Consider the following 230,686-nt stretch of genomic DNA (forward strand, 5'->3'; position numbering starts at 1 on the left):
AATCATACAGAAGTCAACAGAACATCCCGGATGAACTCTTAAAAGATGCATTAACAACATTCAATATGTCTAAAGAGGACTTCATGGCACTTATTAAAGAAGTATGTTTTTGTCATACAGCAAAGCAGATAACTGGGTTTGATGCTCAAAACTGGACATTTGTACACGAACAAGAACAATTCGAAAGATTCGTAGGATACTGAAAAAAAATGGATAAATTATTCTGTCCTATCTGCGGATCTAAACTTAAAACAGATAAAAATGGTTTGAAATGTTGTAACGACAAATGTTCAAAGATTTTCAAAAAAAACAGGACGCTTTGAAATTCATCAAAACGGGGCGGAATGATGGACAATCTCGCGGAGATATCTGACTGAAGGTTTTTAAAATTTTGGATATAAAAATAGAATTTATACATGAAGGTGTGAATAAACTTGACAAACAATAAAAAACTCATTAAAATAGTTAAAAATGGTCCATTTTTAGTTTCTGGTAATATTCCACTCGTAAAACTTGCAATCAAAACTGATAAAAAAGGTTATCCCTGTGAATGGGTTGAAAAAGAGAAATATCCATTACAAGAAGAATATGCACTTTGTAGATGTGGGCACTCAAAAAATAAACCTTATTGTGATGGAACCCATGAAAAAATCCGCTTTGAAGGTACTGAAACTGCAGGTCAAGAACTTTATGTAAATAATGCTAAGGAAATGGAAGGTCCAGATCTATTATTAACAGACAATTATGGATTATGTAACCATGCTGGTTTCTGCGACCGTGCAGGTGGAATTGGATATTTAGTCAGACACTCCGACGATCATAAATCTAAAAAAACAGCAATTAAGATAGCTGGAAACTGTAACTCCGGAAGATTTGTAGTTTGGGACAAGGAAACTGGAAATCCAATTGAACCTGACTTTGAACCATCCATCGCAATCACTGAAGAACCTGAAAAAGGTGTAAGCGGCCCACTATGGGTCCGTGGAGGAATATCTATAGAATCAGCAGATGAAACTGTATATGAAGTTCGTAACAGAGCTACCCTTTGCCGCTGCGGAGAATCATCCAATAAACCTTTCTGTGATGGAACTCACATAATGACGGATTTTGATGACAGGCAATAAACCATCAAAAGATAATCTCTGAAGGAAGTTATCCATAATTTTATTTTTTGTACAAATTATAATAATAATAAGTTTAAATTATTCTATCATAAAATATGATACTCATTTTCAGTGCTTATTATAAAAAGTAAAGGTTAATAAAGATTTATTGGTTTAATTAAGTAAAAATACCAAAATAATCTTTATATATTTTAGATCATTTATGTGAGCTGAAATATCGTGTTAATTAAACAAAAAGGAAAGAAATAAATATTTTATTGATCACAATTTTATATAATTTTCGCTTAATATGGCAAAATTTTAAATTATTAATATGATTTGTGTGGATGGATGAGATCTAAATATTAATGTTCTCCTTAAAAATCCGTAAACCAACTGTGAGTAAAGTATTTACTCTACTTCTTAAGGAGGTACCCAAATTCAATTTAACCTTGAAATCTTAACATTACTGACCATATTCATTGTAGTTATAGCTGCTAGTCTAATAAAACAGTTATATAAACATAACCCTCATTATAGTAAGCGTTATGGGGATGAAATTGTTCTTTTTCACAGTGAAGAAAGGTATAAACGAAAAATATGGAGATTTAGTGTAATTGAAGATCTTAAAAACCGAAAGGGCAAAGGAAAAATCACTGAAAAATTAGAACTCAAAATTGTTGTCGGAGAATTTGACGAAGGTACACAAGAGGTCATTAAACACGCAGTTAACCACAATTTTGAATCAATAACAGTTATAAGTGGCCCTAAAATATGGTGTGAGGATAAAAGTGAAATATACACAGTTCTTGCCAATCACAAGTTCATAAAATATTTAATTCTTCCTCAAAGACCTACAAAACATTACATGATCTTCAGTAAAAAGCATTTATTCATTGAAAAAGTCCATAGACACACCGAAAAACGTGGCGCAACTGGAATTAAAAATGCCAACCCCGAACTAATACAATTCTATGAACAAGCATTTAAAAAAATGTTAAAGCATGCCAAACCCCTCACCAAAGAGGATATACTAAAACAGCAATGCTACATAGGTTGAAAAAATTAAAATTATAAGAGGTGTCTAAAAAAATGGATATTAACACTTTAATACCTCCGTTCATGGTTATTAGTGTGGCAGGATCTTCCTTATCCATAGCAGCATATTCTGCATTTATGGAAAAAGACAAAGACAAAAGATTATTACTGATCATTGCCCTTGTTTTCGCTTTCGCAGTTGTAGTATCCATATTCTTATCCTTCATCACACTAGAAGATATGACATTTAACCAATACATCTTAACTTTAATGTTCTATGCATTGATTCTTTTAGCAATATCATTAGTTATAGGATTCATATTTCATCGTTTAATAATTGATCAACAAATTTGGAATGCAGAATTAGAATCAGCAATAAACACCATAGAATCCAGTAAGGACGGATTAAATGGTCCAATTACATTTGAACCTGAAACCAATGAAAACTTTAAAAGAAAGTAAAATGATGTTAGAATATTTTATGGTGAATATGGGAAACTTTAAAGAATTATATTCTGGAAGATGAAGGCTATCTTAATAAAGAGTAGTAGTTCAGAAACCGGTTATTGGGATGTTGTTAAAAATTAATTTATAAATTCCTAACAAGAACTATAAATGGACGATAATACATCATTTTTTAAGATAAAATGAAGTATATGCACGTTTTAAATAAAATCTAACTTAAACCCAGATTATTTATATAAAAAAAATTCAATTAGTAAGTGTTTTCAATTTTTCAGCATTTTTAGAGTACCAAATAACATGCTTTATATTGGTGAATGATTAATTGATTATTAGTGATATTTGATGGGGAAAGCATTATTGATTAAAAAAGTGAAAATAGTTCCAGGTTTAGAAGGTAAAACCGAGTTTGAACGAGATAAAAATCAAGTACAATTGATAATACTTGATGATGGAAATGTGATTAAAATAAAATTTGAAAATAATGAAAATCATATAAAATCTATAGAAATACCTACAGACGGGTTAATTAAAACAGAATTTGAAAAAAGTTCGAAATGGGATGTTAAGTTTGTTTCAATTCATGGTACTGGAGAAATATATTATGAAAAATTAAAAGCATCGGAAATTCGGAAATATCCCTAAGATGTAATATAAAAGTCTATTCCTCCTCTTCACATTCATCATTTTAACTTTTCATGCATCCCTTAATATGTCTCAGTCTCTTTGATCTTTATTGTTTCTTTTGATTTTTCGCCTTAATCTGGGTAATAATGAGCCAACTGCACCGCCTATTGCACCCATGATTATTAGAATTATTAATTCTTGAGGTGTGTTTAATGGGATATAAGTTGATAATTGTGCAGAAAACGTAGCAAATTGACCTTTGAATAAGATTAGTAACCACAATATTAATGCACCTACAACACCCATAAGCGCTCCATTAATCACCCCATCAGCAAGCCCATATGAAATGTAACCAACGATCATACCTGCAAGTAGAAAACCAACAACCGCTGATCCAACACCTAATTTAGTTAAAACTACCGTAAATGCAATTGCCAAAATAAACCCTTTAAGCACAGTGCCAATATTTTCCATAAAAAACCATCTCCATTAAAAAAATAGTTTAATTTAATATCCATTTTATGTATTCTTTTTTTATTTTAGGACTCCAATTTCCCTATCTCCAGAAGCAATGAAAATGGCTTATCTTTAGTTTTGGTGACTAATGAGCGATATTTGTTGGGATGTAAAGCGTGGAGTTTTCACATATTTTGGGGTCCTATTCAGTATTCGATGTATAGGTGAGCCAGAATTCTTTTATGGATTCAACTACGTTTTTGTATTCTTCCAAGTTATTGGGTTTAGTTAAAAATAGATCCGGGTGATATTTCTCTAAATGTTTCAATTTTTCAAAATCATCAGTTAAAATAATCACCGGTACATTTTTTATTATACTCTTCTTTTTCATAATATCTTCTAGAATTTCCAATCGACCTTCACTGCGTAAGGTCGGAAAATCAAATATTATTATATTAGCTATAGGAAAATCAGCAAACACGCCTTCTTGGAATATCATATTAAATGCTTCTTCCACACTTCCTGTAAAGCGGATGCTAGTAGTAAGGTTTGTTCTTCTAAATGTTGTAATTAATTCATGCATAAACTTTGGATCATTTCCAATTAATAGAATTTCAACTGTTTCATTTATCTTTTTTATAAACTCATTCAAAACCCTTTCAAAATCGTGTTTCACAGAAGTTTTCAATGCGTATACCAATTTTTCAGTATCATCTTCATTTAATACATTACGCAATATTCTTTCAACAACATTCCATTCATCGCTCCCACTCATAAATTAACATCCCCCATACTATATCTCTTCAACATCCTAAAAGAATTATTCCCCCTAGAATGGGTTATAAAAAAAATAGAGATAATTTAAAAGTTATTTTTTACTAACTGAAAAGGGACGTATAAGTCATGCTATATTATTTAGGAATATTCGTGTTCAGCGGCTATTTTCTCATTCAAAGAGTATAAAACAATCATTCCTTCATCTGTACCTATTTCTGTGAGTAACATTTACGTATTGGATTCAAACTATTTTTAGTCATTTGTACATTTTACAAACTGTTGGAGGCTCTCTGAAGCTTAAAATCATCTTCACGATGCAGAGCAGGGTTAAAATTCCAAGTATCATATATCCTGAAAATAGGGAACCTAAAAATCCTGTAAGTACCACCAGACCTATTATAACATAGTAAGGTGCTCTGAATATCTGCAGCTCCCATTTTTTACAGGTTTCCAGGCTGTAGGAGGATATGAAGATTGCAGTGAGTGATAGAAGTGCAAGGCCCAGGGACGCTGTAAAAAGCCAGACCTCCCCTGCAGGCATAATATTTCCCCAGCCAGTGTACATCACATGTTTGATTCCAACTGCAGCTGAAACGATTCCAATAAGCAGTGGAAAGTGGGAGTAAAGCCAGAGCTGATACTTACCCACTTGAGTTCCTGCTTCCTGAACATGGGCTTCAGCACCACCTGACTCCTCAAAGTAACCCCACCATATACTGAAGGCTATAAGAAGACCCATAAAACCTGCAAATCCTGTTATAAAGTTTGCTCCAGTGGTTGTGATTGCGAAAACAACACTTACAATGGTTTCACCTATGAGTATGATGGTGAAAAGTCCCAATCTTTCAGGTATATGTGTTGGATGAAGTGGAAGTTCTGCCTGAAGCTTTCCTGCTGTTAATGGGGTTAAAAAATCCACAAGAAGACCGAATCCCCAGAGTGCAAAACGTAGTGGTGTGGGTACGAAGGCTGAAATCAGCCATATCATGGCTGCAGCTCCAAAACCTACAACGTAATGTTTCACAAGACTCCTTGCTTCTGGTACGTGTCTGCCAACTCTTATGTACTCTGCAACCAGTATGAACCTTAAAAATGCGTATGAAATTGCAAATCCTGGCCCTGAAGAGCCCAGGGCATTTTTAACATCCACTGTCAGGGCTGCAACAACGAGTATCTGAAGCATGGTCAGAAACCTGTTGAACATGTCATCTGTACCGAAACGGCTGAGATAAAATGTTTGACCGGCCCAGCTCCACCATATTGCAAAAAATATGGGTATGGACTCTAAAAAGACAGTTAGAGTGTAGTTACCATTGAGGTTCAAGGCAAGCTGGGAAATTGCAGCAACAAATATCAGATCAAATAGGAGTTCCAGCCAATCTGAATGTTTTTCAGAGTTTTTATCGTAGGAAAACTGAAGATCGGGTTTCAATATCAAATTCTTTCTAAACTTCATTTTATTACCTGCAAATAATAATATGAACTAGATTTTATTCCGTCAGATTTCTACACCAAGATTTTCAAGGTTTTTACAATAAAGATTCTCCTGAAACTCATGAAGAGGTTATTGGGGATAAAGGAGATTAAAAAAGTTTTTAAGGCGGATAATAACCGTTAACTTTCTTTTTATGTTTAAGCCATGCTTCAAGCATTTTTTCTTCTATTTTATACCCCTCTGAATCGTTGAAGATTATAATTCCCTTGTTTTTGAGGATATCCAGATATTTTGCCAGAGTATTCCGGGATATATTCACTGTTTTTAGAAGTTTGCTCCATTTTTGAGGGCCGTTATCAACTATTGAAATCACTATTTCCCTTTCAGTTGGGGATAGGGTTCCCCAGATCTGTATCCACATGACTGTGATCTGATCCATTTTTTCAGAAAATGTTTCTTTGACCTTTTCATTGTTGTAAATTTCACCAGAGGACATGGTATTACAGAAGCTGTTTATATACGCGGGGATACCTCTTGTACATTCATAAAATCTGTTGAATCCATCTTCTGTAAATTTAATTTCTTTTACCTTCTCTTTAAGATACCCTTTTACTTCTCCTTTGGAGAATGGGTCAATATTTACCTGAATCATCCTTCCACCGAATGCACCGTTTTGTCCGTTTATCATCTGGATGATTTCACTTGTTTTTGAGACAGAACCTGTGAAGATGTAACTCACGTTGTCCTGATTTTGAGTGTAACTTCGAATCAACCAGAAGAAGGATGTGGGATTTTCCAGTTCACCGATCAATTGAAATTCATCTATTACAATTACAAAGCCCTGAATGTTGTCTGATGATTCAACTACTTTTTGAGGGAATTCCATTACAAATTTGCTTAATTTTTCATAGTCATCATGACCCTCTGGAACTGCAATTCCAAGGATATTTCCTGCCTCTTTAAAATCATATTGTTTCAAGGTTATTTTACTTAAAAAAGTGTTTACAGTGTTATGAATGTTCTTTAATGTTCCGGAACTATCCTTTAATGCCTGGTTCATTGAGTCCAGTAAATAGTGCATTATCAGTTCTTCTTTAAGATTTCCCTTCTGATTTCCGTAGGCCCTTGATATATCAATGTATGCCACCAGGATGTTGTCTGGTAGTTCGTTTAGTAACTTTTTCAGAAGAAAAGTTTTTCCCACACCTCTGTACCCTGTAATGAGTATCTGTTCGGCTACATCTTCATTTAGGGCATTTAAATGGTTTTTTAACTTTTTAAGTTCCTTTTCCCGGTTGTAGAAATATTTTTCAAAGTCTGAAGGAACTCCTAAGGGTAGTATTGGAATGTTCATCACCACAATTTTAAGTGTAATTAATCCTACAGTTACAATTTTTAAGTATATTTAATTATACTAGTTCAACTTATTAAAAGTTCTAATTTGAGTATATCTAATTGTACTAGTTCAACTTATTAAACAGTATATCTAATTATACTGATCCTACTAACTATACTCTAAAATGTTAGTATATTTAATTATACCAGTCTATTTATTTAAAATGTGATACTTGGTACAATTAGTTGTATCGCTCTACAAACACAAAAACAAGAACAATTAAACCCCCAAACTACAATCAATTATCAGAGAATGGGTAAATCATAAATACAAACTGATAAAACATAAAATAGCAAAAAGAGGAGTATAAAGACTTAATGCGATTATACTTCCTCAGCTGAATAAACACCAATATCCATTTCTTTAGCTACAATATCTTCGATAGCTGCGCCAAATGCTTTGAAATGTTCTGTTTGCATATGTGCCTCTAAAACTTCAGGATTTTCCCACTGTTCGAGCATCAACAAAAGGTCATAGTCTTCAGTGCTTGCATACAGATTGTAGCTGATATTACCCGCATCTAAACGACTGGAATCAATCAGATCTTGCGATTTTGAAATAATATTATCCCTCTCACCAGATTTAGCAGTTATTTTAGCCGTTACCATTATCATGTTCCTTTCCTCCTTTGACAATCCCTGAAATTTTCATCCATCAATAAAGGATTTTCTCAACTGGTTAAAACATCCTTAAACTAATTCCATATAATGGAATCATCATATATAAACATAGCGAATGTTCTGTTTGTAATCTAGTAAAGTGACCTAGACAAAGTGATTGGGACTAAATGTTTTAGATTCTCACAATATGGATAAAAAAAGCATTAAAACCATGTAATATGAATAAAAGGAGTATTAATGTGTAATATGAATAAAAAAAGAATAAATAAGTATTAAACTCTTTCAAAGAACATGAAAGAAGTTGTAGTTAGTCTATGCTTTTATAGAACTCCATATCTGCTCCATATTTGCTTCCATTCGTTTTTCTAGTGATATTGCAGGCATTCCTATCCACATCAGGACTGTTCCAACCATAACAGTTTCAATAGTTAGTGAAATTTCAGTGGAGTCAATATCCTCTCTTATTACGCCCTGAGATATGCCATCGTTGATGACGTCTTTGATGAATTCAAACAGGTTGTAATAAAATTCTGTGTAGTGTTCACTTATGATATCGTATTTTTGAACACCTTCAAATAGCAGTAGATGTAGAGTCCTGTAATCTATTTTTTCAGCGCCTTCACATAGCTGTGTAGTTTCGTTAATAACTGAATCGTCGCCTACAAGTAACAGTATCACAGTTTTTAATATTTGTTTTGGTGTGCCCTTGCACTCTTTCATCTGCTCTATGGTCGAGCTAAAATAGTTAAATATGTATTTGTTAATCACTTCGACGAGTAGAGTATCTTTACTATTGAAGTGATAGTAAAATCCGCCAGTAGTAATGTCTGATTCTCTTATAATCTCATTCAAAGAAACATCAGCAAATCCTTTTTTTAGAAATAGCTTAAAAGCCGTTTCCATGATCCTAACTTTTGTTTCCATGTCTATCCTTCTTTTTAATTGGTTTGGTAAAATTCAAGTATTATAAGATCTGTATATGGTATTATAAACTCCAAGATACATTAAAAGGTAGTTTCTGGAAACCAGTTAATATATTTTCCCCTTTAGTAGTTGAATGGGGAGATGTTTTATCAGATTATACGCAATAACAAAACATATACAACAGTTATACTTTGGTTTAGCACATTAAGATCTTTTTATAAGGTTGGAATGATTTTAGCAGCATTGTATTTCTTAACAAGAAACTTATCGTTGGGTAAATATTATAAATCCTATTTTTTTTGGATAAATCGGTGCAAAACGTTATTTTCAGGCCACTTAAAAAGAGAACAGTCTCTATAAATATAATTGATTAATCGTTACAGACCAACTATTCGGTATGTTTATATAGGATAAATGTATAATCCCTATCCATGGATTAAACGAGGTGAAAAAAATGAAAGGATATGCAATGTTAAAGATTGGTGAAACAGGATGGATAGAAAAAGATAGACCAAAATGCGGCCCAAGGGATGCTATAGTTAGACCAACAGCACTGGCTCCATGTACCTCTGATGTCCACACCGTTTGGGAAGGAGCATTAGGTGACCGACATAACATGATCCTAGGACATGAAGCTGTAGGTATAATAGATGAAGTAGGAAGCGAAGTTCAAGACTTCAAACCTGGTGACGAGGTACTTGTACCTGCTATAACTCCCGACTGGGATACTGAAGCATGTCAACGTGGTTTTCCATCACAAACCGGAGGTGCCTGTGGAGGATGGAAATACTCCAACTTCAAAGATGGTGTATTCGGTGAATTTTTCCATGTCAACATGGCAGATAACAACCTAGCAATTTTACCAGAAGGTATGTCCCGAGAAGCAGGGGTTATGATCGTTGACATGTTGAGTACGGGATTCATGGGTGCTGAAAACGCTGCAATAGAACTCGGAGCCACTGTTGCTGTCCTTGGTATCGGAGCAGTAGGACTCAGTGCTATAGCTGGTGCAAGACTAGAAGGTGCAGGAAGAATATTCGCAGTTGGAACCCGACCAATATCAGTTGAAGTAGCTAAAAAATATGGGGCAACTGATATAGTCAGTTACAAAAATGGAGATACTGCAGAACAGATTCTTGAAGCAACCGGTGGGGCAGGTGTTGATGCTGTAATAGTAGCTGGTGGTGGCCCTGAAATATTGTTAGATGCATTCAAAATGGCCAAAGCAGGATCCAAAATTGCCAACATAAACTACTTCGGGAAAGGACAGGGAGATAAAGACACCGTACCAATACCCCGTATAGATTGGGGATTCGGTATGGCTGACAAAGACCTGATCACTGGACTATGTCCTGGTGGAAAGACCAGAATGGAAAGACTGGCAGACCTTGTGACTTACGGACGTGTGGACCCAACACTTATGGTCACTCACACCTTCAAAGGCTTCGATAAAATAGAAGAGGCACTTTTCCTCATGAAAGAGAAACCAAGGGACTTAATCAAACCAGTTGTCCTTCTAGAGTAAATTTCAATCATTTTTTTTCTTTTTAAACAATAAAATGGAGTGTTGATAGAATGAAAATAGCAATTATTGGTGGAACAGGTGGCCAGGGTTTAGGAATTGCCATACGTTTTGTACAAGCTGGAGAAGATGTTATAATTGGTTCAAGGACAGTTGAAAAAGCTCAGGCGGCTGTGGATAAAGTTAAAGGACTTTTAGCTAAAGATGAAATTCCAAATCTTAAAGCCGCTGAGAACTCTGATGCCGCAACAGAAGCTGAACTACTGGTTTTAACGGTACCTTTAGCCGCTCAAAAGTCAACTTTACTCTCTATTAAAGAAGGAGCAGCTGGTAAAACATTGTTGGATGCTACAGGACCTTTAGAATCAGCTATAGGTGGCTCCCCTATAACTTACCTGGCTCTCTGGGACGGTGCAGCAGCAGAAAGATCAGCTAGACTCTTAAAAGACACCAACGTAATCTGTGCATTTAACAACATCAGCTCATCAGCTTTAATGAACTTCACAGAACCAATTGACTGTGATTGCCTCATCTCTGGTGATGATGCAGATTCTAAGGTTGTGGCCACAGAAGTAATCGAGAAAATACCTGGTGTCAAAGTTGTTGACTGCGGACCATTGGAAAGAGCTAAAATCATAGAAAAAATCACCCCTCTTTTGATTGGATTAAACATAAGAAACAAAACCCAATTTGGAGGAATAAGAATCACAGGTTTAGATAAATAATCCAATTACTCATAAAAATCCAATCACTTACTAAAATAAGCAGGGGTTTCATAAATGAAATTGGAAAACAAGGTTGCAATTGTTACTGATGGAAGTTCTGGGATAGGAAATGAAATTGCTAAACTTCTTGCAAAAGAAGGAGCATCTGTTGTTGTGGTTGCAAGGAGAAAAGAAACATTGGAAAATCTTGTCAATCAAATAAAAGCTGATGGTGGAAAAGCCATAGCTGTTGACGGAATTGCTAACAATGAAAACGATATCCAAAATGCCATCAACACTGCTTTAAATGAGTTTGGGAAGTTGGACATAATAATGAACACTGTGGGAATAGCAGAAGTAATATCTCCCGTTGCTGATATGGGAGAGGGCATTTGGGAAGTAAATCTTAACGTTGATTTGACAGGAGCCATTTAAAGGGGGTTATCCAGCAAATTAGTAAATATAGAAGTTCATTATTAATCGAACGGGGCATCTAAAATTATCTTCGCTCAATATCACCTTCAGGATGCCCTGATTTTTTTTTAAAGTGTCAAGAATTAGTATCCAGAGTAAGATTATGGTCAAAGAATTTATGAATTAAAGTAAGGAACTCAAATGATATTTAAAGAACTCAAATGCCAGATAGAGTTCAATTTTATGGTTTATTAGAACTCGAATCACATCAAAATTATTTTACAATCCTTAAAAGTGATCTCTCATGTTGAATGATCTGCAAGAAATTGAACGACTTAAAAAGGAAGAAAACGCGATAATATTAGCTCACAATTATCAAACAAGTGATATACAAGAAATTGCAGATTTTGTAGGAGATTCACTTGAACTATGTATAAAAGCATTAGAAATAGAAGAATCAGACGTTGTAGTTTTCTGTGGTGTTGATTTCATGGCAGAAACTGCCGCCATACTTAATCCATGTAAAAAAATATTGATTCCGGATATGGGGTCAAAATGCCCTATGGCGCAGATGTTACACGCAGAGGAGATTAGAAAAGCTAAAAATAGGCATCCTGATGCGGCAGTGGTGCTTTATGTTAACAGTCTGGCTGAAGCTAAAGCAGAGGCAGATATTCTATGCACTTCTGCCAACGCAGTTCAGGTGGTGGAAAGTCTTCCCCATGACAAAGTACTTTTCGGACCAGACAGAAACTTGGCCTGGTACGTCTCCCAAAGGGTGAACAAAACGATTATCCCCATACCTGAAGATGGGCACTGTTACGTTCATAAAATGTTTCATTTAGGAGATTTACATTTTCTGAGGGAAGAATATCCTGATGCAGAGATACTGGTCCATCCTGAATGCGATCGGGAGGTACAAGAAGCTGCAGACCATGTTTTAAGTACTGGGGGCATGATCCACCATGTGGCACAATCAATCCAAAAAACCTTCATTGTAGGTACTGAACTGGACATGATCACACGGTTGCGGCGGGAAAATCCAGATAAAACATTTATCCCTGCTTTAAACGAGGCAATCTGTGAGAACATGAAACTGCACACAGTTGAAAAGGTTAAAAATTGTCTTTTAAATGAAGAAGTCGTGGTTCAGGTTGATGAAAATATAGCAAACAGGGCAAAACTGGCAATTAAAAGGATGGTTGAGGTTTCTAAAAATTAATAAATGAATAGGTGTGTGGAGAAATGAATAAAACCGTTATGCATGAACTTTTAGAAATAAACAGAATTGAAAGTACCTTTCCTTTATGTAGCTCTGAAAATTTAGCCGATGATCATGAACAGAGTGTTAAGGTAGTCGGGATCCTGGGTTGCGGTGCCATAGCTAATATAATTACTAATTTTGCAGCTGAAGGAAAGCTTGGCGTTGATGTAAATTTTTTTTATGATAAAGATATTGAAAGGGCTGAAAACCTGGCATCACAGGTTGATGGGACTGTTTTGTTGAGTATAGAAGACATGCTGGACAAGGTAGACCTTGTAATTGAAGCAGCATCACCCCAGGCTGTCAGGGAAGTTGTTCCAACCATCATTGGTGCTGGTGTGGATATGATTGTCATGAGCGTTGGAGCCCTTTTAGACAATGAACTAAGGGAACGCCTTGATAAACTTGCAAAAGAGAACAATGCAAAGATATACGCACCTTCAGGAGCAATTGTAGGTATTGACGGTATCAAAGCAGCATCCATCGGTAAAATACAAAGCGCAAGTCTTGTAACAAGAAAACCTCCAAGATCCCTTGGAATTTCAACGGATGAGGAAAAGATCCTCTACGAGGGAAAGGCAGGAGATGCAGTTTTAAAGTTCCCAATGAACATAAACGTTGCAGCAACCTTAAGTTTGGCCTGTGGAATGGAAGTTGATGTTAAAATAATAGCAGACCCTGCAGTTGACCGAAACATGCACGAAGTCCATGTAATAGGAGAATTCGGAGAATTTAAAACCATCACAGAAAACATGCCATGTGCCACAAATCCAAAAACAAGCACTTTAGCTGCTTATGCTGCGATTAGACTTCTTAAAAGTTTAAACGAAAATTTGAAGATCGGGACATGAATTACTAATATTTTTTTCATTTATAAATCAAGATATCTGAAAAAAAATAATTGAAATGAAAAAAAGGGTTGTAAAAAAAACACTCCTATATTCAACCCTCAACTACCTTTTTCACTTCATCCAGGAATTTTGTCTGACCTATCCTTTTCATTGTACCGGCAAGTCTCTCCCTCTGAGGTTTATCAGCGTATCTGTTGTAAACTGTCAGGACACCGTCTATGAAATTTGTTATCTCATCAACACTTTTCAGTTTCATGCTAGCACCTTCAACAATTTCCCTTCCACCTTTGCCTCCAATGTAAACCATGAAACCTTCTTCTTTAACTTCTCTTGCCTCGTGTGGGCAGGCTTTCTGACACTTTCCACAGCCTATGCAGATGTTGTAGTTTGTATAGGATGTTTCTCCCCTGATGTTGATTGCCTCAACTTTACAGACTTCTGAGCACCGTCCGCAGCCGTTACATTTGTCTTCATTGGTTTTTGGGAATTTTATTCCAACGATTCCTGTGTCGTGAATCTGCGGCCTCATACACTTGTTGGGACATCCGCTGATGGCAATTTTGAATTTATAAGGTGTTGGCTTCTCCTTAAATTTGTCTTCGATGATGTTGCATATTTCTGTTGTGTCTATAAGTCCGCTTCCGCAGTTTTCCTTTCCAGGACATGCGAGTATGGCCCTGACAAGGGGACCTTCAGAACCTGTTGTGAGACCTTTTTCATTCAGCTCAAGTGCAACCTCCTCAACGTCAAAACCGCTGATGTCGTGAATTTCGTAGGCGCCCCTGTTTGTGAGTTTTATCCTTGCATTGTACCGTTCTGCTATGTCCAGAACTTCTTTTACCTCATCAACATCGTACCAACCTGCTGGTTTTGCCCTGATTCTTATGAAGTATGTACCGTCAGATCTTTTTGAAACACCTGCGTAGTCTGAAGCCCAGTAAAATGATACAAACTCATCATTTTCTTTTCTTCTTTTAAGTTCCCTCACGAACCTTTTTAGTTTGAAGCTTTGAAGTTTCTCCACGGCTCCAACATCCACACCTTCTTTAAGTTCCAGAGCGTTTTTAATTTCTTCCCCTTTCTCTGTTCTTATTATGATGGTTGAGTAACCGTTTGGACTTCCGGTGGAGCCGATTGAGACGTCTGCCAGTTCTGCATCGAAGTCCCTGCACATGTTACAGCCGGAGCAGAGTTCTATTTTTTTAAGATCTATCTTCTTCTCCTCTCCATTTACATAGACGAGGAGTTTTCCCATTTTAACGTCGAATTTCTCGGCATCTTTGATGTTTATGCTGTTATCTTTGAGGATCTCCTTTATGTTGCCGTAGTCGAATTTTTCTGTGCAGAACAGTCCTATCAAGTATTCGATTTTTGGGAGTTTTGCTGGTTTCCCACTTTTTCCAAGTTCTTCCTCGTGTTTAGCAAGGTATGGGAAGTACTGGAGTTTTCTAAGCCCGTTTATCTGACAGGGCAGGGCAACCACTGCAACCTTTTGAAGCCCCATTTCTCCGGCTGTTTTCAGGGCCTCAAGTGTTGATATGCTGTACTTTGACTTGGAGGTTTGAAGCAGGTCCTCTGCATCTTGAACTATCAATGAGACTGGTTTCCAGTGTTCGTCTCCAACCACTATGGCTCCGTCGATCTTGTTGATGTCGAGGAGGTGTTTCAGGAAGGCTGTTACTGCTCCACCATCCTGTCCTTTTAGATCTCCTTTTCCATAGTAATAGTCTTCTTTGAAGTTTTCCCTTATTTTTATCTGGTATTTTCCGGATGAAACCCTTGGACAGACTTCAAAACACATTCCATGCCCGTTTCTCAGGCATTCTTCTGTCAGCTCTGGTTTTCCCTCGAACGATAAGATGTTGTTGGGGCAGATAACTGTGCAGGTCCCGCATTTGGCGCATATATCACTGTCAACAATGCTATTCAGTTTCCAGGACTTTTTTTTCGGGTACATTTTGGCCATTTTTTCTGCAGGTCCCATCCGAGAAATTGCCTCGCGGATGATGTTCTCATCAACTTCAACATTTTTTTCAGCAGCAATAGCATCTGCACTATCTAAAATATGTGTTTTAAGTTCTTCAGCAACTTCTTTGTATTGATCTGGGCTCATGCCCTTTGTTACTTGGCTTATATAATTGTTGACGTACATTCAGTTATCCCCCTTATTGATATTATTTTCAAATTGTTCTAAAGCTGTGTTGATGGATTTAAGGGAATCCAACCAGCTTGTTCTAACCTGTTTACCGTATTCAGTTATCATGTAATATTTCCTGGGCCTTGAATCGTTGGTGTCCCAGCGGCTTGAAAGTAAATTATCATTTTCAAGACGTCTCAAAAGAGGGTATAATGTGCCTTCCTCCACTTTCAGTCCGGCACTCTTGAGGCTTTTGGTGATGTCATATCCGTACCTTTCATTTTCCAGCAGGCACATCACAGCAACCTGTATCACACCCCGTTTCATTTCAGTCTCGAATCGTTCAAAGATGTTAACCATTGTTGACCTCCATTACAATGTGACCTAAATAATTATGTCATACACTATACTGTACCGTACATAGTATATAAAAATGTGGAAATTGATGAAAGAAGTTTTTAAAATGTGGAGAAAAATAAATGAAGTTTTTTTGAACACATTTTTATGAATCAATACCCAAAATATAAGTAATGATAAAAAACTCATAATCTCCATTAAAGGGGCCGTTACCATGAAATCAAAGTATCTAAAAGGGGATATCAAACGGGTTGATAAAAAATTGGAAGAATTGAACCGTAAATATGAAATTATGAAATTTGAGGAGGTCATGGAAAAACTTGAGGATAGACAATGTGAGCTGGCCAAAAAGGAAAGCATTGAAAGCCTGGACTTTAAAGGTAAAGTTCTAAAGAAGGCCTATGAAGATGTGATCAAACTTGAAAGGGCTAAAAAGAAGTGAAATAAAATTAATTCAAGAAGATCATTTTTTTAGAAGCAGTACATGATTTTATCAATCATGATTTCGTGTCAATATCCAGATTATGGAACATAATGAACTAAAAACTAGATGGACTAAAAATATTATTTGAGCTTAGGGAATAAAAATGAGCTTGGAAAATGAAATGACTTCAAAATTAGATATATCTGCAATAAGTCCATTTAATTTTGATTTAAGTGTCAGGATATTCTCAGATGGAGATCCTGAGATACGTAAATATGAAAACGGAATGTTCTGGCAGGTTCTGAGAACGGATCAAGGTCTGGTACTCGTCACGGTTGAATCAGAAGATGCTGAAAATCTGACTGTGAAAATGGAATCAACAGAAGAGCTATCTCCTAAAAATTTAAAATCAATTTCAAACATGGTAAATAAGATCTTCAACCTGGATATGGACCTCAATCCATTTTACAGGGAAATTGAATCTGATGATGTCATGAACAGGATCACAGACAGACTTCACGGTCTTAAAAATCCCACCACACCCACTTTATTTGAAGCCCTGGTGGACTCTGTAGCTGAACAGCAGCTATCTCTGAAGGCAGCCCACAGCATTGAAAATCGTGTTATAAAAAGTTTTGGGCCGTCAATTAACATTAAGGGAAAAACATGTTATGCGTACCCAACACCCGAAGATTTTGCTTTTCTGGAGCTCCAGAAACTCCGAGACTGTGGTTTGAGTTTTCGAAAGTCAGAGTATATCCGTGACCTCTCGCTTGGCATATTAAACCATGAAATAGACCTGGACCAGATAGGGAAACTGAACAGCACTCAAGATATGATAGATGAACTGTGTAAAATAAGAGGTGTGGGTGTCTGGACAGGGGAGCTGGCGGTACTGAGAGGTTTGGGCAGGTTAGATGCCCTGCCTGCTGATGATATCGGCCTGCGCCGGGCAATATCTCATTTCTACCGTGACGATGTAAGGATATCTGCAGATGAAGCCTGTGAAATCGCCCATAATTGGGGAAAATGGAAAGGTTTGGCCGGATACTATTTGATTGTGGCAGAGATTATGGGTTTAAAGGTATGATAAGTCATGTACTCCAGATTCAAATTTAATAACCCCTTCTAATAATCTATTCACATTTATTCTATTTTTCCCTGCATCTTTCCTTGAATTTACTTTCCGCATCTTTTCCTAATTTATCTTCCCCTTAACATCTTTTTTTGGAGTTTTTCCATTTTTTTAGATTCTTTGAGCTGTTTTTCAATATTACCATCTTCTATGAAAACTGGCCCCTGGTAGCCACATTTTTCACATTTCCAGATAGATGTCTGAGGAACGTGGAGTTTCATTCTTTTTGAACCGCATTTAGGGCAGGATACTTTTGCCATTTTAATTGTCCTCCTAAACTGAATAAGACTAACTGTTTCATTTCAAAAATTTCCATAAGTATTAAAGATTCTCGTTGATTTAGGATAAGTTGATGATTGTATTTAAAAATAAAGGATAAATTGGTATACGCTTCAGAAATCTAAGTGCTATAAAAAAAATATGGGATAAAATGGGTGAATAAATTACCATGGGTTGAATAAATTATCCTAATGAATAAATTATCTTAAGATCATGGCAAAACCTAAAATGAGATTCAAAAACACCAATAAAGGCGCATAAATCTTCTCAAGAGTCTGATCTTCGATTTTATTAACCAGTTTAGGACCTAAAAAGGCACCGATAGCTCCCCCACCTCCCAGAAGGATGATAAGCACGGGATCAAACTGTCCTAACATGAAGTAGCCTGCCACCCCTGATACTGAGTTGAAGATGAGTACAAAGATGGATGTGCCCACAACAACTGCGGCGGGTAATCCCAGGATGTATAAACCTGCAGTAACTGGGGGTGTTCCGCTTATCCCGAATACTCCTGCCAGAATACCTGATACAACACCAAAAAGTGAGCCTGCAAATTTCTTTGGCCCTGTAAATGTTGAGGATTTCCTTTTCATGTTACCTGGATTTTTTTGCCTTTTAAGTGCACTGGATACCATGGGGATGATCATTATAAGCAAGAAAACACCTAAGATCTTTCTTAAGAGGATCGAAGGGAGTAAATTGGAGATATAAGCTCCTATCAATGCTCCAGCTATTCCTCCTATTCCAAAGATCATGCCGATATGGAAGTTCACATTACCAATGCGGTTGTGGCTGATTGTGCCCATGACTGTGGTGGGCAGTACACATGCAAGCGAAGTTGCCACTGCAAGTTGGGTTGGAACATTGAATAAGAGGGTTAAAACTGGAACGTAAAAAACACCACCCCCTCCGCCAATTACGGTTACAAATAGGCCTATTAAAAATCCAAAGAAAGGAAGCAGGATCAAGTTAGGATCGATCATCTGTTAAACACGTCCAGTAAAAAAGAAGTCCTGAGGCATGTTAAAGCAATTCTGCAGTTTTATAGATTTTATCGTTGAATAGACCTCCATGATAACGTCAATGTAGTATTTTTAATTAAGTAAACATGGTATTAGATGTTTTAAAATTTATCGGTAATCCAATATAATGCTTGTGGAAAATTTGTAACATTAAATTTGCATATAGTTGGGAGGCATGAATCTTTAAAATTAAGTACATCCAAGTTTAAAAGAGTAATCATTCTTCATTTTGCTAATTCAGATTCATTTACCATGGACAAATTATATAAATTTATATAGAAAATAAACCAAAGACTAAGTATCGGCGATTTTCAAGCGGAGAATGTTTAGGATCGCGGATCAATAACACTGAAAAAAGTTATATTAACCTTATTCAGGTTAAAAAAAGCAATTTTAAGTACTGTTACTATTCTAGTGCAGGTTATCTTTAAAATTAGTAAATTTAGGAGAATAAAAAAATGGCAAAAGTGAAAGGAACTAATAAAAGAACAAGACCTAAATCAAATTCTATAAAACCAGGAAGTAAAAGAGGAAGAGGAGTTAAGAAACGAGGTTAATAATATTAACCCGTTACATAAGGGGCATCTCAGTAAAATTGGGATTGTAACTCCCCTCATTTATGATTTATTAAACTTATTTTTGTATTAAATTCATTATATTACTTGGAACCGGAAATTTACTCGTATTAACCTCTCTGCTTTTGTAATTTTACCTAAAATAGATTAAGTACTGTTTAATTGATTATTTATTCAAAACAGTTCTCAACCTTTTTTTTACCTTTGAAGTTCTTACATTTAGGTCAGGCATAAATATTCATTAAATATAATTTATTACTACAGTCCTTTGATTCTATAAACAGATGTATTTGGTAGTTTATGCCAGTATCATTGCTAGGCCCATGGTAAAACTTATAGTCACAAGCAAAGGCGCATAGATTTTCTCAATGGTCATTGGATCAATTTTTTTAAGCAGTTTAGGTCCTATAAATGCACCTACAGCTGCCCCGCCACCAAGAAGAATTATCAGAGTCAGATCTAACCTTCCTAATAGGAAATAACCCCCTATACCTGCAATTGAGTTAAAGATAAGTACAAATACAGTTGTACCCACAACCATTATGGCGGGCAGGCCTAAACTATAAAGTCCTGCAGTAACAGGTGGTGTTCCACTTATTCCAAAAACTCCGGCCATTAATCCGGATGCGACTCCAAAAAAAGAGGCTATAACTCTTTTAGGTCCTGTAAGCGTTGTAAATTCTTTTTTACTTTCATCTCCTTTTTTACATTTGTCTGTATTTTCACGTCTTTTCAATGCACTTCGTATCATTGGAATCAGTAATATCAATGTAAAAATACCTAAAATCCTTCTTAAAAGGATCGGAGGAATCATATTGGCAATATAGGCTCCTATTACTGTGCCTATTATTCCTCCGATTCCTAAAATCAAGCCCGTGTGGATATCCACATTACCCTCACGATGGTGACTGAGAGCCCCTACAGCTGTGGTGGGTAAGACTGATGCTAAAGATGTAGCTACAGCCACTTGTGTGGGTACACCAAAAAGCAGTGTCAAAACAGGTACATACAGTCCACCTCCACCTCCACCTAACATAGACACTAAGAGGCCTATAAGAAATCCGAATAAGGGAAGTAGAATTAGATTAATATCCATTCAATTACCCTTTAGCTCTTTAATTTTTTGATGGGGGTTGTCGTTGAACAGGCCTCCATGGTAACTTATCACATTCTCAATATCATATTCTTCCAATTTACTGAGGGATTTAAGGGCAATTTCAGTTGATTTTTCATCCATGATCTGCTCATTGGGACCTACAAGTTCTCCGTTAAAGATGTTCAGTTCATCTCCTGCAATAAGGGTTTTACTCATTTCATGGTAGAGGCATATATGTCCAGGTGTATGTCCTGGTGTGTGTATCACCTTAATACCTCCACAGAAACTTAACTGTTCATTGTCTCTCAAGGTTCTCTTAACCTCTACATGGGGAATGTTATTTATCTCCATGGCCATTTTCCGCTCTTTATCCGGTAACGAATTGATACGGTCCATAAACTTTGAATTTAAACGTACAAGTTTCTTCTCACCTTGAATGTATGGTTTGTCCGCTTCATGTGCTAATACTTCAACTTCAGGCAGTTCATCTAAGATATCCTTAAGCCCTCCAATATGGTCAATATCCTGATGGGTTATTATGATCTTGCTGAGCCTTCCAAAGGGCACACCTGCATTTTCCATTGCATTTTTAATTCCATCTAAGGTACCGGGTGCTCCACTGTCAACCAGGATAACTGTTTCAGCATCCCATATGAGAGTTGGATAAATTGTGCTTTTCCTTCCCGTAATATTCATTGGTAATTTTAGCATTGCTATTCCATCTGCTATTTTCAACTTCACCACTCCTTTCAAGTTAAGAAAAAATAGTATTTAAAAATAATTTCGGTATTAATCTTGTTTATCCAAGTCTTCCAATATTTTAAGAGCATAATCTCTCATAACATCCTCTTTCAAGATTGTGAGTATTTGCCTTTTATCTCTTCCAAACACTACTAAGCTATCTCCAGGTTTTATATCAAATTTATCCCGAGCTTCTTTGGGAATAACAATCTGTCCCCGTTCGCCTACTTTAACAGTGCCAAAAAGATAGTTATCCTTCATAATTCCCATGAATATCATCCTCCATCATCTTGAGTAAATCCTACTAATCATACAATACATATTTAAACATATTTATCATATAATTCCAATTCAAACATGTATATCATACAATTCATATTTAAACTTTACCAAGCTAAAGTTCTACAAACTTTATATTTACTGGTTAAATGAGCAACCTATTAATGTTGAAGCCAATCTCACTAAAAAAAGGATTGAAACTGCTGCTTTGTGTTTACCTTTTTTCTATTCTTAAACATATTGCAAAGGGCATCAGTAAAAAGAAATATGATAAAAGATCAAACTGAAAGTTTCAAAAAAGCATCCATAAATGTAAAAAAAATTCCCCCAAAAAATCCAAAATATAATTTACTTCGTAATAGTATCGTTTAACGAAGTAAATTTGTTAGAAAATATCTCAAATTTCATCTAAAAAAACAATGAAAAAGGCATGTATTTCAACCACTAGATATGTATATAACTCGTCATTTTGGCCCATTTTCAAGATATTTGAAATGAGATGTTGATCTTATTTGCAAATGCTGATTCAATAATAAAATTATTGCACTTCATATATCACACATTAAAGTTACAGATATTATCTGTTCATTTTAATTATTAATCAGCTCCACCGGATATAATATATTTATAAAGGTGGTGTGATGATAAGACAAAATGGAGCATTGATTCTGTATATTTCCGTGCAGCATCTACATTATTTATGTCATAATCCTTTGTTGACATGGCCGCATCAAATTTTTTTCGCATTTCTTTTTCAACCACACTTTTTATAAACTCTATGGTTTCTGTGGGATCTCCCTTTTCTATATCCCTTTCTGCTCTTGGAACAACAGGACCCCAGTCCAATCCGGCTGGTTTAAGACCGGTGTAAGGAGCACCTTCTCCTTCCCGATGCAGACGTACAGCTGTTTCAAAAAACCATAGATCAACAATTTCTTCGGCATCTTTTCCTAATTTTCTTGCCTTAAGGGTTTTATTAAATGCTCGGGTTAGCTCTTCCTCTGATTTTTTAGGTACAAATGGAAGAACATAATTAACATTTTCCATTTTTAAAGCCATTTTACAAGCCGTAACTACCGGGCCATCCATAGTATCGCAATGAGGTGCCATATGTATCACTCCTACCTTTTTGAATAAAAAAATTCCCCAAATTTTTGTGACTATACTTATTTATTTTGTCTGGAATTTGAATAAATTTTTGGAGTATTAATTTTAATATTCATTGGCTACATAAATAATAAAGATAATATGATAAAAATCAAAAGAGCTTACCAACCCTCCGAAGAAAGTGATGGCTTTAGAATACTGATAGATAGACTATGGCCTCGTGGAATATCAAAGGTGAAAGCAAAATTGGATTTATGGATGAAAGACATCGCCCCTTCTAATAATTTACGTAAATGGTTCGATCATGACCCTGTAAGATGGGATGAATTTCAAAGTAAATACAATGAAGAGTTGAAGGATAAAAAGGAATTTTTAAAACAGATAAAGGAATTAGAGAAAAGTAACTTAACTGTCACCTTAGTTTATGGGGCTAAAGATGAGGAACATAACAATGCTGTAGTTTTAAGGGATGTATTAAAGAACTTCTAATGAAACTGGTTGTCCAATTCATCTGAAGAAATTTGTGACATTGGATGAATCTACGTTTGACACATAGCGAGAACTGTTACGTAGCTTATGTGGATCCTGAAAACAAAGGTGGTGTTGGAATCTCATTATCCCATATGGCGGATGGTTGAGATGTACAGGAAGAAAAAGTTTTAAGGAAATCTACATAATTTGTACTCTAAAATCATTAGAAATATTTGATTAGTATGAGTAAAGATGCTCCAGATGTAAAACCTATTGGTATATGGTCTGCCGTTGCCATTGGAGTGGGTGGTATGATCGGGGCGGGCATTTTTTCTATTTTGGGTATTGCAACCACTATAACTGGTAATTTAATTTATATATCTTTTTTAATTGGAGGCGCGATTGCAATCCTCAGCACCTATTCCTACGCCAAGTTAGGAACCAGATATCCATCTGCAGGAGGACCTGTAGAATTTTTATTGAGGGGATTTGGTGATGGTATTCTGAGTGGAGGATTTACTTTTCTTTTATGGATCGGATACATTTTCGCCCTTAGTGTTTATGCAGAGGCTTTTGGAAGCTATGCTGCCACTTTCCTGCCTAAATATCAATCATTCTCCGTTACTATTTTGGCAGCGTTAATTATCCTGATCTTCATGTCAATCAATTTTTTGGGGCCCAAAGTAGTTGGAAGATCAGAAATATTAATTGTGGGAATAAAGGTAGGTATATTGATAACGTTTGCAGTAGTGGGGCTGTTCTTTATAAAACCTTCCCTATTAATAATTTCACACCTTCCGAAAGTTACTGACTTATTGACAGCATCTGCATTATTGTTTTTAGGATATCAAGGTTTTGGTTTAATCACAAATACAGCTGAGGATATAAAAAACCCTGAGAAAAATATATCCCTGGCGCTGTACATTGCAGTTGTACTAGTGATCTTGATCTACGTATTGGTTTCTGTGGTGGTGGTAGGAAATCTAACAATCCCTGAGATTTCTATAGCGGCTGATTATGCCTTAGCAGCCGCAGCAGAACCATTTGTAGGAACATTAGGGTTTACTATAATGGCCATAGCAGCCATAATGTCAACTTCATCTGCAATTAATGCCACATTATACGGTGGGGCTAATATAAGTTATTTAATGGCAAAAAAAGGGGAACTGCCCAAATTTTTTAATAGAACAACCTGGCGAGATGGTTAAAGAAGGTTTAGTTATCACCAGCGCCATGGTCATCATTTTCACCACATTCCTCAACTTGAGCAGTGTGGCTTTGATGGGCAGTGCGTTGTTCCTGATAATCTATACTGGAGTGAACTTCGCCCATCTTAAAGTACATAAAGAAACCAATGCAAACAAATATATCATCTGGCTTGCCATACTTGGCTGTCTATTTGCATTAACAGTGTTAGTTTATTACCAGATTTACAATTCACCTTTAACTATTGAATTGTTGGTGACAGTGGTAACTGCAGTGTTTTTAATTGAATTTATCTATCGCAAATACACCAAGCGGGCGTTAAAAAAGAGAAAGATAAGTTGAAATGCCTAATAAAAACAGGATTATCCTCCTCAATTTGTAAAGAAGGATTTATAAAGATATAATTATAAAACCTCTTAGCTACATTTTTAAGAGTTTTGGGCGTTATTGAAACTTTTTTTGTACTTTATTTAGGAGTTAACATATTGAAATTATCTCTTCTTGTACTCCAATCTTTTATTTATCTTAATCTCTTTGTAGTGGGCCATTTAATAGTATTTATGTCAAGAACCAAAGGCCATTTCTGGGAAATTAACCAACACCACAGCTTTTCATTTGCCATCACATTTTCAAGAAATCAAAAAATGTGAAAAAGTACCTTTTTATGTCTCATACATATACATGGAATAGTTTATTTAGTGCATGTTTGAACTATTTGGAATTTGGGCTCTGATCAGGTAAATTTATTTATGGGATTATCTGGCTTTTCCATCTCTGCAGTAATATTTGGTGGGGTTGTTCTCTTTTAGATCATTTTCCTTCCAGACATCACAGTCTTTGCACACACATTCTTCTTCAAAACTGAAATTACTACAAGTTGCCTTGCATGTGGCACAGTAAAGCCATGGGAACTCTTCAGGTTCTAACAGGGAAACTGTGTCTACACCCTTTGCTTCCATTTTCTGTATTTTTCCCGTTCTTTCCTTAAAACAAGCATTATATGATTGAACAGGACATTTACCACAGGTGCATTTTAACATATTTTCAAGGGTATAGTCAACTTTTCCCATATTAACATCCCTGGGATGTATTGCACTTCTGTCGATCTTCTAAAGTTTTTTTTGTCTTATTTCCCAAAAACTCATTCTTGTATAACACAATGCCCTTATTACTGAAGTCCGATCATTGCACCGTACTTTGAGTACACTTCTTCGAGAAGCTCAGCAGATTTTGGATTGTCCCAGTCATGCATCCATTCTGAAACCAGTGACTCAAGGGTAATTGGAACAACTCCAGCCTGCAGCATTCTTTTGACACCGTATTTATGTGCATCTGGAGTGGAATCACCAGCAGCGTCAATTAATCCGTAAACTTCGTATCCCTCTTTCAAGCCGTGGAGTGCTGTGTAGGTAAAGCACATACTGGTCCACAATCCTGAAACAACTATCTTTTTTCTTCCTGTTTTTTTAACTGCGTTCCAGGTTTTCTCATCTTCAAATGCATCGAAACTCGGTACTTCCCGTGCGAATACTTCCTGATCTTGGAATAGTGTAGTAATTTCTGGAAAAACGTCCCCGTTATATTGAGGATTGATGAAGGATAGAACAACAGGGACTTTCAGGATCCTTGCAGCTTTAGCTGCGCAGATAACAGCGCTCTTAATCATGGTTTTATCCCTCGATGCAATACTTTTAATCATTGTGGGTTGATAGTCCACTAAAACCAGAACGCTATTTTTATCTGTCAATAAATCCAACTTCCCATCTTAAATTTGCCATTTTATATCCTCTCTTTTTATTAGGATGAATAGATTTCTTTCCCTATTTCTTTTTATTTGAAAATCTGTCTCAAGAAAATACGACACGCATATCCCCATTTTTTTTTATTGAATACGTCCTTAGGTAATATTTTATAGAACATGAATTATAAATTTTATGATTCCTAACAGCAAAATACGCGTATTTTGCGGGTTTTCAGTTAAAATAGAATCTAAATTCGTTTAATGGCAGAAATCAAGCTGAAAAATAGCCTTATTAAAAAGTATAAGGTTATGTTATCTGAAAAATAAATAAAAATAGTTAGTAAGTTGATAGGTTAACTTGATCAATTATAAAGAACTGAGAGTTGAATTGGGTTAACTTGAAGCTGTGAAATTAAATTATAGAAGGAACCTTCTGAAAACGTTTTTAATAACAGAAACATCTCCTCTTTTTATTTTTCTTTAAATGCTTTGCAATGGGAAATTTTTGTGTATTGTGTTTCATAAACATTTGATGTTTATTGTAATTCTTGATCGGTATGTACCATCAATATATAATCTAAAATCTGTTATGAAATCTTTTTATACTGTAGAATATATGAAATGCAAATTCATAATTTATTTGTGTTTAATTTTGGACTCTTATACTCTCATTTTCTGCTCTGGAAATCAATGTTAATGTGTATTTTCCAAAAAAGAAAAATTAAAAAAATATATGGATCTCAGTTGCGTGGTTACATTAAACCATTTATTTAGCTGGTTTTTGGTGGGCTTAAAAATTTATCAGTTTTTTTTATATTTTGAATGGTTTGATCGAAAGTAGGGTCATGGAAATTATAAAGTAAGGATCGTCGGAATCATACTGGCTGCAAATAATACAAGTGGCCACAATATGAACTCTGCATCTGCAAGGGTTTGAGATATTAAACTCATCTCATCTGCATTGGCGTTTGAGGCTTTTTTCATATAATGGAAGCTGTATGCTAAAAATACCAGCATAACCAAGGTGAAAGCAGGAATCAGATGGAGGTAAACGCCTGCAAATAATGGTAAAAATGCTATTATGTTCATTCCACGCAGTAAGTTCAAAGTATTTTCTTTTCCAATAAGTACAGGCACTGTTTTCAACCCTTCTTTTTTATCTCCTTCTATATCTTTGATATCAAAGAATATGATGTTCGGCAGACATTTCAGGAATATAAAAAGAAATATCAACATAAATGCAAGGTTCAAGTTCATAGAATAATACAGTGGAATGAAAAATGTTCCTGCAATTGCCCATGTTAATGCGGTATAAATATTTTTAAAACCCGGAACCTTCTTTGTAATACCCTTTAACCCGAAAGTGTAAAGCATACCCACCAAAACTGTTACCAGAATGAAAAGTATCAGTTCGTAGTTTGAGAAAAGAATCAAAAGTGATACAAGGAGTACCGCGTATGATGCCATGATAAAAGGATATATCTTCGCCTTTTTATTAAAATAAGCGGCTCTTTCAGAATTTGTGGCCATGTCTTTATCCATATCTCTATAATAATCATAGCTGTAAACCATTAATGGAATCAGGTACGCTATGACCAGTATGGGTAAGCCAACTTTGATGTTTGCAAGTACGGATACAGAAAAAACAAATGCCGGGCTGCAAAGCGCAGCTAAATATCCGCCATAAACTATTTCGTCCTGCAACTGGGATAAATGTCTGGAGAAATCATTCTGTACATTAATATGCTCATTCATATAAATCACCATGTCCTATTTATGCTGAATAAGATATTATATATTAATGTGGTTTGTATTTTTTTTAAGAGTTTAAATCTATTTTAAAAGTTAAATTCCCCCCTTTAAATTTCAAATTTTATTTATCTAAATCTATTTTAAATGATTTTTAGGTTATTAAAAGAAAATTTAATGTTTTTTTGGAATTAATTTGGTGAAAACTACTAAATATGAAGATGTGGCTCTGATCGAACTTATTTCATTTAATTTCTAGGTTTTGATTATTTAAGTCCGATGAATGTCTATAATTTTAATATTATCATCCTGGCCAATATGATCTTTTCTTTGAGATACGGATTTATTTTTTAAATTTGCAACGAAAAAATTCATCTTCAGTGTTGATTTGATAACATAACTCCCCTTATATTTATTAAGAGAAGAATATATAAATTTATTTAAATATTACATTTTTCCACTTTTTTTAAACATTTTTAAGGATATTTAGATATTAAACGGTTTAATAGAAATGTTTAAACCTATTTTGATGATAAAAATTTCCCAAATTTGACTAAAAACTTTTTTTAAATGGTTTTAATGGGATTAGACATATTTAGATAAATATATGATAAAGAACCATCATAATATAATAAATGGTGATATGATGTCGGAGATATACGAAAAAATGGTAAAAGAGGCCATTGCGGCCCAAAAAGCAGATTTAGAGACCATTAGAAAAAAAAGAGGGGGACAATTCAAAGTAACGGATACCAAGGCGTACCTTGATGTTGTAAATAAAATGACGGTTGCGGATGGTCAAAGCAAGTCTGTAATAGATCTTCACGTTGATTCAGTAAATGCACATTATAACACACTCACCGGACTCACAGATACGGTCAGACCCGAAGACGACCCATTTGTGGAACACTACCAAACTCCTGCAGTACTTGAAATACTCTACAAGGAAGATGAAGCTTTTAAAATGAGTGTAGATAAATTTATAGATGCCATAGGCAAATCTGAAGCATTGATAGGTCGTGAGGTTGTAAGGAGGTACGGGGGTTTTTACGGCCCAACGTGTGTGGTTGATTTTGCCTTAATACCTGGAAGTACAAGCAACGTTGTAAACCAGATACTCCAGAATGTGGACATTCCATTAGAACACAAACAGGCAATACTTTCGGCAAAATCATGGGGTATGAACACATCCTATGGAATAGGGGAGGTTTTTTCAGATGAAATAGAAAAGGGTGCAACACTTGCTGATGCCCTTAAAAATGAAATTAAAATGATAAAACATGTATATGAAAATCCAATCGATGCTCAAACGGAACTAATGGCTGCTGCAGGTCATGAATCATTTGATGTCAATAAATACATGCTTCAATACAAAAAAAAGATGGAAAAAACTGTTAAAGCAGCTATGGACGATGGAGTCCACTATGGAAACATTGTAACGGTTCCAGCATACTGTGTTGGTGATATATCACACCATATGGCCCAGTCAACCTACAACATGTGTAAAGATGATGTGATACTGGCTGTGATCGACGCCACAACCAATGTTATGGAGTCAACACTTACCAAAGCAATTCCAAAATTCAAAAACGAATACGAACCATTAGCCCTTGCAACAGGTTCATCGGCATGCTCAGTTGAATACATACTTGAATTGGATGGCTTCAACGCACCCATGATAGTTGACTTACTGACCAAAAGGTTCCATAACTACGTACAGCAGTACCCAACACGTGGGGCAGCAGCAGAACTTCACAACTGTGATTTCATGGACATGATCTACAGGGGCTGGAAGCACATGGACAAGGAAAGAAGAATGAAAAACGGTTCAAAAGGACCATTAGAACCTGATGTTGAGGGATTCAAAGTAAACCTTGATCCTATTCATAAAAATGAGGTTTTAATGAATCCTCAGCGCTACGCATACCCTGCCTGTGCAATTTCCGTGAGGTTCTCAGCACTTATGAGACTGGCTGATTACCCATGTTTACTCACAAGCGAACCTGTAACAGCAACCATGATGACCAACATAATTTCAATGCACAAGGAAAGTCCTGCATCCCCTGCAAGAGTCTGTAAAGGATGTGCTTCAGCATCGCTTGTGGACTTTAGACATGATTACTGCCAGTGGAGAGAAGCAGTATAAATAAGCAGAATGTGGTGCGTAAAAATAAATCAAAACATAAATAACTTGTAAAAAGGTGTATTAAGATGAAATGTTACGTCTGCGCAAAGGAAGGTAAAGATACAGATGCCGTTGCCGTTTGCATAGTGTGCGGTATGGGTCTCTGCATGGATCATGTAATAAGAGAGGATATTGATGTTTGGGAAGGAGGATACCCATTCCCCGCTGAGAAGATGAGAAAAGTTCTTCCAAGGATTTTATGCCCGGAATGTTCAGCTGCAATGCGTGGTGATTAAATGGCCGAACTTTCCGGCTTTAAAAATCTTTCCAAGAGGTGCCTTGCAGAATTTATTGGCACATTTTTCCTGGTTTTTATAGGGGCTGGAGCTGCGGCCATAACCCTTATGATAACCAAAGGTACCTTACCTCCAAACAGTTTCAATATTGGCATAGGTGCCCTTGGAGGTCTTGGGGACTGGTTTGCAATAGGTATGGCATTTGGTCTTGCAATCTCGGCTGTGATATATGCATTGGGTAACATATCCGGTGCCCATATAAACCCTGCAGTCACAATAGGTCTCTGGGCTGTTAAAAAGTTCCCTGGAAGAGATGTTGTTCCTTACATAATATCCCAGCTTGCAGGAGCATCTGTTGCCAGTTTATTATTCGCTGCTGTGGTTGGTATGGGTGCTGTAACCATTGGTGGACTTGGTGCAACTGCTCCATTCCCTGGAATTGGATATATTCAAGCTATAGTTGCCGAAGCCATTGGAACATTCCTATTGATGCTTGCCATAATGGGTGTTGCAGTTGACAAAAGGGCAACTCCAGGTTTTGCGGGCCTAATTATAGGTCTTACAGTTGCAGGGATAATTACGACTTTGGGTAATATAACTGGAGCTTCAATAAACCCTGCAAGGACATTTGGACCTTATCTGGGCGATATTTTATTGGGTGGAAGCAATCTCTGGGTCTATTTCCCTATATATGTAATTGGACCAATTGTGGGGGCTGTTCTAGCAGCATTTGCCTATAAATTCATGGCCGGTAATGAGTTGTAGTTTACTTGAGTGTAGTTACGGAATTTTCAGTAATTTTAAGAAATAAATGAATATTTTTTATTTTCTTAATCAGTTTTTTAATCCTTTTTTTTTGCTTTGGTGGTATTTTCGCTAGACAATTAGTAAGTTAAAAATGCATTAAAATTAAATTAAACTAAGAATTGCTTAAAACTATTGAAACTGTTTTATAATAAACTAAAATAAAAAAAGGGTTAAAAAATTTTACTGAGGTTTAAAACTATTAATTACCACATCATAGTACTTTTGCTGACTCTGTGCATCCTTGTTAACTGTTGCAAGCATTATAAGGTAGATGAAGTTGTCTTTTTCAAAGTCTACAAATTTGATTTGAGCTGTTGTATTGTTGGTTTGTGTATTATATGTACTTTCATTGGCGGTTATACCATTCACAGTTCTTGTTGTGCTTGTTCCATTAGTCTGGTTTAAGTTTTTTAATAAACTACTTTTAATGCTGTCCATGGTCATATTACCGGTTTTTGCTACTCTAACAACTATGGCAGCATCACCACTTGTGCCATTGTTGCCAGTGAATTCTGGATCCGAGATGGTTATAATGGTTTTGTTTGCATTAACTGAACTGGTAAGATTCCATGTATCTGGATATTCAAAGGATACTCCTCCAGCTGCATATGTTTTTGTTGGTATCTGGGATGTTTGGTTGGTGTTTTGGTAGGCACATCCTGACACAAAAACTACTAGAGCCACAAGGGCTATTGCAAATATGTAATATTTTCTCACATTATTACTCTCCAGTATTAATATGTTTAATTATATGTTTACTTCAATGATAAATATCTTATCTTATAATTAGAAAAGTAAAAGGATTTTAGAGATATACAAGAAAATTTAAAATAAAAACTTATATATAGATTCAAGAAACCATACTATCAAAAAAGATCAAAGTTTACAAGAAATTTTAGTAAAATAAGATTATACAAAGTCTAAACAAGTTTGGACAAAGAATTTAAACAATAAGATGAAGGATATAAATTTAGATATAAATTATTCAATCAAACTTATTCGATAACATGTAGGAGAAACCATGTCATTTTACGATGATGAAGATGCAGGAAAATTAAAGGAAAAACTCTTGAAAAAACATGAAGGAGTCTCTGTTGAAGATTTTTTCAAAGGTGAAGAGTTTGAAACTAAATATGGACCTTGCTATAAAATCACAGACCATACAAAATTAAAGTTAAACACGATAAATAAAACTAAAGCTAAAAAAGAATTATTAACTGATTTAAAATTGTTAAAGGGTATTGGAGAATCAAAAGAGAAAAATTTAAGGAAAAATGGGTATGATACAATCCAGGACCTTACAGAACATCCCAGATTCTGTGATGAGGCTTCCCAATTTTTAGAAATCATTGATGGATGTGATTCTTCAAAGATATCAGAATGGATATGTCGCTGGTATCCCAAATCCCATCCTCTCATGCTCTGTTCATCTGGTTTTCGTGAAATTGAAAACTTCCTTTTTATGGATATAGAAACCCTGGGACTTAAAGACGTGCCTCTGATATTAATAGGTGTTGCAGAAATCACTGGTGAAGATGTAGAGGTAAACCAGTATCTTTTAAGGGATTTACACGAAGAAAATGCGGTTCTTGAAGCGTTTCTGGCACATCTAAACGATGAAAGTGTTTATGTAACATTCAACGGTCAGACTTTTGATGTTCCCTACATCAAAGACAGGTTAATATATTACGGTATTAAGCAAAACATCCGAAAACCCCATTTAGATCTTATGCATTTTTCAAGGCGTGCATGGGGTGATGAACTGCCTAATTGCAGGCTTCAAACACTTGAAAAACATCTTTTTGGAATGGAACGTGAAGGAGATGTGCCAAGTAGCCAGGTACCTGATTTCTATAAAACCTACATGAAAACTGGTAATATAGGGCCTTTGGTCCCAATAATAGAGCACAACAGGGAAGATGTTGTAACGCTAGCTAAACTTCTATCCCGACTTAATGATGAGGTTGAGAGTTAACAAGTTGACAAAGCATTTTTTTAGCGTCAATCTTCCTTTAACCTCATTTCCCTTTAGTAATCATTCACTTAGAAATCATTCACTTAGAAATCATTTCCCTTTAACATCAATTCCTGAAAGTTAACTTAAAAGTTTTTCAAGCTTTTTAAGAGGCAAAGTGTTGATTATATCCTTTGATTCTGCCCAGCCACGCCTTGCAGTTGATGTTCCAAGTTTCATGTAACTGAGCTGGTCCAGGTTATGGGCATCTGTATTTATTACAAGTTTACAACCCTCTTCAATGGCTCTTTTGATGTTTATGTCTTTCAGATCCAGCCTGTTGGGTTGGGAGTTCACCTCAAGAAATGTTCCAGTCTCCTTTGACACCTCAAATATTTTTTCAAGGTCAAGTTCGTAAGCCATTCTATAATGAATTTTCCGGCCGGTGGGGTGTGCTATTATGTTCACATGTTCATTTTCCATGGCACTTACTATTCTACCTGTTAATTTTTCTCTGCTCTGCCTGAAGCCAGAGTGAAGAGCCGCAACAACGATGTCCATGTTTTCCAAAAGTTCGTTACTCACATCCAACCTACCTTCTGAATCTATGTTCACCTCAACACCCTTGAGAACTATTATTTCATCCAGATTCTGGTTTAATTTATCTATCTCTTTAATCTGTCTTTTTATACCATTTTCATCCATTCCACCGGCTATTTTAAGGCTGCCCGTATGATCAGTTACCGCAATGTACTCATAGCCAAGTTTTCCCGTTTTCTGGGCCATATCCTGAATTGAGGCATCTCCATCACTCCACTTGGTATGTATCTGCAGGTCTCCCATTATCTCGTTGTATTCAACAAGTTTTGGAAGCTTACCCTTAAGTGCTGCTTCTATTTCGCCTCTGTTCTCCCTTAATTCTGGTTCAATATACTGCATTCCCAGCTTTCGGAAAACTTCCTCTTCTGTTTTACCTGCAATCTGCTTTTCATCCATGTAAACTCCGTATTCGTTGAGTTTGAGGCCATTACGAATTGCGATCTTTCTCATATCAATGTTGGTTTCCTTGGAACCTGTAAAGTAGAGGAGTGCAGAACCGAATGAATCTTCATTGAACACCCTGATGTCGACTTGAACTCCATTTTTAAGTCGTATTGTGGATTTTAAGAGTCCCTTAACAATGATTTTCCCGACCTCATCCATACTGGTGAAATAATCCATGACTTGCTTTGGTTTGTCAGTTACAACGAGTATGTCTATATCTCCGACAGTTTCCTGCATCCTTCTTATTGATCCTGCAATTTCAACATCAGAAACATCAGATTTTTCAAGTTCTTTTTTAATACCTTCTGCCAGGGGAAGGATCTGGCCTAGGAGCGTCCTACCTGTGGTTTTCCTTGCAAATTTCAAGTTTTCAATTATCTGGTGTTCCTTTTTATCCCCCATACCCTTTAATCTTCTGATTCTATGTCTTTTTGCTGCCTTTTCAAGGTCTTCCAGGTTTTTTATTCCAAGCTCATCGTAAAGTAGTTTGATGCTTTTTGGCCCCAAACCTTCAATGGCAACCAGGGCTTCAAAGTCAACAGGAAACTCTTTTTTAAGATTTTCGTAGTATTCAAGTGATCCTGTATCGATTATCTCTTCAATCTTCTTTGATAAGTTCTTTCCAATTCCAGGGAGTTCCTCAAGCTTTCCTTCATTTCGAACGTCTTGTATATCCCGTGATAAAAATTCCACAGTATGAGCTGCTCTTCTATAAGCCTTTGTTCTGAAGTCCACACCGTCCATCTCCAATAAATCAGCTATTCTGTTGAGAATGGTTGCAACTTTTCTGTTTTTCATCCCTCGTTCACATCTCTTTTAGTTTCACAATTTAAACATTATGCAGTAGTTTGAGTTCGATCAAGAAACTGGCCAACGAACAATCTTTAATTTAATGCTTAATTCCCATTTAAACTCCCATTTTTGTTTATCTTTTTTATTATCTGTTGTTTATCATTCTAAAATCATTCTAAAATATCCTATTTTATTTCAAATATTAATTATATTAATAAAAATAAAATATCAATCAAGATTAAATTTTCATTAAGTAAAAAGTAACTGAAAAAAAAAGAAATTCATACTTCTAAAATTCATAATCTTTTCAAATAAAATGGATATAAAAGAGATTTTGATGAAATGATAAGTATTCCATTTAACATGGTTATCCAATTGGTTCTATTTTGATTTAAAATAGTTGAAGTAGCTACGATGTGATACCGTGAAACGGAAAATATTCTGGAAGAAACCCCTTAACCAGCTGATTGAGGTTAGCTCTGGCGATCAGGGACTTAAAAAAGTATTAGGTCCTGGAGGTCTGCTTTTAATGGGTATTGGGGCCATAATTGGCGCAGGAATATTTGTAGTTACAGGAATTGCTTCTGCAGACTATTCGGGCCCTGCAATCGTCATATCATTTGTCATTTCGGGCTTGGCTTGCTTGTTCACGGCTCTCTGCTATTCTGAATTTGCTTCCATGATTCCCGTTGCAGGAAGTCCGTATACCTATAGCTATGTAACACTTGGAGAAATTTGGGCATGGATAATAGGTTGGGACCTTATTCTAGAATATCTGGTTATAGTTGCAGCTGTAGCGGTCGGCTGGTCTGGTTATGTTGTTAACGTATTTGCATCTTTCGGTCTGACCCTACCTGCAGCTCTCATCAATCCCCCTGGCGTTGAAGGGGGAATTATAAACCTTCCAGCAGTCATTGTCATAGTTTTCATTACTGGGCTTATTGTCCGCGGTGCGAAGGAGAGTTCCAACTTCAACGCAGTTATAGTACTAATTAAACTGGCTGTTATTCTACTTTTTGTCATAATAGGCTTAAATTATATAAATCCTGCAAATTACCATCCTTTTATGCCCTACGGTTGGAGCGGTGTATTTAAAGGTGCTGCCATCATATTCTTTGCTTACATAGGTTTTGATGCCATAACAACCGCTGCAGAAGAAGTTAAAACTCCTCAGAGAACTATTCCCATTGCAGTTCTAGGTTCCCTTCTTATCAGTTCCATACTCTACATTGCAGTAGCAGCTGTCCTGAATGGTATGGTTCCATACACAGAATTTAAATCAACAGCTGCTCCTGTGGCTTTTGCCATCCAGAAGGTTGGAATTCGTTGGGCGGATATAATCGTATCCATAGGGGCATTATGCGGAATAACTTCAGTTCTACTTGTAAACTTCTTCGGACAGACAAGAGTATTCTTTGCAATGTCCCGAGATGGTCTATTTCCTGAAACATTTTCCAGGCTTCATAAAAACTATAAAACACCAATCAATGGCATAATACTTGTAGGGGCAATTGTATCTATGATTGCAGCTTTTATTCCCTTAACAAGTATAGTGGAGCTTGTTAACATCGGAACACTTGCAGCTTTCATCATTGTATCTGCAGCTGTGATTGTTTTAAGAAGGCAGCAACCGGAAATAAAACGGCCGTTTAAGTGTCCACTGGTGCCATTGGTCCCTGCAGTTGCAATAATCTTCTGCCTCTTCCTGATAACCCAGCTTCCAACAGTGACGCATTTAAGGTTTGTTGTCTGGCTTATAATTGGATTATTTGTTTATTATTTTTACGGGAGACGTAAAAGTTCTCTTACTGGAGAACACACATCTTAACCTTTTTAGATGTTGATAAACCTTAAAAAAGGATTTATTTTAATATCCTGATTTATGCCATTTTTCTAAGTTGCTGTTCTAAAAGTGTTTTTTTTATTTTACAAAAATAGGTATTTGTAATAAATCATATATATTTAGTAAATAGAATTTGATAGAAAAGATATAACATTCTGTTAAGGGGGATAATTCTATTAAGATGAATAACTGCCCTTAAAATATCCCATTTGGAGGGATTAAATGGATGATATGAATTTAAAAAAGGCAAGCTTTGCTGCAGGATGTTTTTGGGGTGTTGAAGCAGCTTTCAGGCAGTTGAAAGGCGTTGTAGACACACGGGTCGGTTATATGGGTGGAAATTTTGAAAATCCTAAATATGGTGATGTTTGTTCCGGAAGGACAGGGCATGCTGAGTCAGTTGAAGTTACCTATGATCCTTCGATCATATTATATGATGAGCTCCTGGATGTCTTCTGGGAGCTTCATGACCCCACAACACCCAACAGACAGGGGCCTGATATTGGGGAACAATACCGTTCTGTGATCTTTTACCACAATGAAGAACAGAAAAAACTTGCAGATGCTTCAAAGAAGAAACTGCAGGGTTCAGGAAGATATAAGGATGATATAGTAACTGAAATTGTTCCAGCTTCAAAGTTCTGGACTGCAGAAAAGTACCACCAGCGATACCTTGAAAAGAGGGGAAGAAGGTTTTGCGGGCTTTAAAGCGTTAGATCCAATTAGATTAATCAATAAAGCTTTAATCAAATAATCAAGTTCTAATTAATTGATGAGATTTTAAATTAAGTGCATGGTCATTGATATAAAAACCATTTAAGAATATTAAGAATTGGATAAAAAAAATCTGAAGTGTTCAAATTGTTGGAAACAGAGCAAATAAGAAAATTTTTCAAAAAGGACAGGTTTGCTAAATCCCTGGGTATAAAGCTTCTGGAAATTTCAGAAGGTGGGGCTAAAACCAAAATGGAAATAAACGATGAACATTTAAACGGCATCGGCACGGTTCATGGAGGTGCACTATTCACGTTGGCAGATTTCACCTTTGCAGTAGCAGCAAACTCACATGGACGTGTAACTGTGGCCATAAATGTTAACATATCGTATATGAAAGCCGTAAGCCGGGGTACATTGACTGCAGAGGCTCGAGAAATATCTTTAAACCCTAAACTTGCAACTTATACCATAGATATCACAGATGAAGATGGAGAACTAATTGCCATATTTCAGGGGTTGGCTTACAGGAAAAGGGAGAAGATAAAGGTATCTGTGACTGATTAAGGTGGATCAGACTGATAAATGGATCATATAATTTTAATATAAAATTATCTTCATTTAAAAATCAAATGGGGGTTTAATTTTTGGAGAAAGAAGAAATAATTCGCCTTTTGAATATAGACTTCGTAAGGGAACTTGAAGCCTCAATGATATACGTCCAAAACTCATTTCTCATGGAGAAATGTGACCCGAGCAGGGTTACAGAAGCCATAGCTGTGGATGAGATGAGACACATGTGGTGGCTTGCAGATCTCATAACTGCAAGGGGTGGAAAACCCACCATGGAACATAAAGAGCTTAATTTTGGGGCTGATAATCTTAAAAGTCAGTTGGAACGTCAGATAGAACAAGAAACTGAGGGAATAGATGTTTACACTCAGCAAATTGAAATAATTGATGATGAAGAGGTTGTAGGGGTCTTAAAACACATACTGGATGAAGAGAAGAGACACAGGAAAGAGTTTAAGATGAGGCTTGAAGAGTTGATTTAAAATTTAATTTATGGGTTTGCTTTGAACTTATGACATGAATAATGAGATAACTTATTTTTAATTTTCAATGGTTTTAAACATATTTTTAATTTTTTGCACGGTTTAATCTTCTTTTTATGGATATTTAAATGGTTTAAAGAAGTTTTATTAATCTTTTAAAATTAAATATTATGAAAAAGAGATAAATAATTAGTGTAAATTTCATTCATATAACTGGGGGTTATAACTATGGATGAATTCGAAACAAGGCTTGGTGAATTAATAAGAATGTCCGAAAAGGATCGCGATGATGCCATAATGGAATTTAAAACACAGTGTAACTGTCCAAATTGTCCATCGTACAATGAATGTGCTAAAAATGCTATGGAAGGTTTATTCTGTGTTCTTGGAAAAAGTGCAGGATGTATAAGTGATTTAAAGGGATGTGAATGCCCCAACTGTCACATTGCAAAGTTGCTTGATGTGGGTGAAATATTCAATGGTTACTGTGTAAATGGAAGTGAAATGGTTCAGCGTGAAAAACTACACGAAATTGACATTATAACCGGCGGTGAATAAACCATTCATAAATAGACTTATAAGATAAATAGACTTATGGACAAACTTATTTAAAAATAAGGTAACACTATCAAAAAATAGATTCAGATAAAAATAGAGTGGGAATAAAATAGAATTTACATTCTTAGAATTATTATTATTTTTTTTGGTTTCTACCAGCATTGAAGTTTATCAGCAAAATTATCTTCGTTGAAGTATTCATGAAAACGCATAGATCATGTTTAAACATATTTAAATGAAAATAGAAAACTATTATAAATTGTAAATAGTATTTAAAGCCTTAAAAGTTGAAGGCTCATTTAAGTAGATTAAATTGTCCAATGGAGATAATAATATGGAAATGGAAGATGAAAAACTGGAAGAACTTCAAGAACAGCTCATATTAATTTATAAGTTTATATCTCAACATAATAGGCTGAAAAGGTTCTATTATGAAGGGGTAGAATTTAATGAACCTATAAAAGGTGACGATGCCACAATCCGTAAGCTTTTAGAACTTGGAGATGCTGAAGATGTGCTTCAAAGTTGTATCCTTGAATTGGAGGAACAAAAAACAGGTAAAAATACTGGAGATGAGGATGTTGATAGTAAGGTTAAATTTAATGAGATCATGGATTCCTATGATCTAAACGCATTATTCAAAAAATATGGTATGAAAAACCTTAACGATGTTGGAATGCTAGATATGAAGCGAATTTTAAGTTTTTTATAATTTAATTGTTTATTTTTGGTATTTTGGGTTGTTTTTGATTTAATTTTTAATTTTTCATCACATGTTAAATCGCTAAGATCGATATAAAAAATCAATATAAAAAGTGTTCTAAAATCTTTAATATAAATTTTAAAACTTCAACAATGGTTAAAACAACCATAACTATCATTATAACTATCAAAGCGAACTTCAGTGAAAAAACCACATATTCCTGGCTGAAATTAAACGGGAACACCACATAAAAGGTGTAAGTCACAAAAAAACCTAAAAAATGCATAATAGCCTGCATTACATTGCGGAACCATGATTGGCTGTAGATAAGAAATAATATGTTCCCGGTTATTGTAACGATGACTGAAAGATTAAAAATCAATAAAACATCCCTGAACGTCCCTGTTATGAATGAAATGTTCCATGGGGGAATGCTGTTGAAAATGTAAAGCAGAATAAGGTTAACTATAACTGCAATGATATAACTGGATTTTTTAGGTTCCTCTCTTTCTTTAATTAAAAATTTAAGACTTTTGTGTGCGTTTAAATGATCTTGGTTTTCATCCACTTTATCTCCCATCCTAGCTCTTCCATTTTCTGAGATTTCTATCTAATTTCAGCCTATTCACTTATTCCTTTTCTTTATCTGCTCTTTACTTATTCAATTTCCTTTACCTATTCCTATTACCCTTTCAGGAGTTATTATCATATTTATTTTTTGATCATGGACTTCTCTGGGAACTTTATCCACAATCTGGGTTTCATGAACTGTCGTTGCAATGACCGTATCTTCATCAATGGATTTTTCCTTGAAAAGATGAGATATTTCAGTATCCCCGTAACCTTTACCCTTTCCAAGTCGGCCTCCAGACATATCAACCGCAACAGATCCTTCAACAACTAGATCCACCTTTGGAAATGTTTCGATTGTTTCACCAAACCTAAAGGCTCCTTCCTTTGTTGAGGCTATCTTCTCATTTCCACGGGCATCTGAAGCCCGGATTAAGATGTAACCTCTTTCAAGGTTGGGTGAAGCCATGATCAAGGTTTTATAATCAAGTAATGTGTATTCACGCACCTTCTTTTGGGCTGAATCTGGACTTGAAAATATAACACTCGATTTTTTCCATTCTGCGGTGCTTCTCAACACCCCTGCGGCTAGATCCGATCCATAAAAATCCGGTATCCTACCATGCCAGTTTTTAGGATATTTTGAGATTTTCTTTCTTTCTAACGTGTCCCATATAAGATTTCTCATTTCCTCTTTGTTTTTTAAATTCATACAGCCTCACTTAAACTTTATTCTGTTTTCAATACACTTATTTTTATTTGAAAATTATTGGTGATTTTTTTTATATGGATATGATTTCTAGAAAAAAATAATTTTATAATATTTCTACAATTTTTTTATTAAAAAAATTAAAATTAGATAAAATAAATTCAAAAAAATACATTAAGTGCTATTAAGGTTTAAAATGGATTATTCAATGATTATTAAAGATATTATCAAGATTTAATCTTTCAAATTCGGTTTCTATAATTAACCATGCCAACATTTATATAGGATGTTCAACAACAACTTATTATATATAAATTTCTTACTTTTTATAAAATTTAAAAATTAAATTAAAAATCTCATTAAAAAATCGTAATCTTTATTTTTAAAGAAGATTAACATAAAAGCACTTACTAAACAGAATTAGAAAATTAGATGGATTATTAACTATTTTAAACGGTCGTGATAATAATGTCAGGAATTGTAGGATATGGAGTTTATGTACCTTCATACAGAATTAAGGTTGAAGAAATAGCAAAAGTTTGGGGAGACGATCCCAAAGCAATTTCAAGGGGATTGGTTGTAAATGAAAAATCAGTTCCAGCCCCTGATGAGGACACAGCAACGATATCAGTTGAAGCAGCTCGTAGTTCACTTAAACGTGCCATGATAGACCCTCAAAAGATCGGAGCAGTTTACGTGGGTTCAGAATCACACCCCTATGCTGTTAAACCGACAGCAACAATAGTGGCAGAAGCAATAATGGCCTCACCAGAGTTAACTGCAGCTGACCTTGAATTTGCGTGTAAAGCAGGTACTGCAGGTATGCAGATGTGTATGGGTATGGTTGATTCCGGTTTAGTCGAATATGGTCTGGCTATCGGTGCAGACACATCACAGGGTGCTCCCGGGGATGCTCTTGAATACACTGCATCAGCAGGAGGAGCAGCCTACATTATAGGAAAGGCAAATACAATAGCAGACTTTGAGGGAACCTACAGTTTTACAACAGACACCCCTGACTTCTACAGAAGGGAAGGAAAACCTTACCCACGTCATGGTGGAAGGTTCACAGGAGAACCAGCTTATTTTAAACATGTGCTTTCAGGTGCAAAAGGTTTATTTAAAAAGATGGGAACAGAACCATCTGATTACGATCACGTGATTTTCCATCAACCAAACGGTAAATTTTACATCCGTGCTGCAAAAAAACTCGGATTCAAAGAAGAACAGTACAAAACAGGTTTATTAACACCTTTCATTGGAAACACCTACTCCGGTGCAACACCTCTTGGTCTTGCAGCCGTTCTTGACATTGCAGAACCTGGAGATCGTGTGATGGCAGTTTCATACGGTTCTGGTGCTGGAAGCGATGCATTCAGCATAACAGTAAACGATAGGATAGATGAAGTAAGGGAAAATGCACCTAAAGTAAGAGACATGGTTGCAACTAAAACCTACGTTGACTACGCAGTTTACGCTAAATATAAAGGAAAATTAAGAATGGCTTAAACCATTCCTTTCTAATTCTTTTAGAAAAATTTATAAAAAGATAACAGCTTATCAAACAAAGCTTTATCAAAGATATAATGGAATTTAAAAATTTTACAAAAATTTAAATTTTTACAAGTTAATTCAACAAAAAGGAATAAGGATATTAAATAAATGGGGGAATTTATTTGAGAGATGTTGCAATTATAGGAGTCTCACAGACTAAATTTGGAGAACTCTGGGACATATCATTCAGAGATCTGATAGTTGAAGCTGGATTGAATGCCATTGATGATGCAAACATTGAAGGTGACGACCTTGATGCCATGTATGTTGGAAACATGTCTGCAGGTCTTTTTGTTGGCCAGGAACATATAGCATCTTTAATAGCAGATCATTCTGGATTAACACCAATCCCATGTGCACGTGTTGAAGCAGCATGTGCATCAGGAGGATTGGCATTACGTAATGGTATAATGGCTGTTGCATCTGGTTTTCACGATATAGTGATTTCAGCAGGTGTTGAAAAAATGACCGACGTTGTTGATGCAACTCCAGCCATTGCAACTGCATCAGACCAGGAATGGGAAGCCCAACAGGGTGTTACGTTTCCATCACTCTATGCAATGATGGCAAGGAGACACATGTATAATTACGGAACAACCAGGGAACAGCTTGCAATGTTTTCAGTCATAAACCATAAAAACGGTGCAAAAAACCCGCGTGCCCAGTTCCAAAATGAGATCACAGTGGACAAGGTTCTAAACTCAAGCATGGTTGCAGACCCATTAACACTTCTTGACTGTTCACCAGTCTCAGATGGAGCTGCAGGAGTTATACTCTGCCCTGCAGAGGATGCAAAAAAATACACAGACACCCCAATATATGTTAAGGCATCAGCCCAGGCTTCAGGAACAATAGCACTCCAGAACAGACATGACATAACAACAATTGATTCAACGGTACATGCAGCACGTAAAGCCTACGAAATGGCCGGTATGACTCCAAAGGACATAGATGTTGCAGAAGTTCACGACTGTTTCAGCATAAACGGGCTCCTTGCACTGGAGGACCTTGGATTTGTTGAGAAAGGACAGGCTGGGCCTGCTGTTGAGGATGGTTTCACTGAACGTGATGGAACACTACCAATAAACCCATCTGGAGGTCTTAAAGCCAGAGGACATCCATTGGGTGCAACTGGAATTGCACAGGCTGCTGAAATTGTATGGCAATTAAGAGGAGAAGCTGATAAAAGACAGGTCGATGGTGCTGAGATTGGTATGACCCACAACATCGGTGGAACTGGCGGAACAGCTGCTGTGCACATATTATCACGCTAAGCCATATATTATGGCGTAATAAAGCAGATACTAATATAAAACTAAAAACAAAAATGTTTAATTAGGATAAACTATTAAAAAATAGTTAAAAACGCGTTTAACCGCGTTTAAATTCTTTTTTTTGAGATATACTATTTTAAGTTAATTTTTATTCCTATTTTATTCTTATTTTATCACTATTCGATCTCTTTAATTTACTTTATCTATTGTTAATTATTCAATTTCTTTTATTCAATTCCTTAATTCAAGATATCCATCGTACAATCATTTTACAATTGGAAGTCCTTTTTTCATCCAACCTTTTATTCCACCTTCAACGTTGTAAACATCGGTAAAGTTAAGTTTTTTCATAATATCATAAGATTTAGCACTCCTAACACCGGATCTACAGTATAAAATATATGTTTTAGTTTTATCCATTTCCTCGATAACTTTTTTAAAATTATTTGATTTATAATCAATATTTTTAGAGCCCTCAAGATGACCATCCCCGTATTCAATAGGGGTTCTAACATCGAGGATAACTAGATTGGAGTTATTTTTATTTTCATTTACCAGTGAAAACGCTTTTTCTGGAGTTATATTCTTTAAATCTTCCTTTTGAGTTTTTTTACCAAATTTAAATATTTTAAACATTTTTGTGCCCCTCCTAAAAAGATAATCTGTTGCGATCTTGAATTTGATAAAAGTGCTGCTGCATATGAGTAACGTTAAGTATTTTAATTTTATCTAATTTAAACTCTTATCATTCTATTTTGAAAACCAGCCCAGATTTTTAAAAGGTTTATAGATAGCTACAAGTATATCTAAAAGAATACTTTTGAAGAAAATGACTTCATCTTTTCTGATACCACCCAGAACCCCTAAAATAAGGATGTAGATCACAGAACACATTGAAGCGGAAAGAATGATATCTAAAGGACTTTTGGGGTTTGAAATAACTAAAACTATGGACATCAAAACGGATGCCCATATACTCTTTGCCAGGAATCCGAAATAAAATGTACACCTGATGTATTTAAATGAATAGATCACTGTAAGAGCGAAGGATAGTATGTAAACTCCCAAGGTTGTGAGTGCCACTCCCATGATCCCGAAGCGGTACCCCAGTGTAATGTCCAGTATCACGTTTAGGATGGTTGATAGTATCCATATATTTCCTGTGATCTGTGTTTTTCTCTCAAGAACAACTATCTGGGATATTATACCATAAACTCCGAAAAAAATACCGCCCAGGGCGATTATGGGCGTTATAAAATATCCATTTAATGCTATCTCTGGTGTGGAAAGTATGAGAAGGATGGGTTTTGCAAGGATGGATAAACCAAAGGCTGTTGGTATTGAAACCATTAAAAAGAATTTTATGGAATGGTTTAGGAGACGTTTAACTTCAAAAATTCGCTTTTCAGCGTAATATTTTGATAAAATGGGGAGTAAAACTGTGTAAAAAGGGGATAATATCAAAGATATTATGTTTCCAAGTAAGTATCCTGCAGAATAGTAACCCACAAATGAAAGTCCCAAAAGCAGTCCTATGACGTAACGGTCTGTGATGTCCAGCACCCAGAATGAAATATTGCTTGGAATGGTCGGCAGTCCAAAGTTTAAATATTCCTTTATATTACCCAACTTTGGAATTTTAAACCCTATCCTGGACAGTATAATGGAGTACATTACTAAAACTGTGATTATCTGGATGATAAGTACTGCAATTACAGCTCCAACCAGCCCGTATCTCATTGCAATAAAAATACCGACCAGGATCACGGTGAGATATGCCTGCAACATTGTGAAGAAGGAGTAAATCTTCATCAGTTGAAAAGTCCTGAAATAATCAAAAAGAAGCAGTATCAAACCGTTTAAAAATATTGCTGAGGATAAAATAAAGGAAATAAGAATATTTCCCTGGAATAAAAGATCTGCAATAGGTTTTGCAAGGATCAAAAATATTAACGATACTATTAGGCTTCCAAGTATCACCATAAATGCGATGGAGTAAAATGCTTCCCGAATTTCGTCTTTGTTCCGGGTTGCGGCCAGAAATCTTACCATTGTGTAGGGCAGCCCAAGTGAGGCTATGGCCGGGATCAGGGTTATTGTTACTATAAACTGGTTCCATGCACCATATTCCTGCGCTGTGAGTGTTTGGGTCAAGATAGGAAGCAGAATAAGTGGGCTTAAGCTTGCAAGAATGCTGGTTATTCCAACCACACCAATTTGTTTTACGAAGAGTTTGTATTCTTGCATTTATCCACCTATATAATCTATTCAAAGACTTGGTAGTGAGGATATGGTAAGATTTAGATTCTAAAAAAATTCACATTGAATGAATGTGCTATTAATTCTTATGTAAAAGTTATCATTAAATCCTTTCTATTGATAAAATTTGTAAAATTAAGTAAATTGTGGTGCACAAAATGAACATATTTTAAAATTAGCTTCAAAATTAGGGATGAAATGATTGAATGATTTAACTTTTTAATCTCAATGTTTTGAATATCATCATGATACGTAAACTAAGATTTGGGATTTTTTTTGGATATATAAAAAATGAAATAGAAAATATGAATCTCAAAAAACTGAAATAATGAAAGTAGAAAATAAATAGAATTTCAAAAAATTAAAAATCAGAAAATAAATGAAAATAGAATTTCAAAAAACGTTTAAAAAAAAATTAAAAAAATTAGAAAATAAAAAATTAGAAATGGGTTAACGTAGGTTAGGACTTGTCACTTTTGACGTAATTACATCATTGGTGGCATTCCGCCGGCTCCGCCCATTCCAGCTGCAGCCATTTCCTCTGGGCTTGGTTTTCCAGAGCTTGAGGATGCTATTATGTCATCAATTCTTAGGATCATCTCTGCAGCTTCGGCAGCTGACCTGATGGCCTGTTTTTTGACACGTTTAGGCTCTATGACTCCACCAACTTTCATGTCTATTACATCTCCAGTGAAGACGTTTAGACCCATGTATGGGGAATGTTCCTGTGAGGAGCGAAGATCCACAAGTGCATCAATGCTGTCAAGTCCTGCGTTTTCTGCGAGTGTTTTTGGAATAACTTCGAGTGCTTCTGCAAATGCAGTTACTGCGAGTTGTTCCCTTCCACTTATGGTGTCAGCATAGTCTTTTAAACCTTTTGCAATTGCAATTTCTGGTGCTCCACCGCCGGCAACTACCTGTCCATCTTCTACTGTAGCTGCGACAACACCTATTGCGTCTTCAACAGCTCTTTCTATTTCTGCTGCAACGTGTTTGGTACTTCCTCTGAGTATTATTGATACTGCTTTTGGATCTTTGCATTCCTCTACGAATATGAGAACTTCATCGAATATTTTTTTCTCATATACACGACCAGCCTGACCTAAGTCTTCTGGGTTGAGGTCTTCGATATTTGTTGCTACCCTTGCACCTGTTGCTTTCTCTAATCTTTCTATGTCAGATTTTCTAACCCTTTTAGCAGCCATTATTCCCGCTTTTGCAAGGTAATGCTGTGCTAGGTCATCTATGCCTTTTTGACAGAATAGAACGTTTGCTCCACTTGCAATGATCTTGTCGACCATGTCCCTTATCATCTGTTCTTCCTGTTCTATGAAGGCTTGCATCTGTGATGGTTCTGTGAGTTTGATTTTAGCGTCAGTTTCGAGGTCTTTGACTTCAACAGGGTATTTAAGGAGTGCTATTTTTGCGTCCTGAATATCCTTTGGCATGGATGGATCTATCCTGCTTTTGTCTATTACAACACCGTTTACTATCTGGGATTCCTCAACTGAAGCTCCCTGGATCCTCTGGATGTTGATGTTGTCTTTGTCAACTTCACCGTCTTCTTCAACCTGTTTAACAGCACTTACAATGAGATTTGCTAATGGTTCTCTTGCTTTTTCTGTTCCTTTTCCTGTCATTGCGGTCATTGCAACCTGCAGAAGTGTTTCACGGTCTGCAGCGTCGATTGCAATGTCATCAAGAATTTCAAGGGCTTTTTCAGCAGCTCTTCTGTATCCCATTGTAATGACTGTTGAGTGTATGTCCTGTTCTATGAGTCCTTCTGCCTTTTTCAGGAGTTCACCAGCTATTACAACTGCTGTGGTTGTTCCATCTCCAACTTCATCTTCCTGGGTTTTTGCAACTTCTACAAGCATTTTTGCTGCAGGATGTGCAATGTCCATCTCTTTAAGGATGGTTACACCGTCGTTTGTTACAACAATATCTCCCATACCGTCCACGAGCATTTTATCCATTCCTTTTGGACCTAATGTTGTTCGGACTGTTTCTGCAAGTACTTTACCTGCCATTATATTATTTCTTTTAGCATCTCTTCCCAGAAGTCTTGATGTATCTTCGGGTAATATAAAAATTTGCTGGCCTTGGCCGCCATTTTGTTGTGCCACATTATCATCTCCGTTTAACTCTGTACTTGATCAGTGGGTTAGAGGTTCTATAAATAGTTTGCGATCAGGGGTTTGTCTAAGTTTATTTGAAATACATTTTTAAAAGATTTTTCAGCAAAATTTATGGAAAAAAGAATTTCAAAACCCTAAAACCAAATTTAATTGATTTAAATTATTAGTTTAATTAATATAACTTCTTTATAATATATTTCTTTATAACATATTTATTTTTGTTTATTTATTTCTGTATCCTTTAAAATGTATTTGAATTCCCATAAGAATTTCCCCTTTGATTCACTTCCGGATAAGTGCTCCATTTCATGGGATATTCCATATGCACTCGATCCCTCAAAGATTAAAGGGCCTTGCATATCTTTAATTGTTATTTTCATGGTAAAAGGATCCAAAACAGCATTTATTATACGTTCTGCATCTACTTTTACACGGAAAGGTCTTTCAACAATCTCACGATCCTTTTTATTTCCACATTTCTCGAGGCGGCGAACTCTACCAGTTTCTTTAAGTATTCGTGGATTTAAAAACAAAAAAACCTTTTCCAGAGTGTAGCCTTCCATTTTATCCGCATTATAACGCGTAATTTTCTCTTTAATCGCCATGGCGTTTACAGAATCTGTTTTAAGACTCCAGTCACCACCAAATTTGATCGAGAATAAAAAGGGTAAAAAAGCATCTTCAGGGATTTCAAGATTTTCTATAAGTTTTTTTTCTTGAATACCAAAAGATAATTGTTTTAAAAGTTTTTTGTACTCTAATTTATATTCTTTTTGATGATTCAGAATGTTTGGATCCAACAAATCACCTTTATGCACCAGTTCTTGTTTCAAATGCAGTTATGGCACTGTCAACAACCTTTATTATGGCTTCAGGTAGACTTTCATAGTTCCCTTCAATGACAAGGGGTATGTTGTCGCAATAAACAACTTCAAGCCCAGCTTTAAGGGCATCTTTGGTTGCAACGTCAACTGCAGCAGCCTTAAGTTCGGTAAGCATAACATCTGCTTCATCGATGTATTTCTCGATGTCATTTTGCAGTAAAGGTCTGTTAGACAAGTGTGATGTTGTACCAACTATTTTACAGTCATAGTTACTCTCAAGATGTTCTATGAGTACATCTTTTATCGAGTCGGGTGCAGTCGTTGCAAATAGCACGTTTTTGCCGGTTATGTCTGCAAGGGCTTTGGGCCTGAAAACTGTTGGTATGACTGTTGCATTGGGATTTATACTTTTTATGAATTTTATGATCCGTTTAACCTTATTTGAACTTGCCATTGGCTCTTCGCACATTGTTAAAACCACGAGATCAGCCATTTTTATCCTGAAGGGTCCAAAGAAATTTTCGATATTGATTAGGGGTTGGTTAGCACCTACTAGCACAACGTGTTTATCTGTTTTTATTGGTGGAATGGCCGCTCCACTTCCTTCGATTATAATGAAGTCAGCATCAACTTCGTTTGCAATTTGGGCTCCCTTTTTCATGTTGGTTATGAAAACATCTCCAACCATTCCTCCGCCACATCTTCTACATCCTATTGTAAGAATTCGGCTCATTAATGCGTCTTCCCAGTGGTCTGATGCTGCATGAACTCCTTTGTCAGACTGTTCCATGAGATACTGTGGTGTTATTTCTATTTTATCCCCGTGCACAATTTCAGGTTCTTCTGGGCCGCCTCTGCCCATTGCAACCACGCAGGGGTTATACTCTTTTTTATGAATAAGTCTGGCTGCGTATGCAGATACTGCAGTTTTCCCTATTCTTTTACCGGTTCCAAGTATCTTAAACGATGGTTTTTTAAGAATATCATGTTCTGAAATAGGATAAAATTTAAAATCAGGGCCTTCATAGGGAATTCCCATATCAAGCACAATTGTTGCGATTTTGAACCTCTTTGAGTAGTCTACTATGGGTTCATCGCTTAGATCCATAACAACATCGGCATCATATTCTTCTATGACTTTACCTATGATATCGTAGGGTATTTCATGTGGATTATCCCCGAAATGGACGGGTCTTCCAAGTTTTTCAATAACTCCCTCTTCTGAGGTTTCCCTTAACTTTTCGGTGCCACCTATGAAAACAACTGCAACAACTTCGTTGTGTTCAAGGTTATCCAGCATGTCAAGGGCAGATTTTGTGACGGGTAAATAATGTTCTCCGTCAACTAAGCATACCATTTTTCTTATAGTTTTCATGGTGATACACTCATTCAACTTTAATATAACTTAATAACTCTTAAGAATTTAAAAATTGTTAGGTTTGATATAATGTTAAATAACAGCGTTAAATTAATTATACGTACAATACGTGCAATTTATATTTGCATATAAGTTCTAATTTATATGATATTAAAATAACCAAGTATAAACCGAAATGTAATTTAGATTAGTAAATTTAGATTAAATTATCAATTTTTAACAACCAAATGATATGGATTAATGAACCGAATTCTATTCCAGATCGAATTCTATTCCAAATTCTAATTTTATGATCAATGAAAAATATGTATAAATATGATTATCTTGATTATTTTTATTATGGTTATGATGATTATAATAATTACTGTTTATTTGTATTACAATTTTTATTTTAATTTAACATATTATAATTAATCCATTTTACGTTACAATTATTTTTAATCAAACGTTTATATCAATTTTTACTTTTATTTACTATTTTTCTCATTTTCATTTCAGTTGAAGTTTTGTTACATTTTTATTTTTTGTTTCTGGTATTTTAAAGCATTTTGGTCTTGAAATCTCAGCAACTCTTTTTTAGACCGTTTCACAAGTTCAGCCAGCCCATTAGGGACATTAGAAGAAGTTCCATCGTTGTTTTTTGCGATTATTTCAGAAATAGCTGCGGATAATACAAAAATAGCATGTTTGTGTTCGGCTTTTGTTCTGTGAATGTGGTGAGGGCTTATATTGAGACATAAATATTCTTTACATTCCTCTTTTACTTCATATTCCTCATCAAGATACTTTAAAACGAATACCAGAAATTGATGCAGTTGTATAAGCTCATCCTTGTACATATTTACCAGACACCCTCTTTTAAATCATAAATGATATGATTCACATAACATGTTATTTATACTTTGGTACAATACATCTTTATATAAAAGGAGCAATAACAAAGTGATATTTGTTATTAACAGGTATGAACATGCTAATAGAATCTTTAATATCATTACAGATAAAGTTTTTGAATAGAATAAAATAATAATAAATCAAAAAAAACAAAATAAATAAAATTCAGATAAAATATTTAACTTTAACATATCAATCAGGTTTTTGTACAAAAATGGTAGTGGTACAGTGGAAATCATAAATTTTAATGATAATGAAAAAAGCAAATTATTAAAGCGCTCCCAACTTGATGCTGTGGATGTTATCAGCACTGTTCAAGATATAATAAATGATGTAAGAGCAAGAAGGGATGATTCGCTTAGATATTATACAGAAAAATTTGATAGGGTTAAACTGGAGAATTTCCAGGTAAAAAAGGAAGAAATAGAAAAAAGCCTTTTAAACGTGGATGATAACATAATCAAAGCCCTTAAAAAAGCTGCAAGTAATATAGAAAAATTTCACAGGGCTCAAATACCATCCGAATGGTCTATAGAAGTTGATGGAGGTATAAATGCTGGTCAGATAGTTCGCCCTCTTGAAAAAGTCGGATGCTACATACCTGGGGGTAGAGCAGTATATCCATCCACAATTCTCATGACAACGATACCTGCAAAGATTGCAGGAGTTTCCAGGGTTATATGCTGCACACCACCACAGCCCAATGGCAAAGTAAGTGATATAATCCTTGCAGCTGCACATATTGCAGGTATTGATGAAATATATATGGTTGGGGGAGCCCAGGCCATAGCTGCCATGGCCTATGGAACAGATAGCATTCCTAAAGTTGATAAAATAGTTGGACCTGGAAATATATTTGTTACGGCCGCTAAAAAGCTTGTGTACGGTGAAGTTGATATTGATTTCCCTGCAGGCCCATCTGAAGTTCTCATAATTGCAGATGAGACTGCAAATCCAGATTATATAGCACTTGACCTCATGGCTCAAGCAGAACACGATCCAAATGCTGCATCAGTTCTTGTAACAACATCAAAACGTCTTGCTGAGACTGTAAGTGCAGAAATAGATGATAAAATCCATAACATGAAAAGAGAAGAGATAATAAGAGAATCGCTTAACAAATACGGCAAAATAATTGTTGTTGATTCCATTGATACTGCCAGTAAATTTTCAAACGAATACGCTCCAGAACACCTTCTCATAATGACAGAAGATCCCGAAGGGGTTCTTAAGGATATAACCAATGCAGGATCCATATTTTTAGGAAATTTAACTCCCGTAGCTGCGGGAGATTACGGTTCTGGAACCAACCATGTCCTCCCAACGTCGGGGTGTGCAAGGATGTACTCAGGTTTGTCTGCAGAGTCATTTTTGAAAAAGCCAACAGTCCAAAGACTTTCCAAGGATGGGATCTTGAATCTAAAAGACGTTGTTGTTTCCCTTGCAGAGTATGAAGGACTTTATGCCCATGCAGAATCCTTTAAAAAACGTGCTTTGGATGTTGAGAAGATGGACTGAAACTTTGAGTGATGGTTGAAAACAGATCATAAATTCATAGATCCTGGAATTGGAAGAGTATTATATTATAGATCAAATAGAAGATCAAATCATTATTATTACTTATCAAAAAAATGTATCAATTAGGTTCTTAGCTCAAATTGATTATATACTGGATATGATAAAACTATAATAGAATTCAAATATTCTTTAAATATTCTTTTCGTATCCTATTGTGAATGGGCCATTATGAATGGATTTCATTCAAAGAGAATTTTTCAAGAATTTTATTCAAAATAATGAGTATTAAGAATTTAGTTAAAACAGGTTAAATAACCGTCAATTTTACTTAATATTCAATAAGTAGATCTAAAATTTATTAAAATTTATTTAGAGGTGAATTATATTGACAGATTCATTGGAAAACTGGAGAAGAACCCACTACTCAGACAAAGTTAAAAAAGAGTTAAAAGGAGAAGATATCATCCTTATGGGATGGGTACATGAGATCAGAGACCTTGGAGGAATAATATTTGTCCTTTTAAGGGACAGAGATGGTATTATGCAGATAACAGCTCCAAGCAAGAAGATCTCACCTAAGCTTTTTGAAGATATAAAGAAATTGAAAAAAGAAGCAGTAATAGCTGTTAAAGGTATTGTACAGGAGTCTCCAAAGGCACCCAACGGTGTTGAGATCATCCCTGAAGAGATAAAATTTTTAAACGGATCCAAACTGCCCCTTCCTCTGGACACCACAGGTAACGTCCATGCTGAGATTGATACCCGTCTTGATTCAAGGTATCTGGATCTCAGAAAACAGAATGTAAGTGCAATATTCAAGATAAAAAGTAGGATGTTCCATTCTATAAGGAAATTCCTTGAAGAAAAGGATTATCGCGAGATAAACACACCAAAACTTGTTGCATCAGCCACAGAAGGTGGAACAGAACTTTTCCCAATAACCTACTTTGAAAAAGAGGCATTTTTAGGACAGAGCCCACAGCTCTACAAACAGATGATGATGGCATCTGGTTTTGACAAAGTATTTGAAATAGCACCAATATTCCGTGCTGAAGAACATGACACACTCCGCCATCTCAACGAAGCCATCTCAATAGATCTAGAAACAGCATTCACAGACCATGAGGATGCCATGGAGATCCTTGAAGAACTCATTCAAAGGGCAATTCAAGATGTTAAAGAGCACTGTGGAGACGCACTCAAAACCCTTGAAGTGGATTTAAAAGTGCCTGAAATACCATTCCCTCGTGTAGACTACGATGATGTGGTTGATATTGTAACTTCAAAGGGAGTGCTTATGAATTACGGTGAAGACCTTTCAAGAGCAGCTGAAAAAGCTATGGGTGAAGTTATGGATGGATATTACTTTATCACAGGATGGCCAACAGCAATAAAACCGTTCTATGTAATGCCAGGTTCAGAAGACCCTGAAAAAAGCTGTGCATTTGATTTAATGTACAAAGACCTGGAAATATCATCCGGAGCCATGAGGATACACAACTACGACCTGCTTGTTCAGCAGATGAAAGATAAAGGATTAAACCCTGATTCATTTGAAACCTATCTTCAAGCATTTAGATATGGAATGCCGCCACATTCAGGATGGGGTGTAGGTGCTGAAAGGTTCACAATGAGCATAACTGGCGTAAAGAACATAAGGGAAACTGTTCTCTTCCCCAGAGACAGGAGACGGCTCACACCTTAATAATTCTTTCAAAAAAAAATTGATCAATATTGATAAAATTGATCAAATACTTTTTTTTATTTTTTGAGAAATTTGATATTTAAGGAAGTTCAAGAATATTTTAGAAGTAAATTAATCCCAAGTAAAATTAATCTAAATAATCTATCAATCCAAATCCAAATAATCTTTAATCCAAATAATTTTGAAGGATGTTCAATATTTATTTTTTTAATAAGCCAAGGGAAGGATTCTATTTTGAAAATCCACGATATAACTGTTGTAGGAGCAGGGCCAGCAGGAATGATGGTCGCAATCCACGCAGCAGAACTTAAAAAAGATGTTGTCTTGATTGAAAGAAACGATTCAATAGGCAAGAAACTTCTTATAACTGGTAAAGGCCGATGTAACGTCACCAACACTGCTTCCATAAATGAGTTCACCAAAAAATTCGGAAGGCGAGGCGTTTTTTTAAGATCTGCATTTTCTTCATTTTCAAATGAAGATCTAATGGCGTTTTTCAAGTCTAAAGGTCTCGATATGAAAATTGAAGATAAAGGACGTGTTTTTCCAGTTACAGAAGATTCAAAATCTATTTTAAATGTTTTAAAAGAATATTTAAAGGAAAATAGGGTAAAAATCATTTATAATGCACGTTTATCCAAAATTAAAAAATTTGATGATACTTTTAGAGTGAATTTTACTTTAAATGGAGAAAATATTAGTATAAATAGTAAAAATGTTGTATTGGCTACTGGAGGGGCGTCTTATTGGTCAACAGGTTCCAGTGGTGATGGTTTTCGTATTGCAGAAGAGATGGGCCACAGGATAACTTCTCTAAAACCAGGTTCAGTTCCTCTAAAAACCAAAGAATCATGGGTGAAGGATCTACAGGGAATTTCGCTTGAAAATGTTCGTTTAACATTTAAAAATGGTAAAAAGAAGATTATTTCAGATAACAGCGACATTATCTTCACACACTTTGGAGTCTCAGGCCCTACGATCCTGGACTTGAGCAATCAAATCATTTCTCTTCTTGAAAAAAATGGAGAAATTCCACTTTTCATAGATTTTAAACCAGATTTAAAAAGGGAAGAGCTTGAAAACAAATTATTTAATCAATTTGAAACCCATGGAAAAACGGATTTAAAGAATTTTATGAAGTTTATGCTGCCCAACCGCATGATTCCTATTTTTATACAGTTATCTGGTGTGGAACCAAAGAAAAAATTGAATCAGATCAACAAAAAAGAAAGAAATTCGATTATTAATCTGTTAAAATCCTTGCCTCTCACAATAGTAGGACATTTACCCCTTGAAAAGGCAATGGTTACATGTGGGGGAGTTTCAAAAAAAGAAATAGATCCCCAGACCATGCAATCCAAGATTGTAACTGGTTTATATTTTGCAGGCGAAATTATTGATGGATGCGCACCCAGTGGGGGTTATAATCTTCAGCAAGCATTTTCCACAGGTTACCTTGCTGGTGAACATGCTGCCAAAATAAAATATAACTCGAATCTCAATCATGAATAGTCTATTAGCAGGATTGAGTCTAATTAACAGAGTTTAAGCTGGAAATTTGAATTTAAAGATCAAAAAGAAGAAAAGGAAATTTTAAAGGATTAAAAAAATAATAAAGAAATTTTACAAAATTGTAACTTAAGGATTTACTTATTTTTTTTGCTTTTTTGCAGGAATTACAGCTTATCTAGCTTTTGTTTTCATGTATTCCTCAACAGACCTTGATCCAAAGTAGAACACAATTATAATTGCCATTACCCATGTAAAATTTGCTATAATTGTTTTTAGAGGTTCTCCTGAAGGTATTGCTGCACCTCCAAATGTTACAATTGGCAAAAATGTGAAGTATTCCACCACAAAGGAACCGGTAAGGGCTTTCCTGATTTCCCCTGTGTCGAATGGGGACGTTCCGGACATGTAGTTTGTAGTGATGAGTATGCCAAAGAATGTGACTATTCCTATTCCAATAAACATCCATTGGATTGGTAGTTTAAGAAGAAAGACCAATAGTGGAATAACCACCAGGTCAGCAGCTCCAATTAATGTTATCATTTTAATGGAGTTGAGCCATTTTCTGTGTCTTGAGTTTTTCACCTGTCTTAAAAAATTATCTTTCTCGCGTTCTGTCTTTTTTTTCTCTTTATCCAACCATTCAACCTTTTTTTCAAGTTGTTCCTTTTCTTTTGTTAATTTTTCAATTTTTTCTTTGTCAAGCTCACGGATCTGCCCTTCTAACTCTTTTTTTTCATTGTAAAGTGTTTCAAGTTCAATTTTTAGTTCTTTTTCTTCATTGGTCATGTTTACACCTCAATCCGCATGATGACGTTCATAATGATTTAATTAACTTTCTACTTGATATGATATTTAAATTTATTAATATATTAAACTATTTAATTTTAAACTATTAATTGGGCAGCATAGAACAAACAAGGCCTAACAACTGGGCAACTGAATGTTTATGGAAAAGTTTATGGAAAATAGTTGATTCCTGTTGTGATTTTTAAGAGTAACGTATTAAACCATAGAGATTTATAACTTTAATAAAATTCTTTGAATACCATTTGAGATATCAATTCTTTGAATAATAAATATCAATTCTGGAATATCTTTTAAAATTCAGGTAGTTATATGATAAAAATAGTTTACGATATTAAAGTTTATAGGGAAGTTTTAAGAGATATTATACAAGCAGATGATGTTGTGGTTGAGCTTGGATGCCACGTTGGTAATTCAACTAGGATCATCTCTAAATTATCCCCTGAGGGAAGGATCATATCGCTGGACAACAGTCCTGAGGCTGTAAGTGCTATGGCCTCTGTTATGGATAAAAATAGAAATGTTGAATTCATAAAAGCAGATGTTAGACTTCACGAAACTTTAGAAGTTGTAGCTAAAAAAATTAAGGAGATTGGTAAGTGTGATGTGTTATCAGTGGATCTTGGGGGAGGATACCATCCGGACACCACATTCAAGGTCTTTTTCATATGGTCATCAACTTTAAAACCTCGAGATACAATAATAAGAAACAGAGGACTTTTAGATTTTGTTCACTCATCTTCATCAGACGAGGTGATAAAATCCCGCGAGGGATGGTTGGAGTCGTCTGGAAATGATGGAATCCCACCGAGGTTAAAAGAATTTAAACTTTGGTCATCAAAAATCAATTAGGAGGATGTTTTATGATAGGTAAAAGAATCAGGATCGAAAGGATACTAAACAGAAAAACAGGAAGATGCGTGATAGTGCCAATGGACCACGGCGTATCTGTAGGCCCTATTCCCGGGATCATTGACATGGCAAGTACCATTGATGAAGTTGCAAGCGGTGGAGCAAACGCAGTTATAATGCACAAAGGAATGGTTGGCCGAGGCCACAGAGGATACGGAATGGACATAGGACTTATAATCCACCTTTCAGCAAGTACATCCCTTGGACCAGATCCAGATAACAAGGTACTTGTAACTTCAGTTGAAAAAGCACTGAAAATTGGGGCAGACGCAGTATCGGTACATGTGAATATTGGTTCTGAAAAAGAACCTGAGATGCTCATGAAACTTGGAAGAATATCTGAGATCTGTGACGACTGGGGAATGCCACTCATTGCTATGATGTACCCCCGCGGTAGAAACATCACCAATGAACACGATGTAGATGTTGTGAAACTGGCAGTAAGAACAGGAGCAGAACTTGGTGCAGATATTGTAAAAACCAATTACACAGGAGACCCTGATACATTCAAACAGGTTGTAGATGGATGTCCGGTTCCTGTGGTTATAGCAGGAGGACCAAGAGTGGAAACAGACCGCGAACTTCTTGAAATGGTGAAAAACTCTGTTGATGTTGGTGGTGCGGGTGTAGCAATCGGAAGAAACGTATTCCAGGCAAGATCGCCTCAAAAAACAACAAAAGCAATAGCCGGAATAGTTCACAACAATCTTGAAGTAGATGAAGCCCTTAAAATACTTAATGGGTACTAAATTGATGTTAATGTGTTAAATGAACATTAAATAAATATTTTAAATATTATCGAAAGAGATCGTTAGATCAAAGATTTGGAGTTAAACGCATGAAATTTGCATGGATAATGGCAGAGGGTATAAGTTGGGATAAGAAGAAGGAATTCATAACAACAGCCCTTGAATCAGGGATAGATCACATTGTGGACTTCACAGATGTTGAGAACATCAGAAAACTGGGAAATTTCACCCTTATCTCAGATGTGGATGTATCTGACATAACTTTAGTTGGAAGAAATGGTGAAGGTGATGGAACCCTTATAATTCCGGAAGATATCTCCCAGTCAAAAGATCTGGCAGCAATATCTGGATTTAAAAGGAAAGGAAAACAGGTTGCAGCTTATGTTGAGATCACAAGTAAAAAACATGAAGAATTGGCTTCCCTGCTTGGAAAAACTGCAGACTACTTGATATTGGTTGGAATGGACTGGACTGTCATACCCCTTGAGAACATCATAGCCAGCCTTCAAAATGAGGATGTAAAATTAATAGCCGCAGTTTCAGATTACAAAGAAGCTAAATTAGCTCTTGAAACCCTTGAATACGGTACAGATGGCATAATGTTATGTCCAAAAGATGTATCTGAGATTAAAAAGGTTGCAGAACTAATAGAAAAGATAGAATCTGAAAGCTACGATCTCAAACCTGCAACAGTTACCCGGGTTGAACCGGTGGGGTCAGGTGACAGGGTCTGTGTGGATACTTGTTCAATAATGAACTTTGGAGAAGGAATGTTAGTTGGTTCCTATGCCAAAGGGTTGTTTTTGGTACATAGTGAGTCTCTTGAGAGTGAATACGTGGCGTCAAGACCATTTCGGGTCAATGCAGGGCCGGTGCATGCTTACGTCATGACCCCTGGAAACAAAACCCGGTACCTTTCAGAGATAGAAACTGGCGATGAAGTTTTAACTGTAGATAAAGAGGGTAACACCAAAAGTACTGTTGTTGGTCGTGTAAAAATAGAAAAAAGGCCTTTAATACTCGTTGAAGCTGAATACAGCGGGGTTGTTTTGAGGACTTTGCTTCAAAACGCAGAAACCATAAGACTTGTAGGGGAAGATGAACAGCCAATATCTGTTGCAGACCTCAAAGTTGGGGATAAAGTTATGGTTTACCTGGATAAAAGTGCAAGACACTTTGGAATGGCCATTGATGAGACCATAATTGAAAAATGAAGAGATTTTGATAAAAAATTGGTGGGTAATAAATCATCAATTTCTAATGGTCATCAATTTTTAATTCATTTTTATGGTATAAAAATGTTGATTTCATGATTTCCGTGAGTTTTTGGGTGGTTACAAATGTCTGGATACGAAGTTGAAATAATAAGCCCTGAAAAAAAGGAAGAACTCTTCCAGGAACTTGTAGTTAAGGTTAAATTCGAAAGAAAAGCAAATATACATGGAGCATGTGTTAAACTTTTAACAGACAATCCAGACTTCAAAGAAGAATGGGAAGATAATTTTAAATTCATGAATGAGGATATAAGGCCCCATACAAAGATATTTGCAATCAATGATGGGGGAGATCTCCATGTTATGTATGAACCAATTTCTAATACTTGCATAATCAAAAATTGTGATTATTACGGCTGGATAAAGAGTATAGCTCTAGCAGCTGTTTCAGATTTCTTTGAGGATTACCATTCCGTTCACAGAAGATATTCAGTTCATGGTTCTGTTGTGGATTATATGGGGCATGCAATCGCCATAATTGGACCTCCTGGAACAGGAAAGACCACTTTGACCTATGGGCTGCTACAAAACAATGATTTCAACTATATATCCGATGATTGGTTTTTTGCACGTCTTTTTGACAATGCAGTGGTAATATATTCCTCAGAAAAGAATTCTTACATACGTGATGATATAGCAGAGGTCTGGAAAGATTTTGCTGCAGAGGTTAATAAAGTTAAACTGGATGTTAAAGGCCGTGGGATCGCAGATGTGAACACTCTATTTGGAGGACGCAGCAGGGAAAGTTCAACTTTAAAAACAGTTGTTCTTCTTGAAAGGGATTCTAATAAACCTCCATTTATGAAGATTGATGCGGATGCGGCTGTGGATTTTATGGTGGAAAAAGATTTCTGCAACCCCCACCAACTTATAAGAAATGACAGGAAATTCGAATTGAGGAAGAACTTTTTTAGAGAGATTTTCTCAAAACTTGATGTTTACATTTTGAATACTATAGAAACACCGGAAGAGAGTCTTAATAGAATAAAGAATCTTGCAACAAGGTGATAAATATGAGAGCTTTTTTAGCTGTAGATGTGGATGAAGTACTTGTGGATAAAATAACAGAGGTGCAGAAACAACTTGCAGAGGCCGAAGCCCAGGTGAAGTTTGTCGAACCAGAAAACCTGCATTTCACCTTCAAATTCTTTGGAGATATTTCCAGGGAAAAGGCAGATGAAATAATAGGCATGATAGAAGGAAAAATGAAGGAATACGAACCATTTGAAATTTCAATCAAAAATACTGGTGTATTTCCCCATATGGGTTATATGAGGGTCATTTGGCTTGGTGTGGAGGATGCTGAACCATTTTCCCAGATGCAAATGGGATTTGATGAAGATTTTGTGAAAATGGGCTTCAAAAAGGAGAGAAGTTACATTCCACACCTTACAATAGGCAGGGTTAAAGGGGCACATAACAAAGATGCCCTTGTAGCAGCCATAAACGAACTTGAAGATGTTGAGATTGGAAAGATGATCGTAAAAAAGATAGTCCTCAAACAGAGCGAACTTACACCTGTTGGACCAGTATACACGGATGTAAAAGAATTTAAACTTTGAAATGATTTAAAATTCGGAAACTTTGAATAATTAAAATTGAGACTTAAAAATCATATTTGGTGATAGAAAGCCAAAATAGATTTTGGGATTTTTATTTTAAGCTTATCCAATTATTATCATTTAAAATTTTAATACCTATTTAATTTAACTAATAACTATTTAAGTTAACCAAATTTTTTTATTTGTTTCATTTAAGATTATGAAACGTAGATTGAATTTAAATGAAATTATAAATGTAAATTGAATGCAGCAATCTAAAGGTGACATGTGTGGTAGATATAAATTATAATGCGGTTTTGGAGGATATAAAACCCACAGAACCTGAAAAAAAGAAAGTAAAGGATCTTTTGGATAAACTTATCCACATAATAAATAAATTAGCAGTAAAAGAAGGTATAACTGCAGAAGCAGTTCTTGTAGGTTCTGTTGCTAAAGGGACCTGGTTGGCAGGCAAGGCAGACATAGATCTGTTCATAAAATTTCCATTAAACACCGAAGAGAGATACTTGAAAAAATGGGGGCTCACTCTGGGCCATAAATGCATCGAAATGATGAACGGCAGAGCTGAAGAACGTTACGCTTCTCATCCTTATGTTACGGGTTTTATAAATGGATGTGAAATAGATTTTGTGCCATGTTATATTATAGCAGACTCTTCCCAACTCAAATCTGCGGTAGATAGGACTATACCTCACACAGAATATGTTAAGAGGAATTTAAAACCAAACCAGGCCGATGAAGTGATGCTGCTTAAGAAGTTTATGGGTTCTGTTGGAACATATGGATCTGAATTTAAGGTGGGAGGATTTTCAGGATACCTCTGTGAACTCCTGGTTTTACGATATGGATCCTTTCAGGGGGTTCTTGAAGCTGCAAGAGATTCATGGAAACCTGGATGTATTATAGACCTTGAAAACTACGGCACAGCAGAACTCTTTGATGATCCTTTAATTGCTGTTGACCCTGTGGATAAAAATAGAAATGTTGCAGCGGCTTTAAATCTTCAAAAAATGTCAGAGTTTGTTGTGGCTGCTGGAAATTTCCTTAAAAACCCTTCAAAAGAATATTTTTACCCAAAGAACCTTGAATTTGATCTGAGTTTAATAAAAGAAGAATTTGAAAAAAGAGGGACAAAAACATTCCTTCTAACCTTCAGACCACCGGAAATACCTGCAGATGCAGTTTATCCCCAGATCAAAAAAACAGAAAATTCAATGGCTCAAGTCGTAGAAAGGGAAGGATTTAAGGTTTTAGGAAGTGATTCATGGACGGATGAAAATGAAAAAGCCGTGATATTACTTGAATTGGAAACATGGAAACTTCCACGGGTAAAAAAACATTTAGGTCCATTTATATGGTCTAAAGACCATCAGGAAAGATTTCTGGAGAAATATGATAATTGTGCATGGGTTGAAGGGGATAGATGGGTTGTTGAAGTCCCCAGAAAATATGAAAATGCAGAATATTTCCTTAACGATATTCTGGTGGAAAATAAGATAGGTTACCTGCAGTTCGGCAAGCATTTGAAGGAGGAAATACTTAAAAACCATGAAATAATTGATATAATTGAGTTTTTAGAGTCTGGAAAATGTGATGATAATATTTTAGAGTTTTTATATATGTATTTGAATAGAAGCGAGCTTCTATGGAGGTAAAACCTTTTTAATTTTATTTAAAGTTTTTAATCTTCTATTTAACTCTTTAATCATCCCTCTCATAAACGAACTTTGGAACAGCGTCTCGAAATGGATCGAAGTTCTCAATGTCCTTTACTTCTGTACACTTCATACTCACAATTGAGTGCAGAGATGAAGGAAGTCTTAAAATCCTTTTTAAATCAATTGATACTTTAGCGTCCACCAAACTCATGTTTAGGGATGCTATACCTTTTAAAACTTTTTTATACCTTATAGGTCCTATCTGATTTTTGAACATACCCCATTCATTATTTTCCAAGTGTTCCCTATGTTTTATAAGATCTTTAATGAGTTTTTCATTCACGTTATCCAGTTTTGAGTCTTTAGTTAAGTGTAAAATGGCGTATTTAACTCTTTCAGTAAAAACCTGGGGATAACCAAAGGGAATTGTGAAGTGCTCCAGATTGTAGGTAGTACCTTCTGATCCATATTCATTTTGAGGTACATCCGCCCCAACAAGGTATTTAACAACCTGTGAACGTACGTCGCTATCTAGTTTGGTTACATCCTCATCCTGGACCCTTAGATGGTAACCTCGGCCTGAGTAAACAACGTGAATGTCCTTGAGTCCCAGATCTCCCTTTAGGGTATCCAACAAACCACATACAATTTCTCTGGCCTCGTTAAGACAGATTTCACAGACACTATCGCAGCCACAGGTTCTTATTGGAATGTCCTTTGCGTCCACATCAAAAACAAGCTCGGATTTTAGCCAGCCATCTCTTCTTCGGGGTTTTTCATAGAATGCAACAGAACAATATGCTGCAAAAGGTGTTTTCGCTTTTAAAAAACGTTTCAGGTAATCTGTGTTGCGGAATACTTTATAACGGTCGTTAGGACCCTTACCGAAGTGGTCGAATCCGAATTCCCTTTTATCAATAGATTTTTTTATGAAATCCGGAATGTTTTTAACATCCCACTCTTCCCTGTAATACTGTCTGCGTTCTTCCCGGCTTGCGGGTTTTAAATCCGGAATTTTTATCACTTCTTATTTTTTATTCATTTCTATATAAATTAGGGTTTGGAAATTGAGTTTGATATATTTTTGTATGACCTTTATTTTGTATGACTTTTATGGGTCTTATTTTAGGATGGGTAATAACATCCAGTAAGGGGTTTTATAAGATTAAAATAAATAATTAATTACATAATACAATTTAAGAAATTTCCAAATTAATTTCTTTTGTTGTTTAAGTTTAAGACTGATAAAATTAAGAGCTACATTTAAAAATAGTTAGGGTCATGTCAGGTGGGTAAAGTTATGGTTAAGTTCTACGAAGAGTTAAATGAACTATTTTTGGGGATAACTAACTTTCTTATGGGTTACAATCAGTCTAAAATCTTAAAAAATTACTTTTTCGAGGCTTTTGAATCTTTTGGTTATTCCAACTTAATTAAAAACTTTTTTTTATCTTTGAATAAAGAATATAAAGCTTTGAATAAAGAAAATGATGAAAATATGAGTAATTTGGAATCTGTGGAAAAAATTGCAGAGTTTAAATTAAAATATAAAAATGTTCTGCAAGATGCAAAATCCGGCTTATCAATGTCTTTAAACAATAAAAAGATTGATGAACACTGTTATAATGACTTCAAATATCAAATAGAAAGACATTTTCCTGATTTTTTAGAAATAATATTGAAAATTGAGCAAGAAATTGGTATTGATGAATTAGAAGTATATTTGGATAATAAAAAAGAAGAATTAAATGATGTAGGCAGATCAAAAGGAGATTTTGATTCTTTTGTGTTAACAACTGCTTTAGAGTCGTATGTTAATGGAAGGTTGGGCTCTCCCCATGATATGATTGAAAATTTGGACAGAATTGTGGAAGTGGTGGTTGAAAAATCCCTGCCCAAGTTCTCTGAAGATGTTTTTAAATCCCTTAAGAAAAAGGGCAGAAATATGTTGGTTAAACAGAGAGAATACCAGGAAAAATTTGAAAATTCACTATATCAAAAATGGAAAGAACCATTGGATCTGTTAGAAAGTTTAATCAGGGTTTCTATGGAAGCCGGAGAATTACATGCAAATAAAATACTTGAAAATAATGATTCAAATAAGTTCAAGAAGGATGCGCTTATTAAAATTCATGCAAGGGCTCTGCAGATATCCAATGAGATACTCATCCTGTTAAAATCAGGTTATGCTGATGGGGCTAATGCCCGCTGGAGAAGTCTGCATGAACTCGCTGTTATTTCATTTTTCTTACTGGAAAATGATAATGAAGTTTCAGAGAGGTACTTAAAGTACGAAGTAGTGGAGCGGTTCAACGAGGCAAAGGACTATAAAAATCAGTGCAAAAAATTGGGCTATCCTCCAATTGACAAGTACAAGTTTGATAAATTGGAAGAAGAAAAGGATAAATTGTGTGAAATATATGATGATAACTTTAATTGGAGTTATGGGTGGATCCCCAGTTCTATTCTTCCAGATAGAAGTTTTAAAGCTTTAGAGGAACATGTTAACCTCAATGACTTACGTCCTTTTTACAAATTTTCTTCTGCTTCAGTTCATGGTAATTCAAGAGGTTTGTACCGTTTAGGTGTGAGGGATGATTACCAGGACAAAGTTCTGCTATGCGGCACCAGCGATTATGGGCTTGCTGATCCACTGGAAACTACAGCTATTTCATTGTTTCATACAACTATCTGTTTACTGAACATGGAACCTGATTATGAAAGCATGTTCCAGATACAGTTGATTAAGAGTTTTGTCGATGAAATTGGACCTAAGGCCGTCAAAGTTCAAAAAAAATTGGAAGATATGGATCATTACAATTTTTGGATTTAATTGTGATTAGTTTATTTATAAAAACTTTAACTATATCCTTAAACATCAAGATTCTTAAACAGCAAAAATTAAAAGATTAAATCTGTATTTGAAGAATTTGAAGATTATTGATTTTTAAGATTCATTTGGACTTTCATTTTGAGATTCCTCTTTTTTAACCATTCTTTTCTTTCTGTTGTAATACGTGAGAGGGTTTCCAATCTTTTTGCAATCTGCATCAGGTTTGCACAGACTTGGTAAATGTATTTTAACCTTTTCACAGCTCATAGGAGTGTACCAGATGGTTTCACCTTCATCTTTAAGTTCAAGAGTTTCATGCATTCCAAATCCCATCTTAGCATTGATATTGACCTTCTCTTGGGGCTGATCCTCGAAAAGGGGTGGATTGCACCTATCTGCAGCTCCAAATATCATGGGTAAAATCTCGTTTTGAAGAGCTGCAAGATTTGGATCTACATCTGAAACTCTTTTACTGATGTTTTCGCTGAATACAGATGGGTACAACCTTGCATAGGATATGAAAGGTGTTAAAAATAGGATTATTGCGTCGTTACGTCCTCCGGATTTCATTCCTTCCAGAACCTTCTTCACGCATGGGGGAAATGCCTTCGGGTTTAAAGGTGAAGCTTTAGTATCACTTGCGAAACTGCCACCGTATCCGTAACTCTGTGCTGATGCAGATAAAACATCCGATACTTTATCTGCAAGTTCCAGAAGCACAGGATTGGGTTCTATTTCCCTTCCTGATTTTTCATGCACAGTTTGCATGTAATTTTCAGTGTTCTGCATGATCATTCTTATCAGTATGAGCTCCTTGATTCTGTCCCCAATCATCAGATCAAACATTTTTCCAGGATCTCTGTGCTCTATTCTATCACTGAATCGCTCTACAAATTCTTCTTTGTCTAGAATGATTTCACCGTTATCCAGGATCAGGTCTTGGAGGTTTAGTTTTCTCGAACTTAAAAGGTCTTCAAAAAATGTCCATTTAATGCTGCTGTAACTTATTAAGCTGTTTAACATCAATGTTACAAGGTCTTTCCTATCTGCTTTGCTGAGCTCTCCCAATCTATTCTCAATCAGTTCGCCCTGTGATTCTACCATAACCCTACTCTCCCGTGAGTTAGGCCCAAATTTAATTGCTATGGCCTGACAGAGAAGGTAAAATGCGATCACATCGAATTTTAGTATATTATCGTTCAATAAAAATGTATATTTCTTATAATTGAATTTTTTATCGTTTTTTTTCTTAATATACCACTCTATCCTTCTTAGGGCGAAATCAAAATAAGTTTGGGGGACAACGTCGTCATCAGAAATTTCCTGTGATTTTGTTTGGATAACTGCGTCAATTAACTCTTCGTTAATGTCGGAAACGCCTTCAAGAGACCCCATTTCCCTCACTATCTGTTTTCCATCATCAGACAGTGGATTTATAAATGCTACTGAAACCATGATCATCTTTTGGGGCTTCTTTAATAAAATAGTTGATGAAAGATGGTAGGATAATTAACTCACAAAATTGAGAAATGGAATAAAAATAAAAAGGGTATAAAAAGTATAAATTAATAGAAATGATAGAGAAATATAAAGTAATATAAAAATAAAGGTAGATATAAAATTTAAATAAATTATAGGAATAATCCTGTTTTTTCCGTTAAGGAGTGATTAAATGTCGGTTTATAAAATTTTCTTCTTTAGAAAAATGATTATTCCCAGATTTTATATATAAGAATATTATAAACTAAACAATGTCTATATCACATATAGATCATAACTGAAAAATTGTTATAAACAGATTTTTCGGATTATTTTCAATTTAAATGGTTATAATGTTTTAAATTAGTCTTTCAATCTTTAGTTGAGTGATTTATTAATATAATGGGGATTTATTAATATATTGCTTTGTTGATATTTTAAATTAAAAAATAAGATTTAAATTATTCTTAATTAACCTTTCAAAGAAAAGAGAGTTATTTAAATCGAGAAGGATGAATAGATTAACTTAATCATTGACGTTCACTTTAAATCATTCAAAACTTAAATCATTTCAAATTTTATGTTAATTTAGGGAGGAATAAATTTGAGCAAGATATTTATCAGTTGTGCATTGCCTTATGCAAACGGTCCATGCCATTTGGGGCATTTAAGATCAACTTACATACCTGCAGATATATATGCAAGATACAACAGGATGAAGGGTAATGATGTGCTCTTAGTATGCGCAACCGATGAACATGGAACACCCATAGCAGTCAGAGCCGAGCAAGAAGGTAAGGCACCTAAGGAAATTGCAAGCCGATACCACGAGATGATAAAAAGAGATCTTGAATCCTGCAACATCTCACTGGATAGTTTCACAAGGACTACAGATCAAACACATTACGAGATAGCCCAGAACTTCTTTTTAAAACTCTATGAGAAGGGTTATATCTACGAAAAAAGTATGGAACAACTTTACTGTGATAAATGTAATAGATTTTTACCTGACAGGTACGTTGAAGGTATTTGTCCTCACTGTGGTGGTGAAGCAAGAGGAGACCACTGTGAAGCATGCGGAAGACACCTTGAACCGATACAACTTCTTGAACCATCATGCCTCATCTGTAAATCCAAACCTGAAGCCAGAGAATCCAAACAGTACTTCTTCAAACTCACCCATTTCCAGGACGACCTGAAAGAATGGATAGAATCCAACGATGAATTACCTCCAAATGTCAAAAATTATGCAATGCAATGGCTAAAAGAGGGATTAAAGGACTGGATACTCACAAGAGACATGGAATGGGGAATACCCGTGCCTTTGGAAGGTGCTGAAGGTAAGATAATCTACGTTTGGGGTGAAGCATTCCTTGGTTACATCTCATCAGCTGCACAGTGGGCCCATAAGGAAAATAAATCATGGGAAGAATACTGGAACGATAAGGCCATCCATTTCATAGGAAAGGACATAATTTACCACCACAGTATATTCTGGCCGGCTTTGCTCATGGCATACGGATGTAAACTTCCATACACAGTTATTGCAGGGGAATATCTCTCACTTGAAGGCAGAAAGATGTCAACAAGTAAAAACTGGGTTATATGGGTTTCGGATTTTGTTAAAAACTTTGATTCTGATATTTTAAGGTACTACCTCATCGCAAATGCACCCTTAAACCGTGACACAGATTTCTCATGGGATGACTTCCAGAGAAGAGTGAATGATGAGCTGGCAGATGTCATAGGAAACTTCCTACACCGTACATTCACTTTCACCACAAGATTCTTTGAAGGCAGGATACCGGAACCAATGGAGTTTGATGAATCTGACAAAGAGTTTGAAAAACGTATAAAACAGTTACCAAACGTTGTGTCTGATTATATAGAAAATTTCAAGTTCAGAGAAGGACTTATGGAAATAATAAAAACTGCTAAATTTGGTAATAAATATTTCAATGACAAGGAACCGTGGAAGGCCGTGAAATCAGGGCCTGAAAAAGCTGCAACATGCTTATATTTATGCAATCAACTTTCAAAGACACTTGCGGTTGTTTTAATGCCTTATCTTCCTGTTAAAACCCAGGAAATATTTAAAATATTGAATTTAGATGCAGAAAAAATGGTTTGGGATGATGCAGCTGAATTTATCCCAGCAGGTCATGAAATTGCCAAAGCAAAACCAATTTTCTCCAAAATAGATGATGATGTGATTGAAAACCAGAAAGAAGAACTCTATAAAAATTTGAAGGATGAAACTATGAAGGATATAATTTCGATAGATGATTTTGGAAAGATGGATCTCAGAGTTGGGAAAATAGTAGGTGCAGAGAATGTTAAAGGTTCTAAAAATCTTTTAAAGCTCATGGTTGATATTGGTGCAAAGAAGATACAGGTTGTTGCGGGGGTTGCAAAAAAATATTCTCCTGAAGAGGTTTTAAACAGGAATGTAATTGTTCTTGTGAATCTAGAGCCTGCAAAATTATTTGGAATAAAATCTGAGGGTATGATACTTGCAACAGACGATAACATGAGTCTTTTGACGGCTGAAGGCGCTGATATTGGTGAACAAATAAAATGAATGAATCTGGACTCATAGCAAATGCCGAGAAGTTTCTGGACGGTATAAAGCATGAAAGAATAAATGCCGATGAAATTCCTGATTTTAAAACCTTCATGGAAATTTACCGGTATTTAAAGGATAACCTGGACAAACTTCAGGATCTAAGAGATACAATGGAGATTAAGGGTTATAAAGCCCCTTACAGGTCTATCCTTAGATATGGTCGGCAGTCCTCAATGGAGATGAAGGCTGACGACATGTACGACATAAGCCGTCATACCCATTACTTTAGAATGAAGGCAGCTGCAAAAAAGAACATCCTGGACAGGGTTAAATCAGCTATTGCATCCCATAAAATAGCATTAGGGCACCTTGAAGAATTTGCTATCATAAGCTGCAGTTCCTGCGGGAAGAAGTTCAGGGGCCATGAAATATCTTTCATTGCTTTCAAAGCATGTGAATGTGGGTGTAATGAATTTGAACTGAGTATAAATAAAGAAGGAGTTTACAGATTAAATATAATTAAGTACCTCCCTTTATCTGGGGAATACATGGTTCGAATGTCTGAATTATCCCCCTTAGGAAGGGATGCCTTTCGAAAAATAGTTCGTATCATAAAGCATGAAAAAAGAGGTATTGTTAAAACTCTTTCACTCGTCGTGAAAGTTTTAGAAGATGGAAAATGGGTTAGAAAAAGGGTTAACCTGGATGCCACAGATCAATTGAACTATGAAAAGGAAATTCGGCGTAAATATGGTTCCAATGCACGAATAGAATTCATGCAGGTTCACCGGAAAAAACCAGCTATTATTAATGATAAGCATGTTCAAACAGCTGTTTCAATTGCATATGTGAAACTTGCAGAACACAATGCCCGTGAAATCTTTGATACGGTGTTAAATAATTTTATAAGTAACAAAGAAAAGCTTTCATTTTATGATAACGCCCTTAAAACTGCCAAAAAACGTGCTAACAGAATAGCCGAAGATATCGATGACAAGGAAGATCTGACGAACGAACTCTTATATAAAATGCTTAAAGATGAAAAATTAATCAATGATAAAGGTAATAGAGATAAAGAACTTGAAAAAGATATAAAAATTAGAAGTAAGCTTGAAATAAGTCTCTTTGTTGATATGCCTCAAATTTTAATCCTCTGGGACATAATTAAGTATTATCTCTTAACTTCCTACGATCGAAGAAGCCGATATTCTGGACCGTTCCCAAACCTCAGACCCAGTCTGGATACAAATCAGATGAAGGCATTTGAAGACTTCGATGAATTTGTGGTCGGAATTTTGAGGGATTATTTAGCTGAAAATATTAAATACATTCCAAATATTAAATCAGTTGTATCCAAAAAGTTTGAAATAGAAAATAAAGTTAAAGGACTCCATGTTGCAATCAATACACCTGCTGCAGGGGCTGCTATATTGAATACAACAGGAAAACTATCCATTGAGGATTCAGCACATATATTTTCTGTTAATCCTGCCGAAGTTAGTAAAGAGGTCGAAAAATTCAAAACCTTTGGAAAACCACAAACGAAAAAGGCCAAAAAATTCCTTGAAATGGTAAAACGGTAAATTGACTTGACATTAATTAAGCTTTAAGTAAGCTTAGAATTATTTTTCATTGGGTTTATAGTTTCTTGTTGGGTTTATAGTTTCAGTAAAGATGGTCTCAGATGATTAGGAATAACTTTAAGGATTAAAAGTAAAAATTGAGTAAAATTGGATGAAAGATATAAATTTATTGTAAGGTGGTCTTTTGGGTAACGAAATTTACGTCAGCGAGCAACTTTCTTCAAGGAAAATAATGGAACTTCTCGATAAATACCCTGATCTTGAGAAAATAAGGTGTCCACAGAGCCTCTATTTGAGGATTTCAAAAAAATATTTGGAAGCACTTTCAGAACTTGGGATTGAAGTTGAGCCTGTAATACGTGTCGGCAGACCTAAAAAGTATACTGAAGAACCAGAAGCTATTCAAAAATTATTGGATGATGGTAAAAGCCCAAAAGAAATATCTGAAATCCTTAAAATTCCTCTTAAAACCGTTTATTATCTTAAAAATTCCAAACTTAAAAGGGGACGAAAATCAAAATATCCTCCCGAAACAGAGGAAAAAGTTAAAAAACTCTATGAAGATGGTGTTCCAACCCGGGAAATATCCCAAAAACTTGAAATTCCATTAAGGACTGTTTACTATTTTTTGAAGCGGTGATACGTTCATAGATTCTGTTTTTGCATTCCATATTATTTTATTACTTAAATTAACCTCCAAAACTGCATCAAAAATATATGTTGTTTAATATAATCATTTTATTAACTACACCCATTTCACGTCATTGGTTGTAAATACGTATCTATCTGAAAATGCAGGGTTAAAAACTGCGCTTGTCAAATTTTGGGTTCCAAAGGCTTCGCAGATACTTTTTCTTATATGATAATTTATACGGTCCCCTAAACAATTTTTATCAGATGGATTTTGGACAGATGGGCTTGAAGCCCAGATCTTGAGTTGAATTTTCGTCTTTTTGTAGGTGGAATTATATCCCTTGTTTGTGTAATCTATCCTGACAATTTTCACATTTGACTGGCTTGTAAGTCTTGGGTGTTCTGTTGTATATTTCTCAAAGGTTTCTTGGGGGTATACAGCAAAACTGCCCATGTTTGCCCCCTCAATGACACCGCTTCTTGCAGCAGCCATTGCAGTGTTTAGCTCCTGTGCATCTCCAGCTAAAAAGATAATAGAAACTGAAATTAAAAACATAAATCCAACCACCATTATGTATTCTATGGATAATTGGCCGTTATTATCAGTTTTTATACCCTTAAAGTTATTTATGTCCATCTAAACCACTCTCTAAACAAGAATCCATCTTTAACATCATTTTTACAATTTTATGGTAACTGAGTTATGATTATATGATAACTATCTCCAGTCTTTTCATTGGAAATTTTATAGGTCTTTTGAGGTTGCATTGTATATCCAAGTTCTCCCGATGACTCTGTACTGGAAATTACCTTTGGGATCACACAAGCCCTTCCAATCATTCCTTCCACTTCAACAAAAACTCCAGATGAATTCACAGTAACTCTATAATCCTTGCCATTAACAGCAGAGGGTAATGTTATTCTGGTTGAATGACCTTCTCCGCAGGAGTAGGCTGTATCAATTGTTTCAGCAACATTTTCCGCAATCATTCTTGCGTCCCCAAGTTCTTTTGCATCTTTCACCATGTCCATTCTATCTGAGGTTATGCCTACAACACTTTGCACCACTATTATGATTACGAACATCGAAAAGAGAAAATCTACACTTATTGCTCCACGACATTCCGTAATATTAATATAGTTGATTATATTACACTTCATAATATGAATTTAATTAGGAGTATTATATTAATATTTTACTCTTAATGAACATCAAAAAACTAAAAAGGAGGAATATTGCATGACTTTAGATAATAAAAATATAGAGATTAATGGAAGAATGGGGGCAATAACTGAAAGGGGAGTGTTTAAAGACGAAAAAATCAGACCCAATGAATACTTTGATTTGTTAGTTACATTTCAAAGCCACAATGAAAATTTTGAGGGGGAAGAACTTTTTGGCATTGAAGAAATAGAAATGGCATTACAAAGCAGGGAAATTACTTGCTATATAAAAGAGTCTGAATGTTTGAATGGGGTTCTGGTTGAGTTGAACATGGATCCAGTGACTGCAGCCATGAAAATTATGGATTCACCAACCAGATTCCTACATAAAATAATAATTATTAATAAAGTTGTGAGAACAAGAATGGATTATATTCTAGAGAAAGTAGTAGAACTTGCCATGAATAAAATGGCTGAAGATGATACTTTTGCCGTAAGATGTGATCTAATGGGAAGACGGCTCATAAAATCTGAAGAAGAACTTTTCAATATGGTTACTCAAGAGTTAATTGAAAAATTAAACTTTAAATGTGATGAAATAAATCCTGATTGGGTTGTTCAAATTGAGGTTATTGGTGAAAACACTGGGATAAGTGTTTTAAAACCCACAGAACTCTTTAAAAAGAGTCTAAATAATTTGGAAGGTTTTAAAGAAGATATTTATGGATCTGAGGAATCAATAAATGATTTGGATAATATAAATTTAAATAGTAAATTACTATCTGTATTCTTTATTTTGATGTTATCTTTTTTTACATTGTCTATGTAAGTTGAAAAGTTTTAATGTTTGAGTCTACATTCCTCAAATCTTTTTTTTGAAATGATTTTAATGATCAAGCCATTTTTGAAATTGATGGAGCTGAAATGATATTTCTTATAATGAAATAGTAATGTTAATTATTTTTACTATAGAAATATTATTTATACCAGTTTTACTCATATATATAAATAAGAAATGATTATTTAAGACGATGTTAAGGTCTTAATGATTTAGTTAAACGGTCTGTATTGAAATCAGTTAATAATCATTCAGTTAATAATCAATTAATGAACTAGTTGCATTACATTATCAATCAATTCTTGAGTGGAGGTGGAAACATTAAATCCACAAAAATCTTTAACCTGCTTGTAACATTTAAAGGCCACAAAAATGAAACAGTGGGCGTTGAACTTCTTGGAATTGAGGAAATAGAACTTGCACTTCAAAACGGAGACCCTGTTTACATTGAAGAAACTGAATTTATAAACGTTGTTTTGGTTAGGGTAGCTAACGATCCTTTGGATGCTGCAATGAAACTTATGGACACCCAGACAACAGTCATATCCAAGATCGTGCCCATAAATGAAGTTGTAAGAACAAGACCCGACTACATTGTAGAAAAAGTTATAATGCTTTCAGGTGAGAAGACAAACCCGAAGGAATCATTTGTTGTAAGATGTGATCTTAGGGGTAGAAAATACATAAAATCAGGAGAAGAGTTGATAGACACGGTTTCAGAGGAAATTGTTGAAAAACTGAATCTGAAACTTAATGAAAAAAATCCTGATTGGGTGGTTCAAATTGAGGTTGTTGGTGAAGATACGGGGGTCAGTGTTTTAAGGCCCGGTGAAATCTTTAAGAAAATTTAATAAAAAAACCAAGAAACATAAAAACCGATATCAATTACTGAAATAAGTAAACTGATTTTTATGTACACAATTATCTTTTTTTGTGGTGGCTTTTATAGGTTTGACGAGTTGGTTGAGTTTATTGAGGATGTTGGTGGAATCATCCTTAGAGAAGATCATTTCCAAGTAAGTAGGGGAGACTATTTTTTAGCTGAAGAAATTCGTGTAATACTTATTTTACCTAAAGATGAAATTAAATCCCTTAAATCGATTGCAAAAGATATAAAAGGGAGAATAGAAGATATAAAAATAGAAGATAGTCAAAAACGTGTTATGCAGTCGTATATTCCTGTTTATAATATTTTGTGCATTATTGGTGACTGGGTTTCCAAGGAAAATTTTGTAAATGTAATTGAATGTCCCTGTTCAGCCAGCATATATCCTGAACTGGATAACAGAATATGTATAGATGAACTTGAAAAAATACTGGATGACATGTGTACACTGGAAATTGCAGAATACAGGATGTACAATGGGAAAAAGGAATATCGCATTAAAGATGATTAAATAAGAGTAGATTCATTGAAAGAGCGTAAACCTATTAATCAGATTTATTAAAAATTATTTACAGTAAATATTTAAGTAAATTTAATATACCTCAAATAAGAGAAAGCACTAGAAGATCATAGAACAATATAACATAGAGAATTTATAATACAACTATTTCAGGAGAACTATGATGGTCAATTCTAATACAATCATCTTAGCAGGCGTTGTTGTGATTATATTGGGCATACTGCTTATATTCCTGGGAACAGCCCTCCAGATCACTTCAAAATCAGGGGGAACAGGAGAGGTTCAAGCAGGTGGAGTGGTCATGATAGGACCCATACCCATCATATTTGGGACAAACAAAAATATCACGACCATATCAATCGTTCTTGCAATTATTCTGATGGTTTTAGCTTACCTACTGTTTTATAGGTGGGGTTTTAGATAATTACAAACTTAAATAACAGATTTAGAATTTTAACATAATAAATATATATAGTTAAGAAAATAATTTTATAGAGTTTATTTTATGACAAAAAAGAGTTAAAAAAGATTAAATTAACTATTAAATTAACTTATTACATAATAATAAAAGATTATCAGATAGGAAAGTGATTCTATGAAAGTTTCAGTTGTTATTCCTGCTCTTAATGAAGAGGGAATTGTTGGGGAAACAGTTAAATCAATACCATTAAACAAACTAAATGATATGGGCCTTACTACAGAAATAATTGTTGTTGACAATGCGTCTACAGATAAAACTGCCCAGGAAGCTAATGATGCTGGTGCAAAGGTTGTTTATGAAGAACACAGGGGTTATGGGAATGCATATCTTCGTGGGTTTAAAGAGGCTACAGGAGATATAATTATTATGGGAGATGCCGATGGAACATATCCTCTTGAAATGATCCCTCAATTCATTGAATGTATACTGAATGATAATGTTGATTTTGTTATTGGCTCAAGATTTGACGGTGAAATACAGGATGGAGCTATGCCTGCTCTTCATAGATATATAGGAAATCCAATGTTCACAAAAATGCTGAACAAACTATTCCACTCTAACTTTTCAGACACTCACTGTGGAATGAGGGCAATCAAAACTGAAGCTCTCCAAAAATTGGATCTTAAATCTCCGGGAATGGAATTTGCAATTGAAATGGTGATTGAAGCATCTGTTAAAAATCTTAAAATTAAAGAAGTACCCATTGTTTATAGACAGAGGGGCGGAGGCAAAGCTAAATTGAACTCCTTCAAGGATGGGTGGAGACATTCTAAATATATGTTAAAAAGAAAATTCGGGGATATGTAAAATTTTATGTGTATCTTTGAGGTTTTCTCTGATTCCTCCATCTACTCAACTTATTCTATTTAGGAGTACTAAAATGAAAATAGCGTTTATCTATGATTCTGTTTATCCATGGGTTAAAGGAGGGGCTGAAAATCGTGTTTACCAACTAGCAAAGAGGCTTGTACTTAGGGGACATGAAGTTCACTGGTATGGTATGGGATGTTGGTGGACCGCGGAAAACCATGAAGATATTGAATTTGAGGGAATTCATCTTCACGGGGTCTGTAAACCTATAGAACTTTACTCAAATGGTAAAAGATCTATAAAAGAGGCTATTTATTTTGCTTTAAAACTTTTTAGCCCATTGATGAAGGAACGATTTGATGTTGTTGAATGTCAGGGGTTCCCGTTTTTTCCATGTTTCACAGCTAAGATACATGCTATTTTAGGGAGATCTACTCTTTTCATAACGCTCCATGAAGTTTGGGGTGATTACTGGTATGAATACCTGGGTAAGCTGGGAATATTTGGTAAAATAGTTGAAAAATTAACCTTATACTTGACAGACCGAATAATAACCGTTTCAGAGAAAACAAATAGGGATCTTCAGGCAATTCGGCTTTTAGATGGGAATGTTATTCCCAATGGCATAAATCTCAAGGAAATAAATTTTATCAAAAAATCGGATAAAAAATCGGATGTTATATTTGTAGGAAGACTCATAAAAGAGAAAAATGTAGATCTACTCGTAAAGGCCATTGATCTGGTTAGAAAAGAACTACCGGAGATCAAATGTTTAATAGTTGGAGATGGGCCAGAGCGGGAAAATCTGGAAAAAATGGTTTTAGATAGAAATTTAAGTACTAACATTGAGTTTACAGGATTTTTAGGAAATCATGATGATCTGATTTCATACATGAAATCGTCCAAGGTTTTTGTGCTCCCATCAACAAGGGAAGGCTTTGGAATTGTTGTTCTTGAGGCAAATGCGTGCGAATTACCAGTAGTTGTTGTAAAACATAAGATGAATGCCGCTTGTGATCTTATAAACAATGGTAAAAATGGTTTTGTTGTTGAACCTTCAGATAAGGACATGGCAGCGAAAATAATCCGAGGAATAAAAGATAAAGAAAAAATGAAACCCCACTGCGTTGATTTTGCAAGCCAATACGATTGGGATGATATTGTTGGGCTGCTGGAAAAACACTATGAAAAATCTTTAAATCGGTTGTAAACTTAGTTAATTGTTGAGTGAGTTTTAAATCCTTTGTAAACTTGAATAATTGTTGAGTGAGTTTTAAATCGTTGTAAATTTGAATATCATGACAGAATAAAACTAATTAAATCTAATATTACATGAATACAGATAAGTAAATTTGAATAATCATTGATTGAATAGGGATAAAAATGAAGATAATACAAACTCCAGTTCGATTTTATCCATTTATAGGTGGAGTTGAGAACTATGTACACTACCTTTCAAGGGAATTGGTAAAACTAGGGCATGATGTTGATGTAATATGTGCAAACGAGCCTGAATCAAAGAAGGAAGAGTCTATTGATGATATAAATGTTAAAAGACTTTCTTACATTGGTAAAGTTGCCAATACGAATATCACAATGGGTTTACCACTTGCACTTTTGAGAGAGGACTTTGATATAATTCACACTCATATCCCAACGCCTTGGAGTGCTGATTGGAGCTCCATATTCTCGAAAATAAAAAGAAAACCATTAGTTGTCACGTATCACAATGACATAATTGGCAATGGATTTGCAGATCACATTGCAGGTTTTTATAATTCAACAGCACTTAAATCCCTGCTAAAACAGGCGGATAAAATTATAATAACACAGCCCAATTATCTGAATTTTTCACCCTACTTGAAAGGTTACGCTGATAAAATTGAAGTGATCCCAAACGGGGTTGATGTTGAAACTTTCAAACCATTAGAATGTCAAAAAAGGGAAAACACAATATTCTTTTTAAGCCTTTTAGATGAATTTCATAAATATAAAGGACTTAACTATTTATTAAAAGCTCTTCAACTCATTAAAAATGAAATTCCAGATGTTAAACTTTTAGTAGGAGGTAAAGGTGTTCTTTTAGAGCACTACCAGAAAATGGTAAATTCATTGGGTTTGCAGGAAAACGTTGAATTTCACGGTTTTATTCCTGATGAACGACTAGTTGAATACTACAGTAGCGTTGATGTTTTTGTCTTGCCTTCTATTTCTTCAGTTCAGGAAGGTTTTGGTATCGTGGCTTTAGAGGCTTTAGCGTGTGAAACACCGGTTGTAAGCACAGAAATTGTGGGTGTGGCTGAAGATATTAAAAAAAGTAATGCTGGTCTAATTGTCGAGCCCAAAAACTCTACTGCACTTGCAGATGCAATAATCAAAATCTTAAAAAACAAGGATTTACAGAAGAAAATGGGATTCAATGGCCGAAAGCTCGTGAAGGATACTTACACATGGAAGGGTATTGCAGAGATGATGGAAAAGGTTTATAATGAATTATTGTGATATGATCTGTGTGAGGATTATTCCTTATTTTAAATTAAATAGATATTAAAATAAACAATAATAAGCAGACATTTTCTGTCTTTAAAATGGAAAATTAACAAGAAATAGTTATAACTTTAATTTATTATCAAATCTAACTTAAACGAATGTAGAGGAATCATTGGAAATGTTTAATAAAATAAAAAATATAAAAGCCAAAGAATGGTTAATGCTCATAGTTTCAATGTTATTTTTAACAGATATCCTTGTATTACTGAATATACCATTTTTAAGGGAGATAGAATCATTTTTATTTTTCACAATAATCCCTGGAGTTTTAATTCTTCAAATACTGCGCCTGAACAAGATGGAATTCTTAAAAAAGGCCGTATTATCAGTAGGGTTAAGTTTATTTTTCATGATATTTGCAGGTTTAATTTTAAACAGCTTTTATCCTATCTTAATGAAACCGTTGTCATTAAGTTCAGTGCTTATCTCTTTTAACATACTCTTAATAGCTTTAGCTATAATTGCATACATGAGAAATAAAGATGATTTCAATTTAGGGGATATGCTTAATTTTAACTTTCATCTGGGGGGCAAGTTAAAATCTCCTTTAATTTTTCCATTAATATTTCCGTTTATGGCAATTTTAGGAACATATCTAATGAACACCACCCAAAACAACATTATCCTAATGTTGATGCTGTTCATGATACCTTTATATTTGGTGGTGGTAGTTTATCTCAATGATAAAATTCATCCATCTACATATCCAATTGCAGTATGGTTAATAGGATTGAGCCTGCTTTTGATGTATGGTTTAACCTCATCATACACTATTGGAAGAGATGTGCATGGAGAGTTTTACTCTTTCCAGTTGGCCATGGCCAATTTGCACTGGAACATCTACGATTATTACAACCCTTACAATGCTTGCTTGAGCGTTACTATACTGCCGGTTGTCTACAATGTATTATCAAATATTGGCGGAGAATACATTTTCAAACTGTTCTATGGGATTATAGGTTCTGCAATACCTTTGATTGTTTACATTGTATCAAAAAAATATATAGGCAAAAAATACGCCTTCTTCGCAGCACTGCTCTTCGTGTTTCAACTATTCTTTGTTTCCATGTTAGGTGCTGTGAGACAGGAAATAGCCATGTTATTTTTCTTCCTTGCAGTGATGGTTTTATTCGATTCTGAGTTAGATAAGAAACTACCTAAAAAAGTTTTATTTTTGATCTTTACGTTCTCTCTAGTGGTATCCCATTACACCACAGCTTACGTTGCATTTATTCTCATGGCAGCAGTACTTTTAGTACCATTTTTAATGGGATTAATTAAGGAAAGAAAATTGGTATTTACCAACTTTGACCTCATTTTAATCTCCTTAGCATTCATAGCGGTATGGTACTTGCTCTTTGCAAAGGTTCAATTTACTGCAGGGGCACAGGTGGTCGGAGCAACAGCTGCAGCTGCAGCTACAGCAGGATCAAGTTCTGGACCTGCACAACCTTTAACCACCACAAGAGGAGCTTATGTTTTGGGAGTTTTAGGTATAGTGCTGAAATCGTTGCCCAACACAGTGAGTGTTGTTGTGCACGATATAATCTTTGCAACAATCATGGTGGGGCTTGGAACCGTAATATGGAAATATCGTTACTTTAAAGAGAAAATGGAAGTTGAATATCTCATGGGAGTAGCTGTATCAATGATATTACTGATTTTATTCGTGGCATTACCGTATATATCTATTGCATACGACGCTGCAAGGCTTTTCTTCCAGCTACTGATATTCATCGCCCCATTATTTGTTATTGGAGCAATAACTCTGGCTAAACTCATTAAAAAACCAAAATGGGATGTTATGATACTTTTGGTTTTACTCATAGCCCTATTCTCATGTGCCACATATATGCAGTACCATTTCCTGGGCATGCCTTATTCTTCAGAATATGATAGTAACGGGCTGGTACGTGATGAAACTTTTATCTACGGAAGTGAACTGACATCCGTGAGCTGGTTAAACTACAATAAAGTAACGGGTCTTAATGCTTATTCAGATGGAAGAGAATCTTCGAGATTTGCTCTGGTTTACGGTGCAGGAGATCAAAATTTCAAAAACTCCTTCATTGTACTGAACAGCTCTTTCTTTGCATGGAACAAAACTATAAATTCAGGATACATTTACATGGGGCATTTTAATGTAAATGATAATAAAACCCTGGAAATATATGATGACATATCTGTGCAAGATATTAATGGATATTCCAAATTATTCATGGGAAAATATCGTATATACGATAATGGGGGAAGTCAGATATGGATGTGATGATGAGGAGGAAGAAAACCAGTAACAAACAAAAAAATCCCCGCATACTGTTTGTTCATCACACAGCCATGTGGTATAGAAAGCCGTTCTTTAAAAGTTTAAGCCAACTTTGCAATGTTGAATTTGTTTTCAACAATGTGGAGCGTTATAACACCACCTACGACACAGATCTATCCCATGAAATTGAAGGGCTTGAAGATGTTAATTACAGTGTGAAAAGGAACTATCTTGGCATATCATTTGGTACGATAAAAAAAACCCTTGGAGATTATGATATTTTCGTTGGAGGAAGCTGGGATACTTTTGCAGATGTTGTAGAGACACTTTTTGAGTTTATAATTGTTAAGATCAGAAGAAAACCTTTCATACTTTGGAGGGAAGACTGGGACTGGAACGTGCAATCTTTCAAGAGGAAGATGGTCAAACGTTTAGCAAGATTTTTAGGGAAAAATGTTGATGCAATCCTTGTGCCGGGCTCTAAACACATGAAATTTTTTGTATCACTGGATGTTTCACCTGATAAAATATTTATAATGCCTAACGTTAGCAGCATTAAGATGAAACTTAATGACTATAAAAACAGAGATAATTTAAGGCAAGAATTTGAGTTAAAGGATAAAAAAGTTGTTCTCTACGTTGGCAGGTTAATAGATCTAAAGGGTGTTGGCTACCTAATTAAGGCCTTCCGTAAACTTGCAGATAAAAAGGATGATGCGGTTCTTTTCATTGTTGGAGAAGGAGACTGTAAAAAAGAGCTTGAAAAACTCGCATGGGATCTAAAAATTCAAGATAAAGTCCATTTCACAGGAAACATAAATAATGAACTCCTTGGAGGATACTATTTAATCGCCAATGTTTTTGTACTGCCCTCCATAACAACTTACTACGCAGATGCATGTCCCCTTGTTGTAAATGAAGCAATGTACTTCGGAAAACCTGTTATAACAAGTGATGCAGTTGGTACGACCTTCATGATAAAAAATGGTGAAAATGGATACGTCTTCCCAGAAAAAGACATTGATGCTCTTTACGAGGCCATGGAAAAAATATTGTCGGATCCAGTTTTGGAGGAGAAAATGGGTGAAAATTCCTCAAAACTCATAGAGAAAAGTTTCACCTATAAAAATATGGTTAATGGCTTTGAAAGGGCTCTGGAATATGTGGGTAAATAGTTTATTGGTTAATTTTAAATAGTTTAAGTTGGCTAATTGTGTGCTGCCACTATAAAAAACTCTTTTTATTTCCATATTTTAATCTTTCATATTACGTTAATTACTTTATATTCTATTTTTTATATTTCCTATTTTAATATTCTTAATAATGTCATGTTCCTTTAATTGTCCTTAAGATTTTTTTAATTAACAGCATCAGATTTATTTTCATGATCTGAGCAATGTACAAGGGAAGATGTGAGTAATAGAACTTTTGATGTGTTTTAAGAAATTTCAGGGAGGTGCTGATTTCAGAGAAGGTTCTCCTAATTAAATTCTTTTTCTTCCGAGAAACACTGGTTTTATGCCATATTTTTGAGTTTAAATTTGACACTACCTTATAGCCACACTCTCGGAGTTTTATGCACAGGTCGATATCTTCCATTCCAAAGAAAAGCTCTTTATTCAATAATTTTATTGGAATATCACGGGTTTTCATCATCAAAGCCGCCCCTGAAACCCAGTCACACTCCAAAATGCCTTTATACTTTTCTGCAGGATTTACATCAGATAAATCATAGTAACCCGGGAAATTGGATAGATCCACAACTCCTCCAATGTTGGATGCCATATCAGTTCTGCCGTTAGTATCATAATAATAAATTTTTGGACCAACAACGCCTATTTCAGCACTGCTTTCTGCTGTTTTGACCAGTTCTGTAAGGAAATTTTTGTCAACAACAGTGTCGTTGTTTAAAAGTAGGGTGTAATCTTGGTTTAATGATCTAAGGGCGTACCTTATACCAATGTTGTTTCCCTCAGCAAACCCGTAGTTTTTAGTATTTTTTATGAGTATCATGTTCTTATTTGGATGTAACTCTGTTTTAGGTAAAGCTGTTTTACAAGCCCCATTAAAGGCTTCAGATTCTTCTGTGCTGTATTCTGTGATTTTTATGGGTTTGTTTTTTGTTTGGTATGTGTAGAATTTTGATTGGGGTTTTAGGGTTCCTTGGCAGTATTCTTTTATTTTTTGGATGGAGTCATCTGTTGATGCGTTATCTACAAGTATTACTTGGTAGTTTGGGTAGTTTATTTGGTATAATGATTCCAGGCATTCAATTGTATCCTCCCAACCATTCCAATTCAGAATAATAACAGCAACCCTAGGCACATCATCACTAAAACTCATAAAATTCTCTCCCCAAAAAATTTTTTATCTACAAATTTTTATACAACATTCAATTTTAATTCAAATTTTATATTTTTTTATCTTATATTCTTGAATGAAATGGTCATAATAAACTTTTCAAACCCAACTGATAATTCAAATGGATCTATCTTTAAGATTTGAACAAACTGCAAATAATTTTTTTGTATGATTTAAGGATTAATTTAGTGTAATCCCACGTTTTCATAGTGTTACGCTTTAATAAACTTCCAAAAACGACAAACATTCCTTCTTTTATGAGAACGAAACTGTAAAAAACTTTTTCTTTTGATGTTCCGTATCTCAAAACATTTTCGGTGGTATTTTTTGTACTTAAAACAGTCATCCTATTTATCACATCTCTTTTTGTGATAGATTTACCTCTCTTATGATAAACTATTGACTCTGGAACAAATTTGGCTTTCCATCCGAATTTATGGGATCGCATTGATAATTCTGCATCTTCCCCAAGGGTTATGAAACTTTCATCAAGCAAACCCACTTCTTTAAGCATGTGACTTTTGTAGAGGGCTGCAGCAGCCATGGCACCAACAACATCTTTCTTGTGGTCGTACTGGTTTTTATCAATTTCTCCATGCCCCCTATCTACGATTCTTCCCCATTTAATGATATGACCCGTAGAATCTATTATCTCTGTATCATATGCATTTAACAGTTTTGAACCTGCAATTCCAATTTTTGGTTCCTTTTCTGACGCATTTATCAATTCAGTAATGAAATTCTTATCTGCCAATGTGTCGTTATTTAAAAGAAGAACGTAGTCAACTTGAATTTTTTCAAGTGCAAATTGCATCCCTATATTGTTTCCACCTGCAAATCCATGGTTATCAAAATTTTTTATTAATATTAAATTTTTATCTGGTTTAAAATTATGTGATTCGAAAATTTCAAGGTTTTTAACTTCCTTTTCTGTATATTCTGTGATTTTTATGGGTTTGTTTTTTGTTTGGTATGTGTAGAATTTTGATTGGGGTTTTAGGGTTCCTTGGCAGTACTTTCTTATCTCCTGGATGGAGTCATCTGTTGATGCGTTATCTATGAGTATTACTTGGTAGTTTGGGTAGTTTATTTGGTATAATGATTCCAGGCATTCAATTGTATCCTCCCAACCATTCCAATTCAGAATAATAACAGCAACCCTAGGCACATCATCACTAAAACTCATAAAATTCTCACCAACTTCATCAAACGATTAATAGCATTAATTTTAGTATGTAACATAATAAAATCTCAAAGGAAACAGTAGTCTTACTTTAAGAATATTTTTAGTTGAGTATATCCATTATATCCAGTACTTACAGATTACCTGCTCACATTACATTTAGATTAAAAATTCATTTAAAAACATTCCTGAAATCATTTATTGAATAGATCCACTAATTGTATCTATTTAAAGCATTTTCCAGATGTTTTTCCAATCTTTTACCCGCATGTTCAAGTGTCCAAAAACCTCTAACAAGTTTGATACCATTGTCACCCATTTCATCTCTTTTGGCATCGTTTGAGAGAAGTTCAGTGGTTGCTTGGGCAAATGTGGATTCATCTCTTTCTGTGAGCAGCCCTGTTTTATTATGGATAACACTTTCCCTTACTCCTCCCTCTTTTATACCAACAACAGGTGTACCGCATGCCATAGATTCCAGAGGAACCAGTCCAAATGGTTCAAGGTGAGGGGCATACAAAACAAGTTTTGCATGATTGTAAAGTTTCACCAATTCTGCATCTTCAATCATATCTTTTATTTCTAGTTCAACAGATCTTTTACAAGCGAGATCTTTAAGATAATTGATCCATTTTGTTTCTGATGAATTGGAAACTATAACTAATTTAGGCCTTATTTTTGGTTTAACAAGTGCTAGGGAATTAATTAAGAAATCATAACCTTTAGCGGGTTTGCATGTTCCAACAGACATTACAAAATTTTCTTTAGACTTAGTTTCAGATGTCTTGAGGGGTTTAAATAGTTCTGTATCCACTCCAAGGTATGAAACAAATGAATCAAGCCCGTAATTTCTCAGCAAAGATTCCCTTGAAAAATAAGAATTGGAAATGATATACTTTGAGAATGAAGCGTTGTAACTATCAATTTTGGTTTCAAGCATCACAGCATACTTAAATTTCAATCTTCCAACCAAACTCTTCAATCCCTTTTTTTTAGTTTCTGCTCTGTCCTCCACAACTTTCAGTATGGCATCGTGGTACCTTGAAGGTTGGGGACAATAATATACAGTAGGCTTTTTAATGTATCTCAAAAAAAATGGAGACAAGGTGTACATGTCCTGTTCACTGAAAACTACATCATAATCCTGATTGTTGATATGTTCAGCAATTCTCCGCTGTGTTTTTTCATCATCATTTGGAGAAGACTTGACTGATAGGAGATACCTGAAATTAGATAATTTGGAACCAAAAAAACTTTTTTTAATAGGAAATATAGTTACGGTAGATGCAACATTTTTAAGGGGTAAATACTCTTCATTTGCTGTTGAAGGCACAAAAACATCTACTGTATGTCCTTTCTTTGTAAGGTAATTAATGTATCCATATAATGCCCTTTTTGCCCCACCTGAGGGTAAATTATGGAATACTGCTATTTTCATGTGATCCTGCATTTTATTCCTCTTTAAACAATATTAAATCATTGAATTTATCTTCCAAATAAATACTTAATCATTTTTTTAAATATTAATTCGATTCAACCAAATCTGAATATATTTCTGAAGTTTTTTTCGCGACAGCTTTCCAACTGGTTTTTTCGTAGAACTCACTACATTTTGATTTTAGATAATCCTGTTTTGTTTTATTATTTAATAAATCCTTTATTTTTTCAACCAATTCCTCTTTATTATCCTGTTCAAATAGTTCTATGCATCCATATTCATCTTTTATTTCCTTAAAATATTCCAGATCAGATGCTATGGTTGGAATGTTGTAACTTAAAGCCATATGAAAAGAACCGGATGTAATTATCCATTTGTATGGAAAGAGGGCAATATCAGTTGAATTAAAAACTACTGGAAGATCTTCGTCTTTGATATAGTCAAGGAATATAACCCGATTTTCCAGACCAAGTTCAGATGATCTTTGCTTTAAAAAGTTGTAGTACTTTTTATGTTCAGCTATTCTTGCTTCACCAGCTACAAGAAGTACGACATCATCATCTAAAGAATTTAAAATATCAATAACAAGATCATGTCCTTTATTTTTATGAACAAAACCGAATATCGTTAAAACTTTTTTATTAGATAAACCTAAACTCATTTTTGCATCGTTTTTATCCAAAAAAACGCCTTCAGGAGTTCCATGGGGCATCAAAACAAATTTTTCACATGGAGTACCATTTTTTATCATAAAATCTGCCATTTTCTTGTTGTGAACTATTATTTTATCTGAAAGGTTGATGAATTTCAGTGTTAATTTATCCAAGAAAGAATCCAGAACAAATTCATGGACAGTTATAACGATTTTGTTTCTTTTCCAAAATTTCAATAGGAATATCATTAGGGGGATGTAATTAATGAAAGTAGGTAAATAAGGTACAAATCCAAAAAGTCCTGGCTGGTATTGTATATGTGTTATTTCAGATTTTTGGATTTCCTTAACTATTTTTAAAAAGGGCATAGGACTTTTTGAATTCTGCTGAGTAATAGGATGCACTTTAATTTCAATATCCTTGAAGTTTTTCATTTCCTCCACTAAAAAGTTGGAATAAGTTGCTATTCCACACTTTATGTGCCATGTTGTGATGAAGTTAACTGGTATCATTGTGTTCTTCCTGAAAGCAGATAATCCATTTAATTTTTCTATTTTATAAATAATAATTTTTAAAACTAATCTTGTTTCAATTTATAGGTACTCATAACCATATTTCCTAGATTATATTAAAGATATATCCAATATACATTATTAACTTGATGAGAAATATAGAATTAACTTCAATTGTTTAGATGTTATCAAGTTACAAAGCTTTCAATTCATCACTTTTAGAGGTATTAAATGATAAAAGTAATTTTCACAACTCACCAAACCGGTTTTAATATTTGTGGTGGCGCAGAAATTCAAATGATAAAAACCATGGAATCTCTCAACAAATTGTATAATGACCAGATAAAGGTCAATTTATTTGATCCGTGGCATGATAATATGGATGATTACGATGTGATACATATATTCAACCCAATGGCATTTCCATGTGAAGCTCTTAGAATTGCCCAATATTCCAAAGAAAAAGGTTTAAAAGTGATTATTTCATCAATTTACTATAGTTATTTACCAAAAGAAGAAAAATCTATATTAAAAAATATTTTTGACCATTTTATAAATATATTGTCCCGTTTTAAACTTTATATTTCCACTTTTAAATCCTTTGAATATCTTGACAGATATAAAGATGTTGAAAAGGCGTTTTTAGAGGCAGATAAAATACTTCCAAACACTGTTGTGGAACTTGGGGGCTTGTTGAACAAATTTTCCAAGGTTCCCAAAGATAAATATGAATTGGTACCTAATGCTGCAGATTCAAAATTTAAAAATGGAAATGCCAAAGTATTTAAAGACAAATATGGTATGGAAGACTTTATATTATTTGTAGGAAGGATTGAAACTCGAAAAAATGTTCTTGGATTGATAAATGCTTTTGTTGAAAGTGGCCTAAAAACTAAACTCATAATAATTGGTAAAATACATGAAAAAGATTATTATGAGCATTGCAAAGAAAATGCCAATGAAAATGTTATATTTATTCCTCCAATTAAAAACGATTCTGAATTACTAGCTTCTGCTTACAAAGCTGCTAAAGTTCTTGCACTGCCAAGTTTCTACGAAACACCAGGTTTGGCTGCATTAGAAGCTGGTTTATCAGGTTCAAATATTGTAATAACCGAATTTGGCGGTACTAAGGATTATTTTGAGGATTATGTTTGGTATGTGGATCCTGAAAATGAAGAAAGTATTAAAAATGCGTTAATTAATGCTTATAAAACTTCAAAAACAGATAAATTAAGTAAACATATTGAAAACAACTACACCTGGGAAAAAGTTGCAGAAAAGATGCTAAATATATACAAAAGTTAATTTATGGGTTGATTGTATGAAATTTGATGAATTCTCTGACGAGCCTTTATTATCAGTAATTATCTTGAATTATAAAAACGCCAAATTAACTGCAGAATGTGTGAAACATTTAGATAAATCAGTTAAAAAAGCCAAAATTAATGCACAGATCATTGTTGTAGACAACAGTGCCGATAAAACTTCTGAAGAACTTAAAAAGCTTTTACCTGATTATGTTGAAATTATTGAAAATGAAGAAAACTTGGGATTTTCGAAAGCTAATAATCAAGGATTGAAGATTAGTCAAGGTAAATATGTACTTCTATTAAATAACGATGCTTTTGTTAATGTAAATTGTTTAGAAAAAGGAATTAAATACTTAGAAAACATGGAATGTCCTGGAATTTGGGCACCAAGTTTGATTGGTGAAAATGGTGATTTACAAGGTTCAACAGCCCGATTTCCTTCTTTAAAAGATTTAATTGGTGAGTATTTTTTATTTAGACATTATAATGTTTATGAAGACTTTTTACAGTGGAAAGAACCTAAAGAAGTTGACATGGTTATAGGTGCATTCATGTTGATGGAAAAAAAATTAGTGGACAAAGTAGGGCTCTTAGATGAAAATTTCTTTTTCAATGCTGAAGATGTTGATTACTGTAAGAGGGTTCATGATTCAGGTTTTCCAGTTATTTATGATCCAAGAGTTAGTATAACACATATTGGAGGAGCTTCTCAAGAAGATAAATGGTTTAAAGATCCGTATTTACATAAAACCCGTATCATATACTCTTATAAACATTATAACTTTTTTGAGGCTTTTCTATCAGAAATAACAATTAAATTGGGCTTAATATTCCGAAAATTTTTATGGTGGCTACACAAATGTTAAAAAAAGTCAACAATAATATTTCTGTTGTAATACATACGTTCAATGAGGAAAAAAATATAAGAAATTGCCTTGAAACTGTTAAATGGGCAGATGAGATAATTTTAGTTGATATGTATAGTAAAGATAAGACTGTGGATATCGCAAAGGAGTACACTGATAAAATATACTTCTTTAAGAATGTGGGATACGCTGATCCTGCAAGACAGTTTTCTCTAGAAAAAACAACTAATAAATGGGTTTTGAGTGTTGATGCTGATGAAATTGTGCCTTTAAGCCTAAAAAAATGTTTAATAAAAATTAAAGATGATGATGCCGCAGATGTTGTTTATATACCCCACAAAAATTACTTTGCAGGAATTTTGATAAAGGGTTTAGGGTGGGGTCCACTACAAAGTTTACATCCTCGATTTTTCAAAAAAGAATTTTTCAGTTTCAGTGGCGAAATACATAATTTTTCTAAAATAAAAGAAGGTGCGAGGATACATAAAATAGAAAACCCCGAAGATGGATTTGTTCATTTTAGTTATAAGGACGTGGAACATTTCATTGAAAAATTAAACAGATATACAACTATTGAAGCTAAGAAACTCTTTGAAGCTGGTGAAGATATTAAATTGAGACATATGGCTATGAGGGTTTTAAGTGAGTTTAGATGGAGATATCTGAACCATAAAGGATATAAAGATGGTTTCATGGGATTTTCTATAAGCCTTTTAATGGGAATGTATCGTTTAGTTACTTATACTAAATTGAAACTGATGAGGATGTACAATTCTCCAAACACCCGGGGAAAAATAGAAGAAAAATATCAGAAAATAGCTGATGAAATTATAACAGAATATGAAGTTTAAATTCCATTTTTTTAAATAAGAATGGTGAGAATAGGATATGATGTCATTTAAATGGTAATTATTCTACTTTTTTTCTTTTGATTAATTGTCTGAAAATATCTTTATCTTCTTCTGAAAATCCTTTTAAAAGAATCATGGCCACAAAATAGATTACTGCACCTATTATTATTTCAACAAATAAGTTCAATTTGGTGAAATATATGAAAAGTCCCATGATAATGCTTGCTAAAATGGGTTTTGTCAAAACTTCATTATAACTGATTTTGCAGAATGATCTTGAAAGGGTGTAGAAACATAATATAAATATACTAAATTCTGTTATTAAAGTTACTACCGAAGCTCCGATGTAGCTGAACTTTGGAATCAACACAAGGTTCAAGGCTATATTTAAAACCATTGAAACAAAGGTTATTTTAAGAAGAAGGTTTTGTCTGTTCATTGCAGGGATCATTGAACCAAATACATAATTTAAAAATGTTATTGGAATGGTCCAGATCAGTATCTGTAGTATGAGTATTGACGGTAAATATTCAATGCTGTATATCAGTAATATGATTGGTTTTGCTAGAAGCATTGTTCCAACTGCAATTGGAAGAGATATCATTGTTAAATATTTGAAAGATTTTTTGTATGAAAATTTGAGCGAATCTTTTGATGAAACAAAGAAACTTGAAAATACAGGGAAAACTGCAGAAGAGAATACTCCTGGAAGGAACAATAAGGCTACCATTAGATTATATGATGCACTGTACCATCCTACGATAACATTACCTTTCATAGCTGAAAGCATTACTGTATCCACTTTAAAAGCAATTACTGAAAATATTGATATTACAGATAAAGGGATTGCTAACATTATTGTGGGTTTCCAGAAACTTAGGTCTATCTTCATTTTAGGTAGAGAATATTTCCATGCATAGATGATTAGACAGTAAACTAAAAGAATGAATCCTGTAACTAGATAGATGGATGCAAAGGCTATTATTCCTAACGCATAAAATATAACAAATAAAATTCCTGCAAATGAAAATATGCTATTTATAATATTTCCTAAGGCCTGATACTCCATATCTTCGTGGGCTTGAAATATCGAGAAGAATACTCCAGAAATTGCTCCAAATAAATAGGAAAGTGTTATAATGTAAATAACATTACTAACAAGTGGAGGATAACCCATTATAAAAACAGTTAATCCTATAAGTCCAAATGTTAAAAAGGTTAAGATTACTCTTAGTACCGCAGTATTAGTTAGATATTTATTTGCTAATGCTGTATCTCGTGAAACTTCTCTTATTGTTAATGTACTCAAACCCATGTCTGTAAAAACAGCAAAAATGCCTGTAAGTGCAAGCGCGGTTGATAAAATTCCAAACCCATCTGCACCTAAATATCGTGCTGTGTACATCGTACCAAAAAATCCTAAGATATAACTCAAAATTTGAGATATAAATAATACAGTAGTGTTTTTGGCGATTTTACGTACGGTACTCATAGTTTACATCCTTTAAGGAGTAATTTTATGTTGATAACTGCTTTTTTCTATAATATGTTTAATTATAAGTTACTGTTTTTAATGTTCGTAAATATAATTAGAAATTTAAGATTAGTATCCTAGATACGCATTATTTAGCTTTTACTCCACCAGCAAACCATCGAACAGTTTCCCTTAATTCATCTTTAAACTTATCTTCCGGTTCAAATCCAAAGGATTTAGCCTTTGAAACATCTGCAAGTGAATGTTTTATATCTCCCGTCCTTGGATCTTCATAAACAGGTTCAACTTCAGTTTCCATAACCTCGTTTATAACCTTGACAAGTTCATTAATGGTTGTTTTCTTGCCGTGGCCTATGTTAAAAATACCAGTCTTGTTGGACTCACATACTTTGATATTGGCATCAACAACGTTTTTTATGTATATGAAGTCCCTGCTCTGCTCCCCATCGCTGTAGATAACTGGTCTTTCACCTTTTAATATTTTGTCTATGAAGTTGGGTATTGCGGCGGCGTACTGGGAGTTAGGGTCCTGTCTCTGTCCGAAAACATTGAAGTATCTTAAAGCTGCTGTTTGCAGGCCGTATAAATCTGTAAAGGTGTTGCAGTAGAGTTCTCCTGTTGCCTTGGTGACAGCGTATGGTGACATTGGTTTTAGGGGTTCATCTTCTTTGAGTGGCATGTTCTGTGAATCACCGTAAACTGCAGATGATGAGGCTAAAACAACTTTTTTAACATCAGTATCCTTTGCAGCCACAAGAACCTTCAAAGTACCTGTAATATTGATTCTGTTGCATTTTACAGGGTCTTCAACACTTTTAGGAACACTTGCCATTGCTGCTTCATGGAATATATAATCTTTATCATCGAATATTGATTTAAGGTTTAATTCCGTTATATCTCCTTTTATAAAGTCGATGTTCTCCGTTTCAAGATGTTTGATGTTATCAAGTTTTCCAGCGGACATGTCGTCGATTATTGTGACTTCATTATTCTCAATTAAACCTTCTGTGATGTGTGATCCTATGAATCCCAGACCACCTGTTACAACTACCTTTTTGTCCTTCATTCTACTTTTCTCCACTTTATTGCAAGTTTATAAAGATTTTAAATATAAATATTTTTAATAAATAACCAATTACAAATGAATCTTTTTTTATAATTAATTCTATTTATAAAATAATTCTGTTTATAATAGTTGAATAAGTAATTAATTTTGGATATAATTTTGAATAAGTAATTTAACTAACTTTTATTTTATAATTAACTCTTTCAGATTATTTAAAATGGTTTATAAATTAACCTTAGAATTAATAAAATTTTTAATAAATTTTTTTAATAAAAATCCATGATAATTTTAATCTGAATTAATTGAATTTAATTGAGTTCACCATTATGATAGATGCCTATTTTATAAAAATTTAATCAATTATCATATAATCCTTAATAAATAACATGAAAATGTTTCTTAAACAATTAAAAAATAATTAAGAAACATTTACTGGCAGATCGAGAGATCTGTAAACATTTTTTTCATCTGGAAGTTTGTAAAGGAAGAAATCCAGCTTATTGATGCCTGTTTGAGATGCGGTGAATTCGTAGGGTATTTCTATTTTTTCATTGTTTTGCAGGGTTATATTTTTCTCGAATACACTGTTGTTGTTGTTTTTAACGACAACTTGATAAAAAGTATTTTTATATTCATGGTTTACTATGCCTATCGTTAAATTACTTGTTTCACCAATATTCATGCTGGTTGAGTAGTTTCCTGCCTTCCCATTTTCTCCAAGTATGTAGAATTCTGTGAATGTTTCATTTGGTGCTGGGTTAACTATGATGTAAATGGTTGCTGAAACTGCTATAATAATTATAATGGCTAGTAATATTGAAACAATTTTATCCAATTTCATAATGAACACCTATAGGTTATATTCCTTAAATTTTATTCCTCAAATTTTTACTTTAATGTTTTAAAACATAATTTTTATAAAGATAGATTATACTTTGGAAATTATAAAGTGGACTGTTCTTTTTATGAATTATCTTAATTTTGTTGATTGTAATCTAATTAAAATATACTTTATCGTTATTTCTCAAAATAAATTTTCCTGAAATGGTTCTTACATTTCTCCCGAAAACTTTATATAACAAAATATAATACTTAATGTTAGCGGAAGAAGGTTTCCGTATTCCGATAATATTAAAATCTAAAATTATTGAGATTAAAAAAAAACGGCTACATTATTAATACTAAATATTTTATCTTAATTTATTTTATCTTAATTTAAAAAGATGAAAGTAAAAACATTTATATATTTAGCTGACAATGGTTTTATCATGATTATTCATGCTAATGTTTTGTATACCTTGATAAGTTACATACTGGCTATAGGTTCTGCAGTAATTGTTGGGTTAATTTTAAGACTCCCCCTGCTTCCTGAGAAGCCTATGAGACAATCTTGGACTATAAGCGTAATTTTTCCAACGGCAGTACTTGCATTGGGCTTTACAGCCATGGTATTCGGACTTGGATACGAGGGAACAGGATACCATGGAATGTACATAGGAATTGCAGTGGGAGTGCTCACAGCACTATTTTCTAAATTCCTCTTGGAAAAAATCACCCCAAAACCTCAATCGGAGGAAGCACATGAATGAATTAATTGGAATCGCAATTGCAGCTGTACTTTCATGGATCAACTTCGTACTCATAGACACCTGGATGGGTCTGCCAGAATCTCCAGGTGTTAAAGGAGCAGAAGCAATAGGTAGATCTGTTAAAAAAAGAGGTGGAGATCTCGCAGGAGGTTTTTTCCAGGGAAACATCGTATGTTCTCCTGATGCATCTGCAGGAACATTGTTGGCATCCATAGCATGCTATGCTATAGGGACCCCTGAAGGAGGATTTATAGCTGTTGCACTCGTATACTTTGGTAACAGGATATGTGCAGACCCAGGATATGCAGGTACAACCGGTGCACTTAGTATAACTTGTATAATTGCAGCAACATCTTTAATTGGATTAACACCTGCTGAATTTGTAGTGGGAATGTTAATTGCAATAGTTACAATCCAGGGACTGTACCATCAGACAGCTTCAAAATTGCTTGGGAAAATTGCTAAGAAAATGGGAAGGTACACCGATATTACCTGAAGATACATGTAAATATAGTAAATACAGATTAACTAAAAAATATTCCTTATGCAACCTAATGCAAATATAAACGTAACGTTAACTTAAAGTTAACTTAATACAAACATAACCTAAACTAACTAAGCTTATGTACGCGTAAGCCAAAATATCGCATATTTTGTTGTATTAATGGTGAACATAAAATTAGAAAAATTTCACATAAATCTGATAAAAGGTAGATAATCATGTTGATCGAGATCGTAGGCATCATAATTTTGCTGATGGCCATAAGAACTCTCTTTGCACGAGGTAGGGCTGAAAGAATGCTTTATTTAAATGCAATGAGTTTCGGAATCTCTGCTATCATAGCACTCTACATCCAGACACCGTTTGGTGCCATAATGGCTATAACTTACTTTGTGACTGCTACATTAAGCTCAAATGCAATAGCATACTCAATTGGAAGGGTAAAAGAAGAAATCATATTGGACTGATCGGTGAGATGATTATGAAATACACTGTAACAAATGGAAAGTACAAGATTGATAATGCAATAGACAATAAAATGGCTAATGCAATAAATCAGATGGTGAGATGATGTATCCCGTTCTAGATCTCATAAATATAACAACAGTATCTGCAGCTGTTGCATTCATTGGAGCAGCAGGCATAATAATGCTTCCAAAACCTATTGATAAAGTCATAATGTTTGCACTTCTTCAAGGAGGATTTATAGGTATGGTGGTAGCTGCAAAATACCTCGATGTTGCAATGGTGGCCGCAATATTTGACCCAGTTTCAACTGTTATTTTCTTAATAGCAATCATAAAATTGAATGAAATTAGAGAGAAAAAACAAAAATCCCAGGAGGAAGGGGTCATTGCTTGATTTATATATATGGTTCTATACAGGCTGTGCCCTTGTCATCATAGGATGTTTAGGTACAGTTATAGGTCCTGGGGTAAAAGATCCAATAATAAGAACTTTAAACACAGAAATACCTGCTGTGGGTGTATCCATGATATTTTTGACCTACAACGATACAATTGCACTTTTAACTTACATCGCAGCCACAGTTCTAATAACAATGGTTCTTTTAAGGGCTGTTGTAAGGCTTGAAGAGATGGGGGCAGAACTTTGAAGAGTCTGGGCAGAATTTGGAACTCTCTTGCGAATCCAAAAAGTATTCCAAGAGTTTATGCTGCAATTTTGGGAATCATCCTTATTGCAGGATTCATAATACCTCTTGCACTTAACGATCAGCAATTATACCCGAAACCAGCTCCACAATCAGAGGTAGCTGCTCAAAACCCGCTGGCACCTTATGATAGGGGAGGAACTCCTTTTGTTGAGAAAGGAACTGTAAAAGCGCAGTACCCTCAATTTTCACCTGCAATAGGACAAGTAACAGCTTATCTATCTCCTATAGCAATATGGGTGAAAAGTACAACACGTTACTTTGGTACATCCATTTATTCATCTCCTGGTGGTTTAATAGATGAGATCTTATACTACACACGTGGATTCGACACAGTTCTTGAGTCAACCATACTGATGATGGCGTTCACCATAGCATCATGGGTTGCAATCCACTTCACAATGAGGAGGGAAGAAGATTGATAGTTCCAGATGTTGTATCGCCCCTTGTGGTTGCAATTTACACACCTGCAATAATAGTTGGTCTAATTGCAGCTTTGATAGGTCTTTTAGGAATATCATTCGAGAAAAATGACCTGCAAGTTCTTATATTAACAGATCTTGTTGGTATAGCAATGCTGATCATTGTTGCTGCTGTTGGAACCGACCTTGCAGAATCATTAATATTACCTGGCTTGGTTGTTGAACTGGCAGAGATACTTGCGATATCAGAGATACTTATGAGCAGAGAGATGAGAAAGATCGGGAAACCCGTTGCACTTATACCATTTCCAATGCACTTCGATATGGAGATTCTGGATACGGCCCCTGTGTTCATTGCTATAATGTTAATTACATTCGGAGCATTTCAGAGTGGATTTACTGGAGGAGCAGTTGCAGGTGGAGGAATACTTTTCTACGTGATTTCAAGAGTAATAAGGGGAGTTCCAAAAGGTTTGTGGGAAGGTATTGCTGGAGCATCGGGTATAGCATGGTGCTTATGGCTTGCAGGATTCATGGTGTTCTTTGTATTCCCCCAGTACTGGTTACTGGCATTGTTCCTCGCAGCCTTTGGAGTGTTTATAAAAGTTACATTTAAAGCAGGACTCATCGGTGTTATAGGCAGAGAAGAATTCAAGAAGGAGTAAATTAAAATGGACGTATCAATACTTGGCGGACTGGGCGGACAATTACTGGGTATAATACCCTTAGGGGATATTGTACTCTACTTCACCCCATTCAACCTTTTCATGTGTGCCAGTGCACTAGCATTTACAGCTTTAATAGCAATCAGCCAAACAGAATCCCAGGTAGAAGCAGAATTTGGTTCATTGAGGGACAGAGAAGTTAAGGTTGGTAAGGAAGAGTTTAAAATAAGGAGGTTTCTTGCAATAGTATGCGGTCTTGCAACTGCAGGAGCAATGATAACTGGAGACCTATTTGATTTCACACTCTTTGTTTGTTTAATAGGTATAGTAAACATTGGTATAGTCGGAGCAGTTAAACAGGTTGATGTCCTTGATGCTGCATTCCAGTACGGATTGATTGCAATGATGGCATCTTTACCACTTTTTGGAGGAGCTGCCCTTGTTTTAGCTTCAACAGGAACAATAAGTCTGCTTCAAATAGTCCAACTCCCATACACAACACCGATGATGGTTTTAGGTTCGATTCTGGTATTTTTAGGTGTTGCAGGGGAGTCAGGTGTTGCACCGTTTTTTGCAACTAAAGCAGAGATGTTCAGGACTCCAGGTTCTCCTTTCCTTCTTATAATACACTTAAGTTCACTTCTAGTGATTGTTCGAATGATTGAGATACTTTTGATTATTAATAAACCGTTTTAATAGTCTTAATAAACCGTTTTAATAGTCTAATTAATTAATTTAAATTTACTTTAATCTTACGAAAAACTTACTCACAAAGTTAAAATTTATTAAATTATATAAATTATTTAAATAAATAATCTAAATTCAAGAAACCTTAAATTCATTTAAATGGAATTCAGGTGAAGTAAATGGAAAAACTGAAGGTAATAAGCGGGTTTATGTTCATAATTTCTATGGCATTCATTATATACCCAATGATATTCAATACAGCTGACTGGATCGTTTATGCAATTTGCATTGTATTTATACCTATAGCAATACTGTCATTCGGATTCTTATCCATGGCAAAGGGTAAGAAAGAAGAGGAAGAAGATAAAAGAAAAGAACCATTTATTGGATATTAAATGGGACTAAATCGGTGATCAAATGAATCTAATGGCAAACATCCTTTTAAACGTTATTATTGCATTTTTAGTAGGAAGTATCCTTTTCGGACTTCAAAGAAAAATAATGGCAAGGATACAGATGAGGCCAGGCCCCCCAATAATCCAGCACCTTCTGCACACGCTCAAATTCTTCATCAAAGAATCAGCATTCCCAAAAACAGCAGCAATGCCATTTTACATAGCAATAACAGCTATGTTATCATTTATATGGGTTGCTGCAGTTATAGTTGGTCCCGTTATGGGAGGATCACTGTTATTAATATTTGCAATTTACGCAATCCACAAGATAGTTGAGCACAACGCAGGATCTTCATCAGGATCACCCTATGGTAAACTTAGCTGTGTCAGGGCAGTTTTTTCAGCAGCAGCTGAACTACCACTGTTTGCAGTTCTCATAATAATCTACCTTAAAACAGGCACCATGTCCATCAGCGGCATTATTGGCTACCAATCCATTCACGGGGCATTAATTTACAGTCTACCACTTGCAGCAGCCATGTTCTTTGTCCTAATACTTTCAAAGGCACATTACTCCCCATTTGCAATAACCAAAGGAAAAGACATAATATCCGGATATGAAACGGAGCACTTCGGTCTTTTAAGGGGTTACCTTATGATCTCAGAGTCCATAGCATGGTACATGCTTTTATGGGTGTTTCTGACAGTATTCTTTGGTGCACTTAATCCTATAGGTTACTTAGTTGGAATGGTGGTTATGACGGCAGTTACAGCATTTATATGTGCCACATCACCACTTTTAAACCCAAATCATTCCATAATGATGCAGACAACCTTTGCATTTGTGGGAATCGTAGGTTCAGTATTGTTGTTAATCTACTAAAAACTAGTGCACTAAGAAGATTGAAAACCAAAGATTGAAAATTAAGATGATTAAATCACATTTGAAAAGGGATCATAAAAAATCATATTAAAAATAATTTAGATTTAAGACTAAAAAAAGGAATTCAAAGAATTCAAGAGAATTCAAAAGAGGAATTCAAAATGGAAGAACACGAAAAAGACACCATATTTTTCATGGCTCTAGCTGTATCTGGAGCTGTACTTGCCAGTGCATTGGCTGCATTTCTACAGTGGATCATTGTTTTACCGCTTACAGTAGCAGTTTTCCTCATCATGATCTTAACGGTAATGCAGTATAAGAATGGTGCAATACATTTTTCAGAGAAAGCAGAAACATGGGCCATGGTACTAGTATTGATAGCATTAATATGTTCATTCATATACCTTTACAGGCCTACATAAGGTGATAACATGAGTCAAACGCTTTATCTATTGTACATAATTTCATTTGTAGTTGGATCAATTGCTGGTCTTGTATTAAGTTATAAAAAGTACAGCGCACCTTTTGTAGCCCAAAATGTGGATATTGTAGCTCTTGTACTTGCCATAGTAGGTTGGGTACTTGCACTCAACAGCCAGCTTATAACGGCGGTCCCTTCATACATCTCAATAACGGTGGGAATATTCTTAATAGCATTGGTGCTTGGAATGAGGCCGGGATATGGAAGATATGAAACATTTACAGGATTTGTAGTAGCAGGTCTTATATGGATTTTAAGGACGGTTATCTTATGAATGATGATCTTAAAAACGGTAAAGGCGATCTTAATAAAGATGATCTTAACAATCAGAATAACCAAAGTCAAAATCAAAAAGTTAGAGATAAATTGAATAAAGAGAGAAGAGAAGATGAAACTCTCAAAATCATGAAAATGAGGATAATTACAAGTTACAGATGGTATGAAGATGTTGTGCTTCCTTTATCAGCTGAATTTGGAATTTCACCTGAAGAATTTGAAGATATTCTCATAAAAAAGTTGGATATGGCAAGTCTTGACGCATTACACCCTCGATTTGAATCCGCAAAACCAAGATGTATTAAAGAAAGAATACATGCTGATTTAAGGCTTTGTTGGATTTCTGATGTAATGAACCTTCTCACAGAAGACGAAACAGAAAATATAACAAATAAAATTGTAAATGAGGTTCTTAAAGAAAATAAATCTTATGACGAAGCAATAAAAGATGGTAGGAAAGATTTATTAGAATTTTTGATGAGGTAAGGAAATGGTAAAGTCGCTTAAAGACATTATACGGAGCAGTTCAATACATGTTTGCCTTGTAAACACAGGCGGATGTAATGGTTGCGATATTGAAGTCGTGGCCCTCATGTCACCGCGCTACGATATTGAGCAGTACGGTATTTATGTGCACCAGAACCCAAGGGAAGCTGATGTCATACTGGTTACAGGAGCCATGGCCGAGCAGTGGAGAGACAAACTCCAGAGAATTTATGCCAAAGCACCCGAACCTAAAGTAGTGGTTGCAATAGGAAACTGTCCACTTTCGGGGGATGTGTTTAACCAGGAGGGCAGCAGCATATACTCTCCAGTATCAGATTTCATACCTGTTGATGCTGAAATTCCAGGATGCCCACCGAGGCCATCTGAGATTCTACAAGCAATTTTGAGCGTTGCACCAGGTGCAATAGCAGCCAGAGGGAGGCAAAAAGAATGATACTTCCAATAGGACCAATACATCCTGCACTTAAAGAACCTATCCGTTTAAAGCTTAAAACGCAGGGAGAAAAGGTTTTGCACGCTGAAATTGATTACGGTTATGTTCACAGGGGAATAGAAAGGATAATGCAGGGTAAAACCTGGCAGAAGGGTATTTACCTATCAGAAAGGGTTTGTGGAATATGTTCATACATTCACACACAGACCTTTGCAGAAACCTTTGAGAAAATAGCAGGAGAACGAGTCCCACCACGTGCCCAATATTTAAGAGTACTGACAAACGAACTTGACAGGATTCAAAGTCATTTAATTGCCAACTCAACCTATTTCAAGGCATTGGAACACGAAACACTTTTCATGAACATGTTAGCACTCAGAGAACCTGTAATGGATGCAATTGAACTTTTAACAGGTAACAGAGTCAACATGGGCTGGAACGTTGTTGGTGGAGTACGTATGGATGTTAAACAATCTCACCTGGACTCAATAATGAAGATAATGACGGGTCTGGAATCAGACTATGACAGGTATGTAGAAATGTTCGAACACGGCCCACTTTTAGGTTTAAGATCGAAGGATGTTGGAAAAATGTCCAAGGAAGATGCAATCAAAGGCAGGGCAGTCGGACCAATAGGAAGAGCTTCAGGACTCAAACACGACTGTAGAGAGGACCACCCCACCTATCAGGATAACATTGATTTCAAGGTTATCTGGAGAAAAGAAGGGGATAACTTTGCACGTACAATGAACAGGTTCGATGAGGTAACTGAATCAATTAAAATTATAAAACAGGTTATAGAAAACCTTCCAGAGGGAGATATCCGTAAAAAGATTGATTTAAAGCCAGGGTACGCAGACTGGAGAAACGAAGCACCAAGAGGTGAAGTTTCCTACTTTATGGAAACCAATGGAAATCTCATAAAAAACGTTTCAATACGAACACCTAGCATAATGAACATAGATGCGTGCGCAAAATACATGTTAGATGATGTTGCAACGGTAGCAGATGCAGTTGCAACTTATACCAGCTGTGATCCATGTATAGCATGTGCAGAAAGGGTTGTAATCATGGATGAATCCGGCACAACCAAAAACTATCACGGTGTCCACAACATAAAATTGGCTCCTCAATTAAAGGCTAGTGAAATATCTGCTGAAATATCCACAACAAATCAAGCCCCTGAGATAAATCATAAAGCCATTAATAACACTGACCCCGATCATAAAATAAAAAACCATAAAAAAAGCCCTAAAATAAAAAGATGATGTCCTATGTCCTCAGTAATATGGTATTTATACGAATTTGCAAGAAAATCGTGGGCTGAGAAATTTGCAGCCGCCAAGACGGATCCGGAAATAATGGAGACCCCGTCAAGGTTTAGAAACTTCCCTAAAGTTCATAAAGAGTATTGTATCTCATGTGGAGCTTGCACAGCAGCGTGCCCTGCCCCAATGGCTATAAAACTTGTGAGAGACGGGGATAGCTCTGATGGAGAAGGTAGCGCATATCCAGTTATAAATAACAGGGGTTGTATAAGGTGCGGTTTCTGTGCTGAAGTATGCCCTACAGACCCTAAAACTTTAACATGCGGTGAGAACCACCTTATTCGGGAAGAGTTTACCATAGTTCCCGTGGATAAAATGCTTGTAATTGATGATTATTTATGTATTCGCTGCAAGAAGTGCATGGAATCCTGTAAAATCGACGGTGCCATAGTTGAAGAAGACAACAAAATCGCGATAGATCAAACCAAGTGCATTGCCTGCGGGGACTGCCTTAAAACATGTCCTGTTAAAGGTGCTATAAAAGGGATACACATAGCAAATGTTGAGGAACAAAAAACCGTCATTAACTTGATTGTAAACACTCTTGAAGAGAGAATAGATATTGAACAGGAAAAAATAAAGGATCTTGGTCCGGGAAAGGTCTTAAGTATTGATATGCCCGTGGATGAACTCGCTGTTAAAGCACGTGAAATAATTCCCGACGATGATCTGGTAACAGATCTGATTGAGAAAATGACTGATAGACTCAAATTAAGGATCGTTACATGGGACAAGGAAAAATGTAAAAACTGCAGGCTATGCGTTGATGAGTGTCCTTCAGGAGCAATAACCTACGATGAGGAGAAAGGAGTTCAAAGAAACAAAGATAAATGCCTCAGATGCAGTATATGTTATCAAACATGTCCATTTGGTGTTGCAGGTTTTTATATTGCAAGGTTCCTCCTGGACAAAATGGATAAAACTGCCCTTGATGATTATGTGATCCATATAACTCTGAAAGCGTCACAGTTACCTATAAGGAGTTGATACTATCTCTACAACTGCAAATAACTCTAAAGTAAAATCTAAATCAAATCACCCTAAAAAATCTTACAAACCTCTAAGGGAAATTGAAGTTGAATACGAGGTAGACAAATCAAAATGTGAGATCTGTAAGGAGAGGCCATGTCTTAAATCATGTCCAGTGGATGCTTTGCATGAAATACAGCCTGACAAGCACATAGAACTTGATGATAAATGTGTTGGATGTGTACTCTGCAGAGAAGCCTGTCCATATGATGCAATAAAAATGGAAACGACTTTATCAGAGCCTGTAAGGGAAAATGTACCTAATATAAATCCAAAACTCTGCAGAAGATGCGGGGCATGTGTGGCCGCATGTAGGACCGGTGCGATACAGCTCATATCAACGGGTGGTGAAGAAGCCCACAGTGTTATAGATGAAGATAAATGTGTCAGATGCGGTTACTGTTCACGTGTATGTCCAACTGAGGCCATAAAATACGGAGAAATAATGCCAAGATCCGTTGTTGGGGGTAAAGCCATTATAGTTGACCAGAAAAACTGCATAGGCTGTATGACGTGCACGAGGGTCTGTCCATCCAAAGGAGCTATAAATGTGGGTAAAGTTAGTAAGCTACCATTCATAAATCCTGCATACTGTGCAAGATGCGAAGAATGTATGAATGTATGTCCATCCACTGCTATAAGGTACTCATCGAGGAAAAGAGCATATAAAAATTTCAATAAAATAAAAACAATGGAAATTGTGTCTGAACTTCTTGAAAAAGAAACAGATAAACTTTCAAAGGATGCTGTTAAAATTAATGGCATTTTGAACAGGATAGCACGTGATATGAGCTTTAAACACGATGAAAAAGAATTTGCAGAGGATGTAACAGAGCTTATAAAGCACGAAATTGAAGATATGGTTGATGCATCCATTGAAGTAGAAGATATTCAGGACATAATTGGTGGAACAACTCCGAAAAGAGAAATAACCGTTGTTGAAGATAACTGCATAGGGTGCAGCGCATGTATTGATGAGTGTCCAGTTAACTGCATAGAACTTGAAATGCCATCTCCAGTACATATAAGTGAAGAATGTGTATACTGTGGAAAATGCGTTGATGTATGCCAATTTGGAGCCATAAGTCTTTTGGAGGAATTTTTTGACACAGAAGATGATAAAATATTCTTCATAAGACATGAACTTCAAGGCCCACGCACTGGCGAACTGGTTTATGATAAAGAAGCATGTCAGGCATGCGGGGTGTGTGTAAACAAGTGTCCAGTAAATGCTTTAAGTCTTGAAAATAACGAAATAATTGTTGATAATGACAAATGTATTTTATGTGGTGAATGTGAGGTAATATGCCTTGTAAATGCAGTTAAGTTAAAACTAGAAAAAAATTAGAACTTAAACTGAATATTCTTGTAAAGAACAAACATGTCTGGTCAAAATGAAATTTAAAAAAATATTCACATGAATTTAAAAATTAAATCTAATATTTTCTAAAAAAAACATCAAAATAGGTATCTAGATACATAATATTAAAATATTATTAAAATATAATATTATAACTAGACAAATCTAGACAAATCTATATTAAAATTTGATTTATGTAACAAATCTTATTAAAAAAATATTCATGTTTTTATAAGAACTGTACAAACAATGTAAAATCATGTTATTTTTTTATTATGCAGATTTTTTTGAACGAATTATTATCTGGAGGTTGAAAATTGGGGAGAAAATTTTTTGTTTCTGATTGTGAAGGTCCCATATCAACAAATGACAATGCATTTGAACTTTCAGGTTATTTCATAGAAGATGGGGAAAAATTTTTTGAAATAATCAGTAAATACGATGATATTTTAGCAGATGTTGTTAAAAGATCAGGATACAATGCTGGAGGAACTTTAAAATTAATATTACCCTTCTTGAAGGCTTACGGTGCTACAAATCAAAATATAATTGATTTTTCGGCTGAAAATGTTCTTTTAATACCTGGTGCAAATGAAACACTGGATTTTGTAACAAATTCCATGCCTTCTTTCATTGTAAGCACCAGTTATGAGCACTACATTAAGGCTCTGTGCAATATCACAGGTTTCCCCTATCAAAACACTTATTCAACAAAGCTTGACATGGATCGTTATCAGATAAGCTCTGAAGACACAGAAAGACTCAAAAAGTTCCGTAAATCCATAATAGAACGTCCAGAATTTGATTTACTGGATGAAATATTCTTTAAAGAGATACCATCTATGGATATAGGTATAATACTTGAAGATATCAATCCTGTGGGTGGAGAAAATAAAAAAGAGGCAGTTCAGGATATCATAAGCAGGTTCAAATTAAAAGCAGCGGATCTCATGTACGTGGGTGACAGCATAACTGATGTTCAACCGCTCCGTTTTGCAAATGAAAATAGAGGGATTTCAGTAGCTTTCAACGGCAATGAATATGCCATAACTGAAGCTGAAATTGCAATAATAGCAGACAATACTGCCATAATATCTGTTCTTGCAGATATATTTAACCGGTACAATTCAGACACGGTTTTTGAATTCGTTGTTTCATATTTCAAAGACCCTGAATCCGCACTTGAAGGGTCCCTTGTAAATCAAGAACTGGCAAAGAAAGTTCGAAATGGTAATTTGCCCCTAATGGAAATCGTAACCTGCGATAATATGAAAAAATTAATAGAAGAAAGCACCCAGTTTCGTAAGAAATTAAGGGGCATATCCATAGGTGGACTTGGATAAATATTGCTATTGCTCGATGAAATGTTATTTTGTATTAATATTTGATTAGATATTATTATTTTTCTTTGTATAATATTTTTTCTTTGTATAAAATATTAATGCTTTGAAGAGAATATCTTTTGATAAGTTATGCTTGGATAATAGATAGAAGGAAGATCAGATGAAAGATATGAAACAATTTGAATCTAACGAATCTAAAATTGAAGACACCTACTGCGAAGCATTTGCAGGACTATGCTGCAGAGTAATTGTAACAGCTGATGATAACGAAACTCTCCAAAGAGCAGCTTATGACGCCACATCTACACCTGGAACCGTTATTGGGAGGGTTGAAGGGGGCATAGAATCATGGTTGGGGGAAGATGAAACCCCTGACGGTAGAAAAGGTGTTATATTACAATTCTGGTATGGTAAAAATGATCTCACCAAATTTGAGGTTGAACTATCCTACAGAATAAGGCAAGACATACTTGTAAAACCATTCACAAGTCTATTTGATGCTTCAGTAAATCCTGCTGGAAAAATTGGAACAATGAAACAGGTTGGGCACTGTGGAGATGGTTATGAATGGGAAGAAGAATTATACGGGCGACAAATGATTGTGGTACCCATAGCTATTCCTGATTTTAAGATAGAAAGTCAGCTGGGTTATATGAATGGTGTGATGGGTGCAAATTTCTGGTACATGTGCAGTACCAAGGAAGCTGTACTTGAAGCTGGGAGATCTGCATTGAAGGCAATAGAAGAAGTTGAAGGTGTAATAGCACCATTTGATATCTGTTCTGCAGCTTCAAAACCTGAAACCAACTACCCCTGGATAGGTCCTACAACCAACCATCCTTACTGTCCATCATTAAAAGAAAAACTTGGTGAAGTTTCTATGGTTCCAGAAGATGTTAAGTATGTCCCTGAAATAGTTATAAATGGTTTGAATCTTGAAGCTGTTAAAGAGGGGACTAAAGTTGCTATTGAAGCTTTGATGAATTTTGATGATGTTTTAAAGGTTTCAGCAGGAAACTATGAAGGAAAACTTGGGGATTATAAGATCTATCTAAAAGAGCTGTTCAAATGAGATTTTTGGTAGTTATTATGGGGTTGTTTGGATGAGTTTTGATGTTGTGGGATTTGGGGCTCTGAATGTTGACAAATTATACAATGTGAACAAAATAGCCCATGAAGATGAAGAGTCTTACATAACAGGTTTAAGCGAGTCGTGTGGGGGTTCTGCAGCAAATACAATTGTAGGACTTTCAAGATTAGGTTTAAACACGGGCTTCATTGGTAAAGTTGCATCAGACCGTGAAGGAACTCTTTTACTTAAAAATCTTGAAGATGAAAACGTTGACACAGATGGTGTGATTTTAGAATCTGATGGACGAAGCGGAGTTGTCAGCGGATTTGTTGATAGAGATGGTCAAAGGGCGTTGTACGTTGATCCCGGTGTCAATGATTTAATTGAACAGGATGAAGTCCAAACTGGTTATGTTACAGGTTCAAAGGTCCTTCATATGGCATCATTTGTTGGAAAATTTGAAGATAAATCCATAAAAGCCCAGAAAACCTTTTTAAAAAGAATTCCTGATGATATATCTGTGAGCATTGACCCCGGACGTTTATATGCTGAAAGAGGGATGGATTTTCTCGAAAAATTTCTTGAGAAGACAAATATTATTCTTATAAATGAGGCTGAGTTGAATCTTTTAACAGAGGAAAAATATAGGGGAAACTATAAAGGGAATAAAACCTGTGAAAATGGAAGTAAAATTCTTTTAGACTATGGAATAGATATAATTGCAGTTAAACGTGGGGATAAAGGCGTATATGTTACTGACGGTTGCCGCTCCTATTTTATGGATGCATTCAAAGTTCAATGTGTGGATACAACTGGTGCAGGTGATGCATTCAATGCAGGATTCCTTTATGGACTTATAAACGGGGAGAACATTGAAAAATCTGCTTTAATCGGTAATTTTGTAGCATCAAAATGTGTTGAAGAATGCGGTGCAACAGATGGTCTTCCTGATGTTTATGGAATTGCAGGATTAGTTACTGGTTTTAAGTAAGAAATATTAAGAAATAATTAATTAGGTTAAATAAGAATTAATGAATAATTTCAGGATTTAACTAATCTTAATGATAATTGAAAGATTTAAATGAATTATAATATTGCTTTCATAATCCTTTATTATTTTCTATTTTTAAAAATTTAATTTTCAAAAGAATACTATCCCTATTTTTTTTTGAAATATCTTGATTAGTTTATACCCCTGTTAAGCTGATATATTACTATGGAACTAAAGGGGTCTATTTTGAATAAAAAGTCTGAGAATATCGCTAAATCAGAATAACAAAATTGTAAACCTTCAAAATTCAAAACAACATATAATCAATACCTTTAAATAATGTGCATATTTATGTGATATAAGACAGGGTATTTTATTTTATATGGTTTAATAAATTGGAGGTGTTAAAATGGAAAAGAGATGTTTATTTTGTGAAGAAGGAATCTATGAGATATATGCCAAGCCAAGTAATGACCCTGGAATATGTGAAAGAGTACGAAAATTAGGTTTACGCACAATAGCAACAAATAATTGGATGGTTTTAGTTTGTAATAAATGTGGTAACGTTCAGCTTTTTCGCCAGGATCTGGTAGAATAATAATTTAAAAAATATTTTTTTAAACTTTTGAATTAGATCTATTCTAAAAAAGAAATAAAATTTTTACGATCTGCACACCGTGTATGCTCTGTAACCTACTTGTTTTTTTGTTTTTAAATCATTTATTTACTAAGAATGTCATATTTAAAAAAATTTTAGGAATAAAGTTTATCAAAAAGATATGAGTAAAACCTAATTCAAGGTGGGGAAACTACGCTAATAACTGAAAGCTTTATTTGGTATATTGATAATTGAGGAATGAGAGGACTAAATGACAGATAAAAACTTTTCAAAATCAAATGATTCCATGAGGAAGAATGAAGCTGAATTAAGTAGTATGTTCCACCATCTTTTTGACTGTGAACTCCATTTTGAAACAAATTTCATTGTGATCTCCTTCAAAAGGGATAAAGAACCTCAAATCCATAATATTTTGAGGCGAGCAATTCAAGCAAATGTTATAAGGAGGATAATATATGCTCCCAATACTGTGAGTATGGTGTTAGATTTGGAGGACGCATATAACTATTTTTTAAAATGATAAAATCCTAGGAAATTATGAGCATATTTCTTCAAATCCTCTCATCTTATGATTAATATTGATATTTTATTGTCTCTCTCTCTCTCTCTCTTATTTCTTATAACAATAAAACCCCCAATTCCTGCAAGAATTAGAATTAGGATAATTAATGTTAATAGGTTCACATAACCTAGTATGAAACCACCAATCACTGCCAATATTACACCATAATATACACCGTAGCTCATCTTATTTTTCGCTGAAAACCATGTAACTTCCATTAATAACCATGTAACAATTCCCCCACCTAAAACAAAGACAATATAAAATGTTAAACTGAATAAAGACATACCTAAAAATACATGCAAATAGGTTAGAAATAGAAAATACAGAATTGTAATTAATAATACTTGCTTTATAGATAAACTTGGTTTCATTAATTGCCCCTTATTAACTTCTTATTTCTATCATTTTTTATTAAAAACTTGTTTCTTCTTTTATTATTTAAGATTTCCTAAATCTTTTCGTGTTTTGGTTTTGATTAAATGGAAGAAAATAGCTCAAAAAAGGTTTATCAAGTTTTAGGGGGGGGCATGAAATGACTGTAATCTGCAAGGAGTTCCACATAATTAACTATTAATAGGGATCAAATTGATATTTTATATTGAAGAATGTAAAAAGAAATTAAAATGTAAATTTTCATTATTTGGAATGTTATGAGGTGATTTCATGGATGATAAAGAAAAAGATCTAGAAATAATCGGAAATAGAAAATATAATGAGTTAAAAAAAGAATATCTTGGTATTTCATCAGTTTCAGCTTTGAATACAAGTACTTTTAAGGTATACGGAACTAGTACCAGTTTACTTAAATTACAAAAGGACGGGCTTAAAAAGGAGTTGAAACCATCGTTTGAATCAGACGGGAAGGGAACTCCATATTTACTTCTGAAATAAAAAATTTACTCCTTTTTTTATAAATTTTAAAAGGGTATCATGGAAGCTGTATTATACCATATATATGACATATACCAAAATTCAGTGAGCTTCGATCTTTGTTGTCAATTAATAATTGACTTTTTTTGAAAATTTAATTAATAATGAATTCCAACATATCTCTGAGAGAAAAAGTTATCTTATAAAATCAAAGAACCATGATTCAATTGAAATAAATAAAATTAATATAGTAAAATAAAATTAAGTAGGATTGGGGAAAATTCAGGAATCATGCACATTAATCATTTATGGAAAATAAAGGTGTGATTATGGATATAACATTCAAAAAAAAGAAAGATGTTCTACAGGAAGAGTTTATTGGAAAATCAATGGATCTGGAGCACGGTGCTGAAGATTTTGAGGCAGAAATTGAAAACTGTGCAATGGGACAAAAGTTTATAACCATTTCCCCAGAATGTGTAAGGTGCAATTTATGTGCAGAAGAGTGTCCTGTTGAGGCCATAACTGATGCTAAATCAAATAAAACCGCTAAAATACTTGAAAACTGTGTAAAATGTGAAATATGTGCACAAACTTGTCCTGTTAAATCGGTACATGTTATAGATAGCACGGCAACCCTGGATGAAGATGTGAGTTACCAACTACATGATATTAAGGTGCCACATAGAACAATTAAGATGGAAAACATCGAAGTGGACCCAGATAAATGCAAATCATGTGGAACCTGCGTCAAGTTTTGCCCAACGGATGCAATAACTGTTGAAGAGGGAGAAGTTGCGCAGATAGATATTGATGCGTGTGTTGGGTGTGGTGCATGTGCAAACGTATGTCCAGAAGGTTCAATAATACTTCAAAGGAAATTAGGACCTGTTGTAAAAACAAGAGAACTTACTGCGGATGATAATATCTGCGTTGCATGTGGTGTATGTGAAGAGAATTGCCCTGTGGATGCAATAAAACTTGTAGATGAGAAGGTCGTAATTTCGGAGGATAAATGTATATTATGTGAGGTTTGTTCTACAAAGTGCCCTGTAGGTGCATTAAAACTTAAGAGGTTAACCAATGAAAGTTAGAGAGCTTATGGATACGAATTTTATAGTTGTTTCTCCTGATCAAGACATTGTTAAAGTATCAATGAAAATGGAAAAGTACAGGAAATTCACAACCCCCGTTGTAGATGAAGAAAAAAAACTTGTAGGATGGATAACCTCACTTGATATCACGAGGGGTTTAAGGGAAGGCCATAAACTTGTGAAGGATATTATGTACACTCCTAAAGAAGTTGTGTCTGTTAAGGAGAACGACGCTGCAAGACTGGCAGTTTTAAAGGCTTCAAAATATAAAGTGGTTAGTATACCTGTCCTTAATGATAACGGCACTGTTGTGGGAGTAATAAGAACGTGTGACATCGTTAAAACTCTCTCTCAGCTGTATGAGATCAAGGTTTATAAGATTTTTGATGCCATGGATCATGAGTTGAAGGGAGTTACATGGGATGAGCTCATGGAAGCTTCTGCAATTGTCACCAGAAGAGAAACAGGGGAACGAATTACAGCTAAAGACTACGAGCAGCGTATAAAGAATGCAACTTTTGGAGAAGCAATATGGGCTACTGGCGGACTTGAAAAATTCTTTGTTGGTCTTATTGCAATTGGTGAGCTTGTTATTGCCCGAAAAGTTGCTAGGGCAAGGAAATAGCTCAATTTTCACTGTTTTTAACCAGTTTCTGTTTTTTAACAGTTTAATAATGAAAGAAGCAGAGATTTTTACTGATTTATTTTTTTTAAAAAATAAAAAAAATGGAAAAAGGTTTAAACCTTTTTATTTCCTTTTAGGTATTAATCCACCAAAGACAGCTAATAAAGCGAGTGCTAATAGTGCTAATGGTGCTCCTGTTGTTTGCATTGGAACTCCAGCAGCTGCTGTGGTTACGTTAGCAGGTTCTGCTGTAGTTGTAGTTGTTGTTGTGGTTTTTTTCTCTTTTTTTGCATGACGTCCGCAGTTTGGAACTTCTTTAGTTAACCATGGGCAGTAAAGTGTAACTCCAGATCCTCCAATTAAACAGCATGGATCTTTGTTACAACCGAACCAGTTGCACTGAGCGTTTAACTTTTTGCAGCCGTTGTTTACTATAGCTAAACTGAATGGTCCACTTGCAATTATGTTGTTGTAGTGGACTTCGTTGAGCTCACTTATACAACCATCGTTGTCTCTTACGTAGACACATACAGTTGCTGGTATGCAGGTTTTTATGTTGTTTTTGATGATTTCGTTTCCTTTTGAACCAGCGATTAATATTCCTTTTCCGTGGTTGTTGATTATGTCGTTACATTTGACGAGATTTCCATTTGATTCACAAAGGACTACTCCATCAAAGTAGTTGTTTTCTATTTCGTTGTTTATTATGTCGTTGAAGTCAGATTTGTATAGACTAATTCCGTCATCAAGGTTGGATTCTACTTCGTTGTTTATTATTTTGTTTCCTTCAGATTTGAATAGGGATATTCCATCGTCACCGTTGACTTTTATGTCGTTACAGTCAATGGTGTTTCCGTCAGAGTGGTTTAGAGAAATTCCGTCATCAAGGTTGTATTTAATTTCGTTGTTCTTAATGCAGTTAAAGTCAGCGTTATTAAGCTCAACTCCATCGCCGTTGGAAACGATCTTGTTGTCTGAGATTTTACAACCAATAACATCGTTTAACTCAACACCGTCTGAACCACCCATTATGGTAAAACCTTCAATGATGGTTTTATCTCCACCGTTCTTTATTTGGAAAACTGGATCGTTTGGATTACATGCTACAACTACTGCTCCATCTAATCCGATTATCCTCAACATTTTGTCAATTACCACGTTCTCCTTATAAACCCCACATTCTACTATTATGGTGTCCCCACAGATAGCAGCATTGACTGCTTGTTGAATTGTTGAATAGTGGATTGGGCTACCAACAATGTAAGGGTCTCCACCTGAACTTGTGGATGCGGCAGGCGTAGTTGCTGCAGGCGTAGTTGACGCGGCAGGCGTGGTTGATGTATTTGTGGCAGGTGTAGTAGATGTTGGGGTTGATGATGCGTTTGTAGCGGCTGTAGATGTTACAGTATCAGTTGCAGCAGTTGTATTTGTGTCTGCTGCTGCTACTGCTCCACAGATTACTAATGCAAATACGAACGTTAATGCTAACATTGCAGTTCGCTTTTGCATATTTTTTCGCATTTTTTCACCTCTTTTATTAAATTTTTTAATATATGTTCTTGTTTCGCAGAGTACCAACAATAAGTAGGAATGTATTAAGACAATTCATCTAAAACCTGGTGTCACATATACTAAAAAAAGGCATTTAACAATATAATGCTGCCTATGTGACATCCATAGGTTTTATATTCTTGCTAACTAATTCCCGCTCCGATTAGTACCGTGTGCTAACGAGTTAGATATATAACCTTTATACAATTTAATACTTTCTGTTAGCATAATGATCAGATATTTTCGTATTTGTGCAGAACTGTTAAATATTTTCTTAGAAATTGTAGAATAGTGTTCAATTGGAGAATTAATATTATTTCTGCATATTGTACGCAGATAACTTTTAAAATTTTAAATTAAAAAAAGAATGAAAAAATTAGAAATTTTAGTGCAGCTTGGTAAATTATTTGGGGTTTAAACATAGTATATACCCTTTTTTAAGTATTAATTTAACACTTAAATCAAAAGATTTTTATATTAAAATATAATAATATTTATAGTTATTTAAAGGAAGAAGAAAAATTTACTTTATAAAAATTTAATCCATCTCTCAATTCATTAATTGATTTTTAGTTATCATTCAATAGGTATTCCATTTATAAGAAGTTAACATAGAACAAAAAAAGCTTTTAAAAGTCTTTACTTTAGTTTCTGTAATATCTAAAAAAATAAAAAAAATGGGAAAAGGGTTTAAACCTTTTTATTTCCTTTTAGGTATTAATCCACCAAAGACAGCTAGTAAAGCGAGTGCTAATAATGCTAATGGTGCTCCTGTTGTTTGCATTGGAACAGAAATTGTAGCTCCAGAAGTTGTTACTGTGGTTACTTTAGCTGCTCCTACTTCCATTGTTTCTTTCTCTTTTTTGTTTATTTCTTTGTGGTGTCTCATTCCGCAGCAGAATCTTTCATGGTGTCTTCCGCAGCAGAATCTTTCGCAACGGAATTTTTCGCAGCAGAATCTTTCACGGTGGGTTCCACAACATTTTACAGGGCATTTTAAGACCGGGCAAATGAGTGTAATTCCACAGCCTCCAATTTTAGGACAGCCACAGCCGAACCAGTTGCACTGAGCGTTTAACTTTTTGCAGCCGTTGTTTACTATAGCTAAGCTGAATGGTCCGCTTGCAATTATGTTGTTGAAGTGGATTTCATTGAATTCACTTGTCCTGTCTGCAGGTCCTGTTCCTTCACTGTCTTTTACATAGACACATACGCTGCATGGTACGCATGTTTTTATGTTGTTATTGATGATTACATTTCCTCTTGAACCATCGATGAATACGCCTTTTCCGCGGTTGTTGGTTATGTCGTTACATTTGATTAAGTTTCCATCTGACTCAAGAAGGTGTATTCCATTACAGTAGTTGTTTTCAATTTCGTTGTTTATTATTTTGTTCCAGTTAGAGTTGCATAATTTAACTCCACTGTCAAGGTTTTTCTCTATTTCATTGCCTTTAATCCAGTTTCCTTCAGATCTGGATAAGGATACCCCATTTTTATTGAGTTTTATCTCATTACATTCAATGACGTTTCCGTCAGAGCAGCTTAGAGAAATTCCATCATTAAGGTTGTATTTAATTTCATTGTCCTTAATCAAGTTCCAGTCGGCGTGATTAAGCTCGATTCCATCGCCGTTGGCAACTATTTTATTGTCTCTGATTTTAACGTTATCGGCATGGTTTAGTTCAACGCCATCTGAACCACCCATTATAGTGAAACCTTTAATTGTAGTTCCACTTCCGCATGCATTTACTTGGAAAACTGGTTTGTTTGGATCACATGCTACAACTACTGCGCCATCTAACCCGATTAGGGTTAGCATTTTGTTAATTACCACGTTTTCTTTATACACTCCGCATCCTACTATTATGGTATCCCCACAGATAGCAGCATCGACTGCTTGTTGAATTGTTGAATAGTGGATTGGGCTACCAACGATGTAAGGGTCTCCGCCTGAAGTTGTTGCGGCAGTTGCAGCTGTTGTTGTTTCTCCTGTGGCAGGTGTAGTAGATGTTGGAGTTGTGGATGCTGCTGGTGTTGACGCAGTTGTTGTTGTGGCTGGTGTGGATGTTGCTGTTGTTGTGGCTGGTGTTGACGCAGTTGTTGTTGTGGCTGGTGTGGATGTTGCTGTTGTTGTGGCTGGTGTTGACGCAGTTGTTGTTGTGGATGTTGCTGTTGTTGTGGCTGGTGTTGACGCAGTTGTTGTTGTGGCTGGTGCTGCACTTACGCTAGAACCACTTGAGGCAGTTGCAGTTGTATTGTCTGCTGCTGCTACTGCTCCACAGATTACTAATGCAAATACGAACGTTAATGCTAACATTGCAGTTCGCTTTTGCATATTTTTTCGCATTTTTTCACCTCTTTTTTTATTTTTATATTCTTGTTTATCAAAAAGTATCAATAATAAGTAGGAAAGTATGATAAAATTACTTTTAAACCTCCGTTCCACAAATCCTAAAAAAGAAGTTTAACGGAATTATGTGGGGATTGTAGGTTTTAGATCAATATCTTAAAAATCCTACTTTTAGTTGATACTTTTATCATCGTATTAATTATATTTATTTTAGATAATTTAATACTTTCTATCACAAAATAGTAAGAATATTCTTAAATTATGCAATATTGTAAGATATTTTCTTAAAATTTGTAGAATTTTGTTCAATTAACTAATGGATATTGCTTTTGCGTATCCCAAGTTAAGGATTCTCAGAATTATGAGTTAAAATATGAGTGAATAACTCAAGAATTTTAACCCATTTAAAAGTAGTATTCACGTTTTTAGCCTTTTATATAACTCTTTTTTGTCGTGAGTTTAACTACATAAAAAAAACAGGATTTTATATTATACAAAAAACAGGATATTAAATTCAGAAGGCTTAAAAAAGAAGAATTTAAATTTCATCAAAAATTTTGATTAAGTTTCCATTTATTTAATTAATTTTTAGGACTTTTTTTCTTATTAAGTAAAAAAAAGAACGGTTTATACTTTAATTTCTTAGTTTTTCAAAAAAAATAAAAAGTAAAGGTAAATTTTTTTCATTCTCTTTACCTTTCATTTCAAAGACTGTGTCTGTTTGAACTAAAACTCAACAGATGTACCTTTTGGTGTTTTTTTTTGAATATATTATTTGGTTACAGTCTTATCGTGCTGGTGGTTGGTAATGGTGGTGTTGGTTTCTTCTTATTACATAGTTTCTTGGATTATCTCCCTGTTCGTCATGATTTTCAGCTTTTAAAGTTATGGAACTTTATCGGCGAAAATCGTTGTTTCTGAAGTTCATTCTGAAGTTGTCCCTGTTTCTGAAGTTTATTCTAAAGTTGTCCCTGTGATGTCTGTTCATGAACCTGTGGTTGCAGCCGCAGTTCCAGTTCCACCATGGGTCTATTCTGCAACATCTTGAGTTTTTGAAGTCGTCTCGGTCTCTGCAGTTTACTCTAAATCTATCAGGATCTCTGAAGTTCATTCTGAAGTTGTCCCGGTGTCTGTTCATGAACCTGTGGTTGCAGCCGCAGTTCCAGTTCCACCATGGGTCGTTCCACACTCTGAAGTTGTTCCTATGATGTCTTTTCATGAATTTGTGGTTGCAGCCGCAGTTCCAGTTCCAGCGTGGGTCGTTCCACCATATATTGTTTCTGTGGTGTCTTTTTACGAATTTGTGGTTGCAGTTGCAGTTCCACCATGGGTCTATCCATTGCTGGTGATGTCTGTGTCTGTGTCTAAATTTCTGGTTGCAATTGCACCAAGGATCGTACCAGTTCCACCATGTAGATCCTCCGCAACATCTAAAGTTGTCGCGACCTCTGCAGTTTACTCTAAAATTACCAGGATCTCTGCAGTTTACTCTAAAGTCGTTTCTGCCATTTCGGCATATTCTGTTGTCATCTCGGCCTTTGTTGTCATCTCGGATTTTGCCATCTTCACGGTTTTGGATTTTGCCATCTTCACGGTTTTGGATTTTGCCATCTTCACGGTTTTGGATTCCGTTGTCTCCTTTGACACTTGTACCTATTTGACTTCCTGGTGCTAAACCAGATCCAGATCCACTTTTGCCTGAGGTTCCAGCTCCGACTGAGGTTCCAGCTCCGACTGAGGTTCCAGCTCCGACTGAGGTTCCAGCTCCGACTGAGGTTCCAGCTCCGACTGAGGTTCCAGCTCCGACTGAGGTTCCAGCTCCGACTGAGGTTCCAGCTCCGACTGAGGTTCCAGCTCCGACTGAGGTTCCAGATTCATGTCCACCGGAATTTGGTGCTGCAGATGCTGCTCCACAAAGTACCAATGCAAAAACAAAAGCTACGGTAAATATTGCGGCTCTCTTTTGCACATTCTTTCGCATTTTTTCACCTCTTTATTATTCATTTCAAAAGTATTAATTAAAAGTAGGAAAGTATGAGGTAGTTATCTTGAACGCCATTCCACAAATCCTGAAAAAGAAGTTTAACGGAATTATGTGGGAATTACAGGTTTTAGATAATGCCCTCAAAAATCCTACTTTGGTTGACACTTTTATCAACGTATTCATTATATTTATTTTAATTAATTTAATACTTTCTATTACAAAATAGTAAGAATATTCTCGAATTATATAATATTGTAAGGTATTTTCTTAAAATTTGTAGAATATTGTTCAATTTAATACTTGATGTTGCTTTTGCGTATCTCAAGTTAGGGATTTTTAGAATTTTGGATTAAAATCTGAGTGAATAACTTAAGAATTTTAGCCCATTTAAAAGTGGTATTCATGTTTTTAGCATTCATATATCTATTTTGTTGTAGGTTTATTCCATAAAAAACAAGATTTTTGTATTTTATCTGGAAAAGATGTATGGAATTCAGTTTTTATGTTTAAAAAGAAGGATTTAATTTCATCAAAATTTTTCTAAATTGTTTATAGTTATTCAATAAAAATATTCATAAAAAAAAGAAATGATTTATGCCTCAATCTTATTTCTTTAATTTCAAAAAAATAAAAAAATAGGAGGTTTACAGGCTTATTGCTCTGCTGTCGTTTTTGAATAGGGTGTTGTTTTTGTTTTTGGTGTCTTCAGACCAGTACTCCCTCGTCTTCGTTTGCGAATATGAAGCTGTTTTTGATTTCGGTGTCGTCAGATCCGTATACGCTTACTCCGTCATCTTCGTTTGCGAATATGAAGCTGTTTTTGATTTTGGTGTCGTCAGATCCGTATACGCTTACTCCGTCATTTTCGTTTGCGAATATGAAACAGTTTTCGATTTCAGTGTCGTCAGATCTGTATACACCTACTCCGTCATCTCCGTTTGCGAATATGAACTTTTCTTCAATTTCGGTGCCGTCAGTTCTGTATACACTTATTCCGTCATTTCTGTTTCCGAATATGAACTCCTTTCCGATTTGGTTGTCGTCAGATCTTACATTTACTTCATCATCTCCGTTTGCGAATATTAAGGCTTCAGATCCGTATATGCCTATTCCGTCATGGCCATTTGCGAATATGTTGTTAAGTAGAATTGCGTTGTCGTCAGATCCGTATAGGCTTATTCCGTTATCTTCGTTTGCGAATATGTTGTTAAGTAGAATTGCGTTGAAGTTGGATCCGTATAGGCTTATTCCGTTATCTTCGTTTGCGAATATGTTGTTAAGTAGAATTGCGTTGAAGTTGGATCCGTATAGGCTTATTCCGTTATCTTCGTTTGCGAATATGAAGTTGTCTGCAATTAGGTTGAAGTTGGATCCGTATAGGCTTATTCCGTCATCTTCGTTTGCGAATATGAAGTTGTCTTCGATGTTGGTGAAGGCAGAGTCTTCTAAACTTATTCCGTCATCTTCGTTTGCGAATATGAAGTTGTCTTCGATGTTGGTGAAGAGAGAGTCTTCTAAACTTATTCCGTCATCTTCGTTTGCGAATATGAAGTTGTCTTCGATGTTGGTGAAAGCTGAGTCTTCGACGTTTATTCCGTTGTCACCGTTTCCGATTACGTTGTTGTCTTCGATGTTGGTGAAGAGAGAGTCTTCGACGTTTATTCCGTTGTCACCGTTTCCGATTACGTTGTTGTCTTCGATGTTGGTGAAGAGAGAGTCTTCGACGTTTATTCCGTTATCTTCGTTTGCGAATATGAAGTTGTCTTCGATGTTGGTGAAGAGAGAGTCTTCGACGTTTATTCCGTTATCTTCGTTTGCGAATATGAAGTTGTCTTCGATGTTGGTGAAAGCTGAGTCTTCGACGTTTATTCCGTTGTCACCGTTTCCGATTACGTTGTTGTCTTCGATGTTGGTGAAGAGAGAGTCTTCGACGTTTATTCCGTTATCTTCGTTTGCGAATATGAAGTTGTCTTCTATTTCGGTGAAGGCTGAGTCTTCCACGTTTATTCCGTTGTCACCGTTTCCGATTACGGTGTTGTCTTCTATTTCGGTGAAGGCTGAGTCTTCCACGTTTATTCCGTTGTCACCGTTTCCGATTACGGTGTTGTCTTCTATTTCGGTGAAGGCTGAGTCTTCGACGTTTATTCCGTTATCTTCGTTTGCGAATATGAAGTTGTCTTCGATGTTGGTGAAAGCTGAGTCTTCGACGTTTATTCCGTTGTCACCGTTTCCGATTACGGTGTTGTCTTCGATGTTGGTGAAGAGAGAGTCTTCGACGTTTATTCCGTTATCTTCGTTTGCGATTACGGTGTTGTCTTCGATGTTGGTGAAAGCTGAGTCTTCGACGTTTATTCCATTGCCACTGTCACCGTTTGCGATTACGTTGTTGTCTTCGATGTTGGTGAATGTAGAGTCTTCGACGTTTATTCCGTTGTCACCGTTCCCTGTTACGGTGTTGTCTTCGATGTTGGTGTCTTCTGAGTCAGATACACTTATTCCATTATCGCCGTTTGCGAATATGGTGTTGTCTTCGATGTTGGTGTCTTCTGAGTCAGATACACTTATTCCATTATTGCCGTTTGCGAATATGAAGTTGTTTTCAATTTTGTTGTTGTCAGATCTGGATATGCCGTCAGATCTGGATGTAGATACATCTGTTGTTGGTGTGCTTGATGCAGCAGAACTTAAGGTCGAACTACCAGAATTAGTTGTAGTTGGGGTGTCTGCTGCTGATACTGCTCCACAAATTATCAGTGCAAAAGCAAACACTAACATTATGGTAGCAGCCTGCTTTCGCACGTTCTTTCGCATTTTTTCACCTCTTATCTACTTTATTTTTTATTTTCTCTTTGTTTCAAAAAGTATCAATAATAAGTAGGAAAGTATGATGAATTTATTTTTAAACCATTGTTCCACAAATTCTAAAAAGAAGTTTTAACGGAATTATGTGGGGATTGCAGGTTTCAAATCAATATTTCAAAAAATCCTACTTTAGTTGATGCTTTTATCAACGTAATAATTATATTTATTTTAATTAAATTAATACTTTCTATAACAAAATACTAAGAATATTTTCATATTATGCAATATTATAAGATATTTTCTTAAAATTTATAGAATATTGTTCAATTGAATAATTGATATTGCTTTTGCGTATACCAAGTTAAGGATTTTCAGAATTTTGGATTAAAATATGAGTGAATAACTTAAGAATTTTAGCCCATTTAAAAGAGGTATTGATGTTTTAGGCCTTTAATAAGGCGTTTTTAGTGGTGAGTTTAATACCATAAAAAGATTCTTTTACTAAACATTGATAGATGATAATATTGTTTTTTAAAAAAAAGAGATTAAATATCAAGTTAGTTTCCATTTTAGATATTTATTGATTAATTAAAGAGAAAAGTCTTTTTTAATATTTTAAAAAATAAAAAAATAAAAAAAAGGTTTAAATTTTTTACACTCGAAGAAACCATTGGATCCATTGGAAACTCCAACAGATACAACTTTTTTTATTTAAAGCTGCAGGTTACTGGGTGTATTTAGTGTCTGGTGTATTTGTCCTAACGGATTAATATTTATAAATCCGATCCCTGAAACTATTCTTGTCGAGTCTCTCTTACCTGAAGCCTATCCTATTGTTGAATCTGTTGAAATCGTTGAATCTGTTGAATCGGTGGAATCTGTTGAATCTAAAGTTGTTGCAGCCGCAGTTCCAGTTCATCCATGGGTCCCAGCTGTTCCAGTTCCAATATCCATCGTTCCAACCATCGTTGCAACAACATTTCTGGAAATGTGCACCTGGGCCACATCCACCTCTAGGAGCTGCTGATGCTGCTCCACAAATTACTAATGCAAAAACGAGAGTTAATGCAAATATTACAGCTCGGTTTTGCATATTCTTTTGCATTTTTTCACCTCTGTTTCAATTTATTTTTATCAATTAATAGGTGGGAAACTGAGGATCTATAACTTTATTTCCACAAAATCCTAAAAAAAAGTTTAATGGGTTTATGTGGAAATCACAGGTTTATACCAATTCCTCAAAAATCCCACTTTTGGTTGATACATCCAATCAACGTGTTATTATATATATTTCAATTAATTTAACATTTTCTACTACAAAAATATAGAAATATTTTTATATTATGTGATAATAGCTGATTTTTACTAAAAATTATACTTAACTGTTCAATTTTATAATGTGTATTGTTTATAAATGCAAACAGTTTTTAGAATTTTGGATTAAAATATGGGTGAAAGCTTAAGGATTTTAACCCATTTAAAAGTAGTATCTATATTTTTAGCATTTTATATGGGTTTTTTTATTGTGAGTTTAATTTTTAAGAGAGTTTCTATTATTTAAAACGTTTCTAGTTATTAAATAAAAAAAGAACGCTTTATAAATTCAGTTTCATTTATTTAATTTCAAAAAAATAAAAAAATAAAGGATTTAATTTTTTTTATTCCACTTTCCCTTTACTTTTTTAACAATTAAAGACGTGTCCGTTGATACTTACAAACTCAAAGATGTGCGTTTGGTTTTTTAAAAAATGCACTGGTTAAGTTTATCATGGGTACCAGTACCAGTTGTAGTAACGGTGGTTGTTGTGCCAGTACCAATATCTATACCAGTGGTGGTGTCTGTAGTGATGTTTGTGGAAGTAGTATTTAATGTAAGGAGGACAGTGCATATAGTAATGAGGATGGAAGTTGTTCATTTGATAGTTGTTCATTTGTTTATGGAACCCTGAGCCAGCAGTTGTGGGGGTGGCTGCCGATGCTGCTCCACAAAGAACTAATGCAAAAACGAACGTTAATATGAATATTACAGCTCGATTTTGCACATTTTTTTGCATTTTTTCACCTCGTTTCATCATTTATCAATTAATAAGTGGGAAAACTGAGGATCTATTCTAATCTTCTTTCCACAAAATCCTAAAAAAAAGTTTAATGGGTTTATGTGGAAATCACATGTTTATACCAATTCCTCAAAATCCCACTTTTGGTTGATACATCCAATCAACGTGTTATTATATAACTTTCAATTAATTTAACACTTTCTACTACAAAAATATAGAAATATTTTTAAATTATGCAATAATATGTGGTTTTTTATTAATATTAATATTAAACTGTTCAATTAGATTACTACTTTAGATGTTATAAGTAACAATTTTTAGAATTTTAGATTACAGAACAATTCAGTGATTTCAATCCATTTTAAAGCAGCATTCAAAGTTCTGGTTGAGCATACTACTTTATTTTCATTTGTAGATTAACCACAATATTTTTATATCATAATACATAACAATTGTTATATAACTAAATTGAGGGTAATTTTTGGATTAAACTTGGTAAAAAAGTATTAAAATAATTATAAGACCCTAACCAACAAAAAAAATTCAATATAATTTTAAGTATTTCAGGAGGAGTAATATGAAGTTTAACACCAAAACAATACATGCTGGACGGAAACCGTGTCAACTGACCGGTGCAATCTCAACACCAATCTACCAGACTTCCACGTTTGTATTTGACGATGTGGGAGAACCGGGAGAGTACGATTATTCAAGGACAAATAACCCAACAAGAAAGGCTCTTGAGGATACCCTGGCAGATCTTGAGGGAGGAGTGGCAGGATTTGCATTTCCAAGTGGTATGGCCGCTGTAACTACAGTGATACATCTTTTAAGTGCAGGAGACCATGTTGTATGTGCTGATGATACCTACGGAGGTACCCATAGACTTTTTTCAGACATCATGCCCAGGTTTGGCATTGAATTCAGCTTCATTCGTCTGGACGATGAAGCGAAGTTAAGAAATGCCATAAAACCAAACACAAAGATGATCTGGGTAGAAACCCCATCGAATCCACTTTTAAACATCACAGACCTCGATATGATTTCGAAAGTGGCCAAGGAACAGGACATACTTACGGTTGCCGATAACACCTTTGCAACTCCATACTTCCTTCGGCCAATTGAGCATGGCATTGACATAGTTCTGCACTCAACAACCAAGTACCTCAACGGCCACTGTGACGTCATAGGCGGTGGGGTTATAACCTCCACAAATAAACTTGCAGAAGATGTACACTTCCTATTGAACGGCATGGGAACAAATGCAGCACCATTTGACTCATGGTTGGTTCTTCGAGGTATTAAAACCCTCCCTCTCAGGATGGACAAGCATCAGGCTAACGCAATTGCAGTTGCAGAATATCTTAAAGGGCATTCTAAGGTGAAAGAAGTCTTCTATCCGGGTTTACCTGAACATCCGGGCCATGAATTAGCTGCAAAACAGATGGACGGTTTTGGAGGTGTAGTTTCATTTAAACTTAAATCAGAATCAGATGTTCCATCATTCTTACATGGACTTGATTTATTCCACCTTGCAGAGTCTCTTGGAGGTGCTGATTCTCTTGTGGAACATGCAGCAACCATGAGCCATGCGTCAATGGCAGAGGATGCTAGAAGAAAAGCAGGAATAACAGACGACCTCATAAGATTATCTATTGGTCTTGAGGATGCAGATGACCTTATTGAGGATCTTTCCAGAGGATTTGATAATGCAGGTAATATTAAGGGCTGAATTCAACCCCATTCTCCTATTTAAGGTGGTTAATGATCAAAACCTTTATATGTAACGATTGTTATATAACAATTGTTATTTAAAGTTTGGTGGATATATCCCTTACAATTAAGATTTTTAAAGCCTTTAAACTCTTTAACAATTAATGGGAGATTTGGTGGATTGAAAATAAGATTTTCGGAAGATGGTGTTAAGTATATTGAAATAGATACAATATCAGTCGAAAATCTATTAAAAAAACTTGTAATAAACCCTTTTGAAGTGGTTGTAACAAGAAATGGCTCAGTACTCCTCGAAGACGAAATATTAACAAACAATGACAGCATAAAAATTATCAAGGTTATCCACGGTGGTTAAAAACTCATAAGAATGTTGAAATCATAAGAATGTTGAAAAATTATGAAGTTCAAAACAACAATGGGATTTCAACACAATGTAAATTCTCAAATTTCAACAATTGATCAAAAACAATAAATTTGAGTTAACTTATGGTCAAAAATAGCAGATTGAAGTCAATTATTGATCAAGGTTGCATTTGATCAAAGACCTAAAAATTTAGATCATAAAATTTTGATAAATTTTTATCTTACCGTGATTTCAAGGCACATGAACTAAAATCCATGTGTCTGGCATGATCTTGAATTTAATGAATAAAGGGGAACTAAAAAAATGGATAAAAACAAACCCATAATTGTTAGATACGGTGAAATAGGCGTAAAAAGTCCTAAAGTAAGGAAAAGATTTGAAAGAAAACTTATATCCAATATAAAAACTTTAATTGATGGTAAGATAGTTTTAGAACAGGGTAGGATATTTCTTTTCCCTGAAAATTATGAAGAAGCTTTGGAATCTCTTAAAAAAATATGTGGCGTAGTTTCATTCAGCCCCACAGTTTCAACAGAGACAAATTACGATTCTATAAAGGCCACGGTTCAGGATTACATAAAAGATCTGATTGAAAAAGGTCAGTTCTCAATTGAAAAATCTTTTGCAGTTAAATGCAGAAGAGTGGGAACTCATGACTTCTCAAGCAGGGAAATGGCAGGATTTTGTGGTGCTGCAGTGGTTGACTTAACTGGTGCACCTGTGGACCTATCCAATCCTGATTTCAGATTGTTCGTTGAGGTCAGGGATGATAAAACTTACCTGTACCATGAGAAAATTGATGGAGTTGGAGGCCTTCCAATAGGTACACAGGGTAGGTTGATTGCACTGGTATCTGGAGGTATAGACTCACCTGTTGCATCTTACCTGATGATGAAAAGGGGATGCGATCTCACAATTCTCAACTTCAACAACTGTCCCTACACTTCAGGGTCAAGTGAAAAAGTTGTTAAAATTTACGAAAAGCTCAAAGAATATTCTGCAGGCTCTGATTTAAGACTTTATCAGGTAAACTATGGTGATTTCCTTAAAAAATGTAAAGATGAGGCACCTGAAAGGATGACATGTGTTCTATGTAAGAGTGGAATGTACCAGATTGCAGAGAAGCTTGCAAAACGTGAAAATGCCCTTGCAATTGTTGATGGAAGCAGTGTGGGACAGGTTGCATCACAGACACTTCCAAACATACTGGCAACAAGATATTCAACTTCAATACCAGTTTTAAGTCCATTAATCGGCCTTGACAAACTTGAAATTGCTGAAATAGGAAAAAAAATTGGAACCTATGATATCTCCATACTTCCAGACAGTGGATGTAAAGCAGCTCCAAAACATCCTGAAACCAATGCTGTACTTGAAAAGGTCCTTGAGGTTAAAAAGGCCATTAACATGGACGAAGAAACCGAAAAAGTATTTTCATCACTTCATGAAATCGATTTGGATAGTGAATAATACTATTTAAATCTTTTAATACTGAAGATACTCCTGATAAACGATGATACAATTAAATAGAACATGTCCTGAGGCCTAATATATCTAAATTTCCATAGCATCTAAATTCAGTGCATTCTAAAGCTTATTTATTACTAAAAAAAGGAGGAAAAAAAATGGCAATATTTTCAAAAGTATCAGAAAAAGATGTGACAAAAGCAATAGTATCAGGATTTGCAGAGGAATTCCTGGATTACGTGGAAAGCGATGTGATCATAATAGGTGCAGGACCAAGCGGACTTATAGCAGCCAAAAGACTTGCAGAAAACGGAGTTAAAACACTCTTAGTGGAGAGCAACAACTACCTTGGAGGAGGATTCTGGATAGGAGGATACCTCATGAACAAGTTAACAGTGAGGGAACCCGGTCAGAGAATCCTTGACGAAGTAGGTGCACCATACGAGAAAGTTCAGGACGGACTTTACAGGGCTGCCGGTCCACATGCATGTTCAAAATTAATAGCAGCTACAATGGATGCTGGTGCAAAAGTATTGAACATGACTAAGTTCGACGACGTTGTTGTGAGGGATGGAAAAGTAGCAGGTGTTGTTATAAACTGGACACCAGTATCAGCACTTCCAAGGGCAATAACATGTGTTGACCCGGTTTCAATCGAATCTAAAATTGTTATAGATGCAACAGGCCACGATGCAGTGGTTGTAAAATCATTAGAACAGCGCGGACTCGTTAAAACAGAAGGATTTGAGGGAATGTGGGTTGAAAAATCAGAAGACGCAGTAGTTGAAAACACCCAGGAAGTTTACCCGGGAGTATTTGTAACAGGAATGGCAGTTGCAACCACCTACGGAACCCCAAGGATGGGTCCAACCTTTGGAGGAATGCTTCTCTCCGGAGAAAAAGCAGCAGAAATAATCATAAAACAATTAAAACCAGAATTATCAACTGAGAAAACCGAAGCTGGACAGGTAAAAAGGTCAAAATAAAAAAAATATCATTGATCAAATAGACTCAAATAAATTCCAAGATAAAATAAGATACAATACAATGATAGTGATTTTCAATGGCTTTAAACTCTAAAAACTCATCTGGTGGGATAATAGCAGTTTCCACAAGTCATAAGAAGGGTACAAAAAAGAAAAATATCGAACAGGGTCTTTTAATGGAAAACTACGGACTTTCAGGTGATGCACACAGCAGTAGTGAAACACACAGACAGATAAGTCTGCTGGCAATAGAGAGCATCAAAAAGATGCAAAATCTTGGGCTGGACGTTAATCCTGGAGATTTCGCAGAAAACATAACAACCAATGGGATAGAACTCAAGACTCTACCCATTGGAACCAAGTTATCTGCAGGTGTTGGAATCCTTGAAGTGACTCAGATCGGTAAAGAATGCCATAATCACTGCGAAATCGGCAGACAAGTAGGAGACTGTATAATGCCCAAGGAAGGCATCTTCTGCAGGGTAATAACAGGCGGCAAAGTAAAGGTTGGAGATGAGATAAAAATTATTTGATCTAATAATTGTTGATCTTAAATATTTAATTAAAATTTTATCCCTTCTTTTTTTGTCCTTTCATTATTTAATAGATAAAACTGCTTTTTCTCTAAAAATAAAGTTAAAGCTACCAATTTAATATCTATAAATTAATTTAATAAAGGTTAACTAAAAAAATTCTAAAATAAAGTTAATCTTAAAAACACTACTAAAATAACGGCTTAAATTTAAATAACAGATTAAAATTTAAAAATAACGTATTAAATCTTATAAAATTGAAAAATAATTAAAAAATAAACTAAAAAACAGGAGAAATGATATATGTTGCATGGTACTGAGGTTTTGAAGAAGGGTTTTGCTAGTATGACTAAGGGTGGGGTTATTATGGATGTTGTGAATGCTGATCAGGCGGCTGTTGCTGAGGAGGCGGGTGCTGTTTCTGTTATGGCTTTGGAGCGTGTGCCTGCTGATATTCGGGCTGCTGGTGGTGTGGCTCGTATGGCGGATCCGTCTAAGGTTTTGGAGATTATGGATGCGGTGTCTATTCCGGTTATGGCTAAGGTTCGTATTGGTCATTTTGTTGAGGCTCAGGTTATTCAGTCTCTTGGTGTTGATATGATTGATGAGAGTGAGGTGCTTACACCTGCCGATGAGAAATATCATATTGATAAGAAGCAATTCATCATACCTTTTGTGTGTGGTGCACGTAACTTGGGTGAAGCTTTGAGGAGGATTAATGAAGGTGCTGCTATGATCCGTACTAAAGGTGAAGCTGGAACAGGAAATGTTGTAGAAGCTGTACGGCATATGCGTGTGATCCAGAGCACCATCCGTGAACTCAAAGACAAAACCGAGGAAGAATTATGGGCTGTGGCTCGTGAAGAAGAAGCAACACTAGAACTCGTCAAAGAAACAGCAAAACAAGGAAGGTTACCAGTTGTGAACTTCGCAGCCGGCGGTGTGGCCACACCAGCAGATGCAGCACTCATGATGCAATTAGGTGCTGATGGTGTTTTTGTTGGAAGTGGAATATTCAAATCAGAAAACCCTGAACTCGTTGCAAAAGCAATAGTACAAGCCACAACCCACTACACAGACGCCGAGCTCCTCGCTAAGGTTTCCACCAACCTTGGAGAAGCCATGCCTGGTTTGGAGATAAGTGAAATACCAGAAAACGAAAGACTACAAGAAAGAGGATGGTAAAAACAATTAAATCCTCTTAAATTATTATTTTAAACTTAAATTATTTTTAAAGCTTTAAATATTTTTTTTACGTCTAATCTGATTTTTATAGGATGTTTTAATCCATTTATAGATGTTTTAATCCATATATGGTGGTGTTTAACATGTTATTTTTCAAATGTTTCCACAGCTTCTTTTAAAAATTCTTTAATTGGAAGATGCTGTGTACATTTCTCTCCACATTCTCCACATTCTGTGCAGTATCCAGCGCTCATTTTACGACCTGAAAGATGGAAATAGTTTTCTGCAGGTTTATCAATATGCCTGTACATGTACACATCATTTAAAAGGCTCAGATTCAATGGAATGTTCACGTTTGAAGGGCAAGGCATACAGTAATTACAGCTTGTGCAACTGATATGAACCCGTTCTTTGTAAGCATCCCTAACTTTATGGATCAGATCCTTTTCAGATTCTCTCAGCGTATCTGGATAACCTTCCTTTGAGATTTCAAGATTTTCTCGAACTTGCTCCATGTTGCTCATGCCACTTAAAACCACATCAACTTCGGGTTTGTCCCAGAGGAATCGCAGTGCCCATTCAGCAGGACTTCTTTTAACTTCGGCTTCATTCCATATGGCCTGTATATCATCTGGAATGTTTTTTGTTAAACATCCACCTCTCAGGGGTTCCATGATAATGGTTCCAAGTCCTTTATCATTAACATATTTTAGCCCGGCTTTTCCTGCCTGGAATTCCTCATCCATGTAGTTGTACTGAATCTGGCAAAAACTCCAGTTGTAAGAATTCACAACTTCTCTGAAAACTTTAAACTCATCATGAAATGAAAACCCCGCATATTTTATCCTGCCGTCTTCAATTGCAGAGTCCAAAAACTCAAACACATCGAATTCCTTTAGAATTTCCCAGAACCTTTGATTAATGCCGTGTAAAAGATAAAAATCTATATGATCTGTCTGCAGCCTCTGAAGCTGTTCGTTTAAATAGCGATCCATATCTTCCCTGCTTTGAACAAGCCAGATAGGTAGTTTGGTAGCCAAGTTCACCTTTTCCCTGTAACCATTCTTTAAAGCATTTCCAATGAATATTTCGCTCATCCCACCTTCTGTTGGAGAAGCGGCATGATATGGATAAGCAGTGTCAATGTAGTTCACGCCATGGTCTATTGCGTGGTGAAGCATCTCTGTTGCGAGGGGTTCATCTATCCGGTCATGACTTCCATCCAGCGTAGGGAGCCTCATACAACCGAATCCAAGTATTGATACTTTTTCGCCTGTCTTTCCAAGTTTTCTGTACAACATCTTTAATTTCTCCTTATATTGTATACAATTAATTAACGATGTTTAAAGGTTTTATACACTTATTGAATAATGTTTAGTTAGATTTTTATGAATGCTATTAACTTATTGAAGGATGTTAGTCAATTATATCTCCATATCTATCGGAAGATATTTTATTGAACGATATTTATAAATTTATCGGTAATCCGATATTATTTTGATTGATTGTTTTGAATACGTTCATGAATTGTTATTGATCCACAATAAAAATTAAAAAAAATAAAAGATTTTTTGGGCTTAAACACGGATTTTCAGTGTAAACTGTCTTTGTTTAAGATTGAGAGTATCCCACTGGAAAAATATATATAGGTTTTTCATTGATGGGCAAGTGTAAAAGCCCTACCATCTGATTCTCATCGAAAGATCCCAGGGCCACTGTAACTAAACCAAGACTCTCTGCTTGGAGATAAATATTCTCTCCCACGTGGCCTGCCTCCAGATTGACAAATCTTGTGCATAAATCCTTATCTTTATATTTATCAAGCATTTTCTGATAATTTCCGGTTATAATGATGTTTATGGGAGCTTGTTTTACCCAGGGCTGCCCATCGGCAACTACAGAAAGGTTGTTCCTTATATCACTATCAAGAAGTTTCTCCAAAGTATTGTTTTGAGGAACGTAATGGTACAATCCTTCTTGAAGCCCGGATACACTGCCTGTGCCTACTACAACATAGACCTCTAACGGATAGACCTGTCCCGCTGAGGGAGCTGCCCTTAAGTTTTTTTCAGAATCTGTAATACCCTGAGCTGCCCATAAAAGCTGTGAAACATCTTCCAAAGTGAGAAATTCGTTGGAATATTTCCTTACAGAGCGTCTGTTTGCAATTGCTTGTTCCACCGAAAGGTTGCCTGTTAATTGAGGGGATGGAAGTTGTGTGATGCTGATAACATTTAGGGAGGTCACTGATTCCTGGGAAGATAAATAATCTGCGCTCACAACAACAATAAAAGCTATACTAAGAATGATCAACACTGCTAACTTCTTTTTTTCCACATTACCATCCTCTAAATGTAAATGTTATCATTTTATACTCTAATCAGTTGATATTCTATAATCTTTGCTAATATTTAATTATGATGAATCTCATTATAATCCAAACTAATGGTTGAAGATACAATCTCTACCTTTCATTCAATATCTTATGGAGTCATCTTGTTCTTTATGGAATTTAGGTTGTATTACCACACAATCATAAAAGTTGATATTTGGATTCACAGAAAAAAGGAAATTGTTCTAAACTGGAAAAGATCAAAAATTTATATATTGATCTAAAAACAACGCTAAAATAATGTCATATGATCTCATATTAATTGCAGTACCGCTCATAGTTGCATACATTTTGAGCTATGCTCTTTACAGAAAAAATGTGATAAATAAAGATTTCCATGCTAAAATATGGAATATTCTAATTTTCCTCAGTTTTCTGGTCTCAGTGGGTATGGGGATTATAATGACGGTCTTTATGAACTTTGGGCTGACAGTTCCTTCGAGTTTTGATCTTAACTACTGGCATGGAGAAGTGGGTATAGCCTTCTTTGTAATTCTGCTTTTCCATTTACACTGGAACTGGAGTTCATTTAAACGATATTTTAAATAAATTAGTAAGATGTGTTAAGAAATAAGATGGTGGAGAACAAAGCATGCTTGAGCAATATTACTTACTTCCAATTGTACTTCTTCTAACAATTCTTTATCTTTCAAGCTACTTTCTTTATACCGATGGAAACCTGAAAAAACGTACTTACAAGTTGATCTGGGATGTCTTACTTATTGCCAGTTCCATGGTGGTTGGGATCACAGGATTAGCAATGGTAATATTCATCAATTTGAACATGCTCCCCATAGACACGAATCTCCTTTTCTGGCATGTAGAAGCAGGTATTGTAACAGCAGTTACCGGAGTTTTTCACATCCACATATACTGGAAATCCTTTAAAAAAATTTTTAAGTAGTTTTTTGGAATTTTATCTATTCAAAAATGGGTTACAGTTTAAAATTAGTGTTAACTATTTTATAACTCGTTTTACAGGTTTTAAGATAAGTTTTAAAGTTAGAATAGATTTTACAAGTTTCATGATAAATTTTAAAGTTTTTAGAAAGATTTCACATGTTTTAGGTTAGTTTTACAGGTTATTTACAAGTTTTAATTTTGTGTTACAGAGTTTAGACATATTACGAGTGGATTAATGAAAACTGAGATTATCTTAATAAAGAAAACATTATTTTTTTAAATTTTTAGTTGCAAAACGGCTTAATTTTGAACATTTTCGTTATTGTGGCGCTGCAATTAATTAAATACTATATAACCATTTCGGTCGCACTTAAATAGTAAATATTAAGTTAATGTTTAAATGACATAACATTGGTATTTAAAATTGGAGGGTACCAAGGAAATTTTCTTTAACAAACAATTTAGAATTTTTTTTCTAGGAGGTTATTCAGGATGTCAAATAATATATCAAGAAATAAAATTTTACTGGGAGTGGGAGTTTTAATTGTAATTCTAGTTGTAATTTTTGCTTTTTTCGCTTTCGCCAAGGTAGATGCCGCAGTGACTGTTAACTCTGCATTTTGTGTTAATCAGATCATTGATAAGCAACCAGCCAACGGCAAGTTCCTTATTATGAATGTTACGGTGAAAAACAATGGAAAGGATCCATTAACAGTTTCCACAGACCAGTTTGCTCCAATGGCAAATGGTAAACCAATTACGAAATATTCTTTATTCTCTGGACAAGGCACTGACCTTCAAAAACAGGTAACAATACCTGGAGGGGCAAGTAAAGATATTACCGTTGTTTTTGACATTGGGAACCAGACACCGGATTCACTTGAATTCTTTGGCCCAATATCATGGGCTCCAACCTACAAAAATACCAGTAAAATCGCAGAGGTGTCACCTACTGCAATGTTCGAAGGCCAGAACGGTACAGGTGCAATGACTATGAAAATGAACGCATCTATTAGTAACATGAAGATAACAATGGAAATGAACTCTACAGATAACAGTACCGTCCAAAAAACAGATGACCCTAACAAAATGAAAACAATAACAACTACAAATGATGCTACAAGTACAAATGTTGCTGGACAGCAAAATAATCAGAACAACACCGATACTGTGACCAGTATAACAGATATTACAACAGGACTGGATGAAGATGGAAGCCCAGATATTCTACCTAAAAACATAACAAAACCTGGAGACTCACTTGCCACTTCAAATGGAACTTTTACACTAAAAGACTCCGAAACAATAGATGTTATGGGTAAAAAAATTGAATGCTGGGCACTAACGGGACAGTTTGAATCTTCGGGTCTAAAACTCAATGCAACAATGTACTTTGACAAAACTACAAGAACTGTAGTAAAAGCAGCAATTCCTGAACAGTCTTTAACTGTATCATCGATACCATTCACAGTAAAAGGTGAAGCAGATATTACAAGCACCAACATGCCCTTAATAGGAGTAGCATAGTTAAAAGGAGGTAAATGAAACAAAATGTTCATTAGAAATGGAAAAGGGAGGTAAAGGAAGTTACACAGCCTTGTGTGAATATGGGCATGAGAGAGCTAAAATTTTAGCTGTGCCTTCCTTTTAAAATGTGCAGAGCCATTAAATGACTCTGCAAAAATACACCAGCACCAATAATATGGTGAAATTTAATTTGGTTGGGAAGTTTTAAAATGTTACAACTTCCTGCTTTCCAAACTTTGATTCTCATTTTTATGTCAAATGAATTTTTTAATTTCTGTATTAAATTGAATTTTCTAGTTCATCTTCTAAATTATTCACACTTCTTAATAAGAAAGTCATACTATAAAAGGTTTGCGGACATGAACCACTATTCAACCCAATCGCAAACTCAAGCACCATGACGTAAGGCAGCAGTCCTCAATAACTTTTTTAAGAGTTTCTTCTTAATATCTGGCCATTTATTTATTGATCTTAAGGAAATCCATGTAAATATCACTAGTTTTATTAAGGGTTTTAACGCACAATTATCAATAAAGAAGATATTATAGAGGTTATGGGATGATACTATAACTGCCTATATATTTAAGAGAAGAAGAGGACATTTGTATTGTTTTTTGTCTGATTTGCCACGTTGAAACACAGGGCGAACCCATGGAAGAAGCTCTAAATAATATAAAACAAACTCATGAATCTTTTTTAGACGATGAAAAAGGTTCAGTATGAATACCATGAGGTTTTACACGATTAAAACATACCTGATTTGAAATTGTGGATGTTGTGGGGCACGAAACACATGGGGTGCATAAGAACTTAGTCTTTATATAATTTAAACATAATTGGGATATTATTTTCCCAATACTACTCAATATTCAATAATTCAAATTAAAATGGAAAAATTTATATAAGTTTAAGGGTATGATAATCATCGGAGGATTATTTCTATGCCATTAAAATGTCCAAAATGTGGTAATTACCTAGATGATGATGAAACAGTCTGTCCAAACTGTGGGGAAGAAGAAGGATTTGAAGACCGAGAGTACTGTGGCTTAGATCAAGATGAATCAGTTTTCGCGGATTACGATGATGATATTTATAGCTGCGAATACGAAGATTTAAAGGAATTAAATGAAGATCTAGATGATTTTGAGGAAGATGGTCTTGAAGATGACCACCATAAAGGCTATGATTCCTTAAAAAAAGTTACAGCTTCGGGTGCTGCTGTGCAGAATTCTAAAAAGAATTAATTTAAAAGATTCAAATCCACAAAAAGCTGATAAAAAAGCTATGTAGTGAGAACTACGAGACTGAATAGTTGGATTCTTTGCATTAATAAGAAATAATTTAATTTTTTTTAATATTTATTTTACAAAACACACTTTTTTGATTTATATTTTCTTTAAGAATTATTCTCTGCTTTGTCCCTCCGGTCTTGATGATACTCTGAATATCTTTTTTGACACTTCAAATCATGATAATGAAAAATTTCAATGATCAAATAAGGGTAATGAGAAATAAATTTATTGAACTATAAGAATAAGTAAGTTACAGAGCCCTTGATAAACATGTATATTATGATTTATTTTTAAATTTAGAATCATGAAATGAAGTTCAAGCATCACTCAGTATTAATTCTAAGGGGAAACAATCATGTTCAAAAAATCAGAAGAAGACTTTGTAGAAAACATTAATGAAAGAAGAAGAATCAGATCTCAGTTCGTAGTTGCTGATAAAATAATAAAAACAGCTAAATCAGGCCGTAAATACATAGATGTGAGACTTTCAGATAAAACAGGTGAAATAGTGGGTCGTATGTTTCCTGAAGAGGGTGTTGAGGTCACTTTTGAACCCATAAATCCTGGAAAGATCCACAGGGTACTTGGAAACGTGAACGAATACCCTCAAGGTTCTGGAAGATTCAACATCATAGTAAACGTTATTAAAGAGCTCTCAGAAGAAGAATACGACATAGACGACTTTATAAGAACCTCCGATAAGGATAAAGACCAGCTCATCAACGAAGTAGAGACCACGATAAAGGAAATTGAAAACAAAGATCTGAAAAAGCTTCTGGATGCATTTTTCTCGGATGAAAAATTTGCAGAGGAATTTTACAATGCACCTTCTGCAAAGGTTTACCACCACAACTACGTTGGGGGATTATTGGAACACACAGCTGAAGTTTTAAGGATATGCAAAACAACCTGTGAAATATTCCCAGAACTTGATAAGGACCTTCTATACACCGGGGCAATACTCCACGATGTTGGTAAATTAGAGACGTATGATTACGATCTGGTCAGAATCGAATTCTCAGAAGAGGGAAAACTCCTTGATCACCTATTTATCTCCTGTGATATGGTTAAAGACAAAATAAGAGAAATAGAAATGCCGAAGGAACTGGCAACACAGCTCTTGCATATCATTTTAAGCCATCACGGGGATGTGAAGAATGGATGGGGTTCTCCAGTCAGTCCAAAAACACCTGAAGCTGTGGCTTTACACCATGCAGATAACCTGGATGCGAAGGTTAAGGGGATGCTGCAGAAGATGTGATTTGGGAGTTTAATATAAACTTTGATTAAAAAACTCTTTTTTCTTTTTATTTCAATTTAAAAATAAATTTGTGTTCATGAAATCCATGTTGGGGAACTATCAGTTCACTAAATGAAAAGAAATTTTCTAATTATTAGTATTATTATTCCATGTTCTTTAATAATCCTTATATCTTTATTAATTTTTCCTTTCCAAAAAATGTAACATGTTCATTTCACATATTAATAAAAGGTGATATTATGAACGTGTTAATTGTACTTGCTCATCCTGAACCAAAATCCTTGAATGGATATTTGAAAGATTTTGCAGTAGAAACCCTGACTGCAAAGGGTGATGAAGTTAAAGTATCAGATCTTTTCGCTATGAAATTCAAAGCCGTATTAGATCAGGATGATTTCAAAGATCGGATGGATCCAGACGTATTTGTCCCAATTGTAGAACAGTACAATGCCGTGAAAACAGGGAAACTACCAGGAGATGTGGCAGCAGAAATGGAAAAAGTGAAATGGGCAGATTTAATCATTTTCCAATTCCCAGTATGGTGGAGTTCTTTCCCGGCCATACTTAAAGGTTGGATTGACAGGGTTTTTGCCAATGGATTCGTTTTTGATGCAGCGGAAGGTAAAATGTACGATGAAGGATCATTAAAAGGTAAAAAAGCTCTGATTTCATTTACTACTGGTACTCCCAGGGGTATGTACACGTCTAAAGGACCTCATGGAGACATAATAACCCTTCTAAAAGTCATAACTCATAATACACTTGAAGCTGTGGGTTTAGAAGTGCTTCCTTTATTTGGAATATTTGGCCCTGAAATGATGGAAAAAGATGAAGTAAAAAAAGAAATTAACCGTTATAAAAGCATATTAGAATCTCTTTAGAGTTTTCTTACTTTCGGTTTTTGAACATCATAATGTGGGGTAAACCTGATTTGAGGATTAAAAGGAATGAATCAGTAGGAGTGATAGAAATGACTTACGTTTTGGTTATACATAAAGTCAAGGACTATGCCAAGTGGAAGCCAGTATATGATGAAGATGGCGCTACACGAAAGGCCAAAGGTTCTAAGGGTTCTTCTCTCTTTCGCAATGCGAATGATCCTAACCATCTAATAGTCCTAACCGAGTTTGAAGATATGGAAAAGGCTAAAAGTTTTGTTGAGTCTGAAGATCTGAAAATTGCAATGCAAAAGGCCGGTGTTGCTGGCCGACCAGCCGTATTTTACCTGGAAAAACTTGCAAAATCCACATACTGAATGAAAACTTCTAAATTTAACAATTTAATTTTAACGTGAATGAAAAGTGAATGAAAATGGTTATGTCAACCAAAAACACCGAAACTGAGGATTATATATGCAGATAGCCTAGATGTAAATTAGTATTCTCTTGAAAAATTATAAAAAAAGGAGTAAATTTATTTCAGAAGTAAATATGGAGTTCCATCCCCATCTGATTCAAGCGATGGTTTCAACTCTTTTTTAAGTCCGTCCTTTTTTAATTTAAGTAAATTGTTAGTAGCTCCGTATACCTTAAAAGTACTTGTATTGGTAGCTGAAACTGATGAAATACCAGGATATTCTTTTTTTAACTCATTATATTTTTTATTTCCAATTGTTTCTAGATCTTTTTCCTTATCATCCATGAAATTACCTCATACATTCCAAATAATGAAGATTTACAATTCTAATTTCTTTTTAATAGTCTTAATAGTAAAATATAAATTTGATCTATATTAATAATTAATTACGTGGATCTTTAATCTTCATTTTTTTTAGATTGAGCAACAATACTAGCTGAAATTGTACCTATTGTTGAAGTTAATCCAAGCCCAACCTTATCCCCAACATCTAAAGAATCATATACATCTTTTTTAACAACAATCTCATCAAGAAAATTAGTTCCCTTTACTCTAACCTTATATAATGAATCTGAAGCTGTCTTTTTAGTTACATTCCCAAAAAATATCATCTAACCACCTCTTACATAGATTAAGCACTTAGACTCCATAAATGTTTCTTAAATAATAAAAAGTATAGGATACCTCCAACTGAAAATATTAAAAAATTTCGATAATAAAATTAGTAAACAAAAATTGGATAATCCTGTTCTAAAAAGGTTCATATGTTAGGGAAATTACTAAAATGGAATACGATCAAGATAGTTCAAAAATTAAAATTTGAATATGTTTTGAAATCTGAATAAACTTAATAAAACAAATGGGTTATAAATTATTCGAAAGTATTAATTTTTAATCAAATAATATTGTTTAGCAAGATGGCAAAATAGACGTAACCCATAGAAAGAGTCTTGGGTAAAAGATTATGTGTTTAAATGATTTTTTATTTTATGAAGTCGGTCTTTGCATCCTCAAAAGCTTTTTTTCTAGCCTTTAATTCTTCTTCAAATTCCTTACTTTTCTTACTTCTCTCACTCTTACAGTGTAATTGTACTTTTTTCCTTGCCATTCTATTCCTTATGTTTTGTTTAACGATTCTAACCATATTTAATCCCCTTTTGATTAACTTTTCTTAAACTAAACACATCTATTATTCTTTACTTAGATTTTTTTCCAGTTTAAAATCTGAATGTAGAAAAAGAATACTTTATTATAAATATTGTCCACATTGTTGTTAAATTTTCATAAAGAATCAAATCTGGCCATTCTGTTGTTTAAACAGCTTTCGTTAAAATCAAAGAAAAATCAAGGAAAATTTGAAAAAGAAGAAAAGAGAAAGAAATATATGAAAAATCAATTATTCGGGGTTTTATTCAATACTACTCAATACTGAGTCCACAGTAATTATCGCTGTAAAAACTGTATGCCCTGTCATCTATGGTTACGTTTAAAAAGTCATATCGTATGGGGCTTGGACTGGGTAAGAGTGTTACTAAATTTTTTTGCTCCAGGTAGAGAATACCATCGTTTATTTCCTTAGATCTGAGGTTTGTTAACCTTTTTATTGCATCACCATTTGCTCTTTTCAGACTTCCTTCTACCATTGCTTTTATTATTGTTATTGCATTGTTTTCAACTGATTTCATTGAAATCCATCCTCTTTAATTGTTTCATACTTAATAATCTTTGATAGATGTATCTGTGGCAGGGGATGCTAATAAAAGTATCGATATACCTAAATATGCACTTCAATAATGATGATTAAATGTCATCCTCAATAAAAAATATAAATCCATCTTTCAATAAAAATAATACCAAGAGGTGTTGTTGTATGGCTCAAACATGTATGACAGAACAGGAGATAGAAGAATTTGTGGACAACTTTAAGGGCATGCTCTGGGATGAACTGGACGATGCAGTGAACTGCATGACAAAGGAGGATTTGGCGGCTGCAGTCCGGGCTTTGAAAAAAAGATTCGGTTAAAACTTCAATATTTTTTTGAAAATAAAGAATTCTTCACGTTTTTATTTGGTAGTTTGTTTTCTATTTAAAAAAAAACATGTTTTCTACTTCAAAATAAAATTTTAAATTAAATTTCTTAAAAAAAATAATTTATCTTAATTTTGCAATCATATCTTATCATCTTTTTTATTAAAACTGAATAATTATTTACTTGAATTAGTAAAAACTGCAATAATTGTTGCTGAAGTCAGTAAGAATTACAGAGAATTGGCTGGAAATAATAAGGAATACTGAATTAAAATTTTAAGCCCATTCCTTCGCCAATCTCTTTAGCTTTATCTTCCATGGCTTTTTTCACATCTTTTTCGCATTCAAAGGTCAGTTCCAACTGCCTTATCCTTATTTTAACCTTTGCCATTTCTTCCATGATGGATACATCAAGACCTGGTTCATTTGCATTGAGTTTTCCTTCAAGTTTGTACCTACAAAGATTGGATATGAGGTCTCCCATTTCCTCAATTAAAACTATGATCTGATCATCCAAACTGTTTCTTTCAAGTACACTCCTGCAAACTCTATCTATAACCTGTTTCCTATCTCCATCTTTCATCATTCTTGCACATCCTTTAGAGTAATCATGTTGCAATTATCAGATTTCTGTCTATTAAATAACTAATTTCAAATAACTAATTTCAAAATCTCAGATTATTCTAGAAGTAACCTTCATAATTTCAAATTACTAATCATAGTCTCAAATTAGGTTCATATTCCACAACCAGAGTTATCATAGTTTAAATTTTGTTACAGGGATATTTACTATTTACTAACAGTTTTGATGGTTTTAAATCTGTGATAAAAGGCAATTTAAGGCATCATGGATTTTTGTTTACAGTACCAAAGGATTTAAAAATGGTATTATGTTAATTTCTTAAATATAATGGGAAAAATGGTGATTTTAAGCCAAATTAACCATTTTTTTTAGTTCGAGATCCAAGATTGGGGCGTGATTCTGGCAAATTTATTTAAACGATCGAATGAACGATACTAACAATAATTCATTAAATCCAAAAATTTATCAAACCAAGAAGGTGGTATTAAATGAAAAAAATCATTATAATGGGCCTTTTTGCCCTGATTATAGGCGCAGTTCCTGTTTATGCAGCGGACTCAAGTAATGCAACAGTTGTGCAGCAACTCCAAAATGCAAATCCAAGTGCGTATCAAGATATAATGAATACAGTATCCCAGATTCAGAACATGGATCCAAATGTATCTCAGGATATAAATAATCTGAAAAATGAGTTTATGAGTAATCCTCAGGTCAATATACTCCAGGATACGAACGTTCAAAATCAAATTTCCGATATACTCCAGAATAATGATGTTAAAACCCAAATACATAGTTTAATACAGAATAAAGATGTCCAAAATGGGATTAACAGTTTGATGCAAAGCAAAGAAGTTCAAGATGGAGTTAACACTTTGATGCAAAATAAGGACATTAAAAATGAAGTTAACCAAATAGTGAACAACAGTTAATTCTAAATTAGGAGAACTTCTATTTTTTAGTAAAATTTCTCCTTTTTCCTATCTTTCTGTAGATTTTATAGATTAATATCTTAATTAAATTCAAAATTTAGACTTTTTAATTTTTTAGATCTTTATGGTGGATTTAATCTTCAATTTTTATGGTTACAGAATCTCCATCACCCATATTATACGTCCCTTTTATAGATTCAGGGGCTATAAACTCAACAACACCTACTGAATGTCGGGTTTTTTCTGGAAAAATTACTGCACCTTCAATTTTACCATTTAAGACTGCTTTTTTGAATTTAACATCTCCAAAAAAGTCTTTACCTTTTATTTTTGGAATATCAGTTTCCATGAACTTTTTAACTTTTTCAACATCCTCTTCATTTACCTCGACATTTAAGGTGCCAATATACGGTTTAAAATTAAGTTTATCTTCAAATTGGCTCCTGTAAACTGCTTGTGACATGAAATAAGCACCTTTTTTTGTACCCGAAACTATAACGCCTTTAAGTTCCATTTTAATCACGTTCCGTATAAGTTATCGCCCATAATCACCCTAGGAATGATTACGGGAATATTAAAAAAAAATTGAAGTTTTAGTGTAACTGCATTTCAGCAGATCCCATTTCGCAATGTTTTCCACTACTAAATTGATATTCTGTTGATACTGGACATTCTTGACATTTACATTCTTTTATATTTTCAACACATTTTCCTGCATCTCCTGTTGAGCAAAAGACGCCCATAATTTCACCTCTCATACATTCATTGTAGGAGGAGCAGGAGTTGCATATGCATTCTATCATGGTTTTTTCACTTCGAGGAACACTTTTCATTTTTTTCACCTCCTTATGCTAGTAGTAAACATTTATTATATGGTGCGAATTTAATAAAATTTACGTTATTATGATTTTGTTAAGGTAATGTGATAAAAAATAGAAGATGTTTTAGAAGATTATACCTATGATTGGTATTATGATAGAAGATCATTACAAAAGATTGGTTATTAAAATCTGTTAGAAGATCTTTAAAGAAAGTGCTCTTTTGAAAAAAATAGTTTAAATCTTGAATAAATAGTTTTAAAAATAGTTATTAACTTAATAGATAAAAATTATTCATTTAAAAATAAAGATAGAAAGAAAACTTAAGTTTCAGCTTTAGCTTTCTCTTCTTCAGCCTGTTTCATTTTATAGTCTGCTATTGCTGCTTTCAATGCATCTGCAGCCAGATTGGAGCAGTGCATTTTAACTGGTGGCAGTCCTTCAAGTTCGTCGGCCACATCTTTTCTTGTTATTTTTAGGGCTTCTTCAATGGTTTTTCCTATGGCCATCTCTGTTATCATACTGCTTGTTGCAATTGCAGCACCACAGCCGAATGTTTTGAATTTGATGTCTGTTATAATGTTGTCTTCAACTTTTATGTAGATGGTCATGAGGTCTCCACAGACTGGGTTTCCTTCAGTACCAACACCATCAGCGTCTTTTATTTCTCCGACGTTTCTGGGATTCTGGAAATGGTCCATAACTTTTTCAGTGTACATTTTATTCCCCCTTACTACACCATAATGGTGACATTTTTCTTAAAATATCAACAACTTCCTTAATGGATTTAATAACATAATCAATCTGTTCTTCTGTGTTGTCGCGTCCCAGACTTATACGCAGTGACCCGTGGGCCTCCACTTCTTTAAGTCCTATTGCCATTAGAACTTGGGATGGTTCAAGTTTTGTTGAGGAGCATGCTGAACCTGTTGATGCAGCTATGCCCTTGGAGTCCAGATGGAGTATCAAGGATTCTCCTTCTATACCTGTGAATCTGAAGTTTACATTACCCGGTAACCTTTGGGTTGGGTGTCCGTTTAGATAAGCCTCTTCGTTTTCTTCTAGCACGGCTTTTATGAGTTTGTCCCTGAGTCTTGTAAGTTCTTGCATCTCTTTTTCAAGATTTTCCTGGGAAATTTCGCAGGCTTTACCAAGACCAACTATTCCTGGAACGTTTTCTGTTCCTGGGCGTAGTCCTCTTTCATGTCCTCCACCGTGGAGTATCGGTTCAAGTCTGACGCCTTTTTTAATGTATAATGCTCCAATTCCCTTTGGACCGTAGAGTTTGTGTGAGGATAAGGATAGCATGTCCACGTTCAGTTCATTAACATCTACCGGGATCTTTCCAACAGATTGAACTGCATCTGTGTGGAAGTATATGCCTTTTTCATGAGCTATTTGGCCTATTTCTGCTATGGGTTGGATGGTTCCTATCTCGTTGTTGGCGTGCATTATTGTGATTAGAATGGTTTTATCTGTTATTGCGTCTTCAACATCAGAAGCCTTTATAATTCCATCGTTATCAACAGGAACGTATGTAACATCAAAACCATGTTTTGCCAGGTACTTACATGTTTCAGTGACTGCAGGGTGTTCTATGTTTGAAGTTATTATATGGTTTCCCTTATTTTTAAGCCTGTAGGCTGTTCCTTTAATAGCTATATTATCGGATTCTGTTCCTCCGCTTGTGAAGATGATCTCCTTGGGGTCTGCATTTATTATTGATGCAACCTGTTTTCTTGCAGATTCCATTGCCCTTCTGCCTTCCCTTCCAAGAGAGTACAGGGTGGATGCATTTCCAAAGGAATCTATGAAATACGGTTTCATTGCTTCAAATACTGCTGGATCTACTGGCGCTGTTGCTGAATGATCCATATAAATCATTATTCCACCTCTAATATTTTTTTATGATTTTTGTTTATTATATAATTTTAAAAAATCTTAAATTTCACAATTTAATCTTTAAATCCACTAAGGAATTAAAACTTTTCATAATATTAAAATTATCCTTTCAAATGTTAATCTCGCGCCATCAAAGTACTTATATGGTCTGTTGTTATGATTCCAATAACTTTTTCGTTATCATCAACCACAGGCAATGAAGAAATGTTGTATTTTCTCATCTTGCGGGCTGCAATTTCTATTGGTTCATGTGGCTTTGAGGTTATAACTTTTTTAGTCATTATCTCATCTAATTTATCATATTTCAGGGCCACGGACTTGGAAACATCCCAGGCTGTCACTATTCCCAGTAATCTGTTGTCTTCAGATATTACTGGCAAGTGTGTGACCTTTTCATTTAACATCATCACAGATGCGTCTTCTATGCTGGAGTTTTCCCTTATTTTGGCCACTTCTTGGGTCATGACATCTTCAACAAAGGTGTCTGATAAGAAACCGTTTATTATGTAATTAATCTGCCCTGCTTCCAGTAGAAAAGCGTCATGACCGTAGCTTGATTTTATTTCAGTGTAAAGGACGTCAAGATCGTTGGCACTCAAGGCCATTACAAATTCTTTGGATTGTGAAGGTGGATACAGCCAGTCTGAATCAACTGAAATAACTAAAAATTTGGCTTTTACGCCTTCAAATGCTTCTTCTAAGGAACCATTTTCTGCAAGGTCAAAGTAGTCGATGGCTTTGGTTATGTAAAGGTAAGAATTAGAATCAAATCTTTTGGTAAATGAGGCTCCCTGGTAATGGAGGTAGCTTTCAACCTGGAAATCTGTGTCGAAGTCGAAACTGTACTCTTCTTTGTCCTGTAACCTTCTACCAAATTTCTGATACATGGATTCGTTGCTTAGGTAAGTTATATGGGCTATCATCCTTGCCAGGGCTAGTCCATTGTCTGGAAACTCTTCTGAATAATAGTTTCCGTGGTTCCAGTTTGGATCGGATATTATTGCCCTTCTACCAACCTCGTTGAAAGCAATCTGTTGTGGAGATGAGTAAGAAGTGGTTGCTATTGGAATAGCTGATCTCACCATTTCTGGGTGGGATACGCACCACTGAAGAACCTGCATTCCTCCCATGGAACCTCCAATAACTGCAAAAAGTTGTTTGATTCCCAAGTGATCAATTAACTTTTTCTGGGCATTAACCATATCCTTTATGGTAATTATTGGAAAATCAAGTCCATAGGGTTTATTAGTATCTGGATTAATAGAGGCTGGCCCTGTTGACCCTTTACAGCCACCTATAACGTTTGAACATATTATGAAATACTTTTCTGTGTCTAAGCTTTTTCCAGGGCCAATTATGATCTCCCACCATCCTGGTTTCTTGTCGCCTTCATGCCATCCTGCAACGTGTGCATCTCCAGACAGGGCGTGGCAAACCAAAATGGCATTGCTTTTCTCTTTATTAAGTTTTCCATAAGTTTCATATGCTATGGTGGCTTTTTTAAGCTTATTTCCTCCTTCCAGGAGTAAATCATCGGATAAATTGTAATACTGTGTTTCTACAATTCCGATTGATTCATTTTTCATCTGCATCTCCTCATATATGTCTACAGGCAAATCTTCTCTCGTTAATGTGTTTAATGGAAGTTTGTCCTACCATAAATTGTTTCTCCATTCCATGTATCTGCTGTGAGTATTTAAGGTTTATACTTTGGATAAAGCCTGGTCAATGTCTGCTATGATGTCTTCAACATCCTCTATTCCAATTGAGAGTCTTACTAAATCTGCTGTAACACCCGTTGATTTCTGTTCTTCTGGTGTGAGCTGCTGGTGGGTTGTGGATGCTGGGTGTATAACAAGGCTTTTTGAGTCTCCTATGTTTGCAAGGTGAGATAACAATTCAAGACTTTCTATGAATGTTATACCTGCTTCTAATCCTCCTTTGATACCGAAACTAACCAATCCTCCGTAACCTCCTTTGAGGTATTTGGTCGCTAGCTCATGGCTTGGGTCATCTTCAAGTCCAGGATAGTAAACCCATTCAACTTTGGGGTGCTTTTTAAGATGTTCTGCAACTATCAATGCATTTGCAGAGTGTTTTTCCATCCTTATTTCAAGGGTCTCCAATCCCTGCAGGAACAGGAATGAATGGAATGGGCTTAGTGCTGGTCCTAAATCTCTTAAAAGTAGTACTCTTGCCCTCATTGCGAATGCAATGTTGCCTGCCCCCGGAACGTCACCGAATGCATCCCAGTATATTAATCCATTGTAACTTGGATCTGGTTCTGTAAACTCTGGGAAGTTTCCATTATTCCAGTTGAAGTTTCCAGAATCTACAATTACTCCTCCAATTGATGTTCCGTGTCCTCCAACGTATTTAGTTGCGGAAAGTACTACAACATCTGCACCATTTTTTATTGGCCTTGCAAGTCCTACAGCTGAGGTGTTGTCCACTATGAGAGGTATGCCTGCTTCATGGGCTATTTCAGCCAGTTTTTCGAAATCAGGAACGTCTATTTTAGGGTTTCCAATGGATTCCACATATATTCCTTTGGTTTTTTCGTCGATGGCGTTTTTAAATTCCTCTGGTTTTCTGGAATTCACGAATTTTACTGTACGTCCCAGCCTTGGGAATGTATAGTTAAAAAGCTCGTATGTTCCTCCGTAAAGGTTGTCTCCAGATACTATGTTGTCTCCAAGTTGAGTTACATTCAAAACTGCAAGGAATATTGAAGAAAGTCCGGAAGAAACTGCTAATGCTGCTTTTCCTCCTTCTATTGCAGCTATCCTCTTCTCGAACACATCGTTGGTTGGGTTCATGATCCTGCTGTATATGTTTCCGAACTCTTTAAGCCCGAAAAGATTTGCAGCTTGTTTGGTATCTTTAAATACGTATGATGATGTTTGGTAAATTGGTACTGCTCTGGATCCTGTTGTTGGATCTGGTTCTTCCTGTCCTGCGTGCAGTCCAATTGTGCTTAAACCTTGTTCTTTTTTCTTTTCTTCACTCATTTTAGTTACTCCTTTTGTTTTGTACTTGTTTCATGTCTATTTTATTTATATTTCCATAAGCAGTCTTTTTAGTTATCTTAATATTCTTATAAGACTAAATTGGCTTTTATAAGAAATTTACAATATAAAATCCTGTTTACGGGATTCATTTTAATTTTCTGAGGTGTTTTGGATGTAATACTCTTCTTTGAAGGTAGCATATATGAAATTAGTCCACCTCATGAAAATATAACAATTGTTATATTTTTATACTATTTAAGTTTTGCCATATTTTCCCTTTATAATATCCCATAAAATGTTATAAATAACGGGATTATTGGCAGAGAAAACATGGGAAGAAATTAACTGCATCTTTTTAATAATTGGTAACATGATAAACCAATGAATATATTATACAATAGATTTTCTTTAACACAACATTTATATTTTAACAATTGTTATAAATAAAGTTTAGGTGATAAAATGACCATGACAAAAGAAATGATGGAAGCTGTAGAAAAGGATCTTGTATTCGTTGCAACAGCAACTGAAGACGGAGTTCCTAACGTTGTTCCAATAGGATTTGCAAGACCATTAGATGATGAAACAATATTGATTGCCGACAATTACATGAACAAGACCAGAAAAAACCTTGAAAAAAACCCAAAGATTTCTATAGTTACTAAAGATGCAATGAAGTGTCCATACCAGTTCAAAGGTACGGTCGAAATATTTGAATCTGGTAAGTACTTTGATACAGTTACTGAATGGGGACAAAATGCCATGACCAAACTCACACCAAAGGCTGCCATCCTCATGAAGGTTGAAGAGATATATTCAATACAGCCAGGTCCAGAAGCTGGAAAAAAAATTGAATAGAAGTCAGGTTCAACTCTTAACACTAACAAAAAAAATCATGTTTAAATTTTTATTTTTTATTTTTAAGCAATTTTAGCCATTTAAAAGTTTTCAAGTAATTTTAAAATAAGTATTCACCGAAAAATATATTTTAAAGAACTTATAATAAAATTAAACATCAGAAAAACTTTAAATATTATGCACAAAGTATTTATATAACAATTGTTAATGTAGTTAGTGCGAGGCACAATGCAACTTTGCATGCCTTTTCACGGACTTTTTTGCCGAGATGACCGAGAGGCGAGGTGCATGGCTGCAAACCATGATACTTGGGTTCAAATCCCAATCTCGGCCTCATATTATTTTATAAAAATTAACGAATTAAATCAGTTAATTTGAACATCAAATTGGCATTATAACGATTATAACACCTATAAACTAAATCTACAATATTTTTAAAAATTATATCGGGAATGTTTATGATTAAAGTATACAACACCATGACCCGCAAAAAGGAACTGTTTAAACCCATGCACGGAAGCAGGGTTAAACTATTTGTATGCGGACCAACTGTTTATGATAACTCACATATAGGTCATGCAAGGACCTATATTTCCTTTGATCTCATTGCAAGGTACCTGAAGTACAGAGGTTTTACTGTTTTTTACATGCAGAATATAACTGATGTTGACGATAAAATCTTAAAACGAGCAGCAGAAGTTGGAACCGAACCTTTAGCTCTTGCAAGGAAATTTGAAAAGAGATATCTTGAAGATATGAAGGCCCTTGGTGTTGAAAATGTTAACATCTACGCCAGGGCAACCGAACACATTCCCGAAATCATAGAACAGATTAAAGTCCTGCTTAAAAAAGGATTTGCATACGAAACAGATAAAGGAGTTTATTTTGATGAGAGCAAATCTCCCGACTTTGGAAAGCTTTCAAACCGCAATATAGAGGATCTTACAGTTCACAGGATAGGTCCTGACAGTGCCAAGAGAAACCCTGGAGATTTCGCACTCTGGAAAAAAAGGGATGAAAACTCTGAAGGTGAACATGCAAATGAGAAACTGGCATGGAACTCACCATGGGGGCGCGGAAGGCCGGGATGGCACATAGAAGATACGGCCATAACTGAAACATATTTCGGACCACAATATGATATACATGGAGGAGGTCTCGACCTTATATTCCCTCACCACGAAGCAGAAATAGCCCAGATGGAAGCGGCCTCTGGTCAAAAGCCTATGGTGCATTATTGGATGCACACAGGATTTCTCAATGTCAAGGGAGAAAAGATGTCCAAATCCCTTGGAAACTTCATCACAATAAAAGAGCTGATGAAAGAGTATGATCCAGATGTCTTCAGGTTCTTTGTTCTTTCAACACACTACAGAAGTCCGATTGATTTCAGCGGTGAAATACTTGAACAGTCCAAAAGGAGTCTTCAGAGAATATACAAATTTATGGAAACAATAAATGGACTTTTAGATGATGCTAATGGAACTATTAAAGAATCCCTTGAAAATGATTCCCAGTACGTTGAAAAACTTTCCGATGCCCAAGATGAGTTTTTAGATGCTATGGACAATGATTTCAATTCACCATTTGCATTGTCCTCACTTTTTGACCTTATAAGAGATATTAACCGCGATATAAACGAGGAAAATATTTCTAAAAACTCGTTAAGAAAAACAAAAAGTCTTATCGATGAATTTGGAGATATTTTAGGATTTAATTTTTCATTGAAAGATTCAAACAAGGGCAAAACAGATCTTCAAGACAATCTAATAGAAATTTTAATTGACGTAAGAGCGAAACTCCGTGATAAAAAAGAATGGGATCTTGCAGATGAAATAAGGGCTAAATTAAGAGAGTTGGATATTATCTTGGAGGATAAATCAGGATAATAAAAGATGAACCAAGATAATAAAGATAAAATCAGGATAATAGAAAAATCAGTTAGATTGGGTAATAAGTTAAATTGGACGTTTAAAGGATAGTTAAATAAAATAGATAAAATATTCAATAATTTTTATTTTTGAAATTTAGGAAGGTCTAAGAACCAAAGTTTTAAAGAACCAATAGATTTATAAATAATCATCATAACAATTGTTATATTAAATGATCTTTGAAATAATGAGGTTGTATTAGATCGTTGAATAATAAAAAAAAATTTAATATGAAATTTATTTGATGTGGAATTTAATTTTGGTTTTAATCTTTAAAATACCTTTAAAATGCAAATCTAGTGTTTATGTAACTTAATTTAAATTCCATAAAAAAACTCTATAAACCTTCTAAAATCAGAAGTACCTTTGAAATAACATTTAAAAATTTCAAAAAAAATCTTAAAGTGAAAAACCATGATCTATGACGTCCTAATTGTTGGAACAGGTGCTGGTGGAGCACCTTTAGCAAGAGAACTCTCAAAAAAAGGCTTAAATATTTTAATACTGGAAAAAGGTGCCTTTTACCCCAGGGGAACTGCAGTTCCTCATATTATTACTTCAAAACTATCATTAAAAGTAGAAAATGAATCTGATATCCAGGATAACCCTGATTTTACCTATGATTTTTTAGAATACCCTCCAGAAATGATGCACATTGAAGATGTGGGAGGCACAACACCGGCGTCCCTTGCAAATGCATGCTATGCCTGTACCGGTTGTTATGCAAACTCTGTAACAGCACAGTTCAAAATACACGACCTGGACTTATTTGAGGAACTTATTGAAGCAAGTAGAGATTTAAAAGTTGGCCCGCTCCCAGCAAGCAGGATGGGACCTTCAACACGTAAAATAGTTGAAGCTGGAGAAAAACTAGGCCACTTTATGGAACCAATGCCAAAGTTCATTGATTTTGATAAATGCGACGGCTGTGGATTGTGTATAACTGGCTGTAAAAAAGGTGCAAAATGGGATTCTACTGATTTTATAAGAGAATTAATAGATTCTGATGGATCAAAACAGTGTTCTAAGGAATTAAGATTAAAACAAGATTCTGAGGAATTAAAAGTTAACGACTTAAAAGATGACTCATCCAATATACAGGGCATTACAGCAGTTAATGGACCTGCAAAACATAATATGACATTAATCACTGATTTTAATGTTATTAAAGTTTTTCACGACGGCGAGAAAGTTGAAGGCGTTGAAGGCGTGGATAAAAATGGTGAGAACAAAACCTTCAAGGCTCGGAAAGTTGTAATCGCTGCAGGGGCTTTAAACACCCCTAAAATACTTATAAATTCAAAAATAACGGAAAATGTTGGGGAAAATCTCTTCACAGACTTATTTATAACAGTCGGGGGAATTTTAAAGGGTGCAAAACTCAACCAAGAGATCCCAATGGGCGTCAAATCAGAATTCGGTCCCTACTTCCTGTCTCCCCATTTTTCCGGCGAACTGATACCAATTCTAACTGATAAAGGTTTTGATGTAAAACCTGATGACCTGATAGGTTTGATGGTTAAGATGGCAGATGAAGCCAACGGAACGCTGCACGAAGACGGAGTTGTTGAAAAAATCCTCACACAGAAAGATATAAATTTATTGAAGGAAGGGTACTGCAAAGCTGTTCAAATACTCAAAGAAATCGGTGTTGACCCTCAATCAATAACCTCAACACCAATAAGAGGCGCGCATCCAGGTGGAACAGCTGCAATAGGTAAAGTAGTTGATGAAAAATTTGAAACATGTGTAAAAGGACTCTTCGTGGCAGATGCAAGTGTCATACCTCAGGCGCCTGGAAGGCCTCCAATATTAACAATAACAGCCATTGCAAAAAGACTTTCAAAAATTATTTCAAAGGATTTTGAAGGTGTGACTAAAAACAATTAACTAACTAAAAATTCACTGGAATTATCAATAAAATTTAAAAATTTAAACTTAAGTTTATGTGAATGTTTAAAATTGGATTAAGGTAAGGTAATTTTAGCATATTACCTATGCATTTTAATGATTAAAGATTTTACAGAGATGTAAACATGCAGAGCAGGTACTCACGACAGATAATATTACAAAATATCAAAGAAGAAGGTCAAAAAAAGCTTTTAAGCAGTAGTGTAGCAATAGTTGGGTGTGGAGCCCTTGGAACAGTTGTTGCAAACAACCTTGCAAGAGCAGGAGTTGGCAAAATATCAATAATAGACAGGGATTTTGTAGAATTGAACAACCTTCAAAGACAGCTGCTTTTTGACGAAAACGATGTGGGAGCCCCTAAAGCCGTGGCTGCGGCAGAAAAGATTAATGCAATAAACTCTGAGATTGAGGCAGATCCTGTTGTAAAAGACTTAAATTATAGTAATGTTGAAGAACTTTTAAAAGGATTTGATCTGGTACTTGACGGTACAGACAACATACAGACCAGAATGCTTGTAAATGACGTCTGCGTTAAAAATGGAATTCCATGGATATACACAGGAGCAATAGGAACCTCAGGAATGATGATGAATATCCTGCCAGGCAAAGCATGCTTAAGATGCCTCTACCCCGGCGTTCCAAAGCCGGGTTCACTTCCAACTTGCGACACCATGGGAGTTTTAAACACAGCTACTTCGATCATGGGTTCAATGGAGAGCACAGAAGCCATAAAAATAATCTTAGGCGAATACGATGGAAATGAAAAGACATCGAGCACTTTAGTTGTATACGATGCCTGGAACCATTCTTTAGACAATATACTTGTCAAGAAAAACGATAAATGCAAATGTTGTGTTGAAGAAGACTTTGATTACCTGATTTCTGATGAAAGGGAGATTATAACATCACTATGTGGAAGAAATGCAGTACAGATAACACCTGCAGACCCTAAAGAGCTTTCATTGAAAAATTTAGCAGATAACCTTGAAAAATTGGGTAGTGTTAAATGTACAGATTTCATAATGCTCTTCAAAACAGATGAGATCGAAATATCATTATTTAAGGATGGAAGGGCAATAATAAAAGGCACCAATGATGAAAAAGTTGCAAGATCGATCTATGCGAGGTACATAGGAACATGAATGTTATCAAACTTGAAAGAGAACCCAAAAAAGAGTCTTCAGATCTGGCCCACGAGGTTTTAAATAATCTAAAGGCATCCCCAGACCTGGGATTATTCAAATGTGTTCAGTGCGGCATGTGCACATCCACATGTCCAGCAGCAAGGCACAGCGACTATGATCCAAGAGAAATGGTTAAAAGAGTCCTTGAAAATGACCTGAGCGTTGTATCAGATGATAAAATATGGAACTGCTTCTACTGTTACACATGTCACAGCATATGCCCTTCAGGAAACAGTGCATCTGAAGTAAATCAGATTTTAAGGCAGAAAGCAATCAAGGAAGGACACGGAGCTAGAAAAATAACATCCTTTGTAGCCTACGGAGACAGCTTCCTGGAATTTGGAATAGGATCCATACCCAACGATTTCTTTGACACCCTCATAAAGGATTTTGGAATGGAATATCTGGACTTGAAGGTGAATCTTGATGATATACGCTCTGACCTCGGACTTGGAAACTACATATTAACTGGAGATTCCATTAAAGAAGTTGGAGATATATTAAAGGGAACCGGATTTAAAGATAGGCTTGAGAAGATAAGAGAATGTAAAAATAAGGATTCAAAGTCATCTGAAGATAAAAAGGATAATGAATGAGTTTAGGATTTAAGTCATAGATTAAATAATTGATTCCAAGTCAAATAAACAATTTAAAATTAAATAATGAAATTTCATGATTTATTTAAATGTAAACTGATTTATTAGATCAAAGGTAAAATAATCAAATTCCAATTCTAAATTTAATCAAATTTATGTAAAATTAATTAAAATTTAATAGATCAATAAAAAAATTCAACCTAAAATCATCTATAATTAACTTAAAGATAAGAGATGCGACAAATGAAGAAAATACCTGATAAGGAAATTTTACTCTTCAAAAGCTGTCTTGTGAATGTGGAATACCCTGGTATTGAATCGTCCACACGCTACATATTCGACAAATTGGGAGTGGATTACCACGTTGACGATAGACAGTCATGCTGTACCGGCCTCGGCCATTACTACGACCTTTTTGACCAGCTTTCAACCACAGCACTTGCAGCCCGTAACTTCCACATAGCAGAGGAAACAAAGCACCAGAACATAGCTGTGATGTGTGCAACCTGCTACGCAATTTTGAAAAAATCTGCAGACATCCTAAACGAGAATGAAGATGCACGAAATGAGATAAACGGTATCTTAAAGGATTCTGGACTTGAAGAAATGGAATATGAAGAAGGAAGTGTTGATCCACGCTTGAACATATTCCATGTTGCGGAAATTTTATTTAACAAGAAAGAAGAAATTTCTCCCCTTGTTAAGGTGGATTTCTCAAAGTTCAAAGTGGCATCCCACCATGCCTGCCACTACTGCAAGGTACACTACAAAGACACCATAGAAGGTGTGAGAGACCCAACCCTTATAGACGGACTTGCAAAGGCATGCGGGGTTGAAACAATAGGATGGTACGACCATAAAAGGGTCACATGCGGTGCAGGATTCAGACAGAGATTCACAAACAAGGATCTATCACTCTCGGTCACAGCAGAAAAACTCCAGACACTTCAAGATAAAGGGGTGGATATACTACTTCACATGTGTCCGAACTGCCAGATGCAGTTTGACCGTTACCAGCCCTACATTGAAAAGGAACTTGGAACTGAGTTAAACATTTTTCACCTGAACATTTCCCAGTTCATTGCACTGGCATTTGGAGCAGACCCTTACAAAGTGGTGGGTGTCCAGACACACACAGTTCCACTGGAACCACTACTTAAAAGATTAAACATACCAGCTAATCAAAAGGAAAATAATAAGGAAGAACTTAAAATAAAAAAATAAGTTAATTAAATAATCAAATGAAATTGTTTTAAAACTTTATATTCACGCATATAACTCCTTAAGAGGGATAAAATGAGCGATCATTCATTTTCACATGTTTCACCTAAATCAGAGCCCAAGGTCGGTGTTTTTGTATGCCACTGCGGAGGGAACATTTCAGATACCGTAGATATGGAAAGGCTTAGATCTTCTACAAACGCCACAGTTGTGGAAGAATTTGAAAATCTTTGTTCAATTAACGGACGTAAACTTATAAGGGACAGCATAATACAAGAAAATTTGGACCGTATTGTGGTTGCTGCATGTTCACCCATAACCCACGAAAAGACTTTCCAAAATTATATAAACCCTTTAAACCCTTATCTCCTTGAGATGGCCAACATAAGGGAACAGTGTTCATGGGTACATAACGATAGGGAAAAGGCAACGGACAAAGCCATTTCACTGGTTAACGCAGCCATTGAAAAGGTTAAATATTCCCAACCTCTGGACCCTGCAGTTCGAAAAACCCCAAGAACCGCTGCTGTAATAGGTGGTGGAATATCTGGTATAACTGCAGCCCTTTCTCTTGCAAAACAGGGCATAAAAACCTGTCTTATTGAGAAAAGGCCAACAATTGGCGGGTCAATGGTAAAGGTAGGTAAAGTTTTCTCCCCTGAGAAGCTTGCAGAGGAATGTGCAATGTGTCTTTTAAACCCCATTGTAAATGAGGCGGTGCAGCACAAAAATATTAAAATTCTCACCAACACCAGACTTGAAAAGGCAGAGAGAAGATCAGGAAATTTCAACCTCTTACTTGAGACGAAACCAAGACATGTACTGGAAGATAGGTGTATAAGCTGCGGAAACTGTGCCAAAGTATGCCCTGTTGAGGTGGCTGATTCATGGAATGAAGGAATGACCATAAGAAAGGCAATTTACAAATCGTTCCCCCAGGCAGTTCCAGATGTTTATACAATTGATGAAGAAAATTGTAAAAGATGTGGAAAATGCCAGGAAGTCTGCAGAATGGATGCAATAGACCTTTCCATGGAAAAAGAAATTGTACCTCTCAGTGTGGGTTCTGTAATAATAGCAACGGGCCACAAGACCATTGACATGGAAAAACGGCCAGAATATGGTTACAGCAGGTACGAGGATGTTATAACTCAAATGGAGCTTGCAAGGATCATGGGTGTCAACGGACCAACCAACGGAAAACTGCTAAAACCCTCCAATGGAAAAATTCCAAAACGCGTTGTAATGATACAGTGTGTAGGTTCAAGGGACGAAAAACCCGGAGGAAGAAGATACTGCTCCAAAGTCTGCTGCATGGTGGCCATGAAACATGCAAACATAATAAAAAACCATTATCCTGATACAGAAGTTATAATATGTTACACTGACATTAGAACTCCAGGAATGTACGAAAAGTACTACAAATACGGACAATCCAATGGAGTTAAACTTTTAAGGGGCAGACCCGGAGAAGTGATTGACAGAGACGGTACAATAATTGTTAGGGCAGAGGACACTCTTCAGGGAACACCAGTTGAGATAGAAACTGACATGGTAGTGCTTTCAACTGCAATGGAACCTTCAAATGGAACAGTTGAAGTTTCAAGGAAACTAAACGTTGGTTTAACAGAGGAACTTTTCGTCAAGGAAAAACATCCAAAGATGAAACCTGTAAGTACCGACGTTAAAGGTATATACGTCTGCGGTACTGCCCAGGGGCCTAAAGACATTACAGACAGTATTGTCCAGGCAAATGCAGCATCTTCAAAGGTTGCAGAGCTCATGAACTGTGGTTTGGAAGTTGAACCCTTTGTAGCATACAGGGATAATTCTAAATGTGATGCATGCGGCAAATGCCTGGATGCATGTTACTACAAGGCAATTTACATACACGGAAGTTCTGTATCTGTTGACCCCATATCCTGCAAAGGATGCGGTGCATGCATATCCGAATGCAAAAACGATGCCATAGAAATAAGGGGTCAGACAGATGAACAGATCTTTGCAATGATCTCAGGAATGTTAAAGAATAAAAAACAGGGTGAAAGGAGGATCCTGGCATTTCTCGATAATGTGGGATACGTTTCAGCAGATAATATGGGTATAAATAAGGTTAAATGTCCTGATTCAATTAGAATCATTAAAATTCCATCCATAAACCGGTTAATGCCAAAACATGTTCTCCACGCATTCAGGGAAGGTGCAGATGGTATAATTCTCGGGGAGTATCCTGATAGTCCGATTCATTCCAAAACGGAAGAAAAAGTGAAAACATTGAAAGTAGAGCTCGCTAAAAATGGAATAGATCCTGAAAGACTGGCCTTTTACAAGGTTTACATACCCTACTTCAGGGGTCTTGCCAACAAGTTCGCGAAATTTGATGGAGAAATAAGGTGTTTGGGAAGCTAAGAGATTCTATTTTTTAAATATAACTCTTTTTTTATTTTTTTTATGTTTATTCATTTATACACTTACATTATAGTCATTTTACTAGTTACTAAGAATCTTAATTAATTCAATGGAATATATTAACCATCCACCATTTTTAGGGACAGTTATTTTTATTCTTTTTAATGATTTTGAATGAAAGAATGAATTTCTATTATTTGATTTTTTCATCAATTAAAACCTTAATGTAACGTAATAATGTCATTAAAAATGATTTAATTTATTTTTATACCCGTAACTTTTATTATCTAACTCTTTTATACCAATGTTTCACAAGGTAAGGGCTTATATACTCAATTTTTTCACATTTAAAATTTAATTGATTTTTTATTTCTCCAAATAATGGTATTCCTTCACCTAATATTAAGGATACATAAGAAATTATCATCTCATCAATTAAATCCTCTTTAAGGAATGATTGGATAGTTACTCCGCCGTCAATATACAAATTTTCCAATCCTCTTGAATTGAGGTCTTTCAATATATCTTTTAATTTCCCACTCACTATTTTCGCTTTATTTTTTAATTCTACAGATAATATATCTAAAGTATTAGTTAAAACGTACACTGGCTTATCATAGGGCCATTCATTAAATTCCAATACTTTTTCATAGGTTTTTCTGCCCATAACTATGCCATCAATACTATCAATAAACTCACCAAAACCATGATCACTGTTGTTTTCGTTGGGGATGGTATTAAGCCATTTAATATCTCCATCAGGTCCTGCAATGTATCCATCAAGACTGACTGCTATATAAACGATGTTCATCTTAAAAACCCAATTTTAATTATCAGTTTCAATTAACACAATAATCATTTCATAACATATTACTATTACTATGGTGTTGTTTTGTTTTTAGTTTATCTTTAGTGTTATTCCTGTGATTGTTGGAAGTCCTTTGGAATCTTTAAATCAGCTGTTCCAGCAGTACATAAGGGTAGGGCTTTCAATAAATTATCCTGACGTTCATATGGCAAAGTTAAGAAGACTATTTCTGGTTTAAATCCTTGATTAAGTCTTGCTGTCCAGTCAACCATTGTTAAATTGGTGCATTCTGTCATTGTGGTGTAGGCTAGAATAATGTTTAAATTTACTAAATCCTTTAATTTAGAATTTTTTTAAGAGAAGGCTGTTATTTTTATTGTTCCTTTTGCTGAAACATCCCGTATTCCAACACTTTTTGCACCATTTGATAGTAAGGTTAGGCTTCCTGTTGGATGAGTTGAGTTGACGGACACTGTTCTAAGGTCAATATTGCTATTGTAATCTATTTTTTGACCTTGTTCAGGAACGAAGTTCAATGTTATGAACTGGAAATAGCTAGTGGAATTAGTTGTATTGGTTAAATTAGTATAATTTACTTGCACACTCGTTGTCCCATTCGGCAATGGAATGTAATTAAATGTTTCAGGATTGGCTGTAGATGTTGTTAGATTAGATGTCCACGTTGTTTTTGTCTGATTTAGTGAGCCAAATACTCCAGTAACCACTGCAATTCCTAAAATTACCACTATAAAAGCTATAATAATTCCCAAGCTTTTTTTATTCATATTACTTTTATTGGTTTTTATCAGTCATATTTTTTATCATGGTTGTCATAATTTAAAATCTGCAAAAAAATATTCAGTTATGTTACATACCACTTATCCCTTAGATTTTTTCCAAAGAAAAATTCTTTAACAAGTTCATAGTTATTTATATCTGTTTTTGAAAAATGTCATGATGTAATTTAGGGATTGAATCTTAAGTATTTACAAAATGTTAAATATTGGAGGAAATATGAACAAAATAGTGCTCGGTCTCCCAAAAGGGAGTTTAAATAATGTAAATAGAGGAAATACCTACCAATTGTTTGTTGATGCAGGTTACGAAGTTAGGGGATATGAACCTGGCAATGAATCCAACGAAATCAATATAATGAACGACCCGGAAATAAAAGCATTTTTAACCAGACCTCAGGGTGCTGCAGTTGAATTGAATCGAGAAATGATCGATATTGCCATCATAGGTGAAGATTGGGTGAGAGAAGAGTCCATCAATAGTAACGGAGATCCAATAAAAAAGATCGGTGATCTGGATTACGGACAGACAAGATTGATCGTTGCAGTGCCAAATGAAGCTCCTTACCAGTCTCTCACAGAATTCTTCAGGGCAAATAGGGACAGGAAAAAACCAATATTGTGTTTCACAGAATATCCTAACCTGACAAGACAGCACTTCATGAACAATGAAGGGTACAAAGAAGTCTTCGGTGATGACATTCCACTTGTACAGGTAAGGGGTCTCCGTGATGGAAGTAACAATCAGGTGCAGATCATCAATTCCGACGGTGCAACTGAGGTTTACATTGCAAAGGGCGCCGACATAATTGTTGACAACACCCAGACCGGAAACAGCCTCAGAAAAGCAGGTTTAAGGGAACTTGAAACCATCATGGAATCCAGTGCAGGGCTTTATGCAGGTCCAAGTTGCACAGGTGAAAAAGAAGATAAAGCTCAGATGATGTTTGAACAGTTGTTCGGCGCTGTTGAAGCACGGAAGTACTTTGATGTGAAGTTCAACATCTTCAATCAGAAGGTTGAAGAGGTCAAAGAGTTCCTTCTATCCAATAAATTCTGTTCAGATGAGCCAACAGTGGTTGAGGGAAATAAATTTTCTCAGGTAGATGTTTTAATTCCTAAAACCAAGTTTCCAGAGATGTTAAGTGGAATAAAAGGTTTCGGTGCATCTGCAGTAATCCGGGAAAACGTAAAACAGTATGTGAAATAACATCAAATTAAATATTGAAGAAATAATTCAGGTTAAATGGGGGGAGTTATTTGAGACAAATTTTGAAACAGTTTTTGATCACACCGGCAGCTGGAAAACGTTTAATAGCCAAGGCTATGGTAAAACATCTTTCAATCACTAAGGCCCTTAAATCAGGTACAGTGGCCATTATAGCAGGCACCACCAATGGTTATGTGGCCGAGGAGATCTTGTCAGATATCGGGCAGATAGAAGGATTTTCCAGAAAAAGCTTCTTCAGGGGTCTTGTACTTCCTCCAGGAAAACCTTTAACCAGTACTGGCCGAGTTAAAGATGAAAACAAGTTTCTAGGTGATGTGATAATCAAAGACGGTGTCTGGCAGAAAGGGGCCACAATATTCGATGTGGTGGATAACTTAACAGAGGGAGATGTTATTTTGAAGGGTGCAAATGCCATGGAGGTCTCCCGAAGGCAGGCAGCTATTTACATCGGTGATCCCCATGGAGGCACGATTGGGGCGGCACTTCAATCAGTTATAGGACGCAGAGTTCAATTAATTCTTCCAGTTGGACTGGAAAAACGTGTTTTATCCGATTTAAATGAATTAGCATTGAAATTAAATGTTCCAGGTTCACAGGGTCCGCGTTTATTACCGGTTCCAGGTGAAGTTGTCACTGAAATTGAAGCGATTTCAATGATCACAGGTGCCCAAGCAGAACTCGTTGCAGGTGGAGGAGTAGGTGGTGCAGAAGGTTCAATCTGGCTTGGGGTTAGTGGTCAAGATGAGGAATTAAAAGCAGCAGAAAAACTTTTAATCTCTGTTTCTTTGGAACCCCAGTTTAGTCTGGATTAATTCCAATTTATAATTTGGATTAAATTTTTTAGATTTAATTTTTAACCATAACCTTTTGATTTAAAATTAATTATGCATTGATAATATTGGACACATTAAGAGAAAATTAGACTTAAAAATGAAAAGGTTTAGTCAGTAATGTGCATTTTCCTTGTGAATCTTTTCAATAAATTTGAGGTTGAAAACATCTCCTTCTTTTAAATCTTTTTTCATGTACCCCAACTCCCTTAAAACAGGGATAAAATCAAGTGTGGATTTTATATACTCCTCTGGAAGACTTGCACAGTACCTTGGAGATATTTTGTAAGTTTTGAGGACGAAATCTTTATCGATTACGCCCATTTCACTTGCTGCTATTTCTGCTGCGCGTTCAGGTTCTTTTCTTATCAGATTGCAGGCTTCTTCATGAGATTTTAAAAAATTAATTATAAAATCAGGGGATTTTGATATTAAATCTTCCTGAACAACTATTCCGTAACTTGGATTGTATGGCCAGAGTTGGTGTGGAGGAATTACAACCTTGGAATCAAACTGCATTGAAGCAACCGTTGCAAGGGAGGGCGTTCCAGCTCCAGCTCCTATTTCTCCGCCCATTATGGCATCAGGTATGAAATCTGCCCATGGATAATTTTTGATGGATATATCAAACTCTTTTACCATACTGCGGATTACAACATCGTGAATGGATCCGCTGGAAGGTGTTCCAATTGACTTACCTTCAAACTGTTTTAAAACAGTTTTTAAATCGCCCAGTTCATCGAAGGAACCGTAAGATTCTGGTGCGATCATCACAGTGCCTTCTACATGGCCTCCACCAACACATTTGATCTTCATACCCTTTGAAATGCCTATCATCACGGGTGGAAGGCCTATGTAACCCATATCAATGTCTCCTGATTTGAAAGCATTCATCATGGCAGGGCCTGTTGGGTATAGAGTCCATTCAATGTTACCAAGTTCATTGGTACTTTTAAAATGGAATTTGTCGCTTTTTAAGATGAATGATGTGTGGTAAATGGTTGATAAATAGCCAATCTTCATTAATATACCTCCCCAATTTGCATAGTATTGATTTTTATTACAGAGTTTACTCTAAGAATCTTAATTTGATTTATAACAATAGTAATATAACAATTGTTATATTTAAATGTTTAATTGGAGAACTGAGACTAATAATTTAATAACAAAATGTTGATTTATTTATAAAAAATATGTCCTAAATTTTATTGGATAAGGGTGTAATAGTGTGGTAATTTGGGTGTAATTATGGAATAAATATTTAATCATAAAATTTGTAAGTATGTTCTATAAGTTCCAAGACATTTTTGAAAAACATTTTTTGGTTTTGATTGGAATCCATTTAAGTAAAAATAATAGTTAACGCTTGATAATTAAACGTAAGAAGTTGTAAAAATGGTTGAGAATACTGAAAATGAAAATAAAGACTTAAAAAAAGAAAACGAAAACTTAAAAAATGAATTAACTAAAGAAGGTGCTGAAAAATTTGAAGTATCAAATGCAGGACATCTTCTTGATTTTGATTTTGGAATAAGACATGTAACAATTGGAAGAACAATCCAAGGTTTTAACATTGAAATTAAAACCAATTTAGATAATGAAAATGTTAAAGAAATCAGTTCAATAAAGCAGTTTTTATCAAAGGAAGACCAAGATTTCCTATTTAAACCTTTAAAGTTCCATCATGAGGGTAATATTAAAGAAAATCTTCCTGAATTTATAAAAAAATTGAAGGAACTAAATAATTAATCGGTATAATCAGATTGAAGCCTTTTTAAGCTTCTAAACTTTTTTTATTTTTAAATCTTTAATATGGATTAAGTGAACAGTCATGCAAAAGATCCTTAAAACAAAAATCTGCAAGAACTGCGGACAAAAATTTGAAACAACAAGCGGAGCGCAGATATATTGTTCTTCATATTGTAAAAAAGAGTATTATTCTGAAAAGAAGAAGAAAAATTAAAATTAAATGGAAAAAGGTCCTCTGAGAACTTTTTTTCGGGAACTTGAACAGGTTTTTCCCGGGAACTTGAACAGTTCCACATTTTTAGAGGTAAGTTTTTACAATGAAAACATATCTAGTTTGTTTTCTCGTATAAAATCTAATAATTTCATGTATCTATATTTTTGGTATACCCACATTTAAATCTTTTAGGCCCTTCCTTGCTTTTATAAATCGTTATATTTTCCGATGAGTACCAATTTCAACTTCTTTATCCTGTTTGAAATCGTTTTTATATTCCACAAGTTCAATTTCACAGCCAGACCCTAATGTTATGTTATTTCCACGCACCACCTTTGCATAAGTATTCTCAAGGTAAATATCATCTCCTTCAATGATATCTGCAGTAAGTTCCTTGCCTCCAGTATGAATGATCATATTTTTAAAAAAGTTTAATTTCCCCTTTTTAACTGTAATTTCTGCACCACCAATTTCATGCACTTTACAAGGCAAATGTAAATTTATTTTTAGTATATCTGCATTTAGTAACCCACCAATTGTAAAACCACCATCTAAAGTAAAAGTTTCGGCATTACAATCACCGTCGGTTCTAATATTTCCTGTGATAACAGCTTCCTCTGCAAATATTTCGCCATTAATTTCTGCTTCTCCTTGAATTTTAACTTTTTTTGCTTCTAAATTGCCTTTAATATTGCTATGGCCTTTTATGTCTACTTTACTTCCTGCTTTTAAATTGCCCCCAAATTTACCTTCTCCATAAATTTTAAGGTTGATACAGTCAATGTCTCCATGTACTTTTCCTTCTCCCATTATACTGACGTTATCATATTTACCGCCTGACGAGCTTCCCTGCCCATGAATTTTTAAGTCCATTTGATGATTTTTATCCATAAAGATTCCCTCCATTAAGATATTTTAATTTTTAATTCTTCAATTAAATTTGACATGTTTAGACTTTCAATGATTTTCATGCTGTTTTCAAAATAAATCTCGCAAGGTTTAGAGATTAAACAACAGCTGGAAATCCCTAACTTACGTATGAAAATTAATTCACAATTTTTTCCTTTGAATTTGGGATATTGTTCCTCTAAAAGATTTAATATAATTTCTCCTTCTTCAAAATTGATTTTACCAGATTCAAACATTTTATCTAAAATATGGAGATAGAGTATTTTTTCAAAAGCAAATTCTTCAGTTTTGCCTTTTAGTTTTGTGTAAAATTCAATGGTTGTCTTTGAAACAATGTTCCATTCAATTAATTTTTCTTTTTTTAGTACTGTTTCCATCAAATCTGGGGAAAGCATGTTAGCTAGATCATCCAGGGATACATCTCCTTTCATGTTTTTAATCTTCCCAATTCTGTCCAGTATTCTTTCTTTAGGAAAAAAGGTTTCCTGGCCTGTAAATGTGGATTTGCGGATGAACCATTCTTCGGGTATGAGATTTTTTCTTTTCCAACGGTATAACTGACCGTATGAAATTCCCATCAGCTCCAATAGTTCTTTCTTTGATATTAAGTCGGATTCCATAAACAAATCACTCTCATGTTTTTTTACTATTTTTTATATCCTTAAATTTCTGTAATCTTACAGCAAATCTTGATAATACAAATGATTTTTGTAGCAACATAACATAACACTGTTTCACAGTAGAATTTTATGATATTTAAGCTTTGCCATCAAAGGATTCTGTTAAATTAATGTGTATAAAAAATAATAAAAATTTAGAAAATAGTCTGTGATAAAATTACATCTACCTTAATTCTTATAAAAATAAAGATGTGCATTTATGTTACTAATAACCCCTGAAACAATGAAAAAATAAAAAATATGGTACTTATGAACTAATTTGCATTAAAAACCGATAGAAAATGAATCGGCGTTTATTTTAAGGAAACCATGGTTACCATTGAATTCATTTTTTCCTATTTCAGCTTTATCATAATATAATGTTTCATCTGTGGCTACAATTTTATGACCAAATATGTAAAATCTTCCATTTAATTTGAAATGATTTGAACCAAGTTCTTCAAAGTCTAACCAAACTTCACCATTTTTATTTTTTACTGTAACTGGGTTACCTTCTTTCAAATCGTAGTTTTTTCCGACATTTACATTACTATTTTCTATTTTAGCGACAATATTCCCTTCCTCATCTTTCATTGTACAGTTTAACACTATTTTGCCATCTTCACCTTCATGGAATGTAATATTTTCTTCATCAATATCTGTTTTTACAGCATAGAACACGCCTTTACAATTGTCTAATTTATTTGAACCAAATATGACTCCATAGCTTTTTTCTTCCATTAATAATCCCCCTAATGTTTTTGATGTAATAATGAAATAAATTAATCATCACTTCATAATTAAGTTTCATAACGTATAAAATATTAATGAAAATGAATTTATTAGTAATAATATAAATTTCAAAATAAAATAAAGAAAATTATTTTAGAGGATATAGATATGGATTTTTATAGAAGCGCTAGGAATAGGGGTATGATGGAGTTCTTGCAGATAAAATAAGAATATATAAATTTGAAACTGGAAGTGTATGTTGTTTCAAAGATAAAAATGAGTATTATAAAAAAAATTAATTTTTAATTTTTATGAGTTTTGTGGAATCTGAAATACAAATATAATAGATTGTTATAGTTTAATGTTGCAATAATTGACGCAAGCTGATTCAAGGCAAAAGGAAACATTTGTAGTAATTTAATTTTTCTTTAGTTAATTGATGAGTTTACAAAAAAAAGCGTTGAGTAAGTGATACTGCGTTTTGATCTAAACGGGCCGAGAGGGATTTGAACCCTCGATGACAGGATTAAGAGTCCTGCGCACTGCCAGACTGTGCTACCGGCCCATAATATAATTTATTATTCAATTTCTGTTTTACTTGAATGAAATTTGCAACAATCAAAAAATTTTCTTTATTTGACCTTTAAAGTCCTGAAACTTCTACTTTTAAGGGATCTTTTGTCAGATCTAAAAATCTTACACTTTTCTATAAGATCTGCAAAAAATTAATTATGTTTTCTTTGGTTTTAAAGCTTTTTATTAAACACTTGGTCACAACGTATTGATATTATTTGAATAAGGAAAAATATGAAAAATAACTGAAAAATTTAATAAAAATTTTAAATAAAAAAACAGCTAGATCAACCGCCTGCAATAGTTTGGAACATTACAACTTGATCCCCATCTTTTAAAGGAGTTTCCATACCATTTATAGCCCTTATGTCTTCACCGTTGACAATTACTTTTAAATAATCCCTTATATCTCCGTTATCATCAAACAAAACATCTTTAAATTCGCTTTGATATTTTTGGGATAAAATATCAATTAGATTGGCCATATCTTTTGCATCTTTGATTTCTGTGGCCCTTTCACCTGTGATATCCAAGAATCGTGTTAAAAATTTTACCTCAATCATTAATTCATCTCCATGCTCTTTTTAGGATTCTTTATTTCATATTTAAAATAAATAATTAGTAAGTTTTTTTATTTATAATAAGCTTTGAATATCATCATTGAATATCCTGATTTTATTTTAAATTTGTTCTTAGTTTATTCTTAACCTATTTTTAGTATTCAATATTTTAACTTTTATTAATTAGGTAAAACTCATATATAACTATAGTTATCTTCTGATAATTTCATTCTATTCATTACAGTATTTCAATATAACGATCGTTAACTATTTATATTATCCTAAAGAATCAATAGTCTATAACGATTTAGTTATCGTTATAGAATAAATGAAACATCAAATAGATGTTGATGGAAAAATATCACAACGTATCATAATTTTGAATAAATTTATATCAAATCGCTCAATGTATCACTACATTATTATGATAATTCCTTTGTGGTAACTCTATCAACATATCTGTGCTGTTTTACTAACATATGAGAAAAGAAAATGAGAACAGAGGTGATTTCATGCCTTTAAGGGTAGCAGTTGCAAGCAGTGATGGTAAGTACATAAACCAGCATTTTGGACACGCTCAACAGTTTCTGATATTCGATATTCATGATGATGGAAATTATGGATTTATAGAGCTTAGAAAGAGTCCGCCGTCCTGCAGTGGCGGTGTTAGTAATAATAATGCAAGGGCAAAAACCCTGGATCTTATAAAGGACGCTAACGTAGTTCTTGTCAGTCAGATTGGTCCAGGCGCAGCATCATCTTTGATAGCACATGGTATTCAACCATACATGGTACCAACTTTCATAGAGGAAGCATTAACGAAATTAGCATCTCGAATAGTAGCCAACAATAAATTAACTAATAATGATTAATTTTATTTTAAAATAATTTAAAACTACCAAACAAATTTTGATGCTAAATTAAGAATTATAAATAGGATTTAATAAATTTAATTGATTTAAATTACTTATCTATTTGAAAGAAGGTTTAATATGGAAGTTTACTTTAAATTAAAAAAAGAATAACGATCGTTAACTATTTATATTAAACCTCACTTAACAATTGTTATATCAATGGTTATGTGATCGTTTCTGCCTCTCTTCGATCCGTGCGATTGTTATACAGAATCTAATGAGAACAGGAGGAAAAAAAGTGAGCCCAAATAAGGGAATAGACGAATCGCAAGATAAATCGATAGAATCCCAAGAAGAATCGATAGATCTGACTAAGACGACATGTCCTAACAGGGAACAGCGAGCCAATGGTACAAACGTGTACTATGGGAAAGCATCTGAACTGTTAAAGGACGCAAAAGAGGGCAATGTAACTTGTCATGAGAGAAAATTCCAGCAGTCTGGAGGTTGTGTTTTAAATTTTTACCTTGCAAACAGGGTCACAACAATCCGAGACTCCGTTGTAATATTCAACTCACCTGTCGGTTGTTCTGCAGGTGCACTCGGTTACAGAGAGTTATTCCGAGGTGTACCAGTAGAACTTGGAAGACCTGCCAAATACAATGTTAACTGGCTTACAACCAACCTGCAGCAAAATGATGTTGTTTATGGTGCCGGCCAAAAGCTCAAAGAAACCATACTTGAAGCAGAGCAGAGGTACTCACCAAAAGCCATTTTCATACTCACCTCCTGTACTACAGGAATAATCGGTGAAGATATTGAAGGAACTGTAAACGGAGTTCAACCACAGGTCAAGGCAAAAATCGTGCCTGTGCATTGTGAAGGAGTAAGATCCAGGCTTGTACAAACTGGATACGATGCATTCTGGCACGCGGTACTCAAATATCTGGTAAGGGAACCCCAGGAAAAACAGGAGGACCTTGTAAACTGTGCAAGTATGCTTTCTTACACATGGCAGGACAGACTTGAAATAAAAAGGCTCCTTGGAAAGGTTGGACTGCGGGTGAACTTCATACCCGAATTCGCCACTGTTGAACAGTTCGAACAGCTATCAGAAGCAGCAGTAACAGCACCAATCTGCCCAACATATACAGATTACCTTTCAAGAGGTCTTAAAAAGAAATATGGAGTTCCATACTTCCTTTACCCCTCACCAACAGGAATATCCAACACAGATGGATGGTTGCGTGAGATCGGAAAATACACAGGAAAAGAAGATGAAATTGAAGAACTCATAGCAGATGAACACAAAGTATGGGTGCCAAAAATGGAGGCAATCCAGGAAGAGTTCTTTAAATTGCGTAAAAATGGTGAAAAAGTTAGAATTTTAGGATCCCTTGGTCAGGGGAGGTTAGTTAACCAGTTACCTTACTTCGATGAGTTAGGACTTCAAGCTCCTGCTGCAATGAGCCAGGACTTTGACGACCTTCTGATCGATCAGCTTGATGACATAGTTGAAAAAGTCGGTGACTTCGACATCATGGTAAACACTTTCCAGGCAGCAGAACAGGCAAACGTTACAACAAATCTGGATCCAGACCTAACTTTAACATGCCCCTTCCAGGGAGGTACATGGGAACGTGATAGTAACATTACAAGGATACACTCCTTAAGAGGAGATGCAGACCCATGGAGTGCCCAGAGTGGATATGCAGGTGCAGTTGCATTTGGTAATTTCTTGCTACAGGGATTAAAAAACAAGTCCTACCAGAAAACACTGAGCGAAAAAACGCCAAGAAGCTACAAGGATTGGTGGTACGAACAGCCGGACCCATTATATTATCTTGAAAAGGGGAAATAAAAATGACAGAAAATGAATCAAAAACCGAGCAAAAAACGTACATACAAGGAAACCCAAGCGAACACACCTTAGAAGCACCGAGATATAGTTGTTCTTTAGCAGGAGCCTATGGAACCACATTAGGAATACGTGGAGGAGTACCAATTTTACATTCTGGAGCAGGATGTGGAATAGGCCAACTCTTTGGAACTTTATATGCTGGAGGTCAGGGAGCAGGTGGTAACGAAGGAGGTACAAGTACGCCATGTTCCTGTCTTGTTGAGGAACACGTTATATTTGGGGGCGAAAAAAAACTCCGAAACCTGATCCAGTCAACAACAGAAATATTCAATGGAGAACTCTTTGTTGTAATATCTGGATGTGTTCCATCACTCATAGGCGACGATGTTGATGCAGTTGTAAATGAATTCAGGGACAAAGTACCAATAGTTCATGTCAATGCACCAGGATTCAGTGGTAACTCCTACGAAGGATACGAATTATTCTTTGAAGCTATTATAGACCAGCTTTTAACTGAAAAACCAAAAGAGAAGAAATTGGTGAACATATTTGGTGTTGTACCCTACAACCATGTTTTCTGGAAGGGAGAACTTCCAACAGTGAAAAAACTCCTTGAAAGTATTGGCGTTGAAGCCAACATTATATTCACAGAGGAGAATGGTCTTTCAAACATCCAAAAAATACCAGCCGCAGAATACAACATCGTTTTGTCACCTTGGAATGGTCACAGGGCAGTTAAGAAACTTGAAGAGAAATTTGGAACACCGTTCATTACATTCCCTGGAGTTCCTGTAGGTGCAAAACAGACTGGTGAATTCCTCAGAACTGTTGCAGAAAAACTGGACGTACCTTCAGATGAGGTTGAGGAAGTCATTAAAAAAGAGGAAAGCTGGACTTACCGTTACATGGAGTATCCGGGAGATGCAATCATTCTTGTGCGTCCACACTCATACTTTGCAGTGGCAGCAGATAGTAACACGGCTATAAGCCTCACCAAATTCCTTACAAATGAAATTGGTTATCTACCGGATATTGTACAGTTAACAGACAACCCTCCAGAGGAATACAGGGAAGGAATTGTTCGAGAGATACTGGACAACATTGACACAGTGGTTAAACCTGAAATAATCTTTGAAAGCGACACCTACAAAATAAGGAAAAACCTTGAGGATAGACCATTCCAGTTCCTTTTCTCAAGTTCCCTTGAAGCTCCAACAGCAATGGAAGACTTTGGAGCACTTCATGTAACCTCAGCATTTCCAGTATTCAACAAATCCATATTGGTACACAATTATGCAGGTTACGAGGGAGGATTAAGGCTAGTGGAAGATGTTGTCAGTACATTCGTTGGACCACTTTAGATAATACGCAGTATTAACCAATTTATGGCGGTTATAACCTTAAAAAGTTCGCCAAGTTCTTCAAGATTTGAGTTAATATACTGAAAATTAGAAAATACCAAAAATCTAAAATGAAGGAATAGTAAGAATTGGATTTAGATTAAATCTCCATATCAGGGATGATTTTTAATTAATCCTTTCATATTTTCATATTTAGAAGAATAAAGTTAAAAACATGAATAAAATCCAAAATAAATACGTATAATAAAAGATAAATGAAAACAGAAGATTAATGGAAAAATAAATAATAGAAAATAATTATCAGATTAAATTCGAGCTTAAAAATCGAAATTATAATTAGAGAGGTTTCAAAATGACGAAAAGGAAGCAAATTGCAATATATGGAAAGGGCGGTATTGGAAAGTCCACAACAACCTCCAATTTAAGTGCGGCCCTTTCAGATATTGGTTACAGTGTAATGCAGATCGGCTGTGACCCGAAGAATGATTCAACAACCACATTACACAAGGGAAAAGCAATACCCACAGTTCTTGATACGGTCAGGAGTCGTTCAAACGATTTTGATAAGGTTATACATGAAGGTTACAATGGAGTGCAGTGTGTCGAAGCTGGAGGTCCAGAGCCAGGTGTGGGCTGTGCTGGTCGTGGTATTATTGCGGCCATTGAACTTCTGGATACAAACGGTATAATTGACGATTACGACCCGGACATTGTTATTTACGATGTGCTGGGTGATGTTGTATGCGGTGGATTTGCCATTCCAATCAGACAGGGAATTGCAGAACAGGTTTACACAGTAACATCTTCTGATTACATGGCAATTTATGCTGTTAACAATCTTTTTAAGGGAATATTAAAATATTCTGGAAGTGGTGGGGCTTTATTAGGTGGAATTATTGGTAACTCCATCAAGAGGATAGCTCAAAAAGACATGATAGATGATTTCAGTGATAAAACAGGTACAAATGTAATTGAATACATTCCAAGGTCTTCAACTGTCACTCAATGTGAGCTCGATGGTGTGACCACAATTGAAGGTGCTCCTGATTCACAACAGGCTCAGATTTACAGAGATCTGGCTCAAAAAATTGTAGACAACAAACAGAAATATATTCCTAAACCATTTGATGCAGATGATCTATCTGATTGGGCTTCAACATGGATTAATCGTATACTTACTGAAGAAAAGGTAAGTTCAAGGGGAATACAGAAAGAGGGGGGCGGTGTTTAAAATGTGTAGTTAGAATAGTCAGATACTGCAACAGGATATGTGGATATGTGAATTCATGAATTTTCATGAATTCCAAAAACATGATTTAAACAAAATAAGATTTAAGAAATAAGATTTAAGATTTAAAAAGATTTAAATTTTGAAAAATATCATTATTTGGTAAGATCTGCAATTTTGTGCAGACTTTACTTTATATATAAAGCATTTACTGGATTTGATGTATTTCCATCCAAAACTAACGAAAGTTTTATATATTAATAACTTGAGGATATAACAATTGTTATATAACTATAGTTATATACTAGAAAATTGAAATAATAACAAAGAAAAGGTGAAAAAAATGGTTAACATACCAGAACTTAAAAGGGGAATAGCAAACGACATAACTGAAACTATAGGAAACACGCCTTTAGTAAGGCTTAACAAATTGACAAAAGGACTTGATGCAGAAGTATTAGTAAAACTTGAATCATTCAACCCTGTAAGCAGCGTTAAAGATAGAATAGGGGTTGCCCTGATAGAAGAAGGAGAAAAACAGGGAAAAATTAAGGAAGGAACAGTACTTGTTGAACCTACAAGTGGTAACACAGGTATAGCACTTGCATTTGTTGCAGCAGCGAAAGGATACAGACTCATATTAACAATGCCAGACACAATGTCCATTGAAAGGAGGAAACTCCTTGCAGTCTTCGGAGCTGAGATCGTATTAACACCAGGTGCTAATGGAATGAAAGGAGCTGTAGCCAAAGCAGCAGAACTTGTTAAAGAAATACCAAACGCTATCAGCCCACAACAGTTTGAAAACCCTGCAAACCCTGAAATACACAAAAAAACCACTGCCGAAGAGATCTGGAGAGACACAGAAGGTAAAGCAGACATAATTGTTGCAGGAACAGGAACAGGAGGTACAATAACTGGAATTGCAGAAGTTCTAAAAGAAAGAAAACCAGGATTTAAAGCTGTGGCAATTGAACCTGAAACCTCACCAGTGTTATCAACTGGAACAGGAGGACCACACAAGATTCAGGGTATTGGACCTGGTTTCGTGCCTGGAGTACTCAACAGAGATGTCATTGATGAGATCATAACAGTTAAAGATGAAGACGCTGGAAAAACTTTAGTCAGACTCGCAAGGGAAGAAGGAATCTTTGCAGGAATATCCTCTGGAGCTGCAACATGGGCTGCAATTGAACTTGCAAAAAGGCCTGAAAACAAAGGAAAACAGATAGTTGTAATTCTTCCAGATACTGGAGAAAGATATTTAAGTATTGATTGGGTGTTCGAGGACATCTTCAAAGCAAATGAAGAAGTTTTCATCTAAAAATATTTAATTGAGTAGTTTATAATAAACTCTAAAGACACATGAATAGTATTAGACGCCCAAAATTAAGACGCCCATTTATTTAACCATGTGTCTTTAATTAAAATTTTTTTTAGGTGATTAATAATGTTTGATGGTTTAAAAGAAGATATAAACACAGTATTTTCAAGAGATCCTGCGGCAAGAAGTACAATTGAAGTGATTTTATGCTATCCCGGACTCCATGCACTATGGTTTCACAGATTGGCGCATTGGTTTTGGATCAGAAATCATTTCTTAGCCGGGCGTTTTATATCAGCCATCAGCAGACTTATAACCGGTATTGAAATACATCCTGAGGCAAAAATTGGGAGAAGAGTCTTCATAGACCACGGGATGGGTGTTGTAGTAGGGGAAACAGCAGAAATAGGTGATGATGTTCTTATATATCAAGGCGTAGTTCTTGGAGGAACCAGTCTGGAAAAGAAAAAACGCCACCCAACCATAGGTAGTGGAGTTGTAATTGGTTCAGGAGCAAAAATAATAGGAAATATTAAAATAGGAGACTGCTCAAAAGTTGGAGCAGGTTCTGTGGTTTTAAAATCAGCACCACCGGGTTCAACAGTTGTTGGAATACCAGGGAGAATTGTTCAGGAACAACGTAAATGTGCAATTGACTTAGATCATGGTAAACTACCAGATCCAGTGGCAGAGGTTATTACACTTATTTTGCAGCGTCAAGATGAACTTGAAAGCCAGATAAAAGAATTAGGAATATCTGCAGATATCATTAAAACGAATGGGTTTACAACAAAGAAAACAGAGATGGAAGAAATATTCTCTGAGGGAGCGGGCATATGAGCATCTTCCCCAAATCACTATTATAAAGTTTATTAAATTCAAAATTTAATTTAATTCAATAATAACTCGAATTCATTAATCATGAATTCACTAATAAATAAGATTCACCAATATCAAATTGTTATAAATTTAATTTTAAGAATCATTCATAATTCATATAACATAATAAGATTAAAATAAACTTTTTAGAAATTCAATAGGTATTTGAATAAAATAAGATTATTAACTAGATCATTAAACAAAGAAATAAGTTAAAATAACTTAAAAAGGAGTAATTCCAAAAAAGACTAAAAATAAAGGTATTAGATCGTTTAAATAGAATTTTTTAAACCTTTATTTCAAGATCTTAATAAATTAAATAAAAATGTGATTAAAATGAGACCACCTTGTGAAATAGTTGTATGGTATATTATTCCTACTATAAGGTCAGAGCTTGCTAAAGAACTGTTAAATTTGGGAATGAAACAGAAAGAAATTTCAGAACTACTGGACATAACCCAACCTGCAGTATCTCAGTATATAAGTGATAAAAGGGGACATGGAATCAAATTTACCGATGAAACCCATGAACTTATAAAAATATTTGCAAAGGACCTTAAAGATGGAAAATTAGACCAGAGTGGGATAATCTCCCGAATATGTGATATATGTAGACAAATTAAGACAGAGGAAATTGTTTGCCAGCTGCATAAAGAAAAGGACAACATACCCCTTAACTGCAATGCATGCGTTGGTTCAAATACACACCATATACCTCCCCTTTAAATGTCTTATTTTATCTACATTTAAATCGTAATAATTAACTGAGATGATTATAGATTTTCTTTTAAAATTTAGTATTATTAACATAAAAATAATTAATAATGTAAATATTGAAGAACATTGAAGATAAAATATTGAACAATAATTAAAATGAAGTTAAATATAATTAAAATATATATTTTATAAATGTAATTTTATAAATATATTATAAATAAAATGTAGATTAAAACTTATTTTAGATAAATTCAAAGATTAATAAATAAAAACTTATTTTAATCCTTAAGCCAGGAAATCAGATATGTGTGGAATAGCAGGTATAAAAGGGGAAAACATAGGTCCCGATCTGAAGAAGATGCTCATATCCATCAAGCACAGGGGGCCTGACGGTTCCGGTGTTTTTGTTGATGGTAAAGTATTACATGATGATCTGGGTAGTTTGGACGTTCCACAAGGTTCATTTGGAATTGGTCACAACTTGCTTTCAATCGTTGGTTCTGAAGTTTCCCAACCCTTAACTCGGGATAAGTTTGTTTTAGTTTGTAATGGGGAGATATACAACTTCAAAGAACTTAAAAAAGAATTTGATCTAAATTTTAAAACTGATTCTGATTGTGAAGTTGTATTAGGACTTATCCAAAAGTTTTATGAAGGATCACTTTATGAGGCCACTAAAAAAGCAATAAAATATCTTGATGGAGACTACGCCTTTGCAGTATATGATGGAACGAACTTTGCTGCGGTTAGAGATCCTATAGGTGTGAAACCTCTTTACTACGGTAAAAATGATGACAAAAAACGTTTTGCTTTTGCATCTGAACGGAAAGCCCTTTGGAATATTGGGATACAGGATGTTAAAACTCTTCCACCAAACCAAATGCTTTACAATGAAAAGCTAATTGATCTAGGGGACAGTTTAATTGAAAATAAGGCATTCAAAAAGGGATTAACTAAAAATAATTCAAATGAAAATAGATCAATTGATAAATCAACTGAAAATGGATTAAAATTAATAAATGAAGTAAAAACTGGAGTTATTACGCCAAAAAATACCTTTGAAAATGATTCGAAAGATATTGTATCAAAATATAGTTTAAAAAATCAATTAAAGAATTTTTTGATCGATTCAGTTGAAAAAAGGATAAAAGGACTTTCTAAAGTTGGAATAATATTTTCAGGTGGTGTGGACAGTACCATACTTGCTAAAATAGCACTTGATCTTGGAGTTGAGACATCACTTTACAGTGTTGGCCACAAGGACTCTGTTGACATTAAATTCGCTAGAAGGGCTGCACATGATATGGGTCTCCCACTGATGGTTCGAACCGTGGATGTTGACGATGTCAGAAAATATACGAAGCTGGTATTAAATGCAATAGAAGAGTTCAATATCATGAAATTAGGTGTTGGAATGCCATCCTACATTGCATCTGAGATGGGGCACCATGATGGTTTAAAGGTCATGCTTTCGGGTCAAGGTGCAGACGAACTTTTCGCAGGGTACCATCGTTACCTCAAATTTTATGAAGAGAAGGGTGAAAAAACCCAGGAAGACCTTAAACTGGATATTTTCAATCTTTACCACGTGAATTTGCAGAGGGATGATTCTGTGACCATGGCCAACAGTATTGAGCTTCGTGTTCCTTTTCTGGACATGAATATTATAAATCTGGCAATGGATATACCCATGAAATATAAAATAAACAATTATAACGACAATCTCAGGAAATGCATCCTCAGAGAAGTTGCAGCAGAGCTTGGAGTCCCTGATGAAATTGTAAAAAGGCCTAAAAAAGCTGCACAGTACGGTTCTGGTATCCACAAGATTCTGGTGAAGAAGGTTTTAAAGGATGAGAACTACAAAAATAAGTTAGAAGAATATTTAAAATACTAAGAACTCCAGATTAATTTATTAAATTCAAACATAATCCAAATAATCCGACAGATCCAAATTAACGATGGATCCATTTTAACAGATAAAAAAAATACGATGGATCCATTTAAAGAGATCTTAAAGACTAAAAAGAGATCTTAAAGACTAAAGATGGATCATTCAAGAGATTTTAATAAATGGATGGATCATCGAATTGATTAAATTTGAAGAGAATCACTGGCATTTGATTAATCCTGATAAATTCCATTAATGCATAATTATTTGAAGTTCAACCTTAAATTGGGGGAAATACAGTTGAAAATAGAAAAAGAAGCCGAAATAATACTGGAAAAATTTTCAAAAGCACTTCAAGACATCCCTGAACTTGAAGAAACATACTATCTTGTGGATAATGTGAACCTTTCACGTGAAGACTGCGGTGAAGATAAAAATCCTGAAAAAATCCTTAGAAATGCTCATATAGATGAACAAGGTCATCTTGTAACTGAAAAAGGAAAATGGACAAAATAAAATGAGGGCGGAATAAAATGAGATTAAATCTTGTTTTAGAACTTTTAGATGTTCCAGGGCAGCTTTTAGATGCATTGGAACCAATAGGAAAGCTTGGAGCTAACATAGTTGCTGTAATCCACCAGAGAGATGTGAAGACTGAACGTGGAACAATACCTGTTCACATAACCATAGAGGGAGATAAGGAAACTCTTAAAACAGTATTAGAATCTATGGAAGAACGTAAAGTCCAGATAATGGAAGTTGATGGTGTTGTCCGAAAAGAAGAGGTCACAACAGTTATCATTGGAAACATTAACCAGGATTTGAAGGAAACTGTAGGCTTTCTGGATGGAATTGACGGTGTAAGGGTGGCTGACCTTGATCTGAAAATGTCAGATCATCCTGAACAATCTGCCTCAAAGATCGTAATTGAAGCAGATTACGGCATGAAAAAAGATTTATTAAAGAAAATAAAAGAAATTGGAAATTCAAAAGGATTTTTAGTCATAAACGAGGTTTAAAGAGTCAGCCATAAGATTTAAAGTGTTTAAATAGGAATATGGTTTAAATTAAGTATAAATGGTTTATTTAACTGTAACTCATTAGTACACTGTAATCATTATTATGGTTAAATTAAACAAGTTAAACGATTTTTAATTTAAACAAATATCCTTAAACATATTTTAAATCTCACTTTTAAATGGGGGAATTTGATGAGGATATGTATCATTGGTTTTGGAGCTGTTGGACAGGGAGTTGCAAGGGTCTTCTCCATGAAGAGGAATAAAATAAAACAGAAATACGGTCTGGACCTTGAGTTGGTGGCTGCAACAGACAGTGAAGGTGCGGTAATATCTGAAGGGGGACTGGATCCTGATCTGCTCATTGAAACAAAGAAAAAGACAGGTAAAGTATCTGAATACCCAAAATACGGGGTTTCTGGTCTTTCAGGCTATGAAGTCATGGATACAGTTGAATATGACTGCCTTATTGAAGTCACACCAACCAACATTGATGATGGAGAACCTGCAAGAACTCACATCCTTAAAGCCATAGAAAATGGTAAAGATGTTGTAACATCAAATAAAGGCCCTCTAGCACTTTCTTACAGGGAAATTGTCGATAAAGCAAAATCTAATGGTGTTGAATTTAAATTCGAAGCATCTGTAGGTGGCGCAATGCCTATTTTGAACTTTGCACATGAAACACTTGCAGGCTGCGATATAAACTCTGTCTTTGGTATTTTGAATGGTACAACTAATTTTATTCTTTCAAGAATGGCTAAAGAAGGTTCTTCTTATGAGCAAACCCTTAAAGAAGCTCAACAATTGGGAATAGCTGAGACAAACCCTGCACAAGATGTTGATGGTATAGATGCTGCTTGTAAAGTGGTTATACTGGCAAATTCTATATTAAATAGGGATGTTTCATTTAAAGATGTTGAAATAGACGGTATATCAAAGATAACCCCGGGATCAATAGAACTTGCAAAAAAAGAGGGTTACCTCATAAAATTAATAGGTGAAGCCTCGCAAGAAACCCTTGAAGTATCGCCACGGCTTGTAAGGGAAGGATCACCCTTTGCTGTTGGAGGTACGTTGAACGTTGCAACCCTTAAAACCGACCTTGCAGAAGACGTTACTGTAGTTGGAAAGGGAGCAGGATCAGTTGAAACAGCATCAGCAATCTTAAGCGATATTATCAGTATATGGAAAGTCAGGAAATGAATATTTAAAGTAACTTTAAAGAAAAATAAACCAATAAATATGAATTGAGGTAGATTAATTAAAATTATCAAATTATTTTTTTTATTTTACTTTAAAAATTTATTTACCCATGTAACTGTACTTAAGGTTTAAAAGATCATAAAAATAACGTATTATGTGATTATAAAGAGGATTAAACATGAAATATGTGGTAGTTATAGGGGATGGAATGGCAGATTACTCCCTTGAAGAGCTTGGCGGTAAAACGCCCCTTCAAAGTGCAAAAATCCCAAATATGGATTATATTGCATCCAATGGTGTAAGTGGAATGCTTAAAACTGTACCCAAAAATATGGAACCGGGATCTGATGTTGCAAACCTTTCAATTTTAGGTTACAACCCAGAGGAATTTTATACAGGCAGAGGCCCCTTGGAAGCTGCAAGTATTGGGGCAAATTTGGATAATGGTAATGTCGCATTTAGATGCAACTTCATAACTGAAAAAGATGGTTTACTTGCAGATTTCAATGCAGGCCACATAAGTACAGGAGAAGGATCAGAGCTTATAGAAGCCCTGAATCAGAATTTTTACAGGTTCGGAAAATTTTATCTGGGCACAAGTTACAGAAACCTCTTTGTTTTTAACGATAAGAAATCTGCAGAATTGAAATCCACACCTCCACACGATGTTGTTGGAGACCCGTTCATGGACAACCTGCTAAACCCTCGTGAAGATGAGAACGCCAGGATTTTGAATGGAATAATGCAGGATTCAAAGAGTGTACTTGAGAACCATCCAGTTAATAAAAGAAGAATTGAATCTGGTAAGAATCCCGCCAACATGATATGGCTGTGGGGTCAGGGTGTGAAACCTAAAATGCCTCAATTTTCAGAAAAATACGGTCTTAAAGGCGCTACAATCACAGGTGTGGACCTTATAAAGGGTATAGGAATGTACCTGGGCCTCACAAATATTCATGTACCCGGAGCCACAGGTTATTACGACACTGATTACTGTGGAAAGGCAAAATATGCACTTGATGCACTTCAAGATCACGATCTAGTATTTCTTCATGTTGAAGCCCCTGATGAGGCTGGTCACGCCGGTGATCTCGGGGAGAAAATGAAAGCCATGGAACGCATCGACTCAAGAATCCTTGGAAAACTCCTTAAAAATCTTCCATCCTTCGGAGATTATGCAATTGCAATACTTCCGGATCATCCAACCCCAGTTCATGTCAAAACTCACACGAGAGATCCTGTTCCATATGCAATGTATTCTACAGGTGGTGTTCGAGATGATGTACAGAGATACGATGAAATATCTGCGAAAACAGGTTCTCAGGGAGTTATGGAAGGTTACAAATTCATGAAAAACTTTATAGAATATGCAAAGTCTAGATAAAACCTAAAAAATTTGAGATTAAATCTAAATCCAAACCTGAAAATAAAAATCTAAGTAAAAACTAAATACTTTAAAATGTCTAATTTTTATTTTTAATCTTTTTTAGGGATTTATCCTTATTTTATTTAGTTTTAAATTGATTAAATTATTTTTAAGCTCTTTAAATTCATAGGGTGGTAAATATATAAATCTTATAAAGAAGAACATCAATACTCATAATAAATATTTTGTGCTTTTTATATGAAGCTTTTTGGTGGAAAATGTTTTGATGGAGGTTTATGAAACTTGGTTTTACGCTCATCGATTTTAATAGGTAAATTAACAAAGTTTGCGCTTAATGCGGTAGGTATGGGAGCTACGGCACTCCCCGGAAAGGTTGCACTTAAAATTGATCCTGATCTTTTAAGTGTTTTAGATGCCCGATGTGAAAAGAAAGTTATTGTAACGGGTACAAATGGTAAAACAACCACTAATAATTTAATATATCATATTTTAACAGGTAAATATGGAAGTGTGCTCTCAAATCTTAAGGGAGCCAACATGCCCCAGGGAGTGGCAAGTGCCTTCATTAACAACACCAAAAAGAAGTATGATTGGGGTGTTTTTGAAGTAGATGAAGGCTCCTTCAAGGAAGTTGTCAATTACATCAAACCTGATTACGTAATAATAACTAATTTTTTCAGGGATCAACTGGATAGGTACGGAGAAATAGAACATACATCCCAGATAGTCTACGATGCCCTGAAACCTTTAGATTCAACGCTGATCCTCAACGCTGATGATCCATCTGTAGTGAAGTTCAAAGAACTTGGTAAAAAAAATGTTTACTATGGGGTTAGTGAAAACGATTTCAGCGACAAATATCAGATGGTAATTGAAACACGTTTCTGCCCATTATGCATGGACCGTCTTGAATATGAATACTTTAATTATGGCCAGCTTGGCAAATATTATTGTAAAAATTGTGGATTAGAAAACCCAACCTATGATTATAGGATATCATCAATAAAATATAGAAATGATGAATACTATTTTGACGTTGTTGCAGCTGATAAAAAGATTGAAAATTTACGTTTTGGGTATGAAGGTATTTACAACGCATACAATTGCTGTGCAGCTCTTGCATTCTGTCTGGAAATAGGTATGGATGTAGAAATGGTCACAGAAAGAATAGAAAACTTTGAATACCATCTTGGAAGAATGGAAAACTTTGAATTCCCAGACAAAACAGTGAAACTTGTCCTTTCTAAAAATCCCATAGGATTGACCGAAGTTATAAAGGTCATATTCAGTGATGAAAGAAAAAAATCGGTTCTATTCATCCTTAATGATAACCCTGCAGATGGCAAAGATATTTCATGGATATGGGACGCTGATATGGGAAGATTGAAGGATATAAAAAACTTAGATTCTGTTTACTGCTCTGGAATAAGGGCCGAAGACATTGCACTCAGGATCAAATATGCCGATGTCCCCTCAAAAATTGTTAAAACAATTAAAAGAGTTAAAAGGGAAGATGGAATAGAAACTGCTATTTCACAAGTTTTAACTGAAAAAGTAGATGTTGTTTATGTTCTTCCAACCTATACTGCAGTTTTCAAGGCCCGAGATATTTTATTAAAACATCTCAAAAGTTCAGAAAGTTCTCTAAAGGATTAATAAAATAGATTGATAATAAAATTTATAAAATTTAATTTAATTCACAAATTTCACAAAACAAAGCAAAGAAGGAAGTTTTGTAAATTAAAGAAGATGGGAATCATAAAATATAATTTGATAAAGGAATTGGGATTAGAGAAATTTGAGATTACAGATTATAAAAGGATAAGGGGATAACAAATGGAAGCAAATGGAGAGAAAGGATTAGATCAAGGAAATATGGAGCTCAAAATTTTCCACATGTACCCTGATCTTTTAAACCTTTACGGGGATATTGGCAATGTAATATGCTTGAAAAAGCGGTGTGAATGGAGAGGAATAAATGTTGAGGTAGTAGACTTCACTCTCAACCAGGAAAAGGATCTCAAAACTGGTGATATATTTTTCATGGGCGGAGGATCAGATAGAGGGCAAAAAATCGTCTATTCCCATCTTTTAAAGTATAAAAAAGATGTTAATGCACTGATTGAAGATGGAAAGGTTTTTCTGGCAATATGTGGGGGCTATCAATTTTTAGGTGAAAGCTACATTGATGCTGAAGGCAATGAAATCCCTGGACTTGGAATATTTGATTACCGCACCGAAAGCGAAGAAGGCAGGTTGATTGGGAATATAATAATTAAAAATCAGCTTGGACTAAGTCCTAAAACAATTGTTGGATTTGAGAACCATGGAGGCAGAACCTACCACCATCATGACCCCCTTGGAGCTGTTAAGGTAGGTCGAGGCAACAACGGAAAGGACAGCTCTGAAGGAATGGTTTATAAAAACTGTGTAGGAACCTATCTTCACGGACCAGTTCTTCCAAAAAATCCTCATCTGGCAGATTATCTTATTTTAAAGGCTCTGGAAAATAAGTATGGTATTAAGACCTTGCCAGAACTTGATGATGACCTGGAATATGCAGCCCATAAAAGGGTTAAGGAACTTTACTGTAAATGATGTTGTTCCAATATTTTCATCATAATCCTTTTGTAGAATTATCAATCAATGTCATATTTTAATAAATGTAAGATTTACTATCTTCCATTAAGTATGATAATTAAAGGATATGAGGGCATAATATATAAAATAGATGTCTAATTTTCTTCCAAAAGTTCCTTATATCTCATTTCCAAGAGTTCCTTATATCCCATAATATACTCTGTTATTAATATTCTAATTAGATATGATTTATTAACATTGCACCTGGCATTTGATGCATTCTATTTTATTGACGATCTTTTGATGGTTTTAATAATCTAATTGTAATTATTTTATGTCATGTTTAGCTACAATTTGACATACCTAAAACTTTTTATTAAGCTATCTTTTTCTATGTTCTCATCTTAAAAGTAGTTCCAAACGTTCATCTAAGTATTATTATAGAAAATCGATTAATTTATTAATTTAATAACATAACTCTTAATTTAAGATGTTACAATCCGTGCAGTTTACTGTAAGTTTTGAAAGTATTGTTATGAATCAGGGCGTAGGAATATGAACATAACGAAATTAGTAAAGGATTCTTTGAGATATCCGTTTTCAGATTGGAAAAAAATTTTGATTTTAGGAGTTTTAATAGTTATCATGGATATGTCAAATTTAAAAGTATATATGGCATTAGTTGGTACAAATGTTGCAGTAAACTGGCTTTTAAATATAATTGGATTTTTATCTGGCTTATTTGTAATAGGTTACTTGTTTAGAATTATAAAATCATCCTTGGATGGTGTTGTAGACCTTCCAAAATTTAACTCATGGGTTGAAATGTTTCTAAACGGCATCAAAGTGATTATTCTTCGTGTTGTTTATTTAATTCCTGCTATTTTGATCATACTGGTTTTTACAATTTTTGCAATGGGGTCCTTTTCCTTAATTTTAGAAAAAATTTTAGAACTTATTTGGTCAAATCCATTATTTTTAGGTGATCAGGGAATTGGTAATAATATTGTAACTTTATATATTCTCATAATTATCCCGATATTAGCGGTTGCAATAGCAAATATGGCACATAATAACGGTGAATTACATGCTGCCTTTAGATTTCATGAAATAATTGATGAAATCGTAAATATAGGTTGGGGAAACCTTTTAGTATGGTACATAGTGATTGGACTTGTTTATGGCATCTTGGCAGTTATAGGATTAATTTTAGTTAATATTTTCTATTTTAATTCCTCATATCATAGTACAAGTTTTAATTCCCTTAAATTTTAGTTCCGTATCTTGAAATGTATTTTGCCAGATCAAATGGCATTATTTTACATCTCAGGAAGCTTAGGATATTTAAAATGTGAAAAATGTGGAGGATATTATGAATTACAGGAAGGAGAATCTCCAGAAGATTTCGAAGAATGTGAATGCGGTGGAAAATTAAAATACTATGATTCGTTTGGCAAATATGGTAATGAGAATCCTAACCTCAAATTAAATTATGAAAGAAAAACATGACTTTTAAGTATTAAATTTGCAAAAAAAGAACTCTTTGAAACAGAATTATTAATTCAATACCATTTATACATCATATAAATATTTGAAGATCATATATGTGGAGTTTTATTTTAAGGGGATTATAAAAGAGATTGGGAAACGTGATTATATGTTTTTTAGGGAACGTAATTTGGGAATGTCACAGAATAAAAGGGATTTACTTGAGAGCATATCTTTTCATATATTATTGGGAGGATATCTATGAAACTATTTGGTTTTGTTAAAAATAAGTTGGATAAAGAAGAGTGTATTATGAAAGGTAATAAATATTTAGATGAAGGTAAATTTGATAAAGCTTTGAAATGTTTTGATAATGGTTTAAAGATTGATTCAAAAGATGTTCGTTTATGGAATAATAAGGGTTTGGCTTTTAAGGGGCTTAAAGAATTTGATAAAGCTTTGAAATGTTTTGATAAAGCTTTAAAAATGGATCCAGAGTATGTTGATGTTTTACAAAGTAAAGGTGTGATTTTCTATGATAGAGGAGAATATGAAAAGGCTTTAAGTTGTTTTGAAAAGGTTGTGGATTTGGATCCAGAGTATGTTAAGGCATGTAATACTAAAGGTTTAGTTCTTGGAACAACTAAAAAATATCAAGAAGCCATTAAATGCTTTGATAAAGCTTTAGAGTTGGATTCACAAAATACTGATGTATGGTATGGTAAAGGTTTAGTTCTTGGAAAAGCTAAAAAATATCAAGAAGCCATTAAATGCTTTGATAAGGCTTTAGAGTTGAATCCCAATTTTGAACCTGCAAAAGAGGCGAAAAAATTGGTAGTATATGTTGATCACCATTAAATGGGTGATATTATTCGGGTGCAACTGTTTCTAATAATATTGCTGCAGGTAACAGTGGTTCTGGAATCAGAGTAACAGGCGATGCTACCAATACAAGTGGTAATCTTGTATATGGTAACAGTGGTGATGGTTTAGATGTGAGCGGATATGAAGTGTTTGTACTCAACAATATCATCAGTACTAATGGTGGAATGGAATTAGTGCATCTGGTGACTTCGCAGCCATATCAGGAAACAATATAACCAGCAATGTTGATAACGGAATAACAATTAATGGTGCAGACGCAATTGTCTCAGAAAACACTGTGACCAATAATGGCCTGGCAGGAATAGTAATCAATGGTGCTAGTGCAACGATCACAGGAAACACTGCAGCAGGTAATGGTGATAACGGGATCAGTGTAACTGGTGACTACGCCACTATCAATGGGAATATATTAACTTATAATAAGGGCACAGGAATATTAGTTAATGGAAATTACGCTACTGTTACAGGAAATAATGTAAGTTATAACTGTGGAGGTCAAGTAATAGTTAATGGCAGTAATGCTACTGTTTTCGGGAACACAGATGACCACAATAACTTGCTAAATCCTGGGAGTTTATATAGTTATCTTGTTAGTTTGGGAATACCATTAGTTGTCACTGATGTAGATATTACAATGGATAGCATTGCAGCAGCATTAACTGGGGAACAAATTGGAGAAATTGCTGGAATTGTTGCTTTAGATAATCTTGTAGGTTTGGTTGTCGCTTTTGTTATTGCAGATGCCCTTTTAACAGCAAAATACCCTGATATAATGGTACCAGCCAATCTTAAAGCATTACCACAAATTGGAATATTATTTACATTATATGATACAAAATCCGAGATACGTGGTGATGGAAACCCTTTAACACCTCAAAGACTTCAAGGCGATCTACAAGGCGTTTTATCATTATTAACATCTAAGTTGTATAATTATGATGATTATAAGGATGAAGTGAATAATTCTAATAAGACAGATGAAGAGAAACAGAATGAACTAAATATTGGATTTCAGTTTTTTTTAAATTGTCTTAGTGGTGGTGGCGGTGATGATAATACAAAATATATTCCATTAGGTGCGGCTTTTACTGCGGGTGCAACACTTATTTCTGAAGGAATAGAATATGGGGATCGTGAAGCTGTTATTGCTGGAGGAAGACTTTTAGGGGGTGCAATTGCAGTGGTTTCTTCTGTTTTGTAGATGCATATTCTGTAGGATTAAAGGCATCCTTATATGGTGTTGATGGTTCATTTGGTGGTGGTGGAGGAGGAACATTTTAATTATGAAACATGATTTGGAAAGGTCTGAAGAAACTTTAAGATGTCATAATAAAATATTAAGAATAGAACTGGATTTTCAACTCGCAAAAAATGGAAGGGAATATTTTTATCCTTTAACTCTTATTGAAAGGTTTAATCTAGTTTGGATTATAAAAATTCATTTAGATGTGATACCATATGTTTTTTAGGAAACGCAAATTAAAAGGTTCAGTTAATGATCAAAAAAAGGCTTTATTTATTAAAGGTGAGAAGTTTTATAGGCAGGATAAATTTGAAGAGTCTAATCAGTGTCTTGATGAAGTTTTAAAATTGGATCCAAATAATGATGAAGTGTGGTTTTTGAAAAGTATCATTTTCGGGCTTATGGATAATTTGAATGAAGCAGTTAATTGTTTGGATCATGTCGTGGAGATAAACCCTAAAAATATAGATGCATGGCAACGCAAAGGGAAACTCCTCAATAAATTAGGTAAATATCATGAAGCTTTAAAAAGTTCGGAAGAAGCTTTAAAATTAGACCCTAATAACTACAAAGCACTTTCTAACAAAGCTCGCTCCCTCAGTAGACTTAAAAAATATCATGAAGCTTTTGATTATTGTAATAGATCTCTTGAATTAAATCCAGAATACTTCAAAGCATGGTGCTACAAAGCAATAATATTACTTCAACTTGAAAAAAGTGATGAAGCACTTCAATGTTTTGAAAAAGTTTTAATATTAAATCCCAACAATGCTCATGCATGGTCTGGTAAAGGTTTGGCACTTGAAATGCTCGGAAGGACTGAAGAAGCTTTGAAATGTTACAAGAGAGCACTTGAATTAGACCCGAACTTAAGAAAATTTCTAAAAACCTCTAAGATTTAATATTAAAAGTTGTAACTTAAACTATCGCAAATAAAAATGTTGTTTAAGATGGTTATTGGTCCTTAATAAATCAATTAAGTCGTGAATAAATATCATAAAACTATTTTCAAACATAATATCCACAATAAATAATGGTTTAATAAAAAGTTTCTTAAGACTTCCAAAAAAAATGGGAAAAAAACTTAAGTATGGATGTTGGTGCATATGGGATTATTTGATGGTTATAAAAAGAAATCTTTGGTTAAAAAGGCTACTAGTCTCATGATTAATAAAGAGTATCAATCTTTAAATAGTTTTAAAAAGGCTTTGGGGCTTGTTAATAAAGTTTTAGAGTTGGATCCAGATTATGCTTTGGCATGGAATTTGAAAGGTGGAGCTCTTGTGGGGTTAGGTAAGCTTGATGAAGGGATTAAATGTTTAGATGAGGGAATAAAGTTAGACCCCACATTATCATCTTTATGGTATAGTAAGGGTGTGATCTCTCAAGAATTAGGAAAGTATGCAGAAGCGGTAGGATATTATGATAAGGCTATAGAATTGGGTTTTATAAGTTCTGATATTTTTTATAGGAAAGGAACAGTTTTAACAGAACTTGGTAGATATGGAATGTCGATGGAACCGTTTGATAAAGCTTTGAAAATAAATCCTAACTTTGTAGATGCATGGAATGATAGGGCTATGGTTTCTTTAAGGTTAAATAGATACGAGGAAGCACTTGAATATTATGATAATGCTTTGAAAGTGGATCCACAAAACGTTGAAGCTTTTATGGGCAAATATATGGCTTTTATGGGGCTTGATAAATATCCTGAGAGTTTGGAATATTTAGATAAAGTTTTAGAAATTGAATCTCAACATACTTCACTTTGGGCTAGCCGGGGAATACTTCTTAATCAATTGGGAAGGTATGAAGAAGCCCTAAGATGCTCGAATAAAGTTTTAAAATTAGACCCAAAAGAACCACGCGCATGGAAAACCAAAGGAAAAAGCCTTGTAGAGCTAAAAAGACCTGAAGAAGCTTTAAAGAGTCTTGAAGAAGCATTAAAATTAGACCCAAAAAGTTCTGATGTATGGTTTAATAAAGGTATAGCACTTAGCCAACTTGAAAAGTTTAAAGAATCTCTAAATTGCTTCGAAAAAGCTTTAAACTTAAACCCAAATAATGTCCAAGCATGCACTGCTAAAGGTTTATCACTTGAAAAACTTGAAAACCCCGAAGAAGCCTTAAGAAGTTATGATAAAGCACTGAAATTAAAAATGGACTTTGAACCTGCTAAAAAAGGTAAAGAAAGAATTTTAGCTTCTAAAATTTAACGAGTTGTAATTTTATGAAATTATTTAATGACTTTAAAAAACGATCTTTACTTAATAAAGGTGTTAAACTATTAAATCAAGGAAAGTATGGGGAGTCCTTGGAGTGTTTGGACAAAGCTTTGGAATTAGATCCTAACGATAGAGAAATATTACATAGTAAAGGGGTTGCTCTTAAAGAGCTTGGTAAGTTCGAGGAGTCCATAAAGTGCTTTGACAAAGTTTTAGAACTGGATAAAAAGGTTTATAGTGCTTGGAATAATAAAGGTTTTATTTTTGCAAAATTGGGGCAACAAAGGGATGCCTTAAAATGTTATGATAAAGCTTTGGAAATTAATCCGAAATATTTTGATGCGTGGAATAATAAAGGGGGTTTGTTGACAAAATTGGGTAAATATGAGGAATCTCTTAAATATTATAATAAAGCATTAGAGTTAAATCCAAAATATCTTAAAGCATGGAATAATAAGGCAGTTGTTTTTGGAAAACTTGGAAAACATGAAGAAGAATTAAATTGTTTTGACAAAATTCTAGAGATGAACCCCGAAGACACTGATACATGGTATAATAAAGGTGTTTCCCTTCAAGAAATGGAACTATATCAAGAAGCTTTGAAGTCTTATGATATGGTTTTAAAGTTAGATGAAACGGATTTAAGTGCAATCAATAATAAAGGTGTTATTTTTAAAGAGCTTGGTAAATATAATAAAGCTTTAGAGTGTTTTGATAAAGTTTTAGAGTTAAATCCAAATAAAATTGAGACAATGGGTAATAAAGGCATTACTTTTAGAGAACTTGGAAAGTTTCCGGAATCTTTAAATTGCTTTAACAAGCTTTTGAAGCTTAATCCAAATGATAAAATGGGATGGTACCATAAAGGATTAGCTCTTGAAAAACTTGGAAAGCATGTAGAAGCAATTAAATCTTTTGATAACTCTTTAAAATTGGATCCAGATTTTGAACCTGCTAAAAAAGGTAAAGAAAGAATTTTAGCTTCTAAAATTTAACGAGTTGTAGTTTTATGAAATTGTTTGCGGGATTTAAAAAGAATTCACTTATAAATAAATCTTATAGTTATTTGACCAAAAAAGTACCAGGAAGCTCTTTTAATTAATAATATAAACCTTTTAATTAATAAAATATAATTCTAGTAATTAATATCAATTATGAAAAAAATAGATATTTATCAAATATTTATTTAATAGCTCAGACATAATTAGATAGTAAAACTTTTATTGGTACTGTTAGTGATATAAACTTGATAAATCATGGAGACAAAGATTTACTGTTTTCAGTTTAAATATCTATAAATTAATAATATACTATTATACTCAATTAATACAATTAGACTAAATTTAATTATAATTATAAAATAAGCTGTAGAAATGCTTTGGAGGAGAGGATTAATCTGTCAAAATATATAGTGGTTACTGGTGGTGTTGTAAGTTCAATAGGAAAAGGAATATCATCATCATCGATTGGAAGGATATTGAGGTCTTATGGTGTGGATGTTACTGCAATAAAAATTGATCCGTACCTGAACTGGGATTCAGGAACCCTTAACCCGTACCAACATGGTGAAGTGTTTGTAACAGAGGATGGTATGGAAACTGATCTGGATCTAGGTCATTATGAACGATTTTTAGATGTCAATTTATCTGGAGAGTCCAACATAACAACAGGAAAGGTATACAACGCTGTTATCAGTAAGGAAAGAAAAGGAGATTACCTTGGATCATGTGTGCAGATAATTCCCCATATTACAGATGAAATAAAATCAATGATCAGGAAGATCTCACAAAAAACCCAGGCAGAGGTTGTTCTTGTTGAAGTTGGAGGAACGGTAGGGGACATAGAAAGCCAGCCATTTTTAGAGGCGCTCCGTCAACTTCGTAATGAAGAGGGTCAGGATAATGTAATGTTTGTTCATGTGACCTACATACCCTATCTACGTGCTGCCGGAGAGTTTAAGACCAAACCAACACAGCACAGTACTAAGGAACTTCGAGGTACCGGTATAAGTCCAGATATGATTATTTGCAGGTCTGAATTTCCAATAGACAGTCACATTAAAGAGAAAATAGCACACTTCTGTGATGTTGAGGAAAAAGCCGTTATAAATGCGCCTGATATGCACTCAATCTATGAAGTGCCTCTGGTTTTGAACAGCGAAAATGTAGGCGAATACATATTAAAAAGGCTAAAAATGGAGTCTAGAAAACCTGATCTCTACCAGTGGAGCAGGATAGTCGATGCTTTAAAAATAGATAATTTTAAGGTTACCGTTGGAATAGTAGGGAAATATGTGGAGCTTGAAGATGCTTACATAAGCATTAGGGAAGCTTTAAAACATGCTGCAGCTAATCAAGGAGTTAAAGTTGATATCGAATGGATAAAAGCTGAAGAATCCCTAAACATTGATAGAGTCAAGGAATTTGATGCGCTACTGATACCTGGGGGCTTTGGTGAAAGAGGAATTTCAGGAAAGCTTGAAGCTGTCAAATATTCGATAGAAAATAAAACCCCCCTCTTTGGTATATGCCTTGGAATGCAGTGTATGGTAATTGAATTTGCAAGGTTGCAGGGCTTTGAAGGTGCAAACAGTACTGAATTTGATGAAAACGCAAAACATCCAGTTATACACATCATGAAAGAGCAGAAATATGTAGAAAACATGGGTGGAACCATGAGGCTCGGTGCATATCCATGCAAACTTAAAGAAGGAACAATTGCACATGCTGCATACAAGGAAGATTCTGTTAGTGAGCGTCACAGGCACAGGTTTGAATTTAACAACGATTACAGGCAAATATTTGAGGATAAAGGTTTAATAATCTCCGGAAAATCCCCTGATGATCTTCTTGTTGAAATAGTTGAACTTGAGGACCACCCCTGGTTTTTAGGATGCCAGTTCCATCCTGAGTTCAAATCAAGACCAAATAATGCCCACCCGCTCTTTGTTTCCTTCATAAAGGCAGCAATTGAAAATAAAAAGAGAAAAGGAATTTAATGGGATATAAACTTTATTGAAATCTATTTTTTTATCCCCCTTAATTTTTAATTCCTTAAACAAACTCTTTTAATTTATTAAACTCTTTTTAAAATCAATTTTTTAAACTAACCATTAACATTTAAAATTTTTAACATTTTTAATTAAATTTAATTTAGCTTTTTTATTAACATTTTTTAATTTTTAACTAAGCTTTTTAATTTTCATTTCAATATTTCTGAGAGTATTATAAAGAATAAAATTGATCGAAAAGAATATACTCCAAAAAATAACAAATTAAAAGAAAAGATTAAAAAAGAGGATACCAAACAGTTAATAAATTGCAATTATTCAAAATAGAAGAACATTGGCAATGATAACTTAAAAATAACAACTATAATAAAAAAATTTAAAAAAATGATGGCCATGATAGTAAACATACCCTTAATCTGTGCAGTTATAGCAATTTTAGCATGTATTTATGCAAGTTACTCCGATATGAAAAATGGAATTATTCCAAATAAACTTACATTTCCTTTGATCGGCATCGGAATAGTTTTAAACGGGATTTATGCATTTACGATAGGCAACCCATTATTCATTGTTATGGCTTTAATATATACAGCCGTGATATTCGTTCTGGGTTATGTTTTCTGGAAGTTTGGAGCATGGGCTGGAGGCGATGTGAAGCTTTTTACAGCTTTAGCAGCTTTATTGCCATTCCCTGTAACTCTTTTTAATTATACCATTTTAAACGAGCAATTCCCAGTTATTGCAACTTACCCATTTCCATTAACCCTAATACTAAACAGCATACTTTCAATATTCCCATTTCTTTTGATCTTTGTGTTTTATGTGGCAGTGAAAACCAAACCACACCTTGTGGGTGAACTATTATCCCCAGTAAAGCAATACAAAAAAAATATTGTTCTAAGCCTTGCTATAACATCTGCAGTTACCATAACATTCCAATTAACCCAACTGTTACATATCCAGATGTTTCAGTACCAGATTTTAATACTTTCCTTTATCCTAATTTATATTTTGACTTTGGTTATTTCAAAGTCACCCAACAGAATAAAAGCAGTTATAATTTCAGTTGTAACGGTTTTTGCACTTTATGAAAAATTTGAGATTACCTTAATGGGTATACTGTTTTTGATGATTTCCCTAACCGTTATTGAGATCATAAAAAAGCTCCTCACAACTGTAAGTAGAGAAGCTCTTCAAGATGATTATAATATATCAGAACTTAGAGAAGGGATGATACCAGCATATAATTTGTATGAAAAATATGATAAAGTTTATACAGATGATAAGAGCTTTTTAAGCAAATTTAAGGAAGCCATGAAAACAGGGGATGTTACTGGACTTACAGCACCAAAGGGTAAATTATTAATAAGTACAATGGCTGCAGGCCTTACAGATAAGGACGTTGAGCTTTTAGAAGATTTATTAAATAAAGGTAAAATAAATGACAGCTTCCGGGTAAAAAGGGGAGTTCCATTTGCTCCATCAATATTTATAGGTCTTTTAATTTCTCTCTTCATAGGAGATTTGGTTTTTATAGTCGAGAAAGTTTTATACAGCATTATGTACTAAACTATTAAATAAGCAAGATTTATATTAACATAAACGAATAGGATAAGATGTGAAGAAGATGGATGTTAAAGGACAAGTATCTGTGGAATATTTACTGGTAATTCTTGTAATTATCATTATATTGGGCTCTGTCTCAATACCGTTGATTAGAACTTCAATAAACTCAAGTATGGATATTTCAAAGACATCGGATGTTAGTAACGCTGTTAACAGTATAGCAAATGCAATTAATGTGGTTTATGCCAATGGTCCTGGTGCAAAAAGAACTATTAGTGTTTATATTCCGGTTAATAGTGCTCTTGTTTATGATAATGTATCCTCTCTTACAATGGTCGTTACCAACGTCAGTACTACTGCTACAGGCGGAACAAATAAAACCGTAACCGCCAACGTAAATTACAAAAATGTAACTATAACTCCTTCAACACTAACTAAAAAATGGTACACAGTTACAATAGAATGGCCAGTAAATAACAATGCTCTTGGCCCCATAACTGTGACCTTTTCATAATTACAATTTTTTATTAAAAACATCATAAAACAAAAGGATTTAATGAGTTTTAGTCAAACAGATTTAGAGCTAATAACTTCAATATTCAATAAGGGATTCAAATGAGTATATTTAACAAATTCGGCGATATAATCCTAAAAACTCTTTCTTTTATTGGAATGCTGATACTTGCAATACCAAAAATTCCAGAAAAGCTTAGAAATATTAATAAGGATGATCTTAAGAATAAAATTGACACTGAAAGCCTTAAAGATAACATATCTAAAATAAGGGAAGAATCAGGTGTTGAAGACAAGATCTCTAAATTAACACATAAAACCCCTGAAAAATCAGAGGAACCCCTTGAAATACCTGAAGACATAGCAAAATTAAGCAAAGAAATGGAAAGTTCTGAGTCAGATGTTGTTTTCATATCAGGTAATTTCAGCCCTAAAGAAAAGGAAAAAACCATACTCCGCCTTCAGATATTATCTGCTACTTTCCTAGCTATATCTATAATTTACATATTCAATTTTATAGCATTACCCATTTACATTGTATTAGGAGTTTTAATTGCAGGATACATAATTTATGTTTTATTTAAAAGAGTTAAACTCATGTACAGCCAGGATTTCAATGCTTACAGGGACTTTTTCTTGATGTACCTTGCAGTTGGAATAATACTTGTTCTTGTGAGTAACAATTCCAACTTTGTAATGGCATTTTCATTTGATTTTTTCCCATCACTAACAGTATTGATTTTTGCAGTGATCGCAGTTGTTGCAGTATTTTTGATATTCCGTATCAGATATTACAGGAACTACACCTATGGAAAGGTTGTGGAATCTGGGAAAAACACTGCCTACGTGAAAGTAGAATATGACATCCGTTCAAATGTCAAACCTGACATTTATATAGTTGAAAATAGTTGCGGTGCAGTTGAAGGTGACGTTGTAAAGCTTAAACTGGAAGAGAAACTTATGAGTATGAGCGGAAATAAACCAGTTAGTATAATGGAAAAGGTTGAAAAGCTGTTTTAGAAATAAATTTTTAAATTTACATACTATTTAATTAAGATAAGATTAAAGATACGAATTTAAAACTTCCTCTTTTTAATCATTTAAAAATAATAAATCCTTAAAAAATTCTTTTATTTGGAAATTTAAACACTTTGATAATCAATATATACCACAAGTTCCATATATTTGAGTTGTATGATACCTAAAGATCACCCCCGATATGAATCATTGGTGCTCAGAGCCAGGATCGTGGAGGCTTCAAAGGCCGGGATCCTTGCAGACTCTGCAATGATAGCCCACGGTAGGGGCGAAGCATTCGATTATCTCATCGGTGAAAAAACCACTCAAAATGCTAAAGAAGCAGTTAAAGCAGCTGCAGCAGCTTTAATCCTTGCAGAACATCCAGTAGTATCTGTTAATGGTAACACTACTGCTCTTGTTTCAGAAGATATTGTAAGACTTTCTAATACTCTAAAAGCCCCAATAGAAATTAACCTTTTTTACAGGACACCTCAACGGGTTGAAAAAATAGAGAAGATCCTGAAAGAAAAAGGTGCAAAGAACGTTCTGGGCGTAGAAAATGAGAAAAAAGGTTTAATAAAAGGCCTTAAAGGTCCAAGGGCAAATGCAAGCTTTGAAGGAGTTTACAAGGCGGATGTGGTGTTGGTTCCACTTGAAGATGGTGACAGGGCCGAAGCACTGGTTGCAAATGGGAAAACAGTCATAACAATAGACCTTAACCCATTATCAAGGACAGCTAAAACATCTTTTGTAACCATAGTTGACAATGTGGTGCGTGCAATTCCATTGATTACAGAAGAAGTAAAAAAACTTAGAAACTGCGATGAAACTGAGCTTAGAAATATATTAAACAACTTTGACAACTCATTAAATCTTGAAAAATCACTGAAGATAATTTCAAAAACTTACGCAGATGAGAAACCATGAAAGTAATAGGGGTTACAGGACTGCCGGGTTCAGGCAAAAGCGTTGTTTCGAGGGTTGCAAAAAACCTTAAAATCCCTGTTGTGAGGATGGGGGATGTAATAAGAAATGAAGCCAAAAAGAGAAATTTAACCTCTGGGGAAATGGCAGTTAAACTCCGGGAAGAATACGGTGAATTTGTGGTTGCAGAACGTTGTGTTTCTACTGTTAAAAGGTTGGATAAGAACCGTAAAAAGGCTAAAGATAAAGGTTCCAATTCAAGGCCTAGAATTTATATGATAGAGGGTATAAGAAGTCCTTATGAAGTTGAGATTTTTGAAAAAAACTTTAGGGATTTCAAAGTTATAGCAGTTCACTCAACTCCAAAAACAAGATTCAAAAGAGTTCAAAAAAGAAATCGTGCAGATGATTCCGGTAAAGTATCTGAATTTCAAAGAAGGGATAAAAGAGAACTTAAATTTGGAATTGGGGATGTAATAGCTACCGCAGATTATATGGTCGTGAATGAGGGTCCTGCAAAAAAACTTAAAAGCGTTGTAAGGGGGATACTAAAAAATGAAATGCAAAATGACAGCCAGAGCTGATATTAATCCAACAGAAGACTTGGAAAAGGTTATAAAATCCCTTTCGAACATGTTTGACTACGATGATATTGAAATAGAAGAAGGTTATGTTGTTGTTTCTGGTGAAAAAGCATCCATGGAACGTTTAAAAGAATCCCTTAAAAACAGACAAATAAGGGATACTGCTGAAAAAATCTTGTTTAAAGGTATAAATGGTAATGAAATCCTTTTTTCGCTGAGTAAACAGGCCGCATTGGTGGACGTAGCCAACTTTGTTGATGGAGAGCTATCCTCTTTAGGTGAGATAAAGGTTAAAATAGATACAGATGATGTTGAAGGATTTATAAAGTGGATTACTGAGAGATAAACAACTTTTTTGTATTTTCTTTTCATAATGTTTTATTATTTTAATTAATCTTAATTTTAATTTTAAATCTTGAATTTTACTTCTATCTTAATTGTCACCTATTTTAAAATTAGAGAGAATTATTAAAACTAAATTAATAACTTATGTTAAAGCCACAGCAAAATTAAAAAAATAAATCAAAAAATATAATATTTGAATGCATTTTATTATTTATCCTCTAAAAATGCCTTTTTTATTAAATAATATCCACTGTCCCTATCCCAAACATTCTCAGCTTCAACGATTTTTATACGTTTTTTGAAAAGTGGACAGTCCAAAACCATGGTTTCAGCTTCACCACCTTCAAAGGCCATATGCATCCCATATTTCTTGTTGAGGTTGATAATTTCATCTAAAAGATCCATATCAATCTTTCTACCAAGCCATGACTCATCTAAACCTTCTGCTGAAACACTGGTTATTATAACCTCAAATCCAAGGTTTATAATCTCTTCCATATATTCCTGTGGGTCCCAGTGCCATAGTGGTGCGTGTGATTCCAGTCCCAATTCATTGCATATATTATCTATCCTAGACTTTTGATAAGTTGATGCTAAGGCACCTGCAAATATCCCTTCGATTCCTTTTTCTTTTAATTCATTTAAAACCCTTTTTAAATCATCAAGTTCCTTTTCCTTTTCTCCATGGGTTTTTGCAGTTAAAAGTGGAATCCCCATAGCTTTCGATGAAAGCTCTGTGAGGTTAATGTTTGGAACGTGGAACATGTAAGAATCAGGATTATCTGAGAACATTGATACAAGATATTCAACATCCCAGCCTTCTTCAATGGCTTTATATGCTGCCATTGTGCTGTCTTTGCCTCCTGAAAAAAGTACGGCTGCTTTCATATTTTGGATACTCCCTTATTTTACTCATTCATTCTTTTTTATTCTTTTCCGGATTCGTGTCCATGCCTCTGCAATGCTGTCTATAAAAACACCTGCAATACCTGTTAACATTCCCAGAAATCCACATAAAATAACTACATCTGATTTATTGGGCATTGCTGCTTTCACTGACTGGACTTTGTTCTCTATCGAACCGTTTACACCGGTTATTACAATATCCCCTTTTGGAAGCTGACTTTCAACAGAGTTGACATTGGCTGAATCAACACTCACAGAAACATGTACAATACTATAATTTATGTTCAAACCGCTTACAAGCATCATCCAATCCTCTATTTGATTTATTGCATCCTGAGGATTGCTTCCATCCTTAACTGTTAGTAGCATAGTGTCGTTTGATGGTATATTAAAAGATGTTATATTACTGTTCAGGGCAGGTATACGCGATTCAAATGTTGTCTTCCAACTATCTGGAATTTGGTCAGTTTTAATGGTTATTGCACTGCTTTGAACACTATTTACCCCTTCTATTTTCTTGGTGTTTTCAATGAAACTTGTAACGTTAGTTTTGGTTGAAACATCAATTCCTATGACTTCTGAACTGTTGCTTGTGAGTTCATAAATAGATCTGGTCATATCTGGGATATCATCGAACACAGGAGCTATAAAAAAGGCACCTCCAACTATACCCACCGTGAATCCAAGAAGTATGACAAATAACAGATTTTTTTTCCCTATTAATGGTGTTAAAAGCGCTGTTGAAAATATAAAAACTAATGCTAATAAAAACAGTATTATCATTATTGTGACGGTGATTGTTTCCATGGTCTCATCTCTGTTACTTTTTTAGGGGATATATATCTTCTTAAGTTTATTCCCTAAAGAATATTAAAGTACTGTTTTTATGTTTTCTACAATAATGTTATGTTTGTTGTACTATTTTTCCAGTAGTTGCATCGATATACAAAGTTTTTGATACGACGTTGTTTTTTGAAAGGGGAACTATCCAGACGGAAGTGCTAGCACCATCCACATTTATTGAGCCTTGTGTGGGTTCTTCGGCCGTGTAACCTGGCATTGATTGTGTTGCTATATTTTTAGCTTGTTCTGCTGTTATTTGACTTGTACCATTACCCGTTGTATTGTCAGAAACAGTTGTGTTATTAGATCCAGATTGTGTGAAAGGTACAGTTGTCACGGTAGTGGGCTGTGTTGACTGTTGAACTTGCGTTGTGTTGTTGTTGTCTGGTGATCCCACAATTGGATGGTAAGCATAGAACACCAAACCAAGGATTACCACTCCAAGCACCAGCAAAGCCTTTTGTTCACGGGTTAAACTGTTCCATTTGTCTTTAAAGTTCATGAATATACCCTTAATTACTTTAAATTTTATAGTATGTTAAATTAGTAATAGTCTTAACTAAAAACTATTCTGCCATTATTATTTGTTACATTGTAACTACGGCCACTAGTTAAGTTCTTAGTTTGTATATTTGTGGGTATTAGATTAATAGTTACTTGACCAATGCTTACATTTTGATTGTTGAGTAATAAAACAGTCAAACTATCTGTACTGTTACTCACACATACATTAAGATTGGGTGTAGATGGAATATTTAATTTAATTGTATAACCTGGACCATTTGTGTAAACAGTATTTACGGTTTCGGCTATATTTTCACCAGTCATGCGAGCTTGTCCCATGTTTCCAGTCTGATTTTGATTCGTTTCATTTGATATGGAAGTTACAAGTCCACCAACGATTACTATAACTATCAGCGTTACGAATATAAGCTCTGCACTTGCAAATCCCTTCTCATCCATTTTAGTCACCCATAGTTGTAGTTGCTTGCTAATTTAAAGAAATTCATATAAGTTTGAGATAAATAGAAGATTTTCCCAGTAGGATCCATGACAAAACTTATATCTTCAGGGTCAGCGTTATTTGTAGTTGTAATAGATGAACCAGAAACAGCTTGGAAATATTCATGATCCAGGCAGGATGTGGGAATATTTTTATGATCCTCTTGTAGTGGATCTCCAATTATAAAGGTGCTCATTCTTGAAGCATTAGATTCGGATGCATTCACTGCACCACCTTCTAACCTATCAAAAAATGAAAGTCCATTTGGATCTGGGAAATAATAAGGACGAGATCCTAATTCACTTGAATTTTGCCCATCTAAACATTCCCAGAGGTAATCCAATCTTCCTGACGATGCATTGACATCAAAATAGTAATTATTAGTGTTTGGATTATAGTAAGGATATTGATAGATAAGTGAACTTGTCCTTGCTTTAGTATTCACCCATACATATGGATCTTCAAGTTGTAACAGAGAAATATAAATATTCTGTGTGGGTGTGCTAAAACTCAGGGACTGACCATTTTGTGTAACAGTTACAGGCACAGAAGGCACGGTAACATTGAATCCAAATGGATCGCTTTGAATTATCTTGATATCTCCTGATTGGAATATTTGGGCTGTTGAATTATCGCTAGCATTAATAAAAATAGGCTGGCCACTTGGTGATTTTAAAGTTATGTTTCTACCTGTCTGTTGTTCAAGTTCTCTGCAAGTGCTCGTAAGGTTTGAGTTGAGTGCAGGTAATATTTTATTATTTATAATATAACTCTTACTAGCCCCAGGACTGAAAAATGGGCTTGTGTTATTTAAATTATAACTATCTATGACTTTCCTTGTTGCATTGTAAGCCCCATTCCTCCCTGAACCAGCCACAGTATCCTGTATCGACTTGACTATATTATTCCCTACCGTAACTGTAACATCCCCACCTATGATAAATGCTGATAAGTTGTTAACTTCATTGATTATGTTACCATAGGAAACTGCAAGTATGATCACTGGTACAACTAACAAAAGTGTTAACGGTGTAAAGACGTATCCTGTATCATCCATTTTATCAGTTTCCTATTGTTTCCATAATTCTAACCTCACAGGAATTGAACTGGGTGTATCCCCTGTGAATATAGCTTCTGTTTTTATTAAATTGGCGTTATATGAGACGTGTGTGCTGTTTAAAATGCCTTGAAGTGTATTATTTGCATTAGTTTTTGCTTCATCTGCTGTGCTTGCAAAACCACTTGACCAAGCATTCTGCAGGAATTTAGGGTAAATAATACCTATTCTGGTACCCGAAAATATTTCAGGATTTGCATAGGTACTAACACTTGTGCCAGATCCACCATAATCTCCAGATTCATAAGATTTTCCAGGAGTTAAACTTACAGTCAAGGTATAGTTTCCTGGTACCAATTGATATGAACCGTTTGTGCTCACGTTGGTGATAATATGCTTTGTTTGGGTTGAAGCCGCATCAAGATCACCTAAATTTAGAACATAAGGAATAGAACCGGTGTAAAGTGTTGAAGTTGTTGAACTTCCCTGTTTTTTTACAGTAACTGTTATGTTCCTAGAATCCATTCCCGTACCTAAAAATAACAAAGCTTCTTGAGCGTCAGATGCTATATTGAAATTTTGAGATTGAGTTCCTGTGCTACTTTTGTACTGTTTGCTGTTAAAAGCAAACGTATCCCACCGAATTGGCAATTGACTGTAGGTTATTGTAGAATAACAGCTTGTAAGTCCCACAAGATCATAATCGCTACCTGGTGCATCGTCCCAAAGAATAATCCTAACTGTGTTATGTCCTGCAGTAAGGTAAGGTGCTATATTTAAGATTCCTGGAATGTTACCATATCCTCCATCGGTTCTCTCAGTATAATCTACACCATTATAATCAAATGATGTGAATATGGTTTGCCACGTTCCATATGAATTTTTAACCTGAACAATGGCCCTATCACAACCTCCATAGGGATTCACGACAGTATATGCATCAAAAAGGCGCGTGTTGTCGGGTAAATAAACATCACAAGTTGATGCAACCGCAGATCCTTGAGAAGTCCCTGAAGGAATGTTTGTTAATTGGAAGGGTGTGCTTGTATCTATTTCAGGATTTTGTGTAGTTTGTTTAAGGTCATTCCAACTAATACTCTTTGTTGGGGTGGTTATTATACTTCCTGTTGTCAGATCGTACTGTAAACATTTAGATGGATTACCTACACCAGCTATGTCTGTAAAATTAAAAGTGTTGGTCAATACTCCCTGTGGAACTTTTATTGATGTGCTATAATTACCTATCACTGAGAACCAAGGCATATACTGCTCGGATCTTGATGACTGTGCAATGAAATTAACATAAAAATTGTTCAATCCTGAATTTAATTCAGAACCACTGATATTTCCTAAATAATTGTACATTTCACCTGTGTTTGGTGATGAATACTGTAAATCAGTGAAATCATCCCCTGAAAAACTATGGCTATTGCCATTCAACACGAAATTTGCATTATACGCATGATCAACCCACCAACTCTGCCACCATGATTGATTATAATAACCTCCACTGGAACCTAACAAAAATTTAGCTCCATTTATGGTTCCGTTGGTTGGGATGTTGAAGGATATAGATCCCGGTGATTGGCCACCTGCCCAATAAGGGTCGTTATCAAGACCATTACTCCATGGATTAAAATTTTGCAACCAGTTGTGGAAGTTCCATAAAGTAGTTACTTGGGTTTGGTTTTGGTCAACAAAATTTACTTCTTCCTGTTTGTAGTAAGCCCTTCCAACCCATCCTATCTGCGCTCCGGATATAACTTTAACTTTGGTTGCAACATCACTAGATGTGGCTGGAGAAGTATGGTTAACACTAGCATCAGAATCAGTACTACTTATTACAGAATTTCCCACTGTTAATTTGTAACCAATTCCTTGGGGTATCACAAGATTAAGATTTTCTATCAAATCAGATCTTCCCTCATCTTGTAATGTGGTATTGTTACTGGAACACAAAGCAGCGTCACGAGCTAACGTTCCACTTTGATCCATGGACTCCAACACACTATCTGCTAAAGCCTCTAAATGCTGGTGATCTTCCCCCTGAAAAATTGGAAGTCCTACATAGGTCACAATTGAAGCTGTTATCACTATCACTACAACTAAAGCCAGGGTTGCATCTGCTGTAAATATAAATCCTTTATCATCCATAATATCACTCTATTTTGTCCATAAGTAAAATACAAACCTGCACGTTTTTGGAACCACTGTATCTGGAGTCACATCTGTTGAAGAAACATTAGTGGGTGTTTGAACTATATAAAAATTCATCGAACTTGATGGAATCCCAGTACAGTTTACCAGTGTTAAGAGATTACTTGATTGTCGATCTGGATTTGATGAATCTGCACTCAAATAATCATTTATTTTAAAAGCTGTTGTAATATTATCAGCTGAAAAAGCTATGGGGTTGTTATTTACATTTACGGTTGCTGCAGTGAACATTTGATTGTTGGAGGACGGTGCCATTAAAATCCAGTAGTCATAGTTTTGAGTGGAATTGTAGCTGGTATTAAATGCAGGGACTGTATAAGGTATGTAAGCTCCTAGATTTTTTAAAGAGCTTATTGATCCATATTTGGAAAGAATAACAATTCTTTCAAGTCTTACAATATCCTTTACGTTACTATCTGGTTGGGTTCCAATTGTTCCTATTTGTTGGTTTCCATTTACTGTCATAACATTCACAAAGAGACCATAATTCGTTCCAACCATTTTTTGTAATGCTGAATTATTTCCTTGGGTATCAAAATTCACCTTAGCTGCAGTAAATTTACTCGCTGATAGTGAACTTTCGATAGGTCTATTATTAATATCATAATATGCAAGTCCTATAACAGTTGAGCTAGTTACTGGACTTTTCTCCCAATCTAAAGGAGTTCCAGATGTTGAAACTAAAGCGTTAACAGTATCTGTAGCAACACGATCCATAGAACTCCTGAAAACTGTGTCCTGAACATTATATAACATATTATCCATATCAGCGCCGACCATACCTAAAATTATAGTAAGTGGGATAAGTGCGAGGAGTAGATCAAGTGATAATGCATAGCCTCTTGAGTCGCGTCTTATGATTCCCAAAATAATCGTCTCCAATTTAGATACTCTATATTTTCAGTTAATAATTAATATGCCGGTGTAATCCTTATATATATTTGTAGTATAATATTAATTTTATAATTATTATTACAAATATTGTTACAATGTTCATAAATACATAAGATTAATTATTAATTTTAATTCAAGTTTATAGGTTATAATAGTAAATAATATACTATAATAGTGAGAGAAAGGGTTATTGATGAAAATGGATCAACGTGCACAAATTTCAATTGAATATGTACTATTCTTAGCCATGGTAGTAGTCATAGTAAGTCTCTTTGGTGTTTATGTAAGTGATCAATCAGAGTTGAATTCTGTGTCTGCTGCAGTAAAATTAGGAGCAGAGAACGCTACAACGAACATGGTTATAACAAATAGTGGCATGGCACCTGTGAGAGTTACTAGTATTAATGAAACTGCAAATGGAACTAATGAAAATTTAACAGTAATGTTTTCAAACACCTTAACAAGTGACCTACAGAAACAAATTATTAACAGCACAATTCAATCTTTAATCAAAGGTGGCTATAACAATATTACCAATACTACAAGCTCTATTAATTTAATTACAAAAAGACATAACTACACAATTACGATGGGATAGCCCAGAAATTTAATCTTAAAAATCCAAATTTCTACATATCATATAATACCAGGGGATATAAAATGGATGAAAATATTGAAATAAATAAACCTAACATGAAAAATCAGAAACGGAAGGTTAATAGATGGGGTATCTATATTAGCCTTTGTTTTATAATAATTGGTGCTCTTTGGTACGGTGTAAACGTTGGTTTAATACCAATGCAGTACGTCCAGCAGCAATTAGGACCGATCATATTAGTGCTAATTGGACTATTAATTCTAATAAAATCATTTTAATAAATCATTTATCTCAAGAATGAATATTTATTTTTTTCAGGAGATACATAAGATTATTTGGATATTATAATTATAATTGATTGCAGTACTTCCATGAAATTTTGCATCCTATTAAGAAAAATTAATTTGTCTATTAATATTATAATTAATAATTAGTTTTATAAATCACATTCAGTTCAATATTCAAAAATAGATTAAAAACAAATTTAAGAAGGTAATATGATGAGAAAACTACTAAAAAAACTTACAGATGCGCCAGGAATTTCTGGCTTTGAAGATGGAATTCGAAATGTAATGATAGATGAAGTAAAAGACCATGTGGATGAAATTGAAGTTGACAACATGGGAAACATGATCGCTACCAAAAAGGGAAAGGAAGGCAGTAAAAAGGTCATGTTAGCAGCTCATATGGATGAAATAGGACTTTTAGTTCGTTATATTGATAAAAATGGGTTCATAAAGTTCTCAAAGATCGGCGGAATAAACGATCAGATGCTTTTAAACCAGGAAGTTACTGTATACGCTTCTAAAGGTGAGATAATAGGAGTTATAGGTTCAAAACCACCACACAGGATGAAAGAATCTGAAAGAAAAAAAATACTTGGTTATGAGGACATGTTCATAGATATAGGGGCTGCAGATAAGGAAGAAGCTGAAAAAATGGTGGCAGTTGGCGACCCCATCATAATAAATCAGAACTTTGCAGAACTTGGAACATCTCTGGTCAAGGCAAAGGCCCTTGACAACAGAGTGGGCTGTGCAGTGCTTGTTGAAGTAATGAAACAGCTTGAAAGTGATGCAACAGTTTATGGTGTTGCAACAGTCCAGGAAGAAGTTGGTCTTAAAGGTGCAAAAACCTCTGCATTCAAGTTAAACCCCGACATGGCCATAGTCCTTGATGTTACAATATCCGGCGACCACCCTGGTATCAAGGAAGACGAGGCCCCTGCAAAGGCAGGTAAAGGTCCAGTCATAGTGCTTGCAGATGCAAGTGGAAGAGGACTCATAACACATCCCAAAGTGAAAGAACTCCTTACCTCTGTTGCAGACGAAGAAAAAATACCTTACCAGCTCGAAGTCAGTGAGGGAGGAACAACCGATGCTTCAGTGATACACCTTACAAGGGAAGGAATCCCAACTGGAGTTATATCACCTGCATCAAGGTACATACACACTCCTGTAAGTGTTGTGAACGTTGAAGATGTTGAAAATGCAGTAAAACTTATTGTGGCTGTTCTTAAAAGGATTTAAAACATTTTAAATCCTTTAACTATTTGATTTTTAGATTTCCCTTAAACTCCTTTCGATTCTCTTTTTTGATTTTTAGTTCGTTTAGAAAGTTTAAATCTATTTTTTTGAAAAATTCGCATTTTTGTATATGAATTTTTAATGGCATTAGATCACTTTTAATCACTTCTTATTAAGTAATACCTCTTCAAATAAATTTGCATATGTTAATATTTTTACAATTGAAAATTGGAATATTTTAAATAATTTTAAGCTTTTTAGGCGTCTTTTGAGCCTTTTTAGAACCTACCCAAACTTTAAATAGTATTGGCACCCAATGAAGGGTATTCACTAATTGCAGTGGTGAACAAATCAAAAACTTAAATATTATAAAAAAAATGTTAAAATCAGGAATATAAGTTCATCTCTTTTTTGACTTATTTGATCGATAATTTGAAGAATTCTAGACAGTTTTCTGTAAAATTTGGAGTGATACTGCTCTTAAATTTAGAATAAGTGTTATTTACTCTGAAACAGGTGATACTGTTAATAGAAAAGCACTATTTGAACTAATACTGGCTAATTCTTTGAAATAGAAAAAAAATTCAGATAAATAGGAGTTGATATTATTTCGGAGGCCAAACCTCGTTTGAGGTCTAAACATGTAATACTTTTTGTAGCATGTTTAATAACATTCTTGCCGGTGTCAGCAGCAGCTAATGGTGCTTGCAACGTACAAGTGACAAAGGATTATGTTAAAGCCACAGCAAAATGTTCAGATGGAACAAGTGGTTATTATTATCACACAGCTAAATTTAAAAATTACTGTCCTCACTGCCATAAGTATGGGACCTTAACTTTTAATCCAAAGGGAACAGTTGAAGGAGAATGGACTTGCAAGGCATGCGATGCAGATTACTGCGCAGCTGATGGGAAAGAAAAAATGTCTGGAAGCAAGTACTACTTATCAAAATTAAGCTAATTTTTTGAATATACAAAAAAAATTTAAAGCTAACTTTTTGAAATACAAAAAAATTTAAGTATCATAGGAGTTGATTATTATTTCGGAGGCTAAACCTCTTTTGAGGTCTAAACATGCGATGCTTTTGGTTGCATGTTTAATAACATTCTTGCCGGTGTCAGCAGCAGCAGATGGTGCTTACAACGTGCAAGTGACACAAAATTATGTTAAAGCCACAGCAAAATGTTCAGATGGAACAAGTGGTTATTATTATCAGACAGCTACATTTAAAAATTACTGTCCTCACTGCCATAGATATGGGACCTTAACTTTTAATCCAAAGGGAACAGTTGAAGGAGAATGGACTTGCAGTGCATGTGATTCAGATTACTGCGCAGCTGATGGGAAAGAAAAAATATCTGGAAGCAGTTACTACTTATCAACTTACACACCGCCAAAACAAGTAAAAGCAGCGCAAGAAGTAAAAGTAGTAAAGTCACAACAGACAGCAAAACAGACACAAGATTCTACAGTACAGCCAGCAGCACAACAGACACAGGAGTCAACAGTACAGCCAGCTGAATCATCAGTACAACCACAACCTGTAGATTCTAAAACTAAAATGTTGAATATTTTAAGTTCTTTTAAAGGTAAAAGCTTTTTAAGCGGCCTTTAAATTTTTTATATCCTTTCTTATTTTTTGAAAAAATAGATAAATGTTAAGGCATTTTTTGATATTTATATAAACTTTTAAAATTTCTTATTTTTCAATAGTTTTCTTTCAATAGTTTTCTAATTAAGTTAATTATTCAAGATTTACAAAATAATTAAAAAAAATTAATATTAGAATAGTTTAAATCAAATTTTAGGAGTATTACATCCTTTTTCAACAATATTTTTTTTATTTGATCCCACCAAAAAGGGTGTTATATTTTTGGAATCAATCCTCTTTATCAATCTTTTTAGAATTAATCCATTCAATCAAAAAAAAACGTTAAACATTCATTTATCTTTTTTATCCTTGTTTTCAGGGTCTAATTCTATCCCGGACACTATGGTTATTCCATTAGAATTTATTTCATAGGTTATGAATTGGGTGGGTGTTTTAGTACTTCTCATTTTTACAATATCCATAACACGTTCTCTACGGCCAGTATATGGATTGTCACGTTTCATGAGTTTAAAAGCACCGTAAACTGAGAAAAGAGCTATTTCATTGAGTTCTCTAGATGTTGCACTATCAAGTATTATCAAAGCAGTGATGTTGCGCTGTTTAAGCTCATAAACGAGGAGATCAAAACGGTCTCGGAATTCATAAGGTGTTAATTTAGCTGTATAACTTCCTATATTATCTATAACAACTGTTTGAGTGTCATCAGGTAGGTCATTTAAAAATTTTGAGAAGTTTCCCTTCATGGATTCGATATCTATGCTCATTTCAGCTTCTGTAACTTTGGCTCTTATGCCTGCAAGTTCTATGAAACTTAAACTTCCATTATCCTCGAAACTTTTAAGATCCCAGCTGAATGCGCTACTTTGAGTATAAAGATCGTTTGAATCTTCTTCTGTTGTTATATATACAGTTTTAAGTCCTTGTTCACAGCTCATTTTCGCAAACTGAAGTCCAAAAATAGTTTTACCAGAACCTGCATCACCTGTTATAAGAATAGATCTCCCATCTGGAAATCCTCCTGTGATCTGGTCAATTCCATTTATCCCTGTTTTTATCCTTTTCAAGCATTATATCTCCTTTTAAATTATTAATGGTTAATTAAATTTTAATCTGATAAATATTAGCATCTAATTTCTTAATCTAATTAATATATTAGCATATTTTTTTTAATCTGATAATTAGATTATCATTTAATATGATTAGATTTATCTGGTAATTATCCTTTCAATTTAAAGTAGGGGTATCCCTTTTATAGTAATCCCTTGAATCAATGGTTTATCCGTTTAAATGAAGAAATTTGAATACACATTCGCCTGCACCATCTGCCATGCAGGTTTTTTGTTCTACATTCCCTTTAATCTCGGTCCATGTGAAGCTTCTTATGATTATAGCTCGACATATAAGGCAAAACATAGGGCTGGTTTCATTTTCTTCTATCCACGGACAGTTAAGGAGTTTAATAGAATTTTCGTGTCCTTTTGTTTCTTCAGAGTTTATCCCAAGGTTTAAAAGGAATTCAGATAACCATGAAATGTAACATTTAAAAATAATATCAGCTGTGGTATTATCATAGTCTTCAAGACATTTTTTGAGTTCTTCCTCAAATTTTGGTTTCATATTCCTTTCAAAACGGTCCGAAAAACTTCTTGCAATATTGTTTCGGATCTGTGGTGGAATGTTTGATGCGAAAACTGGTAATGCACTTAAAACAAAACTAGAAAGTTCTCCTCTTGCTTTTTCTTTTAAAAGTTCTTCTTTCTCCTTTTCAGCTTTTCTACGTTCTGTTATATCCTTAAATATTAATGCAACTCCTAATACGTCACCATTTTTATCTCGAATTGGAGCGCAGCTGTCATCAATGGGCAGTTTTTTCCCTTCCTTGGTTATAAGAATGGTAGGTTCTTCTAATTCAATTGTTGCATCATTTTGAACAACTTTTGTCACAGGATTTTCAATAAAAGTTCCTGTCTTCTCATTTATCATTCTAAAAACGTCTGTAAGAGGTTTACCCATTGCTTCTTCAGAATCCCATCCAGTAACTTCTGTTGCAATTGGATTCATAAATTTAATATTCCCCTCATTGTCTGTTGCTATAACAGCATCCCCAATACTTTCAAGTGTAGTTGAAAGCCATTTTTCGCTTTCTTTCAACTTGCTCTCCATCTTATGCTTGTAAAGAGCTACTTCAACAGCACTGTGAAGTTCTCTATCCTCAAAAGGTTTTATTATGTAACCAAATGGTTCTGTAACCTTTGCCCTTTTGAGGGTTTTCTCATCTGAATAAGCAGTAAGATACACAATAGGTATATCATAGCTGTCGCGTATTTTCTGGGCTGCTTCAACACCATCCATCTCTCCTTTAAGCACTATATCCATTAAAACCAGATCCGGGGGGTTTTCTGCAACTTTTCTAATTGCTTCCTCTCCAGAGGGACTAATTGAAGTTACGGTGTATCCCAGGACTTCTGCTCTATGTTTTATATCCATAGCTACGATGCTTTCATCTTCAACCACAAGGATTTTTACATTTGACATAGCTGTTCCCTTTATTAAATTTTTATAATTATTTATATTATAGTTTTTTTATATAATTTCAGAGTGTTAATTAAAGAACATGAAATTCTAACGAAGTTAATGATCGTTAGTCACCTAAAGAACTGATCTTAAAGTATTTAACATACTGTTCTCGTTTTAACTATAAATATGAAAAATATAATTCCTTTAATACTTTATACTGTTATTTTTTTATATTATTTTTAATTATTCCTTTTAGAAATAATTTAATCTCTTGCTTTTATAACCTTAATAAAATATTGATTCATCTTATTTAAATGATTTAGGTGGATTAGATCAGAACCTTTTAAAACGAGTTTAAAATATTGATGAAATAAAAATTTTCATGGAAATTTAGTAAAAATAAAAAAAGAGGAGTAATTAACTGTAAATTATTTAAATTAAAATACTAATCTACCTTTGTAAGTATCAATTTACACTTTTAAGTACCAATTTGCCTTTTTAAAAATTAAATTACCCTTTTTAAGTTTTACTGCTTAAAATTTAATCTATTAATCCATTTCACAGCCAAAACCATCACATTCAAGTTTCTACAATCAATTTTCATCATGTACTTGATTTTCCTCATCTGCTCTATGGACATATTCATAAATATTAGAAGCCAGATTAGAACTTATTCCTTTAACTCCTGCAATATCTTCAATACTGGCTTTTTTCAGGTTATCAAGGCTTCCAAAATGTTTTAGAAGTTTTATTTTTCTTTTATTCCCGACTCCAGGAATTTTATCCAGTATTGAGCTATTGAGTTGTTTGGAACGCAGCTTCTTGTGGTACGTCACTGCAAATCTATGAGCTTCATCACGGACTCGCTGCAGGAGATGCAGGGCCTCCGAATCGTGGGGTAAAATAATTGGACTTGGTATATGTGGCATGAAAACATGTTCAAATTCCTTTGCAAGCCCTATAACTGGCAGGTCCATTTCGAGGGATCTGAAAACGTCCAGAGCAACGTTGAGCTGACCTTTACCTCCATCCACAAGGACAAGATCCGGCTCATTTTCACCCTCCCTTTTAAGGCGCCCATATCTCCTAGTTAAAACCTCTTTCATCATTGCGTAATCATCAGGCCCATTTGTCTTAACTTTGAACCTTCTGTAACTTCCCTTTTTGGGTGTACCGTCTTCAAACACAACCATGGATCCTACTGCCAGTTTTCCGCTTATGTTTGAAATATCAAATGCTTCGATGCGTCTTGGAAGTTTTGGTATCCTTAAATATTTTTTCAGGTCAATAAGTGCACCTTTAACTTCTTCCTGATGTTTTCGAATGATATCCGCATTTTTAGCAACCATCTGAACCAGACGATACTCCATACCCTCCTCAGGAACCTTGAAGATCACCTTATTCCCTCTCTTTTCTGAAAGCCATTCTAAAAGCAGTTTTTTATCATCAACTTCATATTGAAGCACTATCTCAGCTGGAACATGTCGAGGTCCGGAGTAGTACTGTTTTAAGAACGCGGATAAAACCTGATCCGGCGGAGTATTTTCAGCACCGCTCATGAGGAAATCGTCTTTTCCTATGATTTTACCGTCTCTAACAGAGAACACAACGACACATGCCAATTTTTCATTACATGAACATGCCACAACATCCTGATCAAGGTTTCTTGTGACTTCCATCTTCTGTTTTTCAAGTATGTCATCTATGGAGTTCAGCTGGTCCCTTATAACTGCAGCTTTTTCATATTCATGATTTTGGGCCGCATCAGCCATGTTCTGTTTGAGTATCTCAATTATTTTATTATATTTACCCTCAAAAAACAGGGTTACCTTATCTACCTGTTTTCTATATTCCTCTTTAGTTATTTTACTACCACATGGGGCGTTGCAAAGATATATCTGGTAGTTAAGACAGGGCCCGTCCATCCTTTTACAGTCCCTTATTTTAAAAATAGCTTTCAGGAATTTAACAAGTCTTTTAACGGCTCCAGAGTCAGTAAATGGCCCGTAATAATATGAACCATCATCTAAAACTCTCCTTGTGATTAAAACTCTTGGATAATCTTCATTGGTTACTTTTATGTATGGATAACGTTTATCATCCTTGAGGCGTATGTTGTACCTGGGCATGTGCTTTTTTATCAGGTTTGATTCCAGGATCAGGGCTTCCTTCTCTGTATCGGTGATTATGTATTCAAGATGGTTGAATTGCCTCATCTGCGCCCTGGTTTTTGGAGAGTCAATATCATCCTTAAAATAGGATTTAACCCTTTTTTTAAGGGATTTAGCTTTTCCCACATAGATAACCCTATCTTCAACATCTTTCATGATGTATACGCCTGGTTTATCTGGTAAATCTTCTGGTTCGTTGCTTTGAGCCACTAATTTTCATCTCCTTATTGATGTTAGAATTTTATAGAATTCTTAAATGTAATAGAATTCTTAAAGGATTGTAAATAAGACATTTAAATTCAGAATTTTTAGAATCATTTAAATTAAACAATAAAAATTTTAGATTAATCAACATCTTTAATTAATTATTCATTTTCAACTTTATCTTATTTTTAAATAAATTGAAAAATTTTATGTTCTAATTATTGTAAAGATTAAAAAATTGCAAAGATTAAAAATAATATTTACAAGTAAAGTTTAGTAAATATAGAAAATTATATATTAACGTGTAAGCTAAGTAAGTATATAATATATCTATTTTAATAAAATTTTTTATATATAAAATTTATATAAAGAATACAAATAATTTTGATTTCTATATTTTATTAGAATACATAACCATCTATTTTTAAAATTAAGATTGGAACAAATTTAGAAATAATTTTAGAATTTATAAACACATAATAATTTTAAATGATAAACAACACATAATTTAATGTTGTTTATTCTTTTTAAAAGAGGATTTAGAAATGACAGGATTTAAACTTGAATCAGCTTATGAACCGTTAGGGGACCAACCAAAAGCTATAAATTCCCTTTCAGAGGGAATAAAAAAAGGTTTGAAGCATCAAACATTACTTGGTGTTACAGGGTCTGGTAAGACATTCACAATGGCTAACGTCATTCAAAAGGTTCAAAAACCTACCCTTGTGATATCTCACAACAAAACATTAGCTGCACAGCTTTACGAAGAGTTTAAGGAGTTTTTCCCAGATAACGCCGTGGAATACTTCGTAAGTTATTATGACTATTATCAACCAGAAGCTTACATAGCACACACAGACACTTACATAGATAAAGAAGCATCAATAAATGAAGAAATAGACCGTATGCGGCACTCCACAACCCAATCTCTCCTCTCAAGGGATGACGTAATAGTTGTATCCAGTGTTTCATGCATATATGGTATTGGAACTCCAGAAGATTACGGTGGATTTATATTATCCCTTAAACTGGGTGATGAACCTGGAAGAGAGGAAATTCTCACAAAACTTGTGGAAATGCAGTACGAAAGAAACGATATAGAATTTATAAGGGGAAAATTCAGAGTTCGAGGAGACGTAATAGAAATATTTCCTGTAAACAGTACCATTGCCATTAGATTGGAGCTTTTTGGCGACGAAGTGGATGGTATATCATTCATAGACCCGTTGAAAGGTACAGTAATCAAAGAACTTGAAAGAATAACAGTATTTCCTGCAAAACATTTTATAACATCCAAAGAAAAGCTGGAAAGTGGAATAAAAGGTATTGAAGAAGAACTTGAAGACAGATTAACTGTTCTAAGATCCCAGAACAAACTCCTTGAAGCCCAAAGATTGGAACAGAGAACCCGGTTTGACCTTGAGATGCTTCAGGAAATGGGTTACTGTACAGGCATAGAAAACTATTCCATGCATCTTTCAGGCAGAAAATGGAATGAAACACCATACACATTACTTAAATATTTCCCAGAAGATTACCTCACCATAATCGATGAATCCCATGTTACAGTACCCCAAATTGGGGGAATGTACGCTGGAGATAAGGCCCGTAAGGATTCCCTTGTAGGTTACGGTTTCAGACTCCCATCTGCACGTGAAAACCGTCCATTAAAATTTGATGAGTTTGAGAGACTTCAAAACCAGGTCATGTACGTATCTGCAACACCAGCCAAATACGAGCTTGGAAAGAGTCAAAATGTGGTAGAACAAATAATAAGACCTACAGGACTTGTAGATCCAGAAGTGATAGTTAAACCAGTTAAAGGACAGGTTGACCACCTCTTAGGAGCTATACAGGAAAAAGTTAAACAGAACCAGAGGATTCTGGTAACCACACTAACCAAAAAAATGGCAGAGGATCTTACAGATTACTATGCAAAGGTAGGAATTAAAGTCAGATACCTTCACTCTGAAATCGGAACCCTTGAAAGAACGGAAATAATTGACGACCTCAGGAGAGGGGAATTTGACTGCCTTGTAGGTGTGAACCTCCTCAGGGAAGGTCTGGACCTTCCAGAGGTTTCCCTTGTAGGCATTCTCGATGCAGATAAAGAGGGATTCCTTCGATCACAAACCTCACTTATACAAACCATAGGCAGGGCTTCAAGAAATATCAACGGCCAGGTTATAATGTACGCTGATGAAATAACAGAATCCATACGTTCGGCTCTTGATGTAACTAACCGCCGTAGAACAATTCAGGTGGCCTACAACAAAGAGCATGATATAACCGCAAAATCAGTGGTAAAATCTATAAAGGAAAAAACTAAAAAAGATGAAACATCTTTAGTTGATGATATTACAGATATAGAAAACATTCCAAAAGATGAATTAAGTCTTTTAATAAAAGATTTAGAACAAGAAATGAAAAAAGCAGCTTTAAAACTTGATTTTGAAAAAGCTGCAAAAATAAGGGATAAAATACTTGTTTTAGAAGGGGTTTCAAAGTAATGATCACAAACAGATTAGTTGACGGTAGTAAGGTGTTGGACACCGATAATTTACAAGATACCAAAAAAGGAAACATAATAATCAAGGGAGCACGTGAACACAACCTTAAAAACATTGACATTGTAATTCCAAGGGACAAATTCGTGGTAATAAGTGGAATAAGTGGTTCTGGAAAATCTTCCCTTGCATTCGACACAATCTATGCTGAAGGACAGCGACGTTATGTTGAATCACTTTCAGCATACGCAAGACAGTTTTTGGGGCAGATGAAAAAGCCTGAAGTGGATTATATTGAAGGACTTTCACCTGCAATATCCATAGACCAGAAAACTACCAGAATGAACCCGAGATCAACTGTAGGGACAGTAACTGAAATATATGATTACTTGCGTCTACTTTTTGCCAGGGTCGGTACTCCCCACTGCTACCGTTGTGGTAAAAAGATATCTCATCAAACAGCAGGTCAAATAGTTGATAACATCCTCCAGGAGAAAGAAGACACCAAGATACAGGTTCTTGCACCTGTTGTAAAGGACCGTAAGGGAGAACACCAGAAAATATTCGAAGACCTTAGAAAAAAAGGATTTGTACGTGTGAGGGTTGACGGTGAAGTTTCAAGTCTTGATAATGATTTTGAACTTGATAAAAATCGTAAACACACCGTGGAAGTTGTTGTGGACAGATTGGTTATAAGATCTGATGTTGACTTTAAAAGGAGACTTGCAGACTCTGTTGAAACAGCACTGGAACTTGGAGAAGGTTTAATGGTGGTTGTTTATGGGGATGGTAAAGGTTCCAAAAATCAGGGAAAGACAAAAGTTAAAGGTAAATCCAAAGGCAATGGCATCTATGAAAAGGTCTTCAGCGAACAGTTCGCCTGTACAGAGTGCGGCATAAACTTTGAGGAAATCAGTCCCAGAATGTTTTCATTCAACAGCCCCCATGGAGCATGCCCTGAATGTAACGGTCTTGGAAGCAAACTTGAAATAGATACAGACCTTGTGGTGCCTGATAGGGAGCTTTCTTTGAATGATGGTGCTATTTTACCTTGGAGTAAATCTAAACACAGGGACAACTATTATTACCAGATGTTACGTGCAGTTGCAGACCACTACTGCTTCAGCATGGACACTCCATTCAACAAACTTCCAGAGGAGTACCAGAACATAGTTCTCTACGGTTCCAAAGATAGGGTTGAATTTGTATTTCAACGAAAAGGCAGACTTCATAAGGTGAAAAGGAAGTTTGAAGGTGTTGTAAGAAGGATGGAGCGTCTCTTTTTAGAGACCAAATCCAACTACATGAGAAGCTATGTTGGAAAGTTCATGAGCGACCGTAAGTGCCCTGTATGTGGAGGAACCAGACTGCGTCCAGAGAGTAGATCCGTTACATTGGGCGGTAAAACCATATCCCAAGTCGTGGAAATGCCCATAAAAGATTCAAAAAGATTTTTTGAAGGACTCGAACTATCCCAAAGGGAACTCTACATTGCAAAAGAGGTACTCAAAGAAATAAAAGAACGTCTAAAGTTCCTTGTGGACGTTGGTTTAGGTTACATAACCCTTGAAAGATCTTCAGGAAGTTTATCCGGTGGAGAAGCACAGAGAATACGTCTTGCAACCCAGATAGGTTCAGGACTGGTTGGAGTGCTTTACATACTTGACGAACCAAGTATAGGACTCCATCAAAGGGACAACGCCAGACTTATAGAAACCCTTAAAAGATTGAGGGATATTGGAAACACCTTGATTGTTGTGGAACACGACGAAGAAACCATATTATCTGCAGACCATGTTGTTGATATTGGTCCCGGTGCCGGTGAGCACGGTGGAAAGGTTATAGCAGAGGGCACACCTCAAGAAATAATGGAAAACCCAGATTCCATAACAGGAAGTTATCTATCTCGAAAAGAATCAATTGAGATACCCCAAGAGCGTGTAAAACCAAATGGAAACTACATAACAGTAAAAGGGGCAAAACAGAACAACCTCCAAAACATTGATGTTAAATTTCCACTCGGAGTGTTCACATGCATAACAGGGGTTTCAGGGTCGGGTAAAAGTACTCTTATAAACGATGTACTGTACAAGGGACTCTATGAAAAGTTAAACCACGCTCACGTGAACCCTGGAAAGCACGATGGCATTACAGGGATCGAAAACATTGACAAGGCCATTATAATTGACCAGTCCCCAATTGGAAGGACACCTCGTTCCAATCCTGCCACTTACACCGGTGTCTTCACTTACATCCGGGAACTCTTATCTGAAACTCCTGAATCTAAAAAGAGGGGTTATAAACCGGGAAGATTTAGTTTTAACGTGAAAGGTGGAAGATGCGAAGCCTGCAGCGGTGATGGGATAATAAAAATAGAAATGCATTTCCTTGCAGATGTTTACGTTCCATGTGAAGTTTGTCAGGGAAAAAGGTACAACAGGGAAACTTTGGATGTGCGTTACAAGGGTAAAAACATTGCAGACATCCTGGAGATGACGGTTGAGGAAGCACTGGACTTTTTCAAAAACATTCCCAAGATCCACAAGAAACTTAAAACCCTGGATGATGTTGGACTGGGATATATAAAGCTTGGACAGCCCGCAACAACACTTTCAGGGGGAGAAGCTCAGCGTGTGAAACTTGCAAAAGAGTTGAGCCGCCAAAGTACAGGTAAAACCATGTACATACTTGATGAACCAACCACAGGACTTCACTTTGTAGATATTAAAAAGCTTTTAAATGTTCTTGGAAGGTTAAGAGATTCTGGAAATACAGTTATTGTGATAGAACACAACCTTGATGTCATTAAAACAGCAGATTACATCATAGACCTTGGTCCAGAAGGTGGAGATGAAGGTGGATTGGTGGTTGCTGAGGGAACTCCAGAAGAAATAGCTATGAGCAAAAGTTTCACTGGAGACTATTTAAGAGATATTTTAGAAGGGGTTTCACCTGCTTTAAGTGGAAATATCGAGAATATGGTTTCGAATCCTGAACTTGAGAAGTCCACTTCAAAAAATAAGTAAAGAATGGAACCTTTATCTTTTATTTTTTATTTAAGCTTCACTAAGTTCTTAAAGCCCTATTTAACCACCATATTTAAATTATTGTTTGAACATTAATTTCACTTTGGAATTATTTAAATATACATTAACTGGCTTTCGAAGCATTTACATTTCCTTTTACAATATAAATTGTTATAGCTTTAGGATTTCAAATTGCTTAATCTTAATTAATTAAAGTAATTCCCATTATATTCCTTGCAATTTTTTTAATGAAGCTTTGTTGAATGCTGGAATGTCTTTAGGACTTCTAGATGATATTAAATTACCATCCTCAACCACTTCCTGGTCAATGAATTCAGCACCTGCATTTTTTATGTCTTGTACAATTGACTTCCATCCAGTTACCCTTCGACCTTCCAAGACTTGGGCCGTAATTAAAAGCTGAGGGGCATGACAAATTGCAAATATAGGTTTATTTGTTTGGAAGTAATCTTTAATGAAGTTTACAGCGTTTTGTTCTCCACGAAGATGGTCCGGTGAATAACCACCTGGAATAAAAATTGCATCTAAACTATTGACTTTAACATCTGAAATTGCTTTATCTATCTTTACTTCTGTTCCTTTTTTTCCCCTAACAATCTTACCTTCTCTGAGACCAATATGAATTAGAGAATGTCCTGCTTCTTTAAATGCTTTTGCAGGTTCTGTGTACTCAACATCTTCAAACATTTCATCTATAACAACGCCTATTAAAGCCATACTTTCCAACTCCTTAAAATCTTTTAACTAATTATTTCTTCATTTTATTGGCTTAATTTAAGGATTTTATAGTATATTGGTTGTTATTTCATTTCCTCACATCTATTGAACTTGTGTAGTTCTGTTAATTTATTTGAATTATTTTTAATAACATTAGTTACTTATTTATTCATTACAAATTAAATGTAATTACTGGTTTTTTTCTTTAATATAATGATAATTTACTTATTTTTTTTACAATGTAATTTTGTTTATTTGTGAATTTAAAGCTTTATTTATCCTTATATTTTTCCAGATTTCAATTATTAAACAGCTTCGAGTTTAAATAAATAATTTTTTTTATTTGGACATCTAAAATATAAAATCAAAATTAAAGTAATGGGAGTATCTCAAAAAAATTAAATATCTCAAAAAAGAAATGTTTTAAGTAAAAAACCAGAATCCTCACAAATAGGAACTTCTTTTTTTATCAGTTATACATATAAAAGAATCACTATCCCTGAAAGTGTCAATGATATGAAATCTGCCGAAAAGATGGTCTTGAGATAATCTTATATTATAAAGTGGACAAATATGTAATATTATGCACACTAATTTTAATGTGAAAGGGGTATGTGTAACTTTTCGTTCATTATTTTCAGATTTAACTGTATCTTCCTTCAATTACTGCAATTTACTATTCAGCAGAAATCACATGTTTTTATTTTCTCCAACATTTTCAAGATTTATACGTGATTAATTTCTTTAATAAAAGGCGTCCGTTATTTAATCATTATTCAAACCATTAATCTAGTCATTATTATACATTAACTGATAAGGGGGATTTTAATGGTAAAAGATAATGCTGGAGAAGTTTTTCTGGTTAAAACAACAGATAGACAAGAGGGTATAGAGAAACTCTTTGAAAATCTTGCTATGGATGGTTTTAAAGATAAAACTGTGGCTTTAAAGGCCAATTTCAACAGCGCAGATCCATTTCCTGCTTCAACCCACATTCAGACCCTACAAACTATTTTAGATGAGCTTAAAACAGCAGAATCCGGTAAAATAATCCTTGCTGAGCGAAGTGGGATGGGGAATACCACTAAAGTCCTTGAAAAAATGGGAGTTTATGATCTGGCCCAGGAATACAACTTTGAAGTTGTTGTATTGGATGATGAAGGTGCAGAAGGATGGGTTAAAATTGAGAGGGATGGAACACACTGGTTGAATGGATTTTACATCTCAAAAATATTTCTTGATGCTGAAAAAGTTGTTCAGACTTGCTGCCTTAAAACCCACAGATTTGGCGGTCACTTCACCCTTTCGCTTAAAAATTCTGTGGGGCTTGTTGCCAAAAAGGTGCCCGGAGGTATTTACAACTACATGGGGGAACTTCATCTGTCACCGTTTCAAAGGCTCATGATAGCAGAAATAAACAGTTACTACAATGTTGATGTTATTTTAATGGATGCAATGAAAGTATTTTTGAACAAAGGGCCTGAAACTGGGGTTGTTGTTGAGCCAAGTCTTCTCCTGGCAGGTACAGATAGAGTGGCAATTGATGCTGTGGGGGTTGCTATTTTAAGGTACTATGGCACCACAAGGGAAGTTTCAAACGGCAGGATATTTGAACTTGACCAGATACGAAGGGCAGCAGAATTGGGTGTTGGAATTGAATCAGCGGATGAAATAAGCTTAATACCTGTTGATGAGGATAGTAAGATAATCTCAGAGGATATAGAAAATATACTTGAGAAACAAGGTTGAAAACAAGGTTTAATTTTAAATAGAATAGGTTAATAGGTTTTAGATTTAAGATCTAATAAGTTTTAGATTAATAAACTCTTTTTGTATCAACTTTTATTTACTTATCCTACTTTGTTCTGTATTATACTTCAATTATCTTACTTCATCCTATTTCTACTTCAATAATTTTTCTTAATTTCATTTTTTTCCTGTTTTATAGTAGTAAATTATCTATTGTTAATATTTTAAATCCATTATTTTTAGATAAACGCAAATTATATAAAAGTCACAATTAAACATCCCTTTAAGAAGATAAGCACTGGTGTTCAAATGAGTCTCATAATAACCTATATCGGAAGCAAAGGATGCGTAATGATAGCTGATAAACGAAGAATCGGCTTTTTTGGAGAAGAAAAAACTAGAGAAAAGCTGGAGGAAGAACTCTACTCTGGAGCAATTAAAACAGATGAAGAACTGTTAAAAAAGGCTTCATCCCTTGGAATAACTCTTAAAATAACAGATGATGCAGAAAAGATCAGGGAGATAGGAGATATAGTTGTTGGAGAAGTGAGATTTAAAACACCCTTTGAAACCAAAAGAAAAAGAATTTACGGGACAACAGGGGCTTACAATGTGGTAGAACTTCTTGGTTCTGAAATAAAACGGATTAAAACTGGAGAAAGTTCTATAGTGGTTTTTGGAAACAAAGTAACCAAAGAAATTGCAAATAAATACATACAGAATCACTGGAAAAAGAAAACAAACCTCAAAGATATCGGAGAAATATTTAAAGCAGCTATGGAAGAAGTGGCTGCAAAAACACCGTCTGTGAGCCAAAAATATGATCTATTCATAAAACATGCAGACATAGATAAAAAAGAGGCTAAAGAGCTTTTAAGAACCACCATAATCACTGATGTTAAGGACCTTAAAAAATGGCGTGAAGATTTAACAGATGAAATGGTAAAGACTGCCCAGACAATTAACGTTGTATCAAAGATAATTGACCACGGTGAAGTTGGGAAGGTCACAGATGTTCAAGGAAATGAAGTTGAAGTAACCCTGAAAAAGGGTGTTGAAGCCCTTGATTTGAACTTTAACTTGCTTGCAAAATCTGGTGACACTATTAAAATGGAAATTAAAGATAGTTCTAAGGTTAAAATTGGTGATAAAGCTGTTGTAATGGATGAAAACCTTTGTATCAAAAGAACAAAGGCTGGTTTGAATTGTACTGTTATGCTGTGTAAATCTGATAAATAAGAACTCCATAAATAATAAGGTGCATGAAATAAAGTAAGTAAGTTGTAAATAAAGCTGTTGTAATGAAGTTTTTATTAATAAAAAAAGGTGACAAAATGCAATTAACATTTTTAGGAAGTGGTGGCGGACGCTTTCGCGACCATAACCCAGAAGAGGATGACTGGTGGATTTAGAATAGATGGAATTGACGGTAAAAATATCCATTTGGATCCAGGTCCTGGAGCTTTAGTTAGAAGTTACCAGTTCGGTTTAAATCCCATGAATTTGGACTGTGTCATGGTTTCTCACTCACACACAGACCATTACTCCGATGCAGAGGTGCTTCTTGAAGCCATAACACGGGGAATGACCCGTAGAAAGGGCACAATTATCGGAAGTACGAGTGTGATCAAAGGATACAAAAAATGGGGCCCCTGTATATCCCAATACCACCTCAGCAAGCCTGAAGTAGTGGTAATGGAAGCAGGTGATGAAAAAAATCTGGGAAACATTGGTATAAAAGCAACCAAAACCATCCACGGAGACCCTAAATGTATTGGTTTCCAGTTCAAATACGAAAATTTCACCCTGTCCTACACATCAGACACAGAGTACTTTGAAGATCTTTACAAAGAACATAAAGGTGCAGATGTACTCATAGCAAGTGTTATAAGGGCTGATGGTGAAAGAATAAGGGGACACATGTGTGCTGATGATTTTGAGATGTTAGTAGATAATGTTTCACCCAAACTTGCCATAATGACCCACCTCGGTATGAAATTCATAACCGACAATCCCGAAGGGGAGGCTCTAAGAATAACTGAAAATACTGGTATCAAAACTCTGGCAGCTCGAGACGGCATGGGCATTAACCTGGATGGTTTTATGGCAGAACAGCAGACACTTGACGAGTTTTAACCTGAAAACCATTATAATCAATAATTTGTCCATTTATGAAGTAATTAAATGACATTTGTAGAGGGAATAGCTACAGTTAACTTTAAATCTAATTAAACAAAAAAAGATTACTGATACTTTTTTATGCCTCGGTGGCTCAGTCTGGTAGAGCGCGTGACTCGTAATCTCGTGGTCGTGGGTTCAATTCCCACCCGAGGCTTTTAAACTTGATACATTTTAAAACTAAAAGTTTGATTTATTCTATGAGTACATTAATGTCTAATTTTTATCCATTCCTTTGATTAGATTTTACGATTTCAGCCTGTTCCATCAATTTTTTCAATTGGGAATAATCTGATCTGATTAAAAATAAAAATGATCGAAGAAACATAGTATAATATAACTGTGTTAATATCAGCCATCTTAATACCTAGGTATGTGTGAAAGATAGAAACTTTCGACTAACAAAGACTCCAGTGCCCAATGATCAGGCATCAATAACCACTGGTGAAATTTTCTTAAAAATAGTTAAGAGGAGTTTAAAATGAAAAAAAGGAAGATTGCCTGGGGAATTACAGGCGCCGGTGATAAAGTATTGGAAACAATAGAAGTGATGAAAAAAATAAAAAAAGAATATGAAGACCAGGTAGATATAGAAGTTTTTATTTCAAAATCTGGAGATCAGGTTGTGAAATATTATGGAATAGCCAATGATATAGAAACAAATTTTGACAAAATTTGGGTTGAAATTAATGCCAATGCACCATTTTTAGCGGGCAATATCCAGTTAGGCAAATATGAATTCATGTTAATAGCACCTGCTACATCCAACACCGTAGCCAAGATCGCCATGAGAATGGGAGACACCTTAATTTCTAATGCAGCCATCATGGGGCAGAAAGCAGACGTTCCCATATACATATTGCCTTCAGATTATGAGGAAGGCGTTACCATTACCAAACTCCCCGATGGGGATGATTTGAAAATCACCATAAGAAAAGAAGATGTGGAACACGTCAAAAAGCTGGTTAAAATGTACAAAACATTCGTATTGAAAGAGCCTGATGATATTGCCCAAGTATTTGCTGAATATTTTGTTTAAATTTACTAAAAAAAAATGGTGAGTTTGGTATAATATTCATCCTTATCAAATTTTAATACATCCTCACCATAACTATCCTCAACCAACTTCCCTTATCTCAGTTACAATAAATTTTCCACCGCACTTGCAAGTATCAACGAAATCTCCGATGGAATAAGGTGGTCTTTTTCCCTGCAGTTCATAGCTTCTCTCTTCAGCGCATTCATCACATTTTGCCACAACGATCCAATCCATTTTATCACCCTTACAAATTTTTCAAATTTCTAAAAATAAATTTATTCAATGCCTCTATATTCATGAAATCTATCTGAATAATTTAATTTATCATGAGATTTAGTTAAGTGAATTTAATTTCTAATTTATAAATTTTTAATTTACATGGATAACTTGCAGGGGTTAATAAAACCGCCCCTTATAAGATGGTCCGCAATTGTTATGGCCATAACAGCTTCGGCAACTGTTGTAACCCTTGGACAGATACATGGATCGTGCCGTCCCCTTATTTCGATTTCAGCATCCTCCATATTCTTCATATTAACTGTTTTTTGAAGTTTTGATATTGAAGGTGTTGGTTTCACAGCAATTCTGGCAACAATTGGCATACCATTGGATATACCACCCAATATTCCTCCAGCTCGGTTCGTTTTTGTTTTAACATTGTTACCATTGATGTAAAACTCATCGTTCATCTGGGAACCTGAAAGTTCTGCAGATCTGAAACCTTCCCCTATCTCAACACCTTTAACTGAACCTATTCCCATCAAGACCTTGGCAATATCTGCATCAAGCTTATCAAATACTGGCTCACCAAGACCTGCAGGTGTGTTTAAGACAAGTGTTTCAACGATACCACCAACTGAATTTCCATTCTCTTTCATGCTGAGGATCAAATTTTCCATTTTTTCTGCAGCTTCAAGGTCGGCACATCGAACTGAATTTTTTTCTATGTTCCGTTTTATCTCATTAAATTCATTCATTTCATCAGAATTTTCATTAAAATCAGTTATTTCAGAGTTTATCTTACTGAAATCAATTTTTTGAGCTTTTATATTCCCTACCTGAGTTACATGGGCCAGCACTTTTATATTCAATGTTCTAAGAAGTTTTTTTGCAACCGCACCTCCGATTACATGACCTATTGTAACACGACCGCTCCCCCTACCGCCTCCACGGTAGTCATAATGGCCGTAGCGGGCTTTCCAGGTGTAATCTCCATGCCCTGGTCTTGGTGTGTTTTTTAATGACTCATAAGCTGATGATTTCATGTCTCTGTTTTGAACCACAGCTGCTATGGGTGTTCCATCGGTTTTGCCCTGAAATATACCGGATAAAATCTTAACCTGGTCTTTTTCGCTTCGAGGTGTTGTTATCTTACTTGTGCCGGGTCTTCTTTTATCCAGTTCTGCCTGAATACCATCTCTTGAAAGCTCGAGGCCTGCAGGGCAGCCGTCAACAATGGCCCCCAGAGCGGTGCCGTGACTTGAACCGAAGGTTGTGACGTTAAACATTTCACCAATTTTATTTCCTGACATGGATTCACATCCTAATAAATGATTATGAAATTTTTAGCTTGAATTTGATTTAATATTTAAATTTCTTAAATTTCCTGATTATAATATTTAATATCTAAATTTACCTTTATTAATTTAGTTAACAAACGTAAACTCAGATCCTCACTATAAATGCAGTTTTTTCTCCCATATTAAATCCTGCTTTTTCATAGAATCTTAATGTGCTTTCATCTTTTTGGCTTGTCATCAGCATTACCTTGTAACAGTTATTTTTTTGAGCTATCCCTACTGCTTTTTTTAAAACTGCAGTTCCATATCCTCTTTTTCTATAATCTGGGTGAGTAACAACATTTTCTATTAACCCATATGATCTGGCGGACCTTGTTAGATTCTTAATTATGGTTAGATTGCATGATGAAACAAGCATTTCATCTTCTTCAATTACTAGATAAAAGTGATTAGGATCAGATAGTATTTCATCCCAATGTCCTTTCAGGGCTTTATCTATCTTTAATTTAGGATCATCTGGAACTAGATACTCATAAAGCGATAGAAGTTTTTTTAATTCATCATACTTTATTAAACGTACCTTCTCAATCATATAATCTCTCTATTACTGATTTTTTCATGATTCTAGTGTATAACGCTGGATTATAAATAAATTTCATTATAACTTTTCCAGATTTTATAACATTTCTTGTTAATGACTTCACAACAAATCATTTTTTCAAGAGTTACTCCTTTAGTAAGACAATAGGGCTAATATGGGGGGATACAGAAAGTTTATAAAGTTTAAATGAAGTTAAATTATGTTCTGTTAGCTGTTATTCAAATTCGTAAAGATTCAATTCATAAACTTATCTTTTTTAAAATAATTTCCTTATTTTAAATAAATATATAACATTTCTTCCTATTTATTATTATGACAGGGAAAAGAGCAGAAAAGATAGTAATGATATACAAGAAACTCTACGATCTCTACGGCCCTCAGGGATGGTGGCCATTAATGAGTCATGATGGCACAAACCCAACAAAAACGGGTTCTGTAAGGGGATACCACCCTGAAAACTATGAATTACCCCGAAGTGAAGATGAAATTTATGAAATTATATTGGGAGCTATTTTAACCCAGAACACAGCCTGGACATCGGCTGAACAGGCCTTGTTAAACTTGAAAAAATTAGATGTTGTTTCTCCTCAAAAACTTCTAAAAATTGATGATAACATCTTAAAAGAAGCCATAAGATGTGCAGGATTTTTAAATCAGAAGGCTGTTTACCTTAAAGAAATTACCAAATTTTTCACATCATTGAAAGGGAGAACCCCTGAAAGAAAGGAATTGTTAGCTGTTAAAGGAGTTGGAAACGAAACTGCCGATTCAATTCTTCTTTATGCATTTAAACAACCTGAATTTGTAGTGGATGCCTACACTAAAAGGATATTTTCACACTTGGGAATTGTGAAGGATAATGCAAATTATATGGATATAAAAAAGTTTTTTGAGTCCAGTTTACCACGGGATACAGCTATGTACCAGGAATATCACGCCCTGATTGTGGAACATGCCAAACATTACTATAAAAAGAAGCCTTATGGTGTGGGGGATCCTTTGAAAGATTTGTAGGTGTATTGATTTACTCAAGAATCTGATTCTGTTAAAAGTTCTGATTTTTGTTTTTTTGTTGAATTTTTTAGTTATTTTGCATCTAAAACTACATATTTTTAAGTTATTTAAACCAATATTAAATAAAATAATATTTCACTATGAAATAATTATCCATTCAGATTTAGTTTTAGGTGATAAAATGGAATTTCCAATTACAAGAATGCGAAGATTAAGGAAAACTCCCCAGATAAGAAATATACTGAGTGAAACAAAGTTAAATCCTGAAGATTTTATATACCCAATGTACGTAAAGGAGGGGCTGGCTGACGGGCATGCAGAACATATAAGCACCATGCCTGGACAGTACAGGTATTCTATCAATGATGCCGTGGAAAAGGCCAGAGAACTTGAGGATATAGGACTATCTTCCATAATGATCTTTGGACTGCCACTTGAAAAGGATGAGAAAGGTTCTCAAGCCTACAACAAGGATGGAATTGTTCAACAGGCAGTGCGCCGCATGAAGGAAGAAACAGACCTTATTGTTATGACGGATGTCTGCATGTGTCAGTACACATCCCATGGCCACTGTGGAATGGTTAAAGATGATAAAATCCTTAATGATGAAAGCCTGAATTACATCTCAAAAATTGCTTTAAGTCACGCAGAAGCTGGAGCTGATGTTGTGGCTCCATCAGATATGATGGATGGTAGAGTTGGTGCTATAAGGAAAACACTGGATTTGAATGGTTACTATGACACAATCATAATGGCTTACTCTGCAAAATATGCTTCTTCATTTTATGCCCCATTCAGGGAGGCAGCATCTTCTGCCCCAGGTTTTGGTGACAGGAAAACTTATCAAATGGATCCCTCAAACCTTCTGGAAGCCTTAAGGGAAGTTGAACTTGACATAGGGGAAGGTGCTGATATAGTGATGGTGAAACCCGCCATGCCTTACCTTGACGTCTTAAAAGCTGTAAAAGATGAATTTAAAATGCCTACAGCAGCTTACCAGGTAAGCGGTGAATATTCAATGTTAAAAGCTGGAATAGATGCAGGTTACATAACTGAAGATTCCATATATGAATCGTTGTTATCCATAAAAAGGGCGGGTGCAGACCTTATAATCACCTACTTTGCACCTGAATTTTTAGAGGGGAAAATTTAGTTTGTATCACCCCTAATCAAAACCTGATTAACATAGGATTAACTGAATTAATCTTTATCAGTAACCAATTAAATCAAAACAGATTAGTCTATAAATTAGACCAACCCTTAATTTATTATACAAAATACATTATTAAATTCATAGAAAAGGAGAAGTAAAAGTGGATCCAAATTTTGTTGCAAAAACAGCTCAAATTGCATCGGTTCTTGAAGTTAGTGGACATCCAAAGCCGGGAAACGTACATAGGACCCATGATTTTGATGATATGGTCTTTGAAGACTTTCTTATAAGTGGCGTTGTAATTGGAGATACAATGAAAAAAGCCGCAAAAATAGGGCTTAAATACAAAGATAATCCTGAATCTTTCCATAAAATTAAATTAGGAAAACTTATAAAAACCGCAGTTATTGAAACCAACAAATGGATTGCAAACAACACAAATCTTGGTATTGTGATGCTCCTTACACCAATATCAGCTGCAGCAGGAATGATTGGTAGTTTAGAAGATTTAAACGAAGACACTGATAAAAGCTGTTCAAATAGCAGTAAAAACTGCTCAAATAATAGCATTGGTAAAGGCTGTTCAAAAGAGACAGATATAACTAATTTAAGGAAAAATATCGGTTTAATAATGGATTCAACAACCTCCGATGATGCTGTAAACCTCTATGATGCCATAAATATTGCTGATGCTGGTGGAATGGGCGAACGGGATGAACTTGACGTTGGAAGTGATGCTGCAAAAGACGAGCTCATTGAAAAGGACATCAACATGTTTGATGTTCTCGATATATCCGCCGAGTGGGATATGCTCTCATACGAACTTACAAACAAAATGCCAGTAACATTTGAAACGGGCTTTCCAGTTTTCAGGTCCGTTAAATCTGATTATGATATAAACAAGGCCACAGTTCAAACATTTCTCACCATACTATCAAAATATCCGGACACTCTTATCTCCAGAAAATACGGTGAAGAGAAAGCAAAAGCTGTTTCAAAGGGTGCACAAGCTGTGCTGAATAACGGGGGAATTTTAGCAGATGGGCTTGGACTCGTTGAAAGATTTGATGATAAACTCGTAAAAAACAAATTAAATCCTGGCACAACAGCCGATTTAACAGCTTCATCAATAATGGTGGCCCTTCTGGATGAATTTGAAATTTATAATCGGGTTATATAATTTTAAGAATACTTCAAGGGTTAATGGTCTTAGAGTCTTTTTACGTTAACAAAATTCATCGACCCTAAAATCAATATTTTTTAAAGGTTGAACAATAATTATTTTTAAACAAGGACGTTAAATTAAAAGTGAGGATAAATAGCATGCAGCTTCAAAAAATTATCAATGAATTACACATTTACGAAAAAAAAATATTAAAGGTTCTTGAAGCTTCAGATGGTGAAGTATCACCTGAGGACGTTTGTGAAGCTCAAGATATGAATATCAAATCTGTGATGAGTTCGGCAGGTTCTCTGGCCTCAAAGGATATTATAGAAGTCCAGAAGGATGTTGAGGAGTTTGTAGATCTGACTGATATTGGCAGAGAATATGCAGCAGATGGACTGCCTGAAAAGAGAATGTTGAAAGCCTTAAATGAATATGAAACAATTCATATGAAGGATATGGCTCAAAAATCAGGTGTTGATCCAGCTGAAGTTAAAATAGCAATTGGATGGCTTCTTAAAAAACATTGGGCCACAATTGACAAGGGAAATATTATCATAACTGAGGAAGGCAGGAATGCTGTATCATTGGAGGACAATGACGAGGTCCTTTTAAAACTCATCCTTGAAAGGGGACAGCTGCCAATTGAAGATCTCTCACAGGATCTTAAAACATCTTTCAAAAACCTAAAGAAGAGAAAAAACATCATAAAGATTAATAAAAAAACCACCCACACCCTGAAAATAACAGGAAAAGGAAAAGAACTTCTTGATATTGGTATTGAACTGAAAGAAGAAGCAACTCAGCTCACACATGAGCAGTTGAAAACAGGGTCATGGAAATCACTGCATTACAGGGGTTACGATATAAATGCAGAGCATCCTGAGACATTTCCGGGCAAGATACATCCACTTCAAACGATAATTGATGAGATAAGGGGAATCTTCCTTAACATGGGCTTCACAGAGGCCAGTGGAAACATTTTGGAATCTGCATTTTGGAACTTTGACTGCCTCTTCCAGCCTCAGGACCATGCAGCAAGGGAAATGCAGGACACCTTTTACGTTAAAAACCCTCAAAATGCAAAGTTACCATCAGATGAGCTTGTTCGAAGGGTTTCAAGGGTTCATGAAAATGGAGGAGACACAGGTTCTGAAGGATGGCAGTACCCATGGAACATCGATGTTGCAAGGCAATCAGTTCTACGTACACATACAACATGTGTATCCGCACGCTATTTAGCTGAAAACAAACCTCCACTCAAGATGTTTTCTATTGGAAGGGTCTTCAGAAGAGAAACCATAAACTACAAACACCTTCCTGAGTTCCATCAGGTTGAAGGAATTGTAGCAGGTGAAGATATAAACTTTAAAAACCTTTTAGGAATACTTAAAGAATTTTACCGTAAATTAGGTTTTAAAGTTAGATTTAGACCGGCATACTTCCCTTACACATACCTTTCTACAGAGTGTGAGATTTATTTACCTGAAAAGAAGAGTTGGATAGAGCTTGGAGGGTCTGGTATGTTCAGACCAGAGGTTTTAGAACCTTTAGGAATTGAAACACCTGCACTGGCATTTGGTCTTGGAATAGAAAGGTTAGCCATGATAAGATATGGAATCAGCGATATAAGAATGCTTTACAAGAGCGACATAGGCTGGCTTAGAAGACTGCCTGTTGTGCAGGGTGTGAAACTGGATTAATGGTTTCACCAGTTTTTGTTTTTTTACCATTACTATACTTTTTTTTGCATTGTTGTTACATTGAAATGAAAAGGGGAAATATATTATTTTATCAT

At 34.9% G+C, this 230,686-nt stretch carries 228 protein-coding genes and 3 tRNA genes (1 of these 231 cut by a window edge); 150 read left to right on the forward strand and 81 right to left on the reverse strand.

All coding sequences use genetic code 11. The features are described 5' to 3' along the window. The 5 genes from MSWAN_RS04245 to MSWAN_RS04265 form a co-directional block, all read left to right on the forward strand. Window positions 1–203, forward strand: partial view of a hypothetical protein gene (locus MSWAN_RS04245; RefSeq protein WP_013825375.1) — the final stretch only. The gene continues 292 nt to the left of window position 1, outside the view; the window shows 203 of its 495 coding nt (coding positions 293–495); the start codon falls outside the window, past its left edge; it ends in the stop codon at window positions 201–203. A gap of 231 nt (window positions 204–434) precedes the next feature. After that, entirely contained in the window at window positions 435–1,124 is a 690-nt protein-coding gene (locus tag MSWAN_RS04250; RefSeq protein WP_013825376.1) for a CDGSH iron-sulfur domain-containing protein, read from the forward strand. A gap of 847 nt (window positions 1,125–1,971) precedes the next feature. Beyond that, window positions 1,972–2,163, forward strand: a complete 192-nt coding sequence (locus MSWAN_RS13045) for a hypothetical protein (RefSeq protein ID WP_013825377.1) — start codon at window positions 1,972–1,974, stop codon at window positions 2,161–2,163. A 32-nt stretch (window positions 2,164–2,195) separates the two neighbouring features. Continuing rightward, window positions 2,196–2,603, forward strand: coding sequence for a hypothetical protein (locus MSWAN_RS04260; protein WP_013825378.1), 408 nt, complete (start codon window positions 2,196–2,198; stop codon window positions 2,601–2,603). Window positions 2,604–2,948: 345 nt separating this feature from the next. Beyond that, window positions 2,949–3,248 (forward strand): hypothetical protein, encoded by a 300-nt coding sequence (locus tag MSWAN_RS04265; protein ID WP_013825379.1) that lies wholly within the window; start codon window positions 2,949–2,951, stop codon window positions 3,246–3,248. A 72-nt stretch (window positions 3,249–3,320) separates the two neighbouring features. Here MSWAN_RS04265 and MSWAN_RS04270 read toward each other — a convergent pair whose 3' ends face one another. The 6 genes from MSWAN_RS04270 to MSWAN_RS04295 all read right to left on the reverse strand — a co-directional run bounded on the left by MSWAN_RS04270 (window position 3,321) and on the right by MSWAN_RS04295 (window position 8,838). Next, entirely contained in the window at window positions 3,321–3,704 is a 384-nt protein-coding gene (locus tag MSWAN_RS04270; protein ID WP_013825380.1) for a DUF5518 domain-containing protein, read from the reverse strand. A 184-nt stretch (window positions 3,705–3,888) separates the two neighbouring features. After that, the gene (locus MSWAN_RS04275) at window positions 3,889–4,461 is read right to left on the reverse strand and encodes a response regulator (protein WP_013825381.1); all 573 of its coding nucleotides are present in this window, start codon (window positions 4,459–4,461) and stop codon (window positions 3,889–3,891) included. 258 nt (window positions 4,462–4,719) lie between these two features. Further along, window positions 4,720–5,919, reverse strand: a complete 1,200-nt coding sequence (locus tag MSWAN_RS04280; RefSeq protein ID WP_013825382.1) for a low temperature requirement protein A — start codon at window positions 5,917–5,919, stop codon at window positions 4,720–4,722. A 139-nt stretch (window positions 5,920–6,058) separates the two neighbouring features. Further along, window positions 6,059–7,252 carry an AAA family ATPase gene (locus MSWAN_RS04285; protein ID WP_013825383.1) on the reverse strand — a complete coding sequence of 398 codons (1,194 nt, stop codon included), beginning with the start codon at window positions 7,250–7,252 and terminating at the stop codon, window positions 6,059–6,061. Between the two features lie 365 nt (window positions 7,253–7,617). Then, a complete protein-coding gene (locus MSWAN_RS04290; RefSeq protein WP_013825384.1) occupies window positions 7,618–7,908 on the reverse strand; it encodes a putative quinol monooxygenase in 291 nt (96 codons plus the stop codon). A 318-nt stretch (window positions 7,909–8,226) separates the two neighbouring features. Beyond that, window positions 8,227–8,838 (reverse strand): TetR/AcrR family transcriptional regulator, encoded by a 612-nt coding sequence (locus tag MSWAN_RS04295; RefSeq protein WP_013825385.1) that lies wholly within the window; start codon window positions 8,836–8,838, stop codon window positions 8,227–8,229. A 445-nt stretch (window positions 8,839–9,283) separates the two neighbouring features. Between MSWAN_RS04295 and MSWAN_RS04300 the strand changes: the two genes are divergently transcribed. The 5 genes from MSWAN_RS04300 to MSWAN_RS04320 all read left to right on the forward strand — a co-directional run bounded on the left by MSWAN_RS04300 (window position 9,284) and on the right by MSWAN_RS04320 (window position 13,593). Continuing rightward, a complete protein-coding gene (locus MSWAN_RS04300) occupies window positions 9,284–10,363 on the forward strand; it encodes an NAD(P)-dependent alcohol dehydrogenase (RefSeq protein ID WP_320406970.1) in 1,080 nt (359 codons plus the stop codon). Between the two features lie 50 nt (window positions 10,364–10,413). Beyond that, entirely contained in the window at window positions 10,414–11,085 is a 672-nt protein-coding gene (gene npdG / locus MSWAN_RS04305; RefSeq protein ID WP_013825387.1) for an NADPH-dependent F420 reductase, read from the forward strand. A 54-nt stretch (window positions 11,086–11,139) separates the two neighbouring features. After that, window positions 11,140–11,499 (forward strand): SDR family NAD(P)-dependent oxidoreductase, encoded by a 360-nt coding sequence (locus MSWAN_RS04310; RefSeq protein WP_013825388.1) that lies wholly within the window; start codon window positions 11,140–11,142, stop codon window positions 11,497–11,499. Window positions 11,500–11,782: 283 nt separating this feature from the next. Next, a complete protein-coding gene (nadA, locus tag MSWAN_RS04315; protein WP_013825389.1) occupies window positions 11,783–12,700 on the forward strand; it encodes a quinolinate synthase NadA in 918 nt (305 codons plus the stop codon). A 23-nt stretch (window positions 12,701–12,723) separates the two neighbouring features. After that, complete coding sequence (locus MSWAN_RS04320) at window positions 12,724–13,593, forward strand: aspartate dehydrogenase (protein ID WP_013825390.1); 870 nt, start codon at window positions 12,724–12,726, stop codon at window positions 13,591–13,593. A 91-nt stretch (window positions 13,594–13,684) separates the two neighbouring features. Here MSWAN_RS04320 and MSWAN_RS04325 read toward each other — a convergent pair whose 3' ends face one another. Both MSWAN_RS04325 and MSWAN_RS04330 read right to left on the reverse strand, forming a co-directional pair. Next, entirely contained in the window at window positions 13,685–15,745 is a 2,061-nt protein-coding gene (locus MSWAN_RS04325) for a Coenzyme F420 hydrogenase/dehydrogenase, beta subunit C-terminal domain (RefSeq protein WP_013825391.1), read from the reverse strand. Continuing rightward, window positions 15,746–16,090 (reverse strand): PadR family transcriptional regulator, encoded by a 345-nt coding sequence (locus tag MSWAN_RS04330; protein WP_013825392.1) that lies wholly within the window; start codon window positions 16,088–16,090, stop codon window positions 15,746–15,748. A 211-nt stretch (window positions 16,091–16,301) separates the two neighbouring features. On the opposite strand from MSWAN_RS04330, the gene MSWAN_RS04335 reads away from it, so the two are divergent. Together MSWAN_RS04335 and MSWAN_RS04340 are read left to right on the forward strand one after the other, a co-directional pair. Next, window positions 16,302–16,529 carry a hypothetical protein gene (locus MSWAN_RS04335; RefSeq protein WP_013825393.1) on the forward strand — a complete coding sequence of 76 codons (228 nt, stop codon included), beginning with the start codon at window positions 16,302–16,304 and terminating at the stop codon, window positions 16,527–16,529. Between the two features lie 145 nt (window positions 16,530–16,674). Next, window positions 16,675–17,601 (forward strand): DNA-3-methyladenine glycosylase family protein, encoded by a 927-nt coding sequence (locus MSWAN_RS04340; RefSeq protein ID WP_013825394.1) that lies wholly within the window; start codon window positions 16,675–16,677, stop codon window positions 17,599–17,601. Between the two features lie 113 nt (window positions 17,602–17,714). Here MSWAN_RS04340 and MSWAN_RS04345 read toward each other — a convergent pair whose 3' ends face one another. The 6 genes from MSWAN_RS04345 to MSWAN_RS04370 form a co-directional block, all read right to left on the reverse strand. Then, window positions 17,715–17,906, reverse strand: a complete 192-nt coding sequence (locus MSWAN_RS04345) for a hypothetical protein (protein WP_013825396.1) — start codon at window positions 17,904–17,906, stop codon at window positions 17,715–17,717. Between the two features lie 219 nt (window positions 17,907–18,125). Then, window positions 18,126–18,908 (reverse strand): sulfite exporter TauE/SafE family protein, encoded by a 783-nt coding sequence (locus MSWAN_RS04350; protein ID WP_013825397.1) that lies wholly within the window; start codon window positions 18,906–18,908, stop codon window positions 18,126–18,128. Window positions 18,909–19,820: 912 nt separating this feature from the next. Continuing rightward, complete coding sequence (locus MSWAN_RS04355; RefSeq protein ID WP_013825399.1) at window positions 19,821–20,618, reverse strand: sulfite exporter TauE/SafE family protein; 798 nt, start codon at window positions 20,616–20,618, stop codon at window positions 19,821–19,823. Then, a complete protein-coding gene (locus MSWAN_RS04360) occupies window positions 20,619–21,353 on the reverse strand; it encodes an MBL fold metallo-hydrolase (RefSeq protein ID WP_013825400.1) in 735 nt (244 codons plus the stop codon). A 54-nt stretch (window positions 21,354–21,407) separates the two neighbouring features. Further along, window positions 21,408–21,629 (reverse strand): AbrB/MazE/SpoVT family DNA-binding domain-containing protein, encoded by a 222-nt coding sequence (locus tag MSWAN_RS04365; RefSeq protein WP_013825401.1) that lies wholly within the window; start codon window positions 21,627–21,629, stop codon window positions 21,408–21,410. A gap of 606 nt (window positions 21,630–22,235) precedes the next feature. Further along, window positions 22,236–22,748: a DUF6448 family protein gene (locus MSWAN_RS04370; RefSeq protein WP_013825402.1), complete on the reverse strand. Its 513-nt coding sequence runs from the start codon at window positions 22,746–22,748 to the stop codon at window positions 22,236–22,238. 138 nt (window positions 22,749–22,886) lie between these two features. On the opposite strand from MSWAN_RS04370, the gene MSWAN_RS04375 reads away from it, so the two are divergent. From MSWAN_RS04375 to MSWAN_RS13050, 3 genes are all read left to right on the forward strand, one after another. Continuing rightward, window positions 22,887–23,234, forward strand: a complete 348-nt coding sequence (locus MSWAN_RS04375) for a DUF488 domain-containing protein (RefSeq protein ID WP_013825403.1) — start codon at window positions 22,887–22,889, stop codon at window positions 23,232–23,234. Window positions 23,235–23,458: 224 nt separating this feature from the next. Next, window positions 23,459–24,424, forward strand: coding sequence for an APC family permease (locus MSWAN_RS04380; RefSeq protein WP_227716990.1), 966 nt, complete (start codon window positions 23,459–23,461; stop codon window positions 24,422–24,424). Further along, window positions 24,417–24,764 carry a hypothetical protein gene (locus MSWAN_RS13050; protein ID WP_227716991.1) on the forward strand — a complete coding sequence of 116 codons (348 nt, stop codon included), beginning with the start codon at window positions 24,417–24,419 and terminating at the stop codon, window positions 24,762–24,764. Before MSWAN_RS04380 ends, MSWAN_RS13050 begins: the two co-directional genes overlap by 8 nt. Before the next feature lie 413 nt (window positions 24,765–25,177). Here the strand turns inward: MSWAN_RS13050 and MSWAN_RS04385 are convergent, their stop codons facing one another. From MSWAN_RS04385 to MSWAN_RS04395, 3 genes are all read right to left on the reverse strand, one after another. Next, window positions 25,178–25,492, reverse strand: a complete 315-nt coding sequence (locus MSWAN_RS04385) for a DUF2769 domain-containing protein (RefSeq protein WP_013825404.1) — start codon at window positions 25,490–25,492, stop codon at window positions 25,178–25,180. Window positions 25,493–25,590: 98 nt separating this feature from the next. Further along, a complete protein-coding gene (locus MSWAN_RS04390) occupies window positions 25,591–26,169 on the reverse strand; it encodes an isochorismatase family protein (protein WP_227716993.1) in 579 nt (192 codons plus the stop codon). Between the two features lie 846 nt (window positions 26,170–27,015). After that, complete coding sequence (locus tag MSWAN_RS04395) at window positions 27,016–27,918, reverse strand: UbiA family prenyltransferase (protein WP_161597486.1); 903 nt, start codon at window positions 27,916–27,918, stop codon at window positions 27,016–27,018. Between the two features lie 640 nt (window positions 27,919–28,558). Here MSWAN_RS04395 and MSWAN_RS04400 point away from each other — a divergent pair. From MSWAN_RS04400 to MSWAN_RS04410, 3 genes are all read left to right on the forward strand, one after another. Beyond that, window positions 28,559–30,058 (forward strand): DUF2193 domain-containing protein, encoded by a 1,500-nt coding sequence (locus MSWAN_RS04400; protein ID WP_048187910.1) that lies wholly within the window; start codon window positions 28,559–28,561, stop codon window positions 30,056–30,058. A 65-nt stretch (window positions 30,059–30,123) separates the two neighbouring features. Continuing rightward, on the forward strand, window positions 30,124–30,333 hold the full coding sequence (locus MSWAN_RS04405) for a DUF2180 family protein (RefSeq protein WP_013825408.1): 210 nt from the start codon (window positions 30,124–30,126) through the stop codon (window positions 30,331–30,333). Continuing rightward, the gene (locus MSWAN_RS04410) at window positions 30,334–31,098 is read left to right on the forward strand and encodes an MIP/aquaporin family protein (protein ID WP_013825409.1); all 765 of its coding nucleotides are present in this window, start codon (window positions 30,334–30,336) and stop codon (window positions 31,096–31,098) included. A 222-nt stretch (window positions 31,099–31,320) separates the two neighbouring features. Here MSWAN_RS04410 and MSWAN_RS04415 read toward each other — a convergent pair whose 3' ends face one another. Next, window positions 31,321–31,857, reverse strand: coding sequence for a PsbP-related protein (locus MSWAN_RS04415; RefSeq protein ID WP_013825410.1), 537 nt, complete (start codon window positions 31,855–31,857; stop codon window positions 31,321–31,323). A gap of 304 nt (window positions 31,858–32,161) precedes the next feature. Here MSWAN_RS04415 and MSWAN_RS04420 point away from each other — a divergent pair, with 304 nt between their 5' ends. Beyond that, window positions 32,162–33,115: a ribonuclease H-like domain-containing protein gene (locus tag MSWAN_RS04420; RefSeq protein ID WP_013825411.1), complete on the forward strand. Its 954-nt coding sequence runs from the start codon at window positions 32,162–32,164 to the stop codon at window positions 33,113–33,115. Window positions 33,116–33,235: 120 nt separating this feature from the next. Here the strand turns inward: MSWAN_RS04420 and polX are convergent, their stop codons facing one another. Further along, window positions 33,236–34,936, reverse strand: a complete 1,701-nt coding sequence (gene polX / locus MSWAN_RS04425) for a DNA polymerase/3'-5' exonuclease PolX (RefSeq protein ID WP_013825412.1) — start codon at window positions 34,934–34,936, stop codon at window positions 33,236–33,238. A 418-nt stretch (window positions 34,937–35,354) separates the two neighbouring features. On the opposite strand from polX, the gene MSWAN_RS04430 reads away from it, so the two are divergent. The 6 genes from MSWAN_RS04430 to MSWAN_RS04455 all read left to right on the forward strand — a co-directional run bounded on the left by MSWAN_RS04430 (window position 35,355) and on the right by MSWAN_RS04455 (window position 39,812). Further along, on the forward strand, window positions 35,355–36,758 hold the full coding sequence (locus MSWAN_RS04430; protein WP_013825413.1) for an amino acid permease: 1,404 nt from the start codon (window positions 35,355–35,357) through the stop codon (window positions 36,756–36,758). Window positions 36,759–36,995: 237 nt separating this feature from the next. Then, the gene (gene msrA, locus MSWAN_RS04435; RefSeq protein ID WP_013825414.1) at window positions 36,996–37,481 is read left to right on the forward strand and encodes a peptide-methionine (S)-S-oxide reductase MsrA; all 486 of its coding nucleotides are present in this window, start codon (window positions 36,996–36,998) and stop codon (window positions 37,479–37,481) included. A gap of 144 nt (window positions 37,482–37,625) precedes the next feature. Then, on the forward strand, window positions 37,626–38,054 hold the full coding sequence (locus tag MSWAN_RS04440; RefSeq protein WP_394295794.1) for a PaaI family thioesterase: 429 nt from the start codon (window positions 37,626–37,628) through the stop codon (window positions 38,052–38,054). Window positions 38,055–38,134: 80 nt separating this feature from the next. Further along, window positions 38,135–38,542: a ferritin-like domain-containing protein gene (locus MSWAN_RS04445; protein ID WP_013825416.1), complete on the forward strand. Its 408-nt coding sequence runs from the start codon at window positions 38,135–38,137 to the stop codon at window positions 38,540–38,542. A 228-nt stretch (window positions 38,543–38,770) separates the two neighbouring features. Further along, complete coding sequence (locus MSWAN_RS04450; RefSeq protein WP_013825417.1) at window positions 38,771–39,100, forward strand: DUF2769 domain-containing protein; 330 nt, start codon at window positions 38,771–38,773, stop codon at window positions 39,098–39,100. Between the two features lie 334 nt (window positions 39,101–39,434). Further along, window positions 39,435–39,812, forward strand: a complete 378-nt coding sequence (locus MSWAN_RS04455; RefSeq protein WP_013825418.1) for a hypothetical protein — start codon at window positions 39,435–39,437, stop codon at window positions 39,810–39,812. Window positions 39,813–39,903: 91 nt separating this feature from the next. Here MSWAN_RS04455 and MSWAN_RS04460 read toward each other — a convergent pair whose 3' ends face one another. Together MSWAN_RS04460 and MSWAN_RS04465 are read right to left on the reverse strand one after the other, a co-directional pair. Continuing rightward, complete coding sequence (locus MSWAN_RS04460) at window positions 39,904–40,371, reverse strand: hypothetical protein (protein WP_227716994.1); 468 nt, start codon at window positions 40,369–40,371, stop codon at window positions 39,904–39,906. Window positions 40,372–40,464: 93 nt separating this feature from the next. Further along, window positions 40,465–41,085, reverse strand: a complete 621-nt coding sequence (locus MSWAN_RS04465; protein ID WP_013825420.1) for a 5-formyltetrahydrofolate cyclo-ligase — start codon at window positions 41,083–41,085, stop codon at window positions 40,465–40,467. Between the two features lie 465 nt (window positions 41,086–41,550). Between MSWAN_RS04465 and MSWAN_RS04470 the strand changes: the two genes are divergently transcribed. Both MSWAN_RS04470 and MSWAN_RS04475 read left to right on the forward strand, forming a co-directional pair. Continuing rightward, window positions 41,551–42,591, forward strand: a complete 1,041-nt coding sequence (locus MSWAN_RS04470; RefSeq protein ID WP_013825421.1) for a hydroxymethylglutaryl-CoA synthase — start codon at window positions 41,551–41,553, stop codon at window positions 42,589–42,591. 167 nt (window positions 42,592–42,758) lie between these two features. After that, entirely contained in the window at window positions 42,759–43,910 is a 1,152-nt protein-coding gene (locus tag MSWAN_RS04475) for a thiolase domain-containing protein (RefSeq protein ID WP_013825422.1), read from the forward strand. A 264-nt stretch (window positions 43,911–44,174) separates the two neighbouring features. On the opposite strand, the gene MSWAN_RS04480 is transcribed toward MSWAN_RS04475, so the two are convergent. The 6 genes from MSWAN_RS04480 to MSWAN_RS04505 form a co-directional block, all read right to left on the reverse strand. Next, the gene (locus tag MSWAN_RS04480; protein ID WP_013825423.1) at window positions 44,175–44,546 is read right to left on the reverse strand and encodes a rhodanese-like domain-containing protein; all 372 of its coding nucleotides are present in this window, start codon (window positions 44,544–44,546) and stop codon (window positions 44,175–44,177) included. A 114-nt stretch (window positions 44,547–44,660) separates the two neighbouring features. Continuing rightward, on the reverse strand, window positions 44,661–46,157 hold the full coding sequence (locus tag MSWAN_RS04485; RefSeq protein ID WP_013825424.1) for an oligosaccharide flippase family protein: 1,497 nt from the start codon (window positions 46,155–46,157) through the stop codon (window positions 44,661–44,663). Window positions 46,158–46,654: 497 nt separating this feature from the next. After that, complete coding sequence (gene thsA / locus MSWAN_RS04490) at window positions 46,655–48,295, reverse strand: thermosome subunit alpha (RefSeq protein ID WP_013825425.1); 1,641 nt, start codon at window positions 48,293–48,295, stop codon at window positions 46,655–46,657. 224 nt (window positions 48,296–48,519) lie between these two features. Next, the gene (locus MSWAN_RS04495; protein WP_013825426.1) at window positions 48,520–49,107 is read right to left on the reverse strand and encodes a putative ATP-dependent zinc protease; all 588 of its coding nucleotides are present in this window, start codon (window positions 49,105–49,107) and stop codon (window positions 48,520–48,522) included. 10 nt (window positions 49,108–49,117) lie between these two features. Next, window positions 49,118–50,506, reverse strand: coding sequence for a cyclic 2,3-diphosphoglycerate synthase (locus MSWAN_RS04500; protein WP_013825427.1), 1,389 nt, complete (start codon window positions 50,504–50,506; stop codon window positions 49,118–49,120). 512 nt (window positions 50,507–51,018) lie between these two features. Next, window positions 51,019–51,348 carry a UPF0058 family protein gene (locus tag MSWAN_RS04505; RefSeq protein WP_013825428.1) on the reverse strand — a complete coding sequence of 110 codons (330 nt, stop codon included), beginning with the start codon at window positions 51,346–51,348 and terminating at the stop codon, window positions 51,019–51,021. A 283-nt stretch (window positions 51,349–51,631) separates the two neighbouring features. Here MSWAN_RS04505 and hisD point away from each other — a divergent pair, with 283 nt between their 5' ends. The 3 genes from hisD to MSWAN_RS04520 all read left to right on the forward strand — a co-directional run bounded on the left by hisD (window position 51,632) and on the right by MSWAN_RS04520 (window position 56,138). Continuing rightward, window positions 51,632–52,921 carry a histidinol dehydrogenase gene (hisD, locus tag MSWAN_RS04510; protein WP_048187912.1) on the forward strand — a complete coding sequence of 430 codons (1,290 nt, stop codon included), beginning with the start codon at window positions 51,632–51,634 and terminating at the stop codon, window positions 52,919–52,921. A 385-nt stretch (window positions 52,922–53,306) separates the two neighbouring features. Further along, complete coding sequence (gene aspS, locus MSWAN_RS04515) at window positions 53,307–54,626, forward strand: aspartate--tRNA(Asn) ligase (protein ID WP_013825430.1); 1,320 nt, start codon at window positions 53,307–53,309, stop codon at window positions 54,624–54,626. A gap of 234 nt (window positions 54,627–54,860) precedes the next feature. Beyond that, window positions 54,861–56,138 (forward strand): BaiN/RdsA family NAD(P)/FAD-dependent oxidoreductase, encoded by a 1,278-nt coding sequence (locus MSWAN_RS04520; RefSeq protein ID WP_013825431.1) that lies wholly within the window; start codon window positions 54,861–54,863, stop codon window positions 56,136–56,138. A 171-nt stretch (window positions 56,139–56,309) separates the two neighbouring features. On the opposite strand, the gene MSWAN_RS04525 is transcribed toward MSWAN_RS04520, so the two are convergent. Next, window positions 56,310–56,924 carry a hypothetical protein gene (locus MSWAN_RS04525; RefSeq protein WP_013825432.1) on the reverse strand — a complete coding sequence of 205 codons (615 nt, stop codon included), beginning with the start codon at window positions 56,922–56,924 and terminating at the stop codon, window positions 56,310–56,312. Between the two features lie 330 nt (window positions 56,925–57,254). On the opposite strand from MSWAN_RS04525, the gene MSWAN_RS04530 reads away from it, so the two are divergent. From MSWAN_RS04530 to cca, 6 genes are all read left to right on the forward strand, one after another. Continuing rightward, window positions 57,255–57,794 (forward strand): class I SAM-dependent methyltransferase, encoded by a 540-nt coding sequence (locus tag MSWAN_RS04530; protein ID WP_013825433.1) that lies wholly within the window; start codon window positions 57,255–57,257, stop codon window positions 57,792–57,794. An 11-nt stretch (window positions 57,795–57,805) separates the two neighbouring features. Then, on the forward strand, window positions 57,806–58,603 hold the full coding sequence (locus MSWAN_RS04535; protein WP_013825434.1) for a 2-amino-3,7-dideoxy-D-threo-hept-6-ulosonate synthase: 798 nt from the start codon (window positions 57,806–57,808) through the stop codon (window positions 58,601–58,603). Window positions 58,604–58,692: 89 nt separating this feature from the next. Beyond that, window positions 58,693–59,817 carry a 3-dehydroquinate synthase II gene (locus tag MSWAN_RS04540; protein ID WP_013825435.1) on the forward strand — a complete coding sequence of 375 codons (1,125 nt, stop codon included), beginning with the start codon at window positions 58,693–58,695 and terminating at the stop codon, window positions 59,815–59,817. A 126-nt stretch (window positions 59,818–59,943) separates the two neighbouring features. Further along, window positions 59,944–60,885, forward strand: a complete 942-nt coding sequence (locus tag MSWAN_RS04545; RefSeq protein ID WP_013825436.1) for an HPr kinase/phosphorylase — start codon at window positions 59,944–59,946, stop codon at window positions 60,883–60,885. A gap of 5 nt (window positions 60,886–60,890) precedes the next feature. Beyond that, on the forward strand, window positions 60,891–61,439 hold the full coding sequence (thpR, locus tag MSWAN_RS04550; RefSeq protein WP_013825437.1) for an RNA 2',3'-cyclic phosphodiesterase: 549 nt from the start codon (window positions 60,891–60,893) through the stop codon (window positions 61,437–61,439). Between the two features lie 269 nt (window positions 61,440–61,708). Then, the gene (cca, locus tag MSWAN_RS04555) at window positions 61,709–63,094 is read left to right on the forward strand and encodes a CCA tRNA nucleotidyltransferase (protein WP_013825438.1); all 1,386 of its coding nucleotides are present in this window, start codon (window positions 61,709–61,711) and stop codon (window positions 63,092–63,094) included. 46 nt (window positions 63,095–63,140) lie between these two features. Here the strand turns inward: cca and priS are convergent, their stop codons facing one another. Then, complete coding sequence (gene priS, locus MSWAN_RS04560) at window positions 63,141–64,121, reverse strand: DNA primase catalytic subunit PriS (protein ID WP_013825439.1); 981 nt, start codon at window positions 64,119–64,121, stop codon at window positions 63,141–63,143. A 474-nt stretch (window positions 64,122–64,595) separates the two neighbouring features. Here priS and MSWAN_RS04565 point away from each other — a divergent pair, with 474 nt between their 5' ends. Beyond that, window positions 64,596–65,930 carry a DUF5677 domain-containing protein gene (locus MSWAN_RS04565; protein ID WP_161597487.1) on the forward strand — a complete coding sequence of 445 codons (1,335 nt, stop codon included), beginning with the start codon at window positions 64,596–64,598 and terminating at the stop codon, window positions 65,928–65,930. A gap of 114 nt (window positions 65,931–66,044) precedes the next feature. On the opposite strand, the gene MSWAN_RS04570 is transcribed toward MSWAN_RS04565, so the two are convergent. Next, window positions 66,045–67,385 (reverse strand): DNA primase, encoded by a 1,341-nt coding sequence (locus tag MSWAN_RS04570; protein WP_048187914.1) that lies wholly within the window; start codon window positions 67,383–67,385, stop codon window positions 66,045–66,047. A 628-nt stretch (window positions 67,386–68,013) separates the two neighbouring features. Between MSWAN_RS04570 and metG the strand changes: the two genes are divergently transcribed. The 3 genes from metG (at window position 68,014) to MSWAN_RS04585 (ending at window position 72,198) form a co-directional block, all read left to right on the forward strand. Beyond that, window positions 68,014–69,990, forward strand: coding sequence for a methionine--tRNA ligase (gene metG, locus MSWAN_RS04575; RefSeq protein ID WP_013825442.1), 1,977 nt, complete (start codon window positions 68,014–68,016; stop codon window positions 69,988–69,990). Continuing rightward, a complete protein-coding gene (locus MSWAN_RS04580; protein WP_013825443.1) occupies window positions 69,987–71,558 on the forward strand; it encodes a DUF530 domain-containing protein in 1,572 nt (523 codons plus the stop codon). Before metG ends, MSWAN_RS04580 begins: the two co-directional genes overlap by 4 nt. Window positions 71,559–71,742: 184 nt before the next feature. Continuing rightward, window positions 71,743–72,198, forward strand: a complete 456-nt coding sequence (locus MSWAN_RS04585) for a resolvase (protein WP_013825444.1) — start codon at window positions 71,743–71,745, stop codon at window positions 72,196–72,198. Window positions 72,199–72,303: 105 nt separating this feature from the next. Here MSWAN_RS04585 and MSWAN_RS04590 read toward each other — a convergent pair whose 3' ends face one another. Together MSWAN_RS04590 and MSWAN_RS04595 are read right to left on the reverse strand one after the other, a co-directional pair. Next, window positions 72,304–72,828 (reverse strand): hypothetical protein, encoded by a 525-nt coding sequence (locus MSWAN_RS04590; RefSeq protein WP_013825445.1) that lies wholly within the window; start codon window positions 72,826–72,828, stop codon window positions 72,304–72,306. Window positions 72,829–72,878: 50 nt separating this feature from the next. Further along, window positions 72,879–73,277 (reverse strand): hypothetical protein, encoded by a 399-nt coding sequence (locus MSWAN_RS04595; protein ID WP_052296841.1) that lies wholly within the window; start codon window positions 73,275–73,277, stop codon window positions 72,879–72,881. A 154-nt stretch (window positions 73,278–73,431) separates the two neighbouring features. Here MSWAN_RS04595 and MSWAN_RS04600 point away from each other — a divergent pair, with 154 nt between their 5' ends. The 9 genes from MSWAN_RS04600 (at window position 73,432) to MSWAN_RS04640 (ending at window position 82,881) form a co-directional block, all read left to right on the forward strand. Further along, window positions 73,432–74,184 (forward strand): THUMP domain-containing protein, encoded by a 753-nt coding sequence (locus MSWAN_RS04600; RefSeq protein ID WP_013825447.1) that lies wholly within the window; start codon window positions 73,432–73,434, stop codon window positions 74,182–74,184. Between the two features lie 287 nt (window positions 74,185–74,471). Then, on the forward strand, window positions 74,472–75,044 hold the full coding sequence (locus tag MSWAN_RS04605; protein WP_048187916.1) for a THUMP domain-containing protein: 573 nt from the start codon (window positions 74,472–74,474) through the stop codon (window positions 75,042–75,044). Window positions 75,045–75,104: 60 nt separating this feature from the next. Next, window positions 75,105–75,590, forward strand: a complete 486-nt coding sequence (locus tag MSWAN_RS12240; RefSeq protein WP_013825449.1) for a methyl-coenzyme M reductase family protein — start codon at window positions 75,105–75,107, stop codon at window positions 75,588–75,590. 172 nt (window positions 75,591–75,762) lie between these two features. Next, window positions 75,763–76,023 carry a TIGR00304 family membrane protein gene (locus MSWAN_RS04615; protein ID WP_013825450.1) on the forward strand — a complete coding sequence of 87 codons (261 nt, stop codon included), beginning with the start codon at window positions 75,763–75,765 and terminating at the stop codon, window positions 76,021–76,023. A gap of 171 nt (window positions 76,024–76,194) precedes the next feature. After that, entirely contained in the window at window positions 76,195–76,887 is a 693-nt protein-coding gene (locus MSWAN_RS04620; protein ID WP_013825451.1) for a glycosyltransferase family 2 protein, read from the forward strand. A gap of 73 nt (window positions 76,888–76,960) precedes the next feature. Then, window positions 76,961–78,100, forward strand: a complete 1,140-nt coding sequence (locus MSWAN_RS04625) for a glycosyltransferase family 4 protein (RefSeq protein ID WP_013825452.1) — start codon at window positions 76,961–76,963, stop codon at window positions 78,098–78,100. 173 nt (window positions 78,101–78,273) lie between these two features. Next, window positions 78,274–79,392, forward strand: a complete 1,119-nt coding sequence (locus MSWAN_RS04630) for a glycosyltransferase family 4 protein (RefSeq protein ID WP_013825453.1) — start codon at window positions 78,274–78,276, stop codon at window positions 79,390–79,392. A 166-nt stretch (window positions 79,393–79,558) separates the two neighbouring features. Next, on the forward strand, window positions 79,559–81,709 hold the full coding sequence (locus tag MSWAN_RS04635) for a DUF2206 domain-containing protein (protein WP_013825454.1): 2,151 nt from the start codon (window positions 79,559–79,561) through the stop codon (window positions 81,707–81,709). Continuing rightward, complete coding sequence (locus MSWAN_RS04640; protein ID WP_013825455.1) at window positions 81,700–82,881, forward strand: glycosyltransferase family 4 protein; 1,182 nt, start codon at window positions 81,700–81,702, stop codon at window positions 82,879–82,881. Before MSWAN_RS04635 ends, MSWAN_RS04640 begins: the two co-directional genes overlap by 10 nt. A 151-nt stretch (window positions 82,882–83,032) precedes the next feature. Here the strand turns inward: MSWAN_RS04640 and MSWAN_RS04645 are convergent, their stop codons facing one another. The 4 genes from MSWAN_RS04645 to MSWAN_RS04660 form a co-directional block, all read right to left on the reverse strand. Next, a complete protein-coding gene (locus MSWAN_RS04645) occupies window positions 83,033–84,049 on the reverse strand; it encodes a glycosyltransferase family 2 protein (protein ID WP_013825456.1) in 1,017 nt (338 codons plus the stop codon). A gap of 151 nt (window positions 84,050–84,200) precedes the next feature. Beyond that, window positions 84,201–85,253, reverse strand: coding sequence for a glycosyltransferase family 2 protein (locus tag MSWAN_RS04650; protein WP_013825457.1), 1,053 nt, complete (start codon window positions 85,251–85,253; stop codon window positions 84,201–84,203). Between the two features lie 211 nt (window positions 85,254–85,464). Beyond that, entirely contained in the window at window positions 85,465–86,700 is a 1,236-nt protein-coding gene (locus tag MSWAN_RS04655; protein WP_013825458.1) for a glycosyltransferase family 4 protein, read from the reverse strand. 73 nt (window positions 86,701–86,773) lie between these two features. Further along, complete coding sequence (locus tag MSWAN_RS04660; protein WP_161597488.1) at window positions 86,774–87,775, reverse strand: glycosyltransferase; 1,002 nt, start codon at window positions 87,773–87,775, stop codon at window positions 86,774–86,776. A gap of 309 nt (window positions 87,776–88,084) precedes the next feature. On the opposite strand from MSWAN_RS04660, the gene MSWAN_RS04665 reads away from it, so the two are divergent. The 3 genes from MSWAN_RS04665 to MSWAN_RS04675 are packed head-to-tail and all read left to right on the forward strand — an operon-like array spanning window position 88,085 to window position 90,883. Beyond that, a complete protein-coding gene (locus MSWAN_RS04665; RefSeq protein ID WP_013825460.1) occupies window positions 88,085–89,161 on the forward strand; it encodes a glycosyltransferase in 1,077 nt (358 codons plus the stop codon). A gap of 16 nt (window positions 89,162–89,177) precedes the next feature. Further along, window positions 89,178–90,032: a glycosyltransferase family 2 protein gene (locus tag MSWAN_RS04670; protein WP_013825461.1), complete on the forward strand. Its 855-nt coding sequence runs from the start codon at window positions 89,178–89,180 to the stop codon at window positions 90,030–90,032. Continuing rightward, window positions 90,026–90,883 carry a glycosyltransferase family 2 protein gene (locus MSWAN_RS04675; RefSeq protein ID WP_013825462.1) on the forward strand — a complete coding sequence of 286 codons (858 nt, stop codon included), beginning with the start codon at window positions 90,026–90,028 and terminating at the stop codon, window positions 90,881–90,883. Before MSWAN_RS04670 ends, MSWAN_RS04675 begins: the two co-directional genes overlap by 7 nt. Window positions 90,884–90,941: 58 nt before the next feature. Here MSWAN_RS04675 and MSWAN_RS04680 read toward each other — a convergent pair whose 3' ends face one another. The 3 genes from MSWAN_RS04680 to MSWAN_RS04690 form a co-directional block, all read right to left on the reverse strand. Further along, window positions 90,942–92,375 carry a flippase gene (locus MSWAN_RS04680; RefSeq protein WP_013825463.1) on the reverse strand — a complete coding sequence of 478 codons (1,434 nt, stop codon included), beginning with the start codon at window positions 92,373–92,375 and terminating at the stop codon, window positions 90,942–90,944. A gap of 130 nt (window positions 92,376–92,505) precedes the next feature. Beyond that, on the reverse strand, window positions 92,506–93,444 hold the full coding sequence (locus tag MSWAN_RS04685) for an SDR family oxidoreductase (RefSeq protein WP_013825464.1): 939 nt from the start codon (window positions 93,442–93,444) through the stop codon (window positions 92,506–92,508). Window positions 93,445–93,862: 418 nt separating this feature from the next. Further along, window positions 93,863–94,285: a DUF1616 domain-containing protein gene (locus MSWAN_RS04690; RefSeq protein WP_048187919.1), complete on the reverse strand. Its 423-nt coding sequence runs from the start codon at window positions 94,283–94,285 to the stop codon at window positions 93,863–93,865. Between the two features lie 427 nt (window positions 94,286–94,712). On the opposite strand from MSWAN_RS04690, the gene MSWAN_RS04695 reads away from it, so the two are divergent. The 22 genes from MSWAN_RS04695 to MSWAN_RS04800 all read left to right on the forward strand — a co-directional run bounded on the left by MSWAN_RS04695 (window position 94,713) and on the right by MSWAN_RS04800 (window position 109,717). After that, window positions 94,713–95,033 carry an energy-converting hydrogenase A subunit A EhaA gene (locus MSWAN_RS04695; protein ID WP_048187921.1) on the forward strand — a complete coding sequence of 107 codons (321 nt, stop codon included), beginning with the start codon at window positions 94,713–94,715 and terminating at the stop codon, window positions 95,031–95,033. Beyond that, on the forward strand, window positions 95,026–95,529 hold the full coding sequence (locus MSWAN_RS04700) for a hypothetical protein (protein ID WP_013825466.1): 504 nt from the start codon (window positions 95,026–95,028) through the stop codon (window positions 95,527–95,529). Before MSWAN_RS04695 ends, MSWAN_RS04700 begins: the two co-directional genes overlap by 8 nt. Before the next feature lie 224 nt (window positions 95,530–95,753). Continuing rightward, a complete protein-coding gene (locus tag MSWAN_RS04705) occupies window positions 95,754–96,002 on the forward strand; it encodes a DUF2109 domain-containing protein (protein WP_013825467.1) in 249 nt (82 codons plus the stop codon). A 103-nt stretch (window positions 96,003–96,105) separates the two neighbouring features. Then, entirely contained in the window at window positions 96,106–96,396 is a 291-nt protein-coding gene (locus MSWAN_RS04710; RefSeq protein WP_048187922.1) for a DUF2108 domain-containing protein, read from the forward strand. After that, a complete protein-coding gene (locus MSWAN_RS04715) occupies window positions 96,389–96,649 on the forward strand; it encodes an EhaE family protein (protein ID WP_013825470.1) in 261 nt (86 codons plus the stop codon). The genes MSWAN_RS04710 and MSWAN_RS04715 overlap by 8 nt, the downstream gene beginning before the upstream one ends. Further along, a complete protein-coding gene (locus tag MSWAN_RS04720; protein WP_013825471.1) occupies window positions 96,646–97,128 on the forward strand; it encodes an EhaF family protein in 483 nt (160 codons plus the stop codon). Before MSWAN_RS04715 ends, MSWAN_RS04720 begins: the two co-directional genes overlap by 4 nt. Continuing rightward, window positions 97,086–97,793, forward strand: a complete 708-nt coding sequence (locus MSWAN_RS04725; RefSeq protein ID WP_048187923.1) for an EhaG family protein — start codon at window positions 97,086–97,088, stop codon at window positions 97,791–97,793. Before MSWAN_RS04720 ends, MSWAN_RS04725 begins: the two co-directional genes overlap by 43 nt. Window positions 97,794–97,799: 6 nt before the next feature. Further along, window positions 97,800–98,489 (forward strand): proton-conducting transporter transmembrane domain-containing protein, encoded by a 690-nt coding sequence (locus MSWAN_RS04730; protein WP_013825473.1) that lies wholly within the window; start codon window positions 97,800–97,802, stop codon window positions 98,487–98,489. 170 nt (window positions 98,490–98,659) lie between these two features. Further along, a complete protein-coding gene (locus MSWAN_RS04735; RefSeq protein ID WP_013825474.1) occupies window positions 98,660–98,875 on the forward strand; it encodes a hypothetical protein in 216 nt (71 codons plus the stop codon). A 22-nt stretch (window positions 98,876–98,897) separates the two neighbouring features. Continuing rightward, window positions 98,898–99,758, forward strand: coding sequence for a respiratory chain complex I subunit 1 family protein (locus tag MSWAN_RS04740; RefSeq protein WP_013825475.1), 861 nt, complete (start codon window positions 98,898–98,900; stop codon window positions 99,756–99,758). Window positions 99,759–99,919: 161 nt separating this feature from the next. Next, window positions 99,920–100,180 carry a hypothetical protein gene (locus tag MSWAN_RS04745; RefSeq protein ID WP_013825476.1) on the forward strand — a complete coding sequence of 87 codons (261 nt, stop codon included), beginning with the start codon at window positions 99,920–99,922 and terminating at the stop codon, window positions 100,178–100,180. A 9-nt stretch (window positions 100,181–100,189) separates the two neighbouring features. Further along, window positions 100,190–100,513, forward strand: coding sequence for a DUF2104 domain-containing protein (locus MSWAN_RS04750; protein ID WP_013825477.1), 324 nt, complete (start codon window positions 100,190–100,192; stop codon window positions 100,511–100,513). Beyond that, complete coding sequence (locus tag MSWAN_RS04755; RefSeq protein WP_013825478.1) at window positions 100,486–101,001, forward strand: DUF1959 domain-containing protein; 516 nt, start codon at window positions 100,486–100,488, stop codon at window positions 100,999–101,001. The genes MSWAN_RS04750 and MSWAN_RS04755 overlap by 28 nt, the downstream gene beginning before the upstream one ends. A gap of 4 nt (window positions 101,002–101,005) precedes the next feature. Next, a complete protein-coding gene (locus MSWAN_RS04760; protein ID WP_013825479.1) occupies window positions 101,006–101,455 on the forward strand; it encodes an NADH-quinone oxidoreductase subunit B family protein in 450 nt (149 codons plus the stop codon). Continuing rightward, window positions 101,452–102,723 (forward strand): hydrogenase large subunit, encoded by a 1,272-nt coding sequence (locus tag MSWAN_RS04765; protein WP_013825480.1) that lies wholly within the window; start codon window positions 101,452–101,454, stop codon window positions 102,721–102,723. Before MSWAN_RS04760 ends, MSWAN_RS04765 begins: the two co-directional genes overlap by 4 nt. A 6-nt stretch (window positions 102,724–102,729) precedes the next feature. Continuing rightward, the gene (locus MSWAN_RS04770; RefSeq protein ID WP_013825481.1) at window positions 102,730–103,770 is read left to right on the forward strand and encodes a 4Fe-4S binding protein; all 1,041 of its coding nucleotides are present in this window, start codon (window positions 102,730–102,732) and stop codon (window positions 103,768–103,770) included. Between the two features lie 4 nt (window positions 103,771–103,774). Then, a complete protein-coding gene (locus tag MSWAN_RS04775; protein ID WP_048187925.1) occupies window positions 103,775–105,160 on the forward strand; it encodes a 4Fe-4S binding protein in 1,386 nt (461 codons plus the stop codon). Between the two features lie 329 nt (window positions 105,161–105,489). Next, window positions 105,490–106,515, forward strand: coding sequence for a hypothetical protein (locus MSWAN_RS04780; protein WP_013825483.1), 1,026 nt, complete (start codon window positions 105,490–105,492; stop codon window positions 106,513–106,515). Window positions 106,516–106,675: 160 nt separating this feature from the next. Next, window positions 106,676–107,587, forward strand: a complete 912-nt coding sequence (locus MSWAN_RS04785; RefSeq protein ID WP_013825484.1) for a formylmethanofuran--tetrahydromethanopterin N-formyltransferase — start codon at window positions 106,676–106,678, stop codon at window positions 107,585–107,587. Between the two features lie 31 nt (window positions 107,588–107,618). Next, the gene (locus tag MSWAN_RS04790) at window positions 107,619–108,578 is read left to right on the forward strand and encodes a carbohydrate kinase family protein (protein WP_013825485.1); all 960 of its coding nucleotides are present in this window, start codon (window positions 107,619–107,621) and stop codon (window positions 108,576–108,578) included. A 409-nt stretch (window positions 108,579–108,987) separates the two neighbouring features. Further along, window positions 108,988–109,176 carry a hypothetical protein gene (locus tag MSWAN_RS04795; RefSeq protein WP_013825486.1) on the forward strand — a complete coding sequence of 63 codons (189 nt, stop codon included), beginning with the start codon at window positions 108,988–108,990 and terminating at the stop codon, window positions 109,174–109,176. Between the two features lie 271 nt (window positions 109,177–109,447). After that, window positions 109,448–109,717, forward strand: a complete 270-nt coding sequence (locus MSWAN_RS04800; RefSeq protein ID WP_013825487.1) for a hypothetical protein — start codon at window positions 109,448–109,450, stop codon at window positions 109,715–109,717. Window positions 109,718–109,758: 41 nt separating this feature from the next. Here the strand turns inward: MSWAN_RS04800 and MSWAN_RS04805 are convergent, their stop codons facing one another. Then, window positions 109,759–110,133 (reverse strand): hypothetical protein, encoded by a 375-nt coding sequence (locus tag MSWAN_RS04805; protein ID WP_013825488.1) that lies wholly within the window; start codon window positions 110,131–110,133, stop codon window positions 109,759–109,761. A 292-nt stretch (window positions 110,134–110,425) separates the two neighbouring features. Between MSWAN_RS04805 and MSWAN_RS04810 the strand changes: the two genes are divergently transcribed. The 3 genes from MSWAN_RS04810 (at window position 110,426) to MSWAN_RS04820 (ending at window position 112,351) form a co-directional block, all read left to right on the forward strand. Beyond that, window positions 110,426–110,653 carry a hypothetical protein gene (locus MSWAN_RS04810; RefSeq protein WP_013825489.1) on the forward strand — a complete coding sequence of 76 codons (228 nt, stop codon included), beginning with the start codon at window positions 110,426–110,428 and terminating at the stop codon, window positions 110,651–110,653. A gap of 308 nt (window positions 110,654–110,961) precedes the next feature. Then, window positions 110,962–111,726 carry a 4Fe-4S binding protein gene (locus tag MSWAN_RS04815; RefSeq protein ID WP_013825490.1) on the forward strand — a complete coding sequence of 255 codons (765 nt, stop codon included), beginning with the start codon at window positions 110,962–110,964 and terminating at the stop codon, window positions 111,724–111,726. Then, window positions 111,716–112,351, forward strand: a complete 636-nt coding sequence (locus MSWAN_RS04820; RefSeq protein WP_013825491.1) for a CBS domain-containing protein — start codon at window positions 111,716–111,718, stop codon at window positions 112,349–112,351. The genes MSWAN_RS04815 and MSWAN_RS04820 overlap by 11 nt, the downstream gene beginning before the upstream one ends. Before the next feature lie 123 nt (window positions 112,352–112,474). On the opposite strand, the gene MSWAN_RS04825 is transcribed toward MSWAN_RS04820, so the two are convergent. From MSWAN_RS04825 to MSWAN_RS12610, 6 genes are all read right to left on the reverse strand, one after another. Then, window positions 112,475–113,872, reverse strand: coding sequence for a right-handed parallel beta-helix repeat-containing protein (locus MSWAN_RS04825; protein WP_013825492.1), 1,398 nt, complete (start codon window positions 113,870–113,872; stop codon window positions 112,475–112,477). A gap of 730 nt (window positions 113,873–114,602) precedes the next feature. Next, the gene (locus MSWAN_RS04830) at window positions 114,603–116,252 is read right to left on the reverse strand and encodes a right-handed parallel beta-helix repeat-containing protein (RefSeq protein WP_013825493.1); all 1,650 of its coding nucleotides are present in this window, start codon (window positions 116,250–116,252) and stop codon (window positions 114,603–114,605) included. Between the two features lie 898 nt (window positions 116,253–117,150). Further along, entirely contained in the window at window positions 117,151–118,236 is a 1,086-nt protein-coding gene (locus MSWAN_RS12730) for a hypothetical protein (protein ID WP_052296843.1), read from the reverse strand. 708 nt (window positions 118,237–118,944) lie between these two features. After that, the gene (locus tag MSWAN_RS04840) at window positions 118,945–121,050 is read right to left on the reverse strand and encodes a right-handed parallel beta-helix repeat-containing protein (RefSeq protein ID WP_013825494.1); all 2,106 of its coding nucleotides are present in this window, start codon (window positions 121,048–121,050) and stop codon (window positions 118,945–118,947) included. An 805-nt stretch (window positions 121,051–121,855) separates the two neighbouring features. After that, window positions 121,856–122,146, reverse strand: a complete 291-nt coding sequence (locus tag MSWAN_RS04845) for a hypothetical protein (protein ID WP_013825495.1) — start codon at window positions 122,144–122,146, stop codon at window positions 121,856–121,858. A 661-nt stretch (window positions 122,147–122,807) separates the two neighbouring features. Next, window positions 122,808–123,095 carry a hypothetical protein gene (locus MSWAN_RS12610; protein ID WP_013825496.1) on the reverse strand — a complete coding sequence of 96 codons (288 nt, stop codon included), beginning with the start codon at window positions 123,093–123,095 and terminating at the stop codon, window positions 122,808–122,810. A 580-nt stretch (window positions 123,096–123,675) separates the two neighbouring features. On the opposite strand from MSWAN_RS12610, the gene MSWAN_RS04855 reads away from it, so the two are divergent. The 6 genes from MSWAN_RS04855 to pdxS all read left to right on the forward strand — a co-directional run bounded on the left by MSWAN_RS04855 (window position 123,676) and on the right by pdxS (window position 129,367). Next, a complete protein-coding gene (locus MSWAN_RS04855) occupies window positions 123,676–124,830 on the forward strand; it encodes a trans-sulfuration enzyme family protein (RefSeq protein WP_013825497.1) in 1,155 nt (384 codons plus the stop codon). A gap of 162 nt (window positions 124,831–124,992) precedes the next feature. Beyond that, a complete protein-coding gene (locus tag MSWAN_RS04860) occupies window positions 124,993–125,187 on the forward strand; it encodes a MoaD/ThiS family protein (protein WP_013825498.1) in 195 nt (64 codons plus the stop codon). A gap of 312 nt (window positions 125,188–125,499) precedes the next feature. Continuing rightward, window positions 125,500–126,666, forward strand: coding sequence for a tRNA uracil 4-sulfurtransferase ThiI (gene thiI / locus MSWAN_RS04865; RefSeq protein WP_013825499.1), 1,167 nt, complete (start codon window positions 125,500–125,502; stop codon window positions 126,664–126,666). Between the two features lie 155 nt (window positions 126,667–126,821). Beyond that, entirely contained in the window at window positions 126,822–127,649 is an 828-nt protein-coding gene (locus MSWAN_RS04870; RefSeq protein WP_013825500.1) for a sulfide-dependent adenosine diphosphate thiazole synthase, read from the forward strand. A gap of 77 nt (window positions 127,650–127,726) precedes the next feature. Then, entirely contained in the window at window positions 127,727–128,182 is a 456-nt protein-coding gene (locus MSWAN_RS04875) for an MOSC domain-containing protein (protein WP_013825501.1), read from the forward strand. Between the two features lie 303 nt (window positions 128,183–128,485). Continuing rightward, window positions 128,486–129,367: a pyridoxal 5'-phosphate synthase lyase subunit PdxS gene (gene pdxS / locus MSWAN_RS04880; RefSeq protein ID WP_013825502.1), complete on the forward strand. Its 882-nt coding sequence runs from the start codon at window positions 128,486–128,488 to the stop codon at window positions 129,365–129,367. A 146-nt stretch (window positions 129,368–129,513) separates the two neighbouring features. Here pdxS and MSWAN_RS04885 read toward each other — a convergent pair whose 3' ends face one another. Next, window positions 129,514–130,668: an aldo/keto reductase gene (locus MSWAN_RS04885; protein WP_013825503.1), complete on the reverse strand. Its 1,155-nt coding sequence runs from the start codon at window positions 130,666–130,668 to the stop codon at window positions 129,514–129,516. A 310-nt stretch (window positions 130,669–130,978) separates the two neighbouring features. Next, entirely contained in the window at window positions 130,979–131,704 is a 726-nt protein-coding gene (locus MSWAN_RS04890) for a SagB/ThcOx family dehydrogenase (protein WP_013825504.1), read from the reverse strand. 295 nt (window positions 131,705–131,999) lie between these two features. Between MSWAN_RS04890 and MSWAN_RS04895 the strand changes: the two genes are divergently transcribed. From MSWAN_RS04895 to MSWAN_RS04925, 7 genes are all read left to right on the forward strand, one after another. Beyond that, window positions 132,000–132,308, forward strand: coding sequence for a hypothetical protein (locus MSWAN_RS04895; protein ID WP_013825505.1), 309 nt, complete (start codon window positions 132,000–132,002; stop codon window positions 132,306–132,308). Between the two features lie 43 nt (window positions 132,309–132,351). Next, a complete protein-coding gene (locus MSWAN_RS04900; RefSeq protein ID WP_013825506.1) occupies window positions 132,352–132,663 on the forward strand; it encodes a hypothetical protein in 312 nt (103 codons plus the stop codon). Between the two features lie 491 nt (window positions 132,664–133,154). After that, window positions 133,155–134,189, forward strand: a complete 1,035-nt coding sequence (locus MSWAN_RS04905; protein WP_013825507.1) for a DUF4352 domain-containing protein — start codon at window positions 133,155–133,157, stop codon at window positions 134,187–134,189. Between the two features lie 941 nt (window positions 134,190–135,130). Continuing rightward, the gene (locus MSWAN_RS04910; RefSeq protein ID WP_013825508.1) at window positions 135,131–135,433 is read left to right on the forward strand and encodes a zinc ribbon domain-containing protein; all 303 of its coding nucleotides are present in this window, start codon (window positions 135,131–135,133) and stop codon (window positions 135,431–135,433) included. A gap of 403 nt (window positions 135,434–135,836) precedes the next feature. Continuing rightward, window positions 135,837–136,742, forward strand: coding sequence for a 3'-5' exoribonuclease YhaM family protein (locus tag MSWAN_RS04915; RefSeq protein ID WP_013825509.1), 906 nt, complete (start codon window positions 135,837–135,839; stop codon window positions 136,740–136,742). 239 nt (window positions 136,743–136,981) lie between these two features. Next, window positions 136,982–137,623 carry an NAD(P)H-dependent oxidoreductase gene (locus tag MSWAN_RS04920; protein WP_013825510.1) on the forward strand — a complete coding sequence of 214 codons (642 nt, stop codon included), beginning with the start codon at window positions 136,982–136,984 and terminating at the stop codon, window positions 137,621–137,623. Between the two features lie 89 nt (window positions 137,624–137,712). Then, entirely contained in the window at window positions 137,713–137,997 is a 285-nt protein-coding gene (locus tag MSWAN_RS04925) for a cyclase (RefSeq protein WP_013825511.1), read from the forward strand. Window positions 137,998–138,155: 158 nt separating this feature from the next. On the opposite strand, the gene MSWAN_RS04930 is transcribed toward MSWAN_RS04925, so the two are convergent. The 4 genes from MSWAN_RS04930 to MSWAN_RS04940 all read right to left on the reverse strand — a co-directional run bounded on the left by MSWAN_RS04930 (window position 138,156) and on the right by MSWAN_RS04940 (window position 139,783). After that, window positions 138,156–138,383 carry a hypothetical protein gene (locus MSWAN_RS04930; RefSeq protein ID WP_013825512.1) on the reverse strand — a complete coding sequence of 76 codons (228 nt, stop codon included), beginning with the start codon at window positions 138,381–138,383 and terminating at the stop codon, window positions 138,156–138,158. 113 nt (window positions 138,384–138,496) lie between these two features. Next, window positions 138,497–138,709: a hypothetical protein gene (locus tag MSWAN_RS04935; protein WP_013825513.1), complete on the reverse strand. Its 213-nt coding sequence runs from the start codon at window positions 138,707–138,709 to the stop codon at window positions 138,497–138,499. Between the two features lie 371 nt (window positions 138,710–139,080). Continuing rightward, window positions 139,081–139,242, reverse strand: coding sequence for a hypothetical protein (locus MSWAN_RS12735; RefSeq protein WP_013825514.1), 162 nt, complete (start codon window positions 139,240–139,242; stop codon window positions 139,081–139,083). A gap of 274 nt (window positions 139,243–139,516) precedes the next feature. Next, window positions 139,517–139,783, reverse strand: coding sequence for a hypothetical protein (locus MSWAN_RS04940; protein ID WP_013825515.1), 267 nt, complete (start codon window positions 139,781–139,783; stop codon window positions 139,517–139,519). Window positions 139,784–139,968: 185 nt separating this feature from the next. On the opposite strand from MSWAN_RS04940, the gene MSWAN_RS12935 reads away from it, so the two are divergent. Further along, window positions 139,969–140,121: a hypothetical protein gene (locus MSWAN_RS12935; RefSeq protein ID WP_013825516.1), complete on the forward strand. Its 153-nt coding sequence runs from the start codon at window positions 139,969–139,971 to the stop codon at window positions 140,119–140,121. 274 nt (window positions 140,122–140,395) lie between these two features. Here the strand turns inward: MSWAN_RS12935 and MSWAN_RS04945 are convergent, their stop codons facing one another. Beyond that, the gene (locus MSWAN_RS04945; protein ID WP_013825517.1) at window positions 140,396–140,713 is read right to left on the reverse strand and encodes a nucleoside triphosphate pyrophosphohydrolase family protein; all 318 of its coding nucleotides are present in this window, start codon (window positions 140,711–140,713) and stop codon (window positions 140,396–140,398) included. A 485-nt stretch (window positions 140,714–141,198) separates the two neighbouring features. Here MSWAN_RS04945 and MSWAN_RS04950 point away from each other — a divergent pair, with 485 nt between their 5' ends. Further along, the gene (locus MSWAN_RS04950) at window positions 141,199–141,639 is read left to right on the forward strand and encodes a hypothetical protein (protein WP_013825518.1); all 441 of its coding nucleotides are present in this window, start codon (window positions 141,199–141,201) and stop codon (window positions 141,637–141,639) included. A 133-nt stretch (window positions 141,640–141,772) separates the two neighbouring features. Here MSWAN_RS04950 and MSWAN_RS04955 read toward each other — a convergent pair whose 3' ends face one another. From MSWAN_RS04955 to MSWAN_RS04980, 6 genes are all read right to left on the reverse strand, one after another. After that, entirely contained in the window at window positions 141,773–142,153 is a 381-nt protein-coding gene (locus MSWAN_RS04955) for a DUF120 domain-containing protein (protein ID WP_048187929.1), read from the reverse strand. Between the two features lie 79 nt (window positions 142,154–142,232). Beyond that, window positions 142,233–142,472, reverse strand: a complete 240-nt coding sequence (locus tag MSWAN_RS04960; protein WP_013825519.1) for a DUF2769 domain-containing protein — start codon at window positions 142,470–142,472, stop codon at window positions 142,233–142,235. Between the two features lie 308 nt (window positions 142,473–142,780). Continuing rightward, a complete protein-coding gene (nifU, locus tag MSWAN_RS04965) occupies window positions 142,781–143,176 on the reverse strand; it encodes a Fe-S cluster assembly scaffold protein NifU (RefSeq protein ID WP_013825520.1) in 396 nt (131 codons plus the stop codon). Between the two features lies 1 nt (window position 143,177). Continuing rightward, window positions 143,178–144,338, reverse strand: a complete 1,161-nt coding sequence (gene nifS, locus MSWAN_RS04970) for a cysteine desulfurase NifS (protein WP_048188292.1) — start codon at window positions 144,336–144,338, stop codon at window positions 143,178–143,180. A gap of 137 nt (window positions 144,339–144,475) precedes the next feature. Beyond that, a complete protein-coding gene (metX, locus tag MSWAN_RS04975; RefSeq protein ID WP_013825522.1) occupies window positions 144,476–145,945 on the reverse strand; it encodes a homoserine O-acetyltransferase MetX in 1,470 nt (489 codons plus the stop codon). Between the two features lie 117 nt (window positions 145,946–146,062). After that, window positions 146,063–147,370, reverse strand: coding sequence for an O-acetylhomoserine aminocarboxypropyltransferase/cysteine synthase family protein (locus MSWAN_RS04980; protein ID WP_013825523.1), 1,308 nt, complete (start codon window positions 147,368–147,370; stop codon window positions 146,063–146,065). A 462-nt stretch (window positions 147,371–147,832) separates the two neighbouring features. On the opposite strand from MSWAN_RS04980, the gene MSWAN_RS04985 reads away from it, so the two are divergent. From MSWAN_RS04985 to hdrA, 8 genes are all read left to right on the forward strand, one after another. Further along, window positions 147,833–148,228, forward strand: a complete 396-nt coding sequence (locus MSWAN_RS04985; RefSeq protein WP_013825524.1) for a pyridoxamine 5'-phosphate oxidase family protein — start codon at window positions 147,833–147,835, stop codon at window positions 148,226–148,228. A 262-nt stretch (window positions 148,229–148,490) separates the two neighbouring features. Further along, window positions 148,491–148,561: transfer RNA gene (locus tag MSWAN_RS04990), tRNA-Cys, on the forward strand. A 125-nt stretch (window positions 148,562–148,686) separates the two neighbouring features. Further along, complete coding sequence (gene cysS / locus MSWAN_RS04995; RefSeq protein ID WP_013825525.1) at window positions 148,687–150,117, forward strand: cysteine--tRNA ligase; 1,431 nt, start codon at window positions 148,687–148,689, stop codon at window positions 150,115–150,117. Between the two features lie 456 nt (window positions 150,118–150,573). After that, window positions 150,574–152,049 (forward strand): GMC family oxidoreductase N-terminal domain-containing protein, encoded by a 1,476-nt coding sequence (locus MSWAN_RS05000; RefSeq protein ID WP_013825526.1) that lies wholly within the window; start codon window positions 150,574–150,576, stop codon window positions 152,047–152,049. A 146-nt stretch (window positions 152,050–152,195) separates the two neighbouring features. Beyond that, on the forward strand, window positions 152,196–153,212 hold the full coding sequence (locus tag MSWAN_RS05005) for an NAD(P)H-binding protein (RefSeq protein WP_013825527.1): 1,017 nt from the start codon (window positions 152,196–152,198) through the stop codon (window positions 153,210–153,212). Continuing rightward, entirely contained in the window at window positions 153,209–153,850 is a 642-nt protein-coding gene (hdrC, locus tag MSWAN_RS05010) for a ferredoxin:CoB-CoM heterodisulfide reductase subunit HdrC (protein ID WP_013825528.1), read from the forward strand. Before MSWAN_RS05005 ends, hdrC begins: the two co-directional genes overlap by 4 nt. Window positions 153,851–154,093: 243 nt before the next feature. Beyond that, a complete protein-coding gene (gene hdrB / locus MSWAN_RS05015; RefSeq protein WP_013825529.1) occupies window positions 154,094–155,074 on the forward strand; it encodes a ferredoxin:CoB-CoM heterodisulfide reductase subunit HdrB in 981 nt (326 codons plus the stop codon). Window positions 155,075–155,146: 72 nt separating this feature from the next. Next, window positions 155,147–157,480 (forward strand): ferredoxin:CoB-CoM heterodisulfide reductase subunit HdrA, encoded by a 2,334-nt coding sequence (gene hdrA, locus MSWAN_RS05020; RefSeq protein WP_013825530.1) that lies wholly within the window; start codon window positions 155,147–155,149, stop codon window positions 157,478–157,480. Between the two features lie 283 nt (window positions 157,481–157,763). Here the strand turns inward: hdrA and MSWAN_RS05025 are convergent, their stop codons facing one another. Continuing rightward, window positions 157,764–158,291 carry a dihydrofolate reductase family protein gene (locus tag MSWAN_RS05025; protein ID WP_013825531.1) on the reverse strand — a complete coding sequence of 176 codons (528 nt, stop codon included), beginning with the start codon at window positions 158,289–158,291 and terminating at the stop codon, window positions 157,764–157,766. Window positions 158,292–158,403: 112 nt separating this feature from the next. Here MSWAN_RS05025 and MSWAN_RS13110 point away from each other — a divergent pair, with 112 nt between their 5' ends. Then, on the forward strand, window positions 158,404–158,526 hold the full coding sequence (locus MSWAN_RS13110; RefSeq protein ID WP_265101176.1) for a hypothetical protein: 123 nt from the start codon (window positions 158,404–158,406) through the stop codon (window positions 158,524–158,526). A 115-nt stretch (window positions 158,527–158,641) separates the two neighbouring features. On the opposite strand, the gene MSWAN_RS05035 is transcribed toward MSWAN_RS13110, so the two are convergent. Next, entirely contained in the window at window positions 158,642–159,073 is a 432-nt protein-coding gene (locus MSWAN_RS05035; protein ID WP_013825533.1) for a hypothetical protein, read from the reverse strand. 229 nt (window positions 159,074–159,302) lie between these two features. On the opposite strand from MSWAN_RS05035, the gene hisG reads away from it, so the two are divergent. Together hisG and MSWAN_RS05045 are read left to right on the forward strand one after the other, a co-directional pair. Then, window positions 159,303–160,292: an ATP phosphoribosyltransferase gene (hisG, locus tag MSWAN_RS05040; RefSeq protein WP_013825534.1), complete on the forward strand. Its 990-nt coding sequence runs from the start codon at window positions 159,303–159,305 to the stop codon at window positions 160,290–160,292. Window positions 160,293–160,342: 50 nt separating this feature from the next. Beyond that, a complete protein-coding gene (locus MSWAN_RS05045) occupies window positions 160,343–161,125 on the forward strand; it encodes a hypothetical protein (protein ID WP_013825535.1) in 783 nt (260 codons plus the stop codon). A 132-nt stretch (window positions 161,126–161,257) separates the two neighbouring features. On the opposite strand, the gene MSWAN_RS05050 is transcribed toward MSWAN_RS05045, so the two are convergent. Next, on the reverse strand, window positions 161,258–162,166 hold the full coding sequence (locus MSWAN_RS05050; RefSeq protein WP_013825536.1) for an ABC transporter substrate-binding protein: 909 nt from the start codon (window positions 162,164–162,166) through the stop codon (window positions 161,258–161,260). Between the two features lie 372 nt (window positions 162,167–162,538). On the opposite strand from MSWAN_RS05050, the gene MSWAN_RS05055 reads away from it, so the two are divergent. Both MSWAN_RS05055 and MSWAN_RS13115 read left to right on the forward strand, forming a co-directional pair. Next, the gene (locus MSWAN_RS05055; RefSeq protein WP_013825537.1) at window positions 162,539–162,892 is read left to right on the forward strand and encodes a hypothetical protein; all 354 of its coding nucleotides are present in this window, start codon (window positions 162,539–162,541) and stop codon (window positions 162,890–162,892) included. Window positions 162,893–162,974: 82 nt separating this feature from the next. Beyond that, window positions 162,975–163,106: a hypothetical protein gene (locus MSWAN_RS13115; RefSeq protein ID WP_265101177.1), complete on the forward strand. Its 132-nt coding sequence runs from the start codon at window positions 162,975–162,977 to the stop codon at window positions 163,104–163,106. A gap of 216 nt (window positions 163,107–163,322) precedes the next feature. Here the strand turns inward: MSWAN_RS13115 and MSWAN_RS05060 are convergent, their stop codons facing one another. The 5 genes from MSWAN_RS05060 to MSWAN_RS05080 form a co-directional block, all read right to left on the reverse strand. Then, complete coding sequence (locus MSWAN_RS05060; RefSeq protein WP_013825538.1) at window positions 163,323–163,997, reverse strand: polymer-forming cytoskeletal protein; 675 nt, start codon at window positions 163,995–163,997, stop codon at window positions 163,323–163,325. 14 nt (window positions 163,998–164,011) lie between these two features. Next, on the reverse strand, window positions 164,012–164,635 hold the full coding sequence (locus tag MSWAN_RS05065; protein ID WP_013825539.1) for a YhbD family protein: 624 nt from the start codon (window positions 164,633–164,635) through the stop codon (window positions 164,012–164,014). Between the two features lie 324 nt (window positions 164,636–164,959). After that, window positions 164,960–165,415: a hypothetical protein gene (locus MSWAN_RS05070; protein ID WP_013825540.1), complete on the reverse strand. Its 456-nt coding sequence runs from the start codon at window positions 165,413–165,415 to the stop codon at window positions 164,960–164,962. Between the two features lie 482 nt (window positions 165,416–165,897). Beyond that, window positions 165,898–165,971: transfer RNA gene (locus MSWAN_RS05075), tRNA-Lys, on the reverse strand. A gap of 295 nt (window positions 165,972–166,266) precedes the next feature. Next, window positions 166,267–166,542, reverse strand: a complete 276-nt coding sequence (locus MSWAN_RS05080) for a MoaD/ThiS family protein (protein WP_013825541.1) — start codon at window positions 166,540–166,542, stop codon at window positions 166,267–166,269. Window positions 166,543–167,051: 509 nt separating this feature from the next. Between MSWAN_RS05080 and MSWAN_RS05085 the strand changes: the two genes are divergently transcribed. From MSWAN_RS05085 to MSWAN_RS05225, 29 genes are all read left to right on the forward strand, one after another. Further along, the gene (locus tag MSWAN_RS05085) at window positions 167,052–167,411 is read left to right on the forward strand and encodes a NifB/NifX family molybdenum-iron cluster-binding protein (protein WP_013825542.1); all 360 of its coding nucleotides are present in this window, start codon (window positions 167,052–167,054) and stop codon (window positions 167,409–167,411) included. A 280-nt stretch (window positions 167,412–167,691) separates the two neighbouring features. Next, on the forward strand, window positions 167,692–169,254 hold the full coding sequence (locus MSWAN_RS05090) for a nitrogenase component 1 (protein ID WP_013825543.1): 1,563 nt from the start codon (window positions 167,692–167,694) through the stop codon (window positions 169,252–169,254). 2 nt (window positions 169,255–169,256) lie between these two features. Beyond that, on the forward strand, window positions 169,257–170,615 hold the full coding sequence (locus MSWAN_RS05095; protein WP_013825544.1) for a nitrogenase component 1: 1,359 nt from the start codon (window positions 169,257–169,259) through the stop codon (window positions 170,613–170,615). Between the two features lie 352 nt (window positions 170,616–170,967). Next, a complete protein-coding gene (locus MSWAN_RS05100) occupies window positions 170,968–171,846 on the forward strand; it encodes a nucleotide-binding protein (protein ID WP_013825545.1) in 879 nt (292 codons plus the stop codon). A 340-nt stretch (window positions 171,847–172,186) separates the two neighbouring features. Further along, window positions 172,187–173,167 carry a cysteine synthase A gene (gene cysK / locus MSWAN_RS05105; RefSeq protein WP_013825546.1) on the forward strand — a complete coding sequence of 327 codons (981 nt, stop codon included), beginning with the start codon at window positions 172,187–172,189 and terminating at the stop codon, window positions 173,165–173,167. 126 nt (window positions 173,168–173,293) lie between these two features. Beyond that, on the forward strand, window positions 173,294–174,007 hold the full coding sequence (gene cysE, locus MSWAN_RS05110; RefSeq protein ID WP_013825547.1) for a serine O-acetyltransferase: 714 nt from the start codon (window positions 173,294–173,296) through the stop codon (window positions 174,005–174,007). Between the two features lie 375 nt (window positions 174,008–174,382). Further along, on the forward strand, window positions 174,383–174,772 hold the full coding sequence (locus tag MSWAN_RS05115; protein ID WP_013825548.1) for a transcriptional regulator: 390 nt from the start codon (window positions 174,383–174,385) through the stop codon (window positions 174,770–174,772). 295 nt (window positions 174,773–175,067) lie between these two features. After that, a complete protein-coding gene (asnB, locus tag MSWAN_RS05120) occupies window positions 175,068–176,660 on the forward strand; it encodes an asparagine synthase (glutamine-hydrolyzing) (RefSeq protein ID WP_013825549.1) in 1,593 nt (530 codons plus the stop codon). Window positions 176,661–176,954: 294 nt separating this feature from the next. Then, a complete protein-coding gene (gatC, locus tag MSWAN_RS05125) occupies window positions 176,955–177,170 on the forward strand; it encodes an Asp-tRNA(Asn) amidotransferase subunit GatC (RefSeq protein ID WP_013825550.1) in 216 nt (71 codons plus the stop codon). A 17-nt stretch (window positions 177,171–177,187) separates the two neighbouring features. Continuing rightward, on the forward strand, window positions 177,188–177,673 hold the full coding sequence (locus MSWAN_RS05130) for an amino acid-binding protein (protein WP_013825551.1): 486 nt from the start codon (window positions 177,188–177,190) through the stop codon (window positions 177,671–177,673). Window positions 177,674–177,865: 192 nt separating this feature from the next. Next, window positions 177,866–178,879 (forward strand): homoserine dehydrogenase, encoded by a 1,014-nt coding sequence (locus tag MSWAN_RS05135; protein WP_013825552.1) that lies wholly within the window; start codon window positions 177,866–177,868, stop codon window positions 178,877–178,879. 178 nt (window positions 178,880–179,057) lie between these two features. Next, window positions 179,058–180,263: a cofactor-independent phosphoglycerate mutase gene (locus tag MSWAN_RS05140; protein ID WP_013825553.1), complete on the forward strand. Its 1,206-nt coding sequence runs from the start codon at window positions 179,058–179,060 to the stop codon at window positions 180,261–180,263. A 285-nt stretch (window positions 180,264–180,548) separates the two neighbouring features. Further along, window positions 180,549–181,922 carry a Mur ligase family protein gene (locus tag MSWAN_RS05145; RefSeq protein WP_013825554.1) on the forward strand — a complete coding sequence of 458 codons (1,374 nt, stop codon included), beginning with the start codon at window positions 180,549–180,551 and terminating at the stop codon, window positions 181,920–181,922. Window positions 181,923–182,102: 180 nt separating this feature from the next. Next, window positions 182,103–182,864 (forward strand): type 1 glutamine amidotransferase, encoded by a 762-nt coding sequence (locus MSWAN_RS05150; RefSeq protein WP_013825555.1) that lies wholly within the window; start codon window positions 182,103–182,105, stop codon window positions 182,862–182,864. 537 nt (window positions 182,865–183,401) lie between these two features. After that, the gene (locus MSWAN_RS05155; RefSeq protein WP_052296844.1) at window positions 183,402–184,121 is read left to right on the forward strand and encodes a DUF4013 domain-containing protein; all 720 of its coding nucleotides are present in this window, start codon (window positions 183,402–183,404) and stop codon (window positions 184,119–184,121) included. Window positions 184,122–184,154: 33 nt separating this feature from the next. Continuing rightward, the gene (locus MSWAN_RS12900; RefSeq protein ID WP_162530331.1) at window positions 184,155–184,355 is read left to right on the forward strand and encodes a hypothetical protein; all 201 of its coding nucleotides are present in this window, start codon (window positions 184,155–184,157) and stop codon (window positions 184,353–184,355) included. A gap of 240 nt (window positions 184,356–184,595) precedes the next feature. Beyond that, window positions 184,596–185,192 carry a tetratricopeptide repeat protein gene (locus MSWAN_RS05165; protein ID WP_013825556.1) on the forward strand — a complete coding sequence of 199 codons (597 nt, stop codon included), beginning with the start codon at window positions 184,596–184,598 and terminating at the stop codon, window positions 185,190–185,192. Between the two features lie 65 nt (window positions 185,193–185,257). Then, a complete protein-coding gene (locus MSWAN_RS13190) occupies window positions 185,258–185,434 on the forward strand; it encodes a hypothetical protein (protein ID WP_394295802.1) in 177 nt (58 codons plus the stop codon). Then, the gene (locus tag MSWAN_RS05170) at window positions 185,389–186,420 is read left to right on the forward strand and encodes a right-handed parallel beta-helix repeat-containing protein (RefSeq protein ID WP_083809370.1); all 1,032 of its coding nucleotides are present in this window, start codon (window positions 185,389–185,391) and stop codon (window positions 186,418–186,420) included. The genes MSWAN_RS13190 and MSWAN_RS05170 overlap by 46 nt, the downstream gene beginning before the upstream one ends. A gap of 257 nt (window positions 186,421–186,677) precedes the next feature. Continuing rightward, window positions 186,678–187,364: a tetratricopeptide repeat protein gene (locus tag MSWAN_RS05180; RefSeq protein WP_013825559.1), complete on the forward strand. Its 687-nt coding sequence runs from the start codon at window positions 186,678–186,680 to the stop codon at window positions 187,362–187,364. Window positions 187,365–187,568: 204 nt separating this feature from the next. After that, the gene (locus MSWAN_RS05185) at window positions 187,569–188,678 is read left to right on the forward strand and encodes a tetratricopeptide repeat protein (RefSeq protein WP_013825560.1); all 1,110 of its coding nucleotides are present in this window, start codon (window positions 187,569–187,571) and stop codon (window positions 188,676–188,678) included. A 14-nt stretch (window positions 188,679–188,692) separates the two neighbouring features. After that, on the forward strand, window positions 188,693–189,682 hold the full coding sequence (locus MSWAN_RS05190) for a tetratricopeptide repeat protein (protein ID WP_013825561.1): 990 nt from the start codon (window positions 188,693–188,695) through the stop codon (window positions 189,680–189,682). 383 nt (window positions 189,683–190,065) lie between these two features. Continuing rightward, window positions 190,066–191,685: a glutamine hydrolyzing CTP synthase gene (gene pyrG, locus MSWAN_RS05195; protein WP_013825562.1), complete on the forward strand. Its 1,620-nt coding sequence runs from the start codon at window positions 190,066–190,068 to the stop codon at window positions 191,683–191,685. Between the two features lie 405 nt (window positions 191,686–192,090). Further along, window positions 192,091–193,266, forward strand: coding sequence for an A24 family peptidase C-terminal domain-containing protein (locus tag MSWAN_RS05200; RefSeq protein WP_144011621.1), 1,176 nt, complete (start codon window positions 192,091–192,093; stop codon window positions 193,264–193,266). Window positions 193,267–193,435: 169 nt separating this feature from the next. Beyond that, complete coding sequence (locus MSWAN_RS05205; protein ID WP_227716996.1) at window positions 193,436–193,777, forward strand: hypothetical protein; 342 nt, start codon at window positions 193,436–193,438, stop codon at window positions 193,775–193,777. Window positions 193,778–193,878: 101 nt separating this feature from the next. Next, entirely contained in the window at window positions 193,879–194,796 is a 918-nt protein-coding gene (locus MSWAN_RS05210) for a DUF2101 family protein (RefSeq protein WP_013825565.1), read from the forward strand. 174 nt (window positions 194,797–194,970) lie between these two features. Then, window positions 194,971–195,723, forward strand: coding sequence for a 4-phosphopantoate--beta-alanine ligase (locus MSWAN_RS05215; protein ID WP_013825566.1), 753 nt, complete (start codon window positions 194,971–194,973; stop codon window positions 195,721–195,723). Further along, a complete protein-coding gene (locus MSWAN_RS05220) occupies window positions 195,720–196,304 on the forward strand; it encodes an AAA family ATPase (RefSeq protein WP_013825567.1) in 585 nt (194 codons plus the stop codon). Before MSWAN_RS05215 ends, MSWAN_RS05220 begins: the two co-directional genes overlap by 4 nt. Beyond that, on the forward strand, window positions 196,276–196,650 hold the full coding sequence (locus MSWAN_RS05225) for an RNA-binding domain-containing protein (RefSeq protein ID WP_013825568.1): 375 nt from the start codon (window positions 196,276–196,278) through the stop codon (window positions 196,648–196,650). Before MSWAN_RS05220 ends, MSWAN_RS05225 begins: the two co-directional genes overlap by 29 nt. A 206-nt stretch (window positions 196,651–196,856) precedes the next feature. Here the strand turns inward: MSWAN_RS05225 and MSWAN_RS05230 are convergent, their stop codons facing one another. The 7 genes from MSWAN_RS05230 to MSWAN_RS05260 all read right to left on the reverse strand — a co-directional run bounded on the left by MSWAN_RS05230 (window position 196,857) and on the right by MSWAN_RS05260 (window position 203,542). After that, the gene (locus MSWAN_RS05230) at window positions 196,857–197,537 is read right to left on the reverse strand and encodes a diphthine--ammonia ligase (protein WP_013825569.1); all 681 of its coding nucleotides are present in this window, start codon (window positions 197,535–197,537) and stop codon (window positions 196,857–196,859) included. Window positions 197,538–197,561: 24 nt separating this feature from the next. Next, window positions 197,562–198,362 (reverse strand): hypothetical protein, encoded by an 801-nt coding sequence (locus MSWAN_RS05235; protein WP_013825570.1) that lies wholly within the window; start codon window positions 198,360–198,362, stop codon window positions 197,562–197,564. Between the two features lie 97 nt (window positions 198,363–198,459). Continuing rightward, window positions 198,460–198,900: a PepSY domain-containing protein gene (locus MSWAN_RS05240; protein ID WP_013825571.1), complete on the reverse strand. Its 441-nt coding sequence runs from the start codon at window positions 198,898–198,900 to the stop codon at window positions 198,460–198,462. Window positions 198,901–198,953: 53 nt separating this feature from the next. Beyond that, a complete protein-coding gene (locus MSWAN_RS05245; protein WP_013825572.1) occupies window positions 198,954–199,361 on the reverse strand; it encodes a hypothetical protein in 408 nt (135 codons plus the stop codon). Between the two features lie 5 nt (window positions 199,362–199,366). Beyond that, a complete protein-coding gene (locus tag MSWAN_RS05250) occupies window positions 199,367–200,458 on the reverse strand; it encodes a hypothetical protein (RefSeq protein WP_013825573.1) in 1,092 nt (363 codons plus the stop codon). A gap of 12 nt (window positions 200,459–200,470) precedes the next feature. Then, entirely contained in the window at window positions 200,471–202,612 is a 2,142-nt protein-coding gene (locus MSWAN_RS05255) for a hypothetical protein (protein ID WP_013825574.1), read from the reverse strand. Between the two features lie 9 nt (window positions 202,613–202,621). After that, on the reverse strand, window positions 202,622–203,542 hold the full coding sequence (locus MSWAN_RS05260; RefSeq protein ID WP_013825575.1) for a hypothetical protein: 921 nt from the start codon (window positions 203,540–203,542) through the stop codon (window positions 202,622–202,624). Between the two features lie 220 nt (window positions 203,543–203,762). On the opposite strand from MSWAN_RS05260, the gene MSWAN_RS05265 reads away from it, so the two are divergent. The 5 genes from MSWAN_RS05265 to MSWAN_RS13060 all read left to right on the forward strand — a co-directional run bounded on the left by MSWAN_RS05265 (window position 203,763) and on the right by MSWAN_RS13060 (window position 207,309). Next, on the forward strand, window positions 203,763–204,167 hold the full coding sequence (locus MSWAN_RS05265) for a hypothetical protein (protein WP_013825576.1): 405 nt from the start codon (window positions 203,763–203,765) through the stop codon (window positions 204,165–204,167). 62 nt (window positions 204,168–204,229) lie between these two features. Beyond that, a complete protein-coding gene (locus MSWAN_RS05270; RefSeq protein ID WP_013825577.1) occupies window positions 204,230–204,445 on the forward strand; it encodes a hypothetical protein in 216 nt (71 codons plus the stop codon). Between the two features lie 222 nt (window positions 204,446–204,667). Next, entirely contained in the window at window positions 204,668–205,696 is a 1,029-nt protein-coding gene (locus MSWAN_RS05275; RefSeq protein ID WP_013825578.1) for a M42 family metallopeptidase, read from the forward strand. Window positions 205,697–206,321: 625 nt separating this feature from the next. Beyond that, a complete protein-coding gene (locus MSWAN_RS05280; RefSeq protein ID WP_013825579.1) occupies window positions 206,322–206,654 on the forward strand; it encodes a hypothetical protein in 333 nt (110 codons plus the stop codon). A 100-nt stretch (window positions 206,655–206,754) separates the two neighbouring features. Beyond that, complete coding sequence (locus MSWAN_RS13060; RefSeq protein WP_227716997.1) at window positions 206,755–207,309, forward strand: hypothetical protein; 555 nt, start codon at window positions 206,755–206,757, stop codon at window positions 207,307–207,309. 326 nt (window positions 207,310–207,635) lie between these two features. Here MSWAN_RS13060 and MSWAN_RS05290 read toward each other — a convergent pair whose 3' ends face one another. The 3 genes from MSWAN_RS05290 to uvrC form a co-directional block, all read right to left on the reverse strand. Next, window positions 207,636–208,370, reverse strand: a complete 735-nt coding sequence (locus tag MSWAN_RS05290; RefSeq protein WP_013825581.1) for an ATPase domain-containing protein — start codon at window positions 208,368–208,370, stop codon at window positions 207,636–207,638. Window positions 208,371–208,581: 211 nt separating this feature from the next. After that, window positions 208,582–209,841, reverse strand: coding sequence for a methanogen output domain 1-containing protein (locus MSWAN_RS05295; RefSeq protein WP_013825582.1), 1,260 nt, complete (start codon window positions 209,839–209,841; stop codon window positions 208,582–208,584). Between the two features lie 575 nt (window positions 209,842–210,416). After that, on the reverse strand, window positions 210,417–212,204 hold the full coding sequence (uvrC, locus tag MSWAN_RS05300) for an excinuclease ABC subunit UvrC (protein ID WP_013825583.1): 1,788 nt from the start codon (window positions 212,202–212,204) through the stop codon (window positions 210,417–210,419). A gap of 539 nt (window positions 212,205–212,743) precedes the next feature. Between uvrC and uvrB the strand changes: the two genes are divergently transcribed. After that, window positions 212,744–214,708 (forward strand): excinuclease ABC subunit UvrB, encoded by a 1,965-nt coding sequence (gene uvrB, locus MSWAN_RS05305; RefSeq protein WP_013825584.1) that lies wholly within the window; start codon window positions 212,744–212,746, stop codon window positions 214,706–214,708. Continuing rightward, window positions 214,708–217,731, forward strand: coding sequence for an excinuclease ABC subunit UvrA (gene uvrA / locus MSWAN_RS05310; RefSeq protein WP_013825585.1), 3,024 nt, complete (start codon window positions 214,708–214,710; stop codon window positions 217,729–217,731). The genes uvrB and uvrA overlap by 1 nt, the downstream gene beginning before the upstream one ends. Window positions 217,732–217,956: 225 nt before the next feature. Here the strand turns inward: uvrA and MSWAN_RS05315 are convergent, their stop codons facing one another. Beyond that, the gene (locus tag MSWAN_RS05315; RefSeq protein ID WP_013825586.1) at window positions 217,957–218,469 is read right to left on the reverse strand and encodes a type 1 glutamine amidotransferase domain-containing protein; all 513 of its coding nucleotides are present in this window, start codon (window positions 218,467–218,469) and stop codon (window positions 217,957–217,959) included. Between the two features lie 828 nt (window positions 218,470–219,297). Between MSWAN_RS05315 and MSWAN_RS05320 the strand changes: the two genes are divergently transcribed. The 5 genes from MSWAN_RS05320 (at window position 219,298) to afpA (ending at window position 223,435) form a co-directional block, all read left to right on the forward strand. Beyond that, complete coding sequence (locus MSWAN_RS05320) at window positions 219,298–220,218, forward strand: DUF362 domain-containing protein (RefSeq protein ID WP_013825587.1); 921 nt, start codon at window positions 219,298–219,300, stop codon at window positions 220,216–220,218. Window positions 220,219–220,527: 309 nt separating this feature from the next. Further along, window positions 220,528–221,457 carry an MJ0548 connectase family domain-containing protein gene (locus MSWAN_RS05325; protein ID WP_013825588.1) on the forward strand — a complete coding sequence of 310 codons (930 nt, stop codon included), beginning with the start codon at window positions 220,528–220,530 and terminating at the stop codon, window positions 221,455–221,457. Window positions 221,458–221,577: 120 nt separating this feature from the next. Next, on the forward strand, window positions 221,578–222,354 hold the full coding sequence (locus tag MSWAN_RS05330; RefSeq protein WP_013825589.1) for an MBL fold metallo-hydrolase: 777 nt from the start codon (window positions 221,578–221,580) through the stop codon (window positions 222,352–222,354). A gap of 125 nt (window positions 222,355–222,479) precedes the next feature. Further along, window positions 222,480–222,553: transfer RNA gene (locus tag MSWAN_RS05335), tRNA-Thr, on the forward strand. 324 nt (window positions 222,554–222,877) lie between these two features. Continuing rightward, a complete protein-coding gene (afpA, locus tag MSWAN_RS05340) occupies window positions 222,878–223,435 on the forward strand; it encodes an archaeoflavoprotein AfpA (protein ID WP_013825590.1) in 558 nt (185 codons plus the stop codon). Window positions 223,436–223,513: 78 nt separating this feature from the next. Here the strand turns inward: afpA and MSWAN_RS12940 are convergent, their stop codons facing one another. From MSWAN_RS12940 to MSWAN_RS05350, 3 genes are all read right to left on the reverse strand, one after another. Then, window positions 223,514–223,669, reverse strand: a complete 156-nt coding sequence (locus tag MSWAN_RS12940) for a hypothetical protein (protein WP_013825591.1) — start codon at window positions 223,667–223,669, stop codon at window positions 223,514–223,516. Between the two features lie 140 nt (window positions 223,670–223,809). Beyond that, complete coding sequence (aroC, locus tag MSWAN_RS05345; RefSeq protein WP_013825592.1) at window positions 223,810–224,967, reverse strand: chorismate synthase; 1,158 nt, start codon at window positions 224,965–224,967, stop codon at window positions 223,810–223,812. A gap of 133 nt (window positions 224,968–225,100) precedes the next feature. Further along, window positions 225,101–225,547 (reverse strand): GNAT family N-acetyltransferase, encoded by a 447-nt coding sequence (locus tag MSWAN_RS05350; RefSeq protein ID WP_013825593.1) that lies wholly within the window; start codon window positions 225,545–225,547, stop codon window positions 225,101–225,103. A 321-nt stretch (window positions 225,548–225,868) separates the two neighbouring features. On the opposite strand from MSWAN_RS05350, the gene MSWAN_RS05355 reads away from it, so the two are divergent. From MSWAN_RS05355 to pheS, 4 genes are all read left to right on the forward strand, one after another. After that, on the forward strand, window positions 225,869–226,570 hold the full coding sequence (locus MSWAN_RS05355; protein WP_013825594.1) for an endonuclease III domain-containing protein: 702 nt from the start codon (window positions 225,869–225,871) through the stop codon (window positions 226,568–226,570). Window positions 226,571–226,751: 181 nt separating this feature from the next. Next, on the forward strand, window positions 226,752–227,723 hold the full coding sequence (gene hemB / locus MSWAN_RS05360; RefSeq protein WP_013825595.1) for a porphobilinogen synthase: 972 nt from the start codon (window positions 226,752–226,754) through the stop codon (window positions 227,721–227,723). 160 nt (window positions 227,724–227,883) lie between these two features. Continuing rightward, window positions 227,884–228,903 (forward strand): triphosphoribosyl-dephospho-CoA synthase, encoded by a 1,020-nt coding sequence (locus tag MSWAN_RS05365; protein ID WP_013825596.1) that lies wholly within the window; start codon window positions 227,884–227,886, stop codon window positions 228,901–228,903. A gap of 143 nt (window positions 228,904–229,046) precedes the next feature. After that, window positions 229,047–230,591: a phenylalanine--tRNA ligase subunit alpha gene (gene pheS, locus MSWAN_RS05370; RefSeq protein WP_013825597.1), complete on the forward strand. Its 1,545-nt coding sequence runs from the start codon at window positions 229,047–229,049 to the stop codon at window positions 230,589–230,591. The last annotated feature ends 95 nt before the right edge of the window (window positions 230,592–230,686 follow it).

It is taken from the genome of Methanobacterium paludis (assembly GCF_000214725.1).
GTDB classification, from domain to species: Archaea; Methanobacteriota; Methanobacteria; order Methanobacteriales; family Methanobacteriaceae; genus Methanobacterium_C; species Methanobacterium_C paludis.

Bases quoted from the DNA above. Each gene is read 5' to 3' on its own strand.
- MSWAN_RS13045 (WP_013825377.1), top strand. From the start codon at position 1,972: ATGATCTTCAGTAAAAAGCATTTATTCATTGAAAAAGTCCATAGACAC.
- MSWAN_RS04260 (WP_013825378.1), top strand. From the start codon at position 2,196: ATGGATATTAACACTTTAATACCTCCGTTCATGGTTATTAGTGTGGCA.
- MSWAN_RS04265 (WP_013825379.1), top strand. From the start codon at position 2,949: ATGGGGAAAGCATTATTGATTAAAAAAGTGAAAATAGTTCCAGGTTTA.
- MSWAN_RS04270 (WP_013825380.1), bottom strand. From the start codon at position 3,704: ATGGAAAATATTGGCACTGTGCTTAAAGGGTTTATTTTGGCAATTGCA.
- MSWAN_RS04275 (WP_013825381.1), bottom strand. From the start codon at position 4,461: ATGAGTGGGAGCGATGAATGGAATGTTGTTGAAAGAATATTGCGTAAT.
- MSWAN_RS04280 (WP_013825382.1), bottom strand. From the start codon at position 5,919: ATGAAGTTTAGAAAGAATTTGATATTGAAACCCGATCTTCAGTTTTCC.
- MSWAN_RS04285 (WP_013825383.1), bottom strand. From the start codon at position 7,252: ATGAACATTCCAATACTACCCTTAGGAGTTCCTTCAGACTTTGAAAAA.
- MSWAN_RS04290 (WP_013825384.1), bottom strand. From the start codon at position 7,908: ATGATAATGGTAACGGCTAAAATAACTGCTAAATCTGGTGAGAGGGAT.
- MSWAN_RS04295 (WP_013825385.1), bottom strand. From the start codon at position 8,838: ATGGAAACAAAAGTTAGGATCATGGAAACGGCTTTTAAGCTATTTCTA.
- npdG (WP_013825387.1), top strand. From the start codon at position 10,414: ATGAAAATAGCAATTATTGGTGGAACAGGTGGCCAGGGTTTAGGAATT.
- MSWAN_RS04310 (WP_013825388.1), top strand. From the start codon at position 11,140: ATGAAATTGGAAAACAAGGTTGCAATTGTTACTGATGGAAGTTCTGGG.
- nadA (WP_013825389.1), top strand. From the start codon at position 11,783: ATGTTGAATGATCTGCAAGAAATTGAACGACTTAAAAAGGAAGAAAAC.
- MSWAN_RS04320 (WP_013825390.1), top strand. From the start codon at position 12,724: ATGAATAAAACCGTTATGCATGAACTTTTAGAAATAAACAGAATTGAA.
- MSWAN_RS04325 (WP_013825391.1), bottom strand. From the start codon at position 15,745: ATGTACGTCAACAATTATATAAGCCAAGTAACAAAGGGCATGAGCCCA.
- MSWAN_RS04330 (WP_013825392.1), bottom strand. From the start codon at position 16,090: ATGGTTAACATCTTTGAACGATTCGAGACTGAAATGAAACGGGGTGTG.
- MSWAN_RS04335 (WP_013825393.1), top strand. From the start codon at position 16,302: ATGAAATCAAAGTATCTAAAAGGGGATATCAAACGGGTTGATAAAAAA.
- MSWAN_RS04340 (WP_013825394.1), top strand. From the start codon at position 16,675: ATGAGCTTGGAAAATGAAATGACTTCAAAATTAGATATATCTGCAATA.
- MSWAN_RS04345 (WP_013825396.1), bottom strand. From the start codon at position 17,906: ATGGCAAAAGTATCCTGCCCTAAATGCGGTTCAAAAAGAATGAAACTC.
- MSWAN_RS04350 (WP_013825397.1), bottom strand. From the start codon at position 18,908: ATGATCGATCCTAACTTGATCCTGCTTCCTTTCTTTGGATTTTTAATA.
- MSWAN_RS04355 (WP_013825399.1), bottom strand. From the start codon at position 20,618: ATGGATATTAATCTAATTCTACTTCCCTTATTCGGATTTCTTATAGGC.
- MSWAN_RS04365 (WP_013825401.1), bottom strand. From the start codon at position 21,629: ATGGGAATTATGAAGGATAACTATCTTTTTGGCACTGTTAAAGTAGGC.
- MSWAN_RS04370 (WP_013825402.1), bottom strand. From the start codon at position 22,748: ATGGCACCTCATTGCGATACTATGGATGGCCCGGTAGTTACGGCTTGT.
- MSWAN_RS04375 (WP_013825403.1), top strand. From the start codon at position 22,887: ATGATAAAAATCAAAAGAGCTTACCAACCCTCCGAAGAAAGTGATGGC.
- MSWAN_RS04380 (WP_227716990.1), top strand. From the start codon at position 23,459: ATGAGTAAAGATGCTCCAGATGTAAAACCTATTGGTATATGGTCTGCC.
- MSWAN_RS13050 (WP_227716991.1), top strand. From the start codon at position 24,417: ATGGTTAAAGAAGGTTTAGTTATCACCAGCGCCATGGTCATCATTTTC.
- MSWAN_RS04385 (WP_013825404.1), bottom strand. From the start codon at position 25,492: ATGGGAAAAGTTGACTATACCCTTGAAAATATGTTAAAATGCACCTGT.
- MSWAN_RS04395 (WP_161597486.1), bottom strand. From the start codon at position 27,918: ATGAATGAGCATATTAATGTACAGAATGATTTCTCCAGACATTTATCC.
- MSWAN_RS04400 (WP_048187910.1), top strand. From the start codon at position 28,559: ATGTCGGAGATATACGAAAAAATGGTAAAAGAGGCCATTGCGGCCCAA.
- MSWAN_RS04405 (WP_013825408.1), top strand. From the start codon at position 30,124: ATGAAATGTTACGTCTGCGCAAAGGAAGGTAAAGATACAGATGCCGTT.
- MSWAN_RS04410 (WP_013825409.1), top strand. From the start codon at position 30,334: ATGGCCGAACTTTCCGGCTTTAAAAATCTTTCCAAGAGGTGCCTTGCA.
- MSWAN_RS04420 (WP_013825411.1), top strand. From the start codon at position 32,162: ATGTCATTTTACGATGATGAAGATGCAGGAAAATTAAAGGAAAAACTC.
- polX (WP_013825412.1), bottom strand. From the start codon at position 34,936: ATGAAAAACAGAAAAGTTGCAACCATTCTCAACAGAATAGCTGATTTA.
- msrA (WP_013825414.1), top strand. From the start codon at position 36,996: ATGGATGATATGAATTTAAAAAAGGCAAGCTTTGCTGCAGGATGTTTT.
- MSWAN_RS04450 (WP_013825417.1), top strand. From the start codon at position 38,771: ATGGATGAATTCGAAACAAGGCTTGGTGAATTAATAAGAATGTCCGAA.
- MSWAN_RS04455 (WP_013825418.1), top strand. From the start codon at position 39,435: ATGGAAATGGAAGATGAAAAACTGGAAGAACTTCAAGAACAGCTCATA.
- MSWAN_RS04465 (WP_013825420.1), bottom strand. From the start codon at position 41,085: ATGAATTTAAAAAACAAAGAGGAAATGAGAAATCTTATATGGGACACG.
- MSWAN_RS04470 (WP_013825421.1), top strand. From the start codon at position 41,551: ATGTCAGGAATTGTAGGATATGGAGTTTATGTACCTTCATACAGAATT.
- MSWAN_RS04480 (WP_013825423.1), bottom strand. From the start codon at position 44,546: ATGTTTAAAATATTTAAATTTGGTAAAAAAACTCAAAAGGAAGATTTA.
- MSWAN_RS04485 (WP_013825424.1), bottom strand. From the start codon at position 46,157: ATGCAAGAATACAAACTCTTCGTAAAACAAATTGGTGTGGTTGGAATA.
- MSWAN_RS04500 (WP_013825427.1), bottom strand. From the start codon at position 50,506: ATGAAAACTATAAGAAAAATGGTATGCTTAGTTGACGGAGAACATTAT.
- MSWAN_RS04505 (WP_013825428.1), bottom strand. From the start codon at position 51,348: ATGTACAAGGATGAGCTTATACAACTGCATCAATTTCTGGTATTCGTT.
- MSWAN_RS04525 (WP_013825432.1), bottom strand. From the start codon at position 56,924: ATGACCAATGAAGAAAAAGAACTAAAAATTGAACTTGAAACACTTTAC.
- MSWAN_RS04530 (WP_013825433.1), top strand. From the start codon at position 57,255: ATGATAAAAATAGTTTACGATATTAAAGTTTATAGGGAAGTTTTAAGA.
- MSWAN_RS04535 (WP_013825434.1), top strand. From the start codon at position 57,806: ATGATAGGTAAAAGAATCAGGATCGAAAGGATACTAAACAGAAAAACA.
- MSWAN_RS04540 (WP_013825435.1), top strand. From the start codon at position 58,693: ATGAAATTTGCATGGATAATGGCAGAGGGTATAAGTTGGGATAAGAAG.
- MSWAN_RS04545 (WP_013825436.1), top strand. From the start codon at position 59,944: ATGTCTGGATACGAAGTTGAAATAATAAGCCCTGAAAAAAAGGAAGAA.
- thpR (WP_013825437.1), top strand. From the start codon at position 60,891: ATGAGAGCTTTTTTAGCTGTAGATGTGGATGAAGTACTTGTGGATAAA.
- MSWAN_RS04565 (WP_161597487.1), top strand. From the start codon at position 64,596: ATGAGTAATTTGGAATCTGTGGAAAAAATTGCAGAGTTTAAATTAAAA.
- MSWAN_RS04570 (WP_048187914.1), bottom strand. From the start codon at position 67,385: ATGGTTTCAGTAGCATTTATAAATCCACTGTCTGATGATGGAAAACAG.
- MSWAN_RS04580 (WP_013825443.1), top strand. From the start codon at position 69,987: ATGAATGAATCTGGACTCATAGCAAATGCCGAGAAGTTTCTGGACGGT.
- MSWAN_RS04590 (WP_013825445.1), bottom strand. From the start codon at position 72,828: ATGGACATAAATAACTTTAAGGGTATAAAAACTGATAATAACGGCCAA.
- MSWAN_RS04595 (WP_052296841.1), bottom strand. From the start codon at position 73,277: ATGTTCGTAATCATAATAGTGGTGCAAAGTGTTGTAGGCATAACCTCA.
- MSWAN_RS04600 (WP_013825447.1), top strand. From the start codon at position 73,432: ATGACTTTAGATAATAAAAATATAGAGATTAATGGAAGAATGGGGGCA.
- MSWAN_RS12240 (WP_013825449.1), top strand. From the start codon at position 75,105: ATGTACACAATTATCTTTTTTTGTGGTGGCTTTTATAGGTTTGACGAG.
- MSWAN_RS04615 (WP_013825450.1), top strand. From the start codon at position 75,763: ATGGTCAATTCTAATACAATCATCTTAGCAGGCGTTGTTGTGATTATA.
- MSWAN_RS04620 (WP_013825451.1), top strand. From the start codon at position 76,195: ATGAAAGTTTCAGTTGTTATTCCTGCTCTTAATGAAGAGGGAATTGTT.
- MSWAN_RS04625 (WP_013825452.1), top strand. From the start codon at position 76,961: ATGAAAATAGCGTTTATCTATGATTCTGTTTATCCATGGGTTAAAGGA.
- MSWAN_RS04630 (WP_013825453.1), top strand. From the start codon at position 78,274: ATGAAGATAATACAAACTCCAGTTCGATTTTATCCATTTATAGGTGGA.
- MSWAN_RS04635 (WP_013825454.1), top strand. From the start codon at position 79,559: ATGTTTAATAAAATAAAAAATATAAAAGCCAAAGAATGGTTAATGCTC.
- MSWAN_RS04640 (WP_013825455.1), top strand. From the start codon at position 81,700: ATGGATGTGATGATGAGGAGGAAGAAAACCAGTAACAAACAAAAAAAT.
- MSWAN_RS04645 (WP_013825456.1), bottom strand. From the start codon at position 84,049: ATGAGTTTTAGTGATGATGTGCCTAGGGTTGCTGTTATTATTCTGAAT.
- MSWAN_RS04650 (WP_013825457.1), bottom strand. From the start codon at position 85,253: ATGAGTTTTAGTGATGATGTGCCTAGGGTTGCTGTTATTATTCTGAAT.
- MSWAN_RS04655 (WP_013825458.1), bottom strand. From the start codon at position 86,700: ATGCAGGATCACATGAAAATAGCAGTATTCCATAATTTACCCTCAGGT.
- MSWAN_RS04660 (WP_161597488.1), bottom strand. From the start codon at position 87,775: ATGAAAAACTTCAAGGATATTGAAATTAAAGTGCATCCTATTACTCAG.
- MSWAN_RS04665 (WP_013825460.1), top strand. From the start codon at position 88,085: ATGATAAAAGTAATTTTCACAACTCACCAAACCGGTTTTAATATTTGT.
- MSWAN_RS04670 (WP_013825461.1), top strand. From the start codon at position 89,178: ATGAAATTTGATGAATTCTCTGACGAGCCTTTATTATCAGTAATTATC.
- MSWAN_RS04675 (WP_013825462.1), top strand. From the start codon at position 90,026: ATGTTAAAAAAAGTCAACAATAATATTTCTGTTGTAATACATACGTTC.
- MSWAN_RS04680 (WP_013825463.1), bottom strand. From the start codon at position 92,375: ATGAGTACCGTACGTAAAATCGCCAAAAACACTACTGTATTATTTATA.
- MSWAN_RS04685 (WP_013825464.1), bottom strand. From the start codon at position 93,444: ATGAAGGACAAAAAGGTAGTTGTAACAGGTGGTCTGGGATTCATAGGA.
- MSWAN_RS04690 (WP_048187919.1), bottom strand. From the start codon at position 94,285: ATGAAATTGGATAAAATTGTTTCAATATTACTAGCCATTATAATTATT.
- MSWAN_RS04695 (WP_048187921.1), top strand. From the start codon at position 94,713: ATGATTATTCATGCTAATGTTTTGTATACCTTGATAAGTTACATACTG.
- MSWAN_RS04700 (WP_013825466.1), top strand. From the start codon at position 95,026: ATGAATGAATTAATTGGAATCGCAATTGCAGCTGTACTTTCATGGATC.
- MSWAN_RS04705 (WP_013825467.1), top strand. From the start codon at position 95,754: ATGTTGATCGAGATCGTAGGCATCATAATTTTGCTGATGGCCATAAGA.
- MSWAN_RS04710 (WP_048187922.1), top strand. From the start codon at position 96,106: ATGTATCCCGTTCTAGATCTCATAAATATAACAACAGTATCTGCAGCT.
- MSWAN_RS04725 (WP_048187923.1), top strand. From the start codon at position 97,086: ATGGGTTGCAATCCACTTCACAATGAGGAGGGAAGAAGATTGATAGTT.
- MSWAN_RS04730 (WP_013825473.1), top strand. From the start codon at position 97,800: ATGGACGTATCAATACTTGGCGGACTGGGCGGACAATTACTGGGTATA.
- MSWAN_RS04735 (WP_013825474.1), top strand. From the start codon at position 98,660: ATGGAAAAACTGAAGGTAATAAGCGGGTTTATGTTCATAATTTCTATG.
- MSWAN_RS04740 (WP_013825475.1), top strand. From the start codon at position 98,898: ATGAATCTAATGGCAAACATCCTTTTAAACGTTATTATTGCATTTTTA.
- MSWAN_RS04745 (WP_013825476.1), top strand. From the start codon at position 99,920: ATGGAAGAACACGAAAAAGACACCATATTTTTCATGGCTCTAGCTGTA.
- MSWAN_RS04750 (WP_013825477.1), top strand. From the start codon at position 100,190: ATGAGTCAAACGCTTTATCTATTGTACATAATTTCATTTGTAGTTGGA.
- MSWAN_RS04755 (WP_013825478.1), top strand. From the start codon at position 100,486: ATGGATTTTAAGGACGGTTATCTTATGAATGATGATCTTAAAAACGGT.
- MSWAN_RS04760 (WP_013825479.1), top strand. From the start codon at position 101,006: ATGGTAAAGTCGCTTAAAGACATTATACGGAGCAGTTCAATACATGTT.
- MSWAN_RS04765 (WP_013825480.1), top strand. From the start codon at position 101,452: ATGATACTTCCAATAGGACCAATACATCCTGCACTTAAAGAACCTATC.
- MSWAN_RS04770 (WP_013825481.1), top strand. From the start codon at position 102,730: ATGTCCTCAGTAATATGGTATTTATACGAATTTGCAAGAAAATCGTGG.
- MSWAN_RS04785 (WP_013825484.1), top strand. From the start codon at position 106,676: ATGAAAGATATGAAACAATTTGAATCTAACGAATCTAAAATTGAAGAC.
- MSWAN_RS04790 (WP_013825485.1), top strand. From the start codon at position 107,619: ATGAGTTTTGATGTTGTGGGATTTGGGGCTCTGAATGTTGACAAATTA.
- MSWAN_RS04795 (WP_013825486.1), top strand. From the start codon at position 108,988: ATGGAAAAGAGATGTTTATTTTGTGAAGAAGGAATCTATGAGATATAT.
- MSWAN_RS04800 (WP_013825487.1), top strand. From the start codon at position 109,448: ATGACAGATAAAAACTTTTCAAAATCAAATGATTCCATGAGGAAGAAT.
- MSWAN_RS04805 (WP_013825488.1), bottom strand. From the start codon at position 110,133: ATGAAACCAAGTTTATCTATAAAGCAAGTATTATTAATTACAATTCTG.
- MSWAN_RS04810 (WP_013825489.1), top strand. From the start codon at position 110,426: ATGGATGATAAAGAAAAAGATCTAGAAATAATCGGAAATAGAAAATAT.
- MSWAN_RS04815 (WP_013825490.1), top strand. From the start codon at position 110,962: ATGGATATAACATTCAAAAAAAAGAAAGATGTTCTACAGGAAGAGTTT.
- MSWAN_RS04820 (WP_013825491.1), top strand. From the start codon at position 111,716: ATGAAAGTTAGAGAGCTTATGGATACGAATTTTATAGTTGTTTCTCCT.
- MSWAN_RS04825 (WP_013825492.1), bottom strand. From the start codon at position 113,872: ATGCGAAAAAATATGCAAAAGCGAACTGCAATGTTAGCATTAACGTTC.
- MSWAN_RS04830 (WP_013825493.1), bottom strand. From the start codon at position 116,252: ATGCGAAAAAATATGCAAAAGCGAACTGCAATGTTAGCATTAACGTTC.
- MSWAN_RS12730 (WP_052296843.1), bottom strand. From the start codon at position 118,236: ATGCGAAAGAATGTGCAAAAGAGAGCCGCAATATTTACCGTAGCTTTT.
- MSWAN_RS04840 (WP_013825494.1), bottom strand. From the start codon at position 121,050: ATGCGAAAGAACGTGCGAAAGCAGGCTGCTACCATAATGTTAGTGTTT.
- MSWAN_RS04845 (WP_013825495.1), bottom strand. From the start codon at position 122,146: ATGCAAAAGAATATGCAAAACCGAGCTGTAATATTTGCATTAACTCTC.
- MSWAN_RS12610 (WP_013825496.1), bottom strand. From the start codon at position 123,095: ATGCAAAAAAATGTGCAAAATCGAGCTGTAATATTCATATTAACGTTC.
- MSWAN_RS04855 (WP_013825497.1), top strand. From the start codon at position 123,676: ATGAAGTTTAACACCAAAACAATACATGCTGGACGGAAACCGTGTCAA.
- thiI (WP_013825499.1), top strand. From the start codon at position 125,500: ATGGATAAAAACAAACCCATAATTGTTAGATACGGTGAAATAGGCGTA.
- MSWAN_RS04870 (WP_013825500.1), top strand. From the start codon at position 126,822: ATGGCAATATTTTCAAAAGTATCAGAAAAAGATGTGACAAAAGCAATA.
- MSWAN_RS04875 (WP_013825501.1), top strand. From the start codon at position 127,727: ATGGCTTTAAACTCTAAAAACTCATCTGGTGGGATAATAGCAGTTTCC.
- pdxS (WP_013825502.1), top strand. From the start codon at position 128,486: ATGTTGCATGGTACTGAGGTTTTGAAGAAGGGTTTTGCTAGTATGACT.
- MSWAN_RS04885 (WP_013825503.1), bottom strand. From the start codon at position 130,668: ATGTTGTACAGAAAACTTGGAAAGACAGGCGAAAAAGTATCAATACTT.
- MSWAN_RS04895 (WP_013825505.1), top strand. From the start codon at position 132,000: ATGTCATATGATCTCATATTAATTGCAGTACCGCTCATAGTTGCATAC.
- MSWAN_RS04900 (WP_013825506.1), top strand. From the start codon at position 132,352: ATGCTTGAGCAATATTACTTACTTCCAATTGTACTTCTTCTAACAATT.
- MSWAN_RS04905 (WP_013825507.1), top strand. From the start codon at position 133,155: ATGTCAAATAATATATCAAGAAATAAAATTTTACTGGGAGTGGGAGTT.
- MSWAN_RS04910 (WP_013825508.1), top strand. From the start codon at position 135,131: ATGCCATTAAAATGTCCAAAATGTGGTAATTACCTAGATGATGATGAA.
- MSWAN_RS04915 (WP_013825509.1), top strand. From the start codon at position 135,837: ATGTTCAAAAAATCAGAAGAAGACTTTGTAGAAAACATTAATGAAAGA.
- MSWAN_RS04920 (WP_013825510.1), top strand. From the start codon at position 136,982: ATGAACGTGTTAATTGTACTTGCTCATCCTGAACCAAAATCCTTGAAT.
- MSWAN_RS04925 (WP_013825511.1), top strand. From the start codon at position 137,713: ATGACTTACGTTTTGGTTATACATAAAGTCAAGGACTATGCCAAGTGG.
- MSWAN_RS04930 (WP_013825512.1), bottom strand. From the start codon at position 138,383: ATGGATGATAAGGAAAAAGATCTAGAAACAATTGGAAATAAAAAATAT.
- MSWAN_RS04935 (WP_013825513.1), bottom strand. From the start codon at position 138,709: ATGATATTTTTTGGGAATGTAACTAAAAAGACAGCTTCAGATTCATTA.
- MSWAN_RS12735 (WP_013825514.1), bottom strand. From the start codon at position 139,242: ATGGTTAGAATCGTTAAACAAAACATAAGGAATAGAATGGCAAGGAAA.
- MSWAN_RS04940 (WP_013825515.1), bottom strand. From the start codon at position 139,783: ATGAAATCAGTTGAAAACAATGCAATAACAATAATAAAAGCAATGGTA.
- MSWAN_RS12935 (WP_013825516.1), top strand. From the start codon at position 139,969: ATGGCTCAAACATGTATGACAGAACAGGAGATAGAAGAATTTGTGGAC.
- MSWAN_RS04945 (WP_013825517.1), bottom strand. From the start codon at position 140,713: ATGATGAAAGATGGAGATAGGAAACAGGTTATAGATAGAGTTTGCAGG.
- MSWAN_RS04950 (WP_013825518.1), top strand. From the start codon at position 141,199: ATGAAAAAAATCATTATAATGGGCCTTTTTGCCCTGATTATAGGCGCA.
- MSWAN_RS04955 (WP_048187929.1), bottom strand. From the start codon at position 142,153: ATGGAACTTAAAGGCGTTATAGTTTCGGGTACAAAAAAAGGTGCTTAT.
- MSWAN_RS04960 (WP_013825519.1), bottom strand. From the start codon at position 142,472: ATGAAAAGTGTTCCTCGAAGTGAAAAAACCATGATAGAATGCATATGC.
- nifU (WP_013825520.1), bottom strand. From the start codon at position 143,176: ATGTACACTGAAAAAGTTATGGACCATTTCCAGAATCCCAGAAACGTC.
- metX (WP_013825522.1), bottom strand. From the start codon at position 145,945: ATGAAAAATGAATCAATCGGAATTGTAGAAACACAGTATTACAATTTA.
- MSWAN_RS04980 (WP_013825523.1), bottom strand. From the start codon at position 147,370: ATGAGTGAAGAAAAGAAAAAAGAACAAGGTTTAAGCACAATTGGACTG.
- MSWAN_RS04985 (WP_013825524.1), top strand. From the start codon at position 147,833: ATGACCATGACAAAAGAAATGATGGAAGCTGTAGAAAAGGATCTTGTA.
- cysS (WP_013825525.1), top strand. From the start codon at position 148,687: ATGATTAAAGTATACAACACCATGACCCGCAAAAAGGAACTGTTTAAA.
- MSWAN_RS05000 (WP_013825526.1), top strand. From the start codon at position 150,574: ATGATCTATGACGTCCTAATTGTTGGAACAGGTGCTGGTGGAGCACCT.
- MSWAN_RS05005 (WP_013825527.1), top strand. From the start codon at position 152,196: ATGCAGAGCAGGTACTCACGACAGATAATATTACAAAATATCAAAGAA.
- hdrC (WP_013825528.1), top strand. From the start codon at position 153,209: ATGAATGTTATCAAACTTGAAAGAGAACCCAAAAAAGAGTCTTCAGAT.
- hdrB (WP_013825529.1), top strand. From the start codon at position 154,094: ATGAAGAAAATACCTGATAAGGAAATTTTACTCTTCAAAAGCTGTCTT.
- hdrA (WP_013825530.1), top strand. From the start codon at position 155,147: ATGAGCGATCATTCATTTTCACATGTTTCACCTAAATCAGAGCCCAAG.
- MSWAN_RS05025 (WP_013825531.1), bottom strand. From the start codon at position 158,291: ATGAACATCGTTTATATAGCAGTCAGTCTTGATGGATACATTGCAGGA.
- MSWAN_RS05035 (WP_013825533.1), bottom strand. From the start codon at position 159,073: ATGAATAAAAAAAGCTTGGGAATTATTATAGCTTTTATAGTGGTAATT.
- hisG (WP_013825534.1), top strand. From the start codon at position 159,303: ATGAACAAAATAGTGCTCGGTCTCCCAAAAGGGAGTTTAAATAATGTA.
- MSWAN_RS05050 (WP_013825536.1), bottom strand. From the start codon at position 162,166: ATGAAGATTGGCTATTTATCAACCATTTACCACACATCATTCATCTTA.
- MSWAN_RS05055 (WP_013825537.1), top strand. From the start codon at position 162,539: ATGGTTGAGAATACTGAAAATGAAAATAAAGACTTAAAAAAAGAAAAC.
- MSWAN_RS13115 (WP_265101177.1), top strand. From the start codon at position 162,975: ATGCAAAAGATCCTTAAAACAAAAATCTGCAAGAACTGCGGACAAAAA.
- MSWAN_RS05060 (WP_013825538.1), bottom strand. From the start codon at position 163,997: ATGGATAAAAATCATCAAATGGACTTAAAAATTCATGGGCAGGGAAGC.
- MSWAN_RS05065 (WP_013825539.1), bottom strand. From the start codon at position 164,635: ATGGAATCCGACTTAATATCAAAGAAAGAACTATTGGAGCTGATGGGA.
- MSWAN_RS05070 (WP_013825540.1), bottom strand. From the start codon at position 165,415: ATGGAAGAAAAAAGCTATGGAGTCATATTTGGTTCAAATAAATTAGAC.
- MSWAN_RS05080 (WP_013825541.1), bottom strand. From the start codon at position 166,542: ATGATTGAGGTAAAATTTTTAACACGATTCTTGGATATCACAGGTGAA.
- MSWAN_RS05085 (WP_013825542.1), top strand. From the start codon at position 167,052: ATGCCTTTAAGGGTAGCAGTTGCAAGCAGTGATGGTAAGTACATAAAC.
- MSWAN_RS05095 (WP_013825544.1), top strand. From the start codon at position 169,257: ATGACAGAAAATGAATCAAAAACCGAGCAAAAAACGTACATACAAGGA.
- MSWAN_RS05100 (WP_013825545.1), top strand. From the start codon at position 170,968: ATGACGAAAAGGAAGCAAATTGCAATATATGGAAAGGGCGGTATTGGA.
- cysK (WP_013825546.1), top strand. From the start codon at position 172,187: ATGGTTAACATACCAGAACTTAAAAGGGGAATAGCAAACGACATAACT.
- cysE (WP_013825547.1), top strand. From the start codon at position 173,294: ATGTTTGATGGTTTAAAAGAAGATATAAACACAGTATTTTCAAGAGAT.
- MSWAN_RS05115 (WP_013825548.1), top strand. From the start codon at position 174,383: ATGAGACCACCTTGTGAAATAGTTGTATGGTATATTATTCCTACTATA.
- asnB (WP_013825549.1), top strand. From the start codon at position 175,068: ATGTGTGGAATAGCAGGTATAAAAGGGGAAAACATAGGTCCCGATCTG.
- MSWAN_RS05130 (WP_013825551.1), top strand. From the start codon at position 177,188: ATGAGATTAAATCTTGTTTTAGAACTTTTAGATGTTCCAGGGCAGCTT.
- MSWAN_RS05135 (WP_013825552.1), top strand. From the start codon at position 177,866: ATGAGGATATGTATCATTGGTTTTGGAGCTGTTGGACAGGGAGTTGCA.
- MSWAN_RS05140 (WP_013825553.1), top strand. From the start codon at position 179,058: ATGAAATATGTGGTAGTTATAGGGGATGGAATGGCAGATTACTCCCTT.
- MSWAN_RS05150 (WP_013825555.1), top strand. From the start codon at position 182,103: ATGGAAGCAAATGGAGAGAAAGGATTAGATCAAGGAAATATGGAGCTC.
- MSWAN_RS05155 (WP_052296844.1), top strand. From the start codon at position 183,402: ATGAACATAACGAAATTAGTAAAGGATTCTTTGAGATATCCGTTTTCA.
- MSWAN_RS12900 (WP_162530331.1), top strand. From the start codon at position 184,155: ATGGCATTATTTTACATCTCAGGAAGCTTAGGATATTTAAAATGTGAA.
- MSWAN_RS05165 (WP_013825556.1), top strand. From the start codon at position 184,596: ATGAAACTATTTGGTTTTGTTAAAAATAAGTTGGATAAAGAAGAGTGT.
- MSWAN_RS05180 (WP_013825559.1), top strand. From the start codon at position 186,678: ATGTTTTTTAGGAAACGCAAATTAAAAGGTTCAGTTAATGATCAAAAA.
- MSWAN_RS05185 (WP_013825560.1), top strand. From the start codon at position 187,569: ATGGGATTATTTGATGGTTATAAAAAGAAATCTTTGGTTAAAAAGGCT.
- MSWAN_RS05190 (WP_013825561.1), top strand. From the start codon at position 188,693: ATGAAATTATTTAATGACTTTAAAAAACGATCTTTACTTAATAAAGGT.
- MSWAN_RS05200 (WP_144011621.1), top strand. From the start codon at position 192,091: ATGATAGTAAACATACCCTTAATCTGTGCAGTTATAGCAATTTTAGCA.
- MSWAN_RS05205 (WP_227716996.1), top strand. From the start codon at position 193,436: ATGGATATTTCAAAGACATCGGATGTTAGTAACGCTGTTAACAGTATA.
- MSWAN_RS05210 (WP_013825565.1), top strand. From the start codon at position 193,879: ATGAGTATATTTAACAAATTCGGCGATATAATCCTAAAAACTCTTTCT.
- MSWAN_RS05215 (WP_013825566.1), top strand. From the start codon at position 194,971: ATGATACCTAAAGATCACCCCCGATATGAATCATTGGTGCTCAGAGCC.
- MSWAN_RS05220 (WP_013825567.1), top strand. From the start codon at position 195,720: ATGAAAGTAATAGGGGTTACAGGACTGCCGGGTTCAGGCAAAAGCGTT.
- MSWAN_RS05225 (WP_013825568.1), top strand. From the start codon at position 196,276: ATGAAATGCAAAATGACAGCCAGAGCTGATATTAATCCAACAGAAGAC.
- MSWAN_RS05230 (WP_013825569.1), bottom strand. From the start codon at position 197,537: ATGAAAGCAGCCGTACTTTTTTCAGGAGGCAAAGACAGCACAATGGCA.
- MSWAN_RS05235 (WP_013825570.1), bottom strand. From the start codon at position 198,362: ATGGAAACAATCACCGTCACAATAATGATAATACTGTTTTTATTAGCA.
- MSWAN_RS05240 (WP_013825571.1), bottom strand. From the start codon at position 198,900: ATGAACTTTAAAGACAAATGGAACAGTTTAACCCGTGAACAAAAGGCT.
- MSWAN_RS05245 (WP_013825572.1), bottom strand. From the start codon at position 199,361: ATGGATGAGAAGGGATTTGCAAGTGCAGAGCTTATATTCGTAACGCTG.
- MSWAN_RS05250 (WP_013825573.1), bottom strand. From the start codon at position 200,458: ATGGATGATACAGGATACGTCTTTACACCGTTAACACTTTTGTTAGTT.
- MSWAN_RS05255 (WP_013825574.1), bottom strand. From the start codon at position 202,612: ATGGATGATAAAGGATTTATATTTACAGCAGATGCAACCCTGGCTTTA.
- MSWAN_RS05265 (WP_013825576.1), top strand. From the start codon at position 203,763: ATGAAAATGGATCAACGTGCACAAATTTCAATTGAATATGTACTATTC.
- MSWAN_RS05270 (WP_013825577.1), top strand. From the start codon at position 204,230: ATGGATGAAAATATTGAAATAAATAAACCTAACATGAAAAATCAGAAA.
- MSWAN_RS05275 (WP_013825578.1), top strand. From the start codon at position 204,668: ATGAGAAAACTACTAAAAAAACTTACAGATGCGCCAGGAATTTCTGGC.
- MSWAN_RS05295 (WP_013825582.1), bottom strand. From the start codon at position 209,841: ATGTCAAATGTAAAAATCCTTGTGGTTGAAGATGAAAGCATCGTAGCT.
- uvrB (WP_013825584.1), top strand. From the start codon at position 212,744: ATGACAGGATTTAAACTTGAATCAGCTTATGAACCGTTAGGGGACCAA.
- uvrA (WP_013825585.1), top strand. From the start codon at position 214,708: ATGATCACAAACAGATTAGTTGACGGTAGTAAGGTGTTGGACACCGAT.
- MSWAN_RS05315 (WP_013825586.1), bottom strand. From the start codon at position 218,469: ATGGCTTTAATAGGCGTTGTTATAGATGAAATGTTTGAAGATGTTGAG.
- MSWAN_RS05320 (WP_013825587.1), top strand. From the start codon at position 219,298: ATGGTAAAAGATAATGCTGGAGAAGTTTTTCTGGTTAAAACAACAGAT.
- MSWAN_RS05325 (WP_013825588.1), top strand. From the start codon at position 220,528: ATGAGTCTCATAATAACCTATATCGGAAGCAAAGGATGCGTAATGATA.
- afpA (WP_013825590.1), top strand. From the start codon at position 222,878: ATGAAAAAAAGGAAGATTGCCTGGGGAATTACAGGCGCCGGTGATAAA.
- MSWAN_RS12940 (WP_013825591.1), bottom strand. From the start codon at position 223,669: ATGGATTGGATCGTTGTGGCAAAATGTGATGAATGCGCTGAAGAGAGA.
- aroC (WP_013825592.1), bottom strand. From the start codon at position 224,967: ATGTCAGGAAATAAAATTGGTGAAATGTTTAACGTCACAACCTTCGGT.
- MSWAN_RS05350 (WP_013825593.1), bottom strand. From the start codon at position 225,547: ATGATTGAGAAGGTACGTTTAATAAAGTATGATGAATTAAAAAAACTT.
- MSWAN_RS05355 (WP_013825594.1), top strand. From the start codon at position 225,869: ATGACAGGGAAAAGAGCAGAAAAGATAGTAATGATATACAAGAAACTC.
- hemB (WP_013825595.1), top strand. From the start codon at position 226,752: ATGGAATTTCCAATTACAAGAATGCGAAGATTAAGGAAAACTCCCCAG.
- pheS (WP_013825597.1), top strand. From the start codon at position 229,047: ATGCAGCTTCAAAAAATTATCAATGAATTACACATTTACGAAAAAAAA.